Annotated in this window: 200 protein-coding genes, 8 tRNA genes and 4 pseudogenes; 100 read left to right on the top strand and 112 right to left on the bottom strand. The window is 61.8% G+C overall.

The genetic code is table 11. From position 1 onward, the window contains the following. A pseudogene (locus DNK49_RS12440) lies at positions 1-298 on the bottom strand (IS1634 family transposase); the annotation flags it as partial. A 188-nt stretch (positions 299-486) separates the two neighbouring features. Between DNK49_RS12440 and DNK49_RS12435 the strand changes: the two are divergent. From DNK49_RS12435 to DNK49_RS12410, 6 genes are all read left to right on the top strand, one after another. Beyond that, positions 487-693 carry a hypothetical protein gene (locus tag DNK49_RS12435; protein ID WP_110524970.1) on the top strand — a complete coding sequence of 69 codons (207 nt, stop codon included), beginning with the start codon at positions 487-489 and terminating at the stop codon, positions 691-693. After that, positions 671-1,267: a DUF2867 domain-containing protein gene (locus DNK49_RS12430; RefSeq protein ID WP_243632343.1), complete on the top strand. Its 597-nt coding sequence runs from the start codon at positions 671-673 to the stop codon at positions 1,265-1,267. Before DNK49_RS12435 ends, DNK49_RS12430 begins: the two co-directional genes overlap by 23 nt. A gap of 34 nt (positions 1,268-1,301) precedes the next feature. Beyond that, a complete protein-coding gene (locus tag DNK49_RS25150) occupies positions 1,302-1,892 on the top strand; it encodes a histidine phosphatase family protein (RefSeq protein ID WP_110524967.1) in 591 nt (196 codons plus the stop codon). Positions 1,893-2,362: 470 nt separating this feature from the next. Beyond that, positions 2,363-2,749, top strand: coding sequence for a tautomerase family protein (locus DNK49_RS12420; RefSeq protein ID WP_110524965.1), 387 nt, complete (start codon positions 2,363-2,365; stop codon positions 2,747-2,749). A gap of 79 nt (positions 2,750-2,828) precedes the next feature. Then, on the top strand, positions 2,829-3,443 hold the full coding sequence (locus DNK49_RS12415) for a LysE family translocator (protein ID WP_110524963.1): 615 nt from the start codon (positions 2,829-2,831) through the stop codon (positions 3,441-3,443). A 218-nt stretch (positions 3,444-3,661) separates the two neighbouring features. Beyond that, positions 3,662-4,360: a class I SAM-dependent methyltransferase gene (locus tag DNK49_RS12410; RefSeq protein WP_110524961.1), complete on the top strand. Its 699-nt coding sequence runs from the start codon at positions 3,662-3,664 to the stop codon at positions 4,358-4,360. A gap of 218 nt (positions 4,361-4,578) precedes the next feature. On the opposite strand, the gene vapC is transcribed toward DNK49_RS12410, so the two are convergent. Beyond that, positions 4,579-4,980, bottom strand: coding sequence for a type II toxin-antitoxin system VapC family toxin (gene vapC, locus DNK49_RS12405; RefSeq protein ID WP_110524959.1), 402 nt, complete (start codon positions 4,978-4,980; stop codon positions 4,579-4,581). Next, entirely contained in the window at positions 4,977-5,171 is a 195-nt protein-coding gene (locus DNK49_RS12400; RefSeq protein WP_110524957.1) for a type II toxin-antitoxin system VapB family antitoxin, read from the bottom strand. Before DNK49_RS12400 ends, vapC begins: the two co-directional genes overlap by 4 nt. Before the next feature lie 316 nt (positions 5,172-5,487). On the opposite strand from DNK49_RS12400, the gene DNK49_RS12395 reads away from it, so the two are divergent. Further along, positions 5,488-6,051, top strand: coding sequence for a YXWGXW repeat-containing protein (locus DNK49_RS12395; protein ID WP_110524954.1), 564 nt, complete (start codon positions 5,488-5,490; stop codon positions 6,049-6,051). 50 nt (positions 6,052-6,101) lie between these two features. On the opposite strand, the gene DNK49_RS12390 is transcribed toward DNK49_RS12395, so the two are convergent. Continuing rightward, on the bottom strand, positions 6,102-7,118 hold the full coding sequence (locus tag DNK49_RS12390) for a nucleoid-associated protein (RefSeq protein ID WP_110524952.1): 1,017 nt from the start codon (positions 7,116-7,118) through the stop codon (positions 6,102-6,104). Between the two features lie 170 nt (positions 7,119-7,288). On the opposite strand from DNK49_RS12390, the gene DNK49_RS12385 reads away from it, so the two are divergent. Continuing rightward, the gene (locus DNK49_RS12385; protein WP_110524950.1) at positions 7,289-7,903 is read left to right on the top strand and encodes a hypothetical protein; all 615 of its coding nucleotides are present in this window, start codon (positions 7,289-7,291) and stop codon (positions 7,901-7,903) included. Positions 7,904-8,016: 113 nt separating this feature from the next. Here DNK49_RS12385 and DNK49_RS12380 read toward each other — a convergent pair whose 3' ends face one another. Continuing rightward, the gene (locus DNK49_RS12380; RefSeq protein ID WP_110524948.1) at positions 8,017-9,675 is read right to left on the bottom strand and encodes an aminotransferase class III-fold pyridoxal phosphate-dependent enzyme; all 1,659 of its coding nucleotides are present in this window, start codon (positions 9,673-9,675) and stop codon (positions 8,017-8,019) included. A gap of 35 nt (positions 9,676-9,710) precedes the next feature. On the opposite strand from DNK49_RS12380, the gene asd reads away from it, so the two are divergent. The 3 genes from asd to DNK49_RS12365 are packed head-to-tail and all read left to right on the top strand — an operon-like array spanning position 9,711 to position 13,234. Further along, entirely contained in the window at positions 9,711-10,763 is a 1,053-nt protein-coding gene (gene asd / locus DNK49_RS12375; protein ID WP_110524946.1) for an archaetidylserine decarboxylase, read from the top strand. 31 nt (positions 10,764-10,794) lie between these two features. Beyond that, entirely contained in the window at positions 10,795-12,603 is a 1,809-nt protein-coding gene (locus DNK49_RS12370; RefSeq protein WP_243632342.1) for a sensor histidine kinase, read from the top strand. Next, positions 12,596-13,234: a response regulator transcription factor gene (locus DNK49_RS12365; protein WP_110524944.1), complete on the top strand. Its 639-nt coding sequence runs from the start codon at positions 12,596-12,598 to the stop codon at positions 13,232-13,234. Before DNK49_RS12370 ends, DNK49_RS12365 begins: the two co-directional genes overlap by 8 nt. On the opposite strand, the gene DNK49_RS12360 is transcribed toward DNK49_RS12365, so the two are convergent. The 3 genes from DNK49_RS12360 to dsrO are packed head-to-tail and all read right to left on the bottom strand — an operon-like array spanning position 13,235 to position 18,226. Beyond that, entirely contained in the window at positions 13,235-16,333 is a 3,099-nt protein-coding gene (locus tag DNK49_RS12360) for a molybdopterin dinucleotide binding domain-containing protein (RefSeq protein WP_110524942.1), read from the bottom strand. A gap of 24 nt (positions 16,334-16,357) precedes the next feature. After that, positions 16,358-17,455: an NrfD/PsrC family molybdoenzyme membrane anchor subunit gene (gene nrfD / locus DNK49_RS12355; RefSeq protein ID WP_110524940.1), complete on the bottom strand. Its 1,098-nt coding sequence runs from the start codon at positions 17,453-17,455 to the stop codon at positions 16,358-16,360. An 18-nt stretch (positions 17,456-17,473) separates the two neighbouring features. Continuing rightward, positions 17,474-18,226 (bottom strand): sulfate reduction electron transfer complex DsrMKJOP subunit DsrO, encoded by a 753-nt coding sequence (dsrO, locus tag DNK49_RS12350; RefSeq protein ID WP_110524939.1) that lies wholly within the window; start codon positions 18,224-18,226, stop codon positions 17,474-17,476. Positions 18,227-18,422: 196 nt separating this feature from the next. On the opposite strand from dsrO, the gene DNK49_RS12345 reads away from it, so the two are divergent. Beyond that, positions 18,423-19,148: a phosphoribosyltransferase gene (locus tag DNK49_RS12345; protein ID WP_110525007.1), complete on the top strand. Its 726-nt coding sequence runs from the start codon at positions 18,423-18,425 to the stop codon at positions 19,146-19,148. Positions 19,149-19,172: 24 nt separating this feature from the next. On the opposite strand, the gene DNK49_RS12340 is transcribed toward DNK49_RS12345, so the two are convergent. Continuing rightward, entirely contained in the window at positions 19,173-19,778 is a 606-nt protein-coding gene (locus DNK49_RS12340; protein WP_243632341.1) for a glutathione S-transferase family protein, read from the bottom strand. A gap of 269 nt (positions 19,779-20,047) precedes the next feature. On the opposite strand from DNK49_RS12340, the gene DNK49_RS12335 reads away from it, so the two are divergent. From DNK49_RS12335 to DNK49_RS12325, 3 genes are all read left to right on the top strand, one after another. Continuing rightward, positions 20,048-21,013, top strand: coding sequence for a toll/interleukin-1 receptor domain-containing protein (locus DNK49_RS12335; protein WP_110524935.1), 966 nt, complete (start codon positions 20,048-20,050; stop codon positions 21,011-21,013). Between the two features lie 125 nt (positions 21,014-21,138). Next, the gene (gene lysS / locus DNK49_RS12330) at positions 21,139-22,641 is read left to right on the top strand and encodes a lysine--tRNA ligase (RefSeq protein ID WP_110524933.1); all 1,503 of its coding nucleotides are present in this window, start codon (positions 21,139-21,141) and stop codon (positions 22,639-22,641) included. A gap of 175 nt (positions 22,642-22,816) precedes the next feature. Next, positions 22,817-24,094: a tyrosine-type recombinase/integrase gene (locus DNK49_RS12325; protein WP_110524931.1), complete on the top strand. Its 1,278-nt coding sequence runs from the start codon at positions 22,817-22,819 to the stop codon at positions 24,092-24,094. A gap of 579 nt (positions 24,095-24,673) precedes the next feature. On the opposite strand, the gene DNK49_RS12315 is transcribed toward DNK49_RS12325, so the two are convergent. The 3 genes and pseudogenes from DNK49_RS12315 to DNK49_RS12305 all read right to left on the bottom strand — a co-directional run. Next, complete coding sequence (locus tag DNK49_RS12315; protein WP_165843317.1) at positions 24,674-25,186, bottom strand: GNAT family N-acetyltransferase; 513 nt, start codon at positions 25,184-25,186, stop codon at positions 24,674-24,676. After that, positions 25,144-25,419, bottom strand: coding sequence for a type II toxin-antitoxin system TacA family antitoxin (locus tag DNK49_RS12310; RefSeq protein ID WP_110524929.1), 276 nt, complete (start codon positions 25,417-25,419; stop codon positions 25,144-25,146). The genes DNK49_RS12315 and DNK49_RS12310 overlap by 43 nt, the downstream gene beginning before the upstream one ends. Before the next feature lie 435 nt (positions 25,420-25,854). After that, positions 25,855-25,977, bottom strand: a pseudogene (locus DNK49_RS12305) (transposase family protein); the annotation flags it as partial. A 536-nt stretch (positions 25,978-26,513) separates the two neighbouring features. On the opposite strand from DNK49_RS12305, the gene DNK49_RS12300 reads away from it, so the two are divergent. From DNK49_RS12300 to DNK49_RS12255, 11 genes are all read left to right on the top strand, one after another. Next, a complete protein-coding gene (locus DNK49_RS12300; protein ID WP_207806964.1) occupies positions 26,514-26,762 on the top strand; it encodes a helix-turn-helix transcriptional regulator in 249 nt (82 codons plus the stop codon). A gap of 10 nt (positions 26,763-26,772) precedes the next feature. Then, positions 26,773-27,489: a hypothetical protein gene (locus tag DNK49_RS12295; RefSeq protein ID WP_110524928.1), complete on the top strand. Its 717-nt coding sequence runs from the start codon at positions 26,773-26,775 to the stop codon at positions 27,487-27,489. Further along, positions 27,486-27,728: a hypothetical protein gene (locus tag DNK49_RS12290; RefSeq protein ID WP_110524926.1), complete on the top strand. Its 243-nt coding sequence runs from the start codon at positions 27,486-27,488 to the stop codon at positions 27,726-27,728. Before DNK49_RS12295 ends, DNK49_RS12290 begins: the two co-directional genes overlap by 4 nt. Positions 27,729-27,751: 23 nt before the next feature. Beyond that, the gene (locus DNK49_RS12285; RefSeq protein WP_207806963.1) at positions 27,752-28,198 is read left to right on the top strand and encodes an Ogr/Delta-like zinc finger protein; all 447 of its coding nucleotides are present in this window, start codon (positions 27,752-27,754) and stop codon (positions 28,196-28,198) included. Positions 28,199-28,632: 434 nt separating this feature from the next. Beyond that, positions 28,633-28,758: a hypothetical protein gene (locus DNK49_RS24990; protein ID WP_279386420.1), complete on the top strand. Its 126-nt coding sequence runs from the start codon at positions 28,633-28,635 to the stop codon at positions 28,756-28,758. A gap of 2 nt (positions 28,759-28,760) precedes the next feature. After that, positions 28,761-29,156, top strand: coding sequence for a hypothetical protein (locus DNK49_RS12280; RefSeq protein ID WP_110524924.1), 396 nt, complete (start codon positions 28,761-28,763; stop codon positions 29,154-29,156). After that, positions 29,156-29,473 (top strand): hypothetical protein, encoded by a 318-nt coding sequence (locus DNK49_RS12275; protein ID WP_110524922.1) that lies wholly within the window; start codon positions 29,156-29,158, stop codon positions 29,471-29,473. The genes DNK49_RS12280 and DNK49_RS12275 overlap by 1 nt, the downstream gene beginning before the upstream one ends. Positions 29,474-29,517: 44 nt before the next feature. Then, entirely contained in the window at positions 29,518-29,874 is a 357-nt protein-coding gene (locus tag DNK49_RS12270) for a hypothetical protein (protein ID WP_110524920.1), read from the top strand. After that, positions 29,871-30,128 (top strand): hypothetical protein, encoded by a 258-nt coding sequence (locus tag DNK49_RS12265; RefSeq protein WP_110524918.1) that lies wholly within the window; start codon positions 29,871-29,873, stop codon positions 30,126-30,128. The genes DNK49_RS12270 and DNK49_RS12265 overlap by 4 nt, the downstream gene beginning before the upstream one ends. A 9-nt stretch (positions 30,129-30,137) precedes the next feature. Continuing rightward, entirely contained in the window at positions 30,138-30,593 is a 456-nt protein-coding gene (locus DNK49_RS23925; protein ID WP_133255103.1) for a hypothetical protein, read from the top strand. Beyond that, positions 30,593-33,373 (top strand): toprim domain-containing protein, encoded by a 2,781-nt coding sequence (locus DNK49_RS12255; RefSeq protein WP_110524914.1) that lies wholly within the window; start codon positions 30,593-30,595, stop codon positions 33,371-33,373. The genes DNK49_RS23925 and DNK49_RS12255 overlap by 1 nt, the downstream gene beginning before the upstream one ends. Before the next feature lie 427 nt (positions 33,374-33,800). Here DNK49_RS12255 and DNK49_RS23920 read toward each other — a convergent pair whose 3' ends face one another. Next, on the bottom strand, positions 33,801-34,961 hold the full coding sequence (locus DNK49_RS23920; RefSeq protein ID WP_133255102.1) for a hypothetical protein: 1,161 nt from the start codon (positions 34,959-34,961) through the stop codon (positions 33,801-33,803). A gap of 197 nt (positions 34,962-35,158) precedes the next feature. Between DNK49_RS23920 and DNK49_RS12245 the strand changes: the two genes are divergently transcribed. Further along, positions 35,159-36,481 (top strand): ISL3 family transposase, encoded by a 1,323-nt coding sequence (locus tag DNK49_RS12245; RefSeq protein WP_110524910.1) that lies wholly within the window; start codon positions 35,159-35,161, stop codon positions 36,479-36,481. 45 nt (positions 36,482-36,526) lie between these two features. Here DNK49_RS12245 and DNK49_RS12240 read toward each other — a convergent pair whose 3' ends face one another. Beyond that, on the bottom strand, positions 36,527-36,763 hold the full coding sequence (locus DNK49_RS12240; RefSeq protein ID WP_110524903.1) for a hypothetical protein: 237 nt from the start codon (positions 36,761-36,763) through the stop codon (positions 36,527-36,529). Between the two features lie 362 nt (positions 36,764-37,125). Beyond that, a pseudogene (locus DNK49_RS24645) lies at positions 37,126-37,323 on the bottom strand (IS91 family transposase); the annotation flags it as partial. 2 nt (positions 37,324-37,325) lie between these two features. On the opposite strand from DNK49_RS24645, the pseudogene DNK49_RS12230 reads away from it, so the two are divergent. Beyond that, a pseudogene (locus DNK49_RS12230) lies at positions 37,326-37,460 on the top strand (tyrosine-type recombinase/integrase); the annotation flags it as partial. Positions 37,461-38,767: 1,307 nt separating this feature from the next. Continuing rightward, the gene (dtd, locus tag DNK49_RS12220; protein WP_110524898.1) at positions 38,768-39,214 is read left to right on the top strand and encodes a D-aminoacyl-tRNA deacylase; all 447 of its coding nucleotides are present in this window, start codon (positions 38,768-38,770) and stop codon (positions 39,212-39,214) included. A 28-nt stretch (positions 39,215-39,242) separates the two neighbouring features. Here dtd and DNK49_RS12215 read toward each other — a convergent pair whose 3' ends face one another. Continuing rightward, positions 39,243-41,156, bottom strand: a complete 1,914-nt coding sequence (locus DNK49_RS12215; RefSeq protein ID WP_110524896.1) for a putative bifunctional diguanylate cyclase/phosphodiesterase — start codon at positions 41,154-41,156, stop codon at positions 39,243-39,245. A 260-nt stretch (positions 41,157-41,416) separates the two neighbouring features. Between DNK49_RS12215 and mnmC the strand changes: the two genes are divergently transcribed. The 4 genes from mnmC (at position 41,417) to DNK49_RS12195 (ending at position 46,751) form a co-directional block, all read left to right on the top strand. Next, on the top strand, positions 41,417-43,357 hold the full coding sequence (mnmC, locus tag DNK49_RS12210) for a bifunctional tRNA (5-methylaminomethyl-2-thiouridine)(34)-methyltransferase MnmC2/FAD-dependent 5-carboxymethylaminomethyl-2-thiouridine(34) oxidoreductase MnmC1 (protein WP_110524894.1): 1,941 nt from the start codon (positions 41,417-41,419) through the stop codon (positions 43,355-43,357). Between the two features lie 31 nt (positions 43,358-43,388). Beyond that, a complete protein-coding gene (locus tag DNK49_RS12205) occupies positions 43,389-44,327 on the top strand; it encodes a sodium-dependent bicarbonate transport family permease (protein ID WP_110524892.1) in 939 nt (312 codons plus the stop codon). A 3-nt stretch (positions 44,328-44,330) separates the two neighbouring features. Next, the gene (locus DNK49_RS12200; protein WP_110524890.1) at positions 44,331-44,642 is read left to right on the top strand and encodes a P-II family nitrogen regulator; all 312 of its coding nucleotides are present in this window, start codon (positions 44,331-44,333) and stop codon (positions 44,640-44,642) included. Positions 44,643-44,732: 90 nt separating this feature from the next. Then, a complete protein-coding gene (locus DNK49_RS12195; protein WP_110524888.1) occupies positions 44,733-46,751 on the top strand; it encodes a sensor domain-containing diguanylate cyclase in 2,019 nt (672 codons plus the stop codon). Here the strand turns inward: DNK49_RS12195 and gltX are convergent. From gltX to thrC, 4 genes are all read right to left on the bottom strand, one after another. Then, entirely contained in the window at positions 46,742-48,139 is a 1,398-nt protein-coding gene (gltX, locus tag DNK49_RS12190; protein ID WP_110524886.1) for a glutamate--tRNA ligase, read from the bottom strand. The two genes, DNK49_RS12195 and gltX, sit on opposite strands and share 10 nt — an antisense overlap. Before the next feature lie 97 nt (positions 48,140-48,236). Continuing rightward, positions 48,237-48,311 (bottom strand) — tRNA-Val (locus tag DNK49_RS12185). Between the two features lie 51 nt (positions 48,312-48,362). After that, positions 48,363-48,437 (bottom strand) — tRNA-Val (locus DNK49_RS12180). 252 nt (positions 48,438-48,689) lie between these two features. Further along, positions 48,690-50,138, bottom strand: coding sequence for a threonine synthase (gene thrC / locus DNK49_RS12175; protein WP_110524884.1), 1,449 nt, complete (start codon positions 50,136-50,138; stop codon positions 48,690-48,692). 221 nt (positions 50,139-50,359) lie between these two features. Here thrC and pabB point away from each other — a divergent pair, with 221 nt between their 5' ends. After that, the gene (gene pabB, locus DNK49_RS12170; RefSeq protein WP_110525001.1) at positions 50,360-52,171 is read left to right on the top strand and encodes an aminodeoxychorismate synthase component I; all 1,812 of its coding nucleotides are present in this window, start codon (positions 50,360-50,362) and stop codon (positions 52,169-52,171) included. Positions 52,172-52,279: 108 nt separating this feature from the next. Here pabB and DNK49_RS24985 read toward each other — a convergent pair whose 3' ends face one another. Further along, positions 52,280-53,233 carry a hypothetical protein gene (locus DNK49_RS24985; RefSeq protein WP_110524882.1) on the bottom strand — a complete coding sequence of 318 codons (954 nt, stop codon included), beginning with the start codon at positions 53,231-53,233 and terminating at the stop codon, positions 52,280-52,282. Continuing rightward, a complete protein-coding gene (gene parA, locus DNK49_RS12160; protein WP_110524880.1) occupies positions 53,233-53,886 on the bottom strand; it encodes a ParA family partition ATPase in 654 nt (217 codons plus the stop codon). The genes DNK49_RS24985 and parA overlap by 1 nt, the downstream gene beginning before the upstream one ends. Before the next feature lie 196 nt (positions 53,887-54,082). On the opposite strand from parA, the gene DNK49_RS12155 reads away from it, so the two are divergent. After that, a complete protein-coding gene (locus DNK49_RS12155) occupies positions 54,083-55,354 on the top strand; it encodes an O-acetylhomoserine aminocarboxypropyltransferase/cysteine synthase family protein (protein ID WP_110524878.1) in 1,272 nt (423 codons plus the stop codon). 238 nt (positions 55,355-55,592) lie between these two features. Here the strand turns inward: DNK49_RS12155 and DNK49_RS12150 are convergent, their stop codons facing one another. From DNK49_RS12150 to acs, 6 genes are all read right to left on the bottom strand, one after another. Then, complete coding sequence (locus DNK49_RS12150; protein ID WP_110524876.1) at positions 55,593-57,635, bottom strand: sodium:solute symporter family protein; 2,043 nt, start codon at positions 57,633-57,635, stop codon at positions 55,593-55,595. Between the two features lie 34 nt (positions 57,636-57,669). Continuing rightward, positions 57,670-59,844, bottom strand: a complete 2,175-nt coding sequence (locus tag DNK49_RS12145) for an exonuclease domain-containing protein (RefSeq protein WP_110524874.1) — start codon at positions 59,842-59,844, stop codon at positions 57,670-57,672. Positions 59,845-59,847: 3 nt separating this feature from the next. Next, a complete protein-coding gene (locus DNK49_RS12140; protein WP_110524872.1) occupies positions 59,848-60,216 on the bottom strand; it encodes a response regulator transcription factor in 369 nt (122 codons plus the stop codon). Positions 60,217-60,236: 20 nt separating this feature from the next. After that, positions 60,237-62,987 (bottom strand): sensor histidine kinase, encoded by a 2,751-nt coding sequence (locus tag DNK49_RS12135; protein WP_110524871.1) that lies wholly within the window; start codon positions 62,985-62,987, stop codon positions 60,237-60,239. Between the two features lie 13 nt (positions 62,988-63,000). Continuing rightward, positions 63,001-63,198: a hypothetical protein gene (locus DNK49_RS24635; RefSeq protein WP_243632347.1), complete on the bottom strand. Its 198-nt coding sequence runs from the start codon at positions 63,196-63,198 to the stop codon at positions 63,001-63,003. A 201-nt stretch (positions 63,199-63,399) separates the two neighbouring features. Next, the gene (gene acs, locus DNK49_RS12125; protein WP_110524867.1) at positions 63,400-65,364 is read right to left on the bottom strand and encodes an acetate--CoA ligase; all 1,965 of its coding nucleotides are present in this window, start codon (positions 65,362-65,364) and stop codon (positions 63,400-63,402) included. A 238-nt stretch (positions 65,365-65,602) separates the two neighbouring features. On the opposite strand from acs, the gene DNK49_RS12120 reads away from it, so the two are divergent. The 3 genes from DNK49_RS12120 (at position 65,603) to DNK49_RS12110 (ending at position 69,045) form a co-directional block, all read left to right on the top strand. Continuing rightward, complete coding sequence (locus DNK49_RS12120) at positions 65,603-67,135, top strand: fumarate hydratase (protein ID WP_110524865.1); 1,533 nt, start codon at positions 65,603-65,605, stop codon at positions 67,133-67,135. Between the two features lie 204 nt (positions 67,136-67,339). After that, a complete protein-coding gene (locus DNK49_RS12115; protein WP_165843316.1) occupies positions 67,340-67,801 on the top strand; it encodes a MarR family winged helix-turn-helix transcriptional regulator in 462 nt (153 codons plus the stop codon). Continuing rightward, complete coding sequence (locus tag DNK49_RS12110) at positions 67,798-69,045, top strand: multidrug effflux MFS transporter (protein ID WP_207806961.1); 1,248 nt, start codon at positions 67,798-67,800, stop codon at positions 69,043-69,045. The genes DNK49_RS12115 and DNK49_RS12110 overlap by 4 nt, the downstream gene beginning before the upstream one ends. Positions 69,046-69,153: 108 nt before the next feature. On the opposite strand, the gene DNK49_RS12105 is transcribed toward DNK49_RS12110, so the two are convergent. Further along, complete coding sequence (locus DNK49_RS12105; protein ID WP_110524861.1) at positions 69,154-69,453, bottom strand: hypothetical protein; 300 nt, start codon at positions 69,451-69,453, stop codon at positions 69,154-69,156. Positions 69,454-69,702: 249 nt separating this feature from the next. Here DNK49_RS12105 and DNK49_RS12100 point away from each other — a divergent pair, with 249 nt between their 5' ends. The 10 genes from DNK49_RS12100 to DNK49_RS12055 all read left to right on the top strand — a co-directional run bounded on the left by DNK49_RS12100 (position 69,703) and on the right by DNK49_RS12055 (position 78,786). Continuing rightward, positions 69,703-70,128 carry a c-type cytochrome gene (locus DNK49_RS12100; RefSeq protein WP_110524859.1) on the top strand — a complete coding sequence of 142 codons (426 nt, stop codon included), beginning with the start codon at positions 69,703-69,705 and terminating at the stop codon, positions 70,126-70,128. 45 nt (positions 70,129-70,173) lie between these two features. Next, a complete protein-coding gene (locus tag DNK49_RS12095; RefSeq protein WP_110524857.1) occupies positions 70,174-71,553 on the top strand; it encodes a cbb3-type cytochrome c oxidase subunit I in 1,380 nt (459 codons plus the stop codon). Positions 71,554-71,692: 139 nt separating this feature from the next. Continuing rightward, complete coding sequence (locus DNK49_RS12090) at positions 71,693-72,295, top strand: cytochrome c oxidase subunit 3 family protein (protein WP_110524855.1); 603 nt, start codon at positions 71,693-71,695, stop codon at positions 72,293-72,295. Next, positions 72,282-72,617: a cytochrome C oxidase subunit IV family protein gene (locus DNK49_RS12085; RefSeq protein WP_243632340.1), complete on the top strand. Its 336-nt coding sequence runs from the start codon at positions 72,282-72,284 to the stop codon at positions 72,615-72,617. The genes DNK49_RS12090 and DNK49_RS12085 overlap by 14 nt, the downstream gene beginning before the upstream one ends. Next, complete coding sequence (locus DNK49_RS12080) at positions 72,614-73,429, top strand: CbbQ/NirQ/NorQ/GpvN family protein (RefSeq protein ID WP_110524851.1); 816 nt, start codon at positions 72,614-72,616, stop codon at positions 73,427-73,429. Before DNK49_RS12085 ends, DNK49_RS12080 begins: the two co-directional genes overlap by 4 nt. 14 nt (positions 73,430-73,443) lie before the next feature. Next, positions 73,444-73,851 (top strand): magnetosome magnetite crystal formation protein family, encoded by a 408-nt coding sequence (locus tag DNK49_RS12075; RefSeq protein ID WP_110524849.1) that lies wholly within the window; start codon positions 73,444-73,446, stop codon positions 73,849-73,851. Next, complete coding sequence (locus tag DNK49_RS12070; protein ID WP_110524847.1) at positions 73,802-74,866, top strand: 4Fe-4S binding protein; 1,065 nt, start codon at positions 73,802-73,804, stop codon at positions 74,864-74,866. The genes DNK49_RS12075 and DNK49_RS12070 overlap by 50 nt, the downstream gene beginning before the upstream one ends. Positions 74,867-74,869: 3 nt before the next feature. Next, complete coding sequence (locus tag DNK49_RS12065) at positions 74,870-76,789, top strand: nitric oxide reductase activation protein NorD (protein ID WP_110524845.1); 1,920 nt, start codon at positions 74,870-74,872, stop codon at positions 76,787-76,789. A 4-nt stretch (positions 76,790-76,793) separates the two neighbouring features. Then, complete coding sequence (locus DNK49_RS12060) at positions 76,794-77,558, top strand: Crp/Fnr family transcriptional regulator (protein ID WP_110524843.1); 765 nt, start codon at positions 76,794-76,796, stop codon at positions 77,556-77,558. 610 nt (positions 77,559-78,168) lie between these two features. Further along, entirely contained in the window at positions 78,169-78,786 is a 618-nt protein-coding gene (locus tag DNK49_RS12055) for a hypothetical protein (protein WP_110524841.1), read from the top strand. Positions 78,787-78,930: 144 nt separating this feature from the next. Here DNK49_RS12055 and DNK49_RS12050 read toward each other — a convergent pair whose 3' ends face one another. From DNK49_RS12050 to DNK49_RS12025, 6 genes are all read right to left on the bottom strand, one after another. Further along, positions 78,931-79,509 (bottom strand): peroxidase-related enzyme, encoded by a 579-nt coding sequence (locus DNK49_RS12050; protein WP_110524839.1) that lies wholly within the window; start codon positions 79,507-79,509, stop codon positions 78,931-78,933. Between the two features lie 54 nt (positions 79,510-79,563). After that, positions 79,564-80,547, bottom strand: coding sequence for an acrylyl-CoA reductase (NADPH) (gene acuI / locus DNK49_RS12045; RefSeq protein ID WP_110524837.1), 984 nt, complete (start codon positions 80,545-80,547; stop codon positions 79,564-79,566). A 42-nt stretch (positions 80,548-80,589) separates the two neighbouring features. Then, positions 80,590-81,225: an acrylate utilization transcriptional regulator AcuR gene (gene acuR, locus DNK49_RS12040; RefSeq protein WP_110524835.1), complete on the bottom strand. Its 636-nt coding sequence runs from the start codon at positions 81,223-81,225 to the stop codon at positions 80,590-80,592. A 378-nt stretch (positions 81,226-81,603) separates the two neighbouring features. Next, positions 81,604-82,056 (bottom strand): GNAT family N-acetyltransferase, encoded by a 453-nt coding sequence (locus tag DNK49_RS25145; RefSeq protein ID WP_110524833.1) that lies wholly within the window; start codon positions 82,054-82,056, stop codon positions 81,604-81,606. Then, the gene (locus DNK49_RS24630) at positions 82,053-82,544 is read right to left on the bottom strand and encodes a site-specific integrase (RefSeq protein ID WP_243632339.1); all 492 of its coding nucleotides are present in this window, start codon (positions 82,542-82,544) and stop codon (positions 82,053-82,055) included. Before DNK49_RS24630 ends, DNK49_RS25145 begins: the two co-directional genes overlap by 4 nt. A gap of 236 nt (positions 82,545-82,780) precedes the next feature. Beyond that, on the bottom strand, positions 82,781-83,704 hold the full coding sequence (locus DNK49_RS12025; RefSeq protein WP_110524831.1) for a LysR family transcriptional regulator: 924 nt from the start codon (positions 83,702-83,704) through the stop codon (positions 82,781-82,783). Between the two features lie 135 nt (positions 83,705-83,839). Between DNK49_RS12025 and DNK49_RS12020 the strand changes: the two genes are divergently transcribed. Both DNK49_RS12020 and DNK49_RS12015 read left to right on the top strand, forming a co-directional pair. Continuing rightward, positions 83,840-84,577, top strand: coding sequence for an SDR family NAD(P)-dependent oxidoreductase (locus DNK49_RS12020; RefSeq protein WP_110524829.1), 738 nt, complete (start codon positions 83,840-83,842; stop codon positions 84,575-84,577). Positions 84,578-84,659: 82 nt separating this feature from the next. After that, on the top strand, positions 84,660-84,881 hold the full coding sequence (locus DNK49_RS12015; RefSeq protein WP_110524827.1) for a tautomerase family protein: 222 nt from the start codon (positions 84,660-84,662) through the stop codon (positions 84,879-84,881). 173 nt (positions 84,882-85,054) lie between these two features. Here the strand turns inward: DNK49_RS12015 and DNK49_RS12010 are convergent, their stop codons facing one another. The 10 genes from DNK49_RS12010 to DNK49_RS11970 form a co-directional block, all read right to left on the bottom strand. Then, positions 85,055-86,629 carry a cytochrome D1 domain-containing protein gene (locus tag DNK49_RS12010; protein ID WP_207806960.1) on the bottom strand — a complete coding sequence of 525 codons (1,575 nt, stop codon included), beginning with the start codon at positions 86,627-86,629 and terminating at the stop codon, positions 85,055-85,057. An 8-nt stretch (positions 86,630-86,637) separates the two neighbouring features. After that, positions 86,638-87,846 (bottom strand): heme d1 biosynthesis radical SAM protein NirJ, encoded by a 1,209-nt coding sequence (nirJ, locus tag DNK49_RS12005; RefSeq protein ID WP_110524823.1) that lies wholly within the window; start codon positions 87,844-87,846, stop codon positions 86,638-86,640. Positions 87,847-88,002: 156 nt separating this feature from the next. Beyond that, entirely contained in the window at positions 88,003-88,524 is a 522-nt protein-coding gene (gene ahbB, locus DNK49_RS24110; RefSeq protein ID WP_165843315.1) for a siroheme decarboxylase subunit beta, read from the bottom strand. After that, positions 88,521-89,018, bottom strand: coding sequence for an Lrp/AsnC family transcriptional regulator (locus tag DNK49_RS24105; protein WP_165843314.1), 498 nt, complete (start codon positions 89,016-89,018; stop codon positions 88,521-88,523). The genes ahbB (DNK49_RS24110) and DNK49_RS24105 overlap by 4 nt, the downstream gene beginning before the upstream one ends. Continuing rightward, positions 89,011-90,042 carry a siroheme decarboxylase subunit beta gene (ahbB, locus tag DNK49_RS11995; protein ID WP_110524821.1) on the bottom strand — a complete coding sequence of 344 codons (1,032 nt, stop codon included), beginning with the start codon at positions 90,040-90,042 and terminating at the stop codon, positions 89,011-89,013. The genes DNK49_RS24105 and ahbB (DNK49_RS11995) overlap by 8 nt, the downstream gene beginning before the upstream one ends. 2 nt (positions 90,043-90,044) lie before the next feature. Then, positions 90,045-91,259 carry a cytochrome D1 domain-containing protein gene (locus DNK49_RS11990; protein ID WP_110524819.1) on the bottom strand — a complete coding sequence of 405 codons (1,215 nt, stop codon included), beginning with the start codon at positions 91,257-91,259 and terminating at the stop codon, positions 90,045-90,047. Positions 91,260-91,278: 19 nt separating this feature from the next. Then, the gene (locus DNK49_RS11985; RefSeq protein ID WP_110524817.1) at positions 91,279-91,647 is read right to left on the bottom strand and encodes a c-type cytochrome; all 369 of its coding nucleotides are present in this window, start codon (positions 91,645-91,647) and stop codon (positions 91,279-91,281) included. A 25-nt stretch (positions 91,648-91,672) separates the two neighbouring features. Next, positions 91,673-92,548, bottom strand: coding sequence for an ethylbenzene dehydrogenase-related protein (locus tag DNK49_RS11980; RefSeq protein ID WP_110524815.1), 876 nt, complete (start codon positions 92,546-92,548; stop codon positions 91,673-91,675). 49 nt (positions 92,549-92,597) lie between these two features. Then, on the bottom strand, positions 92,598-93,206 hold the full coding sequence (locus DNK49_RS11975; protein WP_110524813.1) for a NapC/NirT family cytochrome c: 609 nt from the start codon (positions 93,204-93,206) through the stop codon (positions 92,598-92,600). Positions 93,207-93,271: 65 nt separating this feature from the next. Further along, the gene (locus tag DNK49_RS11970; RefSeq protein ID WP_110524811.1) at positions 93,272-94,951 is read right to left on the bottom strand and encodes a nitrite reductase; all 1,680 of its coding nucleotides are present in this window, start codon (positions 94,949-94,951) and stop codon (positions 93,272-93,274) included. 310 nt (positions 94,952-95,261) lie between these two features. On the opposite strand from DNK49_RS11970, the gene cobA reads away from it, so the two are divergent. The 3 genes from cobA to DNK49_RS11955 all read left to right on the top strand — a co-directional run bounded on the left by cobA (position 95,262) and on the right by DNK49_RS11955 (position 98,160). Further along, positions 95,262-96,047, top strand: a complete 786-nt coding sequence (gene cobA / locus DNK49_RS11965) for a uroporphyrinogen-III C-methyltransferase (RefSeq protein WP_110524997.1) — start codon at positions 95,262-95,264, stop codon at positions 96,045-96,047. Positions 96,048-96,209: 162 nt separating this feature from the next. Further along, a complete protein-coding gene (locus DNK49_RS11960) occupies positions 96,210-97,289 on the top strand; it encodes a type I glyceraldehyde-3-phosphate dehydrogenase (RefSeq protein WP_110524809.1) in 1,080 nt (359 codons plus the stop codon). Then, positions 97,282-98,160, top strand: a complete 879-nt coding sequence (locus DNK49_RS11955; protein WP_165843313.1) for a class I SAM-dependent methyltransferase — start codon at positions 97,282-97,284, stop codon at positions 98,158-98,160. The genes DNK49_RS11960 and DNK49_RS11955 overlap by 8 nt, the downstream gene beginning before the upstream one ends. A gap of 64 nt (positions 98,161-98,224) precedes the next feature. Here DNK49_RS11955 and DNK49_RS11950 read toward each other — a convergent pair whose 3' ends face one another. The 4 genes from DNK49_RS11950 to DNK49_RS11935 all read right to left on the bottom strand — a co-directional run bounded on the left by DNK49_RS11950 (position 98,225) and on the right by DNK49_RS11935 (position 100,399). Beyond that, complete coding sequence (locus DNK49_RS11950) at positions 98,225-99,865, bottom strand: methyl-accepting chemotaxis protein (protein ID WP_110524805.1); 1,641 nt, start codon at positions 99,863-99,865, stop codon at positions 98,225-98,227. Positions 99,866-100,094: 229 nt separating this feature from the next. Then, a tRNA-His gene (locus DNK49_RS11945) sits at positions 100,095-100,170 on the bottom strand. Between the two features lie 46 nt (positions 100,171-100,216). Continuing rightward, positions 100,217-100,293: transfer RNA gene (locus tag DNK49_RS11940), tRNA-Arg, on the bottom strand. A gap of 29 nt (positions 100,294-100,322) precedes the next feature. Beyond that, positions 100,323-100,399, bottom strand: a tRNA-Pro gene (locus DNK49_RS11935). A 169-nt stretch (positions 100,400-100,568) separates the two neighbouring features. On the opposite strand from DNK49_RS11935, the gene dksA reads away from it, so the two are divergent. Further along, complete coding sequence (gene dksA / locus DNK49_RS11930) at positions 100,569-100,994, top strand: RNA polymerase-binding protein DksA (RefSeq protein WP_110524803.1); 426 nt, start codon at positions 100,569-100,571, stop codon at positions 100,992-100,994. A 120-nt stretch (positions 100,995-101,114) separates the two neighbouring features. On the opposite strand, the gene pnp is transcribed toward dksA, so the two are convergent. The 15 genes from pnp to DNK49_RS11855 all read right to left on the bottom strand — a co-directional run bounded on the left by pnp (position 101,115) and on the right by DNK49_RS11855 (position 116,879). Then, a complete protein-coding gene (pnp, locus tag DNK49_RS11925; RefSeq protein ID WP_110524801.1) occupies positions 101,115-103,217 on the bottom strand; it encodes a polyribonucleotide nucleotidyltransferase in 2,103 nt (700 codons plus the stop codon). A 163-nt stretch (positions 103,218-103,380) separates the two neighbouring features. After that, complete coding sequence (rpsO, locus tag DNK49_RS11920) at positions 103,381-103,650, bottom strand: 30S ribosomal protein S15 (RefSeq protein ID WP_110524799.1); 270 nt, start codon at positions 103,648-103,650, stop codon at positions 103,381-103,383. 78 nt (positions 103,651-103,728) lie between these two features. Next, the gene (gene truB / locus DNK49_RS11915; RefSeq protein WP_165843312.1) at positions 103,729-104,658 is read right to left on the bottom strand and encodes a tRNA pseudouridine(55) synthase TruB; all 930 of its coding nucleotides are present in this window, start codon (positions 104,656-104,658) and stop codon (positions 103,729-103,731) included. Between the two features lie 3 nt (positions 104,659-104,661). Further along, entirely contained in the window at positions 104,662-105,045 is a 384-nt protein-coding gene (gene rbfA, locus DNK49_RS11910) for a 30S ribosome-binding factor RbfA (protein WP_110524795.1), read from the bottom strand. A gap of 3 nt (positions 105,046-105,048) precedes the next feature. Further along, positions 105,049-107,937, bottom strand: a complete 2,889-nt coding sequence (gene infB, locus DNK49_RS11905) for a translation initiation factor IF-2 (RefSeq protein WP_110524793.1) — start codon at positions 107,935-107,937, stop codon at positions 105,049-105,051. Positions 107,938-107,950: 13 nt separating this feature from the next. Then, a complete protein-coding gene (gene nusA / locus DNK49_RS11900; protein ID WP_110524791.1) occupies positions 107,951-109,426 on the bottom strand; it encodes a transcription termination factor NusA in 1,476 nt (491 codons plus the stop codon). A gap of 27 nt (positions 109,427-109,453) precedes the next feature. After that, complete coding sequence (gene rimP / locus DNK49_RS11895; RefSeq protein WP_110524996.1) at positions 109,454-109,888, bottom strand: ribosome maturation factor RimP; 435 nt, start codon at positions 109,886-109,888, stop codon at positions 109,454-109,456. A gap of 244 nt (positions 109,889-110,132) precedes the next feature. Beyond that, positions 110,133-111,098: a 23S rRNA pseudouridine(2605) synthase RluB gene (gene rluB, locus DNK49_RS11890; RefSeq protein ID WP_424445117.1), complete on the bottom strand. Its 966-nt coding sequence runs from the start codon at positions 111,096-111,098 to the stop codon at positions 110,133-110,135. A 22-nt stretch (positions 111,099-111,120) separates the two neighbouring features. After that, positions 111,121-111,723 carry an SMC-Scp complex subunit ScpB gene (gene scpB / locus DNK49_RS11885; protein ID WP_110524787.1) on the bottom strand — a complete coding sequence of 201 codons (603 nt, stop codon included), beginning with the start codon at positions 111,721-111,723 and terminating at the stop codon, positions 111,121-111,123. Next, positions 111,701-112,558, bottom strand: a complete 858-nt coding sequence (locus tag DNK49_RS11880; RefSeq protein ID WP_243632338.1) for a segregation and condensation protein A — start codon at positions 112,556-112,558, stop codon at positions 111,701-111,703. Before DNK49_RS11880 ends, scpB begins: the two co-directional genes overlap by 23 nt. 24 nt (positions 112,559-112,582) lie before the next feature. After that, positions 112,583-113,785 carry a tryptophan--tRNA ligase gene (locus tag DNK49_RS11875; protein ID WP_110524785.1) on the bottom strand — a complete coding sequence of 401 codons (1,203 nt, stop codon included), beginning with the start codon at positions 113,783-113,785 and terminating at the stop codon, positions 112,583-112,585. Positions 113,786-113,793: 8 nt separating this feature from the next. Next, positions 113,794-114,453 (bottom strand): site-2 protease family protein, encoded by a 660-nt coding sequence (locus tag DNK49_RS11870; protein ID WP_110524783.1) that lies wholly within the window; start codon positions 114,451-114,453, stop codon positions 113,794-113,796. A gap of 46 nt (positions 114,454-114,499) precedes the next feature. Then, complete coding sequence (locus tag DNK49_RS11865; protein ID WP_110524781.1) at positions 114,500-115,132, bottom strand: L-threonylcarbamoyladenylate synthase; 633 nt, start codon at positions 115,130-115,132, stop codon at positions 114,500-114,502. 32 nt (positions 115,133-115,164) lie between these two features. Continuing rightward, complete coding sequence (locus DNK49_RS11860) at positions 115,165-115,995, bottom strand: 3',5'-nucleoside bisphosphate phosphatase (protein WP_110524779.1); 831 nt, start codon at positions 115,993-115,995, stop codon at positions 115,165-115,167. Next, positions 115,992-116,879, bottom strand: coding sequence for an alpha/beta fold hydrolase (locus tag DNK49_RS11855; protein ID WP_110524777.1), 888 nt, complete (start codon positions 116,877-116,879; stop codon positions 115,992-115,994). The genes DNK49_RS11860 and DNK49_RS11855 overlap by 4 nt, the downstream gene beginning before the upstream one ends. A 74-nt stretch (positions 116,880-116,953) precedes the next feature. On the opposite strand from DNK49_RS11855, the gene DNK49_RS11850 reads away from it, so the two are divergent. Continuing rightward, on the top strand, positions 116,954-120,244 hold the full coding sequence (locus tag DNK49_RS11850; RefSeq protein WP_110524775.1) for an EAL domain-containing protein: 3,291 nt from the start codon (positions 116,954-116,956) through the stop codon (positions 120,242-120,244). Positions 120,245-120,345: 101 nt separating this feature from the next. Here DNK49_RS11850 and clpB read toward each other — a convergent pair whose 3' ends face one another. Beyond that, complete coding sequence (clpB, locus tag DNK49_RS11845; protein WP_110524773.1) at positions 120,346-122,928, bottom strand: ATP-dependent chaperone ClpB; 2,583 nt, start codon at positions 122,926-122,928, stop codon at positions 120,346-120,348. A 434-nt stretch (positions 122,929-123,362) separates the two neighbouring features. Between clpB and DNK49_RS11840 the strand changes: the two genes are divergently transcribed. From DNK49_RS11840 to DNK49_RS11825, 4 genes are all read left to right on the top strand, one after another. Next, positions 123,363-124,802 (top strand): sigma-54 interaction domain-containing protein, encoded by a 1,440-nt coding sequence (locus DNK49_RS11840; protein ID WP_110524771.1) that lies wholly within the window; start codon positions 123,363-123,365, stop codon positions 124,800-124,802. 251 nt (positions 124,803-125,053) lie between these two features. Next, positions 125,054-125,545 carry a hypothetical protein gene (locus DNK49_RS11835; RefSeq protein WP_110524769.1) on the top strand — a complete coding sequence of 164 codons (492 nt, stop codon included), beginning with the start codon at positions 125,054-125,056 and terminating at the stop codon, positions 125,543-125,545. Positions 125,546-125,584: 39 nt separating this feature from the next. Continuing rightward, on the top strand, positions 125,585-127,627 hold the full coding sequence (locus DNK49_RS11830) for an acyl CoA:acetate/3-ketoacid CoA transferase (RefSeq protein WP_110524767.1): 2,043 nt from the start codon (positions 125,585-125,587) through the stop codon (positions 127,625-127,627). A gap of 252 nt (positions 127,628-127,879) precedes the next feature. After that, positions 127,880-128,383: a phasin family protein gene (locus DNK49_RS11825; protein ID WP_110524765.1), complete on the top strand. Its 504-nt coding sequence runs from the start codon at positions 127,880-127,882 to the stop codon at positions 128,381-128,383. 107 nt (positions 128,384-128,490) lie between these two features. Here the strand turns inward: DNK49_RS11825 and moaE are convergent, their stop codons facing one another. The 5 genes from moaE to yoaA form a co-directional block, all read right to left on the bottom strand. Continuing rightward, positions 128,491-128,967 carry a molybdopterin synthase catalytic subunit MoaE gene (gene moaE / locus DNK49_RS11820; RefSeq protein WP_110524763.1) on the bottom strand — a complete coding sequence of 159 codons (477 nt, stop codon included), beginning with the start codon at positions 128,965-128,967 and terminating at the stop codon, positions 128,491-128,493. 3 nt (positions 128,968-128,970) lie between these two features. Continuing rightward, entirely contained in the window at positions 128,971-129,225 is a 255-nt protein-coding gene (gene moaD / locus DNK49_RS11815) for a molybdopterin converting factor subunit 1 (protein ID WP_207806959.1), read from the bottom strand. 5 nt (positions 129,226-129,230) lie between these two features. Next, a complete protein-coding gene (locus DNK49_RS11810) occupies positions 129,231-130,436 on the bottom strand; it encodes a molybdopterin molybdotransferase MoeA (RefSeq protein ID WP_110524759.1) in 1,206 nt (401 codons plus the stop codon). Then, a complete protein-coding gene (gene mobB, locus DNK49_RS11805) occupies positions 130,436-130,930 on the bottom strand; it encodes a molybdopterin-guanine dinucleotide biosynthesis protein B (RefSeq protein WP_110524757.1) in 495 nt (164 codons plus the stop codon). Before mobB ends, DNK49_RS11810 begins: the two co-directional genes overlap by 1 nt. A 139-nt stretch (positions 130,931-131,069) precedes the next feature. Further along, positions 131,070-133,037, bottom strand: coding sequence for a DNA repair helicase YoaA (yoaA, locus tag DNK49_RS11800; protein WP_248279950.1), 1,968 nt, complete (start codon positions 133,035-133,037; stop codon positions 131,070-131,072). A gap of 196 nt (positions 133,038-133,233) precedes the next feature. On the opposite strand from yoaA, the gene DNK49_RS11795 reads away from it, so the two are divergent. After that, positions 133,234-134,853 (top strand): methyl-accepting chemotaxis protein, encoded by a 1,620-nt coding sequence (locus DNK49_RS11795; protein ID WP_211170861.1) that lies wholly within the window; start codon positions 133,234-133,236, stop codon positions 134,851-134,853. Positions 134,854-134,859: 6 nt separating this feature from the next. Here the strand turns inward: DNK49_RS11795 and zapE are convergent, their stop codons facing one another. The 11 genes from zapE to DNK49_RS11740 form a co-directional block, all read right to left on the bottom strand. Further along, on the bottom strand, positions 134,860-135,972 hold the full coding sequence (zapE, locus tag DNK49_RS11790) for a cell division protein ZapE (protein WP_110524756.1): 1,113 nt from the start codon (positions 135,970-135,972) through the stop codon (positions 134,860-134,862). A gap of 191 nt (positions 135,973-136,163) precedes the next feature. Beyond that, positions 136,164-137,591, bottom strand: a complete 1,428-nt coding sequence (gene lpdA / locus DNK49_RS11785; protein WP_110524755.1) for a dihydrolipoyl dehydrogenase — start codon at positions 137,589-137,591, stop codon at positions 136,164-136,166. Positions 137,592-137,674: 83 nt separating this feature from the next. Continuing rightward, entirely contained in the window at positions 137,675-138,862 is a 1,188-nt protein-coding gene (gene odhB / locus DNK49_RS11780) for a 2-oxoglutarate dehydrogenase complex dihydrolipoyllysine-residue succinyltransferase (protein WP_110524753.1), read from the bottom strand. A gap of 21 nt (positions 138,863-138,883) precedes the next feature. Beyond that, entirely contained in the window at positions 138,884-141,736 is a 2,853-nt protein-coding gene (locus DNK49_RS11775; RefSeq protein ID WP_211170860.1) for a 2-oxoglutarate dehydrogenase E1 component, read from the bottom strand. 156 nt (positions 141,737-141,892) lie between these two features. Next, entirely contained in the window at positions 141,893-143,188 is a 1,296-nt protein-coding gene (gltA, locus tag DNK49_RS11770; RefSeq protein WP_110524749.1) for a citrate synthase, read from the bottom strand. Between the two features lie 63 nt (positions 143,189-143,251). Then, on the bottom strand, positions 143,252-143,488 hold the full coding sequence (locus tag DNK49_RS11765) for an FAD assembly factor SdhE (protein ID WP_110524990.1): 237 nt from the start codon (positions 143,486-143,488) through the stop codon (positions 143,252-143,254). Positions 143,489-143,492: 4 nt separating this feature from the next. Beyond that, entirely contained in the window at positions 143,493-144,203 is a 711-nt protein-coding gene (locus tag DNK49_RS11760) for a succinate dehydrogenase iron-sulfur subunit (protein ID WP_110524747.1), read from the bottom strand. Between the two features lie 19 nt (positions 144,204-144,222). Beyond that, on the bottom strand, positions 144,223-146,016 hold the full coding sequence (gene sdhA / locus DNK49_RS11755) for a succinate dehydrogenase flavoprotein subunit (protein ID WP_110524745.1): 1,794 nt from the start codon (positions 146,014-146,016) through the stop codon (positions 144,223-144,225). Positions 146,017-146,018: 2 nt separating this feature from the next. After that, entirely contained in the window at positions 146,019-146,366 is a 348-nt protein-coding gene (sdhD, locus tag DNK49_RS11750) for a succinate dehydrogenase, hydrophobic membrane anchor protein (protein ID WP_110524743.1), read from the bottom strand. Next, entirely contained in the window at positions 146,360-146,749 is a 390-nt protein-coding gene (gene sdhC / locus DNK49_RS11745; protein ID WP_110524741.1) for a succinate dehydrogenase, cytochrome b556 subunit, read from the bottom strand. The genes sdhD and sdhC overlap by 7 nt, the downstream gene beginning before the upstream one ends. 100 nt (positions 146,750-146,849) lie before the next feature. Then, complete coding sequence (locus DNK49_RS11740; RefSeq protein WP_110524738.1) at positions 146,850-147,578, bottom strand: GntR family transcriptional regulator; 729 nt, start codon at positions 147,576-147,578, stop codon at positions 146,850-146,852. Between the two features lie 223 nt (positions 147,579-147,801). Between DNK49_RS11740 and DNK49_RS11735 the strand changes: the two genes are divergently transcribed. Continuing rightward, the gene (locus tag DNK49_RS11735; RefSeq protein ID WP_110524736.1) at positions 147,802-148,794 is read left to right on the top strand and encodes a malate dehydrogenase; all 993 of its coding nucleotides are present in this window, start codon (positions 147,802-147,804) and stop codon (positions 148,792-148,794) included. 123 nt (positions 148,795-148,917) lie between these two features. Beyond that, a complete protein-coding gene (locus tag DNK49_RS11730) occupies positions 148,918-149,922 on the top strand; it encodes an HpcH/HpaI aldolase/citrate lyase family protein (RefSeq protein WP_110524989.1) in 1,005 nt (334 codons plus the stop codon). Positions 149,923-149,976: 54 nt separating this feature from the next. Here DNK49_RS11730 and DNK49_RS11725 read toward each other — a convergent pair whose 3' ends face one another. Then, complete coding sequence (locus DNK49_RS11725) at positions 149,977-150,576, bottom strand: hypothetical protein (protein WP_110524734.1); 600 nt, start codon at positions 150,574-150,576, stop codon at positions 149,977-149,979. 53 nt (positions 150,577-150,629) lie between these two features. Next, the gene (locus DNK49_RS11720; RefSeq protein WP_110524732.1) at positions 150,630-151,535 is read right to left on the bottom strand and encodes a LysR substrate-binding domain-containing protein; all 906 of its coding nucleotides are present in this window, start codon (positions 151,533-151,535) and stop codon (positions 150,630-150,632) included. 102 nt (positions 151,536-151,637) lie between these two features. Here DNK49_RS11720 and DNK49_RS11715 point away from each other — a divergent pair, with 102 nt between their 5' ends. Further along, positions 151,638-152,849, top strand: a complete 1,212-nt coding sequence (locus DNK49_RS11715; protein ID WP_243632337.1) for an MFS transporter — start codon at positions 151,638-151,640, stop codon at positions 152,847-152,849. 120 nt (positions 152,850-152,969) lie between these two features. Here DNK49_RS11715 and DNK49_RS11710 read toward each other — a convergent pair. Both DNK49_RS11710 and DNK49_RS11705 read right to left on the bottom strand, forming a co-directional pair. Continuing rightward, a tRNA-Arg gene (locus DNK49_RS11710) sits at positions 152,970-153,046 on the bottom strand. A 50-nt stretch (positions 153,047-153,096) separates the two neighbouring features. Beyond that, positions 153,097-153,173, bottom strand: a tRNA-Arg gene (locus DNK49_RS11705). Between the two features lie 291 nt (positions 153,174-153,464). Here DNK49_RS11705 and DNK49_RS11700 point away from each other — a divergent pair. Continuing rightward, positions 153,465-153,998 (top strand): gamma carbonic anhydrase family protein, encoded by a 534-nt coding sequence (locus DNK49_RS11700; protein WP_110524730.1) that lies wholly within the window; start codon positions 153,465-153,467, stop codon positions 153,996-153,998. On the opposite strand, the gene DNK49_RS11695 is transcribed toward DNK49_RS11700, so the two are convergent. After that, positions 153,959-154,975 (bottom strand): DMT family transporter, encoded by a 1,017-nt coding sequence (locus tag DNK49_RS11695; RefSeq protein ID WP_243632336.1) that lies wholly within the window; start codon positions 154,973-154,975, stop codon positions 153,959-153,961. The two genes, DNK49_RS11700 and DNK49_RS11695, sit on opposite strands and share 40 nt — an antisense overlap. Positions 154,976-155,053: 78 nt before the next feature. Here DNK49_RS11695 and DNK49_RS11690 point away from each other — a divergent pair, with 78 nt between their 5' ends. The 3 genes from DNK49_RS11690 (at position 155,054) to DNK49_RS11680 (ending at position 157,053) form a co-directional block, all read left to right on the top strand. Then, complete coding sequence (locus DNK49_RS11690; RefSeq protein WP_243632335.1) at positions 155,054-155,761, top strand: SIMPL domain-containing protein; 708 nt, start codon at positions 155,054-155,056, stop codon at positions 155,759-155,761. Between the two features lie 179 nt (positions 155,762-155,940). Further along, positions 155,941-156,531 carry a C40 family peptidase gene (locus DNK49_RS11685; protein WP_110524728.1) on the top strand — a complete coding sequence of 197 codons (591 nt, stop codon included), beginning with the start codon at positions 155,941-155,943 and terminating at the stop codon, positions 156,529-156,531. Between the two features lie 87 nt (positions 156,532-156,618). Further along, the gene (locus DNK49_RS11680; protein ID WP_243632334.1) at positions 156,619-157,053 is read left to right on the top strand and encodes a CBS domain-containing protein; all 435 of its coding nucleotides are present in this window, start codon (positions 156,619-156,621) and stop codon (positions 157,051-157,053) included. A gap of 41 nt (positions 157,054-157,094) precedes the next feature. Here the strand turns inward: DNK49_RS11680 and ftsB are convergent, their stop codons facing one another. The 4 genes from ftsB to DNK49_RS11660 form a co-directional block, all read right to left on the bottom strand. Next, on the bottom strand, positions 157,095-157,370 hold the full coding sequence (gene ftsB, locus DNK49_RS11675) for a cell division protein FtsB (RefSeq protein ID WP_110524726.1): 276 nt from the start codon (positions 157,368-157,370) through the stop codon (positions 157,095-157,097). Positions 157,371-157,482: 112 nt separating this feature from the next. Then, a complete protein-coding gene (gene eno, locus DNK49_RS11670) occupies positions 157,483-158,766 on the bottom strand; it encodes a phosphopyruvate hydratase (protein ID WP_110524724.1) in 1,284 nt (427 codons plus the stop codon). Positions 158,767-158,897: 131 nt separating this feature from the next. After that, positions 158,898-159,743: a 3-deoxy-8-phosphooctulonate synthase gene (gene kdsA, locus DNK49_RS11665; RefSeq protein ID WP_110524722.1), complete on the bottom strand. Its 846-nt coding sequence runs from the start codon at positions 159,741-159,743 to the stop codon at positions 158,898-158,900. Between the two features lie 11 nt (positions 159,744-159,754). Then, positions 159,755-161,392: a CTP synthase gene (locus DNK49_RS11660; protein WP_110524720.1), complete on the bottom strand. Its 1,638-nt coding sequence runs from the start codon at positions 161,390-161,392 to the stop codon at positions 159,755-159,757. 163 nt (positions 161,393-161,555) lie between these two features. On the opposite strand from DNK49_RS11660, the gene DNK49_RS11655 reads away from it, so the two are divergent. Continuing rightward, positions 161,556-162,230 (top strand): DsbA family oxidoreductase, encoded by a 675-nt coding sequence (locus DNK49_RS11655; RefSeq protein ID WP_110524718.1) that lies wholly within the window; start codon positions 161,556-161,558, stop codon positions 162,228-162,230. Between the two features lie 7 nt (positions 162,231-162,237). Here the strand turns inward: DNK49_RS11655 and DNK49_RS11650 are convergent, their stop codons facing one another. After that, positions 162,238-162,624 carry a DUF2237 family protein gene (locus DNK49_RS11650; protein ID WP_110524981.1) on the bottom strand — a complete coding sequence of 129 codons (387 nt, stop codon included), beginning with the start codon at positions 162,622-162,624 and terminating at the stop codon, positions 162,238-162,240. A gap of 301 nt (positions 162,625-162,925) precedes the next feature. Between DNK49_RS11650 and DNK49_RS11645 the strand changes: the two genes are divergently transcribed. After that, complete coding sequence (locus DNK49_RS11645) at positions 162,926-164,992, top strand: putative bifunctional diguanylate cyclase/phosphodiesterase (RefSeq protein ID WP_165843311.1); 2,067 nt, start codon at positions 162,926-162,928, stop codon at positions 164,990-164,992. A 17-nt stretch (positions 164,993-165,009) separates the two neighbouring features. Here the strand turns inward: DNK49_RS11645 and DNK49_RS11640 are convergent, their stop codons facing one another. After that, entirely contained in the window at positions 165,010-165,375 is a 366-nt protein-coding gene (locus DNK49_RS11640; protein ID WP_110524714.1) for an Hpt domain-containing protein, read from the bottom strand. Positions 165,376-165,740: 365 nt separating this feature from the next. On the opposite strand from DNK49_RS11640, the gene DNK49_RS11635 reads away from it, so the two are divergent. From DNK49_RS11635 to DNK49_RS11620, 4 genes are all read left to right on the top strand, one after another. Further along, positions 165,741-166,385, top strand: coding sequence for a response regulator (locus DNK49_RS11635; RefSeq protein ID WP_110524713.1), 645 nt, complete (start codon positions 165,741-165,743; stop codon positions 166,383-166,385). Positions 166,386-166,448: 63 nt separating this feature from the next. Then, complete coding sequence (locus DNK49_RS11630; protein ID WP_110524711.1) at positions 166,449-168,998, top strand: sensor histidine kinase; 2,550 nt, start codon at positions 166,449-166,451, stop codon at positions 168,996-168,998. A gap of 5 nt (positions 168,999-169,003) precedes the next feature. Next, the gene (locus DNK49_RS11625; protein WP_110524709.1) at positions 169,004-169,387 is read left to right on the top strand and encodes a response regulator; all 384 of its coding nucleotides are present in this window, start codon (positions 169,004-169,006) and stop codon (positions 169,385-169,387) included. A 6-nt stretch (positions 169,388-169,393) separates the two neighbouring features. Further along, positions 169,394-169,753: an Hpt domain-containing protein gene (locus tag DNK49_RS11620; RefSeq protein WP_110524707.1), complete on the top strand. Its 360-nt coding sequence runs from the start codon at positions 169,394-169,396 to the stop codon at positions 169,751-169,753. A gap of 7 nt (positions 169,754-169,760) precedes the next feature. Here DNK49_RS11620 and DNK49_RS11615 read toward each other — a convergent pair whose 3' ends face one another. Further along, the gene (locus tag DNK49_RS11615) at positions 169,761-171,020 is read right to left on the bottom strand and encodes an HD-GYP domain-containing protein (protein ID WP_110524705.1); all 1,260 of its coding nucleotides are present in this window, start codon (positions 171,018-171,020) and stop codon (positions 169,761-169,763) included. A 238-nt stretch (positions 171,021-171,258) separates the two neighbouring features. On the opposite strand from DNK49_RS11615, the gene DNK49_RS11605 reads away from it, so the two are divergent. The 5 genes from DNK49_RS11605 to DNK49_RS11585 all read left to right on the top strand — a co-directional run bounded on the left by DNK49_RS11605 (position 171,259) and on the right by DNK49_RS11585 (position 175,639). Next, positions 171,259-171,349 (top strand) — tRNA-Ser (locus tag DNK49_RS11605). Between the two features lie 297 nt (positions 171,350-171,646). After that, on the top strand, positions 171,647-172,483 hold the full coding sequence (gene cysT, locus DNK49_RS11600; RefSeq protein ID WP_110524701.1) for a sulfate ABC transporter permease subunit CysT: 837 nt from the start codon (positions 171,647-171,649) through the stop codon (positions 172,481-172,483). Next, on the top strand, positions 172,483-173,448 hold the full coding sequence (gene cysW / locus DNK49_RS11595) for a sulfate ABC transporter permease subunit CysW (protein ID WP_110524699.1): 966 nt from the start codon (positions 172,483-172,485) through the stop codon (positions 173,446-173,448). The genes cysT and cysW overlap by 1 nt, the downstream gene beginning before the upstream one ends. Before the next feature lie 173 nt (positions 173,449-173,621). Further along, a complete protein-coding gene (locus DNK49_RS11590; RefSeq protein WP_110524697.1) occupies positions 173,622-174,704 on the top strand; it encodes a sulfate/molybdate ABC transporter ATP-binding protein in 1,083 nt (360 codons plus the stop codon). Next, the gene (locus DNK49_RS11585; RefSeq protein ID WP_110524694.1) at positions 174,701-175,639 is read left to right on the top strand and encodes a CysB family HTH-type transcriptional regulator; all 939 of its coding nucleotides are present in this window, start codon (positions 174,701-174,703) and stop codon (positions 175,637-175,639) included. Before DNK49_RS11590 ends, DNK49_RS11585 begins: the two co-directional genes overlap by 4 nt. Before the next feature lie 102 nt (positions 175,640-175,741). Here the strand turns inward: DNK49_RS11585 and DNK49_RS11580 are convergent, their stop codons facing one another. From DNK49_RS11580 to DNK49_RS11555, 6 genes are all read right to left on the bottom strand, one after another. Beyond that, entirely contained in the window at positions 175,742-176,755 is a 1,014-nt protein-coding gene (locus DNK49_RS11580; RefSeq protein WP_110524692.1) for a sulfate ABC transporter substrate-binding protein, read from the bottom strand. Between the two features lie 192 nt (positions 176,756-176,947). Next, on the bottom strand, positions 176,948-177,994 hold the full coding sequence (locus DNK49_RS11575) for an ABC transporter ATP-binding protein (protein WP_243632333.1): 1,047 nt from the start codon (positions 177,992-177,994) through the stop codon (positions 176,948-176,950). After that, positions 177,961-178,980 (bottom strand): ABC transporter ATP-binding protein, encoded by a 1,020-nt coding sequence (locus DNK49_RS11570; protein WP_110524688.1) that lies wholly within the window; start codon positions 178,978-178,980, stop codon positions 177,961-177,963. Before DNK49_RS11570 ends, DNK49_RS11575 begins: the two co-directional genes overlap by 34 nt. Continuing rightward, complete coding sequence (locus DNK49_RS11565) at positions 178,977-179,885, bottom strand: ABC transporter permease (RefSeq protein ID WP_110524686.1); 909 nt, start codon at positions 179,883-179,885, stop codon at positions 178,977-178,979. The genes DNK49_RS11570 and DNK49_RS11565 overlap by 4 nt, the downstream gene beginning before the upstream one ends. Then, positions 179,882-180,859 carry an ABC transporter permease gene (locus DNK49_RS11560; RefSeq protein WP_110524684.1) on the bottom strand — a complete coding sequence of 326 codons (978 nt, stop codon included), beginning with the start codon at positions 180,857-180,859 and terminating at the stop codon, positions 179,882-179,884. The genes DNK49_RS11565 and DNK49_RS11560 overlap by 4 nt, the downstream gene beginning before the upstream one ends. Positions 180,860-181,001: 142 nt before the next feature. Then, complete coding sequence (locus DNK49_RS11555; protein ID WP_243632332.1) at positions 181,002-182,603, bottom strand: ABC transporter substrate-binding protein; 1,602 nt, start codon at positions 182,601-182,603, stop codon at positions 181,002-181,004. A 164-nt stretch (positions 182,604-182,767) separates the two neighbouring features. On the opposite strand from DNK49_RS11555, the gene DNK49_RS11550 reads away from it, so the two are divergent. The 9 genes from DNK49_RS11550 (at position 182,768) to DNK49_RS11510 (ending at position 191,886) form a co-directional block, all read left to right on the top strand. Beyond that, positions 182,768-183,406 carry a hypothetical protein gene (locus DNK49_RS11550; RefSeq protein ID WP_243632331.1) on the top strand — a complete coding sequence of 213 codons (639 nt, stop codon included), beginning with the start codon at positions 182,768-182,770 and terminating at the stop codon, positions 183,404-183,406. A gap of 192 nt (positions 183,407-183,598) precedes the next feature. Continuing rightward, positions 183,599-184,348 carry a flagellar brake protein gene (locus DNK49_RS11545; protein WP_110524680.1) on the top strand — a complete coding sequence of 250 codons (750 nt, stop codon included), beginning with the start codon at positions 183,599-183,601 and terminating at the stop codon, positions 184,346-184,348. A 258-nt stretch (positions 184,349-184,606) separates the two neighbouring features. Then, positions 184,607-184,834, top strand: coding sequence for a ParD-like family protein (locus tag DNK49_RS11540; protein WP_110524678.1), 228 nt, complete (start codon positions 184,607-184,609; stop codon positions 184,832-184,834). Then, a complete protein-coding gene (map, locus tag DNK49_RS11535; RefSeq protein ID WP_110524675.1) occupies positions 184,831-185,652 on the top strand; it encodes a type I methionyl aminopeptidase in 822 nt (273 codons plus the stop codon). Before DNK49_RS11540 ends, map begins: the two co-directional genes overlap by 4 nt. Positions 185,653-186,591: 939 nt before the next feature. Beyond that, positions 186,592-187,566 (top strand): type VI secretion system-associated protein TagF, encoded by a 975-nt coding sequence (gene tagF / locus DNK49_RS11530; RefSeq protein WP_110524673.1) that lies wholly within the window; start codon positions 186,592-186,594, stop codon positions 187,564-187,566. A 279-nt stretch (positions 187,567-187,845) separates the two neighbouring features. Continuing rightward, on the top strand, positions 187,846-190,380 hold the full coding sequence (mutS, locus tag DNK49_RS11525; RefSeq protein WP_424445132.1) for a DNA mismatch repair protein MutS: 2,535 nt from the start codon (positions 187,846-187,848) through the stop codon (positions 190,378-190,380). Next, positions 190,377-191,147 (top strand): fused MFS/spermidine synthase, encoded by a 771-nt coding sequence (locus tag DNK49_RS11520; RefSeq protein WP_110524670.1) that lies wholly within the window; start codon positions 190,377-190,379, stop codon positions 191,145-191,147. The genes mutS and DNK49_RS11520 overlap by 4 nt, the downstream gene beginning before the upstream one ends. Before the next feature lie 87 nt (positions 191,148-191,234). Next, entirely contained in the window at positions 191,235-191,435 is a 201-nt protein-coding gene (gene nqrM / locus DNK49_RS11515; RefSeq protein ID WP_110524668.1) for a (Na+)-NQR maturation NqrM, read from the top strand. Between the two features lie 19 nt (positions 191,436-191,454). Continuing rightward, on the top strand, positions 191,455-191,886 hold the full coding sequence (locus DNK49_RS11510) for a CBS domain-containing protein (protein WP_110524666.1): 432 nt from the start codon (positions 191,455-191,457) through the stop codon (positions 191,884-191,886). Between the two features lie 78 nt (positions 191,887-191,964). Here the strand turns inward: DNK49_RS11510 and dnaQ are convergent, their stop codons facing one another. Genes dnaQ through DNK49_RS11495 form a run of 3 tightly spaced genes read right to left on the bottom strand, consistent with a single transcriptional unit; the run spans position 191,965 to position 193,896 of the window. Continuing rightward, positions 191,965-192,681, bottom strand: coding sequence for a DNA polymerase III subunit epsilon (gene dnaQ, locus DNK49_RS11505; protein WP_110524664.1), 717 nt, complete (start codon positions 192,679-192,681; stop codon positions 191,965-191,967). A gap of 13 nt (positions 192,682-192,694) precedes the next feature. After that, a complete protein-coding gene (gene rnhA, locus DNK49_RS11500; RefSeq protein WP_110524976.1) occupies positions 192,695-193,153 on the bottom strand; it encodes a ribonuclease HI in 459 nt (152 codons plus the stop codon). 5 nt (positions 193,154-193,158) lie between these two features. Continuing rightward, positions 193,159-193,896 (bottom strand): class I SAM-dependent methyltransferase, encoded by a 738-nt coding sequence (locus tag DNK49_RS11495; RefSeq protein ID WP_110524663.1) that lies wholly within the window; start codon positions 193,894-193,896, stop codon positions 193,159-193,161. A gap of 28 nt (positions 193,897-193,924) precedes the next feature. Here DNK49_RS11495 and gloB point away from each other — a divergent pair, with 28 nt between their 5' ends. Continuing rightward, complete coding sequence (gloB, locus tag DNK49_RS11490; protein WP_110524978.1) at positions 193,925-194,686, top strand: hydroxyacylglutathione hydrolase; 762 nt, start codon at positions 193,925-193,927, stop codon at positions 194,684-194,686. 79 nt (positions 194,687-194,765) lie between these two features. On the opposite strand, the gene DNK49_RS11485 is transcribed toward gloB, so the two are convergent. After that, positions 194,766-195,158: a response regulator gene (locus DNK49_RS11485; RefSeq protein WP_243632330.1), complete on the bottom strand. Its 393-nt coding sequence runs from the start codon at positions 195,156-195,158 to the stop codon at positions 194,766-194,768. Next, positions 195,158-196,126, bottom strand: a complete 969-nt coding sequence (locus DNK49_RS11480) for a diguanylate cyclase (protein ID WP_110524661.1) — start codon at positions 196,124-196,126, stop codon at positions 195,158-195,160. Before DNK49_RS11480 ends, DNK49_RS11485 begins: the two co-directional genes overlap by 1 nt. Before the next feature lie 149 nt (positions 196,127-196,275). Between DNK49_RS11480 and DNK49_RS11475 the strand changes: the two genes are divergently transcribed. Beyond that, the gene (locus DNK49_RS11475) at positions 196,276-197,769 is read left to right on the top strand and encodes a transglycosylase SLT domain-containing protein (protein WP_110524659.1); all 1,494 of its coding nucleotides are present in this window, start codon (positions 196,276-196,278) and stop codon (positions 197,767-197,769) included. A gap of 84 nt (positions 197,770-197,853) precedes the next feature. Here DNK49_RS11475 and DNK49_RS11470 read toward each other — a convergent pair whose 3' ends face one another. The 3 genes from DNK49_RS11470 to DNK49_RS11460 are packed head-to-tail and all read right to left on the bottom strand — an operon-like array spanning position 197,854 to position 200,944. Then, positions 197,854-199,926, bottom strand: a complete 2,073-nt coding sequence (locus DNK49_RS11470) for an ABC transporter ATP-binding protein (RefSeq protein WP_110524657.1) — start codon at positions 199,924-199,926, stop codon at positions 197,854-197,856. A gap of 60 nt (positions 199,927-199,986) precedes the next feature. After that, complete coding sequence (locus tag DNK49_RS11465) at positions 199,987-200,472, bottom strand: FKBP-type peptidyl-prolyl cis-trans isomerase (RefSeq protein WP_110524655.1); 486 nt, start codon at positions 200,470-200,472, stop codon at positions 199,987-199,989. A gap of 1 nt (position 200,473) precedes the next feature. Beyond that, positions 200,474-200,944, bottom strand: a complete 471-nt coding sequence (locus DNK49_RS11460; protein ID WP_110524653.1) for a peroxiredoxin — start codon at positions 200,942-200,944, stop codon at positions 200,474-200,476. Between the two features lie 258 nt (positions 200,945-201,202). Here DNK49_RS11460 and lexA point away from each other — a divergent pair, with 258 nt between their 5' ends. From lexA to DNK49_RS11445, 3 genes are all read left to right on the top strand, one after another. Next, positions 201,203-201,811, top strand: a complete 609-nt coding sequence (lexA, locus tag DNK49_RS11455; protein ID WP_110524651.1) for a transcriptional repressor LexA — start codon at positions 201,203-201,205, stop codon at positions 201,809-201,811. A 104-nt stretch (positions 201,812-201,915) separates the two neighbouring features. Further along, a complete protein-coding gene (gene imuA, locus DNK49_RS11450) occupies positions 201,916-202,563 on the top strand; it encodes a translesion DNA synthesis-associated protein ImuA (protein WP_110524649.1) in 648 nt (215 codons plus the stop codon). After that, positions 202,551-203,996, top strand: a complete 1,446-nt coding sequence (locus tag DNK49_RS11445) for a Y-family DNA polymerase (RefSeq protein ID WP_110524647.1) — start codon at positions 202,551-202,553, stop codon at positions 203,994-203,996. The genes imuA and DNK49_RS11445 overlap by 13 nt, the downstream gene beginning before the upstream one ends. A gap of 34 nt (positions 203,997-204,030) precedes the next feature. On the opposite strand, the gene DNK49_RS11440 is transcribed toward DNK49_RS11445, so the two are convergent. Next, positions 204,031-204,321: a 4a-hydroxytetrahydrobiopterin dehydratase gene (locus DNK49_RS11440; RefSeq protein WP_243632329.1), complete on the bottom strand. Its 291-nt coding sequence runs from the start codon at positions 204,319-204,321 to the stop codon at positions 204,031-204,033. 247 nt (positions 204,322-204,568) lie between these two features. Here DNK49_RS11440 and DNK49_RS11435 point away from each other — a divergent pair, with 247 nt between their 5' ends. Both DNK49_RS11435 and DNK49_RS11430 read left to right on the top strand, forming a co-directional pair. After that, positions 204,569-204,835, top strand: coding sequence for an AbrB/MazE/SpoVT family DNA-binding domain-containing protein (locus tag DNK49_RS11435; protein WP_110524643.1), 267 nt, complete (start codon positions 204,569-204,571; stop codon positions 204,833-204,835). Then, positions 204,832-205,230: a type II toxin-antitoxin system VapC family toxin gene (locus DNK49_RS11430; protein ID WP_110524641.1), complete on the top strand. Its 399-nt coding sequence runs from the start codon at positions 204,832-204,834 to the stop codon at positions 205,228-205,230. Before DNK49_RS11435 ends, DNK49_RS11430 begins: the two co-directional genes overlap by 4 nt. Positions 205,231-205,235: 5 nt before the next feature. Here the strand turns inward: DNK49_RS11430 and DNK49_RS11425 are convergent, their stop codons facing one another. Further along, on the bottom strand, positions 205,236-208,865 hold the full coding sequence (locus DNK49_RS11425) for a DUF748 domain-containing protein (protein ID WP_110524639.1): 3,630 nt from the start codon (positions 208,863-208,865) through the stop codon (positions 205,236-205,238). 136 nt (positions 208,866-209,001) lie between these two features. Between DNK49_RS11425 and DNK49_RS11420 the strand changes: the two genes are divergently transcribed. Beyond that, a complete protein-coding gene (locus DNK49_RS11420) occupies positions 209,002-210,210 on the top strand; it encodes a BaiN/RdsA family NAD(P)/FAD-dependent oxidoreductase (protein WP_110524636.1) in 1,209 nt (402 codons plus the stop codon). A 75-nt stretch (positions 210,211-210,285) separates the two neighbouring features. Next, positions 210,286-211,095, top strand: a complete 810-nt coding sequence (locus tag DNK49_RS11415; RefSeq protein ID WP_110524635.1) for a UDP-2,3-diacylglucosamine diphosphatase — start codon at positions 210,286-210,288, stop codon at positions 211,093-211,095. On the opposite strand, the gene DNK49_RS11410 is transcribed toward DNK49_RS11415, so the two are convergent. Further along, positions 211,087-212,319, bottom strand: coding sequence for an MFS transporter (locus DNK49_RS11410; RefSeq protein ID WP_110524973.1), 1,233 nt, complete (start codon positions 212,317-212,319; stop codon positions 211,087-211,089). The genes DNK49_RS11415 and DNK49_RS11410 overlap by 9 nt on opposite strands. A 145-nt stretch (positions 212,320-212,464) precedes the next feature. Here DNK49_RS11410 and DNK49_RS11405 point away from each other — a divergent pair, with 145 nt between their 5' ends. The 4 genes from DNK49_RS11405 (at position 212,465) to DNK49_RS11390 (ending at position 214,955) form a co-directional block, all read left to right on the top strand. Further along, on the top strand, positions 212,465-212,932 hold the full coding sequence (locus DNK49_RS11405; protein ID WP_110524633.1) for a hemerythrin domain-containing protein: 468 nt from the start codon (positions 212,465-212,467) through the stop codon (positions 212,930-212,932). Beyond that, positions 212,929-213,150 (top strand): DUF2249 domain-containing protein, encoded by a 222-nt coding sequence (locus DNK49_RS11400; RefSeq protein WP_110524631.1) that lies wholly within the window; start codon positions 212,929-212,931, stop codon positions 213,148-213,150. The genes DNK49_RS11405 and DNK49_RS11400 overlap by 4 nt, the downstream gene beginning before the upstream one ends. Continuing rightward, positions 213,147-214,439 (top strand): hypothetical protein, encoded by a 1,293-nt coding sequence (locus DNK49_RS11395; protein WP_110524629.1) that lies wholly within the window; start codon positions 213,147-213,149, stop codon positions 214,437-214,439. Before DNK49_RS11400 ends, DNK49_RS11395 begins: the two co-directional genes overlap by 4 nt. A 150-nt stretch (positions 214,440-214,589) precedes the next feature. Continuing rightward, a complete protein-coding gene (locus tag DNK49_RS11390) occupies positions 214,590-214,955 on the top strand; it encodes a VanZ family protein (RefSeq protein WP_110524627.1) in 366 nt (121 codons plus the stop codon). 132 nt (positions 214,956-215,087) lie between these two features. Here DNK49_RS11390 and DNK49_RS11385 read toward each other — a convergent pair whose 3' ends face one another. Beyond that, complete coding sequence (locus tag DNK49_RS11385) at positions 215,088-216,455, bottom strand: HlyD family type I secretion periplasmic adaptor subunit (protein ID WP_110524625.1); 1,368 nt, start codon at positions 216,453-216,455, stop codon at positions 215,088-215,090. Then, positions 216,443-217,555, bottom strand: coding sequence for a glycosyltransferase (locus DNK49_RS11380; protein ID WP_165843310.1), 1,113 nt, complete (start codon positions 217,553-217,555; stop codon positions 216,443-216,445). The genes DNK49_RS11385 and DNK49_RS11380 overlap by 13 nt, the downstream gene beginning before the upstream one ends. Positions 217,556-217,902: the final 347 nt, after the last annotated feature.

Below are 217,902 nucleotides of genomic sequence, written 5' to 3'. Positions count from 1 at the left end.
ACACCCGGCGCAGCCCGGAGAAGCCCAGCGACTTCCACAGCTCGGTCAGCGCCCACACATTGCCGAGCGCGCGCGCGGATTCGAACGACACCGTTGGCGCCGCCGGCTTGGCGCCCATCGGTTCCCGACCGGTGATCTTGAGCAAGCCATTGATGACCGCATCGAGCGACCCATCGACCTGCTCGGCACGGCCGAGCGTGGCGACGGTGCGCTTCTTTACCTGTCCGGCTTCGTCGCGATAGGACTCGACGCGCTGGACGTAGCGGCGGCCTCCGGAGGTGGTGAGCTTGACATGCATGCCGCCACTTTATCGACCTATAGAGTTCCGTCAAGTCTGGACAATACTGTTACAAACGTGCCACCACAGAGCTTTTTCGATCATGGCTTTGAAACCCGCGCCGGTGCTGGAGGCACTTTCCGAAAAGGGGTGAAAATCGGGGGGAAGTGTCGAACCCCGGAGTACTAGCCAACTCTGCAGATGAAATAATGATGCTGCTGGACAACGGTGCAAATCAGGCCTTGAAGGATAATAGATTCGAGCTTACGCCACTCGAACTTGCCCTGAAACTGCAAAGCGAAGACAAGATTCAAATTGATCGCAGCGCCGTTATCGCTATTCTCAGGAACACAGACTCCGCGGCCCAACGCAGCGGCTCACCGGCGATGCGCGATGAAACCGCGCGACGCAGGTAAGCTCAAGCGGTGGGCCGCAAGTTCAACACGTGGTGATTCACGCCTCATGAAAAATCAGCCAATCGAGACCGAAGCGCCTGTTGACAGTATGATCCACAAGCTCGTGCAGGGAAGCTACTTCCATGACGCGTGGTCTATCAACGCCGCCGAGCCAAGCCTCGATCCCTTAAGTCAGTTTCTCCGGGTCGCCAAGGCCACTCCTGCATGGATCGACTCAGCAATGAAGTTGCGCAATCGTCTCGTTTCTCTGCTGGGCCTCAAGAACCTTGGTGGCTTATCGGAAATCGATTCATCCAAGGTTGCAACCGAGTACAAGCCAGGCGACCGAGTTGGAATATTCACCCTTATTGCGAAGTCGGAAACCGAGATTTTGCTAGGTGACAGTGACAAACACCTTGATGTCGTCGTGTCGTTACATCATCGTCAATCGCGGCAGTCTTCTCAAAAAATTGTGACGGTTACCACAGTAGTCAAAGTTCACAACTGGCTCGGCCGCATATATATGACTCCAGTACGACCTGCGCATCGAGTCATCGTGCAGGCAATGGTTCGAGCCATTGGCAATGCGGCCTAACAGCTCCATGCATGCGCCAAGCGCATGATGGTGGATGTTACATTTCAGGAGATCATCTTTGCAAATCGTACTGATGCGGCATGGCAAACCCAAGATTGACACGCGCCGCCGATTGAATGCGTCAGATTTTGGCGTTTGGGTTGAACAATACAACGCTACAGGTATCGATGCCGAGTATCCACCCACGCGAGAAACCGTTGCAAAAGCCAGCCAATGCACTTTTACTGTGTGCAGTAATCTCCCGCGCTCTCTGGAATCTGCAAGAACTCTTGGAATTGAGCGTATAGGAGTCTGTTCCCACATGTTCCGAGAAATGGAAATACCTCACGCGGCGTGGCGTTTCCCAACCCTCTCATTACAAGCATGGTTGGTTTTCTTTCGACTTGCCTGGGCGCTCGGATATTCAGCCAATGCAGAATCATTCAAATCGGCCAAGGCAAGAGCACGTAGATGCGCCGAACTGCTTGCCAGTTTGGCTTCAACTCACGACACTGTATTGTTCGTTGGGCACGGTACGCTAAACTGGTTCGTCGCCGGATATCTCAGGCGCATGGGGTGGATATCCGCTGATAGCCCCCCCAGAAAATACTGGGAGCACAGCGTCTTTCACATACGACCAACGTAGCATGACGCTCGACCCGCACCTTACGGTCGCTGGACGCTGCGCAATAAAGCCGCATAGCACCGATTACTTCTAAGCTGAGCGCCTTCGAAGAAGACACACGAGAGGTGATGACAAATGACACACAGCAGGATAACGTAGCGTCACGAGACCTTTCCGCTGGAACCCAAGAAGAACGATGCCCTCAAGGAGGAGTGCGGTGTAGCCTTCGGGAGCATTGTCGCGGCAATTGAGGGTGGCGGATTGCTAGACATCGTTCTCGCGGATCACCCCGCGATAGCGGTCGCGGCCAAGACAGACCAGCGCCTTGTCGTCGTTGCCCGCCCGCTTGAAGTCGACAATCCAACTCTGCGGCAAGTGGGCGACCTCTCCGCATAGCGGCTTCGTTCAACAAACCAATCCAGCAGACTGTCAAAAAACTTCGCTTCTTGACAATCCGCTGCATTTACGCTTCAAACATTGTAGGAGGCATCATGATCGTCATATATGGAATCAAAGAACATTTAAATCCAATCAAGGCTCAACTCTCCGAAGTCATTCATGGCTGCATGCAGTCGATTCTTGGCATGCCTGAAGATAAGCGGGCTCATCGTTTCATCCCTATGGACGCAGAGGATTTCTATTACCCAGGCGGCAGAACTTCTGCCTACACTGTGATCGAAATCAACATGATGCAAGGTCGTGCTCCAGATACCCAAAAAGCTCTGATCAAGGCGCTCTTCAACAAGATCGAGTCTGTGGTAGGTATCTCACCTGTAGATGTCGAGGTGACAATCAAGGAGCAACCTGCCCATTGTTGGGGATTTCGGGGCATGACCGGAGACGAGGCGCGTGACCTCAAATACTCAGTCAATGTGTGACGAGGCGCTGTAGTACTCGGTCGCCCTGGCCCCCCGGTGTTGCAATCACCGAACCAAAGCACTTCTGGAGATGCCTCTAATGCTCAGCCTTGACTTCCTGATCACCTCGTTCATTGTTGTACTCATTCCTGGCACGGGGGTTGTCTTCACCGTATCCACGGGTCTTGTCCAAGGTCGGAAAGCGAGCATATTTGCTGCACTGGGGTGTACTGCGGGCATCGTTCCTCATCTTCTGGCTACCGTTCTTGGTCTTGCTGCCATCATGCATACAAGCGCCCTTGCGTTCCAAGCCCTCAAGTATGCTGGTGTCGCCTACTTGTTCTACATCGCCATTGCAACTTGGCGTGACAGATCAGCTTTTGCCATCGATGGCACAGCCTCCACAACCACAGCCATTGGTCTCGTGCTGAAAGCGTTCTTGCTCAATATTCTCAACCCCAAACTGACCATCTTCTTTTTGGCATTTCTCCCACAATTTGTTCAGCCGGGAACAACGGAACCGCTCTTTCAGCTTCTTATTCTGAGCGCCACGTTTATGGCCATGACATTTGCTGTATTCGTGGCTTATGGATTCCTCGCTCATGTGTTTCGCAATGCAGTCATTGAGTCACCCCGAGTCCAGGCGTGGCTTCGGCGAGGTTTTGCTACCACCTTCGCGGGTCTCGGGGCAAATCTCGCACTCACCGAGAAGTGACGCCCTATCCATTCAGATGTTGAGACTATACAAAAAGCCCCAACTCAACATCCAAATCTATGCCTATAGTATAACCTAGCCACCCCTCCCGGCGTTCCCCAGTGCCTCGCTCATGAAATTGATCCGGCTGGGCCTGAGGCGCGCGCCCCCAACACCAACACTGGCGCCCCCAGCCACCTCTCACGTCGAACGTTATACGGTTTAGGAACTTGCGCTACATGAACCAAGAAGAACTCAAGGCCGTTTTTGACAAACAGGCTGATGGCTATGAAGAGCAGCAAAGGAAGCTGGCGCCTATCCATGACGGCCTTTACTTTCAACTCGAATGGATTTTTTCGGAGTTGCCGCAGACTGCCCGCATACTTTGTGTCGGATTAGGTGCGGGCGCGGAGCTTTCCTATTTGGCCAACAGGTTTCCAAATTGGAGGTTTACCGCTGTTGAGCCTTCCGGTGCAATGCTTGATGTGTGTCGTAATAGAGCCGAGAAAGAAGGCTTTATTTCTCGATGTACGTTTCATGAGGGTTATGTGGAGTCAATTTCAGATATTGATCTTCATGATGCTGCTACTTGCTTTATGGTTTCTCAGTTCATCCTAGACGATGGAGTGCGTTCCAAATTTTTTCGGAACATTTCGAAAAGGCTGAAACCCGCCGGAATCTTGGTGAGTGCCGATCTGGCATCAGCAGCGGGTTCACCTGAATATAAAGCATTGCTTAAGGTATGGGTGAGTATGCTGCACGCTGCCAACGTTCCTGTTGATGCGATAGAAAGAACACATTCGGCATGGGCCAAAGACGTTTCAATTTTACCCCCCGACGATGTTAAGGCAATTATCAGGCGCGGTGGTTTTGACTCGCCTGTTCAGTTTTATCAGGCAGGTTTTGTGCACGCCTGGTTCTCCAAGCGGTCTCCATAAAATGCGATGTAGCAATGCCATGCACCCGACGCTGGTACCGCTCGCGGCTGACATTGAGCCCGTTTTCGCCAGCCTGCGAGGCAACAAACGCCGGAAGACGAATTCATGATGAACTCGGGCTGACTCGGGCAAGGGCACGATAAACACGACATCATCGGCGAGTGCCGACGCAAACCGTCCGCTCGGAACTCGAGTTGCGCTGCACCGTTGCCGGGCGCTCAGTTCTCCACCATCGCAGAACGCAAACCGAGATGCTCAACAAACGGGTCAAAATCCCGATCGCTGTACAACAAGGACAGGTCGTCCTCAATACAGCGCGTGGCGATGATCGTGTCAATGGTTTTGCGTATTGTCACGCCTTGCGTTCTGAGCACTCTATAATTTCTGGCCGCATGCAGCGCAATGTCCGCGCCACCCAGGGTAATGGTGTCTAGCGACATCAGCAGCCTTCTGGCCTGGTTGAAGTCCTTCTCACGACTGAAGCCTTGGAGGACCTCCGCCAGGATCAGGTCGCCAACGAACAGTGGGTCGGTGCCGAGCAATGCATCCAGCCGCTCCGCCTGCGGCGTGTTGGCCCCCCGAAAGAAGTCAATCCACACGCTGGAATCCACAACGATCACCTGTCGGTCCTCATTGCATTCAGGTCGCCCTCCCATTGCAACTTGCCCCTGAAACGCCGAAGTTCTTCTTGCTGCCGCAACCTCAACAGTGTACGCAGGCCCAACTCCACGGCTTCTTTCTTGGTTTTCAAGCCAGTCAGCCGGAGGGTGTCACTCATCAACTTGTCGTCGATCTCAATGTTTGTACGCACGATGTGTATCTTTCATACTATTGATACACACCATAGCCCTAAGATGCCCAGCCTGCAAGCTGTTGCGATTCATGACCGCTGCGCATACCGGGTGTCGCAAGCTGACGATGCGGCCCAACAGGCTGGATCAGGACGCAAGCGTCCCTTGTCTCCGCCCGCTCCACAACACGTGCTGCGTCACTAACTTGCAGCGCATCATCTCCTTACAGCCTATTACCAAGGGTAACAGCGCGCCGCCGTGCAAGCGCATACGCTGACACCTGCAATGTGAGCGCGCACTTGCGCGACACGGCGGCCTGGTGCGGAGGGTTGGGAGATGAACACGACGAATTTCGAAAGCTGGATCGGGCGTGGCCTGCCGCTTGCCTGTGCCCTTTTGCTGGCCGGCTGTGTTGTGGCTCCGCACCAGCCTTACTATCACGAACGCAGCACGGTGCTGATCACCCCCGCGCCGCGGGTCGAGTACCGCGGGCGGCCTCCGGCGCCGAATTACATCTGGGTCGATGGTTACTGGAGCCGGGTTGGCAGCCGCAATGTCTGGGTGACTGGGCGCTGGGCGCCACCTGCGCATCGGCATCCGCCTCCCCGCTTCACTTACGAACGCCCTTACGAACGCCAGTACGACCCTCATCACGACCGTACGCATGATCGGCGGGAGAGCCGTGAGGACCGCAGGCGTGACAATGACCGCGACGCACGCCCCTACCGCCAGGCCGATCGTGATTTACAACAGCATCGCACAGCGCCCCGCGCACAGCTGGAACGCCGTGATGCCCCGCCAGCGCCGCGTGGCGAGGCGCGCCCTGAACGCTCCGACAACGAACGCAGACGCGAACATCCGCGCAGCCGGGACCGTGACGACGAGGAACGCCGCCGCTGACCGGCACCTGGCCGGCACACACCGGCCGGACAATGCCCGGCCGGTGGGGGTCAGGCGCCCTGGTCGTCGCTGTCGAGCATCTTCTTCAGGTAATCGGGCAGGCCGGACAGCACCAGGGTGTCGCTGGCCCGGTCGTAATGCACCGCGCCCGAATGCAGACCACTGCGATCAAACTCCAGCTTCCATTGCTCGCCCGCCGCGCGAAAGCGCACCAGGGGGCGGATTGCCCGGCGGTCCGGCACAAAGCCGTCGGCCAGTTTGACCGCTTCGGTCTTCAGCACCGCGTCCAGTTGTGGCGCACGTTCGGGGCAGACCTGCCGCGCCACTTCGTCCAACGCCACCGGCACCCCGGTTTCGCCCAGTTCGTCGAGGTAGACGTGGGCCCGCTCCAGCACGGCATCACGCTCAGCCGGCTCGAGGCGCTCGTTCTCGACGAACTGGTTGAGGGCCAGCACCAGCTTCTTGGTTTCCTTGACCGCGATCACCAGGTCGGTACAACCCAGAAACCGCTTGAACCAGGGTGCGACATCGCCCCGCCCCTTCAGAAAGCTGATGTAGCGCTCGTCCCCGCGTTGCCAGCCGCTCAGGTCAATGCGGCCCGCCGCCTTCAGCGCCGAGAAATCCAGATGCGCGCAATCGATGATGTCGAGCGTGCCGGTGATCGATGTCCCCAGCGCCTCGCCCATGACCGCCACCCACAGGGTGTCGGTCTTGCCTTCGGTGATGCGTGCAATGATCACGAAACCACCGGCTTCGGTCTCTTCGTCGATGCAGGCCTGCAACTGCGTCATCATCTGCTGCGATACGGTGGCGAAATCGACGCTGCGCTCGACCACGTGCGCTTTCAGCATGTAGGGCAAGGGATAGGTGGCTTCGTCGTCCTCGAATCGGCCGTAGCCCTTGCTGGAGCGGTCGGCGTAGTGGCTGCACAGCCGCTCGACCAGACGCACGGCCGCGTCATTGACCGCGCAGGCCGTCGGCCGCAGTTCGACGCTGGCGGGCGCGCCCTCCTGCTTGAGCAGACGGTGGACGACGACGTCGGTGATGGTGTGCTGGACCGGGGTCATGACAAGGCTCGGAATATTGCGGGGCGACATTGTCTCACGAGCCCACCCGTCGGCCGGTGCGGCAACGCTGAAAACGCACTGTCACCGGTGCTGTCACCAATTCTTCGGTGAATTGAAGTCTGCGTGTAACCGTACTTTCCTAGGCTTGCAACACACTCCGGAGGATACGCATGAAAGACTTTCTCGCCGCCCTGCAGACCCAACGCTGGGACGACCACCGCTACTATCACCATTGCCGCATCAATCAGTCCCTGCACCTGATCAGCGCAGTCAGCTTTCTGGCCGCCTATGCCATGCTGTTCATCAACCCGGTGATCGCGGCCCTGCTGGGCTGGATCGTGTCGATGCTGACGCGTCAGGCGGGCCACTTCTTCTTCGAGCCCAAGGGCTACGACCACGTCAATCAGGCCAGCCACGAGTACAAGGAAGAGATCAAGGTGGGCTATAACCTGCGGCGCAAGGTGGTGCTGATGGCGATCTGGTTCGCGTCACCCCTGATCGTGTGGTTTCAGCCCACGCTGTTTGGACTGGTGGAGGCGCATGAGGACGTGCGCGGCTATATCGACAACCTGGCAATTGCCTGGATTGCCATTGGTGTCGGCGGCCTGATCTTCCGCACCGTCCACCTGTTCTACCTGCAGGATGTGCGTACCGGGCTGGTATGGATGACGAAGATCCTGACCGACCCTTTCCACGATGTGAAGCTGTATCACCGCGCCCCGATCCAGCTTCTGCGTGGCGAGCGCATCGACCCGATGCATGCGCGACATCACGTTGGCGCCTGAACGATCTGCCCCTTGATGTTGTAACGGGCGCCAGACAAGGCGCCCGTTTTTTCGTTTTTTGTCTATCCGCCCACGACCCGGGCATCGATTCGCAAACCTGCCTTCCGTCCCGATCAGCGCGCCTTGCGCCAGGCCTGCACCATCTCCGCCAGAATGCGCCGCTTGATGCCTTTGTTGCTGGCCAGCGGCGGCGTCCACCACCAGCCTGCACGCTCCATCGCCTGGGCCGCGCGGATGAAGCGGTCGGCGACTTCGGCAAAGTCCTGCTCGCTGTAGTCCAGGCTGAAGATGAAGCGCCCCGTGCCTACCCAGCTCAGCAACAGCCCCTCCGCCCGCAGGTAGTACTGCAGCATCCAGTTGTAGCGCGACGGCACCTCATACACCACCGTCCAGACCGAATGCAGATTCACCACCCGCACCGGCAAGTGTGCCGCCGCCAGGCGCGCATTCAGTTGTGTGGCGCGGGCGTTCCACCGTGCGTCGGCCTCGCGGTAGATCGCCTGCACCGCTTCACCCTCGATCGCACGCAGAAACACATTCATTGCCGCCATCACCCGCGGATGCGAGTTGAAGGTGCCGCGGGCAAAACAGATGTCGGCCGGGCGGTCGTCGCGGAAACGCTTCATCAGCTCGCGGCGCCCACACACCACACCCACCGGGTAGCCACCGCCCAGCGTCTTGCCATAAGTGACCATGTCGGCACCGACGCCAAAGTATTCCTGAGCGCCGCCCATTGCCAGCCGGAAGCCTAGAAACACCTCATCGAAGATCAGCACGATGCCACGCTCGCTGCACACCTGTCGCAGTTGCTGCAGCCAGGCCGTGTAAGCCTGGCGATCGAAGTGCGCACGACGCCCCCCATCGACCAGGGAAGAGTCGCCGGGCGCACTGGCATTGGGATGCAGCGCCTGCAGCGGATTGACCAGCACGCAGGCGATGTCCTTGCGGCTGCGCAACACGGCGAGCGTAAGATCGCTCATTTCCTGCAAGGTGTATGTGTGCTCTGCCGCTACCGGGTTGCCGACACCGGGCTGAACATCGCCCCACCAGCCGTGATAGGCACCGCAGAAACGGACCAGGTGGGTACGCCGGGTATGATACCGCGCCAGCCGCACCGCCTGCATCACGGCCTCGGTGCCCGACATGTGGAAGGACACCTCGTCCATACCCGAGATCGCGCACAGGCGTTTCACATTGTCGGCGAGCAAGGGATGGTACTGCCCGAGCACCGGCCCCAGGTCTGCCACCTGGGCATCGCCCTCGGCCATGCACCGCTTGTAGAAGTCGTAGCCAAAAACATTGACGCCGTAGGAGCCGGCCAGGTCATAGTAGGTGTTGCCATCGACATCGGTGACGGTCACGCCGGCCGACGACTCGAAAAACACCCCCGCCTTCAAGTGCTCGCGCACCTGACGGCTGAACGGGAAAGGGACCCGGTAGCTTGAGGTGAACTGCAGGTCCGACACAGCGGGTGCCGCGTCGGCGGTCAATGCCCGCCCTTTCGGATAGCGCTCGCGATACAGCGCGGCGAGGGTGTCGAAGGCGCGCTTTCGACGCTCGACAACATCGTCCGGCGCATCGTCCGCGCGAAAGAAGCGCTCGCCTTCGAGTTCGTAATAGGGCAGCAAGCGCGCCACCCGGCGCGACAACTTCGAATGCCCGGCCAGCGAGCGGTGCTTGGCACGCGACAGCGCCAGTCGCTGTCGCATGCGCGGCAGCAACGCGAGCAGCGCTGCAGAGCCCGCAACATAAAGGTAGTAGGTTTCGTTCATGAACAGCAGATGTATCCGAACGAGATTACCGCGCAATGAAACCCACCCTTGTCCGCCGCATGATCGCCGCAGTGCTCGGTAACGACGGCCTGAACTTCGTCCTGACCAACCGCATTCCGCGGCGTGCGCTTACCCGCTTGATGGCCCGCATCAGCCGCATCGAGCACCCCTTGTTCGCCCGCCCCGCCCTGGCGCTATGGCAGGCCTGCAGCGATCTGGACCTGAACGAGGCGAAGCGCCGGCAGTTCCGCAGCCTGCACGACTGCTTCATCCGTGAGCTGCGGCCCGGTGCCCGCCCCTTCAACCCGGATCCGGACACCCTGTGCAGCCCTTGTGACGCCATCGTCGGCGCCTGTGGCGAGATCACCGGCGACCTCGTGCTGCAGGCCAAGGGCATGCCCTATCCCTTGTCCGAGCTGACCGGCACACCCGACATCGGCGACCGCTACCGGGGTGGGCGTTACCTGACGCTACGCATCACCGCGTCGATGTATCACCGCTTTCACGCGCCGGACGACGCCCGTATCGAACACGTCCAGTACTTTCCCGGCGATACCTGGAACGTCAATCCGCCGGCGCTGGCGCGGGTCGACCGTTTGTTCTGCCGCAACGAGCGCGCCGCAATCCGCATGCGGCTGCAGCGTGACGATACGCAGATCTTGCTGGTGCCCGTGGCAGCGGTGCTGGTGGCCAGCCTGCGTCTGCATGCGCTGGACCTGACCCTGCATGCGGGCTACCGCGGTCCACACGCGCTCGACTGCAACCACGAGGTGGCGCGTGGGCAGGAAATGGGCTGGTTCGAACACGGCTCCACCATCATCATGCTGGTGCCGGCCGGCTTCGAACTTCACCCGCACATGCTGGCCGGACATCGGCTGCGCGCGGGTGAGGTGGTCATGCGTCGACGCCTTGGCGACAGCCTGCCAGGGAACGGCACCCTCCGGATGGCCGGCCCGGCATCGCCCCCGACGTCGACGTACAGGCTAGAATCCCTGCCACTCATGCGAGCCCGATCAACATCCTGCCAGACAACCCCTCCGTCTCGTGTTTCGACGCCCCTTCCGCCTGATCGCGGCTTTCCTTCCTGAAAACCATCCGCACTGGCCGAGGCACCGGTTCATGCCGGCAAAGGTCGCGCATACCTCGTGGCGCAAGCACCGACGCGCGGCCTGGCTCGGACGCCTTGTCGGACTCGCCCTCCTCGCCTGCCTGCCCGCTCACGCAGGCATGGATGATTCAGCAGAAACGGTGCGCATCGGCGTACTGGCCTTCCGCGGCGCGGAAACGACCGTCAGCGAGTGGTCCCCCATGCTCGACCGGCTATCCCGATCCCGAGCAGATCGCCGTTTCGAGTTGCTCAAGCTCGATCACGACGGACTGCGCAGCGCGGTTGCAGACCGCCGGGTTGATTTCGTCATCACCAACCCTGGTCACTACGTCGAACTCGAGGCGGAGTTCGGCATCAGCCGCATCCTGACCCTAGCCGGATCCAGCACGGTGTCACCTGACCAGGCCATCGGCTCAGCGGTGGTGGTACGACGTGACCGGACCGACCTCCAGTCGCTGGAAGATCTGCGCGGGAAAAGCCTCGCCATTGTCGGACGCGAGGGGTTTGGCGGGTTTCAGATCGTGTGGGGCGAGTTGTCCAGTCGTGGGATCGACCCCGACCGCGACCTGAGTGCCTTGCGCAGCGTCGGCCTGCCAATGGATGGCGTGCTCGATGCCGTCGAGCGCGCAGACGTCGACGCTGGCGTGGTTCGAGCCTGCCTGCTCGAAAGCATGGGCTCGCGTAGCGCCAATTTTCGCGTGCTGTCTCCGCAAACCCCATCGGCCTTTCCCTGCACGACGTCCACCCGCCTCTACCCCGACTGGCCCATGGCCGCACTGCGTCACACATCACCGGCACTGGCGCGCGAAGTGGCCATCGCGTTGTTGTCGGCAACCGAAGGCACAGGGCCGGGCTGGTCTGTTCCGGCCGACTATCAGTCGGTTCATGAGTTGTTCCGCACGCTGGAAATCGGGCCCTACACCTACCTGCGCGAACCCACCCTGACAGACCTGGCCGAGCGCTACTGGCCCTGGCTGCTGGGTGTGCTTGCGCTGATGGCCAGCGGTGCGCTGTACACCGTTCATGTCGAACACCTGGTGCACAAGCGCACCGCCGCGCTACGTGCCGCCCTGGCCGAGCGCGAAACGCTCGAAGCCGGCATCCGTGCGGCCCAGGAGCAGGCCGACCACCTCTCCCGACTGTCGATGCTGGGCGAACTCTCCGGCACGCTCGCCCACGAACTCAACCAGCCGCTTGCCACCATCGGCAACTACGCTGCAAGCCTGTCCCGCAGGGTGGACAATGGCCGCCTCGACGACGATGCCGTCCGCCAGGCCACGCACGAGATTACCTGCGAGGCCGAACGTGCTGCGGCCATCCTGAGCCGCATCCGCGCTTTTGCGCGCAAACGCACGGCAAAGCGCGAACGCTTCCGGCCCGCTCAGGTGGCTGCCGAAGCGATCGCGCTGTTTCGCGGCATGCTGGCGCAGGCGCCACGGGTGGAACTGATCGACCACCTGGCCGAGGATCGCACCGTCGAGGCAGATCCGCTGCAAATCCAGCAAGTGCTGCTGAACCTGCTCAAGAATGCTTACGATGCCAGCCGCGACCAGCCCGCCGAGCGCCGTGCGCTTCAGCTTGGCATGACAGCCGTCGCCGACGGTATCTGCCTTTGGGTAAGGGACAATGGACCCGGCCTCGATGAAGCAGCGCGCCGCCACCTGTTCGAACCTTTTTTCACCACCAAGCCGGACGGCCTTGGCCTGGGTCTATCGATCTGCAAGACGATCGCCGAGGCTCATGGCGGGCGCCTGACTGCGACGCCGCCCGAAACCGGCCCCGGCATGATCTTTACCCTGACCCTTCCAGACCATGCCTGACACCGCCTCCATCGTCATCCATGTGGTCGATGACGATACCGCCTTCCGTCGCTCGCTCGCCTTCCTGCTCGATTCCGTCGGCTGGCGGGTTGCCACTCATGCCAGTGCCGATGACTTTCTTGTCGCCTGCCCCGAGCTTCCGCCCGATCTTGGCTGCCTGGTACTCGACATCCGCATGCCATCGATGAGCGGCCTGGAACTGCAGCAGACGCTGCGCAGCCGCGGCTGGTCGGTCCCGATCGTGTTCATGACCGGACATGGCGACATCGAACTTGCCGTGCAGGCGATGAAGCTGGGGGCCAGCGACTTCCTGGAAAAGCCCTTCAAGGACCAGGCCATGCTGGATGCGGTATCGGCTGCGGTACGCCGCGGTTCGGCCGAGCGTACCGAAGCGGCCCAGCGTGCCAGTGCGCGCGCAACACTCGACAAACTGTCGCCCCGGGAGCACGAGGTGGCCCGTCTGGTCGCGCTGGGGCATCCCAACAAGGTAGTCGCTCGCGAGCTGGAGATCAGCGAGAAGACGGTCCACATCCACCGTCAGCATGTCATGGAAAAAGCCGGGATCAGCAGCGCAGCAGAACTTGCCCGTCTGATGCTGCGTGCGGATCCCAAGGCCCTGGACGAAGGGTGATCAGGCCCGCAGCAGTCGCGCCGGCAAGCCCTGGCGCACCGACGTGCCAGACACCGCGTCCACCCATACCGCTTCACCGCCCCGGGTTGGATCGGCCAGCCCGAGATCGTTGAGATTGATGCCGGCACGCAAGTCGGGCCGGTCGGGCTGGGACTGCCCGCCGATTCGATGCGCGCGCGCCCCCAGTTCGCGATGACCGTAGCCATGCTCCACCGCCATCACCCCGCGGGTCACCCCTTCATGCACGATCACGGTACACCGCGCCGTGCCGCCAGGGGTCTGGATGCGCGCTTCATCACCGGTCCGGAGCCCCAGCCCGGCAGCGTCCGCGGGATGCACGACCACCGGGTTGTCCGGGTGCAAACCGGTGATCCGAGTCGCGATGCTGTAGGAGTTTTGCAGGGCTGACTTGTAGCTGACCAACTGCAACGGCCATTCGTCTTCGGTATACACCTTGCGCATGGGCGTGCCGTCAAAGAAAGCCGGTGGCTGCCAGCCCGCGCAGCCGGCGAATCGCTTCCCGGTCAGGGTGTTGCGGCTGGTGCCGACGGTATCGTTCCATAGCCACAGAGGCTTGCTGAAGCGATGTGTCTGCCACTCGGGATGATCGGCGTCCTGCGCCTCGCCCACTGGCTGATAGCGTCCGCCACGGGTCAGTACGAAAGCCACCTTGCGCCACTCATCGGGCTTGAGTGTTGCCTCCAGCGCCGGGCGCAGGCGATCGACCCCGGATAGGGTCAGATCCTCGTCGCTTGCATCGCCCACCGGCGCCTTGCCGGCAAAGGCGATATTGGCACCGCCGCGCAGGTACCAATCCTCCGGCCGCTCCAGCGGCAGGCGCTTGCCGTCCATGTCCGCCAGCCCCTCGGGCCCGAATCCGGGCAGATTCATCGCCTTTGCCAACGCGATGTAGAAGGTTTCCATTCCCACCGGCTGACCATCGGCGGCTTTTTGCGCCTTGGGCTCGACCACCGGCCAGCGTGCCGTGCCGGCCTTGGTGGGCACACCATTCCAGGGCGCGGCCCAGCCCCAGCTTTCGTACATCAGCGAGTCAGGCACAATGTAATCGGCAAAGGCATTGCTCTCGTTGATCAGTGGATCGACCGAGACAATCAGCGGCAGCTTCTTCGGATCGGCCAGTTCCTTCTCGATCAACGGCCGGATTCCGGTGATGCCGTACAGCGGATTGCAACTCCACAGGATCAGGGCCTTCAGACCATAAGGGTAGCCACGCAAAGCGCCGGTAAACCACTCCGTTCCCAATCCCGGAGCGTTGGGAAACCAGGCGTCACGTGCGGGGTAAGGCTTGCCCTCGGCCTTGCGGCGGGCAAACTCGGCCGAGCGCTCGTAGGGCACATTGCGCCCAAGCGGCGTGCCGGACGGCTTGATCTGCCCCGGAAAGCCATCCAGATCGTAGCGCGGCCCGGCGCCAGCATCGCGAAAGCCACCGCCATTGATGACGAAGCCGCCCTTCCAGTTCAGGTTGCCGATCAGCGCGTTCAGGGTGACGACCGCGTAGGCATTGTAAAAGCCGTTTCCCGCCATCATGCCACCATGCGCCACCGCGCTCGCCTTGCGGCCATGCCGGGTGAACTCATCTGCCAGACCGGAGATCACCTCTACCGGAATGCCACATACATCTGAATATTCAGGCAGTTCGTATGCCAAGGCGGAATCGCGCAGGAGCTCAAATGCCGTTTTCAGCAGCACAGCCTTATCTGCGATCAGTACCTGCAAGCCGTTCGCCTGCAGCGCGACCGCCTCCGTCACCGACTCGGCAGAAACCGGCTGACCATCAGGCCCGATCACCAGATAAGGGTCGGCATCCTTGTAACGATCCGCATCGGCAATCGCCATGCCGACGTCCGAGCCGCGTAGGAAGCGCCCCTGGCGCGGGTGCCCCTCCTGGGCGATCACCAGCCAGCTTGCGTTGGTATGCGAGGGTTCGCCACCTGCCTCGGCCGCCTTCTGATTGGGATAAGCCAGATAAGCCGTATTGACCCGGTCGTGCTCGAACATCCAGCGCATCATGCCCATCACCAGGGCACCATCGGTACCCGGACGGATCGGCACCCACCGGCCATGCTCTGCGCTGGCGAGATTGTGCGAGTTGTTCAGCACCGGATCGACCACGACATAGTCCAGCGTGCCTGTCGCCCGGCCTTTGGCAAGTTTGGCGCCGGTGATCTTGAACGGATTGCCGGCATTGCCTGGTGCCGTCCCGATGAACAGCACGAACTCGGCATTCTCGAGATCCGGCTTGGCATGTGGCATGCCCTTGAGGTCGCCGAACAAGGCCCCCGACCCGGATCGATAGGCGCCACCGCAATACGAACCGTGACCGACGTGGTTCAGGGTGCCATAGGCCTTGTTCCAGAAGCGGCGGCTGAAAGCCTCGCGTCCATCATTGACGCTGCTCAATACCGCGACCTGATTGACCCTCGGGCCCAGCTCCGGCGCCTGGGCATCGATCGGCGTGTTCAGGTCGCGCAAGGCGGCCAGTCCGTCTACATGCCCCTCGCCGAACAGATCGCCCCCCTCGACGAGCTCCTTGACCAGTTGCTCGAACGGAATCGGTTGCCACTGTCCACCGTTGCGCGGGCCCACCCGCTTGAGCGGCGTCAGCACGCGAAATGGCGAGTTCATCTGGTCCATGGCGGCATTGCCGCGGCCACAGGCTGTCGAGCGTCCGGCCAGGCCCTTGTCCTGAAAACGCGACATGGCGATCAGGCTCTCCTTCACCGAGGTCTTCATCGGCAGATGGGGGTCGGTCGACAAGGGGCTGTAGGGGTTGCCACCGACGCGGATGATGTTGCCAGTCGTCTTGTCCACCCGAACCCGCACACCACACAGCGTCGTGCAGCCCAGACAGGCGGTGTAGCTGACCTGCTGGTTCGGGTTTGGGGTGAATTCACCGCTCACCGGATCGACGGTGTACTCCGGCGCTGCCGAGCGGCCATGAATGTGCCGGCCTTCGGCAATCCTGGGTTCCTCCGCTGCGACAAAGCCATCGACCATTCGGCCCAGGGTCTGCGAGAAGCCTGCCGCAAAAGCAGCCAGACCGCCTGCGGCAAGAATTTCACGACGTTCGATTTTCATGATCTGCTCCTTGGTCGGGGGCGCTCAAGCGCCTGCCTTGGGGGTGCCGGTGGAGGCCAGCCGATCGAGCGGCAACACCGTGGTGATGAGGACGTAAAGGAAGATGCACAGGCCGGCAGTGCCAATGATGCCGAGCAGGCCCTCCGGCCCGAGCGGCAGCGAGTAGCTGTAATAGCCCGCCCCGGTCTTGGGCACCTCCTGCCCGCCGATGAAGATGCTCCAGCGCATCATCCACGCCGAATGCAGGGCCAGCAGGCCGATCAGCAGGCCAGATCCTGGCCATTTCCATGCCAGCAGCAGGGTTGCCACCGTGGCCGAAACAGCCCACACCGCGGCCAGCTGCCAGTTGGCCGACGGCCCCACTTCCGCCAGGGCCCGGGCATGCGTCGGCGAGACGCCGGTCAGTCCCAGCACCAGCCATACCGCCCCCAGCACCAGTGCAATCAACTGGGTGATTGCCAGCACGTCGGCGAGACGACGGGTCGCCACAGCGTCCCTCACACTCAACCGGTTGAACACCAGCACCAGACCGACCGCACCGGCGAAGGCGGTCACAAAGAACTGCAACGGTAGCAAGGGGGTGTTCCACAACGGACGCGCCTTGACCACCGCAAGCTCGGCGCCGGTATACAGCGCCACCAGGGCCGCGCCGACAAAGGCCACCAGCGCCGCCACCCGCAACGCGCCGCGGCTGTCGTGGCCACCGTAGGCCAGCATCCGGGCCACCCCAGCCAGCTTGCCGCCCGCAGCGCCGTGGCGTGCCAGTTCGGGGCGGAAGGCGAGCCACGCGTACAACACCAGTCCCCCCAGATAGACCGGGATGAAGAAGGCCCCCCAGGACATCCATGAGGTCGGGGTGAAGTAGGCATAGAAGTGCCAGAACCGGCCAGGTTGATGCAGATCGGCGAGCAAGGCGACCGGCGCGGCAATGCCGCACACCAAGGCCCCGACAAGCGCCAGCCGCGAGATGCCCTCCCAGCCGGGGCGCCGGAACACCACGCCCGGCAAGGACAGCAGATAGGCCCCATAGGACAGCCCGATCAGGAAGAAGTATTGAACCGCCCACGGCAGCCAGGCGACCTCGCGGGCGACATTGATGGTTTCGACCACATTGGCATTCATGATGATCTCCTGCTTCGTTCAGCCGTGATGGGCGCGGGGCTTCCACAGCGTGCCCTGCCCTTCGACCTTGCCGGCAAAGCGCTCGTCCAGGCCGATGTAGAACACCCGCGGCGCGGTATCGAGTTCTGGCTTGAGCACCTTCAGTTGCGGTTGTGCCGCTTTCAGCCGGCGCGCCAGTTCGCCCTCGGCATCGTTGATGTCACCGAAGATGCGCGCCCCACCGACACAGGTCTCGACACAGGCGGGCAACAGGCCGGCATCGACCCGATGCGCACAGAAGGTGCACTTGTCCGCCTTGTTGGTATCGTGATTGATGAAGCGGGCATCGTACGGACAGGCCTGCACACAGTAGGCGCAGCCGACACAGCGATCGCCATCGACCACGACGATGCCGTCGTCACGCTTGAAGGTCGCGGCGACCGGACAGACTGGAATGCAGGGCGGGTTGTCGCAGTGGTTGCACAAGCGCGGCAACATGTAGGTGCCCGCCGGCTGTGCGGCGTCGGTCAGCTTCACGCTGTAGGTGGACACCACGGTACGGAAGCTGCCCTCGGGCACCGCATTTTCCTGGATGCAGGATACGGTACATGCCTGGCAGCCGATGCACTTGCGCACATCGATCAGCATGGCCCACTGGTGTTTGCCGCGCGCTGCGGCCATCGTGGGGAAAGGGCTTGCTGCCGCTGCGGTGACGACCGGAATGTTGCGCAGGAAGGCCCGGCGCGACGCAGAACGAGGCTGCACGGCAGAGGGGCTGACATCGGATTTCATGATCGGACTCCGGATTGCGGAAACGCAGGTGCACTCTAGGGCGCCGATACCCCTTCCGGAATCGGGGTCATGACCGATCGGGATAGATGGTTTTACCTATTCCCTCTACCCGGGCGCGCTGTCCGAACACGGAATCGCCCGAGACAGCGGCGTGCGGGCTAGAATCGCTGCCACTCCTTCGAACCCGGTCATCATCGTGTCTGACAACGTTTCCACCCCACATTTCACCGAACTTACCACCGGGTACTGGCAGCACATCCTGAATGCGGACCAGGCGGGCAAGCTCGAGGCCCCCTGGCGCCACGGCTACCCTGCCCGTCTGCCCGACGGGCGCGTACTGATGCTGCCGATCCGGCAGATGGCCAACGCCCCGGGGCGCGCGGTCGCCTCCTTGATCTGCAACCACGCCGCTTTCGACGTTGCCGAGACCCTGGGCTGCATGCTTGCCGACAAGCTGGCACCGCTGCAGCCAGAAGTCGTCATTGGTCTGCCGACCCTGGGGCTGACCTTTGCCCCCATCGTCGCCCGTCACCTGGGTCACAGCCGTTATGTACCGCTCGGTTACTCGCGCAAGTTCTGGTACGACGAAGCGCTGTCCAGCCCGGTCCAGTCGCTGACCTCGCCACGCCCGGGCAAGCATGTCTATCTCGACCCCAATCTGTTGCCGCTGGTGCGCGGCAAGCGGGTGGTCCTGGTGGACGATACGGTCAGTACCGGCAGCACGCTGAGTGCGCCCTGGGGCCTGATGGAGTCGCTGGGCGCCGAAGTGCTCGCCTGTGGTGTGGTGATGCGCCAGAGCCAACGCTGGGAAGCCCGGCTGGGACCCGAACGCGCCGCGCGGCTGATCGGGGTGTTCGACAGCCCGCTGCTGCGAGCCGTTGACGATGGCTGGATCGAAGACCCCAAGCAGGCGGACGACTAGGAGGCTGCGTGGCAGGGGGCACCGTTACACCCGATACCCCTCTTCCGCCAGCACCTGCCGCACCGCGCGCCGCCCCAGCATGCGACGGTAGTGCGCCTCGCAGTTGGGCGGTAATGCGATGCCGCTGCGATCCGCCCAGAACTCGACATAGAACAGCGCCGCATCGGCAATCGAGAACGTGCCGATCGCGTACTCCTGGCCGGCGAGCTGCATGTCCATGATGCGGAAACCCTCATCGATGATCTCCCGGCCACGCGCCTTCACCGCCTCGTGCTGGGCCGGGTCGACTGCAAACTTCTCGGTCGTGAATATCCTGGCAAACCCCTGACCGTGCAGGGTATTGACGGCGTAATCCATCACCTCCAGCACCCGTGCCTGTGCATCGATATCGTCCGGCAGCAGGCCACGCCGCGGCCACGTGCGCCCCAGCCACCAGGCGATGGACTGAAAGCTGGTCAAGGGCCGGCCGTCGTCGCGCACCAGGGTGGGAATCGTGCCTTTGGGGTTGATCCTGCGGTAGGCCGGCGAGTCCTGATCGCCAGCCAGCAGGTTCACCAGATGCACCTCGAACACCAGTTCGAGCTCCTCGAGCAGGATGTGGATACCGGTGGTACAGGAGCCGGGGGTCATGTGGAACTGCATGGCGTGACAACCTCATTCGACAGATGGAGACATGCAATGTGCAAGTCCCATGCCGCATCGCTTGTCCCCGCAGGACGCGGCACACCCGCCCAAGCAGCCTGATCCGGCAGCGCCTTTCGAGACAAGCGCGCATTTAATGTCATACACCCGACAGCGGGCCGCAGTCTGCCGGTACAGCGGGACTCGCAGCCCGCCGCAAAAGCAACTATCTTGATCATTGAGCAGCAGAAAATGCACACGGCACCAGGGAGACGGCGATGCAGGGTGTTTTCGTCAGCTATAGACGCCAGGACAGCCAGAGCGCGGCAGGCCGGCTGAGCGACCATCTGCGCGATCATCTCGCTGGCGCAGCCATCTTTCGGGATGTGGAAACGATCGAACCGGGTGCGGATTTCGTCGACGCCATCGACCGGGCGCTGAAATCATGCGCAGTCCTGTTGGCCGTCATCGGTCCGCGCTGGCTCTCGATCAGCGACGAAGAAGGGCACAGACGACTTGACCTGGCCGACGACTACACCCGGCTGGAAATCGCCACCGCACTGCGGCGAAAGGATGTACGCGTGATCCCGGTACTGGTCGAAGGCGCACAGATGCCAGCCCCCGAGCAACTGCCCGCCGACCTGGCCGAACTGGCACGGCGCAACGCGGTGGAGTTGTCGGACAAGCGCTGGGATTACGACGTAGGTCAGCTGGTCAACACCCTGCGCAAGCTGACCGGACTGCCCGAACCCGCCCCGCCCCCGATGCCGAAACCCGAACCGGGCGCGGCCCCCACGCGTCGCAGATGGTGGATCGGGGCCACCATCGGCATTCTGGTGCTGGCCGCCATTCTGGCCGATGAGGAAGGCGTGTTCGATCCCGATCCATTCGTCCCCACCCCCGCTGCGCCGGATGCCTACTATCCCCCACCCCAGACTTCAGGCGAGACCACCGCTCCCTCCGCCGGCCTTCCCATGTTGAGTGGTATGTGGCATGACACCCAGGGCGGGCGGTTCGAACTAGTGCAGCAAGGTAACCAGCTGTACTTTCAGGGCGCAGGGCCAGAGGGCTACGTAGTGGGGTCTGCGCGCCTCGAGGGTTATCACGGTCAGGGCAGTCATACGCTCAACGGCTATCTGCTGCAGTCGGCTTTCGTGGTGTCGACTGACGGTTCGCGCATCGATGTCACCGTCGTCGATCCGGCCAACGGGCAGCGCCACGCAGCGGTGTTGCTGCGTCAGTAGGAAGGCGGTCCAGCGCATCGCTCCACCCCGACTCGACACATGATCGGGCGCTTCATTCGACGCGGATTTGCTACCAGCAAGCGCGCCTGCGACAATTGCGGTCTTGTCTACCCAGCCGAAGAACCATGTCCGACCAGAACGCTCCGACTCCCGCCCAGGACGAAAACCACCTGATCGCCGAACGCCGCGAAAAACTCGCGCAGTGGCGCCAGTCCGGCCGTGCCTTTCCGAACGATTTCTCGCGTGAGAACACCGCGGGCAAACTCGATGAGCTGTATGGCGAGAAAGACAGCGAAGCGCTGGAAGCCACCCCGGTCGAGGTCAAGGTCGCCGGTCGCATCATGCTCAAGCGTGTGATGGGCAAGGCCAGCTTCGTCACCATTCAGGATCTGTCCGGTCGCATCCAGCTCTACGTCCAGCGCGACGCGGTGGGCGAGGACGTCTATGCCGAATTCAAGCACTGGGACATCGGCGACATCGTCGGCTGCGTCGGCACCGTGTTCAAGACCAAGACCGGCGAGCTCAGCGTCAAGGCCGCGGAGATCCGCCTGCTGACCAAGAGCCTGCGCCCCTTGCCGGACAAGTTCCACGGCCTCACCGACACCGAAACAAAGTACCGCCAGCGCTATGTCGACCTGATCATGAGCGAGGAGTCGCGCTTCACCTTCGTTGCGCGCAGCCGCCTGGTTCAGTCGATCCGCAACTATATGGTTGGCCACGGCTTCCTCGAAGTCGAAACGCCGATGATGCACCCCATCCCCGGTGGCGCCGCAGCCAAGCCTTTCGTCACCCACCACAACGCGCTCGACATGGAGCTGTTTCTGCGCATTGCGCCGGAGCTTTACCTGAAGCGCCTGGTGGTTGGCGGTTTCGAGAAGGTGTTCGAGGTCAATCGCAACTTCCGTAACGAAGGCCTGTCCCCGCGCCACAATCCCGAATTCACCATGATGGAGTTCTATGAAGCGTACGCGAACTACCGCACGCTGATGGACTTCACCGAAGGCCTGATCCGCCACGCTGCACGCGAAGCGCTGGGCACCGAGTCCTTCACCTACCAGGGCCGCGAGCTGGACCTGTCCAAGCCCTTTGCCCGCCTGACCATCGTCGAGGCCATCCGCAAATACCACCCCGGTTTCAGCGAAGCCCAGCTCGCCGATGCCGAGTGGGTCAAGCAGAAGATCAAGGACTTTGGCGAGAAGGTCAAGCCCGGTGGCCTGGGTAGCCTGCAACTGCAGCTGTTCGAAGCCTGCGCGGAAGCCGAACTGTGGGAGCCGACCTTCATCATCGACTACCCGGTGGAAGTCTCCCCACTCGCCCGCGCCTCGGATACCGACCCGGAGATTACCGAACGCTTCGAGCTGTTCATCGTCGGTCGCGAAATCGCCAACGGCTTCTCCGAGCTCAACGACCCCGAAGACCAGGCCGCCCGCTTCCGTGCCCAGGCCGAGGCCAAGGATGCCGGCGACGAAGAAGCCATGTACTACGACGCCGACTACATCCGCGCACTCGAGTTCGGCCTGCCGCCGACCGGTGGCTGCGGCATCGGCATCGACCGTCTGGTGATGCTGCTGACCGACAGTCCGGCCATTCGCGACGTGATCCTGTTTCCGCAGATGCGTCCGGAGTAATGTTCAGAGCAGTTCGGAGAAGTTCGCCGAACACCCCGAAACCCGCACAGTTAAAGGCTTTGCGGGTTTTTTATTGTTCGGCACAGTTCGGCAAAGTTCGGCCCCGGCCGCGCCAATCTGGGGGTACATTTGGGGGTATCTACAGTGTCATAATTTCCGGCGAACACGGTGACCCATGCCACTGACAAACGTCGTCATCACCAACACCAAGCCCAGCGACCAGGGCAAAAGCATCAAGCTTGCCGATGGCGGCGGGCTCTACCTGCTGATCACCCCCAAGGGCGCCCGGTACTGGCGATTGAAGTACCGGTGGGCCGGAAAGGAGAAGCTTCTCGCCCTCGGCGTCTTCCCGGAGATTTCGCTGAAGGACGCCCGCGCCCGGCGTGATGCCGCCCGGCGGCTGCTCGACGAAGGAATGGACCCCTCGGAGAAGCGAAGATCGGACCGGGTAGCCGCGCGCGTCGCCGCCGAATCAAGCTTCAAGGCCATCGCGCTCGAATGGCACCAGGCGCGTGCCGCCGAATGGGCGCCCCGGCATGCGGCAAGCGTGCTGCGGACCATGGAGATGTACCTGTTCCCCGACCTCGGCGCACGGCCGATCGCGGAGATCGAGCCGATGGCACTGCTCGACGTGCTCCGCAAGGTCGAGCGCGCCGGCAAGCTCGATACCGCCAAGCGCCTGCGTGAACGCGCCGAAGCCATCTTCCGGCTGGCGGTGGCCACCGGGCGGGCGCGGCACAACCCCGCCGCAGAACTGGCCGATTCACTCAAGGTGAAGATCTCCAAGCCCCGCCCTGCGCTTCGCCTCGACGAGCTACCCGCCTTCCTGGTGGCGCTTCGCGATAACCAGTCACTCACGCCGCACACCCGCGCGCTGTTTCTCGTCGTCATCACCTGCTTTACACGCATCGGCGAGACTGTGCGCGCAGAGTGGGAGCACATCGACCTGAAGAATGGGATCTGGACCATCCCCGCGCAGAACCGGAAGATCAAGACCACCCTGAAGCACATCACGCCGCCCCACCTTGTTCCACTGCCGACACAGGTGCTGGACGCCCTGTCGCAACTGCGAGCCCACCCGCAGGCCGGTCCCTACGTCTTCCCCAACCATCACAAGCCGCGCTCGCATATGAGCGAGGCGACGCTGCTCAAGGCGCTGGAGCGGATGGGTTACGGCGGCAAAAATACGAAGCATGGCAATGTGGTCACGCACGGCTTTCGTGCCACGGCCTCGACCATCCTGAACGAGGCCGGCTTCAACCCGGATGCCGTGGAGCGCCAGCTATCCCACCGCGAGCCCAACCAGGTGCGTGCGGCCTACAACCGGGCGGCTTACATGGAGGAGCGCCGGCGGATGTTGCAGTGCTGGGCGGACTACCTCGACCGTCTGACCGTTGAGAAGCGCACGGTACCGTTCCTCGCAGCGGATATGGCGCCTGCAAGCACCGCGTGACAGACCGCCGGGCCATTATGCTCAGTTCCCAGTTATGAACAGTCGGCTCACGTCGATGCCGGGGATAGCACGGGGCAGTGCGCGATCTGTAGCATCGACGAACCTGGGGCTGGACAAAATCCCGGCGCTGGTGCGAGCGCAGCCGCAGCCTGCGACGCGCCGCATTTCCCCGCACATCATCCGCCACACGACGGCCATGGACCTGCTGCTGGCCGGCGTAGACGCCAGAAGCCGCCGGCTACAGTGCGATCCAGATAGCGGCCGTTCGGCCAAGGCATTATGCACAAGGCTACGCCACGCTTGGTCCGTGCCCTATTGGCACAGGGCGAAGGTTTTCACCGCTGGTGGCTCGACGGCTTACGCAAAGAGGCAGAGGTGTGACGAATGTCGACCTCGTTGCGTGTTCGCGAGTACGAAAATTTCACACGGCGTATGAGGGAGCCTGAAGGAAGGGGGAACGCGAGCCACGCGGTTTCGCGTGCCAGCGGCAGTGTCTGCCACCGCCCCCAAAACCGTGTGGCCGATCTGGCGCTCCGATTCGCGATGTCCTTACCTATCCGCCTGGAGCGGCGGAGATAGCTACCTGAGCGACAGGAAAAGGGTGACGGGCGAGATCGGAGATTCCTTGAATCCCGCTTGCCCTTTGTAGAATGCCGCGACGCGTTCATCGAGGGCATGCACCAGCAGAGCACGCGACGCTACAACCTGCGAGGCGGCAATCGCACGCTCTACCGCATCCCGAAGCAAGTCGGCGCCGACGCCGTGGCCCTGGATGGTTTTGTCGACGCCGAGTCGACCGAGAAGCGTCACAGGAATGTCCTTGGTGCTATACCGCGTCATGTGCTTCGGCGGCTCGTCACGATTAACGGAGCCGTTTGACAAGGTATAGAAGCCACGCACGATCTTAGTGCCGATATCGCAAATGACGTACACCACAGAATTGCGGTATTCCACCTGCTTGCGAATTGTTTTCACGAACTCGTTAATTGACTCTTCGCCGCAGTCGAATTGGCTAAAATCGTGTTCATGATTCATTTTTTCAGGAGCGCTCAGCCCCAGCGTTTCGGTCTTGCTAGTAATCTCGTTAGCCATGGATTATCTCCGATCGGGTTGCTTTCTAGAGCCCGCTCGAAGGCATCGAATGCAGAATTGTTTAGGAAAAACACACGCTTATCGAGAATAACATCTTCTGCTTGTTTGCAAGCAGCATTCACAATAAAGCTTGTCCTATCGCTTCCAAGCATTGCGGCTGCCATATCGATAAGGTTCCGCTTCGTGCTATCAACTCGCATGTTGATTGCGACAAAATCTTTTGTTTCAGACATTTGAATTTACTCCAATATTTTTTATTATTTTATTTAGACGAACTCCTTTCGTTTAGAACGTACCGCGTACGCGTAAGTTATTAATAGACTCCACTTTCATTCTCCGATTATGAGTTGGCATATCTGCACCAACTGATATAAGCGCGTTTCAAACCTCTTGAAACCGCGCTTCCATATGCAGGATTGGCCGAGCAACTACCCATCCTGCAATACCTCGACACCGTTCCGAGGATTACCAGTCGCTCACTACTACGAGCAACTGTAAACAATATACTATTCAATGTAGTAAATGTCAACATGGAGTAGTCGTTAAATATTTAGTATCGCGATATGCTACGAGCCGGTTCCCGCGAGAAAGCGGCTGGCGCCCGTGCGGATCGGCCCAAGCTGCGGCCGATTAACTCCCTGAGGCCAGCCGATGCGCTCCTTGGCTCACGCCTCGATGTCGGAGAACTCGTCCGCGCCGCACAGCACGGAACACACCGCGATCGTGATTAGCTCCGACAGATCGTACCGAACCTGCCGGGAACTGCGCGGATCCGATATCGAGACGAACACTTACATGAGCAGCATCGCTGGCCCGACCGCAACCGGCCTCCCTCGCACATCACGCAGCCCCCTTCCGAACATCAACAAAGGCTAAATCTCGACTTTCCGGGACAGCACGTCCCCGTTCGCCCTCCCATCCGCAAGCTACGTAAAGCACGCCGTGCCCCTCAGTTTCCCGACTGACATCGGCCAGTCAGGACTCCTGGGTACATGCAACCTGGCGCAACGGCGCCACGCCCTTCAGATCCGCGCTCTTCGCGGCGCCGGCCAACATTCATCTCCCATTCACCCACTGCAACGTCAACCCTGACCGAAGCGAAGCGGGCAGGCGTGGGGGGGAGTGCGCGGGCCTGGTGAAAGTCTTCCGCAGCGCCCACATCCGGTTGTCGATCGCCGCCGCGCGCCATCCCCCCCACCCCTTCACCCCCTTTGTTGTGGCGTCCGCAGCCACAACACCGGTCGAGTGACCGCCCGGCACCGCCGCCCGATACTGGCTTCACCCAATCGCGCACAGCGATACGGAACGAACCACAAAGGAGAGAACCATGATGGCCGGAAACGCGGAGATCGCTTGTCCGCCCCCTCAGCACCCACACCAGACGCCGCGCCCCGAACGATTCATTCGTGTGGGTGAAGTCTCGTCCATGGTCGGATTGGGCAAGACCACGATCTACAAGTACGTCTCCACCAACGCCTTTCCCGCCCCTGTCGCCATTGGCGGCAATCGCGTGGCCTGGTTGGAGTCCGAGGTGTTGAACTGGATGCGCGAGCGCGTTGCCGCGCGTCAATCCTGACGGAGTGCCCATGATCAAGAACCCCAAAACCCAAGAAACACTCGACGCGCTGAAAGCTAGCCTCCAGCAGGCCTATGCCGAGTTTCAGGCTGCGCGCACCACCTTGGCCACCCTCGAGCAAAACGCTGCCACGCTGCGAAGTGCGGCCGCCGCAGCGGAGACCGATGCGGGGCGTATCCGTGGCGAACTCCGCGACCTGCTTCGCCAGTCGGTGGGCAAGCCCGGCAAGTCACTGCACCAGAAATCGGCAGAGCAACGCGCGGCCATCGAGTTGGTCGAGGAATACACCGCACTGGTTGCCGACCTCAAGCTCGAGACCGAGCGCGCAAGACTCAAACTCACGCCCCCGGCCGAAAAGGTCATCAGGTTGCGTCAGACACTTGCGCGGACCTTCGCCGACGCGCTGATTGGTGAGGCGATCACAGAAGTTGCGCCACGGTTGCAACTGGGCCTTCTGATCCAGGCACAACTTGAAGACGGCGAGTTCTTCAACGAGCGAATCAAGACCCACTGGGGAGACGCGAAGCGCTTGGTACACGCCGATCTGGCGAAGTCCATCGCCACCGCGCTCAGCGCAGCCGACACCCCCACGCTGATGCTCCCCGACGATCTTCGCGAGGCGCTCAAGTGCGCTCATCTCGAGGGGTTCGTTCCCCTAAGTCCGCTCCAACAGAAACTCGCTACTCGCACACTCGTATCGCACATCAGCCCCCAGGAGGCCGCGTGAAAAACCTCGATATCAGCTGCCCCAGCTGCAGCAATCCGGCCGTTCTGACTCAGTCACACCGCTACTCGCAGACAAGCATCGGTGCCGTATTTCAGTGCGCCAACACGGCCTGCCGCAACGAATTCGGCGGCGTTGTCACCCTGACGGCCAACCTGCCCGCGGGCGTCGAACGGTTCTCGAGCGGAACGAGCAGCACAACCGACTCAGACGCGGACGGCTACGTACTGACGGACGTCTGAAAGACCGCCACAAGGAGCACCCCATGTCCGCCCGATGGAACGGCGTCGACCAAGACGCCCAGCGCTGGCTCTCTCCGGACGCCTACCAGGTACATCTCAACAACATCGCCCAAGGAGAACGGGGAAAGATGATCTTCAAATGTCCGCATTGCGGCAGCACTTCGCTGATCAGGACAAGTCGCGCTCTTTCGCCCCTGGTCAAGGAGGTGTACTACCGCTGCAACAACTTCGTGTGTGGGCATACCTTCAAGGTGGTCGCTGAAGCCGTAGAGACCATCTCGCCGCCCTCCCTGCCCAATCCGGCGATTGCCGCAGTGCTCGACAAGCGCGACCGACTGCCGCCTTTAGCCGCACCACCCTCGCCGGAAGAACAAAAGCATATGGCACACCTCGAGCATCTCGCGATCGTCGAACAAGCCCGCCAGCACCATGGATTGGGCATGCCGATCGCACGCGAATCCGACACCTAGTGCCTCTACCAGGCGCCAGGCATGGCAAGCCCCTGCCCCAAGCCAGCCACCGAATACCACCACGTGTCGCAAGAAAATGATGAACAACAGCGAAGCGCCGTGGACGCGGGTACCCGCCGCACACCCTGCCGTCCGTCCCTACAAAAATCTCAACTCACACTTGCACAAGGCGGCCAATTCCGCCTATGCTCCACCCGTCGCTGAAACAAAGGCGACCGGGTTTAGCAGCCCGAACGACATAGGCGGATGTTCCGCCGCCCTGGCGGATTTTTTTTGTCCGACACGCACTGCTACGCCTGATCAATGGCGGGCCGTGTGGGGGAGCCGCAAGGCTCGCCGGTTCCTATGTCCCGGTCTGCTAACCCCGCACGCGCCTGCCCCCCGTTTAGCAGCGGGGAGCGGGGTTCATACCGCAGACATAGGAGTAGCAAGCCATGCGCATAGCCGCATCGGGCACGCACGCCCGCACCCTTTTTTCCCGCTTCGCCCGCTACCGCACCCTGCGCCGCTTCGCCGGCCCGGTGCTCGCTTACCGTCTGATCTTTGGCGGGAGGGCGTGACCATGCGAGCCGCCACCCGCCTTCGCACGCCTCACGGCGTGATCGCTGCAGAACGGTTCATCAACGGCGTGCCGATCAACCCTCGACTGCCCGAGGGCTTCGACGCCACGCCGAACGAAGACCGCCCGGCCTCGCACCTCAAGTTCTGGCACCGCCCCTACATCGTCACCGACACAGTGGAAGCGCTCGACGCCATCTATGCGGGTCGCACCGACCCGTACGCCGAGGAAGCTCGACAGCACTGGATTGACGGCCGGAAGCAATGGCTTGCGGCATGGCCCACCGGCACGCGCTATACAGTGCGCTGCCTCGACGGCGGCGCCTGGGACCGCTCGACCAACTGGGGATGCTTCGCCACCCTGGAGGCAGCGCTTGTCGCCGCCGGGGGAGAACACTGATGGAGCCGCGCAACACCACATCCGCCACGGTTGTTCGCACCCTGCAGAAGGGCAAGGTGCTGCAGCTTCACACCGCCGACGCGGTCTGCATCAGCCAGGACTCACGCGACCTTGCCGAATTGCTTTCGGCCCTGCACAAACGCGCGCTGGTTGGCGACGCCGAAGGCGCACTCGTTGTAGTTGTCGATAAAGACGGGCAGTGGCATGCGCACATCGCCGGCCACCTGGCGCGAAATGATCACCTCCAGCTTTCAATCATCAGTCAGCTGTTCGGCATGGCCATACGTGCCCCCCTGGTGGGGAGGATCGAAGGATGAACACGCCAACCCGCTCCGCGCCGAACTTACAGGAGGGTGAGTGAATGCCTCACAACGCCAAACACACCGACCACGCCACCGCTCGAGTGGCTCACCTGAAGAGCGTGCTGCGCAAGGGCGCAGCCGACTTGTTGGTATCCGCAGACCTGCTCCAGTTCATTGAAGGGATGGCCGCTCGTTTTCCGGGAGCCGCGCCCGAAACCTCAATCGATGCGCTGTGCCAAGCCGTTACCGCGCTACTCGAGAAACAGGACGCACTCCAAACGCATATCGGTGATTTTCTGTTCTCCATCGCTTCCGGTCAGCGAGGCGCTGATGCGGCGCATGCGTTGGTCGCATTTGCGGCCACGCTCGAGAAGTGGGATGCCACACAGGACGACGAACCGGAGACCATGCAATGAACCGCGACACCACCGACACCATCAATCATCTGCGCGTTCTTCCCGACTTTGATCACATGCACCATCGCGGCACGCCGACGCTCGATCACGTCCACGGCAGCTTCATCGAAGTGCTGTCTGCACTCGAATGCATGGTGGTCATGCTCAACGAGTTGGAGTGCCGGCAGATTCGCGCCGACTATCTGAAATGCCTGCTCGAGGCCCAGGTTGAACGTGCAAACCGCCACCTCGCAGAACTTGGCGCGTTGATCTGAGGAGGGAACATGAGAACCCCTACCCCGACGCCCGGCGCCAAGGGCCTTCATCCTGCTGACCGTACCCGTCGCCGGCCACGTTCAGATCTATCGCGATGCGCTGAAGCCGCAGCAAAGCGCTTTCCAGAAGGGAGCCTGCTCGGACGCCACGAATCGGCCTACAAGTCCGGTCAGCAGTTGGCGATGCAGGTGCTGGCGGCATTCGCCATGGTGAACGCCGACGACACGCCATGGCCGCCCGATCGCGGCCCAGACCCAAGCTGGACCTATGCACGTGGTTTCGTCGACGTACTGCTGCCGGCCTTTGAGGAAACACACCGACTGATGGGCAGCAAGACGGGCAAACGCTTCGCCCGGCATTTGCGCCGCGGGCTCCTCAACGACCTGCGCTATCAGACCGAGCAGGCGCTCAAGCAGGCCCGGACCTCGCCGCCGCAGTTTTGCCCCTACTCGGAGGAATGGTGATGACGGCCGCGCTACCGAAGGCGGCCAGCCCGGACCTGTTCGATCGAGTGAAGGAGGCCGTCGACCTTCACGATCTGGCAGAACGGCTGGGGCTCGAGCGCAAGGGCGCCAAGGGCAACTACCGCAGCCCCCTCCATCCGGACAAGAACCCTTCCCTCTCGATCTTTCAGCGCGACGGCAGCTGGGGATGGAAGGATCATTCGGGCGATGCCCGCGGCAGCTGCATCGATCTGGTGCTGTACGTGCGGCCGGAGATCGGCAGTGCTGCCGGAGCGGCGCGCCTGCTCGCCGAGTGGTACGGCATTGCGGTGCCGGCCGCTGCCGCTACCGGCACCGGTGAGCCGGTCAAGAAGAGCGTCCCGCAGTTCATTGCCGACCGCGCACTGCTCGACCCGGAACCGGTCATCGCCTACCTTGCCGGCCGCGGCATTGCCGAGGAGGTTTCTCGCGCTGCGATTCGGTCTCGGGCACTGGGTTGGAGTCACTGGCTCAGTAACAAGGTGCCACCAGGCACGCCGGGTCACGGTGGGCCGGGTGCGGTGTTTGTGGTGCGCTCGATTGCCGATCGGACGATTGTTGCGGTCGACCTTCGCTATGCTGACCCCGCGCTCAACGGCAACGTCAAGACACAGTGCCAGGGCATCAAGGAAGGCCATGCGTGGACGAGCGACCTCAACCGACTGGCCAAGGCGCACACCGTGTATGTGGTCGAAAGCCCCGTCAATGCGCTGTCGGTGGAGTGCTGCCCCCTGCCCGCAGGGACGGCCGTGCTGGCACTGCGCGGCACCGGTAACGCGGAGAAGCTCGACATTGCCTTCCTGAAAGGCAAGCGCATCATCATCGCGCTCGATCACGCAGACCCGATCAACGAGCGCACCCGCAAGCGTCCCGGCCTTGAAGCCGCATGGAAGCTGCTGGACCGCCTCACCGCGGCCGATATCGCGGCCATGCTTGTCGACATGCAGGACTGGGAGGATGGCGAGGACATCAACGACGTGCTGAAGGCTCAAGGCGTAGATGACTTATGGACGCGACTGCGCAAACTCGACGGCTGGTTGATTCCTGGCATGCCTGGCGGAGGCGAACCGGGTTCGCTGGACGGGCGCCGGCGCGTGTTCCTGCCCGAGCACGACTTCAAGGTGTACTGGCGCTTTCGCACCCGCGAGGACTTCACCCAGTACGTGGTCGACTTCAAGGACGATGACGGACGGCGCCACGAGACCTTGGGCGATGTGTGCTCGTTTCGGGTCGCAAGCCTGTCTCGCCTGCGGGTACAAGGCCACATCGCCACCATCAACGGATCGACGGACACGCAGGCCGAGACCGTGTTCGGCATCAGTGCGCAGACGCCCCGACATGGTCCGACCCTTGTGCGCCGTGTGGTGACCGACCAGACCCTCTACAGCCTCGAGCTACACCGTTCGATCTTTGGCGCCATCTTCAACCCGCAGCAGTATCAGCGCATGATCAACGTGCTCGAGCGCACCGCCGACATCGGCGCGCGCGATGCGGTCAACTTCATCGGCCTGGCCTGGCGCGGTGGCGAGCTGGCGGCGCTCGAGGGGCGCGACTGCTACTTCCAGGAGCCGGCAAAGCAGTGCCTCTACCACAACATGGTGTTTCCAAGAGGGACGGCAGATGCCGCGCGAGAGGTCATCGACGCCTACCAGGCAACCTTCAAACAGAACGCGGCACTGATCGCCCTTGTGTGGGCGCTGGGCGCACATTTGAAGTGCGTCATCGGCTTTTACCCTCACTTCCAGATGCAGGCGAACAAAGGCGCGGGAAAGTCCCTGTTGACCGAGGCCATGCAGACCACACTGGGCTTTCAGATGCTGTCCGGCCAGATGCTGAAAACGGACCACCGCCGCCGCGCCTCAGTGAGCTACACCAGCCATCCGGTGGGCTGGGACGAACTGAGCAAGCAATCGAAAGTGGTGCTCTCGGAGGCGGATGCCCTGTTGCAAAGCACCTACCGGTTCGAGTTCACCCGTGTCGGTGCCGCCCTCACACCCTACCTCATGTGCGCACCGGTGCTGCTGGCCGGCGAGGAGGTCGACGTCACCTCACTGCAATCGAAGATCTGCACCACCACCCTTACCGTGGAGAAGCAAGGCCCCAAGCTGCCGCGCGACCTGCCCCAGTTTCCGGTCTGGCAATGGCTGCAGTTCATCGAGAAGAGCGAGCCGGAGCGCATCCGCACCATGCACGCTCAGCGCATCGAAGACTGCAAGGAGCAGAGCCGCGCCGACCCAAAGGACGCCACGGCCAGCCGTATGATCGAGAACTACGCGGCCATCCTGACGACGTGGGATCTGGTGTGCGAGTTCGCAGGCATCGAGGTTGGCCAAGGGGGCTTCGTGGGCGACCTGGTCGGCGAGATGAACGGCCACCTCAGCGAAACCGACGGCCGCCGTCTGCCCTGGGTGTGGATCATGGAGATCCTGCTGTCCGAGATCGAATCTCACCAGTTCAACCATCCGTACTGCTGGGATGAGATCAAGGACGATGACGGCAACAACCACATCGCCCTGATGCTGCGCCCGGCCCATGTCATGGACCACCTGTCGAACGCGCTGCACCTGCGAAACAAGTTCGACGCCCTGCCGGTAAAGACGGCACGGGTCTTCAAGAGCCAGCTTGAGGGTAGCGGTGTGGTGGTGCGTGAGGACGTCGAGCGGACGATACGGGGAAGGCGGACGCCTCACCTGACGGCGCTGAGCGTGCAGCGGATGGAGCGCTTGGGGCTGTATGCGACGCCGAACCTTGAGCGGCGCTGAATGGCCTCGACCGGCCATCAACCGGCTGTTGGAAATCCGGCCAGGATTTCCCTTGGCGGATCTCGTGGGTGACCGGATTGCGGTGGCCAGTTTGAACCATGCCTTGGCTCGATCCGGTCAGAGGCTGCCGGTCAGGTTCTCACAACCATAGCCATTCAAGCGTTAGTTCCACGCCACAAGCTGCCGAAGGGCCGACTTCGGCTGATCAGCCAGGGCTGACCATCAGGCGGCGGAAGCGCTCCGAAAGCCACCGGCCCGTTGCGGCCGTCCAGCTTTGAGGGAAGCTGTCGTTCAACATCGTGGTAAATGGCGTAATAGGACAGCATCAATGGCACATAAAATGGCGAAGTCATGCGCCATTGATGCGGAGACTATTGTGTCCATTTTGACCGCTTTGTTATGTGACTCTCTTGCTGCTTCAAAATTGTTATAGTCTAAAATCACTTGGCAATCTTACTTTAGGCGAGTCATGTAGACGACTAATTATGTGATGTCCCACGGTATTGCCTTCATTCGTCTTGGTTTCTATAGGAGTAGTAAGTATAACTGCGGCCAGTGAAGTATTTTGTTTCATCCAATTATCTATAGCATTAACCGCAGGAGATAAATCAATCGAATTTCTGCGATTAATCTTAAGCCGCAGATCTATAAAAACTATAGCTGGGTTAGAACCGCTGACCTGCTTTTTGGCGCTTCTCAGTCTATCCTTAATGCCTTCCTCTCTTCCTCTCAAGGTGCTCCCCCCGAATAGGCACTCAAGAAAGAATCCTGAGTTTGGCGTTACTCCGCTTGGCCCCTTATGAAATAACATTTCTACTCTATGAAAAGCTGACGGAAACTGAGGATCTGGCGTGTCGGCTTGTATTCCATATGGACTGTCAATAACATCTATAGGGCTTACGACAACATGGACGGAATCAATTTCTTCTCTAATCAATTTTCCTGGCTCAACCTTTTTGAGAAAGCCTACAATTTTTTTAATGTCTGTATTATTTACCAGCTCTTTATCAGAAAAAACCTCTATCATTGCGGATTGCTTTTTCCGATGAAATATTTTCTGCACCTGAGGGTAAAGTTGGTTCCAGACTGCATCTTGTATTAGTTCTACTTGCGTCTTACCTCGTTGCTTGCATTCGACTTCTACACATCCATCTACCAATAGATCAGGCCGCTTCTCCCCTTTTACCTCAGCAATAAAATCTACTTTATGCCCCAGAGAGAGTAAAATTGAAGCTGATACAAATTCATATAATGTACTATTTTCTTGAGTAGTGTCTAGTGTCTTTAGCTTTTCAATTTTCTCATCTACGCCATTGCAAAATGCATTCGAAGCGCTGGTAACATTGTTGGCGATATAACAGAGTCTAAGAAGACTCCATTCATCGGTTTTGTCAGAACCAAGAGTCGGAATGACGTTCCCAAGAAGAGAAATAATAGTTCCAAATTCCTTTCCGCGATCATTATACTTTTTGGATTTATCTCTTTCCTTATAGAACCTTTCTAGCTGTTTATTTACCCATTCGACTCCCAATATCTCTTGAAATTCCCGGATAAGCCGCTCTTGATCTGGAGATGCTTTAATATTCATTTATTTATGCCTTGAACACATAACGATTAAGCCAAGGGGCCGCGGAACGCGGTCCCAGCGAACGAAGTGAGCGATTTGAGCGCATTGTTATGCGAGACTTCGCGAGGCTCTATGCCGTTTCCAGTGGAAATTGACAGATCAACAAACATGACGATCGGTGGTACAACCGCCTGACACTGACACCTACCTCGCCCCCCATGAGCAACCAGATCGAAACCCTCTTCACCACTGCACTTGGCCTGCAGCCGCCGTGGCACGTCGCCAAGGTTGAACTCAACACGGGCAAGCGCCGGATCGACTTCGAGGTCGAGCACACCGGCAAGCGTGCGACCTGCCCGGCATGCGGGGTCGAGCATCAGGTGATCCATGACCGCGTGCGTCGGAGCTGGCGCCACCTTGATTTTTTCCAGTTCGAGGCCTGGTTGCATGCCGAGGTGCCGCGGGTGCAGTGCTCGGGATGCGGCAAGACCACGCAGTTGCCGGTGCCGTGGGCGCGCGAGGGCAGCGGCTTTACCTTGTTGTTCGAGGCGCTGGGCTTGTCGCTGTGCCGGGAGCTTCCGGTGCGCCAGGCCGCCAATCACATGCGGGTAGCGGCCAAGCGCTTGTGGCGGCGAGTTCGGCACTATGTCGAGGTGGCGCGCGCCAAGGACGACATGTCGGGCGTGCGCCACGTCGGCATCGACGAGACCAGCGTCAAGCGCGGGCACCAGTACATCACGGTCGTGCATGACCTGGCGGCCAAGCGTTTGCTGTTCGCCTGCCCGGGCCGTGACCATCAAACCTTGGCAGCCTTCGCCGACGACATGCGGGCGCACGGGGGTGATCCGGCCATGATCGAACACGCCTACATCGACATGAGCGCGGCCTACGCCAAGGGGATCAGTCAGTCGCTGCCCAATGCCCAGATCAGCTACGACCGCTTTCACGTTATTGCGCTGGCCAACACGGCCATGGATGAGGTGCGCCGCGAAGAGATGCGCAGCTCGGCCGCAGCAGTGCGTGAAGCGGTCGGCGCACAGAGCAAGAAGACCCTTCGCGAGTTGCTGTGGGGCATGCGCAAGGACTCGGCGAGTTGGACCCGCGCGCAGTTCGAGGCGATGCACTGGCTGCAGCGCTCGAACCTGAAGAGCGCACGCGCCTGGCGACTCACGCAGGCCCTGCGGCTCGTCTACAGCGAGGCGCGAGCCAGCAACAGCGAAGAGCTCGCCCAAGGGGCGCTGAAGAAGTGGATGAGTTGGGCGCGGCGCTCGCGACTCGAACCGTTCAAGCGCCTGGCGACCACGCTCAAAGGGCACCTCCGTGGCGTGGTGCGAGGCATGCTCGATGGGCGCAGCAATGCCTACGTCGAGGCGATGAACGGCCTGCTGCAGAAAGCGAAAGCCGCCGCCCGAGGCTTCCGTGACCCCGAGAATTTCATCGCGATTGCCTATCTGCGCATGTCCAAGCTCGAGCATCTACCGCAGAACCCCTTGGTGCCAGCCGTCGCCCGCGACTACGGGCGCTACCGTCATGTTTGTTGATCTGTCAATTTCCACTGGAAACGGCATAGAGCCCTTCGCGAGTGCCTATTTTAACTCGCCCCAAATGTAATTTTGCTCTTTGTCCCATAGCTCAATTTCGTTGCCTTTGAGTTCGCCCCAGATGTAATTCTGCTCTTTATCCCAAAGCTCTATCTTGCCTCCCTTTAATTCGCCCCAGATATAGTTTTGTTGGCGGTCCCACAATTCTATTTTGTTGCTGCTGTCTAATTCACCCCAAATGTAATTGCTGTTGCGATCCCAGAGTTCTATTTTCCTTTTCATGTCATACACCTATCTGTTTTAGATTCGCATAACGAATAGGGTTTATGCCTCGCGGCACGCAGGCGGATTCGGAGTGGCTGTGCATGTCGCGAGGGATAAACCTTGTTGGACTGAACCGCCGGGAAAGCGGTGCTACTGGGGATTCTACGCCCGGCTCATGCGCACTGGATAGAGCAAGTCAGTGCCGCAGCGATCCGGCATGCTTGATTGGTGGCGGAGCAGCGCGCAGTTGCCTGTCCTGACCCACATGTCCCCCGCGCCACAGGACATCGAGCGGGTTTCGGGCGCTGATACGGCCAACGCACGCAGGGGCAACCGAGCACGGTTGTCGTGAGCGCAGCGAGATCTGAAACTACCCCTTTTCATGACGGCCCATCCCGGCACCGTGGGGCCGGGGCGAACACGGCGATGGGGTGCCAGCGCCCATGCAAACAGTACGTGCAACGACAGGGGTCGTGGCCGCTGACCCGGGCGAGGAAGGCTTCGGCCGCTTCGATGGCCATCGGTTGCGGTTCTGGCATCTGTAGCGCCGCCCGTGCGGCCGCTAGCCGAGCCCGCTTGTGGTTACGACATTCGAACCGTGCAGGATCTGCTCGGCCATTCCGACGTCTCCACGACGATGATTTACACGCATGTGCTGAAAGTCGGCGGTGCCGGAGTGCGCTCACCGCTTGATGCGCTGCCGCCCCTCGAGTGAGAGGTAGGGCAGCGCGAGTCACTCCTGGCGGATTCACTACCCGTGCGCGAAGGCCATCGGTGCCGCATCGAACGGCCGGTTGCGGAAAGTCCCCCTGCGTCCGCTGATGGCCGATAGCTGACGATCCGTCACGCCGGCTCAAACGGCCGTTCAGGCCGAGGTTCAGGCAAGGAACAACCAGTCCTTATGACCACCCGCCCTTCGATGCGGCAGGCAACCAAGCAAGAGCAACAACGGTTCTATGGCAGTCCCTCCCCAACGACGCCAGCGGCTACCAGACCATCACCGCCGCCGCCCCCCTGCGTCTTGCACGAACCAACCCGAACGGCTGCAAAGACCTATCCATGACCTCACGCCGATGCTCCGCCCAGACGAAGTGGGGCTTCAGCTGGCCTACGGGTCGAAAAATGGGGCGCCCAGGGAGCACACAGAATCAAAAACTGCCTCAATTCCGTGGATTGGAGCCACAAAACCCTATACCTAGGCCCTAAACAGCTTTTTTGTATCCACAACTTGCCCCATTTTTTCCACGGAATGCCCCTTTTTTTCCACGAAATTGGCTAAACCTTCCACACCACCGTTTCACCCCATTTGCATTTATTTCTCTGCTAATATCTTCTTTATTGTTGATTTATAAGAAAAAATAAGAAGAAAGGCGAAGAAAAAGACCTTCCACGGTTTCCACAACTTGTAAGCTATGTAACTGAATGTATCCACGGATGTTTACCCCCAAACCGTGGAAATTGTGGAAGAGCGATCATCGTAAGCCATTGTTTTTATTACACCCACCTACAAACCGGTGGATATCCACGGTTTTGAACGGTGAATCCGTGGATGACTGAACACCCCTGAAACCCTAGCGGTTACTGGATTTCTTCGATTCCATTCGCATCGTTCCACGGAAAACCGCCATTTCTCGCTGTGTGTGTGCCCCCCAGCCGTCTCCATCACCCGCTAGCGCTTGACACTCAAGGAACATTTATGGCTATCGTTTCTGAGCCTGCCTGCGCCGCTTACCTGGGGGCCTGCATAGGGCTTATCCCCTACGCAGGTGAGCAGAAAAGGGAGACAACCTACGTCCGCCTCTACCGCGTCGCCGCCTTCACCGAAACCGGCAGTTCTGGCGACGCTTGCGCGGGGGTACTTTTGGGGGTACATTCTTAAAAAGAATTCCATGAATTCGTTTGTATCCAACAACTTACCTTTAAACTCCCTATGCCGCAGATGCGTCCGGAGTAAGCGGCGGGTTTCATCCATGCAGCCCGCAGTGCGCAAGCCCTGCGGGTTTTGTTTTTCGGGAAGACGGCATGCTCGCAGTATTGCAACGCGTATCGGAAGCAGATGTCCGCATCGACGGCGAAAGTGCCGGCCGGATCGGCCATGGGCTGCTGATTCTGCTGTGCGCCGAACGGGGCGACACCCCTGCCGAGGCGGATCGATTGCTGGGCAAGATCCTGAAACTGCGCATCTTTTCGGATGAGGTGGGCAAGATGAACCGCTCGGTTCAGGACGTGGCCGGCGGCTTGCTGATTGTCAGCCAATTTACCCTGGCGGCGGACACCAGTGGTGGCAACCGCCCCAGCTTCACCGCTGCTGCGCCACCCGCCGAGGGTGAAGCGCTATACGACTACTTTGTGAATCAGGCGCGGCAACGCCACCCCCAGGTCGAAACCGGTCGCTTTGGAGCCGACATGAAGATTCAGCTGATCAACGACGGTCCGGTGACGATTCCGCTGCGTATCACGGCCACCTGATACCGCAACGACCGGCACCCGGTCTCGCTCAAGCGACGTTGGAAACGACAGCCGTCGGCGCACCCGACAGGAACGCCGCTTCAAAGGATGCGGCCGGCAGAGGTTTGCTGAAGTAATAGCCCTGGCAGACCTCGCAGCCGGCGGCCTTCAGCCAGTTGAACTGCTCCACATTCTCCACACCTTCGGCCACCACCTCGTAGCCCAGCCGGTGCCCGAGCACGATCATCGCGGTCACGATTGCCGCTGCATTGCGTCCGGCTCGCAGATTGTGGGCGCCCCCCAGGCTGGAGATGAAGGTCTTGTCGATCTTCAGCGTATCCAGCTCAAGCAACTGTAGGTAGGACAATGACGAGTAGCCCGTGCCAAAGTCATCCAGCGCAATCCGGCAGCCCGCCTCGCGCAGCGCATGCAGCGCACGCAAGGCCGTCCCCTCGGGATTGAGCAGCACCGACTCGGTCACTTCAAGCTCGATCGACGCCGAACCCACACCATGACGCGAGATGGCGGTCAGAACCTCCAGATCGACCGCGTTACGCAGAAACTGCCGGGTGGACAGGTTGATCGACATGCGCAAGCCATGGTGTCCCAGCTTGCCCCACGCGGCCAGCTGGGCAACGGCACTGTCGATGACCCAGCGCCCCAGCGGCATGATCAAGCCGGTTTCTTCAGCCAGATGGATGAACTGGTCTGGCGGGATCATCTGCTCGCCATCCTGCCAGCGCACCAGCGCCTCGGCACCGACCAGCCGCCGGTCGGCGAAATGACACTGCGGCTGAAAATGCAGCAGCAGCTCGCCGTTCTCAATCGCCCGACGCAAACGCCCCTCCATGGTCACCCGGGCGCTGACCCGCTCGCGCATGCTGGATTCGAACAGCCGGACTTCGTTGCCGCCGCTGGACTTGGCCGCATACATTGCAATATCGGCACAGCGCAACAGGCCGTCGGCGTCCTGTGCATCCTGCGGATACAACGCAATGCCAATGCTTGCGGTGATCTGGATCTCGGACCCCTCCACCGTCACCGGCTGGGCAATCATCTCCAGCAAGCGACGCGCTACCGTCACCGCCTCGGCCTGACCATAAAGCCCGGGCAAGACCACGATCAGCTCGTCGCCGCCCTGGCGCACCAGCAAATCGTAAGCCCGGAGTGCGGCCGGCAGCCGTTCGGTCATGGCAACCAGCAAGGTGTCGCCAAACACATGGCCGCGCGTGTCATTGACGTTCTTGAACCGATCCAGATCGATGAACAGCACCGCCAGTTGCTGCGATCCGCGATCGGCGGCCGCGATCGCCGCGGGCAGGCGCTCCATCAGGCTGCGGCGATTCGGCAGACCGGTCAGCTGATCATTGAGTGCGAGGTCGCGGATCTGCTGCTCACGCACCATGCGCTCGGTGATGTCCGACACCGATCCGGCCATCTGTACCGCCACGCCACGCCGGTTGCGCAGTGCCATGCCACGGGCCGCCAGCCAGCGGTACTCGCCGTTGGATGCCAGTACCCGGTACTCGCAATAGAAATGGTCGGTCAGCCCCTTGAGGTGCGCCGCCACGCTGCGGTTGTAGCGCGCGCGATCTTCCGGATGCACGATATTGAGCCAGGCATGGGTATCGGCCAGGAAGTTGTCTTCGTAGCCCAGGATGCCGAGCAGCCGCTTGCCGACCTTGAGCCGCTTGCTGACCGGATCCCACTCGAACACGCCATCATTGGCGCCCTCCATCAGCAGCATCTGGGCACGTTGCGAACGACGCATCGACAACAGTGCAGTCAGCGTCAGCGCCAGGGCGAGCACCAGCAGGCCGATAATGCCCAGGGTGACGCCTGCCGGCGCATGTCCGCCGCGCGCCAGCAGCACCCCCAGCGCCCCAGCTGCGGCCAGAGACAATACCGCCGCGATGATGCAGCGGGATTGGGCGATGCGTTGTGCCAACCAGACCTTACGCATGCGCTAGCACCGTGCGAGGTCGGCAATCCTGCCCGGATATCGTGCAAAGGGGAGTCTCAAAGCCCTTCTCTCTTATACTTTAGTTATAGTGAAGTATTCCACAGACCAGACTTGGGGCAAACCGGAATCGAACGCCACAGCCCGAGTTTTTGGGATTCTTCGCAAACGCTATAACATAGCGCACTGCCTGTCTCCACCGCAGCACACTTGATCACACCTTCGCCACAAAGGCCACCACAGCGGTGTGCTTCCAACGCGCCATGCCCATCGAACCCGCCCGCTTCCGCCTGACCGAAGACGGTACGCCCTACTCCGACAGTTTTGGCGATGTTTACCACTCCAGCGACGGCGGCGTGGGCCAGGCGCATCATGTCTTTCTTGCGGGCAATGGTCTACCCGAAAGGTGGCGGGGCCGAGCACGATTTGTCCTGCTGGAGACCGGTTTCGGCCTGGGGCTGAATTTTCTCGCCACCTGGGCCGCCTGGAGAGCCGATCCGGACCGGTCGGCAAGCCTGCATTTCGTGTCCTGCGAACTGCACCCCTTCTGCCTGGAAGACCTTCGCACCCTGCATGCACGCTGGCCGGAGTTTGCCGGACTTGCGGCCGAACTGCAGGCAGCGTGGCCCGGCCCGGTGCCCGGGGTGCATCGCATTCACCTCGACCAGGAACGCGTCTGCCTGACCCTGTACCTTGGCGATGCACGCGACGGCCTGGCCAAGCTGTCGGTCAGCGCTGACGCGCTGCTGCTGGATGGCTTTTCGCCGGCCTGCAATCCGGACCTATGGTCACCCAAGATCTTTCACCTGCTTGCCGCCCGCGCTGCACCGGGTGCCACACTGGCCACCTGGTCGGTTGCCGGCGACGTGCGCGAGGGCTTGCGCCGCGCCGGGTTCGAGGTCGAAAAGGCCCCCGGTTTCGGTGGTAAGCGCCAGATGTTGCGCGGCCGCCTGTTGCGTCAGACCCATGCTTCCGATCAGGCAGGGGCATTGGCAGCACCTTCGTCTGCGCCCGTGGCAACCCCTCACGCCCTGGTGATCGGTGCGGGCATTGCCGGCACCTCGGTTGCCGAACGGCTTGCCGTTCGTGGCTGGCGACTTGAGCTCGTCGACGCTGCCGCCGGCCCCGGCCAGGGCGCCTCCGGCAACCATGCGGGGGTATTGCGCCCACTGCCCAGCCTGGACGACAACCGCATGAGCCGCCTGACCCGGGCCGGCACGCTTTACGGCTGGCGGCATATCCGCAAGCTCATCGCCCAAGGACATGCCATCCGGGCCGACGCAGGAGGCGTGCTGCACCTGGCACGCGACGTCGCGCAGCAGGACAAGATGCGTGCAGTGGTCGAACGGCTGCAACTGCCACCGGAGTTGCTGCGGTTTGTTGACGCCGACGAAGCCAGTCGCATCGGCGGCTGGCCAGTCGCTACCGGCGGCTGGTATTTCGCCAACAGCGGCTGGGTGCAACCCCCCAGCCTGTGCGCCGCCAACCTTGCGGCACACCCCGGGCAGATCACACGGCATTTTGCACACAAGGTTGCCGATCTGGTCCGTGAGGGGACGCACTGGGTTGCGCGCGACGCGGCCGGCAAGCCCCTGGCTGCCGCACCGGTTGCCATCCTCGCCGCCGGGACAGGCCTGACCGGATTTCCACTGGCTTCGGCCATTCCGCTGGTCAGCGCGCGCGGTCAGGTCAGTCTGCTGCGGGCCAGCGACGCCAGTCCACCCAGGGTGGTGATGTGCCGGATGGGGTATGTCACCCCGGCCATTGACGGCCTGCGTTGCGCCGGCGCCACCTTTTCGGTCGATGACGACGCCACCGGCTTGCGCGCGCTGGATCATCAGGAAAATCTCGACAAGCTGGAGGCCATGCTGCCCGGCTATACCCACAACGTCGAACCGGATCAGCTCGATGGCCGGGTCGGGTTCCGCCCTGCCTCGCCCGACCGCCTGCCAATGATCGGTGCCGTCCCGGTGCCCGGCACGGTGGCGGCAGGAACCCCGCTGGCGGATGTTCCACGCCATCCCGGGCTGCATGTCCTGTCCGGCTTCGGTGCCCGCGGTCTGGTGTGGGCCGCGCTCGCAGGAGAACTGCTTGCCGCGCAGCTCAATGCGGAACCTTTGCCACTGGAAACAGACCTAGTCGCGGCTGTCGATCCGGCGCGCTACCTGCTGAGGCCGGCGCGGGTGATGGCCACCGACGACTGAACAACTTCAACAATAAATAACGGACTCGCTCATGGACGCCATCGCCCTTTTTTTCGTGCTGGGATTCCTGGCACGGCTCGCCCGCTCGGACCTCAAGCTGCCCGCACAACTCTACGAGGCCCTGTCGATCTACCTGTTGCTTGCCATCGGACTGAAGGGCGGCATGGAGCTTGCCCGCCAGGATCCGCTGGCGGTGCTGCCCCAGGCTTCGGCAGTGATCGTGCTCGGCATCCTGATCCCCTTGATCGCGTTCCCGATCCTGTACAAGCTGGGCCGATTCGACCGCTTCAATGCGGCCGCCATTGCCGGCCACTATGGCTCGGTCAGTGTGGTCACCTTTGCCGTGGCGGTGGATTACCTGATCGCACGCGATATTCCTTACGAAGCCTATCTGCCCCTGTTCCTGGTATTGCTGGAGATGCCGGGTATCGCCGTTGGCGTGCTGCTGGCCCGACTGGGCGGCAACATGCGTGAAGTACGCTGGGGCTCGCTGCTGCACGAGATCTTTCTTGGCAAGAGCATGGTACTGCTTGCCGGTGGCCTGCTGATCGGCTGGGCCGCCGGACCAGACGGCCTGAAGCCGCTGCAGCCTTTCTTCTTTGATCTGTTCAAGGGAGCGCTCTGTCTGTTCCTGCTGGAAATGGGGCTGGTGGCCGCAGGCCAGGCCGGCGCCCTGCGTAGCAGTGGACTGTTCCTGGCGGGCTTTGCACTGGGCATGCCGGTCGTGTCCGCGCTGCTGGGCATCGTGCTTGGCGCGGCCATCGGATTGTCTGCTGGCGGCACCCTGCTGCTGGCGACCCTGGCTGCGAGCGCTTCCTATATCGCAGCGCCCGCTGCCATGCGGATCGCGGTACCGGAGGCCAACCCCGGGCTGTCGATCACTGCAGCACTGGTGATCACCTTTCCCTTCAACCTGCTGCTGGGCATACCGCTATACCACCGCCTGGTCAGCCTGATCCATGGAGGCTGAAACATGCCCAACACCCATCCTTGCAAACTGGTCGTACTGATTACCGAACGCGCCCTGGAAGAAAAGCTCTCGCGGGATGTCATGCGCCTGGGCGCGCACGGCTACACCGTGGCCGACGTTCGCGGCCGTGGCAGCCACGGCGACCGCAGCGGCACCTGGGACGCCGACCGCAGCATCCGCATGGAAATCCTGTGCGATGTTTCCACTGCCGTCACCATCACCACCCATGTCGAGGCCACGTACTTTCGCCACTATGCCATGGTCGCCTTCGTGGCTGATGTGGGCGTCCTCAGGCCTGAAAAATTTGCGGGATAAGCTGACAAATATCACTTTTGGCGTAAATGACAGTTCGCATGATGCATGGAGAGGCCTAGAATGGTGGCCAGTCAAACGGACATTTGAACCGTGAGCTACCGATCGGTCGTGCTGATTGCAAGCCTGCTGGTTGCAGCGATATTCGCCGCAGTAGGTGCCTTGTCGCTGAAGCAACTGGACGACCAACTGGACCTTCAGTTCGAACAGGAGGCTGTCCGGCTGGAGAGCGTCTATCGGGCCGCGCTCGGCGAACTCGAGCAACAAGCGATATCACTGGCATTTGGCCTCGCATCCGATGCCGAACTCCGCCGCCTGACCGCACAAGGCACGCAAGCCAGACAAGCGGGCGACCTTCAGGTGGCGGAGGCTGCACACACCCAGCTCCTGCGCAAGATGCAGTCGCAGTGGATCGAGCTTTACCGCCACAACGACCTGCGCCAGCTGCAAGTGCTGACCACCCCGGATCTGCGCTCCTTGCTGCGCATGCACGCACCTGACGACCAGGGCGACAGCCTGATGGAGCTGCGGCCGCTGCTTCGTGCCGTCCAGGCCGACCGCATACCCCGCAGCGGCTTCGAAATCGGCCGCGCATACGCTGGCGTGCGCGGCGCAGTACCTGTCACCCACCCGGATGCGGAGGGCAATCCATTGCATGTCGGCACGCTCGAGGTTGGCATCGGCATGAGCGACCTGATCGACCGCCTCAGCCATCGGCTGGATATCGGCATTGCCGTGCTGCTGCGTGCCGAGGCCGTCACCGATGCCATGTGGGAGAGTTATCGCCCCAACAGCGCGCCAAGCAAGCGCAACCAGTGCTGCTATCTATTGACCGCAACGGGACCGCAGGCTGCCGAATGGCTGGAGGCCGGTGAATTGAAACCCACCGCGGGCAAGCAGGCTACCCCCTTGCTGGAATGGAAGGGGCGGACGTACCACCTGATCCGTTTCGGCTTTCACGACTATCTTGGCAGCCTCGACAGCAACCGGCCCCCGATCGGTTCCGTGGTGATCTGGAAGGATGTCACCCACTTGCTGCTTGCCCACGAAAACGAGCGGTGGGAGCTGATCCGCACCGCCCTGTCCGGCCTGGCGTTTGTGCTGGCCCTGGTGCTGATCCTGTCCAAGCTCAGCCGCAGGGAGTGGCGTCGCCAGCTGGAGACCCAGACCGAAGCACTACAAAAGCTGTCGCGGCACAACAAACTGTTGCTGGAAACCGCTGGCGACGGCATCTATGGTGTCGACCGCAACGGCCACGCCACCTTCATCAATCGGTCTGCACTGCAGATGCTGGGCTACCGCGCTGATGAGGTCGTCGGCCACGATCAGCACCAGCTCTTCCATCACAGCCACAGGGACGGCTCACCCTACCCCAACGCACTCTGCCCGGTTCAACAGACGCTGGCTGACGGCAAGCGCCGCGTCTGTGAGGACTGGTTCATCCGCGACACCGGCGAGCATTTTCCGGTCTCGATGACTGTTGCGCCGATCAATGAGCATGATCATCGCGAAGGCGCAGTGGTGGTGTTCCGCGACATCACCGATTACCGGCGCCGCCAGGACGAACTGATCCGTCTTGCCACCACCGACCCGCTGACCGGTGCCGGTAATCGCCGGCATTTCCTGTCGGCACTGGAATCCGAACTCGCCCGCCTGCGCCGCAACGGGCACCCCGCTTCGCTGCTGATGGCGGACCTGGATCATTTCAAGAACGTCAACGACCGCTACGGCCACGCAGCGGGCGATGCGGTACTCAAGCACTTTGTCGCCATTGCCCGCAACACCCTGCGTCAGACCGACCTGATCGGGCGCCTTGGCGGCGAGGAGTTCGCGATGCTGTTGCCGGGAGATGACATCAAGGGGGCGACAGAAACTGCCGAGCGTCTGCGCGGCGCGCTGGAAAACAGCGCGGCAGAGTTCGGAACGCTACGGATTTCGGTAACCGTCAGCATTGGCATCACCGAACTGCAGCACACCGATGAAAACACCGATGCGCCGCTACAGCGTGCCGACGAAGCGCTCTACGCCGCGAAGACAGGCGGGCGCAACCGTGTTTCGACACCGCTGCCCAGGCTGGATGACAAGGCTGCAGCCACCCCCGGTCAGAGGTAGCGGTTCAAGCGTGCCAGCACGCGCGCCTGACCCAGCACCTCGAGCACCGCATCGATCGACGGCGTCTGTGGCACACCGAGCACCGCCACCCGTAGCGGAATGGCGACCTGCGGCATCTTCAGGCCGTGCTCGGCCATGGTGTCCTTGATCGCCTGATTGAGCGCCGGCTTCTCCCACGCCGCGCCTGCCAGACGGGCAGCAAGGCTGCGCAAGGCAGCACGCGCTGCCTCGGTCAGATGCTGGGCCACCACCTCTTCGGCCGGATGAACGTCAACACAGAACAGCTCGGCGGCATCGGCCAGCTCGTTCAGGTTGGATGCACGGTCCTTGTACAGCGCAACCACGGATTCCAGCGCCGGCCCTGCTTCGGGGTCCACTCCGCGCCGTGCCAGACGGCTGGCCACCTCACCCGCCAGGCGGGTATTGTCCGCCTGCTTGATGTAGTGCGCGTTGAGCCAGTTGAGCTTCTCGGTGTTGAACTGTGCCGCCGACGGGGTGATGTGGTCGAGATCGAACCACTCGACAAACTGCTCACGGCTGAACACCTCGTCGTCGCCATGGCTCCAGCCCAGGCGCGCCAGATAGTTGATGACGGCTTCCGGCAGATAGCCGTCGTCGTCATACTGCATCACACTGACCGCACCATGCCGCTTGGAGAGCTTGGTACCGTCACTGCCAAGGATCATCGACAGGTGCGCATACTGCGGCACGGTGGCCCCCAGCGCCTTCAGCACATTGATCTGACGCGGCGTGTTATTGACGTGATCGTCGCCGCGGATCACCTGGGTAATGCCCATGTCCCAGTCGTCCACCACCACGCAGAAGTTGTAGGTGGGCGTTCCGTCGGCGCGGGCAATGATGAAGTCGTCGAGTTCGGCGTTGGAGATCTCGATGCGCCCTTTCACCAGATCGTCCCAGGCAACGCTGCCCTCGGTGGGGTTACAGAAGCGCACCACCGGCTGCACACCCTCCGGCGGTGTGGGCAGCGTCTTGCCAGGGGCCGGACGCCAGCGACCGTCGTAGCGGGGTTTTTCCTTGCGCGCTTCCTGCTCGGCACGCAGGGCGTCCAGCTCTTCCTTCGAGGTATAGCAGTAATAGGCGGTGCCCGCCGCCAGCATCTGCTGGATCACGTCCTTGTAACGATCCATGCGCTGCATCTGGTAGAACGGACCTTCGTCGTGGTTCAGCCCCAGCCATTGCATGCCATCCAGGATCGCCTGTACCGCCTCGGGGGTGGAGCGCGCGACGTCGGTATCTTCGATCCGCAGGATGAACACGCCCTGATGACGGCGGGCATAGGCCCATGAAAACAGCGCAGTACGCGCGCCGCCGATGTGAAGATAGCCAGTGGGGCTGGGGGCAAAACGGGTACGGACGGTGGCGGTCATCAGATGCAATCCATGAACAGTCCGGGGTGGCGCGACACCGCGAACGACAGCAAAAAATAAAAAACCCCGCCGTCGAAACGACGTCGGGGTTGGATTCTGGTGGGCGGTACTGGGATCGAACCAGTGACCCCTGCCGTGTGAAGGCAGTGCTCTACCGCTGAGCTAACCGCCCGGTCAGCAGGGTTGTACCCTCTGCCGGAACATTTCGCAGAACACCCACCGATGGTGGGCGGTACTGGGATCGAACCAGTGACCCCTGCCGTGTGAAGGCAGTGCTCTACCGCTGAGCTAACCGCCCATCTGCGAAAGAGCGCGGATTGTAGAAGGCCAACCCGCTGCCGTCAATAGCCGGGATGCACTCAGCCATGGACGCACCACCGCCACCCCCCGGCGGGATTTCATCCCGCCCTACCAAACCCCACGCAGCCAAAACCCGGCGATTCAATCCTTCACCATCAATCCCACTCACCCAAAGCCCGACGTAGGGCGAGGTGACAACCCCGCCGGAACAGGCACCACATCCAAGCCTGCCAGGCAACACCCATCTGGTTCAGACGCGCTCGACGATGAAGCGCTTGATCTGTTCCAGATCCGGCGCCATCACTTCGACGCGTTGCGGCAGCGCCTCCAGGCCTTGCAGGTCGGCGGGCACTTCGGGGTCACGCCCGAGCGCCTCGCGGATGGTTTCGGCGAACTTGACCGGCAATGCCGTCTCCAGCACCAGCACCGGAACGTCCGCCGGAATCGTCTCGATCTGCTCCCAGGCCACCTTCACGCCATCGGCGGTGTGGGTGTCGATCATGACCCCGTACTGCTCGAATACCTTGCCGATGGTGGCAAGACGGTCTGCATGGCTGCTGCTGCCAGACGCAAAGGCAAAGTCACCGATGCGGGCAAACTCGGCCGATGCGGAAAGGTCGAAGGGGCGGCCGGCATCGACCTCGGTCCACAGTGCGGCGACCTTACGGGGATCGCGACCGACCAGGTCGAACACAAAGCGTTCGAAATTGGAGGCCTTGGAGATGTCCATCGACGGGCTGGAGGTGACCCGCGTCTCGGCTGTCTTGCGCGGACGATATACCCCGGTGCGGAAGAACTCGTCGAGCACGTCGTTCTCGTTGGTGGCGAGGATGAGCTTTGCCACCGGCAAGCCCATCATGCGGGCGATGTGGCCGGCGCAGATGTTGCCGAAATTGCCCGAAGGCACGCAGAACGCCACCTGCTGGTCGTTGGACGTGGTGGCCTCGAAGTAGCCTTTGAAGTAATACACCACCTGGGCCGCAACGCGCGCCCAGTTGATCGAATTGACCGCACCGATCTTGTACTTTGCCTTGAATTCGAGATCGTTGGACACCGCCTTGACGATGTCCTGAGCATCGTCAAACATGCCGGTCACGGCAATGTTGAAGATGTTTTCATCCTGCAGTGAATACATCTGCGCACGCTGGAAAGCACTCATCTTGCCATGCGGCGACAGCATGAACACCCGCACGCCCTGCTTGCCCCGCATTGCGTATTCGGCTGCCGATCCGGTGTCGCCCGAGGTGGCCCCCAGGATATTGATGCTCTCGCCACGCTTGGCCAGCACGTACTCGAACAGGTTGCCGAGCAACTGCATGGCCATGTCCTTGAACGCCAGGGTGGGGCCGTTGGACAGCTCCAGCAAACCCAGACGCCCCTGCTCCAGCCAATGCACCGGCGTGATTTTCGCAGTGTCGTCGCCCGGGCGGGCGTGACGATAGACGTCGGCGGTGTAGGTCTTGTCACAGATCGCCTTCAGGTCAGCCGCCGGAATATCGGTAATGAAGCGCGACAGGATCTCGAAGGCCAGCCCGGCGTAAGACAGCGAGCGCCACGCATCGAGCTCGGCACGGCCGATGCGTGGATAGCTTTCCGGCAGGTAAAGCCCGCCGTCCGGCGCCAGACCACCGAGCAGGATGTCGCAGAATTCGGGATTGGCGGGCTGGCCGACATGGCCGCGGGTGGAGATGTACTTCACGGAACGATCCTCGAGACAGCGGTTGGGTGCGCACTGACGCGCAAGAGGCGAGAGTTTAGCAGGGCGGGCGGATGATCGCATGCGGCGGGCGGGTCCATGCATCCTGAACCCGCCCGGCACTGCGCGCGACAAGCAAAGGCGCGCCAAAACCGACTGGGCGCGCAGGTAGAATGCTGGCGGCACTCACCTCCGCCCCGCCCCCAAACCTCTCCCGCATCCGCATGCCCCTCACCCCCCCGCCCGCTTCAGCCGAGTTTGCCCTTTTCGACAATCAACTCGAAGGCCGTGACCTGTGGCTCGAGGGTTTGGTCGACAAAAGGATCTGCCGCGACGGCGCCGAGCTGCCAGCCTGCCTGGCGCAGATCGAGGCCGCATCGACAGCCGGTCACTGGATTGCATTGGCCGCTGCTTACGAGCTGGGCGAGGTGCTGGAGCCCCGGCTGCAACGCCGCGGGCACCCACCGGCCCCCGCCGCCGGATGCGAGCCTCCTCCACTGCTGACCGCATGGATCTTTTCCACCGGCAGATACCTGGACCGGGTGGACTCGGAGGCGCACCTCGACGCACGGCTCCAGGCACTGCCGGAAGAAGAGCGTGTTGCCGGCATTGCCAACCTGAGCGTGGGCATCACGCGTGAGCACTACCTGCAGGCCATTGATCGCATACGTGCGCTGATTCATGCGGGCGACTGCTATCAGGTCAACTACACCTGGCCGCTGCACGGGCAACTTTATGGCGCGCCGCTGGCGCTCTACCGCCGCCTGATGCAGGCGCAGCCAGTGGCGCACGGCGGCTTTGTGGCCGACTCCGGGCAGGCCATCCTGTCACGCTCTCCGGAGCTGTTCGTCGAGCGTCGCGGGCAACGGCTGACCTGCCGGCCAATGAAGGGGACCTCGGCACGCAACACCGACCCCGAGGCCCTGCAACAGTCGCCCAAGGACCGTGCCGAAAACGTGATGATCGTCGACCTGATTCGCAACGATCTCGGCCGCCTGGCACCAAGCGGCGGCGTCCGCGTCACCGCCTTGTGCGAGGTCGAGGCCTATCCGACGGTGTGGCAGATGACATCGACTGTCGCTGCCGAGCCCGTGCGCGCCGGGCTGCACACCATCCTGCGCGCGCTGTTCCCCTGCGGTTCAGTGACCGGCGCACCCAAGATCCGCGCAATGGAGATCATCCGCGAACTCGAAACCTCCCCACGTGACCTGTATTGCGGCGCATTCGGCTGGATCGCCCCGAACGGCGACTTCAGCCTGAATGTACCGATCCGCACCTTGCGCATCGGGCCCGACCGGCGTGTCCGTCTGAATGTCGGCAGCGGCGTGGTCGCCGATTCCGACGGTCCGTCCGAATGGGCCGAGTGCCTGTTAAAGGCACGCTTCACCAGCCGTCTGCCGCCCCCATTCGGTTTGATCGAAACCTTGCGCTGCGAGGCTGGCCAGACCACACCCTACCCCTTGCTCGCACGCCATCTGGCCCGGCTCGACCAATCGGCCCGTGCGCTTGGGCATCGTTGTGACATTGATGCCGTTACGCAAGGCCTGCAGGACCGTGCCGACACGCTGCCAGCCGGCACGCACCGGGTCAGACTGGAATTGAGCGCCGACGGTAGTCTCCGGATCGATAGCGAAGCACTCGCCGAGCTCGCCTCAGGCCCTCATCGGATGGGCATCAGTCACGAGCGGGTCATCAGCACCAACCCGCTGCTACGGCACAAGACCACCTTGCGCGCACGCTACGACCGGGTGCTGACGCAGGCGATGGCGAGGGAGCAGTTTGACGCCCTGCTGCTCAATGAAAGTGGGGAACTGGTCGAAGGTGCTCGCAGCAACCTGTTCGTCGACCGTGGCGACGGCATGCTGCTGACCCCACCGCTGGCATCTGGGGCACTGGATGGGGTTCTGCGTCGCGAGCTGATCGAAACCGGCCGGGCGATCGAGGCCCCGCTTTACCCGGCAGATCTGGAACAGGCGGGCACGATCTACCTCGGAAATGCCTTGCGCGGGTTGATCGTCGTCGAACTCGAGCGGTAAAACTGGACCGTCGGTCGTGCCCAGCCTCCCGCCCCGTTGAGCAGGCACTGGAACAGGGGGCCAGGCGTCTCGAAAGGCGGTCAGAACCGACCCACCAGACTTCCTGACTTACTTCTTGCCCTTGCCCTTGGGCACGACAGGCAACGCATCGAGCACCGCAACCAGTTCATCGACCGTGCGCTGGGTCAGCAAACGCAGGCCTGCACGCAGCACTTCAGACTTGGTGGATAGACGACCCGCCTTGGCCAGCGCAGTACGCAGGTTCTTCAGGTCGGCATGTTCGGTCTTGGGCATCGAGAACGAATCGCGCACCACCTTGCCCGGCTTTTCCTTCTTGGCCTCCACCACCAGAGCCTTGACGGGGGCAGACACCGGAGGAATGACCTCGACAGCGGCGACCTTGGCCTTGACCGGCTTCACCACCTTGGGCGCTGCCGAGCTTGCAGCCGCCTTCTTGGCCGCCGCCGGCTTGCTGGCAGTGGATGCCTTGGTTGCAGCGACTGCCGGCGCAGTTTTAGCCGCCGGGACCGGGGCTTCCGGCTTTTTGGCCTTGGATGCCGTCGCAACTTGAGTCGCCGGCTTGGCTGCGGCGGGCTTGGCTGCGGCGGGCTTGGCTGCGGCGGGCTTGGCTGCGGCGGGTTTGGCTGCAGTCGCTGCGGTGACCTTCGCATCCGGCACGGGAGCCGCATTTTCCTTTGCAACCGCCCCTGCCTTTGCAGCAGGTGCAGCGGCTTTCTTGACGACAGTTGCTGCACGCCTGGCAGGTGCCGCTTTCTTTGCCGGGGCCGCCTTTGCCGGGGCCTTGTCTGCGACCGGCTTCGCCCCCGAGTTCGCTGCGGGTTTCGCTGCCGGCTTCGCTGCTGACTTTGGTGCGGCATCAGCCTTGTCCAATGGCACCACGTCAGGCACCGCAATCTTTGCGGCTGCGGCTTGTGGTGCAGCCTGAACCACAGGTTCGGCCGCTACCGCAGCCATCACGTCTGGCAGACGCTCGGCAACTGATGCGTCTTCCTTCTGCAGCGTGGCGCGCAAAGCCGACTTGGTATTCTTGCTGTTACTCATCAATGACCTCCAATCATTTTCAGGACCGCCCCAACCAGGCGGTCCACTTCTTCACGGGCTGGGTCCGCCGCACGGCCCAAGCGGTAAACCGACCCCCCTTCAATCGCACTCTGCGCATAGGCATTGCGCTGACTCAGACCACCGGCCAGAACCGGTAAGGAGAATTCACGCAGGATCTCCAGCACGTCACTGGCCAGTGCGGTGCGTTGAATCCGGTTTGGCAACAAGGCCGCACGCAAACCCGGACGTCGTGCCATGGTCGCGACCACCAGACGCTCGACCGCACGGGTGGACCACAAGTCAGTCGGGCTGGGTACAACCGGGATCAGGACGATGTCGGCCACTTCAAGCACCCCGAGCGTATGCGGGTGCTCGATCGATGGAGGGCAGTCCAGCAATACCAGATCCGCATGACGCCCCATATCGCGCACACCGCTGGCAATGGCCTCTGTATCTCCCTGCACAGCGGCAACCATGGCCGGAAAGCCCTCGACACTGCCTGCCCAACGTAGGGCACTTTCCTGCGGATCCAGATCGCCAACCGCAATCCGGTAGCCGTTTCCAGCCAGGCCGTCGGCCAGTTGCATGGTGACCGTCGTCTTGCCTACACCGCCTTTTTGCGACAACAAGGCGATGACACTGCTCTGTTTCATGCTTCCTCCGTGCGGGGCCGTCAGTACCTGCCGGCTACGGCGCCCTTGGCTGTTCTGCATTCGGTAATACTTTATTATTTTGACCTCATCCTGCAGGTTGCGGCAAGTGTCGCCCTGTTACCGATTGATCGTGCGCATTCCGTGCGCCCCATGCTATGGCTATACTCCGCCCACTCATTCAAGAGGGGACATCCGCATGAAACTCGAAACCCTGGCCGTCCACGGCGGCTATTCACCCGACCCCACCACCAAAGCTGTCGCGGTTCCGATCTATCAGACCACGTCGTATGCCTTCGACGACACCCAGCACGGCGCAGACCTGTTCGACCTGAAGGTTCAGGGCAACATCTACACCCGTATCATGAATCCCACCACCGCAGTGCTGGAGCAGCGCGTGGCGGCCATGGAGGGCGGCATCGGTGCACTGGCAGTGGCCTCCGGCATGGCAGCCATCAGCTATGCGATCCAGACCATCGCAGAAGCCGGCGACAACATCGTATCGGCCGCGACCTTGTACGGCGGCACCTACAACCTGTTCGCCCACACCTTTCCGCAACTCGGTATCGAAGTGCGTTTTGCCGATTATCGCGATCCGGAGGCTTTCGCCCGCCTGATCGACGATCGCACCAAGGCCATCTACTGCGAATCGGTCGGCAACCCGCTGGGCAACATCACCGATCTCGCGCGCCTGGCTGAAATCGCACACAAGGCCGGCGTGCCGCTGATCGTCGACAACACCGTGCCCTCGCCCTATCTGTGCAGGCCATTCGAACACGGCGCCGATATCGTGGTGCATTCGCTGACCAAGTATCTCGGCGGGCATGGCAACTCGATTGGCGGCGTCATCGTCGATTCCGGCAAGTTTCCCTGGGCTGAACACAAGACGCGTTTCCGTCGCCTGAACGAACCCGACGTGTCCTACCATGGCGTGGTCTACACCGAGGCGCTGGGTGCCGCAGCCTACATCGCCCGCGCGCGCGTGGTGCCGCTGCGCAACATGGGTGCGGCCCTATCGCCGTTCAATGCCTTCCTGATCCTGCAGGGTATCGAGACGCTTGCGCTGCGCATGGACCGCATCTGCCAGAACACCGTGGCGGTGGCGGAATACCTGAAGAGCAGCGACAAGGTTAACTGGGTCAATTACGCCGGACTCTCCGATCATGCCGATTACGGGCTGGTACGCAAGTACATGGGCGGACGGGCGTCGGGCATCCTGTCGTTTGGCGTCAAGGGGGGCCTGGAGGGTGGCGCGCGGTTCCAGGATGCGCTGAAGCTGATCACCCGCCTGGTCAATATCGGCGACGCCAAATCACTCGCCTGCCACCCGGCTTCTACCACGCACCGCCAGCTTGGCCCCGATGAACTGGCCAAGGCCGGCGTGTCGGTAGACATGGTGCGGCTGTCGATCGGCATCGAGCATATCGACGATCTCCTGGTCGACCTGGAACAGGCCCTGGCTGCGGTGTAACGCGGCCGATCCACCATGCCGGTGCAACGGGCATCGGCATGGGCGGGGCCCTGTCGCCTGCCCACAGGAAGGCGCCCAGGAGGCTGTCGGACTTGAGCGATCGTAGCGAGCCGAGGGGAAAACGAGGACAGATTCGGCCATTTTCGAGGCGCATAGTCATTCCATGCAACGAAAAAACGGGCGGATATGGACCGTTTCTCCCACTGGCGCAGCAGATCGGCCTCAAGCCCTACAGCCCCTAGCCCAGTTGCGAGGGAGGGCCGCCGTTGGGCAACTGCGGGTAGCGGACGTAATCCACCAGATCCTGGATTTCCTGCGGTGGAGGTGGCGTCAGCAAGCTGACCACGATGATGGTCAGGAATCCCAGCGGAACACCAAACACACCCGCAGAGATCGGATTGATGTCGAACCAGCTGTTATGCATCGAGCCGCCAAAGAACGGATGCGTCTGCCAGACGTAGTAAAGCGTGACCCCCAGCCCGGCAACCATGCCGGTCACCGCACCGGCACGGTTGGCCCGCTTCCAGAAGATGCCCAGTACCAGCGCAGGGAAGAAGGCCGCCGCACCGATCGAAAATGCCAGCCCGACCATGAACAGGATGTTGTCCGGACGCATCGACGCGACCCATGCCGCAACCACGGCGACCACCAGCAACTGCGACTTGGAGATCACCAGCCGACGGTGGGTGGAGGCCTTGGGATTGACGACCTTGTAGTAGAAGTCGTGCGACAGCGCATTGGAAATCGTCAGCAACAAGCCATCGGCCGTCGACAGCGCAGCGGCCAATCCGCCTGCGGCGACCAACCCGGAGACCACATAGGGCAAGCCGGCGATCTCCGGCGTGGCCAGCATGATGACATCGGTGTTCATGGTCAGCTCGGCAAGCTGCAGGATGCCATCGCCATTGATGTCCTCGATCCGCACCATGCCAACCTTGCCCCACGAGGCCACCCAATCCGGCAGGATGGACAGGCTGGAGCCGATGACACCGTTGTACACCTCCCACTTGGCAAACACCGCATAGGCCGGCGCAGTGACATAGAGCAGGAAGATGAAGAACAAGGACCAGAACACCGAGCGCCGGGCCTCGACCACGCCCGGCGTGGTGTAGTAACGCATCAGGATGTGCGGTAGCGCAGCGGTACCCACCATCAGCACGAACACCAGCGCGAGAAAGTTGTTGCGCGCAATCGCTTTCTGTTCAGGGGTGTCACCCGGATGTGGGTCGGCATGCCGCGGCGGTGGCCGGGCGCGCTCCAGCGCGGCCACCCGGGCCTTCTCCCAGATGACCTTTGCCTCCTCAGGGGAGCGCGGCAGATCGCGCAAGGCCCGTTCGGTGAGCGCGATGTCGCGCGCGGCAGCATTCTCGAGCCGCATGGTATTGAGCCGGTCGATCAGCGCCCTGCGCTCGGCCTCGAGGGAGCCAGGCAGATCGGCGATCTTAGATGCGTAGTCCTGCGCCCGATACTTGTACTGCAGCCGTGCCTCGATCTCGCCCGGGGTTTTCAGCAACTCCTCCTCGCGCTCGGTCAGCTGAGCCAGCACGGTGCCATACATTGCCTGCGGCAAGGGAATGCCCGTCAGTTTGTACGACAGGATGACCACCGGCACCAGATAGGCAACGATCAGGATCACATACTGTGCCACCTGGGTCCAGGTCACCGCACGCATGCCACCAAGGAAGGAGCACACCAGAATGCCTGCCAGCCCGATGAAAAGGCCAATCTCGAACTCGACGCTGACAAATCGACTGGTCACCAGCCCGACACCGTAGATCTGCGCGACCAGATAAACGAAACTCGCAAGCACGGTGGCACCCAGACCCACCAGCCGCGCGACATTACCCTGATAACGCGCACCAAGAAAATCCGGAATGGTGTACTGGCCAAACTTGCGCAGATAGGGCGCCAGCAACAGCGCCACCAGCACGAAACCGCCGGTCCAGCCAGTGACAAAAGCCAGACCCTCGAACCCGGCAAAGTACAGCGTACCTGCCAGACCGATGAAAGAGGCGGCACTCATCCAGTCGGCCGCGGTTGCCATGCCGTTGAACACCGCCGGCACTCGACGCCCCGCCACGTAGTACTCGGACACGTCCGAGGTGCGGCTCATCACGCCGATGCTGGCGTAGATCGCAATCGTCACGAACAGGAAGACGTGGCCGATGACGTAGGGTGACAACCCCATCTGCTCACCGATCGCGAGCAGCAGCACGAAGAACAGGAAGGTACCGGTATACCAGCCATAGTAGCGCCGCAGCTGACGGGCAAAGGTCTTCATGGACGGCTCCCGTCAGCCTGCACCTGGCGCTGCATCAGTACTTGATCCGGGCGTAGTAGGTCTTCTCGGCAGCTTCGCGGGCCTCACGCAAAGTGCGGATGCCTTTCTCCGCCAGCAAAGGCAGCAGTTTCAGGAATACCTCGGCGGTCACAATGGCATCGCCCAATGCGGTATGCCGGCCGACGATGGTCAGACCCAGGCGCTCGGCAATCGCCTCGAGACGATGCGACTCCTGATTGGGATGAATGACCGCCGACAGCAGCAGGGTGTCGAGCACCGGCTGATCGAAACGCAGGCCGGTCACCCCCTCCTTCAGCTGCAGGAAACGCATGTCGAAAGCGGCATTGTGGGCGATCAGCACAGTATCGGTGGCAAAGGCGTGAAATGCCGGCAACACCTTGTCTATGGTGGGTTGATCGCGCAGCATGTCCTGGGTGATACCGTGGATCTTGGCGGACTCGGCAGACAGCATGCGGCACGGGTCGACCAGTTGTTCGAAAGACTCGTTGCGCAGCAGCTTGCCATTGAGGATGCGGGTTGCTCCGATCTGGATGATCTCGTCACCCTGCGACGGATTGAGGCCGGTGGTTTCGGTATCAAACACCGTATAGACCAGCTCGCTCAGCAAGCGGTCGTCGAGCGCATGAGACTTTTCCGACCATTTGAACAGATCGAAATCGTAGTATTCCGGACGGCTCTCGCCACGCAGGAAGGTTTCGGCCTGGACCTGCTCCTGCGGCAGCGCAGACGGAATGAGGATGCGGAAGAAGGCACGGTGGCGGACTTTCTCGCGCTCCAGCCACATCTCGCCATCGTGGCGCTCGATGACGTCGCGCACGGTCAGGGGGCTGCTCTCGCCATCGAACTGCATGGGTTCGAGTTCCCAGCTCATGACGGTTTCGGTGCTCATCGCCTGACCGGACCAGATCAGATCCAGATGCACCAGTCGGCCGGCACTGGTGAGGCGGAAGCGAACCTCCCTCACTTCGAACTCGTCGGACAGGCGGCTGGCCAGGTAGGTGATGGCCTGCATCAGCGAGAAGCTGTCCACCTTGACCCACAGGGATTCGTCGACCTCCTCGATCTTGGTGGGCAGCTTGATACGCTGCTCGACCTGTCGCTTCATCGCGGCAATGAGGTCAGCCCCAAGCATCTCCTCCAGTGGCCAGCGCGCCTTCAGCGAATCGGCAAACTCGTTGGCCGTCTGATCCAGACGCCGGCTCATCGCCTGCACCTCGTCACGGATCACGGTGCGGAAACGCTCCTTGAGCTCGTCCTGCAGATCCGGGTACTCCAGCATCTCGGCCGCAGCACGCACATTGGCCAGCGCCGCACGGTTGCCCTCGGTCAGCGTGTGCAGCATCTGATCGCGGCGCGATTCGTTCTCGAAGTTACGGGTGATGTTGTCCAGCATCAGAATGAAGCCGGTCATGCTGCGCTCACCCGCCTCCGCAGTCTCTCCGCCACCGCTGAGCACGGGCGCCATCTGCACGCGCAACAGCTGCCCGGCCCGCGTGGTGGTGACGAAGTTGGCCACCGGTTGCGTCCCCTCGCGCTTGAGCCGCTGGTGGATGGTTTCCAGCGCATGGCTGACCAGATTGCGCTCGAACACGCCGTAGATGGAGCGTCCCAGGCCGATCAGTTCGCCACCGCCCGCGACCCCAGGGGTATCGGACAAGGCGCGGAACTGCGCACGGGCACGGCTGTTGTACAGCAGGATGCGGCCATCGAGATTGCACACGACGACGCTCTGGGTCAGCTCGGACATCAACGCGGCAAGCCGGTTCTTTTCGGCCTCGACCGACTCCTTGGCGCGCGCGATCTGCGCTTCGACATCGTTCATCAAGCCATCACGCTGCTCTGCCAGCTCGTTGACCGCGGCAGCCAGCGCACAGACCTCGGGCGGCCCCTCGGGCATCACCCGGAAACCGAAGTTTGCCCCCAGCATCAGCCGCAGGTTCTCGGCCATGCGCAACAGGCCTTGAACATATTGCCGGAACAGGTTGCGCAACACCGCAACCCCCAGTCCGAACCCGATCACCGTCATCATGGTGCCCAGCGGCAGATGCGGCGAGATGACCTCGAGCAGGCGCTCACGATCTGCGCCTTCGGTCCCCGCCCATACCAGGACCGCAGTCAGGATGAAGGGGCCGGTCATCAGGAGTCCCAGCACGACCATGGCCAGGATGAAGCGAACGCGCGCCGACATCGCTCACACCTCCAGCATGACACGTACCCTTTCCACCAGCTCCTTGGTCGAGAACGGCTTGGTCATATAGGCATCGGCACCCAGTGCCAATCCCTTGCTGACCTCGGTATCACGCCCCTTGGCGGTCAACATCAAGACCTTGATCGACTGCAGATCCGGGTCGGATTTGAGCTCCTGACACACTTCAAAGCCGTTCTTCTTCGGCATCATCACATCGAGCAGCACCAAGTCCGGGCGGAAAGCGCGCACTTTGTGCACCCCCTCCTCGCCATCATTGGCCACCTGAACGTCGAAGCCCTCCCGCTTCATCAGGAACTCGAGCGAAATGACGATGTTAGGCTCGTCGTCAACAATCAGTATCTTTCTCGTCATGCAATCCCTCCCCTCTCACCTTATTCTATGCCATCCACCGTTTCGGCAGATGGTCTGGGTAACACGAAGGAAAACGTTGCCCCTTCGCCGGGTACCGAGCTGACCCACAAGCGCCCGCCAAAATGCTCGACGATCTGCTTGCTGATCGGCAGCCCCAGGCCAGTGCCCTGCGGCCGCCCCCTGGCCTCTTCGCCCTGCCTGAACTTCTCGAACACGACCTGTTGCTGCTCGGGGGTGATACCGGTTCCATTGTCCGCCACGTCGACCCGGATCTGACGGTCATCGCTTGCCAGCGTCACCACAACATGGCCGCGGCCTTCGGGCACGAACTTGGCCGCATTGGACAGCAGATTGATCATGACCTGCAGCAAACGGTCGTGATCCGCCCGCAGCACCGGCACCTGCTCCGCCAGGCGGGACTCGACCACCGCTCCGCGGTCGCGGAACAACTGCGCCGTGGTATCAATGGCATGATTGACCAGCTCCCGCATGTCCACGTCCGAATTATGCCATTCAGCGTGCCCCGACTCGATCTTGGCCAGGTCCAGCACCTGATTGACCAGACGCGTCAGACGCTCGGTCTCGGAGACGATGATGCCCAGGAAGCGCTTGCGCGTCGCCAGCTCGATCCTGGGATCCTCCAGCATCATTTCCGAAAGCGCCCTGATCGAAGTCAACGGCGTGCGCAACTCATGCGTGACCGATGACATGAAGTCGTCCTTGAGCCGGTCGAACTCCTTCAACTGCAGATTGGCCGCCCGCAGTTCGCGGGTTGCGGCCTCGAGTGCGAGCGATTTCTCCTCCAGTTGGTGCGAATAGGCCCTGACTTGCGAGGCTTCATCGAGGATGTTCATGACCTCGTCCAGCCCGAGCGGTTCTTCCTTGACCACCGTGGACACCATGACCCGGGCCGACGCACTGCCAATGGCACCGGCCAGCAACTTCTCGGCAAAATTGACCAGTTCGGGATCGGCTTTGAGTTGGTCGACCGACTGCAGGCCATGCGAGCGTGCATACTGGCCGAAGGCTTCTTCGGTACGTTGCTGTCCAAGGAAACGCGCAACCAGCGGCAACAACTCGCCCACCTCCGCCCCACCGCGCCAGAAGCTGGCCGGGCTGGCGCTTCCGCTGCGGAAGACATCGACAAACAAGGTCGCCTGGCTGGCCTCTGCACCGGTCGGCGAGCGCAGCAGCGACACACTGACGTAACAGGCGATGTTCGCCAGTAGACTCCAGAATAGTGCGTGGCTCAGGCTATCGAGCGAATCCAGCCCAAACAGCTGCTCGGGACGCAGCCATTCGATGCCAAGCGGCCCCACCGACAGGAAACTGGCATCCAGCCACCCCGACTTGACGAAGGACGGCAGCATCAGGGTGTAGCCCCACACCAGAAAACCCGCCAGCAAGCCTGCGAAAGCACCATCACGGGTGCCATTTCGCCAGTACATCCCCCCGAGCATCGCCGGCGCAAACTGGGCTACCGCCGCGAAACTGATGAGGCCAATACTGACCAGCGCGTAAGCCTCACCCGCCAGCCGGAAGTAGAGATACCCCAGCAGCAATACGATCACGATGGCACTGCGCCGGATCAACAACAACAGACCGGTCAGATCGCGCCGGTCGTCATGCGCCAGGCCGCCACGACGCAATAGCAAGGGCATGACAAGGTCGTTGCACACCATGGTCGATAGCGCGATGGTCTCGACGATGACCATACCGGTAGCTGCCGACAGACCACCGATGAACACCAGCAGCGCCAGAGCGGTCTGATCATGCACCAGCGGCAAGGTCAGCACGAAGGTATCGGGATCCACCGTACCCTGACCAAAATGCAGCAAGCCACCCAGGGCAATCGGCAGCACGAACAGATTGATTGCCAGCAAGTAGGCCGGAAACAACCAGCTTGCACGACGCAGGTGTTGCTCGTTGACGTTCTCCACCACTGCAATCTGGAACTGTCGCGGCAGGAAGATGATGGACAGCATCGCCAGCAGCATCAGCGAGAACCAGCCTCCATATCCCGCTTGCCCGGCACCATCGAAGCTCAGCAGCCGGGTCAGCTCGGGCACTGCCATTGCACGCGCGTAGATGTCGGCCACCCCGTCGTACAGGATGTAGGTGACATAGACGCCAACCGCGAGAAAGGCCAGCAGCTTGATCACCGACTCGAAGGCGATCGCAGCCACCATGCCCTCGTGGCGTTCGGTGGTGTCGAGATGACGGGTACCGAACAGGATGGTGAAGGCCGCGAGCGTCAGCGCAATGTATAGCGTGCTGTCCTCCAGCCAGCCGCCGGCGTGCTGGGCACGGAAGTGGCTGTCATGATCGCCGGTCAGCAAGGCGTAGCCGGTGGAAATCGCCTTCAACTGCAGCGCAATGTAAGGTACGGTACCGACGACCGCGATGATCGTAACCAGGCCACCCAGCAAGTGGCTTTTACCGTAGCGCGAGGCGACAAAGTCGGCAATCGAGGTAATGCGGTGCGTCTTGGCGATGCGGATCATCTTCAGCACCACCAGCCACGACAGCGCCAGCCCCAGCGTCGGCCCCAGATAGATGGGCAGGAACCAGATACCACCGGAGGCGGCACGCCCCACGCTGCCGAAGTAGGTCCACGCCGTGCAATACACCGCCAGAGAAAGCGAATAGACCCACGGATTGGCGATGACGGAGCGCCCCTGATCCGCCCGTCGATCACCAAAATAGGCGACCGCAAACAGCAGCAGCAGGTAGGCGAAAGAGGCGCCGACGATGACGCTGCCCGACAGCATCAGCGGCTCCGGCTCATCGACTGCCCCGCTCGGCGATCCACGCCATCAGCGCAATCACGCCACACCACGCGACAAAAACGCCGACATGCAGCAAAGGCAGGCCAAAGACCTGCAGGTCGCGGTCGAACAGGGACAAAAATGGAAAATTGAACAGGACGATGCCGACCAGAAATACGGCGACAAGTCGTTGACCGGCAAGACCCTTGCGCATCATGCACCTCGATGATGTCGTCGTTGCCTGGATTATAGCGAAGTGGCGTGCCCGCTCTTGACGGCGTTCATGCACGCACCACGCATCGATAAGAGGCGCGTCTGACGCGCGCCTTCTTTCCCCTCACCCGGATCCGGCTACGTGGCCGGATCGTCTCCTGTTATTCATGTTGCGGAACGCGCATCGCGTTCCGCAGGCACATCACCCTTTCAACTGCTCGAGGATGGCCGGGTTTTCCAGCGTCGAGGTGTCCTGGGTGATCTCTTCACCCTTGGCCAGCTGACGCAGCAGGCGACGCATGATCTTGCCGGAACGGGTCTTGGGCAGGTTCTCGCCAAAACGGATGTCCTTCGGCTTGGCGATGGGCCCGATCTCGTGGCCAACCCAGTTCTGCAGTTCCTTGATCATGGCCTTGGCTTCTTCGCCAGTGGGGCGATTGCCCTTGAGCACGACGAAAGCGACGATGGCCTCGCCGGTCAGGTCGTCAGGACGGCCCACTACAGCGGCTTCGGCAACCTTCTCGTGCGCCACCAGCGCGGATTCGATTTCCATCGTACCCATGCGGTGACCGGAAACGTTGAGCACGTCGTCGATACGGCCGGTAATGGTGAAATAGCCGGTTTCCTTGTCGCGGATCGCACCGTCACCAGCCAGGTAGAGCTTGCCCTGGAAGTCGGCCGGATAGTACGACTTCACGAAGCGGTCGGGATCGCCCCAAATGGTACGGATCATCGACGGCCACGGACGCTTGACCACCAGGATGCCGCCCTGCCCCCAGGGCACTTCGGTACCGGTCTCATCGACCACCGCAGCCTGGATGCCGGGGAACGGCAGGGTGCACGAACCCGGAATCAGCGGCGTGGCGCCCGGCAGCGGGGTGATCATGTGGCCACCGGTTTCGGTCTGCCAGAAGGTATCGACGATCGGGCAACGGCCGCCACCGACATTTTCGTAGTACCACTCCCAGGCTGCCGGGTTGATCGGCTCACCCACCGAACCCAGGATACGCAGGCTGGAGAGATCGTACTTCTTGGGGTGAATCGCTTCGTTGTTGTCGGCCGCCTTGATCAGCGAACGGATCGCGGTCGGTGCGGTGTAGAACACGGAAACCTTGTGGTCCTGGATCATCTTCCAGAAACGGCCGGCATCCGGGTAGGTCGGCACGCCTTCGAACACGATCTCGGTGGTGCCGCAGGCGAGCGGACCGTAGGTGATGTAGGTATGGCCCGTGACCCAGCCGATGTCGGCGGTGCACCAGAAGACATCGTCCGGCTTGATGTCGAAGGTGTACTTCATGGTCAGCACTGCGTGCAGCAGGTAGCCGCCGGTAGAGTGCTGAACGCCCTTGGGCTTGCCCGTGGAGCCGGAGGTGTAGAGCAGGAACAGCGGATGCTCGGCTTCGACCCATTCCGGTTCGCACACGTCGGACTGGCTGGCCACGACATCGTGGTACCAGCTGTCACGGCCGGCTTCCATCGCGCAATCGGCGCCGGTGCGCTTGACCACGATGACATTCTTGAGACATTCGCAACCGCCCATGCCAAGCGCTTCGTCAGCAATCGGCTTCAGCGGGAGTGCCTTGCCACCGCGGAACTGGCCGTCGGAGGTGATCAGCGCCACCGCACCGGCGTCGCTGATGCGGTCACGCAGCGCCTGGGCGGAGAAGCCACCGAACACGATCGAATGGGTCGCACCGATACGGGCGCAGGCCTGCATGGCAACGATGCCTTCGATCGACATCGGCAGGTAGATGACGACGCGGTCGCCCTTCTTGATGCCCATCGCGCGCAGTGCGTTGGCGAACTTGGACACACGACCCAGCAGATCCTTGTAGGTGACGCGGGTCACTTCGCCGCTGTCGGCTTCGAAGATGATCGCGACCTTGTCGCCCAGGCCGTTGTTGACCTGGCGGTCGAGGCAGTTGTACGAAACGTTCAGCTTGCCATCCGCAAACCACTTGAAGAACGGAGCATTGCTCTCGTCCAGCACCTGGGTGAAAGGCACCTTCCAGTCGAGCAATTCACGGGCATTGCGCGCCCAGTAACCTTCGTAGTCGTCCTCCGCCTCCTTGCACAGGGCCCGGTAGGCCTCCATGCCGGACACCGCAGCGTTCTTCATCGACGCTTCCGACGGGTTGTAAATGCGGACTTGCTGTTCGTTGGACATGCTCACCTCTCCTCAACTGATCAAATGGTTGAAGCTGACCCGGGACGGGTCGACTGGTTGAATCCAGTCTGTATTCTGTCGCGGTCCGACCGCGGAATGGACAGCATTGAATAACACCTATCTTACACAGGACTTACACATCCTGTCAGCGACTCGTATTCGCGGCGAGTGCTAGAATTGCATGCTGCATTACGCACCTGCATTCCACATTTCATCCCAGTTACTCCGGAGATCCAGCATGACCGTAATTCGCGAAGAAGACCTCATCCAGTCCGTCGCGGATGCTTTCCAGTACATCAGTTACTACCATCCGCTCGATTACATCAAGGCACTCGGTGAGGCCTACGAGCGCGAGGAAAGCCCCGCTGCCAAGGACGCCATTGCCCAGATCCTGACCAACTCGCGCATGTGCGCCGAAGGTCATCGCCCGATCTGCCAGGACACCGGCATTGCCGTCGTCTTCCTCAAGGTGGGCATGGATGTGCGCTGGGATGCGAAGATGAGCGTGCAGGAGATGGTCAATGAAGGCGTGCGCCGCGCCTACAACCATCCGGATAACAAGCTGCGCGCCTCGGTGCTGCTCGACCCGGCGGGCAAGCGCCAGAACAGCAAGGACAACACCCCGGCGGTGATCCACTACGAGATCGTCCCCGGCCATCATGTCGAAGTGATCTGTGCCGCCAAGGGCGGCGGCTCCGAGAACAAGTCGAAGATGGTCATGCTGAACCCGTCCGACTCCATCGTCGACTGGGTCCTCAAGACCGTCCCGACCATGGGCGCCGGCTGGTGTCCGCCCGGGATCCTCGGCATCGGTATCGGCGGCACGCCCGAAAAGGCGATGCTGCTCGCCAAGGAATCCCTGATGGCGCCAGTGGACATCCACGAACTCAAGGCCAAGGCCGCATCCGGCGCCACGCTCAGCCGTGTCGAGGAACTGCGCCTGGAACTGATGGAAAAGGTCAATGCACTGGGCATCGGCGCACAAGGCCTCGGTGGCCTGACCACCGTGCTCGACGTCAAGATCATGGATTACCCGACGCATGCGGCCTCGCTGCCAGTGGCGATGATCCCCAACTGTGCGGCCACTCGCCATGTGCACTTCCACCTCGACGGCTCCGGTCCCGCCAAGCTCGAGACGCCCAAGCTGGAAGACTGGCCGCAGGTCACCTGGAAGGCCGACACCAATGTCGCAACCCGGGTGAACCTCGACACCCTGACCAAGGAAGAGGTCGCGTCCTGGAAACCGGGTCAGATTCTGCTGCTCAACGGCAAGATGCTGACCGGCCGCGATGCCGCTCACAAGCGCATTCAGGACATGCTGGCCAAAGGCGAGAAACTGCCGGTGGACTTCACCAACCGCGTGATCTACTACGTTGGCCCGGTCGATCCGGTACGCGACGAGGTGGTCGGCCCGGCGGGCCCCACGACCGCAACCCGCATGGACAAGTTCACCCGCATGATGCTGGAACAGACCGGGCTGATCTCGATGATCGGCAAATCCGAACGTGGCCCTGTGGCCATCGACGCCATCCGTGACAACAAGTCGGCCTACCTGATGGCAGTGGGCGGCTCGGCCTACCTGGTATCGAAGGCGATCAAGGAAGCCAAGGTTGTGGGCTTTGCCGACCTGGGCATGGAAGCGATCTACGAGTTCACCGTCGAGGACATGCCGGTGACCGTAGCGGTCGACTCGACCGGCACCAGCGTACACAACACCGGCCCGAAGGAATGGCAGGCCCGGATCGGCAAGATCCCCGTCAGCGTCGCCTGATCAATCTACGCGCAACATCCAGCCCGGCCCGAAACAGCCGGGCTTTTTTTCGTCCCGACCTCTCACCCAAGCAGATACCCGCACAGGCATTGTCGACTTCCAGCTACACTCCGTGACTAAATTGCTTTCCAGAAAGCAATTTAGTCACATAAAATGACGCCCATGAAACAACGATGCCGAACCCGCTGCGAAGACATGCTGACCATGACCGCAGCCACTTTTCCCGAGATCGACACACCGGGCATGCGCCTGATCACGCGCCTGTTCCGTCTGCGCGACCTGATCTTCGAGAATGCCTTGCGGGAGATGGACCATTTCGGGCTTTCGCAAGCGGAGTACGCCGTCATGGCGACGCTACGCAAGAGCCCTGCCCCGCATGAATTGCGCCCGGCCGATATCTGCAAGGGCATGCTGCTGAGCTCCGGCGGGCTGAGCAAGGTCGTCCACGGTCTGGAGCATCGTGGACTGGTCGAACGCCGGGACGCCGACGAAGACCGCCGTGGCAGTCTGGTACGACTGACATCAACCGGCATTGCACTTGCCGAACAATCGATGAAGGCGGTGATCGGCAGCGATATCGCGCTACTGCAGCGTGTCGCAGATACCGATCAGCTTGAAGCGCTTGCCGAGGCCCTGCGTCCGTTTACCGAGGCCCTGGACCGATGAGCTCAAACCTTCCCGACCTCCAGCCACAAACGACCACCATCCAAGGCCGCTCGCCGATGGGCTTTACAGAGTTTGTCGGCTTCATCGCAGCCTGCATGGCGCTCAATGCCCTGGCAATCGATGTCATGCTGCCCACCCTGCCCCTGCTGACAGCAGACTTCAGCCTGGCAGATGCCAATCAAAGCCAGTCGGTCATCGCCGTGTATCTGCTCGGCATGGGCGCATCGCAGTTGTTCTACGGTCCGCTATCGGATCGCTTCGGCCGGCGACCGGTGCTGATCGGTGGCTTGATCCTGTTTGCAGTGGCAGGCTTGCTATCGACGCTGGCGACCAGTTTCTCCGCGCTGCTTGCCGCGCGCCTGCTGCAAGGCATTGGTGCCGGCGCTCCGCGCGTGGTCGCCATCTCGCTGGCGCGCGACAAATATTCGGGTGCGCAGATGGGACGGGTCATGTCGCTGGCAATGATGGTGTTCATGGCGGTTCCCATCCTGGCACCGTCGATTGGCCAGTTGATCCTGCTGGTCGCGCCCTGGCGCTGGGTTTTTGCTGCACTGGTCATCGCTGGCGCCGCGGTATTGGCATGGGCGCTGCTGCGCCTGGAGGAGTCCCTGCAGCAGGCGCATCGGCGGCCAATCTCGGCCCGTTCGATCCTGTCGGCCTATCGTCACACGTTGGGCAGCCGCATTGCGGCCGGCTACATGCTGGCACTCGGCCTCATCATGGGCGCGCACATGGGATTCATCACCTCGGCACAGCAGATCTTCGTCGATGTGTTCGATGCCGGGCGCAGCTTCACCGTGCTGTTCGCCATCGTCGCGCTGTCGATGGCAGTGGCGGCATTTACCAATTCGCGTCTGGTGCATCGCTTTGGCATGCGCAGGCTGAGTCTGGTAGGTCTGTCTGCCATGCTGGTACTCAATCTGGCACATCTGGCCCTGGCAATGGCCGGTCATGAGAGCCTGCTTGCCTTCATGCTGTTGCAGGGCGGCAGCGTATTCATTTTCGGCTTTCTGGCATCCAACCTGAACACGCTCGCAATGGAACCAATGGGCCACATTGCAGGCACCGCGTCATCCATGATCGGATTCTGCACCACCGTTGGTGGCGCCCTGATCGGGCTGGGAATAGGCCAGTTGTTCGACGGCAGCGTCGCCCCGCTGCTGGCCGCCTATGTCGTACTGGCCCTGATCGCACTGGTCATCACTGTTTACACCGAGCGGCCAACAAAACCCGACGCTTGCTGAGCACGCTCATCCACGTGGCGGCCAGCGTCCCACACATAAAAAAGCCCGATCCATCGATCGGGCTTTTTTGTTGAATGCGGCCTTCCTGACGGACTGCGCGAAACAGCCTCAGCGCCGCCAGATTCGGCTCAGTGAGGACAGTGCGCCATCCACGCTGCGATTCCTGGGAAGCAAAGGCTCGAGGTCGTGCAGATACTTGTCGCCCAGCGCATTCAGGCTCCGGTACGACTCGGCGCTGAGCATGCAGCGTTCGAAACAGGCCATTTCGGCATTGAACGCGCCCAACACCGCACCCAGCCCGATGAGTTCATCAGCATCCGAAGCCAGGGCGTAGATGTCCCCAACCCACAGTTGCCCCTGGGTGCCGAAAAGATTGTCTGCGTCATTCCACACTGCCTGTTGAATCATCTCTGGCCTCCTGCGCACCGAAAAACCGAATCGCATGAAATTGTGGGCACGATAGTCCCATGGAGCACGCCGTGGCACGAGGACAAAAGTCACGAACGCCCGCCTTTCCGTCATCGTCCGCGGTATTCGACCTGTCCGGCATTTTTTGATTCACATCATGGAGCGGGCTGCGGCTGACAAACAGAATCCGCCTACCCAGCAACGCTTCACCCAATTTGGACATAACGAGACAAACATGAGGAGTACTCCATGAGCGGCATATTCAGCAAGGCAATGGCGCGCAACATCTTCTACGGGGGCACGGTGTTCTTCTTCCTGCTCTTCCTTGCGCTGGTCTATGACACCGAGCGCGAACTTCCCACGCGTGACAACCGCCAGAACCTGAGCGCGGAAGTCATCGCCGGCAAGAAGATCTGGGAGACGCGCAACTGCATCGGTTGCCACAGCCTGCTCGGCGAAGGCGCCTACTTCGCGCCCGAACTCGGCAACGTCTATCCCCGCCGCGGCCCCGAGTTCATCAAGGCCTGGATGCAGTCGCAACCGACCGGCGCCCCAGGGCGGCGCCAGATGCCGAACTTCCATCTCAGCGACGAAGAGCTCGACAACCTTGTGGCCTTCCTCAAGTACAGCTCCGAGATCAACACCGCCAACTGGCCGCCCAACATCGAGGGTTGAGTCGCGAACCGACTCGACATCCCGACAGGACTTAAGGGGATATACATGCAATACAAATCACAAGCGGTCGCCATGCCCTACTTCATCGCGGCGATCGGGCTGTTCGTGGGGCAGATCATTTTCGGACTGATCATGGGCCTGCAGTATGTGGTCGGTGATTTCCTGTTTCCGGAAATCCCGTTCAATGTCGCCCGCATGGTGCACACCAACCTGCTGATCGTGTGGCTACTGTTCGGCTTCATGGGCGCGGCCTACTATCTGGTACCGGAGGAAACCGAAACCGAACTCTACAGCCCCAAGCTGGCGCTGATCCTGTTCTGGGTCTTTCTCGTTGCCGGTGCGCTGACCGTGCTCGGCTACCTGTTTGTGCCCTACGCCACACTCGCCCAGGCGACCGGCAATGACCTGCTCGCGACGATGGGGCGGGAGTTTCTGGAGCAACCCCTGCCGACCAAGCTCGGCATCGTGGTGGTGGCGCTCGCCTTCCTGTTCAACATCAGCATGACCATGCTCAAGGGCCGCAAGACCGCGATCAGCATGGTGCTGTTGCTCGGTCTGTGGGGGCTGGCGATCTTCTTCCTGTTCTCGTTCTACAACCCGCACAATCTGGTCAAGGACAAGTTCTACTGGTGGTTCGTGGTGCACCTGTGGGTGGAAGGCGTGTGGGAACTGATCCTGGCTGCGCTGCTTGCCTTCGTGCTGATCAAGGTCACCGGGGTGGACCGCGAGGTGATCGAGAAGTGGCTGTACGTGATCATCACCCTGGCGCTGGTGACCGGCATCATCGGTACCGGCCACCACTACTACTGGATCGGTGCGCCGGAATACTGGCAGTGGTGGGGTTCGATCTTCTCCGCACTGGAGCCGATCCCGTTCTTCGCCATGACCGTGTTTGCCTTCAACATGGTGAACCGCCGCCGCCGCGAGCATCCGAACAAGGCCGCCGTGCTGTGGGCCCTGGGTACCGGCGTGATGGCCTTCCTGGGGGCGGGCGTGTGGGGCTTCCTGCATACGCTGGCACCGGTCAACTTCTACACTCACGGCACCCAGATCACCGCGGCGCATGGCCACATGGCGTTCTACGGCGCCTACGTGATGGTGGTGATCACCATCATCAGCTATGCCATGCCGCTGCTGCGCGGCCGCGCGGCCAACTCGGAGAAGGCCCAGGTGCTGGAGATGTGGAGCTTCTGGCTGATGACGATCGCGATGGTCTTCATCACCCTGTTCCTGACTGCCGCCGGCATCCTGCAAGTCTGGCTGCAGCGTGTATCCGACACACCGATGTCGTTCATGACCGCGCAGGACCAGGTCGCGCTGTTCTACTGGATGCGCGAATGGGCCGGCGTCGTGTTCTTCATTGGTTTGCTGACCTACCTCGCAAGCTTCTTCGTCAAGGGCGAGGCCAAGGCGGTCGCCAGCTGACTCCGATGTCTCTCCGGTTTCACCTGACAAGCAGGTGAAAGGATTGGGGCGGCGAGAGCCGCCCCTTTTTTTGTCAGCTTTCTCACAAATTGTCCCGAATCAAGGCTTGCGGGACGCAGCCTTCCTAGACTCCACTCTCATGAATACCGCATCTGCAACCGCCCTCACCCCGGCCCCGCCTGCAGCGCAGTACCGCCTGGCGGGCGACCTTGCGATCTGGATCTTCATCCTGGCCGAGTTGCTTGCCTTCGGCGTGTTCTTTTCTGCCTACGCCTTCACCCGCGCCCATCACGTCGAGCTCTTCGATGCCGAGCAGCGAGCCCTGCATCGCGATGTGGGCGCACTCAACACCGCACTGCTACTCACCGCCAGCTATTTTGTCGTGCGCGCGGTACAGGCCGCCGAGCGCTTCGCCGCGCGTGCGTCGTCCCACTGGCTGCTCGGCGCGATGGTCTGCGGGGCCGGCTTCATCGTGCTCAAGCTGTTCGAATATGGCGCGGCCTTCGACCAGGGCGTAAGCCTGTCGAGCAGCCCCTTTCACATGTTCTATCTGTCGCTGACCTTCTTTCATTTCATGCATGTCATCCTCGGCATGGTGATCCTCGCCGCGCTGTGGTTCGGCGCCCGCGCCGGGCGTTACCAGCCTGGCGACATGAACGGCATGGAGACAGGCGCCGCCTACTGGCACATGGTCGATCTGGTGTGGCTGATCCTTTTCCCGCTCGTCTATGTCATCCACTGATCCTCGCCCGGCGGCCTTTCCCGCCCACGCCACACCGCCGCCCGCGCAGCCGATGCACGGCAGCGCGGCACGCGCCACCCTGCTATGGCTTGTGCTGGTCGCTGCCACGCTGCTCACTTGGGCGGTGGGTGAGCGTGGCAGTGCCGGCCCCCATGTGGCCGCCCTCCTTGCCGTGGTGTCGTGCGTCAAGGGCGGCATGGTGATCCTCGATTTCATGGTCTTGCGCCACGCACCGCCAATGTGGCGCGCCCTCACCCTGGGCTGGCTGGTGCTGACCTGGGCGCTGATCGGTCTTGCTTACTGGAACGGAATGCCCACATGAAGAACGACCTCCCTCCCGAGTCCGCCCTGCAGCCGGACGCCCCCTTTTACCAGCCGGCTGGCGATGAGATCACGATCTTTGAGCAGGCCTGGCGCAACCACCTGCCGCTGCTGATCAAGGGCCCCACCGGCTGCGGCAAGACCCGCTTCGTCGCCCACATGGCCGCACGGCTCGGCTTGCCGCTGTACACCGTGGCCTGTCACGACGACCTGACTGCCGCCGACCTCGTCGGCCGTCACTTGATTGGCGATGGCGAGACGGTGTGGTGCGACGGCCCGCTGACCCGCGCGGTGCGCGAAGGCGGTATCTGCTACCTCGACGAAGTGGTCGAGGCGCGCAAGGACACCACCGTGGTGCTGCATCCACTGGCCGACGACCGCCGCCTGCTGCCGATCGACCGCACCGGCGAGTTGCTGCAGGCGCCGCCCAGTTTCATGCTGGTGGTGTCGTACAACCCGGGTTATCAGAACCTGCTCAAGGGGATGAAGCCCTCCACCCGCCAACGCTTCGTCAGCCTGCGCTTCGATTTCCCCACCTCCGTGCGCGAGGAGGCGATCCTGCGCGGCGAGACCGGCTGCGATGCCGACCTCGCCCGCCGCCTCGTCAACATTGCCGGCGCCCTGCGCGCGCTCAAGGATCACGATCTCGAAGAAGCGGCCAGCACCCGCCTGCTGATCTACGCTGCGCTACTGATCAAGGCCGGCATGGACCCCGTCGCTGCCTGCCGCGCCGCCGTCGTCGAGAGCCTGACCGACGACACCGAGATCGTCGATGCGCTGATGGAAGTGGTTTCCGCCACGTTCGGCCGCTGATCGGCACCGAATCGATGAACATCGAACGCAAGGACCCACTCACCCACCTGATGCCCGGCCCGCCAATCGCGGTCCTGGCCGAATCCCTTTTCCTGATCAACCTGATGCTGCTGCCTGGCCTGGCCTTCGTGCTGTTGTTGCTGTTGTGGTGGCGCTATCACGACCATGCCGACCCGCTGGTGCGCAATCACCTGCGCCAGACCGTGGTGACCTGCATCTGGGGCGGCGGCCTGCTGGTGTCGATCAGTGTCGCGATATTTGCGCTCGGCGGGCTCGACAACCCGTGGTCGTGGGTCATCGGCGTGCTGTACTTCGTCCTCTTTCACGCCGGCCTGATCTACCTCGGCGTCATGGGGCTGGTACGCGCGATCAATGGCCACAGTTGGCGCTATCCGCTGGTGGGTCCGCGTCGTGACGACTGAGCGGCCCAATCCCGCTCCGGCGTCCACCGCGCCACGCCGGATCATTCCGATTGCAGTCGCGGAGAACGTCAAACCACACTCGCTGCAGCAGCGTCGCGCGCTTTGCCAGGTGGGCTTCTTCGTGCTCTTCGTGCTCGCTCCGGTGTTCGATATCCTGCGCTACGACCTCGACGCCGGGCATGCCTGGTTCCTCGGTTTCGAATGGCATCTGGGGCTCGACGATTTCCTCGCCGGCCGCATCGGCGCGCTCGAGGCCGGCACAAACGTCATGCTGCGCCTTTTCCTGCCGTTGTTTGCCGGCGCGGGCGCCTTCATCTATATCGCCTGGCGCTGGGGCCGGCTGTATTGCGGCTGGCTGTGCCCGCACTTCTCCGTGGTGGAGACGATCAACAGACTGATGGTGCGTGCCTCGGGCAAGCCCAGCATCTGGGAGAAGGCCCCAATCACGCCTTGGCAACCCGACGGCACCCGGCGCACCCCCGACGCGCGCTGGTGGGGCGTCGTGATGCCGGCGGCAGTGGCCTTCGCCTTCACCTGGGCGGTGGTGTTCCTGACCTATCTGCTGCCCCCAGCCGAGGTCTACGGCAAGTTGATCAGCGGTGAGTTGACCCGTAACCAGACCCTCTTCATCGTCGCCGCCACCACAGCGCTGTCGATCGAGTTCCTGTTCGCACGCCATCTATTCTGCCGCTATGCCTGTGCAGTGGGGCTGTTCCAGAGCCTGGCCTGGATGAGCAACCCAAAGGCCATGGTGGTGGGTTTTTTCCGCGCGCGGGCGCGCGATTGCGCCACCTGCCTGCCGGAAAAGCAGTCCGCCTGCGACGCGGTGTGTCCGATGCGGCTGACCCCGCGCAACATCAAGCGCCACATGTTCACCTGCACCCAGTGTGCGCAATGCATCGACGCCTGCGCCGAAACCCAGCGCGTCAACCCCAATGGTCCGCTGCTGCAATGGGTCCAGGACGAAGCCGCCAGGCAGAACGAAGCCGGCTTTCGCGCCGGACGGGAGTGGTAAGTCATGGAAGAAGCTGTCGGCAAGATCTGGCATCGACTGATCACCCGCGCTGCCGGCGGCAGCCACCCGGCGGCAGCGGTCAGCCTGAAGCAGGTCGAGCGCACCGTCGGGGTGATGTTCCGCGCACTCGGCGGCGATGGCGGCCTGCGCGTGGCGGCCGCCACCGAGGACACCCACGGCGCCCGTCGCAGTTGGCTGGCACGGATTGCCGGCAGCGGCGAGAAGCTGGCCCGTGCCCGGATCGACGACGCCACCTTGCGCCTGCCACCGCAGATCGACGCCTTTCCCGATCCAGCCCTCAACCGCGAGCTTTACCTGTGGCTCGCGGCCCTGGCGGCGGCCCATGGCGAGCTGAACCACATCGCCACCGAGGCGATGTCGGACGACGACACACCTGCCGCACCAGACGCCGTCACCCGCGAGCTGCGCCGCAACCAGCACGCTACCTTGCACGTGCTGGCACGCTGGCCCGGCTTGGCATCGCGCTATCGCCGCATCGTCGCCGCCACGCTGGCGCAGCGCCCCGACCCGAACCGCATGCCCGCCGCCGAAGCCGCGCGCGAGCATGCTCTGCGCCGCGCGCTCGAACAGCCCGGCAGCGTGCTCGAACTGCCCACCGTGCCCGACCAGGCACCACCCTCGCAGCCCCTGCTGCCGTGGCTCGCCTGCCCTCAGCTGCAGGCGCCGGAACCGGTGCGCAGCGCCAGCCAGGGCGAAGACACAGGTCATGCGGTCGCCCCGTCCCATCCCGGCGAGGAAGAATCCGAGCGCCGCGCACACAAGGCCGAACGGGTGGACACGCCCGAACAGAAGCATGGCTTGCTGATGTTCTTCCGTGCCGAGAGCCTGCTGTCGGTGGCCGAATTCATCAAGGTCAATCGCAGCGAAGACGACGATCCCGACCCGAATGCCGCTGCAGCGGCCGCCAACCTCGACCAGCTTTCACTGACCTGCGACGGCGAGCGCACCGCATCAAAGATCCGCTTCGACCTCGATCTGCCCTCAGCAGCCGAGGACGACGTCGTACTCGGCGCCGGCATCCCGCTGCCCGAGTGGGACTACCGCAAGAAGCTGCTGCGCGAGGATCACGTCCGCCTGCTCGAGATGGCCGCCGCACCGGACGACCCGCGTGCGGCCCCGGCACCATTACCCGAGCACCTTCGCCGCACCGCGCGCCGGCTGCACCAGCAGTTCGCGCTGCTGCAGCCGGGCCGGCGCTGGATCAAGGGCCAGGTCGACGGCAGCGAGCTCGACGTCGACGCCGCCGTGCGCTCGACCACCGACCGCGCCTGCGGTCAGCAACCATCCGACCTGCTGTGGCTCACGCTGGAGAAGCGCGAGCGCGACATGGCCTGCCTTGCGCTCGCCGATCTGTCCCTGTCGACCGACACCTGGGTGTCGAGCGAGGCGCGCGTGATCGACGTGATCCGCGACAGCCTGTTGCTGTTCGGCGAGGCCCTGACCGCCACCGGCGACCGCTTCGCCCTGTGCGGCTTCTCGTCGGTCAAACGCAGCAATGTGCGCTTCCACCACCTGAAGGGCTTCGACGAGCGCTTCGACGACCGCGTCCGCGGCCGTGTGATCGGGATCAAGCCCGGCTACTACACCCGTCTGGGCGCGGCGATCCGTCATGCCACCGGCCTGCTCGACACCCAGAAAGTCTCACGCCGGGTGCTGCTGATCCTGTCCGACGGCAAGCCCAACGATCTCGATCTGTATGACGGTCGCTACGGCATCGAGGACACTCGCATGGCGGTGATCGAGGCCCGCCGCCGTGGCGTCGTGCCGTTCTGCGTCACCATTGACCGTGAAGGCGCCAGCTACCTGCCCCACCTGTTCGGCCCCAACGGCTTCGCCGTGATCCGCAAGCCCGACGAGCTTCCCGCCCGCCTGCCCATGTTCTACGCCCAGCTCACGAGGTGACCCCATGACCCGTTGCGAGCAGATCTGCCAGGATGCAACGACCGACGCGACAGCCTCCCACCCCCTGACACCCGGCTCGGACGCCGAAAGAATCGCCCGCCTGCTGTCCGCAGCCCCTTTGTTCTCCGGACTCGCCACCGGGGACATCTCACGCTTCGCGCACGGTGCACGCGAACTGACAGTGACAAAAGGCGACATCCTGTTTCATCGCGGCAACGCCTGCACGGGCTTTCACCTGGTCATTCGCGGCCAGATCAAGCTCGCCTTCATCTCCTCGGAAGGCAACGAGAAAGTGGTCGAAATCCTGCACCCGGGTCAAAGCTTTGGCGAAGCGGTCATGTTCATGGACAAGCCCTACGTGGTCATGGCGCAGGCCTTGACCGACGGTGAGCTGCTGCACATTTCCAAACAGGTCGTCTTCGACGAGATCGGCCGCGACCCCGCGTTTGCGCGGAAGATCATCGCGGGCCTGTCACGCCGGCTTCATCAACTTGTCGGCGACGTCGAGAGCTATTCCCTGCGCTCAGGCCGCGACCGCATCGTCGGCTATCTGCTGCGCGTGGAAGAAGGTGACAGCGACGAAGTCCACGACGGCCGCGTCTCGATCCGCCTGCCAACCAACAAGGGCACCATTGCCTCCCGTCTGAACCTGACCCAGGAGCATTTCTCGCGCATCCTGCACGAGCTGAGCGACGCCGGCCTGATCGAGGTGGAGGGCCGCACCATCCACATCCCCGACCTCACCCGTCTACGTGCAACGCTGACTTGAGCGAGCACCACGCACTCCGCCTTCCTTTTCAGTCGTTCAGCATAGGAATAACCGCCCCAGGCGAAACCGCCGTAAGGTCATCGACAAGAACAAGTGCGCCTCAATGCTCTCTTCCGGCCATCAATTTATACTGTTATCATATTCATAAATATTTCCTATCCAGCCTTTCAGCCCAAAGATAGCGATGAACCCCAACGTGACTTGACGCATGTTCACGTCTCGATGTTCCGATCCTCACCTATTGATTACAAATTGCAGAGGTAGCAATGGCGTCGGAAAACGATACTGCAACTGTCAGGAAGATGATTGAGTCCTTCTATCAGATCGCAAACATTCCCCTCCCTGCAAACTTGCAGGTCAATGAGCGAGTTTCCGAAATTTTCGGTGTCATGCTGAGTGAAACACAAAAATGCTCTGAAGCCTTTGCATGGGTTCCAACACCGCCTAGCGGTCGCGCAACGATTTCCTGGCTAGCAACCCAGCTCGGTAGAGGACTTTTCGATCATCACAGATCGCGGCTATCGTTCGCTTGCGCGCGAGGGGTCATTCGCAGTTGGCACCGGGAGCTTGAAATGGCGTCACTTGGATTTGCATCAAGGAGTGCCCCCGCATGGGGCTGATTCGAATGCTCGGAAATCGCGTCTGGCTCTTACTCTCATGCGCCATGTTGTGCAACTCTGTCGCAGCCAGTACCGTCGCACTGGAAACACGGCCCTGGCCAACGGAGCAACGGTGCGATTCCTGCGTGACCATTCAGTTCATCACAATGGAATTCAAACTACCGCTGCATATGATCGGCAGGGTGCTTGATACGGGTGGTGACGGCCTGCATATCCTGCCTCCATCCGAAGCGCCTCAACAGGGGGTTCTCCTCCTCGCTGTTCCGACGGCAAAACTACTTGGACGGTATGAGCAGAGCGGACTTCTGGAGGGGCTCGACATCAAGACGAATGAACAACTCTTTGATGCTCTCGGAGCCGCCCCCGGATCGAACAAGTCCTTGACCGTACTGCGAAGGATTGAGGGGATAGACACGGCGAGCAGATACTACAAGGTATCGCGAGACTCGGTTCACGCCTACTGGATTCAATCACCCGAACCGGGCGGCTCGCAAAACATCTACGTCGTCATCAACGATGACGAGACGGTCTATCTTCTTTCTGGAGACATCACTCAAGAATTCCTCGATACCGTGCTGTCGAATCTACGCGTTGTCGAGCTGCCTTGAGCAGAAACTGCCCACACTGAAGACCGGGGTCCAGTGGAACAACACAACGACCATCAGGAACTCAACAAGCACATCATGCATGCAAGACATGCAACACCTTGCCCCTGCCCGGTCGTCGTATCGTCACATGGAACACCCAGCACCTCACCGCCCGAGTGCGTAGAACTCCGCATTGGGTCGCATGCTCGTCACGTTGGCAAGGCGGTTGGACATGCCGAAGAAGGCCGAAATGCCCGCGATATCCCAGATGTCATCTTCAGTGAAATCGTGCGCTTTCAAGGCTTCGAAGTCGGCCTCACCCACCAGATGGGCGGTCTGTGAAACCTTCATCGCGAAATCCAGCATGGCCTTCTGACGCTCAGTAATGTCAGCCTTGCGGTAGTTGGTGGCGACCTGATCCGCGATGAGGGGATTCTTGGCCCGGATACGCAGGATGGCGCCATGCGCGATCACGCAATATTGGCACTGGTTCGCACCGCTCGTCGCCACCACGATCATTTCGCGCTCGGCCTTGGTCAGATTTCCCGGCTTGTCCATCAAGGCGTCATGATAGGCAAAGAAGGCCCGGAACTCATCCGGGCGGTGTGCCAACGTCAGGAATACATTCGGGATGAAGCCAGACTTCTCCTGCACGGCGAGGATGCGGGCACGGATGTCTTCGGGCATGTCCTTCAGCTCGGGGACAGGGAAACGGCTTACGGCTGCGTGCTGCGCTTGGGTCATGCGGTTTTCCTTCGGATGATGAAACCGGATTCGGTTCTTGTTGTTGAGACGAACTTATCGATTGACGTCGACGACGACGCGGCCACGTACTTCACCCTTCAACAGCCTGTCGGCAAGCGGAATGGCCTCGGCCAGGCCGACCTCGCGGCTGATCTGCCCAAGTTTGGCCACATCCAGGTCAGTCGCCAGGCGCTGCCAGGCGAGCAAGCGATCGGCGCGCGGACACATCACGCTGTCAATGCCCACAAGCGTGATGCCACGCAGGATGAAGGGCGCAACAGTCGCGGGAAAATCCATGCCCGCGGCCAAACCGCAGGCCGTGACCACGCCCCGGTACTTCGTCGTCGCACACACATTGGCCAGCACGTGGCTACCGGCGACATCGACAGCACCCGCCCAGCGCTCCCTGCCCAACGGCTTGCCGGGCGACGAGAACAGCGCGCGATCCACGACTTCCACAGCACCCAAGGCTTTAAGGTAATCCGCATCCTGCGGTCGGCCAGTCGCTGCAACCACCGTATAGCCGAGCTTCGCCAGCACCGCGACAGCGACGCTGCCCACACCGCCCGCTGCGCCGGTGACGAGAATCTCGCCGTCCTGCGGCTTGATGCCATGCCGCTCCAGCGCCAGTACGCACAGCATCGCGGTATAGCCCGCGGTACCGATTGCCATGGCTTGCTGCGGGGAGAATGCCGCGGGCAAGGGCACCAGCCAGTCGCCGTTCAAGCGCGCCTTCTGCGCCAATCCACCCCAATGCCCCTCGCCAACCCCCCAGCCATTGAGCACCACCGCATCGCCGCTGCGGTAATCCGGATGAGTGCTGTCCTCGACCATGCCCACCAGGTCGATGCCGGGGACCATTGGAAACTTGCGCACCACCGGCCCCTTGCCGGTCATGGCAAGACCATCCTTGTAGTTGATCGTCGAGTGGCTGACCCGGACCGTCACATTGCCTTCGGGTAACTGCGCCTCATCAAGCGTCTGGACGCTCGCGCGGTAACCGGACTCATCCTTCTCGATCAGGATTCCCTTGAACATCGCCCCCCCTTTAGACCGATCGTCTATGAAAAAACAAAAAAATTACGACGCAGCCAAACCGGCAAAAAACAGCCCTGAAAAAATCTCGAGTGGTTTCGCACTGCGTTCGAGTTTGGCCCGCAGGACTGCGCCTTCCCAGCCGATCCAGAAGAAGGCGGCAAGTTGCGCAGTATCGGCGTCAGACACCAACTCGCCAGCGCCCTGCGCTTCGGCGAGGCAGCTTGCAAAGCGCGCCTGCCAGTCTTCGAAGGTGCCTCTGAGTCGAAGCCGGAAACTCTCTGGAAGCGCGCCCATCTCCTGGCCCAGATTGCCGATCAGGCAACCACGACGGAATTCGTACCGTGCCATGCCCTCCTGCGCATCGACAACGAACGCGCGCAGGCGATTGAGCGGAGACAATGCCCGGTTACCCAGGTGACGATCCAGTTTGCGGGCGAAGAACACGCCATAACGCTCGATCAACGCGAGGCCGTAGGCCTCCTTGCTATCGAAGTAGTGATAGAAGGAACCCTTCGGCACCCCGACACGGCCAAGGATCTCTTCTATCCCGGTCGCGGAGAAACCCTTTTCGGTCAGCGCTTCCACCCCCGCGCGCAACAACAGTTCGCGGGTGTCAGCATGATCTTCGCGCAACTTGGGTGGCCTGCCACGACGACGAGAAACGGCGTTTGATTCCATCGCCACATATTAGACCAGTCGTCTCAATAAACACAACAGCCATTGCTGAGCAGGGGAGAAACAACCCCGTCTTGGGGAATCCCACGCTCAGCGGGAAAAACCGGCTGCGCGATCACGATCTAACCTTACTCATTAGGCTGGGCCGATGCGCGGTGCGTGGCATGCACTGCTTTAGCCGGCGTTGTTCAGGCAGAGTGAGGCCACTTGATTTGAACTTTTCGACGCTGTGCAAGACAGTCAGAGCCTCGATTCGATCTTCAATCGCTTTCGCAAACTCGTAGGCATTGGAGCACATGACGTAGAGTCGTCTAACGACACCATAAACGACGCGAGCTTGCGAGCGTCCGGTACCCACAGGGCACGTATTTATCGGCCTTGTTAGCGCACACTTTGACGAAGCTCCATTGGCTGATAAAGCACACCCTCTTTTTCGCCAGCGGAAGCGGACTCCACGAAGCCGAAACGCCTATAGACAGGTATGGCATTCAGAGACGACCTGACCGTGTATGTACAATTATCCAACAGCTTTGCCGCGTGCTCCCAGAGTAACCGCGCAATGCCTTGACCTTGATGCGACTCGACCACAAAGAGGTGATACAAATGCCCTGGCCGTTTGATTGAGATATACGCCACCACCTCGCCGTCGAGCTCATATACGTAGTTGTAGTAGTCATTGCTTGACAGGCGACCAAGGAACTCGGCTTCGCTATGGCTGCTAGCGAGCCAAGTCGGAATGGGCGCGTCCGGATCCCGCAAGTAGAACTTTGAAAGATCAGAGACCAAACTCCGCAGTCTTGGGGCATCGCTACGATTGGCTGTTCGTATACTCATAAGTCATCCTGCCGGTAACGAATAGGGTTTATGTCTCGCGGCACGCAGGCGGATTTGGAGTGGCTTTGCATGTTGCAAGGGATAAACCTTGTTGGACTAAACCGCCGGGCAAGTGGCGCTACCGGGGATTCTACGCCCGGCTCATGCACAATAGATAGAGAGAGTCGGTTTCGACGCGACCGACGAGATCGGCTCGCGTCGAAACGCTGCACACTTGGCCTGAGCAAACTTGGGCTGAGCAGCGTGTAGCGGTCCTTACCGCCTTTCCTCTCCGACACCCGCAACCCAGCCGCATACGCCACCATCAATAGTGTGCGCATGCGCAGATTCGCTGCGGCATCGAACAGTCGTGGCAACTCCTCGCAGGAGAGAATCTCCGGCTGGCGCTGTGGTGTATGCGCATCATGACACTTTTCTTTGAACACGGGGACGCCCCCGGTTTCAAGATAGACCGTCAGCACCCTGGTCATGAAAAGCACGGTCGGCATGTGAGCTGCCTGCCACCGCGTCAGCAGTTTAGTTCAACAGGCAGCTCCATCAGAGACATGATCCTTTATTATTAACCCGGCGCCTGGATATCGTGTTTCCGCTTGATCTGAGCCTGCTGTCGCAACTCACAGCCCTTCGACTCCGCTCAGGGCACGGGTAACAATCGCTTGCAGGGGCCACAGACGCGCCGTATGAGCCAGTGTCAGTATCCACACCATTTCGCCGTCAATCTCTTCTACGGGCGGATCCACGCGAGCCGCTTTGCCATCAGGAAATCGATGAAGGCGCGCATCCTCATTGGCAGGTGCCGCCCGTTCGGATAGAGCAGCGTAAAGGGGCGGGAGCGACCGCCGTAGGCTTGCAGCACCTCGACCAGGGTGCCGGCAGCCAGGTCCTGATCGACGATGAAGCGGTAGGTCTGAAACAGCCCGGCGCCATGTCTGACGAGGGTGACGCCGCCCAGCAGGTCGTCCGCGATGCAATAGCGGCCGTCGACGAAGATCTCGCGCTCCTCGCCATTTTCAGTGAACAACCATGAGATGCGGCGGCCGGTCCGGGGCAGTTCGAACTGGATGCATTCGTGACGCGCGAGATCGTCCAGCGTCGATGGCGTGCCGGCGCGTTTCAGATATTCCTGGGTCGCCACCACCACCAGGGGCTCATCTTCCAGGAGCCGGGCGATCAGGGTCGAGTCCGGTTGCGCCCGCACCCGGATCGCCATGTCGTAACCTTCCTCGACGAAATCGATGTTGCGATTGCTCAGGTGGAGGTGCAGATCCACGCCGGGATAGCGCTGGCGGAATTCCGGCAGCAGCGGAAGGATGCGGTAATGCCCGTATGTGGTCGGAATGCTGATGCGTAGCGTGCCACTCGGTTCGAGTTGCTGGCCCATGGCCTGGCGCTCGGCCTCTGTCAGTTGCGTCAGCGCCTGGCGACATTGCTCGTAGTACGCGCGCCCGGTCTCGGTCAGCCGTACGCTGCGCGTCGTGCGCGAGAACAGGCGCAGGCCCATGCGCTCTTCCAGCCGGCCCACCGCCCGGCTGACCGCGGCGGGGGTGATGCCGGCCGCCAGGGCGGCCGAGGTGAAGCCACCAGTCTCTGCAGCGAGACAGAACAACTCGATGCTGCCCAACTGGATGTCGTCGAAGTGCCGCGCCATGTTTTATTACATCATGTATCAAGTGAAGTTTCAGTGTAGTGCTTTATCGGTGAATCACGCACCAATAGAGTCTCGATCACCCGGCGACGAAGTTCGGAACTGCCGGGTGGATCCCCAAACGACTGGAGCACAACCGTGAGCAGCAATCAAAGAACCGTGGTCATCACCGGCGCATCGAGCGGTATCGGCCTGGGCCTGGCAGAGGCCTTTCTCAGGCAGGGCTACAACGTCGTCGGCAATGCGCGCACCGAAGAGCGCCTTGCCGCCGCCGCGGCGCATCTGGAGCACTCCCCGCGTTTTCTCGGCGTAGCCGGCGACATTGGCGAACGTCGTACCGCCACGCGCGTCGTCGAACGGGCGGTCGAGCGCTTCGGGGCGATCGACGTGCTGGTGAACAACGCCGGCATCTTCATCGCCAAACCAATCGCCGAATACAGCGAGCAGGATCTCGATACGCTGATCGCCACCAACCTGAAGGGTTTCGTCTACGCCTCGCAGGCCGCTGCCGCCCACATGGTTCCGCGCAGGCAAGGCCATATCGTGAACATCACCGCGAGCATCGCGATGCAGCCGAACATCGCAGTGCCGGCCGCATTGCCAGTGCTGATCAAAGGCGGCATCAACCAAGCGACCCGCGCGCTGGCGCTCGAGCTTTCGCCGCACAATGTCCGCGTCAACGCGGTGGCCCCCGGCATTGTCGATACGCCACTCTATACGCCCGATATGCACGGCTTCCTAAACTCCCTCGCTCCGGCCGGACGCATTGCCAAGGTGAACGAGATCGCCGACGCGGTCTTGTATCTTAACGATGCCGAATTCACCACCGGCGTCGTCCTGCCGGTCGACGGTGGCATGAGCTCAGGAAAGTGGTAATTGAGTCGTCCGGGGCCCAGCCCCCCGCCCGGCCCATCCTTCGACGCGCGTCGTCGTATTCAATTCAACAGGAGAACCTATCATGCCCTTCGTCAACGTCGTCGTAACCCGTGATGGCATCACCCGTGAGCAAAAGGCTCAAGTCATCAAGGAGATCACCGAAACCTTGCAACGCGTTCTCAACAAGCGCCCTGAGCTGACCCATATCGTCATCCAGGAGGTCGACACCGACAACTGGGGCTACGCTGGAATGACAACCACCGAGTACCGCGCGCAATTGTCCGACCAGCAATTGTCTCGCTGACCTACGGCCGACACCGGCTGCCACCCTGCGGGACACCGAACATCCCTTCGTTCTGGCACCGATGGCGAACACAAACCGCGCTGACCAACGCATCCACAGGCAGGCCGGCGCGGCCCAAATGCGTGCGCCGACGGGTGGGCTCCGGAACGCAAGCATCGGCCCGGCGTCGGCGCTCAGTGGCTGGTGCCTTCGTCGCGGCTGATCTTGTTCCACACGTTGTATTTGCCGACCGGTTTTTTCATCGGCAGGCGCTTCACTTCCTCGAGCGTATGCGCATCGAGCACGACGATGGCGCCATCCTGCTCCCACAGGCTGGCGAGTGCGTAGCGGCCGTCGCGGGTGAATTCGATGTGGGCCAGGGTCTGGCCCGGCGCGGCGGCGATCTCCCGGACCACCTCGAGGGTCTGCTTGTCGATGACCTGCAGGATGTGTTTCGCCTCGCGGCTCATCATTGAATCGACGAAGGCGTAGCGGCTGGTCTCGTGGCTGCGCAGGAAGAAGCCCGGTCCGCGGGTCGGGATGCGCCGGATCACCTCCCAGCGCTGCATGTCGATCACCGTGACCTCGCCCGACTTCAGGTTGGTGCTCGCCATCACGGTGCGCTCGGTGCCGGTCGCGTCGCGCCATTTCCAGGTGATGCCCGAGCCGAGGTGGGGCATGCCTTCCAGCGGCAGATTGGCGACCTTCTTGCGCGCATCCAGGTTCACCACCTGGCCCACCCCCTCGCGCGAGGCACCCATCAGCTCGGCGTAGTCCTGGGTAAAGAAGAAATCGTCCAGCACTTCCGCGAGCACGGTGCGGCGCGGGTTGAGATAAGCTGGAATGAAGGCGCCTTCGCGCTGTTTGAAGTCGTGGATGAAGCCGACCGGGATGTCCTCCACCGCTTTGGTGTAGCTCACCTCCCACACCTCGGCCACGTCCTTGAGTGCGACGATGAAGGACTGCCGCGGGGTAGCGTCGTACACCGCAGATACGCGCGAGCTGCGCTTGCCGTCGCGGTCGGTGGCCTCGATAACCTTGATCAGGTTCAGCTCGCCGTCGAGCAGCACCAGGCTATGCGGCAGGTAGTTGGCAACCGCGACATGCTTGCCATCGGGCGACACCGCAACGTTACGGGTGTTGATGCCGGCGCGCACCTCGGCCACCACCTTGAGGTTCCATAGATCGTACTTGGTGATCCAGCCATCGCGCGAGCCGAAAAAGACGTAGCGCCCGCCCTCGGCGAACTTCGGTCCACCGTGCAGGGCGAAGCGCGACGGGAAGCGGTGGATCGGCTCGAGGTGGTCGCCGTCGAGCACCGACACGTGGTGATCGCCCGCCTCCACCACCAGGAAGAGGTTTAGCGGATCGGCGTCGAACACCGGGCGGGCAGACAGCGTGGCCGGGTCGACATGCTGGATGCGCGAGGTGCGGATGTCGGCATCGGTCCACCTCGGTTCGGGCGTCACCGGGGTGTAGATCCAGTCAGCCAGCGCGGCGATCTCGGCCTTGCCAAGCACCTTGTCGAAGGGCGGCATCTGGGTCGCGGCGCGCCCGCCCGCGATCACCGCGGCGGCCTCGGCTTTGCGCAGGCGGGCGAGGTTGTCCGGCAGCAGCGCCGGCCCCATCGCGCCAAGGCGATCCGGGGCGTGACAAGCGGCGCAATGCGCCTGGTACAGCTTCGCGACATCGGGCGCCGTGCCAGCGTCGGCCGCGGAAACGAGGGGCGCCAGCAGCAGCGCGGCCATCGCGCCGAACAGGGATCTCATCGCCGGTCTCATGGGGTCACCTTGTCGATCCGCACCCAGGGCGTGTTGACCACCCGGATCGATCCATATTCGGACGCGTTCACACCGATCTCCTCGTCACTCAGGTAACAGGCCGGATCCTCGGCCCACGGATTGCCAGTGATCTGCTCGGCGCGTACCCGCGAATTGCCATTACAGATGTCGAGGTAGCGACAGGCGCCGCAGCGCCCCCCGAGCTTGCGCGGATGCGGCTTCAGACCGGCCAGCAGCGGGTGCGACAGGTCGTTCCAGATTTCGTCGAAGGCACGCTCGCGCACGTTGCCCAGCGGCACATGCCACCACATGGTGTCCGGATGGACGATGCCCAGGTTGTCGATGTTGGCGACATTGACCCCGCTTGCGTTGCCGCCCCACTGGCGCAGTTTGGTTTCGATATGCGCGGCCTTGTCCGGAAAGCGTCGTCGCACCCAATCGAGCAGGAACACGCCGTCGGCGTCGTTGTTGCCGGTGACGAAGTCCTTGACGATGCCCTGCCGATGCAGCGCCAGGCAGGTTTCGAACAGCAGTTCCATCGCTTCGCGGGTGGTGCGATGGCGCGCATCGTCGCCGCGGTGCTTGTTGCCGCGCCCGGCGTAGTTCAGGTGCGAGAAGTAGAACTTGTCGATCTGTTCCTCCTCCACGAGCCGAAGCAGCGCGCGCAGGTCGTGGGCGTTGTCCTCGGTCATGGTGTAGCGCACACCGACCTTGATCCCACGTTGGCGACACAGCCGGATGCCGGCGAGCGAGGCGTCGAAGGCGCCGGCCTTGCGCCGGAAGCGGTCATGGGTGTCGGCGATGCCGTCGAGGCTCACCCCGACATAGTCGAAGCCGATATCGTCGATCGCGTCGATGTTCGAGGCGTCGATCAAGGTGCCGTTGGACGACAGGCCGACGTAAAAACCCAGCGCCTTGGCGCGGCCCCCGATCTCGAAGATATCCGGTCGCAACAGCGGCTCGCCACCCGACAGGATCAGCACTGGCACCCGCGCTGCCTTCAGATCATCCATCACGCGGAACACCTCGGCGGTCGACAGCTCACCGGCGAAATCGGTATCGGCCGAGATCGAGTAGCAGTGTTTGCAGGTGAGATTGCAGCGCCGGATCAGGTTCCAGATGACCACCGGACCGGGTGGCTTGCGCCGCGCAACGACGGGCGTAGGCTGATCGAGTTCGCGAACGAACTGGGAAATACGGAACATGGCGGGTGAATCTCCTGTTTAGTCCGATTACAGCTCACCCAGCCGCAACCCAAAATGATGCGGGTCAAGCGGGCAGGACGATCAGCGCTTGTTCTACGTTTGCTCCAAGCTTCTTGCAGACCTTGCGCAACCGCCTGGCCTGCACTTCGCCGATGCTCAGACCCGGCCCAAGCGCAGACCGGTCTTCTTCAGGATGGACGTCGAGAACAGTACGTCTTGGGCGCGCAGGGCCGCCGGAAAACGGTACTCGACCAGCGCAGCGATGTCGGCCACACGTCCGAGCGCGGCCTCACGACTGCCGGCATGGACCATGGCGAAGAGGTTATAGGGCCAATCGGGCAGCCGACGCGGGCGGCGGTAGCAGTGGGTGACGAAGTCGAGGGCACCGACCAGCTCGCCCACCGCGTCGACACACGCGTCGTCAATGTCCCACACGCTCATGCCATTGGCGGTATAACCAATCGCATAGTGGTTGGGCACGGCGCCAATGCGGCGAATGACCCCGCGTGCAAGCATGGCCCCCAAGCGCTCGCACACCTCGACCTCGCTGCAACCAAGCTGCGCGGCAAGCGCTGCATAGGGGCGTGGCACCAGCGGCAGGCCACCCTGGGTTGCCAGCACCAGACGCCGATCCAGGTCGTCCGTTGCAGTCAGCACAGTTTCCGGACCTATGTTCATCTCGCCTCCAGCTTCATCTCGACAAAGTACTCGCGCGCCTTCGGAAAGCAGTGCACCGCAAGTCCGGTGGCGCGCTCGATCCGCGCGGAGACCTCGGCAATCCCTTCGGGATGCGCCGTAGCGAGCACGAACCACATGTTGAGCGTGTGCTCGCGCTGGTAGTTGTGCGCCACCTCGGGAAAGGCATTGACCAGGTCCACCACCCGCGCCCAGTCCGCATCGGGCACGGCCATCGCCGCGAGGCAGAACGCCCCACCCATGCGCTCGACCTGGAACATCGGACCGAAACGGGTCAGCACACCCGCCTCGAGCAATCCGCGCAGGCGCGCGATCACCGCCTCCTCGTCCAGTCCGAGCATCGCGCCGACCGCGGCGTAGGGCCGCTCCACCAGCGGAAAGTCGCCCTGCAGCGCATTGATCAGCCGGCGCTCGATCTCGTCCGGCGTACGCGTTGCCGCCACCCCGCGCGGCACCGGTCGCTGGCGCTCATTCATTACCGCTCTCAGCTGACAGCGGCAGGTAGTGTGCGCCGCGCTGCTTGAAGCGGCGACCGCTGAACAACACGGTGTGGGGCCAGCGGTCAAGCTCCAGGCGCGCCGCAATCTGGTCACGCATCGCCAGCACCGCCTGGCGCGCGCTTCCGTGGATCATGCAGAACAGGTTGTAGGGCCAGTGCGGCACGGCGCGTTTGCGTCGATAGCACAGCGTTACCGCCGGCTCCCGTGCCAGCTCGCGACCGAGGGCACTGGCCAGATGATCGGGGATGTCCCATACACACATGGCGTTGGCGCCAATGCCGACTTCGTGGTGACGCACGACCACGCCGAAGCGACGGATCACGCCGTCAGCCAGCGCACGCTCGACGGTTTCGATCACCATGCTCTCGTTCAAGCCCACGCGCCGGCCGAGCATTTCCCACGGCGCGGCCACGATCGGCAACCCTCCCTGCAGCGCGGCGAACAGCCGGCGATCGAGCTCGGGCAGCGCGCAGCCGCGATTGCCGCCGCTGGCCGAGAGCGTGCCAGCGATGCGCCGATGGCTCAGGCCGTTGAGGTCAAAGCCCAAGTCAATGTGGAACTCCTCATCCATCGGCAGGCAGATCGTGGTGCAGCCGGTGTCGCGTTCGATGGCGCCAACGATGCCGGTCAGCGCCATCTCGTCTGCTGCAGTGACCACGAACCACAGGTTGAAGACGTGCTCGCGTTCGTAGTTGTGATTGACGCAGGGTTCGGCGCTGACCCGCGCCGCGACCTCGTCGAGCCGCTCCGGTGACACGGCCAGCGCAAGCAGTGCTCCAGCCCCGATCCGCCGCGGCGCGAATACCGCCCCCACGCGGCTGACCACTCCGGCAGCAACCCAACTGCGATAGGCACCAATCACTTCGTCCTCGTCAACACCGACCGCTGCGCCGATGTGAGCGAAGGGGCGCGGCGCAAGCGGAAAGTCGCGTTGCCAATCGTTGAGCAGGCGGAAACTCGCCGTCCCCGCCGCGTCCGCGATCGAAACCGTGCGCAGCATGTTCAAAACCCGGTGCGCATCGCGCGACTGGTGAAGAAGATTCCGCTCGGGCTGGCGGAATCGAAACTGCCCAACGGCTTGCGCGTCGCGGTGTCATAGACCACGACACGGTTGTCGTCACGCGCCGACAGCCACACCGTCTCGCCTTTGGGCGCGAACTCCATGTGCAGGATTGCACGCCCCGGCTGCAGCGTATCGACCACGCTTTGATCGAGCGTATCGATCACCTGCACCCAGCCATTGTCGGGAAAGGCGAAGTTCACCCAGACCTCGCGTCCGTCTGGGCGCGCCATGACGAACACCGGTTGGCTCTTGACCGGGATGCGGGCAACTTCCTGCCAGCTACGGGTATCGACCACCAGCACCTCGTGACGCCCGATCGCCGGCAGGTAGGCGCGCCCGCCCGCCACCGCCCAGCCTCGCAGGTGGGGCATCTTGTACACCGGCAGCGGCTCTGCGCCCATGCCATAGCCGGCCAGGATCTTGCGTACTCCCTGCTCCGGCTGCCACAAATCGAGCATTGCCAGCCCGTCCTCGCCGAACAGGCCCGCGATGTAATGACGTCCGTCCGGCGTCACCAGGCCGTCGTAAGGCTGGCGGCCGGCAGCGTAGCGCTGCGTTGTCGGGTGCGTCGGGTCGGACAGGTCGGTGACGCGGATCTCATCGGCATCAAACAGCGCGTAGGCAAAACGGTTGCCGGGCAGATCGGCAAGGCCGACCACCTTGGAGCGCTTGCCTTCGGTGCCGTACTCTGCCGGCACGTCGGCGAGCAGTTCGAGGGTATCGGCATCGAAGGCCTTGATCCCGCCCGGAGCGTAGTTCTGTGCCACAACGATACGGCCATCCTGCGAGATCGCTCCGCCGATCGCATTGCCCGCTTGCATCACGCGCCCAACCACGCTGGCGCTCAACAGGTCGACCTTGGTCAGCCCCCCGTCGCGACCGAACACGTAGGCATGGCGCGCATCGCGCGAGAACACCACCGAGGCGTGCGACAGGTCACCCAGGCCCGGCACCCTGGCCAGCACGCTGCGGCCGGAGGTCTCGACGATCTGCACCCGGCCGTCGGCACGCTCGATGACAACGCCAAGATCGCCGGTACCACGGACCTGCGTCGTTGGCATGCCGGTGGCACAGGCCGACAGCAGCAACACCATGGCCGGCAGCAGGATGACCCATAGCAGCGGTGGGGCAAGACGTACGTTTTGATCTGACATGTTCAGACTCCTGCCTGGTTCAGTTTGCGCTACCGACGAGCGCCGGCCCGCCATCGGCCGGGAAGCCACGCATCAGTTGCTCGACGATCCACTGCGCCTCCCCCTCACTGACGATGCCGCGAAACGGCGGCATCGGGGTACCCGGACGTCCGCCCATCACCGTAGCCACCAGACCGTCGGCCGGCTTGTCGGCAAGCGCGTCCGGCGTCAGCGCAGGGCCAAGACCGCCGGCCAGGGTCAGCCCGTGACAGGAGCCGCAATCCTGGCGCACCAGGTGCACCAGTTCGCGGCTACGCAGGACGTCGGGTTCGGCCGCGGAGGCGAAGGCCGCTGCGCTTGCCGCGACGATCAGCACCCATACATGAGCAAGCAGGGGGGGCACTTTCACGATGAGGTCCAGCTGCCGCGCCGGCTCACTGCTTGGCCGCGGTGACGTCGGCCTTGGCGTCGATGCCGAGTTTGTAGCCGAGCGACACGTGGTGATAGCGACCGGCTGCATTGTCGTCGTGGATCGCGAAGCCGAAGTTGTAGACCTTGCCCGCCTCAAGCGCGACGTCGCCCTCGCCGCCTGCAAACTTGCGTGTGAACACCACCGCCCAGCCGTCGCCGTCCTGTTTGCCGACCGCACTCACCAAGGCCTTGCCCCCCTCCATGACCCGGGTATCGGTGACGTGACCGTCGAAGCCCTTGTTCTCGCCGCTACGCCACTGCATCAAGTCATAGAACTTGCCGTCGGCCAGCGAGCCACCCTTGACGTACTTCTTCCTGGTCTCGGCTGCCCCGGGCATGGTGCGCGAGTCGGCATGACAGCTGGCCCAGCAGCCGCCCTGGTCGGCGAGTTCGACCTTGCCGCCGGACTCGAGCATGAAGGCGATCTTGACCGGGTTCTTGTCATCCATCTTGGGCGCACCGGATGCTTTGGGCTGCCTCCAGGAGAAGCGCAAGTAAAGATTCTCGCCATCGTGCGCGGCCTGGACCTTGACCGGAATCGAAGGGGCCTTGCCGGCAATCGGGCTGGGCTCGATCTTCTGCCCGCTGGCCATCTTCTGGCCCATCGCAGCCACTTCCTCACTGTGGCAGTCGGCACAGGTCTCGCCCTTCTTCAGCGCCCGTGCACCACCGTGCTCGGTGCCTTTGGTAATCCATTCGAGCGGCGAGACACCGGGGTGAAACAGGGTGATGTCCTTGGCCGCAACCTTGCCCCAATCGGCTGGGGCAGCCGCCATCGCACTGCCCGCCCCGAATACCAGCGTCGCACCGGCCAGTGCGCTCATGATCGTCTTGTTCATGCTTGCTTCTCCTGTTTTAACCCGGCATGCCACCCCCGCCGGGAGGTGGTCACTCTTCGTCGTCGTCAGTCATGCCTTCAGGCTTGTGATGCGCAATACCCTTGTGGCAATCGATGCAGGTCATGTTGTCCTGGCGTGCCATCTCGTGCTGCTTGCGCGCACGCTGCTTTTGCATCTCGGCGTTCATGCTTTCGAGGCTGTGGCAGTTGCGGCATTCGCGCGAATCGGAGGCTTTCATCCTCGCCCACTCACTGCGCGCCAGTTGCAGGCGCTTGGCTTCGAACTTTTCGCGCGTGTCGATGGTGCCGGTGAGCTTGCCCCACACTTCACGCGAGGCCTGGATCTTGCGGATCATCTTGTGCGTCCAGTCCTTGGGGACATGGCAGTCGGGACAGGTGGCACGCACGCCGGTGCGGTTGGTGTAGTGAATGGTTTCCTTGTATTCCTGATAGACGTTGTCCTCCATCTCATGACACGAGATGCAGAAACGCTCGGTATTGGTCGCTTCCATGGCGGTATTGAATCCGCCCCAGAAAAACACGCCAATCGCGAAGCCCACCAGCAACAGGCCACCCAGCGAATACCTCACACTCGGGCGACGCAAGCGGTAGAAGAGCCCGCCGGTTTGTTCTTGTTTTGAAGTGTCTCGATCTGTCATGAGATCCATCCTTGGCTGCCCCCGCACGACGGTGCGAGGGTGCTTGGCGGTTGCCTGGGAGCCGGTCAATAAACGTCGTGCATCGTGTTGAACACGTTGAACTTGCCGGTCGGCGTGACGATCGATGGATCGGTGATGACCTTCTTCAGCTTCAGCGTCTTGTCGTCATAGATCACGATCGCGGACTGGTCGGTCTTTCCACCCCACAGCGAGATCCAGACCTCATCGCCCGCTTCGTTGTATTCCGGATGGGTCGCGCGGCGAATCGCCTTGCTCTCAGGCAGGCCGGAATCCTTGGCCACGTCGAGACGGGTTGGCGCCTTCGAAAGATCCTTCATGTCAAACACGTACACCGACTCGGCCACTTCGCGCTCCGGGTTCATCGGCGCATCGGCCCACAGATGAGTGGATTTCGGATGCGTCTTGACGAATAGATTGCCCGCGCCCGGCATCTTCAACTCCTGCACCACCTTCCAGTTGTGGCTCTTGTATTTGGCGTATTTGGCCTCATCCGAAGCCGTCGAGATGACCGACACCACGTCGGCACCCAGGTGACCGGTGGTCCACACCGGACCAAACTGGGGATGCACGAAGTTGGCGCCGCGGCCTGGGTGCGGGATCTTGGCAGTGTCGACCAGGGCAGCCAACTTGCCGGTCTGGGTGTCGACCGCAGCGACCTTGTTCGAGGCATTCGCAGCGACCATGAAATAGCGCTTGGACGCATCCCAGCCACCATCGTGCAGGAACTTGGCGCTCTCGATGGTGGTGGTCTTGAGGTTCTTGAGATCGGTGTAGTCGACGAGCAGTATCTGCCCTGTTTCCTTCACGTTGACGACCCATTCGGGCTTGATGTGCGAGGCCACGATGGAGGCCACGCGGGGCTCCGGATGGTATTCGCCATCGACGGTCTGGCCGCGGGTGGAGACGACCTTGATCGGCTCCAGGGTTTCGCCATCCATGATCGAGTATTGCGGCGGCCAGTAGGTGCCGCCGATCAGGTACTTGTCTTCATAGCCCTTGAACTTGGACGTATCGACCGAGCGCGCGTCCGAACCGAGGCGCACGGTAGCGACCGTCTTCGGCTCTTCGTACCACATGTCGATGATGGTGGTCAGGCCGTCACGGCCCACCGTATAGACGTAGCGACCGGAAGCGGACAGACGCGAGATATGCACCGCATAGCCGGTGTCGAGCACCTTCCAGATCTGATGCGTGTCGCCGTCGACCAGGGCAAGCTTGCCCGCGTCGCGCAGCGTGATCGCGAACACGTTCTTCAGGTTGACCTTGTTCATCTGCTTCTTCGGACGCTCGGACACCGGAACCAGCAGCTTCCAGCTGTCCTTCATGTCCTTGAGCGAGAATTCGGGCGGCACATCCGGGGTGTTCTGGATGTAGCGCGCCATCAAATTGATCTCGTCCTTGCTGAGGATATCGTCATAGTTGACCATGCCGCCTTCCGTACCGTAGGCAATGATCTTCTCCAGGCGGTCGGTGCCGAGCTTGAGGGTGCCACCTTCGAGTTTGGTGCCATCGGCCAGCGTCTTCTCCCACTCTGGCTCGAGGTTCTTGCCCGTCGCCCCCTTGCGCAGTACGCCGTGACAACCGGCACAGCGCTCGAAGTAGATCTGCTTGGCCTTGGCCTTCTCATCCGCCGTCATTTCCGGTGCCGACGCCGCCCAGACGTTGCTCATGGCCAGCGGAAGCGCGGCCAGCGCAAGCGCACCCATTACCCCTTTGATATGCATGATGTTTTCCCCCAAGTAGTGGCCACCAATCGGCCATGAATTGCCGAGGCGGACTATGTTCCCCTACGAAATGTGCGTCTTTAACATGAGTCAATTTCAGCCCTTCACCCCTGCTGCTAGAGTGGGTTCCACTCAAAGGCCTGGAGAAAGGGACATGCCCGCCACATACGTCGCAGCACCGCGGCTCGATTCCCGTCCGGACGCACGCCCACCCATCACATCACTCGCGACGGTCAGCCGCTCGCCCCGCATCAGCCTCGGACATGCCGCGGTCCGCGCACACTCGAGTTCGGGGGAAGGCGTCATCGGCATGCGCTCGGCGCATCGCGACGCACATGAACCGGGCAAGGTCGCATTGGTCGGGGCCGGCCCGGGCGACCCGGAACTGCTCACCCTGCGCGCGGCACGATGCATCGCCGAAGCCGATGCGATCGTCTACGACCAGTTGGTGGGTGACGGCATCCTTGATCTGGCCAGACCATCCGCGCTGCGCATCTATGCGGGTAAAAAGGCAGGCAACCACGCCCTGCCACAGGACGAGATCAACCGTCTGCTGGTGGATCTCGCCCATCGGGGGCTCAACGTGGTCCGGCTCAAGGGCGGCGACCCCTTCATCTTCGGCCGCGGTGGCGAAGAAATGCATGAACTGATGTCCTGTGGCATCGCCTGTGAGATCGTGCCCGGTGTCACGGCGGCGGCCGGCATGGCGGCCGCCACCGGCATTCCGCTGACACATCGAGACCATGCCCAGACGGTCGTTTTTGCAACCGGTCACCTGAAGGAAGGCACCGTCGACCTCGACTGGACCGCACTTGCCCGTTTACGTCAGACGGTGGTGATCTATATGGGACTGGGCGCTCTCGAGATCATCTGTCGCGAGCTGGTCGAACACGGACTGCCCAATACGACGCCCGCCGCGGTGGTCCATGCCGCCACCACGCCGCATCAGCGCATCATCACCAGCACGCTGGCAACCCTGCCCACGGAAGTTCGGGCGGCCGGACTGAAGACGCCGAGCCTGATCGTGGTCGGCACCGTGGTAGAGCTTCACCCTAGGTTGATATCGCCGTCTGCTGTGACCACGGAACCCGTCTGATCGGCACTGGCACGCCCTCGGCAACACGCGTTACGCACCCTGGCGCTGCGCGGCACCGAGCTGCAGAATCTGGAAACGCGCGGATCGTGGCAGAAATACGGATCGAGAGTAAGGTGAGAAGGCGATCAGCGGTAGAATCCGGCGCTTGTCCAGACTTCGCCCATGGCAGGCCCGAACGTGGCTTCAACCCGCAACACCCCATTTCGCCTTGCAATCAACGGCTACGGTCGAATTGGCCGCTGCTTTCTGCGCGCCCTGCATGAATCGCCACTTGGCGAGCACTTTCGTGTCGTCGCCATCAACGAGCCGGCCGATCTGGCCAGCATCGCCTACCTGACCCGCTTCGACTCGACCCACGGCCGCTTTCCGGGGCAGGTCGCCGCAGCCGACGATGCCCTGCTGATCGACGACCAGTTGATTTCGGTCTCACATGCCTCAACCCCGGAAGACGTCGACTGGACCGACCTTGAACTCGACCTGGTGGTGGAGTGTTCCGGGCAGTACGGCGAACGCGATCAGTTGCAGCGTTTCCTCGCAGCAGGCTGCCCCCGGCTGCTGTTGTCCCATCCCGGACACAGTGCCGGCGACGTCGATGCCACCGTGGTGTATGGCATCAACCACCTTGATCTTGGCGGCGACGAGCGCTTGGTGTCGAACGCCTCATGTACGACGAACGCCGTCGTGCCGGTGCTGGATCTGCTGCATCGGGAAGTGGGACTGGAACAGATCCTGCTGACCACATTGCACTCGGCAATGAATGACCAGCCCTTGATCGATGGCTATCACCACTCCGACCTGCGCCGCACCCGCTCGGCCATGCAGTCCATCATCCCGGTTTCGACCGGACTGGCCCGCGGCGTCGAGCGCCTTCTGCCGGCGCTGGCCGGCCGTGTGCACGCCAAGGCGGTGCGCGTCCCGACACACAATGTATCTGCCATCGACATGGTACTGACCCTGTCGCGCGATGCGTCTGCTGCGCAGGTCAACGCACTGCTGCAACATGCTGCAAGCGGCCCTTACGCCGGCCTGATCGCCTGGTCCGACGAGACCCATGCCTCCATCGATTTCAATCACGACGCACATTCAGCCATCATCGACGGGAGTCAGACCCGCTCCTGTGGCCCGCGCATGGTGAATGTGCTGGTGTGGTTCGATAACGAATGGGGGTTCGCCAACCGTATGGTCGATGTTGCGCAGCACTGGTTGTCGCTTCCGTACGCGAGAGGCCGCAGCAATGCCTAGCGCACGACTGCTGCTCAATCTCGTGCTCGACCTGTGCGCAATGCAGCAGCAGGCACGTGTTCCTGAGCCGACGATGTCGATGAGTGACGGAGAGGCCGCCGCAGCCTTCATGCACGCGGGACGTGAAGACGGCATCCTGGCCCACACCTATCTGTATCACGCGATTCAAGCCAGTGCCGTCATCCCTCGCAACAGCCTTGTCGTCGACCTCGGCTGTGGCCCGGCCAACCAGCTCGCCAGCCTTGCCAGGCTGAATCCCGATTGCCGCTTCGTCGGAGTCGACGCCTCGCCGGCCATGCTGGATCTTGGACGGCAGACCCTGGCGCGGGCCGGTCTGCCCAATGTCACACTCGTGGCGGGTGACATGACTTCGCTATCGGACTTCGCCGACACCAGCGCGGATGCCGTGATCTCGACCATGTCCCTGCACCATCTGCCCGATACAAACGCACTCCACCGCTGCCTGGCCGAGACCAGGCGTATTCTGAAGCCCGGTGGCGGGCTGTATCTGGCGGATTTCGGACGGTTGAAGCGGGAAGCGAGTCAGCGCTTCTTTGCGCACGAACGTGAAGCCGAGCAACCCTCCTTATTCACCCTTGACTACTACAACTCGCTACGCGCGGCATTCAGCACGAGCGAGATCCGTCAGGCCGCCAGCGTGTTCGACGAGGGCGTGCGCCTGCACAAGACCTTCCTGGTGCCCTTCCTGCTTGCACTGCGCAGCAGGCCCCTCGCCCCACCTGGGGCGGTGACCCGCTTCGCCGCACAGGCGATCTACAACGCACTGGATGCCCGTCAGCAGTACGACTTCCGCGATCTCGCCCGCTTCTTCGGTCACGGCGGCTTTCCCCTGGCGTTCAAACCCTGGTAACAAACGCCTGCGCCTGACCATCACGATTGAACGCGCTCGTGCGATCCACAAGCGCTCGTCAGTTTCAATCCAGACGGAAGCGCGCAACCGATTCGTGCAAGGCACTGGATAGGGACTGCAAGTGACGGGCCGCCTGAGCGGTGTGCTGCACGGCGCGCGCGCTTTCTTCCGACATCTGCGCGATATGCTCGATGTTGCGGGCAATCTCGCTGGACACGGTGCCCTGCTCCCGGATGGAATCGGAAATGCTGTTCACGACGTTGACAACACGGTTTGCGCCATCCCGGATCTCGGTGATCGACACCCCTGCCTGAGCTGCCAGCTCCACACCCTTGCCGGCCTGACTGACGCCGGTTTCCATGCTGCTCACCGCACTGCGCGTTCCCCCCTGAATCTTGTCCACCATGGCGGCAATCTCTGCCGTGGATAGGCTGGTACGCTCGGCCAGCTTCCGGACCTCATCGGCGACAACCGCAAACCCTCTGCCCTGCTCACCCGCGCGGGCAGCTTCGATCGCTGCATTGAGCGCCAACAGATTCGTCTGATCGGCGATCTCTCGTATGGTATTGACGATGGAGGTGATCTGGACAGACTGGCGGCCAAGATCCTCGATAATGGCAGACGATGCGGTCACCGCCTCGGATATGCGCCGCATTTCGGCTGAGGCATTCTGGATGACCACGGTTCCTCGGTCGGATAGCTCGCCCGCCTGTACGGAAATCCCATGCGCCTCGCGTGCATTCTCGGCCACCTGATCGATGCTGACGGTCATCTCTTCGACCGCTGCCGCCATTGAGGATGCCGCCTCGCTCTGTTGTGCAGATCGGGTTGCCACCTCCTCCGACGCCCCCAGTAACTGTCCGGACGCCGAAGACAATTGTTCGGCGCCATGCACGATCTCCGCGATCATCTGCTTGAGGGTCCGCTGCATGTCGCGCATGCCCGCCAGCACACTACTGTCGTCACCCGGCTTGCACACCACCTCGGTCGTCAGATCGCCCGCCGCAATACGCCGCGTGATCCGCGACGCGTACTGTGGATCCCCGCCCAAGGTACGGATGAGATTGCGCCCCACCCAGGCCAGCGAAAACGCGATGAAACCGCCAATCAACACCCCCCAGCCGAGGAAGGCAAAGGCATTGCGGCGGAAGATCGCGTCTACATCGTCAACGTAAATGCCACTGCCAATAACCCATTTCCAGTCGTCCGAGCCTTTGACATAGGAAATCTTGGGCACCGGCGCTTCGGATCCGGGCTTGGGCCAGTAATAATCGACAAAACCTGCCCCACGCGCCGCCACTACCGAGTTGAACTCGACAAACAGCAACTTGCCGTTTGCGTCCTTCAACTGGTCGAGCTTCTTGCCATCCAGATCAGGCCGGATGGGATGCATGATCATGTTGTCGTGCAGGTCGTTGATCCAGAAATACTCGACCTTGTCGTAGCGCATCGCCCGCAGCGCCTCGATCGCCGAGCGTTGAGCCTCATCCTGCGACAACTTCCCCGTGCGCGCGAGGGCCTCGAAATGACCGACTGTCGCATGCGCAACCTCGACCAGATTGCGTACCTTCTCCTGCCGATCCGTCAGCAACTGTGCGCGCTGGTTGTACAACACGACAACAAACAGCACACACAAACCCACCACCGTCGCCACCGTCAATGCAATCAATCTCTGTTGCAAGGACAGGCCTTGTCGTTCCTGCATGATCTCTCCCCTCGTAAGCTGTCCGTGCTCCCCATGCACCCGTTTTTATTGTTGTGCAACATGTAGGGGCATTATCGACGATGCAGGAAAAATCTGTAGCCCGTATTGGATAGCAGCGCCAGATACGCCTTAGAAATGCAAAAGGCCTGCTCGAAAGCAGGCCTTTTGCATTTCTAACTTATTGCAACGCATCTGCGAATCAGCGCATTGCCGTACCGCTTGTGTAGCTTGGGGCGACATACCGGTCTCGAACCGGTGACCTTTGGAGCCACAATCCAATGCTCTACCAACTGAGCTAATGCCGCCACCTTCAGGACCTTGTGAAACCACAAGACCCGAAAAACTCTTCTCTGGCCTGCCCGGCAGGGATCGAACCTGCAACCCCCGGCTTAGAAGGCCGGTGCTCTATCCAATTGAGCTACGGACAGATTCTTACCGCGGGCATCCGGGGTGAAGCTGGTCGGGGTGGAGGGATTCGAACCCCCGACATCTTGCTCCCAAAGCAAGCGCGCTACCGGACTGCGCTACACCCCGAGAGCCGTGCACTTTACAGATAGTTTTCCGGGCCGTCAAACATTTTCTTCAAAATCGCGCCAAAAGGTCATCCCAGCCCATCCCACCCACTTTGGTCATACTACTTGCCCGACATCTAGCATTCTGATATTTAAGCCTAATCCCCATTCAGAAGATCGAGCCGCCCCCAATGGCAGAAGACACACTCCACAAGCAGTTTCCGCCGTATTCGCAAAGTGCCGCTGAAGAGTACATGTGCGAACGACAGACCCAACATTTCCGCGACCTGCTCGAATCGGCCCGCCAGGAGCTTGTTGAAGATATCGAACGTACGGTTCATCAACTTCAGGAAGACAATACCCTGCTCGCCGACCCCAATGACCGGGCCAGTCAGGAGTCCGACATGGCGCTCGAACTGCGCAACCGGGATCGCGAACGCAAGCTGATCAAGAAGATTGACGAAGCCCTTGAGCGCATTGCGGCAGGCGAATACGGCTACTGTGACAACTGCGGCGTGGAAATCGGCCTGAAGCGGCTCGAGGCACGCCCCACCGCAACGCTCTGCATCGACTGCAAGACGTTACAGGAGATCAGGGAGCGCCAGGGATCACGCTAGCGCGGGAAACCGCCTGAGAAGCTCACCAGGCGGCCGCACGCCCACTGGGCACACCTCCCCCTTGGCAGAAAGCACAAAGGGCGCCTGAGCGCCCTTTGTGCTTTTCACGACTCGCGCAGATCAACCTGCGTTCTGTTGCTCGAGCAGCGCCTTCATGCTGAGACGGATCTTGCCGCGCTCGTCGGTTTCCAGAACCTTGACGCGCACCGCCTGACCTTCCTTCACATAGTCGGCCACGTTATTGACACGCTCATTGGCAATCTGCGACACATGCAGCAGACCGTCGCGACCCGGCATGATGTTCACGATAGCGCCGAAGTCGAGCAGACGCACCACGGTGCCATCATAGACCTTGCCGACCTCAACTTCGGCGGTGATCGCTTCGATCTTGGCCTTCGCGGCCTGCGCACCTTCGTTGCTGACACACGAGATGGTGACGCTACCGTCATCCTGGATCTCGATCACCGCGCCGGTCTCTTCCTGCAGGCCACGGATTACCGCCCCACCCTTACCGATCACATCACGGATCTTCTCAGGATTGATCTTCATCGTGATCATGCGCGGTGCGAATTCCGACACCTGACCACGTGCGGCATCCAGCGACTGCTTCATCAAGCCCAGGATATGCATGCGGCCTTCACCCGCCTGCGACAAGGCGACCTTCATGATCTCCTTGGTGATGCCCTGGATCTTGATGTCCATCTGCAGTGCGGTGACGCCGTTCTCGGTACCCGCAACCTTGAAGTCCATGTCGCCGAGATGGTCCTCGTCACCCAGGATGTCGGTCAGCACTGCGAAGCGGTTGCCTTCCTTGATAAGACCCATCGCAATACCGGCCACGTGCGCCTTCATCGGCACGCCGGCATCCATCAGCGCCAGCGAACCACCGCACACCGACGCCATCGAGCTGGATCCGTTCGACTCGGTGATTTCGGACACCAGACGGACGGTATAGCTGAAATCTTCGGCCGCAGGCAGCGCTGCAATCAGGGCACGCTTGGCCAGTCGGCCATGGCCGACTTCGCGACGCTTGGTGACACCGAAGCGGCCGGTCTCACCCGTGCAGAACGGCGGGAAGTTGTAGTGCAGCATGAAGTTCTCGCGGTACTCGCCTGCGATCGCGTCGATGATCTGCTCATCACGGCCAGTACCCAGCGTTGCCACCACCAGTGCCTGGGTTTCACCACGCGTAAACAGCGCCGAACCATGGGTACGCGGCAACACGCCGGTACGGATCTCGATCGGACGCACCGTTCGGGTGTCGCGACCGTCGATACGCGGTTCGCCATTGAGGATGCGGCTGCGCACGATGCTGGACTCGAGACCAAAGAAGATGTCCTTTACCTCGTTGAGCGACGGCGGGTTGTCCACGCCTTCAGTCACCGCAGCGATCGTTGCCTTTTGAATCTCGCTGATGCGGGCGCTACGGGCCTGCTTGCTGGTGATGTTGAAAGCCTGCTCGAGCTCAGCCTTGGCCAGCTCGGTGATACGGGCGATCAGCGGCTCGTTCTTGGCCGGCGGCTGCCAGTCCCACTCGGGCTTGCCCGCCACTTCGACCAACTCGTTGATCGCACGGATGGCGTGCTGCATCTGATCGTGACCATAGACAACTGCACCGAGCATCACCTCTTCGGACAGCTCACGCGCCTCGGACTCGACCATCAGCACAGCGGACTCGGTGCCTGCCACAACCAGATTGAGTTCGCTGGTCTTCAACTGCTCGGCCGTCGGGTTCAGCAGATACTGACCATCAGCGTAACCGACGCGTGCGGCACCGATCGGGCCATTGAAGGGCACGCCGGAAATCGCCAGCGCGGCCGAAGCGCCAATCATGGCCGGAATGTCGGAATCGATCTCCGGATTGAGCGACAGCACGGTGACGATGATCTGGACTTCGTTGTAGAAGCCATCGGGAAACAGCGGACGGATCGGGCGATCGATCAGGCGCGAGGTCAGCGTCTCCTTTTCGGTAGGACGGCCTTCGCGCTTGAAGAAACCACCGGGAATACGGCCCGCCGCGTAAAACTTCTCGACGTAGTCAACGGTCAGCGGAAAGAAGTCCTGACCCGGCTTGGCATCCTTGGCCGCGACAACGGTCGCAAGCACCACGGTGTCGTCCATATTGACGATGACGGCGCCGCCCGCCTGACGAGCAATCTCGCCGGTTTCGAGGGTGACGGAGTGCGCGCCGTAGGCAAAGGTTTTCTTGATGGAAGTAGGCAAGGGAAATTCCTCTAAACAATGAGTGCAGCGAACAACAACTGCAGAAACAGGCCGGATGCGGGGTCCGAAAACGACAAAGCCGGCGCGACCCTGTGGGGTCGCCCCGGCTTTGCTTGCTCAGGCCGCCGTTTCAGGCGCTGTAGGATAAATCACGTACAGTGACTTACTTACGCAGGCCCAGACGTTCGATCAGGCTGCGGTAGCTGTCGGCGTTACGACCCTTCAGGTAGTCGAGCAGCTTACGACGCTGGCTGACCATTTTCAGCAGACCACGGCGGGAGTGATGATCCTTGCCGTGTTCCTTGAAGTGGCCGGTCAGACCATTGATACGGGCGGTCAGCAGTGCGACCTGGACTTCGGGCGAACCGGTGTCGCCCGGTGCGCGCTGGTAATCGGAGACGACTTGCGCTTTGGTTGCAATATCGAGAGCCATGTGCGTATTTACTCTTTCGTTTCGGCCAATCAGAAGCGGCGGATTATACCTAATGCCGCACCAGGAATTCAATCTAAATCACTTGTTTTGATTCGCTTCACCGGTCGCGATGAGGCGTTTCGCCCACAATTTGCCATCATCCTTCCATTCAGCCAGGCCGAGAAAGGCTTCCGGTCCATAGATCCGGACCAACCCGGACCCTGCCTGGGCAAAGCGCAACGGCTGCCCCTGCAGCATCTGCCGTGTCTGCACCTCATCGAGGTCGACCCGGTCAAAATTCATCACCAGCAGATCAGCCGAAGCCAGCATGCCGTCCCTTGCATCCCCCTCGACCGCCTCCAGCGCATCGAGCGACACGCTGCTGGCAATATCGAAAACCCCGATGCGGGTGCGTCGGAGTGAGTAGAGATGCGCCCCACACCCCAGCGCAGCACCGATGTCCATGGCAAGGGTCCGGATATAGGTGCCTTTGCTGCAGGCCACCCGGATCACGAAACGTGGCGAATCAAAAGACAGCAACTCGATCGCCGAGATTGTCACCCTGCGCGCCTCGCGCTCCAGCTCGATCCCCGCACGAGCATATTCGTACAGCGGCTTGCCATCACGTTTGAGCGCCGAATACATCGGCGGCACCTGCTCGATCTCGCCGACGAAACGCTCAAGCACTTCACGCAACGCAAGCTCTGTCACCGCAACAGGATGAGCCGCCAGCACCTGCCCTTCGGCGTCACCTGTATCGGTCTCCACGCCCAGCTCCACGCCTGCCTCGTACACCTTGTCAGCGTCGAGCAGCATCTGCGAAAACTTGGTCGCCTCACCAAAGGTCAGCGGCAACAAGCCGCTCGCCATTGGATCGAGCGTTCCGGTATGCCCCGCCTTTGCCGCATTCAACAACCTGCGGGCAGTCTGCAGGACCCCATTGGAGCTGATGCCCTGCGGTTTGTCGAGCAAAAGCACACCATCCACCCGCCGTCGGATGATCTTGCGCTGCACACGTTTTTCAGCCACGGATCAGTCTTCGCCGTCGTCCCGACCGCGTGCCTCGTCCTCACGCACCGTCTTGTCGATGAGTTGGGACAGCCTGCTGCCCTCCTCCACCGACCGGTCGTACTGAAAGTGCAGCTCCGGAATGGTATGGATACGGATACGACGCCCCAATTCGCGACGCAGGAAACCACTGGCGCGACGCAAGCCCTGGAGGATCTCCGGGACGCTCTCCTCGCCGGTCATCGAAGTGAAGAACACCTTGGCGTGGGCGTAATCGGGGGTGATCTCGACATCAGTCAAGGTGATGAACCCGACGCGCGGGTCCTTCACCTCAAGACGGATCAACTCTGCCAGCTCGCGGCGGATCTGCTCCACCACGCGCTGACTGCGGGAATACTCCTTGGGCATTGCTTACAGCGTCCTCGCCACTTCCTTGATCTCGAACACCTCGAGCTGGTCGCCTTCCTGGATGTCATTGTAGTTGCGCAACTGCAGACCACACTCGTACCCGAACTTGACTTCCTTGACGTCGTCCTTGAAACGCTTGAGCGACTCGAGCTCGCCACTCCAGACCACGGTGTGGTTGCGCAGCAGACGAACCGAGGAACCACGCTTGACCAGACCCTCAAGCACATAACAACCGGCGACCGCACCCACCTTGGAGATGTTGAACACCTGGCGGATCTCGACCATGCCGATGATCTCCTCACGCTTCTCCGGCGACAGCATGCCGGACAAGGCGGATTTCACCTCATCCACGGCATCGTAGATGATGTTGTAGTAGCGGATATCGACACCGAAGGTCTCGGCCAGCTTGCGCGCACCCGCATCAGCACGGGTGTTGAAGCCAATGATGACCGCACCCGACGCCTGCGCCAGGTTGACGTCCGACTCGGAGATCGCACCGACCGCTGCGTGGATGACATTGACCCGCACTTCGTCGTTCGACAACTTGACCAGAGACTGCACCAAGGCTTCCTGCGAACCCTGCACGTCGGCCTTGATGATGAGCGGCAGACTCTTGACCTCGCCTTCGGCCATCTGCTCGAACATGCTTTCGAGTTTTGCAGCCTGCTGCTTGGCCAACTTGACATCGCGGAACTTGCCCTGACGGAACAAGGCGATTTCGCGTGCCTTCTTTTCATCGGCCAGTGCGATGGCTTCATCGCCCGCCGCCGGCACATCGGACAAGCCCAGAATCTCGACCGGAATCGAGGGACCGGCTTCGTCAATCGGCTTGCCGTTCTCGTCCAGCATGGCACGAATACGGCCAAAGGTCGCACCCACCAGCAACACGTCACCCTTGCGCAGCGTGCCAGACTGCACCAGCAGCGACGCTACCGGACCACGCCCCTTATCCAGACGGGCTTCAACAATCAACCCCTTGGCCGGCGCTTCGACCGCCGCCTGCAATTCCAGCACTTCGGCCTGCAGCAGGACCGCCTCGAGCAGCGCATCAACGCCATCACCACTCTTGGCCGACACAGGCATGAACATGGTGTCGCCACCGTATTCTTCCGGAATCACGCTTTCGGCGACGAGTTCCTGCTTGACGCGCTCGATGTTGGCATCGGGCTTGTCGATCTTGGTGATCGCCACCACCAGCGGCACGTTGGCAGCCTTGGCGTGATGGATGGCCTCGCGGGTCTGCGGCATCACACCATCGTCCGCCGCCACCACCAGGATGACGATGTCGGTTGCCTTGGCACCACGGGCCCGCATCGCGGTGAATGCCTCGTGACCCGGCGTATCGAGGAAGGTGATCATGCCGCGCGGGGTCTCCACGTGGTATGCACCGATATGCTGGGTAATGCCGCCAGCCTCACCCGCCGCCACTTTGGCACGGCGGATGTAGTCGAGCAGCGAGGTCTTGCCGTGGTCAACGTGGCCCATGACCGTGACCACCGGCGCACGCGAGACCAACTCGACATCCTTGTGTTCGTCGTGCTCCTCGAGGAAGGCATCCGGATCGTCCAGCTTGGCAGCGAGCGCCTTGTGGCCCATTTCCTCGACGATGATCATCGCCGTTTCCTGGTCCAGCACCTGGTTGATGGTCACCATCATGCCCATCTTCATCAGAGCCTTGATGACCTCGGTCGCCTTCACCGACATCTTGTGGGCGAGCTCGGCCACGGTGATGGTTTCAGGCACATGCACTTCGCGGACGATGGGTTCGCTAGGGGCCTGGAAGCTCTGGCGATCGTCCTGTTGATGACGACCATGACGGCCACCACCCTTGGCGCCACGCCAGGCATTACCGGCTGCGGGAGCACCCACTTCACCACGCGTCTTGATGCCACGTCGCTTGGAGCTCTCGTTCTCACGCGCACCGCGCTTGGCACCGGCGTCCTTGCTCGCGCCATCTTCAGCCTTGGCGGGACGATGCAGCGTACCGGTCGTGTTCTTCGCGGCAGGCTTGGCAGCCTCTACCGGACGGGAGGCCTCTTCCTTGCGCTGCTGTTCGGCACGCACGCGAGCCTCTTCCTCGAGCCGGCGCGCTTCCGCAGCCGCCTTGGCCGCTGCCTCGCGCTCCTGGCGGGCGCGCAGGTCAGCCTGCTGCCGTTCGATCAGCTCACGGTGACGACGCGCTTCGCGTTCGCGAGCGGCCATCTCTTCTTCGCTGATGATCTGATTGATCGGTACGGGACGCGGACGCACCACGGTCGTCGGACGTGAGGGTTCGACAGCCACTTCGGGCTTGACTTCCGGCTTGGCCTCAACCACGGGCTCAGGCTCGATGACCGGCGCAACGGGCTCAGCAACGACAGCTGGCTCCTCAACAACCGCAACTGCCGGCATCTCGGGTACAGACTCGGGCTCGGGCGCAGGCTCGGGTTCGGTTACAGACTCGGGAGCAGATTCAGGAACAGGCGCAACTTCAGCAACCACTTCCGGCGCCACAGGCTCAGCCACAACAATCGCTTCCGGTGCATCAGCAGGCACGAGCTCCTCATCGCCCAACGAGGCTGCAGCTTCAGCCGACGTCACGTCACCTGCAAGCTCGTCACGCTTGACGAAAGTCCGCTTCTTGCGAACCTCGACCTGAACGGTACGGGCACGGCCCGTGGAATCGGTGGCACGAATTTCGGAGGTCTGCTTCCGGGTCAGGGTGATCTTGCCCTTGGGCTCGACATCACCGTGCGCGCGGCGCAGGTACTCGAGCAGGCGAGCCTTGTCCTGCTCAGTCAGCAAATCGTTGGCACCGGACTTTTCCACACCGGCACGCTTCAACTGCTCGAGCAGCGCCGCCGCCGGCATTTTCAGTTCGCCGGCAAACTGGGTCACGCTCATCTGTTCCATTACTGCCCTCCCGTCATTCTTCGAACCAGTGGGCGCGCGCAACAGAGATCAGCGCCTTGGCTCGTTCTTCGTCGATCCCGGCCATCTCGACCAACTCGTCGACCGCAAGGTCGGCCAGGTCATCCCGGGTGCGAATCTCGTGACCCGCCAGTGCTGCAGCGAGCGTCTTGTCCATGCCTTCGAGGCTGAGCAGATCGTCGGAAACGGTCTCCAGTTGCTCCTCGGTCACGATGGCTTCGGTCAACAACACGTTGCGTGCGCGGTTGCGCAACTCATTGACGGTGTCTTCGTCGAAGGCCTCGATTTCCAGCATTTCAGCCAGCGGTACGTAGGCAATCTCCTCCAGCGAGGAGAAACCTTCGTCGATCAGGATGTCGGCAACCTCTTCATCCACATCGAGCTTGGCCATGAACAGCGAACGCAGCGCACCACGTTCCTGCTCGGAGCGGGCAGCGGACTCCTGCTCGCTCATCAGATTGATGGTCCAGCCAGTGAGCTCGGATGCAAGCTTCACATTCTGGCCATTGCGACCGATCGAGATCGCGAGATTGTTCTCGTCGACCACCACATCCATCGCATGGGACTCTTCATCAACCACGATGGACATCACTTCAGCCGGCTGCAGCGCCGCAATCACGAACTGGGCAGGATCTGCAGCCCAGACGATGATGTCGATCTGCTCACCACCGATTTCGTTGCGCACTGCCGTCACCCGCGAGCCACGAAGGCCAACGCAAGTACCGATCGGATCGATGCGCGGATCGTTGGACTTGACGGCGACCTTGGCACGCAGACCGGGATCACGCGCGCAAGCCTTGATCTCAAGCAGACCATCTTCGATCTCGGGCACTTCGAGCTCGAACAGTTTCATCAGAAACTCGGGCGCGGTGCGCGACAGGATCAGTTGCGGACCACGGGCGCCGCGATCGATCTTCAGCAAATAGGCCTTGACCCGGTCACCGACACGCAGGTTCTCACGCGGAATCTGCTGGTCACGCGGCAACACAGCCTCCATGCGGCCGACTTCGATGATCGCACTACCACGCTCCATACGCTTGATGGAACCCGAAACCAGGAATTCCTTACGATCGAGAAAGTCATTGAGCACCTGCTCACGCTCGGCGTCACGAATTTTCTGCAGGATGACCTGCTTCGCAGCCTGAGCGCCAATACGGCCGAAATCGATCGGCTCGAGCGGCTCTTCAATGAAATCACCGACCTTGATATCCGGATTGACATCACGCGCATCGATGAGACCCATTTCGGCCTCGTCATTGGTCACGTCTTCGTCAAGCATCACAACCCAGCGGCGGGCAGACTCATAGTCACCCGTATCGCGATCGATACGCACCACCACGTCAGCGTCGTCATGAACGCGTTTCTTGGTCGCGGAGGCAAGCGCCGACTCCAGCGCGCCAAAAACGATGTCTTTGGCGACGTTCTTCTCACGCGCCAGCGCATCAACAAGCAGCAGAATCTCGCGGCTCATTTCAGGAAAACCTCCACATCCACAGTCTTAAAATTTCGGAACAAGGCGTGCCTTCTCGACATCATCGAAGGAAATCTGCAATTCGCCCTTGTCGGTCACAAGCACGACCGCGCCATCGCGCATTCCTTGCAGCACACCTACAAAATTACGCTGACTACCCACCGGCAGCGAGGTCCGCAACTGAATCTCCTGCCCGGCAAAACGTTCGAAATCCGCCGCTTTCTTGATCGGCCGATCCAGGCCCGGAGACGAGACTTCAAGGCGGTCGTAATCGACATTTTCAACCTCGAAGACGCGGGTCAACTGGTTACTGACCGTGGCGCAATCATCAACCGTGATACCACGCTCGATATCGATGAATACGCGCAACAGACGCCCTTTCGGCGAGAGCTCGACGTCAACCAACTCGAAACCGAGCCCATTGACGACCTGCTCGATCAGACTTCCCAGATCCACACGCATACCCTTGCCATCCACGACCACAAATAAAAAATGGGCGAAACGCCCATCCATGTTGACTTCAACCGGCGAGACAGGTTGCCGCATTCTTGCAGAGCACCCGTCAAAGCCTTTGGAGTATAACGCAAAAAGCCCGCGGCAGGCAAACCGGACGGACTATCCGTGATTTGCCCCGCAGGCGAGGAGGTATCGAACCCCTACCCGTATGCGACCGACTGAACCCTGCCTCCCGCTGAACCGCCCGTCCTCAGACCCTGGGCATCGTACGCCGCAACTTGGGCTCAGGTGGTTTTCCACGACCGCCCGGCTTGGGCACCGGGGGCGGCAGGCCTGCCAAACTACAAACCTCGGCCTCGGGCATCTCCATCCACATGCCACGCTTGAGCCGCGACGACAGCACGACCGGACCATAACGCACCCGCATCAAGCGGCTGACCGTCAAGCCCACCGCTTCGAACATACGCCGGACTTCGCGGTTGCGCCCTTCGGACAGCGTGACGTGATACCAGTGATTCACCCCTTCTCCGCCTGCACCGACCAAGGTATTGAAGCGTGCCGGACCGTCGTCGAGCTCGATGCCCTCAGTCAGCAGACGCGCCTGCTCCTCAGTCAGCTCACCCAACAACCTGACCGCGTACTCGCGGTCGATCTGGTAACGCGGATGCATCAGTCGGTTCGCAAGATCACCGTCATTGGTAAACAGCAGCAGTCCTGAGGTATTGAAATCCAGCCGCCCAACAGCCAGCCAGCGCCCCTTGGCAAGGACCGGGAGACGCTCGAATACGGTCGGCCTGCCCTCAGGATCGTCGCGCGAAACAATCTCCCCCTCAGGCTTATGGTAGATCAGCACCCTGGGCGTTCGTTGCGTAAAACGAAGTGGAATCAACTTGCCGTTGACCTTGACTCGATCCCCCGGCCCGATCTTCTGCCCCAGGGAGGCGGGCAAGCCATTCACGGAGATGCGCCCGGCAATGACCCACTCCTCGATCTCCCGCCGCGAGGCAACGCCCGCTTGCGCCAGCACCTTCTGCAAACGCTCCGGCTCGGACAGCGTCGTCGGCTGATCCCGACCACCGGCGCGCCTGCGCACCCGCCCCGGCCCCTCCGGCTTCATGCCGGACGGCGTGCCCAATGCAGATTTGTGAGCATCCGGACGCAATGCCGCAGTGGACTCGTCGTCATGCGCACGGCGTCCACGACTACGGGCGGACAATCCCTCGTCCCGTGCCCCAGACTCAGTCGTTTTCTTGCGGGGCGACCTCAGCGGCCGCTTCGATTTGGCTGGTGTCGACAAGATCCATGATCCTTTCGATTTCGGTGAGAGCAGGCAGCTCGGTAAGGCTGCGCAAACCCATATCATCCAGGAATCGCCGCGTGGTGGCGAACAGGGCCGGTCGGCCCGGCGTGTCGCGGTGACCGACAATGTCGATCCAGCCGCGCGATTCCAGGGTTTTCAGCACGCCGGGCGACACAGCCACACCGCGGATATCCTCGATGTCGCCACGCGTGACCGGCTGCCGGTAGGCGATGATCGCCAGTGTTTCCATCACCGCACGCGAATAGCGCGGCGGCTTTTCATCTTTGAGACGATCGAGGTAGACCTGATATTCCACCCTCGTCTGAAACCGCCAACCACTGGCAAGCTGAACCAGTTCGACACCACGCTGCGCAGCGTCCCACTCGGATTTGAGCTCGTCGACCAGGCGGCGAACAAGATCATTGCCCGGATCTTCGTCAAAAAGCTGGCGTAATGCAGAATACGGCAAGGCTGCTGGTGTCGCCAGCAGCGCCGCCTCGATGATCCGCTTGTAATGCTCAGGCGTTGTCGCGGGATCCATCTGCCAGTTTCACGTAAATCGGTGCAAAAGCTTCGTTCTGCAGGACATCCACCAAGCGCTCCTTGACCAGTTCCAGCACAGCCAGGAAGCTCACCACCAGGCCGGCAGGACCCAGCGACGCATCGAACAAGGCGTCAAAAACCACATATTCGCCATCGCCAAGCTTACGCAGGATCGCGCTCATATGCTCGCGTACCGACAGCTGCTCGCGCCCGACACGATGATGCTGGTTCAGCCTGGCCTTCTTCATGATACGCAACCAGGCCAGCTGCAGATCATGCAAACTGACCTCGGGCAGACGCTCGACCACCTTCTCGGCCACAAACACGCTGACCCACTCAAAATCCCGCTCGGCGCGAGGCAACACATCCAGCCGCGCCGCCGCCAGCTTGGTCTGTTCGTACTCCAGTAGTCGCCGGACCAGCTCGGCGCGCGGATCCTCCTCCTCGGTCGTCTCCCGCGGCGGCTTGGGCAACAACATGCGCGACTTGATCTCGAGCAGCATCGCGGCCATCAGCAGATAATCCGCCGCCAGCTCCAGATGGTTGGCACGCATGGCCTCGACGTATTCCAGATACTGCACCGTCAACGGCGCCATCGGGATGTCGAGCACGTTCAGATTGGCACGCCGGATCAGGTACAGCAGCAAATCGAGCGGCCCCTCGAAAGCCTCGAGGATGATCTGCAACGCGTCGGGCGGAATATACAGGTCTTTTGGCAGTTCGAGCACAGGCTCGCCATAAAGACGTGCAATTGCCACCCCGTCGTCGATTGCCTGAACCGGCGCAAGAGGCAGCGGCACGCTGCCTGCGGCCACCATCGACAGATCGTTCATTGCACGCACACGGCTAATTACACTTTAGCCATAGCTGAGGCCCATGGCCTCGCGGACGTCGCGCATGGTTTCCTGTGCGAGCTTGCGCGCGCGCTCACAACCATCCGCCAGGATGTTGCGCACCAGACCGGGATCCTCGACATAGGGCATGGCCCGCTCACGCAGGACGGCCTGCTCCTTCAGCACACCATCGATAACCGGTTGCTTGCACTCGACACAGCCAATGCTGGCGCTGCGGCACCCCTCCTGAACCCAGGCACGCGTCGAGTCGTCCGAGTAAATGACGTGAAACTGCCACACCGGACACTTCTCCGGGTCACCCGGATCGGCGCGGCGAGCCCGGGCCGGATCGGTCTGCATCGTACGGATCTTGCGCGTGACGCTCTCGTCGCCCTCGCGCAGATAAATCGTGTTCGCGTAAGACTTTGACATTTTCTGACCATCCAGCCCCGGCATGCGCGGCGCCTCGGTCAGCAAGGCCTCAGGCTCGGCCAGAATCATCTTGCCTCCACCCTCGAGATAGCCATACAGGCGCTCACGATCACCCAGCGTCAGATTCTGGGTTTCCTCCAGCAAGGCCTTGGCCTGCTCGAGCGCCTCACCGTCACCCTCCTGCTGGAAGCGCGTGCGCAGCTCGGCATAGAGACGGGCACGCTTGCTGCCGAGCTTGCGTACCGCCTCGCGCGCCTTGTCCTCGAAACCCGGCTCGCGACCATAAAGATGATTGAAACGGCGCGCGATCTCGCGCGTCAACTCGACGTGCGGCACCTGATCCTCGCCTACCGGCACCTGATCGGCCCGATAGATCAGGATATCAGCCGACTGCAGCAAGGGATAACCCAGAAAACCGTAGGTCGACAGATCCTTGCCCGCAAGCTTTTCCTGCTGATCCTTGTAGGTTGGCACCCGCTCCAGCCAGCCCAATGGACACATCATCGACAGCAGCAAGTGCAGTTCAGCATGTTCAGGTACGCGCGACTGGATGAACAAGGTCGCCTGCGCGGGATCGACGCCGGCAGCCAGCCAGTCCACGACCATGTCCCACACACTATCCTCGATGACCTGCGGCGTGTCGTAGTTGGTGGTCAGCGCATGCCAGTCGGCCACGAAGAAGAGACAGGGATGCACTTCCTGCAACTTGACCCAGTTCTTGAGCACTCCGTGGTAATGCCCAAGATGCAGCCGCCCAGTGGGCCGCATGCCGGAAAGAACGCGTTCAGCGTACATGGCAGGTATCAGTGTCCAAAAAACAGCGCAAGAACAAAACGGAACATCGCAAGCAAGGGGCCGAGTATGGAGCCGAGCACCCCGGTAAACAACAACACCAGCAGAATCGGAAAACCGAAGGGCTCGAGCCGCGCGTACTGCCAGGCCAGCCGGTTCGGCAGCAGACTGACCGCAATGCGGCCTCCGTCCAGGGGGGGGATTGGCAGCAGGTTCAGCAGCATCAGGATGCCATTGATGTGCATGCCGGCATCGGCCATCTTCATCATGGGCACGGTGTAGTCCGTATAAGGCAACGTGACTGCCAGCTTGAACAATGCAGCCCAGGCAATCGCCATCAACAGATTGACGAAGGGCCCCGCCGCAGCCACCCAGAACATGTCGGATTTGGGCTTGCGCAAACGTCCGAAATCGACTGGCACCGGTTTGGCCCAGCCAAACAGCATGCCACCCGCCCCCACCAAGGAGGTCAGGGCAAGAATACCCGCCGGCACCAGAACAGTACCGACAGGGTCGATGTGCTTGAGCGGATTGAGCGTGATGCGCCCGGCAAGATCAGCCGTTGGATCACCGAAATGGCGCGCCACATAACCATGCGCTGCCTCATGCAGCGTGATGGCCAACAGTACCGGCAGGGCCCAGATGGCCAGGGTCGAGATCAGCGATTCCATGAACGGTACGGTCGAAAGCTCGCCATTCTAGCAGAGCCCCGGGGCACTACCCAGCATCCAGACCGAAGGGCGTCAGATCACCTCGCCCGGCGCGCACCAGCGTGGGGGCACCGCCGGTGAGATCGATCACGGAAGTTGCTTCAGGACCGCAGAAACCCGCCTCGATAATGAGATCGACCTGTTTCTCCAGGCGCTCGCGAATCTCCTCGACGTCAGTCAGCGGCAAATCCTCACCGGGCAACAGCAAGGTCGATGACAGCATCGGCTCATTCAGTTCAGCCAGCAGCGCGGACACCACGGTATGCTCAGGCACACGCAAACCAATGGTCTTGCGCTTCGGATGCAACAAGCGCCGAGGCAATTCGCGCGTGGCCTCCAGAATGAAGGTGTAAGGCCCCGGCGTCGTGGCCTTGAGCAATCGATACTGCGAATTATCCACGCGTGCGTATGTGGAGATTTCAGACAGATCGCGACAGAGCAAGGTGAAGTGATGCCGGTCGTCGACGCCACGTATCCTGCGAATACGCTCAAGCAGGGCCGCATCACCGGTGTGCCCGCCCAACGCATACGCCGAATCGGTCGGGAACACCACCAGCCCGCCACCGCGAATGATCTCAGCCGCCTGCCTGATCAGGCGCGCCTGAGGCTGCTCGGGATGAAGTGAGAAGAACTGAGCCATGAGTTATTGTTTTGTATGGATTGCGAAAGGAATCAACTGAACCGTGACCACACGGGTACAAGATCGGGAGGTAGCGGATTGCAGCATCCGAGATCCACAGGGCTTTCATCCACGCCATGAAAATCGGACGCGCGCGAGGCCAATAGTCCGCGTCGCCTGGCCAAAGTAGCAAAACGCCGCATTTCGTCTTCGGAGTGCGCCCCGGACACCACCTCGACCGCCTCGCCTCCCGCCGCAACGAAGCGATCGAACAGCCGCTCGAGATCAGCGCCAGACAGACGGTAGCGGGCCGGGTGAGCCACAACAGCCACCCCACCCGCCGCAGTGATCCACCCCACCGCATCCTCAAGCGCTGCCCACTCATGCTCGACAAAGCCGGGCCGCCCCCGGACCAGGTAATGATCGAAAACAGTCTTGACGTCAGGCATCACCCCGCTTGCGACCAAATGCCGGGCAAAGTGAGCCCGGCTGACCAGGGCCGGATTACGAGCAAAGCGCCTCGCACCGGCAAGGGCGTCGCGTATGCCCACCTTCTCCAGTTCGGCTGACATCGCCTGCGCACGGGCATCCCGCCCGCCTCTCACCTGCTTCAGGCCCGCCAGCAACACCGGGTTGTCCGGATCGATCGCCAGACCTACGACGTGGATGGTCTCACCAGCAAACGACACCGAGATTTCAACCCCGGGCACGAAGCCGATTCCCACCTCACGCGCAGCTTCAGCAGCCAACGCAACGCCGCCGACCTCGTCGTGATCAGTCAATGCAAGCAATTCGACACCATTTGCCGCCGCGCGCCTGACCACCTCATCCGGCGCCAGCCAGCCATCCGATACAGTGGAATGACAATGCAGATCGACGTTCATGACATTTCCTCACGGTCGGGCGCCATCATGAACGACGACAGGCAGATCGCAAGCCGTTCTGGCTGATCGTGGTGCAGATTGTGTCCTGCATCGGCAATGCGCTCGAGGTGCAGATCCCTGAAGCAGGCCATTGCCTGCTCGTACTGCGCGTCGTCCACGCCAATACGCTGGCGCAGTGATTGATCTTCCGGCTCCACCCACAGCACCGGCGAAAGCACCCTCCGCCAGCAAGCTTCGGCCTCCGCACGACGATAAAGCACCGGGTTGATCCGACGGTGAGCAGGATCTCCCGCCACCGTGACCCCGCCACAACCATCATCCTCGCCAAGATGCTGCGCGAGCCACCTGGCGCGCTCAGGGTCGAGCCGCGGATTTTCGCGACACAGGCGCGCAGCCAACCCATCCAGGTCACGGTAAGGACGGAAGGCAACCGGCGCTCGCAACTCGCCAAGCCACTTTTCGTAACGCCCTGGTGCATCGCTGGCCGGACGGTCAACCAGGCCGAAGGCATCCAGCGCCGCAACACGGGCCACTCGCTGGGGCCGGATGCCGGCGTACATCAAGGCCACGTTGCCGCCCATGCTATGTCCAGCCAGGCGCACCGGCTCATCGGGCTGGCAGTATTCGAGGATGGCATCCAGATCGCCAAGGTAGTCCGGAAACCAGTAGGCATCGCCGCACCGTCCAGACAAGCCGAAACCACGCCAGTCCGGCGCAATCACATGCCAGTTGCCCGGCAGCGCATCGACTACGAACTGGAAAGACGCCGATACGTCCATCCAACCATGTAACAGAAAGAGTTTGGGTGCGCCCTCGTCTCCCCACTCGCGGAGATGACAGGACAGCCCCCGGACATTCAGAAAACGGCTTCGACTGGGTTTCATGGGGTGATCATAACAAAGCTGGCAACGCTTCTCCGGCAAACCGGGCCTGTCTTCCCTTCGATATACTGCGGGCCATGTCTTCCAACTTACTCCGGATTGTCGCCCTGGCCCTTGCCTACGGTGCCTTTGGCTGGGCGGCCCTCAAGCTTGCCGTACCCCCCGGCTACGCTGCGCCAATCTTTCCGTCCGCCGGCATTGCGCTGTCGGCCTTGTTGATTTTCGGGCTGCGTCTGTGGCCGGGCGTGCTGCTTGGGTCCTTGCTCGTCCAGATCGCAGCCCAGGTCCATACCGGCGTTACCCTGAGCAGTTCCGTGGGGGCATCGCTGGTGCCCCTCGGCGCGACCCTGCAGGCAATCGTCGGCGCCGCGCTCGCACGACGTCTGATCGGCTTTCCCAACCCTCTCGATGCGCCAAAGGCCATCCTGCGGTTTCTTGGCGTGATCGCACCACTCAGCTGTCTGATCAGCCCGAGCATCTCGGTCCCCCTGCTCCACCACTTCGGTACCATTCCGTCATCCGAAGTCACCTTCAACTGGTGGAACTGGTGGCTGGGCGACGCACTGGGCGTGATGATTGCCGCCCCCTTGATGTTCGTGCTGTTCGGCCAACCCGCAGAGGCCTGGCGCGGCCGCCGCATGGGCGTGATCATCCCGCTGGGGCTCGCCATCGGCCTGCTGGCCTTTGTGGTGCATCACGTCCGCAACTGGGAAGATCTCCGCATCCAGACCCAGTTCAACCGCGATATCGAACACATTACCAGCGTGATCAACAAGCGGCTGGAAGTCCAGATCGACATGATGCAGTCGATCGAACGGCTGATGACTGTCAGCGATGAGGTCAACCGCACGGAATTCAGTACCTTCGTCACCCCCTGGCTGAAGCGCTATCCTGGCACGCAGAACTTTGGCTGGAGCCCGTACATCACCCATGCGGAGCGAGCCGACTTCGAACGCGCAATCAGTCGGGCCGACGGGTTGGATTTCCGTATCCTCGGCCGCGATGCCGAGGGCCGAACCTTCCCCGCGCCACCCGCCGACGACTATCTTCCCATCACCTACGTCGAGCCGATCAACAACAACCGCACAGTACTTGGTCTGAACCCCTTGTCCCTTCCGGCTACGGCCCAGGCCATCCACAGTACGCAGGTCAGCGGTCTGCCGGTAGCCACAGAAGGAATCAGGCTGGTTCAGGAAAACAGCGAACAGCGTGGCGTCGTCGTGTACCTGGCTGCCTTCGACCGGCCCGCTGAAGGCGATCAGACCCCTCGACTGTCCGGGGTCGTTTCCGGCGTGTTCCGGATGGATGACTCCACCGCCGGAGCACGCGAACTGGCCCAGCGCACGGGTATCGAGTTCTGCCTGGTCGATCGCGCCGGTCAGGAGGGCAACCGCCGGCTCTCCGGACCACGCAACTGCGACCAGTACGAATGGCTGGCGCGGCAGACCCATGGGGTGCGCACCATCGAGTTTGGCGGTCGCCTGTGGGACGTCCGCCTGCGTGCAGGACAAGCCTACCTTGACGGAATACGCAGCTGGACCGCGTGGGGAACGGTGGCGATCGGCATGCTGGCGGTCGGCATGCTGGGCGCCTTCCTGTTGATCACCACCGGCAACACCCGCCGCATTGCCTCCCTGGTGGATCAGCGCACCGCCGAGCTGGCTGCCGCAACCGAGCAACTGACCGAAAAGCAGGCTGCACTGGCCGATGCTCAGCGTATCGCCCGGATGGGCAGCTGGGAGATGCTCTTTCCTGGCGCGCCACTGACCTGCTCCGAGGAACTCCATCAGGTGCTGTACCACAATCAGCCCCTGACGACCTTGGAAGACCTGAGCACCTGCCTCCACGAAACAGACCGGGAGAAGCTCGCACAGGCCATAGAAGCGCTCGCCCAACAGCCTGGACACGTTACCTTCGACTGCGGACTTGCGGACGCCTCACCCTACACACTGCAGTTCCAGATCGAGAGCGAGTGGCGGCATGGACAACTGCACAGGATTCGCGGCACCGTGCAGGACGTCACCGCAGCCCGCGAAGCTGAGGCACACATCCAGTACCTTGCTCATTTCGACGGCCTGACGGGCCTGCCCAACCGCGGGGCGTGGATGAAGCACGCTCAGGCCGCCCTGATGCTGGCCCACCGCCATGGCGACACGCTGGGGGTGCTGTTTCTCGACCTTGACCACTTCAAGACGGTCAATGATTCGCTTGGCCACCCGGTTGGCGACAGACTACTGGCGGCAGTCGCGCGACGGCTTTCCGGATGCCTGCGCGAGGAGGACGTCCTTGCACGCCTGGGCGGCGACGAATTCGTCGCACTACTGCCTCGCCTGCACCGACCCGACGACGCAGCGCTGGTTGCGCGCAAGCTACTGGCCGCCATGGCCGACACGGTGCATATCGAAGGGCACGATTTGTCGCCTTCGGTCAGCATCGGTATTGCGCTCTATCCCAACGATGGCAATGACGTTGATACCCTGCTCAAGCATGCTGACACTGCCATGTACGGCGCCAAGGCGGCAGGTCGCAACAATTACCAGTTCTTCGTGCCTGAGATGAACACCCGTGCGTTTGAGCGACTGATGCTCGAAAACGCCTTGCGTCGCGGCATCGAGCGCAACGAACTGATATTGCACTATCAGCCTCAGATCGACGCAGCCAGCGGCAGAATCAGTGGCTGCGAGGCCTTGGTGCGATGGGAGCACCCCGATCTCGGCCTGGTGCCACCCGCACAGTTCATCCCGGTTGCCGAAGACAGTGGCCTGATCGTTCCTCTGGGTGAATGGGTGCTGCGCGAGGCGTGCCGCCAGCAAGTGCGCTGGCGCGACAGCGCCGTAGGCAATATTCAGCTTGCAGTCAATATCTCGGCGCTGCAGTTCCGGCGCAACGACTTCGTCGACACCGTCGCCCGCGCCCTGGAGGATACGGGAGCTGATGCCCGCTGCATCGAACTTGAAATTACCGAAAGCGCCCTGATGCAGCCTGACGACCACTTGATCGGTCGCCTGGACGCACTATGCGCCCTGGGCCTGACGCTGGCGCTGGACGACTTTGGCACCGGCTACTCCAGCCTGTCTTACCTGAAACGACTGCCGATCTCACGGTTGAAGATCGACCGATCCTTCGTCAAGGACTTGCCAAGCGATGCAGAGGACGCCGCGGTCACCTCGGCAACGCTGTCTCTGGCACAGGCACTCGGGCTTGATGTGGTCGCTGAGGGAGTGGAAACCCCAGCTCAACGTGACTACCTTGTCACCCGGGGCTGCAACGCTCTGCAAGGCTTTCTTTACTCGCGCCCACTGGCAGCAGAGGCGCTTGAAGTATGGGTTGGCGAGTTTGAAACCATTGCGCCTGAGGCATTGGGCTGACAGGCGAACCAGCGTCGTCACCAGCCCCCCACAAGCAAAAGAGGCGCCCGAACGGATCCGGGCACCTCTTTTACACTTTGGCCAATCTGGCCCCCTGAGACTCAGCCCGCCTTGGAAAACGTCAGCTTGCCCTGCGCAACGTCGACCCGGATCAGATCCTTCGCCGCAAAACGACCTTCCAGAATGGCTTTGGCCAGCGGGTTCTCGATCCGCTCCTGAATGGCACGCTTGAGCGGCCGGGCGCCAAACACCGGATCAAAACCCGCCTGCGCGATCTCATCCAGCGCTGCATCACTGACCTGGAGCGCCATCTCCAGTCGGGCGAGACGTTTTTCGAGGTACTGCAGTTGAATGCGCGCAATGCCGGCAATGTGCTTCTGGTCCAGCGCGTGGAACACCACCACTTCATCAATGCGGTTGATGAATTCCGGCCGGAAATAGGTTTTCACCTCAGCCATGACCGCCAGCTTGATCACCCCGTAGTCATCACCCGTCATCTGCTGGATCATCTGGCTTCCCAGGTTGGAAGTCATCACGATCACGGTGTTCTTGAAGTCCACCGTACGCCCCTGACCATCGGTCATGCGCCCATCATCCAGCACCTGTAGCAGCACATTGAACACGTCCGGATGCGCTTTCTCCACCTCGTCGAACAGGATCACGCTGTAAGGCTTGCGCCGCACCTGCTCGGTCAGGTAGCCACCCTCCTCGTAACCGACGTAGCCCGGGGGTGCGCCAATCAGCCTGGCCACCGAATGCTTCTCCATGAACTCGCTCATGTCGATGCGGATCAGGTGCTCCTCCGAGTCAAACAAGAAGCTCGCCAGCGTCTTGCACAGCTCGGTCTTGCCCACACCGGTGGGACCCAGGAACAGGAAGGAGCCGTACGGGCGATTCTCATCCGACAAACCCGCACGCGAACGCCGGATCGCATCCGACACCAGACGCACTGCCTCATCCTGCCCGACCACGCGTTGGTGCAGCTTGTCTTCCATCTGCAGCAGCTTGTCGCGCTCGCCCTGCATCATCTTGCTGACCGGGATGCCAGTGGCACGCGACACGACCTCGGCAATCTCCTCGGCCCCCACCTGAGTACGCAGCAACTTGTTGGGCGTGGCATTTTCGCCCGCCTGCTCGGCCATCTTGAGCTGCCCCTCGAGCTGAGGCAGCTTGCCGTATTGCAGTTCGGCAACCTTGTCGAGCTGACCCTTGCGCTGGAAATCAGCCATCTGCGCACGCAGCGCATCAATCTCTTCCTTGATGTGTGCCGAGCCAGCCACCTTGGCTTTCTCCGCCTTCCACACTTCCTCGAGGTCGTTGTACTCGCGCTGCAGCTTGGTGAGTTCGTCCTCGATCAGTTGCAGGCGCTTCAGCGAGGCTTCGTCCTTTTCCTTCTTGACCGCTTCACGCTCGATCTTGAGCTGGATCATGCGACGATCGAGCTTGTCCATCACCTCAGGTTTGGAGTCGATCTCCATCTTGATCCGCGCTGCGGCCTCATCGATCAGATCGATGGCCTTGTCCGGCAGGAAGCGGTCGGTGATGTAGCGATTGGACAATTCCGCCGCAGCGACAATCGCCGGGTCGGTAATATCGACGCCATGGTGGATCTCGTATTTTTCCTGCAGGCCGCGAAGGATCGCGATCGTGGCCTCCACCGTGGGCTCATCCACCAGCACCTTCTGGAAGCGGCGCTCGAGCGCCGCATCCTTCTCGATATACTTGCGGTATTCGTCCAGTGTGGTGGCGCCGATGCAGTGCAGCTCGCCACGTGCCAGCGCCGGCTTGAGCATGTTGCCCGCGTCCATTGCACCTTCGGCCTTGCCAGCACCGACCATGGTGTGGATCTCGTCAATGAAGAGGATGACCTTACCCTCTTCCTGAGCAATCTCCTTGAGCACGGCCTTGAGACGCTCCTCGAACTCGCCACGGTACTTGGCGCCCGCCAGCAGCGCTGCCATGTCGAGCGACAACACCTTCTTGCCCTTCAGGGTTTCGGGCACTTCGTCGTTGATGATGCGCTGTGCCAGACCTTCGACGATGGCGGTCTTGCCCACGCCGGGTTCGCCAATGAGCACCGGATTATTCTTGGTACGGCGCTGCAGGATCTGGATCGCGCGGCGGATCTCGTCGTCGCGTCCGATCACCGGATCGAGCTTGCCGCTGCGGGCACGCTCCGTCAGATCCAGGCAGTATTTCTTGAGCGACTCACGCTGGGCTTCGGCATCCTGGCTGCCAACACTGGCACCGCCTCGTACGGCTTCGATCGCGGCCTCCATGGCCTTGCGATTCAGACCATGCTCTTTGGCCAGGCGACCCGTCTCGCCCTTGTCATCGGCGAGGACGAGCAGGAACATCTCGCTGGCAATGAACTGGTCGCCACGCTTCTGTGCTTCCTTGTCGGTCAGATTCAACAGATTGGTCAGGTCGCGGCCGACCTGCACCTCACCGCCGTGGCCCTCGACCTTGGGCAGACGCTCAAGGGACTTGGCCAGCGCCGACTTCAGCGGTGGCACATTGACACCCGCCCGTTGCAGCAGGGAGAGGGTGCCACCATCATCCTGCCCAAGCATCGCCATCAGCAGGTGCTGCGGCTCGATGAACTGTTGATCATTACCCAGGGCAAGGCTTTGCGCATCGGCAAGCGCCTGCTGGAACTTGGTGGTAAGTTTGTCGAAGCGCATGGCTGACGTCCTGTAAGTATCGGGTTGATGGCTATGTGGGGGGCATCGCCGCCGCTTCAAGAGCTCCAGCAAAAAAAGCAGAATCGTCTCCACCCACTCATCTGGCCCACGCCGAAATGCAAATGCGTCGTTGCCTCTCCTCCGCACTCGCACGAGCGCTCGGCGAGGTGCGGTGGGGTGTCGCTTCCGGGGGCTGTCGAGAGCGCCGTAGCAGACAGCGTTGTGGCGGAATCAAGGCGGCACATGTTTGAGGGCGCGCAGCGACCGAGTTTGTGCCGACGCCGCCACAGCGCTGTCTGCTACGGGGAGCCGAAGGCCGCGAACGTCTGCCCCCGGAAGCAACAGCCTGCCGCGCCTGGGCAAGGTCCGCCGACAACGACGGATGAGCACATCCACACTGTTAATATTCGGGAAGTTACTCCACGAGCCCCGCGATGACCCTCACCGTTCGCCCTGGCTTCGATTACACCGACATTCGCCGACGCGCGATGCAGTCGCTGTTCGAAAACCTCGACACCCTGTGCGAAGGCACCATCGTGGTCGACGGCGATGCCCGCATTGTCTGGATCAATGATCGCTATGCCCGACGCTTCGGGCTCGACTCACCCGACCAGGCCATCGGACGCGAGGTGGAGGCCATCATTCCCAACTCTCAGATGCGCGCCGTGGTGGAGAGCGGCCAACCCATCCTGCTAGACATCCTCGACGCCGGCAGCGAAACCTTCATCGTCACCCGACTACCGCTCAAGGACGATGACGGCAAGGTCATCGGTGCGGTCGGCTTCGCGCTGTACGATCAATCGCGCCCGCTGCAACCGTTCTATGCCCGGCTCGGCAAGCTGCAGCAGGAACTGCAACACGCCCGGCAACGGCTTGCCGAGGCACGCCAGGCCAAATACACCTTCTCCAACTTCGTCGGCACCAGCCCCGCAGCAATGGAACTGAAGCGCGCCGCACGTCGCGCCGCCGCAACAGACGCCCCGGTACTGCTTCTTGGCGAAACCGGTACGGGCAAAGAGCTGATTGCCCATGCCATTCACGCCAGCTCGCACCGCGCAGCCAGACCCTTCATCGGCATCAATGTCGCTGCCGTTCCCGAGAGCCTGCTGGAAACCGAGTTCTTTGGCGCAGTGGCCGGAGCTTATACCGGTGCCGATCGCAAAGGTCGTCTCGGCAAGTTCCAGCTTGCCGAAGGCGGCACCCTGTTCCTCGACGAGATCGGCGACATGCCACTGGCGGTGCAATCGAAACTGCTGCGCGTGCTGCAGGAGCAGGAACTCGAGCCGGTGGGCTCGGACAAGGTCGTGCCCATCGACGTACGTGTGATCGCCGCAACCAGCATCGACCTGGTGCGCGCGGTCGATGAAGGTCGTTTTCGCGCGGATCTCTATTACCGCCTTGGCGTGCTGCCGCTGACCCTGCCCCCCTTGCGTGACAGGCTTCAGGACCTCGAATTGCTGTGCGAACACATCCTCGAGGACATCGCCCGCCGCAACGACCAGCCCCAACGTGATCTGGCCAGCGACGTGTTGCCACTGCTGGCGCAACAGAGCTGGCGCGGCAATATCCGCGAACTGCGCAACGTCCTGGAACAAGCGGTCATGTCGAGCGACCGGCCTCGCCTGCAAGCCAGCGATTTTCGCGGACTCCGGCATACCGCCCGAGCCCCGGCCTCCCCCTCGAAAAACGAAGTCTCGTCGCTGGAAGAAGCGATGAACCGGCACGAAGCACAACTGATCCGTACGGCTCTTGAGCGCAGCGGCGGCAACGCCACACTTGCGGCCAAGGTACTGGGCATCGGTCGTGCGACGCTCTACCGCAAGCTGCAGACACACAACATCCATCTCAATTCCGAGACACAATCTCAATACTGAGACAGTTAATCAATTATATTTTTATCAAAAAAAATCAATCAATTAAAAAACACCCCCAACTAGACCTGAATAAACTCGGGGCTACGCAGGCAATCAAGTCTCAAAATCGAGACACCTTACCACCTCTCGGCACCCAATAGAAACAATCTATATATAAATATCAATAACTTATCCGACTGGCACACGATCTGCTTATCCGCTGCTAACGGCCCGTAGAAGCGCCGTACCCTTCATGGAGGAGACCCGTGATCATGCAGTTTGCTGCACTCGACGTCGCCGATCGTCCCGCTACGTCAGCCCCCCTGCTTGCGCGCCATGCGTTGCAGCACCCAGCCGCCCCATCGCGTCGCTACCACCACATGCTGCTGGCAACCGACTTCTGTACGACGACCGACCACTACCATCGTCGCATCATCGCCCTCGCGGGAAGACTGGCCAGTCAAGTCAGCCTGCTGCAACTTGAACCCGACGCAGCAGAAGACGCGGAAGCCGCCTCCTCATCCATCTTGCTCGACGGTCTCAGTCAGCGCCTGTCGCTGTCCCCCACGCTATGTTGGCTAAGCGATGTTAGCGGGCTTTCGCCCCTGCTCTACCGTGCCATTATCGATCATGGCGTGGATGCGATCATTACCGGCGCCCCCGCGTCACGGCCAGCACTGTCTCACTGCAGTCACATTGCCTCGCTCGCCGGCCCCCTGGGCTGCCGCGTCATCCTGATCAACGACGACCCCGATCGCGACTGACCCGCAAGACACCCGCCAACAACAAGAACGGAGACCGCCATGATCCGCCATGCGTCCACCCACGCTCAACGCCGCAGGCTGCCCACACATCCCATCCTGAGCAACGACGCCTTGCCTCGCCGTGGCAAGGTGGTCAGCGCCGCCGATGCGGTACGTCTGATTCGCCCGGGCGACACCCTCGCGACCGGTGGCTTCGTTGGCATCGGCTTTGCCGAAGGCGTGGCCTGTGCGCTTGAAGCCTTGTTCCTCGCCGAGGATCCCGGTCCATTTGGCCGACCCCATGATCTCACCCTGGTCTATGCAGCAGGACAAGGCGATGGCAAGCACCGTGGGCTCAACCATCTTGGCCACCCCGGCCTGGTAAAGCGGGTCATCGGCGGGCACTGGGGCCTGGTACCCAGCCTGCAGAAGCTGGCAGTCGACAACCTGATCGAGGCCTACAACCTGCCCCAGGGCGTCATCACCCACCTATTCCGCGATATTGCAGCGGGCAAACCCGGCACGCTGACCCGGGTGGGTCTTGGCACCTTCGTGGACCCGCGTCACGGCGGCGGCCGCATCAACGCCCGTACTCGCGAGGAATTGGTACAGCTGATGCCGGTTGGCGGAGAGGAGTACCTGTTCTACAAGGCCTTCCCGATCGACGTCGGCATCATCCGCGGCACCACCGCCGACCCGGACGGCAATATCACCATGGAGAAGGAAGCGCTGACCCTGGAGGCATTGGCGATTGCAATGGCCGCGCGCAACTCGGGCGGCATCGTGATCGTGCAGGTCGAGCGCATTGCCGAGCGCGGCAGCCTGAACCCACGCATGGTGAAGATTCCCGGCATTCTGGTCGACTGCGTGGTGGTCGCCGAGAAACCCGAGCATCAGATGCAGACCTTCGCCGATGCCTACAACCCCGCCTACTCGGGCGAGCTGCGGGTGCCGGCCTCATCGCTGCCGGTCATGGCAATGAATGAACGCAAGATCATTGCCCGACGGGCGGCGCTCGAACTGGCACCCAACAGCGTCGTGAATCTGGGCATCGGCATGCCCGAAGGCGTCGCCTCGGTTGCCGCCGAAGAGAAGATCATCGACCTGCTGACGCTGACCACCGAGCCCGGTGTCATTGGCGGCATTCCCGCTTCGGGCCTGAACTTTGGCGCAGCGATCAATACCGATGCGATCATCGACCAGCCCTATCAGTTCGATTTCTACGACGGGGGCGGTCTGGACATCGCGTTTCTTGGCCTGGCCCAGGCAGACCGGGAAGGCAATCTGAACGTCAGCCGCTTTGGCCCACGCCTGGCCGGCGCGGGCGGCTTCATCAACATCAGCCAGAATGCCCGCAAGGTGGTGTTTGTCGGCACCTTCACCGCGGGCGAGCTGCAAATTGCAATGAAACAGGGGCAACTGTCGATCCGGCGCGAAGGCACGACGCAGAAGTTCGTGCCCGAAGTCGAACACCGCACTTTCAGTGGAGCCTATGCGCGCCGACGTGGCCAGCCCGTGCTCTACATCACCGAACGTTGTGTGTTCGAGCTCGACGACGACGGCCTGGTCCTGACCGAGATTGCTCCCGGCATTGATCCCGAACGCGACATCTACCCACACATGGGCTTTCGCCCACGGCTTGCGCCCCGACTCAAGCAGATGGATGCACGCATCTTCCGCGATGAAGCAATGGGCCTGCGTGAAAACCTGTTGTCGATTCCGCTGGATCAGCGCCTCAGTTACGACGCGCAGCAAGACCTGTTCTTTGTCAATTTCGAAGGCCTGAGCATTCGCGCTGCCGACGAGATCGAACAGATCCGCGAGCACGTGGAAGCCTGCCTGCAGCCGGTCGGGCACCGGGTAGCGGCCATCGTCAATTACGACAACTTCTCGATCACACCGGAATTGCTTGAGCCTTACGCGGAGATGGTGCGCGGACTCGTTCAGCGCCACTACTCGGCAGTCACCCGTTACACCACCAACACCTTCCTGCGCGCGCGGCTGGGTGACGCCTTTGCCCACCGCGAGCTGACCCCAAACCTGTATCCGGACCCGGACTCGGCACTGGCACAGCTTGACGCACTCGGTCAGGACATGGACTGAACCCCCTCCATCCCCGCCCTCGGGCCCTCTCTGGGTGACAGGCTCCCCCCTTGGCTGTCGTGCAGCAACATCAACGCACCGACAGGATGAAACTCGATTGCCCGCAATGCACCAGTATATGCATGGGCTGTGCTATGGTTACTGCAGAGGCGAGGACAGGGGTGCCATTTGCACCCTCTGAGGGAACGACAGCACGCGAGACGCTGCCGGTGGAGCCTCTGAATCCATCAACAATATGCACGGAGGGTTTCTATGGCAACGAACAAACAGGATCAATTCAACGAGCTTCAAAAGAAGAATCTCGAAGCAGCCATGCGTCTTGCCCAGTTGTCGATCGAGAACTCCCAGCGTGTGATGGAGATCCAGGTCGCAACCGCCAAGTCCCTGTTCGAAGAAGGCGTGCAGAACGCCAAGGCATTGTCCTCGATCAAGGACCCGAAGCAGGCCGTCGAACTGCGCACCCAGTATGCGCAGACCACCACTGAAAGGATGTTGTCCTGCGCACGTGAGATCGCCGAGATCACCACCCGCACGCAGGCCGAAGTCGGCAAGCTGGTGGGCGAGCAGTTGACGACCGGTAGCGCCGATGTGTTCGAAGCCATGCAAAAGCTGTTCAAGGGCATGCCAATCACCGACCAGAACGCGATGGGCGCCATGCAAACGGCAATGGACACCACTCGCGCCGCTTTCGAGCAAATGACCCGCGCATCGGCCGAAGCCTTCCAGGCCTTCACCCAGGGCGGCAAGCGCAAGTAAGGCGCTGGCACTCGAAACGGCTGATGACAGAACGGCGCCCATGGCGCCGTTTTCATTTCCATCACGGCGGAACACATCCACCGTCAGTAACTTCCCCTGGAAGGCGCCTACTCGGACGCAGCCGGCTCGCCCATCGGACCCCAGCGACCGACAGCTTTGTCATCACTTTCCCGCGCGTCCACCCAGCGTGCGCCCTCTGGCGTCTGCTCGCGTTTCCAGAACGGTGCTCGCGTCTTCAGGTAGTCCATGATGAACTCACAGGCCGCAAAAGATTCGCCGCGGTGCGCACCGGCAACCCCCACGAACACAATGCGCTCACCCGGAAGCAGCGCACCGTGGCGGTGGATCACCCGCACCGCCAGCAGCTGCCAGCGCCGGCCCGCCTCGGCGACAATTTCTTCAAGCGCACGCTCGGTCATGCCGGGATAGTGTTCCAGCGTCATGGCTGAGACGCTGCTGCCATCGTTGGCATCCCTCACCAGGCCAACGAAGCTCGCCACCGCGCCGACATCCAGACGCCCCGCCGACAATGCCGCAATCTCGGCACCGACATCGAAATCCGCTTCCTGCACGCTCACGCTCATGACTCAGCCTCCGGTCACCGGTGGAAAGAACGCGATCTCGTCACCTGCCTCAATCCCCTCTTCCGCACGCGCCATACGCTGATTGCGCGCGGCACGTACATTACGCCCCTGTGCCAGCGCGTCCCAGCCCTCACCACGCGCAGCCAGAAAATCGCGCAACTGGCCAACCGTACCCACGCCCTCGGGGAGTGTCAGCTCTTCGTTGGCCCGACCGACCGCCTCGCGCAGACTGGCAAAATACAGAACTCGTAAGGTCATCATCATCACCAGAGCAAATCGCCATATGGCAGGAAACGCACCTTGTCGCCAGCAGCCACCGCCTGCCCCGCAGGAATGTCGACCAGCCCATTGGCCCAAGTGGTGGAGTTGAGCGCCGCGGCCCCCTGATTGGAGAACAGCTCGACCGTGCCCGCAGCCGTCATCCGTGCGCGCAGGAACTCACGGCGGCGGTCAGGCTTCGTCCAGTCGAAACCTGCAGTCAGCAACACGGCTTGCGGTGCAACCTCGATCGCCCCCTGGGTCGCCAGGATGAAGGGCCGCACCATCAACAGGAAAGTCACGAAGCTCGAGACCGGATTACCCGGCAGGCCGATGAAAGCAGCACCATGGACGCGCCCATACGCCAAGGGCTTGCCCGGCTTCATCGCAATCTTCCACATGTCGAGGCTGCCTTCGGCCTCGACCGCCGGCTTTACATGGTCCTCCTCGCCAACCGAGACCCCGCCGCTGGTAACGATCAGATCGTTACCCTGCGCGGCCTCGCGCAGCACCTTGCGGGTAGCCTCGAGATTGTCCGGCACGATGCCCAGATCCGTCACCTCACAGCCCAACTGGGTCAGCAGCGCACGCAGCATGAACCGGTTGGAGTTATAGATGCCACCCGGCGGCAAAGGCTCGCCCGGCATCACCAGCTCACTACCGGTCGAGAATACCGCCACCCGCATGCGCCGCAACACTGGCAGCCGGGCCAGCCCGACTGACGCAGCCAATGCCAGCTCCTGCGGGCGCAGGCGCACGCCGGCACCCAGCACCTCGGCGCCGAGGGCGACATCCTCACCCGTACGCCGTACCGCCTCACCCAGCCTCGGCACGTGATTGACGACCACTGCATCGCCGTCGTGCTCACACAACTCCTGCATCACCACCGCATCGGCTCCCTCCGGCAGCGGTGCCCCCGTGAAGATGCGCGCGGCCGTCCCGGGCTGCAAGGCGGTACCCACACTACCGGCAGGAATGCGCTGACTGACCGGCAGGCGCGTGCCTGATTCCGGCACATCGGCAACGCGTAAGGCGTAGCCGTCCATCGCGGAGTTATCCATCGGCGGCTGCGCGATCGGCGAGTGCTGGCTGACGGCCAGCACCCGGCCTGCGGCCATCATGGTGTCGATCTCCTCGATCTCACGAACCGGTCGGACGTGACCGAGCAGCTGGGTATAGGCTTCGTCGAAGGTGAGCATGTTTGCGTTCATCAGTCTTCTGCAGAATAGTCGAGGATGAAGGTGGCAACAGCGGCCGGATCATTCAAAGGCAGACAAGGCAAGGGGCAATCCAGTTCTGCATCGCTTGCCACCGCAACCACATGTGGATTCTCCGGCCACAATGGCGGCTTGCCGTGTGCCGGGCGGTGAATCTCGATTTTCGGAACGGCGGCGGCCTTGTAGCCCTCGATCAACACCAGATCGCAAGGTGCCAACAGACGCAACTGCTCGTCCAGATCCGGCTCGGGCCGACCGCGCAACTCGTGCATCAACACCCAACGCTCATTGGACAGCATCAACACCTGGGTGGCACCCGCCTCACGGTGACGGTAGGAATCCTTTCCCGGGCGATCAAGGTCGAAGCCGTGGTGCGCATGCTTGATCACCGACACCCGCAAGCCACGCGCGGTGATCTCGGGAATCAGCTTCTCGACCAGTGTCGTCTTGCCCGAGCCGGACCAGCCGGCAATTCCAAAAACTTTCATCACATCACGCCGGACAGGCGCCAGGGTGTTCGGGATCGAGAGAATACAACAAGCTCGCCACAGACGGACTTGATCGCGGCCAAGTCCAGCGGTTTACGAGCGAATCGCGCCACGCCCCCGTCGGCACCAGACCGGTTCATCAATCCGCCGATCTGGGCGGCGGCAGGGTTTCGAGAAATGCCACCGCCTCGGACTCGACCCGAGTACGCCGCATTGGCGGCAAGCTGCGCCACACAACCTTTCCGTACGATTTCTCGATCATCCGTGGATCGCAGATGCACAGCACGCCGCGATCGCGCTCGGTGCGGATCAAACGGCCAGCGCCTTGCTTCATGTTGATCACCGCGCGTGGCAACTGGTGATGGATGAAGGGACTCAGCCCTTGCTTCTGCATGTGCTCGACACGGGCGGCCAGCACCGGGTCGTCGGGCGGCGCAAACGGCAGTTTGTCGATCACCACCAGCGACAAGGCGTCGCCCGGAACATCCACCCCTTCCCAGAAGCTCTGGCTGGCCACCAGCACGGCATTGCCAAGCTTGCGGAAACGGTCGAGCAGCTCGGTACGCGACCCTTCCCCCTGGAGCAGCACCGGTAAGGTCTCGCCGGCCTGGGCCAGGCCTTCGACGATCAGCTCGTGTACCCGGCGCATCGCCCGCAACGAGGTACACAACACAAAGGTTCGCCCGCGTGCTGCCCGGATCAGGGGCAAGGCCGTGCGTGCGACCGTTTCGGTAAAGTTCGGCGAATTGGGCTCGGGCATGCCCTGAGGCGCGTACAGCAAAGCCTGCTGGGCGTAATCAAAGGGACTTCCCCACACGGCGGTCTCGGGAGGCGGATCCATCCACGCCAGCCCCAACTCCCGGCAGTAATGTCCAAAGTCGTTTCCCACCGCCAGCGTCGCCGATGCGAACACCCAGGCGCGCGGCTGGTTCTCGAGCTGACGGCGGAATACGTCGGATACATGCAGCGGCGTGGCATTGAGGGCAAGCGACTGAGAGAACACCTCGACCCAGCGGATCAGGTCCTTCTCGTCCGGGCTGGTCCAGCGTCCCAGGCGTTCGCGCATCTCCTGCACCCGTCGCAGACAGTTGGCAAGACCCTCCGAACGCTCTGCCTGGGTATCGAGCACGGTTTCCAGGTCCTCAAGTGCATCGGCCATGGCGGCCACTGCTGCATCGAAACCTTCCTTTTCTTTCGCCTGTGCGACCGCCAGCCGGCTGGTTTCCATTCCAAAGACCAGGCGTAGGTCGCGCGCGGCCTTTTCCACCACACGGGTCTCGTCGATCAGTGCAATGCAGTCACGCGCACCAGCCAGCCCCTCAGAGCGGGTATCTCGGGCGAGCTCCAGCACCTGCGAAGTGGAGACGGTCTCGCCAAAGAACAGGCTGGCGGTTTCCGGCAACTGATGCGCCTCGTCGAAGATCACCGTATTGCAGGCCGGCAGCAACTCACCCATGCCCTCGTCACGCAACATGACATCCGCAAAGAACAGATGATGATTCACCACAACCACATCAGCCTCCATCGCAGTGCGACGAGCCTGCATGACAAAGCACTCCTTGACCTGAGGGCATTCCTGACCAAGGCAGTTGTCGCGGGTGGAGGTTGCTGCAATCCAGGCTGCGGAGTCCTCGCGTACATCCGTACATTCCGCTTTGTCACCGGTATGCGTAATCCGGGCAAAACGCGAAATCGCACGCAGATCCGCTGCATCTTGCGGCGTCTGGAAACGACCATCGCGCTCGTTGCGCTCGAGGTGGTAATGGCAGACGTAGTTGGCCCGCCCCTTCAGCAAGGCAATCGACACCGGCACCTTGAGCGCCGCGCGTACGGTGGGCAGGTCACGATTGAAGAGTTGATCCTGCAAGGTCTTGGTCCCGGTCGATACGATGACCTTGCCACCCGACATCAGCGCCGGTACCAGATAGGCAAAGGTCTTGCCGGTACCCGTCCCCGCCTCCGCAACCAGCACCCGGTTGGCACGGATGGCTTCTGCAATCTTCTGCGCCATCTCGATCTGCTGCGGTCGCGCACAGAAACCGGGAATGGCACTGGCCAACGGGCCATCGGGTGCGAACAGGGTGGAAGCGTCGTAAATCGACATCATGGCTGGCGAGACGTGAGGTGCGACATTCTACGCCGCGTTACCGGGCACGGCATCTCCATCGGCATGACTTGAACGCGTACACAGAAACGATGCTAAGGTTATTTAAGTTTACGACGATATATCGATATAACCCGGCAAACCAACGTGTCACAACTGACCACGTATCTTGGACGAACGCGAAATTCGCCCCTCAATCATGACAATCAAGAAACAGCTCTTCATGCTTACCGCACTGACCTGCGGTCTTTTCATCGGTGCGATCGTTCTGACCATCGTCCAGATGCAAAGTGCGCAACAACGCATACTTGCGTTCATCGACACCGAGCTCAGCCTTGAGCGCGACATGACAAACGCGTACGCACAAGGTCTGCAGATGGGGCAGGCGCTACGCAACATACTGCTCGATCCGTCCAACCCCACTGCCTACCAGAACTACGAACGAGCTGAATCACAATTTGATGAGCTAACGCGCAAAATCATTGCCAACCCTCAACTTCTTGACGGCGGAGCGGCCACGGCGACCCAATTGCACACCTTGCAAACAGAGTGGAAACCACTGCGTGACAAGGTCATCAATGACCTTCGCACCGAATCGGCGCAAACGGCCCTCGCCACCCTCGTCCAGCAGGAAACCCCGGCCTGGCGCAAGGTACGTGACCTGCTTCTCGGGCAGATCCGCTTTCTTTCGAGCGCAACAGGCGAAACGCGCGAGCTGTTGATCAGTGATCTGGCCCGGGCTACTCAGATCGCCGGCGCACTATCGGCCGTCGCCTTCGCCCTGTGTGTGATGATCGCCCTCTTCATGACCCGACGCCTTTCCGCCCAGCTCGGCTGCGAACCCGCGGAGGCCAGCAACATTGCCCAGCGCATCGCATCGGGCGACCTCCGCGGTCAGTTGAGTCACGATGCCCCCAAAGGCAGCCTGCTTCAGGCCATGCAGGCCATGCAGACCGGGCTGGACCGCACCATCCGTGATATCCAGCATCACGCAGACAACGTCAATGCATCCGTATCCGAAATCCGCAGCAAGGAGGAGGAGATCAGCCACGCGTCCATGCAGCAGAGCGACGCATCGAGCGCAATTGCAGCCTCGGTCGAGCAACTCACTGTCAGCATCGGCCAGGTATCGGAGCATGCTGACGAGGCAGATCGACTGTCTGGCGACAGCTCGCGGGAAGTGCAGCAAGCGATCACCGTGATTGATGATACCAGCCGAGCCATCAACCTGATTGCCACACGGATGATCGACTCAGCTGCAGTCATGAACGAGCTCAAGACTAGCGCTGAAGGCATTTCCTCAATCGTGAAGGTCATCCAGGACATCGCCGGTCAGACCAATCTGCTGGCGCTGAATGCCGCCATCGAGGCGGCAAGAGCGGGCGAACAGGGGCGGGGTTTCGCGGTGGTGGCAGACGAGGTCCGCAAACTGGCCGAGCGTACAGCCCAATCGACCAGCGAGATCACCGCAATGATTGAGCGCGTGCAGCTCAATGCCGGCGAGGCGGTCAACAGCATGAGCGAAGGCCAGCAACTTGCGCAACAAGGTGTCGATCAGGCCACGCGCGCGGCTACGGTCATTTCCACCCTGGACGGAAGCGCCCAGCAGGTGCGCGAGGCCATTGCCGCCATCAATTCAGCTTTGCGCGAGCAACGCACCGCGAGCAACGAAATTGCCCGCAAGGTAGAGCAGATCGCCGGCATGAGCGAGCACAATCACGCCTCGATCTCCGCCCTGCTGAGTCAGGCCAATGCCTTGGAGTCGCTGGCTCAATCCCTGCGGCAGACCGTGGGCCGCTTCCAGCTGGAGTCCAGATAGACGAGTTCAGTCCACCCGGTGGGCCTCGGCCAGATAGTCGCGTGTGCGCATCTCCATCAGGCGGCTGACGGTACGCACGAACTCGTGCGCGTTATGCCCCTCGGTGTACAGGTCGGGGGCATCAGTCTGGGCACTGACGATGAGCTTGACCCTGTGATCGTACAGCACATCGATCAACCAGGTCAGGCGACGCGCCTCGGATGCCTCACCGGCACGCATGCGCGGCACGTTGGAGAGCAACACAGTATGGTGTTCTCTCGCGATCTCGAGATAGTCGTTCTGAGATCGTGCACTTCGGCACAGGGTATCAAAGTCGAACCAGATCACCCCCGCGGCGCGGCCAACATAGGGCAGCGTCCGCCCAAGCAGGTCGATCTCGCCTGACTGCGGTTCCGCCGCCGCCAGGCGACGAAAATCGTCACGCATCTTCTGACGCGCAGTCTCGTCGGCCGGCACCAGGAAAATCTCGATCTTCTCCAGTGTGCGCAGACGATAATCGGTACCGTGATCGACCTCGAACACGTCGAAGCGGCGCTTCATCATCTCGATGGTCGGCAGGAAGTTCACCCGCATCAGCCCGTTGGGATACAGCCCGTCGGGCGGATAGTTGGAAGTCATCACGAAGATCACCCCACGCGCAAACAACGCATCAAGCAAACGCCCCAGGATCATCGCATCCGCAATGTCCGACACGTGGAACTCGTCGAAACACAGCAAGCGGGTTTGTCGCGCAATACGGTCCGCCACCTTTTGCAGCGGATCAGGCTCGTGATTGTGGTCCTTCAGATCGTTCTGCACTTCCTGCATGAAAGCATGAAAATGCACCCGACGTTTGCGCTGATACGGTACTGAGTCGAAGAAGCAGTCCATCAGGAAGCTCTTGCCACGCCCGACCCCGCCCCAGAAATAAACGCTGCGCGGCATCCGCGGACGGGCGAACACCTTGCGCAAGGCGGTCCGGCGAGCCGCCTTGAAGGTCACCAGTTCAGTGTAAAGCTGCTGCAGCCGCTGCACTGCGGCACGCTGGGCAGGATCGGACTTGTAGCCGCGGGTCTTCAGTTGCGACTCGTAGGCGTCGAGCATTCCGTGCTCGGGCACGTTCAGGGAGCGATGGGGCATCGGACTGGATTCTGCTTGTTATTGGCGATCAATCATCCCGGGATGGAGGCGAGACTCGATCCGGGGTCTGCCACAGGAGTAATGCGTCGTGCATTCATCTGTTGCGGAAACAACGGTGGTGAAACGATCGAGGGGCGGAACGCAAGGCAAGCTCGCCTCACACCCCGCCCCCCAATCACATTACGTCGTGCTTAGAAGTGCAGCGGCCGCTTGTCGCAGGCCAGCGCAGCTTCGTGCACCACTTCCGACAGGGTCGGGTGGGCATGGCAGATACGGGCCAGATCTTCCGAACAACCCGCGAACTCCATCGCCACCACGGCTTCACCAATCAGTTCGGACGCGTTCGGTCCGATGATGTGCACGCCGAGGATACGATCGGTGTTGGCATCGGCCAGCATCTTGACGAAGCCGGTCGGGTCACCCATGCCGAGTGCACGGCCGTTGGCCAGGAAGGGAATCTTGCCAACCTTGTAGGCCACGCCTGCAGCCTTGAGTTGCTGTTCGGTCTTGCCCACCCAGGCAATTTCCGGGCTGGTGTAGATCACCCAGGGAATGGTGTCGAAGTTGCAGTGGCCGGCCTGGCCCGCCATCAACTCGGCAACCATCACACCTTCTTCCATCGCCTTGTGCGCCAGCATCGGGCCACGGACGACGTCACCCACGGCCCATACGCCCGGCAGATTGGTGCGGCAGTGGTCATCAACCTCGATCATGCCGCGCTCGGTGATCTTCAGGCCAACAGCGTCGGCGTTCAGACCCGCGGTGTTCGGCACACGGCCGACCGACACGATCAGGCGGTCGGCTTCGAGTTTCTGATCCGCACCGTCCTTGTCCTTGTAGTTGATGGCGACGCCCTTCTTGCCCACCTTGACTTCACCAATCTGAACGCCGAGGTTGAACTTCAGACCCTGCTTGGTGAACAGCTTCTGCGCTTCCTTGGCCACGTCCTGATCGGCCGCAGCAAGGAAGTCAGGCATGGCTTCGAGCACGATCACTTCGGCTCCCAGACGACGCCACACCGAACCCATCTCGAGGCCGATGACACCGGCGCCAATCACGGCAAGCTTCTTCGGCACCGCATCGATGTCGAGCGCACCGACGTTGTCGCAGACAATCTTGTTGTCGACCGGAATGCCCGGCAGGTGACGGGGCGCGGAACCGGTTGCGACGATGACCTGTTTGGCGATGACCAGTTCTTCGCCAACATTGATGTGCCAGCCGGCATCGGTCTTGCCTGCAAAAGCACCATGACCGTTCAGCAGGGTGACCTTGTTCTTCTTGAACAGCCCCTTGATGCCGCCGGTGAGTTGGTCGACGATGGTGCTCTTGCGACCGATCATCTTGGCAACGTCGATCTTCGGCGTACCAACGCTGATGCCCTGGCTCTCGAAAGCGTGCCCCGCTTCCTCGAACAGATGCGAGGTGTGCAGCAGCGCCTTGGACGGGATGCAGCCGACGTTGAGGCAGGTGCCGCCCAGGCGAGGCTCACCCTTGGGGTCGGCGTAGGGGTTGGATTCGCAGCACGCGGTCTTGAAACCGAGTTGAGCTGCACGAATGGCTGCGACATAACCGCCGGGGCCGCCGCCGATGACGAGTACGTCGAATTCCTTGGTGGACATCTATCTCTCCCTTGCAGATCGGAAAACGGGGCGCACCCGCACCGGAGCCCTGCTCCGGACGAATGCGCCCCGACTGCGTATGCTTATACGTCGAGGATCAGGCGAGCCGGATCTTCCAGCGCTTCCTTCATCGTCACCAGACCCAGCACAGCCTCGCGACCATCGATGATGCGGTGGTCGTAGGACATGGCCAGGTAGTTGATCGGGCGCACGACGACCTGACCGTTTTCCACCACAGCACGGTCCTTGGTGGCGTGGATGCCGAGGATGGCCGACTGCGGCGGGTTGATGATCGGGGTCGACAGCATCGAACCGAACACGCCACCGTTGGAAATCGAGAACGTGCCACCGGTCAGCTCTTCCAGCGACAGCTTGCCGGCCTTGGCCTTCTCGCCGAACTCGGCAATCTTCTTCTCGATGTCGGCAATCGACATCTGGTCAGCATCGCGCAGGATGGGCACAACCAGACCGCGCGGCGAACCAACGGCAATACCGATGTCGATGTAGCCGTGGTAGATGATGTCGTTGCCATCAACCGACGCGTTCAGGATCGGGAACTTCTTCAGTGCGGCAACCGCGGCCTTGACGAAGAAGCCCATGAAGCCCAGACGCACGCCATGTGCCTTCTCGAACTTCTCACCATACTGCTTGCGCAGCGCCATCACCGGCGCCATGTTCACTTCGTTGAACGTGGTCAGGATGGCGTTTTCGTTCTTCGACTGGATCAGGCGCTCGGCGATACGCGCACGCAGGCGGGTCATCGGCACACGCTCTTCCGGGCGCTCTCCGGCAGCCACCGCCACCGGCGCCACTGCAGCCGCCTTCGGCTGTGCGGCAACCGCGTCTTCCTTGGTGACGCGACCGCCACGGCCCGTGCCGGCCACGTCGCCAGCCGACACACCCTTCTCGTCGAGGATCTTGCGTGCAGCCGGGCTGGCAGCGCCCGCGGCACTCGAGGATGCCGGCGCGGCCGGCGGCGGGGTCACCGCCTGAACCGGCGCGGCGGTCGGTGCAGCGGCACCGGCAGCCTTGGCTTCGGTATCGATCTGGGCAATCAACTCACCCGAAGCCACGGTGTCACCGTTGGCCTTGATGATCTTGACCAGCACGCCATCGGCCGGCGCCGGGGTCTCGAGCACGACCTTGTCGGTCTCGATGTCGATCAGGTTTTCGTCGCGGGATACCGCATCGCCTTCCTTCTTGTGCCAGGAAACCAGCGTGGCTTCGGACACGGATTCGGACAACTGCGGGACTTTTACTTCGATCAGCATGGAGTTCTCTCCCTCGTCTACTTATAGGTTGGGCGACTGCGGTGTGGTTTCTTGAATCGGGCCAAAGGCGTGCTCAAGGATCGCCTTCTGCTGCTGATTGTGCTTGGCGTAGTAGCCAACAGCCGGCGACGCCGACGCTGGGCGGCTGACAAGCAGCAGCTTGCGCTTGGTGCCGAGCACATTGACCAGGTGCTGACGCGAGGCAAGCCAGTACCAGGCACCCTGGTTACGCGGCTCTTCCTGGCACCAGACCACTTCCTTGGCATTCGGGAACTGGTTGATTGCCTTGGCAAACTCGTCCGCCGGGAAGGGATAGAGCTGCTCGATCCGCACCAGCGCCGTGTCGGTGATCTTGTTGTCGCGACGATGCGCCAGCAGTTCGTAGTAGATCTTGCCCTGACACAGCACGACGCGCTTGACCTTCTTCGGATCGAGGTTCTCGACTTCCGGAATCACGGTCTGGAAGCGGCCGTTGGCCAGCTCTTCCATTGAGGAGATCGCTTCCTTGTGACGCAGCAGGGACTTCGGCGTGACAATGATCAGCGGCTTGCGCAGCTTGCGGATCATCTGGCGACGCAGCAGGTGGAAAATCTGCGCCGGCGTGGTCGGCACGCAGACCTGCCAGTTGTTCTCCGCGGCCATGTTCATGAACCGCTCCGGACGGCACGACGAGTGCTCCGGGCCCTGCCCTTCGTAGCCGTGCGGCAGCATCATCACCAGACCGCTCAGACGCCCCCACTTGGCTTCTCCAGAGCTGATGAACTGGTCGATGACCACTTGGGCGCCATTGACGAAGTCGCCGAACTGGGCTTCCCAGATCAACAGTTCGTTCGGTTCAGCGGTCGAGTAGCCATACTCGAATGCGAGCACCGCTTCTTCGGACAGCACCGAGTCGTAGCACTGGAAACCGCCCTGGCCGTCCTGGATGTGCTCCAGCGGCTTATAGGTGCCTTCATCCCAGCGCTCGCGCTTCTGGTCATGCAGCGCAGCATGGCGATGGAAGAAGGTACCACGCCCCACGTCCTCACCGGAGATACGAACCGCATAGCCCTGCGCCAGCAGACTGGCGTAGGCCAGGTTCTCGCCCATGCCCCAGTCGATCGGCAACTCGCCACGACCCATGGCCGCTCGGTCATCGATGATCTTCTTGACACGGGAGTGCAGCGAGAAGCCTTCTGGCAACGTGGTCAGACGCTCGGACAGGCGCTTGATCTCCTGCACCGGCACTGTGGTATCGGCTTCGTCGGTGTAGGGTTGCTTCAGGAAAGGCGTCCAGTCCACCGAGTACTGGCGGTTGTGACCCGACAGCACCGGGTTGTATAGCAATTCGCCGCGATCAAGATGTTCACGGTACTCAGCGATCATCTTTTCCGGCTCGTCGGCGGCCAGCGTGCCTTCGGCAACCAGGCGATCGGCGTACAGCTTGCGGGTACCCGGATGCTGCTGCACCTTGCGGTACATCAGCGGCTGGGTGACCATCGGCTCGTCCTGCTCGTTGTGGCCAAGCTTGCGATAGCAGACGATATCGACAACCACGTCCTTCTTGAACTCCTGACGGAACTCGAGGGCCAGCGCAGTCACGAAAGCCACCGCTTCCGGGTCGTCACCATTGACGTGGAAGATCGGTGCCTCGACCATCTTGAAGATGTCGGTGCAATACAGCGACGAGCGATAGTCGCGCGGATCGGAAGTGGTGAAGCCGATCTGGTTGTTGATCACCAGATGCACCGTCCCGCCCGTGCCGTAACCACGGGTCTGGGAGAAGTTGAGCATCTCCTGGTTGACACCCTGACCTGCCACTGCAGCATCGCCGTGGATCAGCACCGGCAGCACCTGGGTCTTGTTCGCATCCTTGCGCCGCACCTGGCGCGCATAGACCGAGCCCGCAACCACTGGATTGATGATTTCGAGGTGGGACGGGTTGAACGCCAGCGTCAGGTGCATGGGGCCACCCGGGGTCATGACGTCGCTGGAGAAGCCCATGTGATACTTCACGTCGCCCGCGCTCAGGTCGGAAGCCGCCTTGCCTTCGAACTCGGAGAACAGCATCGAGGGCGACTTGCCCAGAGTGTTGACCAGCACGTTCAGGCGGCCGCGGTGAGCCATGCCGATGACGGTTTCGGCCACGCCCAGGCTGCCGGCGACGCGGATCAACTCATCCATCGCGACGATGGCGGACTCGCCCCCTTCGAGCGAGAAACGCTTCTGGCCGACGTACTTGGTGTGCAGGTAGCGCTCGAGGGTCTCGGCAGCAGTGGTGCGCTCGAGAATGCGACGCTTCATCTCGACCGAGAACTTGGGCGTGCCACGCACGCTTTCCAGACGGCTCTGGATCCAGCGCTTCTGGGCGATATCGGAGATGTACATGTACTCCGAACCAATCGAACCGCAGTAGGTCTGGCGCACGGCCTCGAGGATCTCGCGCAGCGTGGCACGCTCGGTCGAGAAGCCATGGAAGGAGCCGACATTGAAGCTGCGCGACAGGTCAGCTTCGGTAAAACCATAGTAGGAGGGCTCGAGTTCGGCGATCTGCGGACGCTCGGTGCGCTTGAGCGGATCGAGGTTGGCCCAACGGTTGCCGAGGAAGCGGTAGGCGTTGATCAGTTGCAGCACAGCAACCTGGAGCTTGTCTTCGCCACCTTCGGTCACCACGGTCCGGACCGGACCACGCTTGGCCATCTGCTCGAATGCGGCGATGACCGGCCCATGAGCCACATCACGTACGGATGCGCCTGCCTGAGCCTGGAGTTTGTCGAAATAGTCGCGCCAGGTATCGGAGACCGAGGCCGGGTCGGCGAGGTAATTCTCGTAGAGCTCTTCGATGAACGGCGCGTTCGAGCCGAACAGATGAGACGTGTCTTGAAGCTGCTTCATGATGAAAGCCACCTGTTGTGTTCTGTGTCCCTGCTTCCGAAATACGGGGTTAACCGGATCGTGCGCAACCAATGAAAAACGGGACGACCGCATTCGCCGCGGCCATCCCGTGGTGGCTATCGCCTAATCCCGTCTCCCTCCCCTCTCCATCGTCTCTTACGGACGCTGTGCGATGGCCGGAACGTCGCGTCGCGCAGCGCCGATGTACAACTGGCGCGGGCGGCCGATCTTGTATTCCGGATCGGTGATCATTTCTTCCCACTGGGTGATCCAGCCCACCGTACGCGCGAGCGCGAAGATGCAGGTGAACATGGAGGTCGGGATGCCCAGTGCCTTCTGCACGATACCCGAGTAGAAGTCGACGTTGGGATAGAGCTTCTTCTCAACGAAATACGGGTCTTCCAGTGCAATCTTCTCGAGCTCCATCGCCAGCTTGAACAGGCGATCGTTCTCGAGACCGAGTTCCTGCAGCACTTCGTTGCACACCTTGCGCATCAGCGTGGCACGCGGGTCGAAGTTCTTGTACACGCGGTGGCCGAAGCCCATCAGCTTGAAGCTGTCGTTCTTGTCCTTGGCGCGTGCGATGTACTCGCCAACGCGGGAGACGTCGCCGATCTCTTCGAGCATGTTCAGGCAGGCTTCGTTCGCGCCACCATGTGCCGGGCCCCACAGGCAGGCGATACCGGCCGAGATGCAGGCAAACGGGTTGGCACCCGACGAACCGGCCAGGCGGACGGTCGAGGTGGAGGCGTTCTGCTCGTGGTCGGCGTGCAGCGTGAAGATGACGTCGAGCGCACGGACCAGCACCGGGTTCGGCTTGTACTCTTCGCACGGCGTGCCAAACATCATGTGCATGAAGTTGGCGGTGTAGCCGAGGTCGTTACGCGGGTACATGAACGGTTGCCCGGTGTTGTACTTGTACGCCATGGCCACGATGGTGGGCAGCTTGGCGATCAGACGGTTCACCGACACATTGCGGTGCTGCTCGTCCGAGAAGTCCATGGCGTCATGGTAGAACGCCGACAACGCACCAACCACGCCGACCATGATCGCCATCGGGTGCGCGTCACGGCGGAAACCGTTGTAGAAACGGGTCAGCTGATCATGAACCATGGTGTGGTTCTTGATCGTGGTTTCGAACTCGGCCTTCTGCGTGGCGTTGGGCAGTTCGCCCTCCTTCAGCAGGTAGGCGACTTCCAGAAAGTTGCACTGTTCGGCCAGTTGCTCGATGGGGTAGCCGCGGTACAGCAGCTCGCCCTTGTCACCGTCGATGAAGGTGATCTTGGACTTGCAGCTCGCCGTCGACAGGAAGCCGGAATCGTAGGTGAACAGGCCGGTCTTGCCACCCAGCGTGCGGATGTCGATGACGTCCTGGCCGTGGGTACCGGTCATCACCGGAAAATCGACGGTCTTGCCATCGACGGTTAGGGTTGCAATGCGTTCAGTGCTCATAGGTTCGTCCCCTTTTGCTTGCCCGATTAACTTCCAACTCCCTCAATCCAACCAGCCGGCCGATCAACGCTGACTCAGCAGACCGATCATCTCCTTCCAGCGCTCGACCTCACACGGCTTGCTGCCATTGACCATCGCCCAGATGTCGTAGTCATCGCAGCGCAGCAGGTGTTCGAGATCCGCCAGTTGATCGTCATTCAGACGATCGAAATGCTTTTCCAGGAAGCGCGTGAACACCAGATCAAGCTCCAGCAGTGCCCTGCGGCACTGCCAGCGCACGCGCCCCCGGTTGATGGTCAGGTCGTCAGACTGCACGACGAACCATCATGTCCTTGATCTTGCCGATCGCGCGCGTCGGGTTCAGACCTTTCGGACAGACGTCCACACAGTTCATGATGGTGTGGCAACGGAACAGACGATACGGGTCTTCGAGGTTGTCGAGACGCGCATTGGTGTCCTGGTCGCGGGTATCGGCAATGAAGCGATACGCAGCCAGCAGGCCTGCCGGGCCGACGAACTTGTCAGGATTCCACCAGAACGACGGGCACGAGGTCGAGCAGCAGGCACACAGGATGCACTCGTAGAGACCGTTGAGTTCCTCGCGATCTTCCGGTGTCTGCAGACGCTCGCGCTCGGGCGCCGGATCGTTGTTGACCAGGTAGGGCTTGATCGAGTGGTATTGCTTGAAGAACTGGGTCATATCCACGATCAGGTCGCGGATGACCGGCAGCCCCGGCAGCGGACGCAGCGTGATCGGCTGCGCCAGGCTATCCACATCGGTCAGGCAGGCCAGACCATTCTTGCCGTTGATGTTCATCGCATCCGATCCGCAAACCCCTTCGCGGCAGGAACGACGGAAGGACAGCGTGTCGTCCTTGGTCTTGAGGCGGACGATGGCATCGAGCAGCTTCTTGTCGGAGGCTTCGAGTTCCACCGAGATGTCCTGCATGTAGGGCTTCTCGTCCTTGTCCGGATCGTAGCGATAGATCTTGAAGTGAACAGTACGCTTGGTCATGTGTAGTTCTCCCGGGCGCTCAGTAAGTGCGCTTGGCGAGCGCGATGGGTTCGACATCAGGCGACATCGGCTGCAGGTTCACCGGCTTGTAGTCAAGGCGATTGCCTTCGCTGTACCACAGGGTGTGCTTGAGCCAGTTGTCGTCATCACGGCCGTTGGGACGCTCGGCGGTATCGGGCGCATCGTCACGGACGTGGGCGCCGCGCGATTCCTTGCGAGCCTCGGCCGAGATCATCGTGGCCTTGGCCACTTCGATCAGGTTGTCGAGCTCCAGCGCTTCGGTCATCGCCGTGTTCCAGACCTTGGACTTGTCGGTGATCTGGGTGCTCTTGGCTTCTTCGGCAACTTCGACGATCTTCTCGACGCCTTCCTTGAGCAGATCGGCAAAGCGGAACACCCCCGCGTGCTTCTGCATGGTGCGCTGCATGGCCAGGCGGACGTCATGCACCTGAGTGCCATCCTTCTGCGTCTCGAGACGATTCAGGCGGGCCAGCGACACGTCGGCCGCGTCAGCGGGCAGTGGCTTCAGGCGCAGATTGCCCGACTGCAGGTCCTCGACCACGGTCTCACCGGCCGACTTGCCGAATACCAGCAGATCGAGCAGCGAGTTGGTTCCGAGGCGGTTTGCACCATGCACCGATGCGCAGGCACATTCACCGGCCGCATAGAAACCGACCACTGGCGAGTTCGGGTTACCGTCCTTCGGCACCACGACCTGACCCTTGTAGTTGGTCGGAATACCGCCCATCTGGTAGTGACAGGTGGGGACCACCGGGATCGGCGCCTTGATCGGATCAACACCTGCAAACTGGAGCGAGATCTCGCGAATGCCGGGCAGGCGCTTCATGATGGTCTCGGGCGACAGGTGAGTGATGTCGAGCATCACGTGATCCTTGTCGGGGCCACAACCACGGCCTTCGTTGATCTCGGTCACCATCGAGCGCGACACCACGTCACGCGAGGCCAGATCCTTCAGGTTGGGCGCATAGCGCTCCATGAAGCGCTCACCCGACGAATTGCGCAGGATACCGCCTTCACCACGCACACCTTCGGTAATCAGCACGCCCGCCCCGGCCACGCCGGTGGGGTGGAACTGCCAGAACTCCATGTCTTCCAGCGGAATGCCGGCGCGTGCCGCCATGCCGACACCGTCACCGGTGTTGATGAAGGCATTGGTCGACGAGTAATAGATACGACCCGAACCGCCGGTGGCGAAAACGGTCGCCTTGGCGTGGAAGATCGAGATCTCGCCGGTTTCCATTTCCATCGCGGTCACACCGACGACGTCGCCATCGGCATCACGGATGAGATCCAGCGCCATCCACTCGACGAAGAACTGGGTGTTTGCACGTACATTGCGCTGATACAGCGCGTGCAACATGGCGTGACCGGTACGGTCGGCTGCTGCGCAGGAGCGCATCACCGGTGCCTGGCCGTAGTTCATCGAGTGACCACCGAACGGACGCTGATAGATCTTGCCGTTGTCGGTACGGTCAAACGGCATGCCGTAGTGCTCGAGCTCGATGACGACTTCGTTCGCCTTCTTGCACATGAATTCGATGGCATCCTGGTCACCCAGCCAGTCCGACCCCTTGACGGTGTCGTACATGTGCCAGTGCCAGTTATCCTCGGTCGAGTTGCCGAGCGAGGCAGCCACCCCGCCCTGAGCAGCGACGGTATGCGAGCGGGTCGGGAACACCTTGGACAGCACGGCGGTCTTCAGACCGGACTCGGAGAGTTGCAGGGCTGCACGCAGGCCGGCACCGCCGGCGCCAACGATGACCGCATCAAAGGTACGCTTAGCGACGTTCACGCTTACAGCCTCCAAAGAATCTGGGCTGCCCAGCCGGCGTAGCCGACGAGCAGGAAAAGGGTGATCAGATGCAGGGCCAGACGCAGGCCGGTGGGCTTGACGTAGTCCATCCAGATGTCACGCACACCGATCCAGGCGTGATAGAACACCGACAGGAAGAACAGGAAGCTCAGGAAACGGAATACCGAACCGGAAAACAGACCCGACCAGGCTTCGTAGGAAAGCTCAGGCAGGGTCAGCGCACAGACGGCAAAAATGACCGTGTAGAGCGCCATATAGACGGCAGTGGCACGCTGCGCAATCCAGTCCTTCAGACCATAGTGCGCACCGACGACGTGACGATTCACCATAGTTTCACCCCAATCAAAGCAGTAAGCGCCAGGCTTACGATCAGTACGATGCGCGAGGAATTGCGCGCAGCCTGCAGCTCCAGCCCCTTGTGCATGTCCAGCAGCAGGAAACGGATACCGGCACAGAAGTGATGCATGTACGCCCACAGCAGACCCAGCAACAGCAGCTTGGCCAGCGGATGACCCACCACCGCGGAGAAGGTTTCGAACGACTGCGGCGAACCCAGGCTGCGGTCGAGCAGATACAACAGGAAGGGCAGCATCAGGAACAGCCCCGCCCCACTCACCCGGTGAAGAATCGACACGATCCCCGGCAGTGGCAGCCGGATCTCGTTGATGGCCAAATGCTTCGGCCTTTGTTTGCGCACTGTCACTTCTGACATGAAGACTCCCCTCAACATGTGCGGCGAGGATACGCCGCGGACTCCCAAAAGCTTGCAATTATAGCGACGAACGCATACACCCGCGGCATCGCAACACCATTCAACTCAACTCATTCAGATAAAAATGCTCGGCAGTCGAATACAAGCCCCGGCGCCACTCCACCGGCTTGTCACCATAGGTATAGGTCACCCGCTCCACCGACAGCAATGGCGTACCTTCAGCCACCCGCAGCGCTTCGGCAGTCGAGCGATCGGCCGCCACCGCGCGTATCCGCTCCTGCGCACGGATCATGCGCAAACCGAAGCGGGTTTCGAACAGACTGTAAAGCGACCCGTTCCACCCCTGCAGCATCTCGAAACTGAGACCGGGGAACACTTCGCCAGGAAGATAGATTTCGTCGATGACCACCGGCTTCTGCGCGAAACGCAGCAGCCTTCGCAGTATGATGATGGGCGCACCGAGCTCGATACCCAGCATGCGCGAAGCCTCCTGCCCCGCCTTTGCGCGCCAGCAATCCAGCGGCACACTTTGCGGATGGGACAGATCGCCATCCATCGGCACCAGACGAAGAAAGCGGAACAGGGCGCGCGGATCATTGTGGGAGGCAACATAGGTGCCCTTGCCCTGCTTGCGCACCAGAAGATTGTCAGCCGCCATTTCGTCGATGGCCTTGCGCACCGTACCTTGCGATACGCTGAAGCGCGCAGCGAGCTCCTGCTCGCTGGGGATGGCCTGACCGGGAAGCCACTCACCCGCCTCAAGCGCCTGAAGAATCAGGGTCTTGATCTGACGGTAGAGGGGGCTGAATGTTGGGGATTCCTGAGCCATTCGCGTATTTGATCACAAAATTTTTTTAGCGTCTATGGGGCATCTTATGTCTTATATAAGATAAAAGACATGATTTGACAGGCTTCATGGATGCTTCTACCATCCGCATGCTTAGGAAAAACTGCTTGATCCTCAACGGCCGCAAGGCCTGTCATACTATCGGGCGGCACCGCCGAAGCACGAACATATCACCCAGATCGTCTTGTCTTGAGGGAGTAATCACATGAGCAAAGCCCCCGTACGCGTCGCTGTTACCGGCGCAGCCGGTCAGATCGGTTACAGCCTGCTGTTCCGCATCGCCAGCGGCGAAATGCTGGGCAAAGACCAGCCCGTCATCCTGCAACTGCTCGACCTGCCTCAGGCACAGAAGGCGGTCAAGGGCGTGATGATGGAGCTCGAAGACTGCGCGTTCCCGCTGCTGGCCGGCATGATCGCCACCGACGACCCCAACGTCGCATTCAAGGATGCCAAGGTTGCCCTGCTCGTCGGCGCCCGCCCCCGCGGCCCCGGCATGGAACGCAAGGACCTGCTGACCGAAAACGCCAAGATCTTTACCGTGCAAGGCGCCGCGATCGGCCAGTACGCTGATCCGGACTGCAAGGTGCTGGTGGTTGGCAACCCCTGCAACACCAACGCCTACATCGCCAAGGAAGTGGCCCAGAAGTTCGGTCGCGTGCCGGCCAAGAACTTCACCGGCATGCTGCGCCTGGACCATAACCGTGCGCTGTCGCAACTGGCGTCCAAGTCCGGCCGTGAAGTTTCCAGCCTGAAAAACCTGGTGGTGTGGGGCAACCACTCCCCCACCATGTACGCCGATTACCGCTTCGTCACCTCGAACGGCGACGGCGTCAAGGGCCTGATCAACGACGAAGCCTGGAACCGCGACGTGTTCCTGCCCACCGTTGGCAAGCGCGGCGCCGCCATCATCGAAGCACGTGGCCTGTCGTCGGCCGCCTCGGCCGCCAACGCCGCCATTGACCACATCCGTGACTGGGTGCTGGGCTCGAAGGGCGAATGGGTCACCATGGGCATCCCGTCCGATGGCTCCTACGGCATTCCCGAAGGCATCATCTACGGCTTCCCGGTCACCACCGAGAACGGCGAGTACAAGATCGTCCAGGGCCTGGAGATCGACGAATTCTCGCGTGAGCGCATGACCCACACCCTGAATGAGCTGCTGGAAGAGCGCGAAGGCGTGAAGGATCTGCTCGGCTGATTCAAGCCGCCCCCGCAAAAGGGGCGGTAGCGGCCAGTCAAAGGCGTGCAACCCCGGTTGCGCGCCTTTTTCGTTGACTGACTGGCTGTTATGCTTGCGCCCGATTGCAATCAGGATGACGCCATGACCGCCAGCCCTCAGACCCATCCCGCCGACGTCCTGTTCGCCGGAGAGAAACCTTTCCCCATCCTGCCCGCAGTTGACCACTACGCGGGCTCTGAAAAGCTGATTGCCAAGGCACTTGGACTACAGCACGAGCTCGGCCCGGTCTTCGATCTTACAGGAGACTGCGAAGACGGCGCCCGGGCAGGCGCCGAGGCTGAACATGCCGAGATGGTCGCTCACTACGTCATGAGCGCAGACAACCGCCAGGGCCGCATGGGCGCGCGTATCCATGACATCACCCACCCTCACTGGCAGCAGGACCTCGAGATCCTGGTCAGACGTGCCGGTAGCCGGCTGGCCTTCATCACGCTCCCCAAGGTGCGCTCGGTAGCCGATACCGCCACCCAGATCAAGATGCTGCGTGACATCGAACGCAACGCTGGCATACAAGGCCCGCTACCGGTGCATGTATTGATCGAAACCCACGGCGCCCTGCGTGAAGTGTGGGACATTGCCGCCCTGGACGGCGTCGAGTCGATCGATTTTGGCCTGATGGACTTCGTATCCGGTCACCATGGCGCCATTCCCGGCGCCGCGATGAAGAGCCCAGGTCAGTTCGAACATCCACTCATCGTGCGAGCCAAGACGGAAATCGCAGCGGCAGCGCTGGCCAATGGCGTGGTGCCGTCCCACAACGTCACGACCGAGTTGAAGGACCTCGCGGTCATCCGCCACGATGCCACCCGCGCACGGCGCGAATTCGGCTACCTGCGCATGTGGAGCATTCACCCCAACCAGATCCTGCCCATCATCGAGGCCATGCGGCCCGACTTCTCCGAAGTCGAGGAGGCCTACGCGATCCTGAGCAGCGCCCAGGACGCAAACTGGGGGCCGATCCAGCATGCAGGCCGCCTGCACGACCGTGCGTCGTATCGATACTACTGGGAGCTACTGCAAAGGGCCGAATCGACCGGCATGCCCCTGCCGGCGGATGCGACCACGCGATTTTTCCCGAAACCCTGACTCACGCAGCCGAAGCGGCCGGACTCGATTTCCGCGAGTCAGGCCCCCATCAGCTCACGCCTCCGGCAGATCCGGCGCCTTCTTGGTGCTGCGGCGCACCCGCTTGGGGGGCGTCTGCTCGCTGACCGCCACGACTGGCGCTGAAGCTTGAGGCTTCGTCGCTGCTCTGGCCACACGCGGCTTGCGTGCCGGCGCTGGCTTGTCGGGCGCCATAGGTGTCGGAACCACCTGGGTTTCGATCACCGCGCCCTCACCCTCAACAACCGCATTCCCCGTCGGCGCTTTCTGGCGCGCCACCTTGGCATCGACCAGCACCACCTCCGCCCCATTGCCGACCCCCGGCAGCGCCGCGCGCAACATGATGCGCATCGCATCCTCGATGGAATGCCCGTCAATCGGTGTTACCGTAGCCTCGACCCGTGGCAGCCACGGTAGAAAGAAATCGATGGCCGGCGGCTGCGCCTTGCGATCAGCTGCCAGTGCAGGCAACCAGGAGCTGGGCATGGACGCCACCGAATCCAGCCATTGCCGCCACGGATCACCCCAAAGTTGCGCCCAGCCCTGCCACATCGTCCAGGGTTGCATGCACGCCGTCACCCAAGTGGAAGAAAAGTCCGCCATCAAGCCCGGCAGCTCGCGTTGCAGCTGTTTCATGACCACACCTCGCGTAACGATCAATAAATTCGATACCGCCAAGGATACGCCACTCAGCCGTCAGCTGCATGACGGCTCACCTCCTCAAGCACCGCAAGAAATCCTGCCAGCAAAGGACTGGGCGTATCGCTGAGATGCGCCAAGGCGAGCGGAAAGAAAGCCCCTTCATCCGCAATCGGCAGATACTGCACACCAGGAATCCGCACACACTCAAGTTGCGCGGGCAATAGCGCAATACCCAGCCCCGCGGCCACCAGGCCGATCTGAGTGGTCGCTTCGCGCGCCAGCTGCACAACCCTGGGCTCAAACCCCGCCTGACCGCAGAGTTTGCGCAGGATCATCGGCAATCCGGTGCCGGCATCATCCGGGAAGGTGATGAAAGCCTCTTCGCGCAGTTGCTCAAAGGAAACCGCCCCGCAAGCCGCCAGAGGATGCGCCCCACTGAATACCAGACGCAGCGGATCCCGGCCAATCTCCCTCACCATGATGCCGGACGGCGCCTGCGCCGCGCCAAAACGCACAAAGCCAACATCAAGCGCGCCGCGTTCAAGTGCGTCGAGTTGCTCCACCGAAAACATCTCACGTAGCTGCAACCGGACATCTGGATAGCGACGCCGGTAGGCATGCAGCACTTCTGGCAACACGCCTCCATAAGGCAAGGAAGACGTGAAGCCGATGCGCAACTCGCCAAGCTCGCCACGCGCCACCTTGCGAACCTCGTCCGAAGCCTCTTCAACCGCAGCCAATATCTGTCGGGAGCGGGCAAGGAAACGCACACCCGCATCAGTCAGACTCACCTTGCGGCGCGTGCGCTCGAACAAGCGCGCCCCAAGCATCTCCTCGAGATCCCGGATCTGCATCGACAGCGGCGGCTGTCCGATATGCAGACGTGCCGCGGCGCGGGTGAAGTTGAGCTCTTCGGCAACAGTCACAAAGTAGCGTAGGTGCCGAAGCTCCATATATATATCCAATATATCAATCGAAGCATCTGAATATATTGGACCCTAGGGATTACATCAACCTAAGATCGAACCCTGCTTCCCCGCCTACAGCAATACACCATGCCCGACCCGAACGCCCCAGACTATCTCGAAGCCGGAAGCACCCGCTACCGCATGGCCAATTTCGCCATGTTCATCGGCGGGTTTGCCACTTTCGCGCTGCTGTACTCCACCCAGCCACTGCTTCCACTGCTGACCACCACCTTCAAGATCAGCCCAGCCTACGCCAGTCTCAGCGTTTCTGCCGGCACCGCAGCGCTGGCCCTGATGCTGATTCCCGCCAGCATCCTGTCCGATCGCCTGGGTCGCGTTCCGGTCATGAAGTGGGCGCTGGCACTCTCTGCAGTCATCTCACTCCTGTGCGTGATGGTTAGCGACTACCATCAACTATTGATCCTGCGCGCCTTGCTGGGCGCCACCCTAGCCGGACTGCCAGCCGCCGCAATGGCCTATCTTGGCGAAGAAGTTGCCCCGGCCGCCCAAGGCAAGGCCATCGGCCTGTATATCGCCGGCAACGCGCTAGGCGGCATGAGCGGTCGGATCGCCGCCGCCCTGCTGACTGACCTGGGCGGCTGGCGGATATCGCTGCTGGTCCTCGGCCTGCTCGGTCTGGCCGCCGCCATCGCGTTCTGGCGCACCCTACCCTCCTCACGCCATTTCCGGGCGCGAGCTGCCGCGCTCAACCGCATCGCGGGCGACACCCGCACCATACTCGCAGACACCTCGCTTCCCTGGCTGTTCCTAACCTCGCTACTGGCGATGGGCGCATTCATCAGCGTGTACAACTACCTCGGATTCCGCCTCGTTGATCACCCCTTCCAGCTCTCCCAGAGCGCGGTTGGTGCAGTCTTCCTGCTCTATCTGATCGGATCATGGGCATCCGCGCTGGCCGGTCAGCTCGCCGATCGACACGGACGCCACCGTGTGCAATGGATCATGGTCCTGATCATGGCCACCGGCCTGGCCTTGACCCTGTCGGACACCCTGCTGGTATTGCTGGGTGGAGTTGGCATCTTCACCTTCGGCTTTTTTGCAACGCACTCCATTTCCAGCAGTTGGGTCGCCCACCGAGGCAAGGCGCAGCGCGGTCTGGCGACAGCGATCTATCTGTCTTGCTACTACCTCGGCGCCAGCTTCATCGGCAGCCTGACCGGGTACGCATGGGATTGGGGCAAATGGTACGGCCTGAGCACCGCCATTGCAGCCTGTCTTGCACTACTGATGGGTGTCGTGTTGCGATTGAGATGGCTGGCACGTCAGCAGGTACTGTGACGCACCACCAGCGCAGGCCAGGACACCACAAGAGCATGATCATGCAGGGCGTCGAAAACCAGTACATGCCGGAGCGTTAACGAAAAAAGCCTGGCATCAGCCAGGCTTTTTCCCGTATCGTGGCGCGCCCGGAAGGATTCGAACCTCCTACCCCTTGGTTCGTAGCCAAGTACTCTATCCAGATGAGCTACGGGCGCTTGGTGCTACTCACATCATTTACAGCAACCATCAGCCAAAACCAGAAAACTGGCGCGCCCGGAAGGATTCGAACCTCCTACCCCTTGGTTCGTAGCCAAGTACTCTATCCAGATGAGCTACGGGCGCTTGGTGCTGCAAAGAGCCGACATTCTAGACAATCCATGCAGACTGTCAAGCTTCTTTTACGTTGTCGATCCAATTTCCGGCCAATTGACAGGCACCTGAAAGTGCTCGTCCAACGCAGGGCGCGAACTATACCTAGGCCTCTAGCCAAGCGCAAGCCGTACGTCACACTTTTTTCACAATTCTTCCATGAGTGCGGTACATCGTGGATCATTCGCCCACGGCATCACGACCGCTTGCTATGATCGGATCGCCGTAGCGGCACACCACAACGACAAGACAACGAGAACTGCAATGAGCACTTATGCCTTGGGCGAACGCGAGCCCCAATTGGGAGAAGGCACCTGGATTGCCCACAACGCCACGGTGATCGGCTCGGTCAAGACCGGACGCGACGTCAACATCTGGTACAACGTCGTGATCCGGGGTGACAACGATCCGATCGTGATCGGTGACGGCACCAACATTCAGGACGGCTCGATCCTGCACAACGATGATGGCGTACCACTGACCATCGGTGCCAACGTCACCGTAGGCCACATGGTGATGTTGCACGGCTGCACCATCGGCGACGGCAGCCTGATCGGCATCAACGCCGTGGTCCTCAACAATGCGGTGATCGGCAAGCATTGCATCATTGGCGCCAATGCCCTGATCCCCGAGGGCAAGGTCATTCCCGACCGTTCCCTGGTTGTCGGGTCCCCCGGGCGCGTCATTCGCGAATTGACGGACGCCGACATTGCCAGCCTTCAGGCCAACGCTCGTCACTACGTCGACAACGCCCGCCTTTACGAAGCAGCGTTGCGTCCGCTCGACGCCTCATCCTGAGCCGTCACTGCATCACCCGGTGGCTGGCGCGGCGCGCTCCGTGCCAGCCACACCACAGTGCCCAATACCAGCATGCCGCCAAAGACCTGCAGCGGCAGCAAGGACTCCCCCAGAAATGCCGACGCCAGAACAACGGTGACCACCGGCTCGAGCGTAGACAAAGTTGCAGTATCTGCGGCACCAAGACGCTTGAGTCCGGCAAAGAGGCTGACCATCGCCACCACGGTTGAAACCAGGGCGATTGCCACCATCCACGACCATGCGCTCAAATCTGCCGGATAGGCAGGCCTGACGATCAGCGCGATCACGCCAAACACAAGCGCTGCAGAACACATCACCACGGTTGCGGCGGCCAGTGGGTCCTCCTTGTCCAGCACCTGAGCGCCGACAACGATGTACACCGAATAGATCAGCGCAGCTGCCACACCAAGCAAGACCCCCAGCGGCTGCCCCGTCAAGCCCTGCCCCAGAATCAGGGCGGTTCCACTCAAGGCCAGCAGCACGGCAACGAGGCGCTGCCGCGTCAGCTTACGACGCATGAACACCGTCTCGATCACGATGACGATGAAGGGATAGAGATACAGCAGCAAGGCCACCAGACCGGCTGAAGCATGGTTGAGCGCACTGAAGAAACTGAATGACTGGCCGACATACCCGACACCGCCCATCAGCGACAGGATGATCAAGGCGCGCCCACGCGGCCAGCGGATCTGGCGCCGGTTCATGATCACGATCATCACACCCGCAGCAAGCGCGAAACGGACGAACAGCACCGCGAGCGCCTCCGCTCCACCGGCATAGGCATAACGCGCAAAGATCGCCATCGCGCCAAAACACGTCGCGGACAACCCAACGTAGAACGCGCCAAGCACGCGCTGTGAAATCATCACATCCAGATCCGACTCATTGTTTACCTGAATGCTGCAACGGCGCACCATCGTCTTGCCGGCGGGCATCACCGCGGGCAAGCGCGTCACAGCCCATTACACCTTCATCCGCAATCACGCGCGGCAATGCGGTATATATCCCACACCTGCACTTCAACCGGAGCCACCATGCGTCTTCCCCGCCTCATGCAGACCAGCCTGCTCGCCATCAGTCTCAGCGCAATGGCCGCCCCCGCTGCGATGGCCCATGAGACCCACCCAACGTTTCCGACCGCCGAACTGTCCGCCGAAGCCAGCCGCCCCGCTCCCAACGATCTGGTCGTGGCCCGCCTGTACGTTGAGGCCTCGGGCAGCGACAACGCTGCCATCGCCAGACAGGTCAACCGCAGCATCGCAACCGCGCTGGAAACCGCACGAGGCTACACTTCCATCAAGACCCAGTCGGCCGGCACCTCCACATGGCCAGTCTATGGCAAGAGCGGCGGCAAAATCGAAGCCTGGCGCATGCGCTCGGAAATCCAGATCGAAAGCCGTGACAGCGCGGCCATTTCCGAACTGATCGGCACCCTGCAGAACACGCTTGCGGTATCACAGATCTCGATGCAACCCGCACCGGAGACCCGCCGCAAGGCGGCTGATGAGGCCACCGTCGACGCCATCCGCGTTTTCGAGCAGCGCGCTGCACTGATCTCCCAGGCCATGGGTAAGCGCTATCGCATTCACCGGATTGCCATCTCCGAATCCGGTCACCAGATGCCCATCTACGCCAAGATGCGCGCCGCCCCGATGATGGCAGAGGCTGCACCCGCTCCGCTCGAAGGCGGCGACAGCACCATTTCGGTCAATGTCAGCGGCAGCATTGAGTTGCTGGACTGATTCTGCCCCATAGCGAAGCGTGGTTGGCCGCGCTTCGCAATCAAGCTTGGCGCGGAGCACAACAGGCTGGGCTCACCAGCATCTTGCGTGCCTTCCAGTTCCACTGCCCCCGGCATCGTAGTAGACCTTGGCCGCATCATCGCCTATCTTTCGATCGTTGCCGCTCCGTCGCCATTACGATGACACCCATCCTGCCACCGTCCGCCGCTACGCCCTGCAACCCTGGCCGATCGATTCTGCCTCTCTCCTGGCCAGCCACCCTGTCGCTGACGGCCGCCCTGCTGCTTTCTGCGGCGTGCTCCACCTCACCACCACCCCGCCCTCCGGTCGCACAGCCCACGCCCCCGACGACAGTCAAAAGCGATTTCTTCACCCTGGCTCATGAAGCACAGTCGCAGGAGCTCGTCCTGTTCGCAATCGGCCTGCTCGACACCGGATATCAGTTTGGCGGACGCAACCCGGAGGCCGGGCTCGACTGCAGTGGCATGGTCAGCTACATCGTCGAGCAGATCAGTGGCAAACGCCTGCCGCACAATGCCGCGCAGATCGCCGAGCAGACCCGCCCGATCACACGCAAGGATCTGCAGCCTGGCGACCTGGTGTTCTTCAATACACTGAAACGCCGCCACTCGCACATGGGCATCTATATTGGCGACGGACGATTCATTCACGCCCCCTCCAGTCGTGGCTCGGTCCGCATCGAACGTCTCGACAATACCTACTTCGCACCCCGCATCGACGGTATGCGCACCCTGCTCGCCAGTCGCTGACGTGCACGTCATCAGGGTTTTCCACCTTGCGTGTCGCGAGTCTGAAACCTAAGGTAGCTAGGCTGACAGGCACCAAGGAGGAGGATCATGATGCCCACAAGAATGGTTGGTGAGGTCGTGGCAAATCAGACCATCGTCACTGCCGACAAGGAGATGACGGTGAGGGAAGCCAGCCAGCGCATGGCTGCAGGCAAGGTCGGCGCCATCATGGTGGTCGAAAATTCACAACTGATCGGCTTGTTTACCGAACGGGACGCCTTGGTTCGCGTTCTTGCGGCCGGTATCGACCCCTCGACGACACCGATTGGCGACGTCATGACAAGCACGTTGCAGACGATTCCGGCCGATCGGCCGCTGGGACATGCCATGCATATGATGCATGAGGGTGGATTTCGTCACGTACCGGTGGTCGCTGACGGACGCCCGATCGGCATGATCTCTGCACGGGATGCCCTGGGCCTTGAGATGGTGGCCTTTGAAACCGAGTTGGAACAAAAAACCTCTATCGCCGAGATACTGTAAGCGCCGATAGACATGCCCACACTGAACCGGCTGCAGCCGGTTCAGTTTTTTCGTGGAATCTGCACGAAAATTTCGTTTGGCTTGGTCAGCCCCAACTCGTAACGCGCACGCTCTTCAATCGCATCGTTACCGGATTTAAGATCGCGCACCTCGGCCTCAAGGCCGGCGTTGCGCTGCTCAAGCCGGGTGTTTTCATCGCGCTGTGCCTGCAACTGGCGATCAACCTCCCAGACGCGCAGCCAGCCCCCCTTGCCCAACCACAGCGGGTACTGCAGCACGACAACCAGCACAGCAAGGATGATGATGGGCCAACGCATGCAAAAAACCCGTCAGGAATGAAGGCATAAAGGATACAAGCAAAAGGCCGACGGAATCACCCGCCGGCCTTTCCGATGATCGCCCGATGCGGCAATGGCCGCATCAGTCCACTCAGCGCAGGTTGTAAAAAGCGCGCTTGCCCGGATAGGACGCGGTATTGCCGAGATCTTCCTCGATGCGCAGCAACTGGTTGTACTTGGAGATGCGATCCGAACGCGACAGCGAACCGGTCTTGATCTGCATCGCGCGCAGGCCAACAGCAATGTCCGCGATGGTGGAGTCGTCGGTCTCGCCCGAGCGGTGCGAAATCACGGCGGTGTAGCCAGCCAGCTTGGCCATCTCGACCGCAGCGAAGGTTTCAGTCAACGTACCGATCTGGTTGATCTTGATCAGGATGGAATTGGCCACGCCCTGCTCGATACCTTGCGCCAGAATACGGGTATTGGTCACAAAAAGATCGTCGCCTACCAACTGAACCTTCTTGCCCAGACGGTCGGTCAGATGCTTCCAGCCTGCCCAGTCCCCCTCTGCCATCCCATCCTCGATGGACACGATGGGAAACTTGTCGGCCAGGGTCGCCAGGTAATCGGTGAAACCCTCGGCGGTCAGGCTCAGGCCCTCGCCCTTCAACTCGTACTTGCCGTTCTTGTAGAACTCGGATGCCGCGCAGTCCAGCGCCAGCAGCACGTCGCGACCCGGCTCGTAGCCGGCAGCAGCGATCGCTTCCTGGATCAGATTCAGCGCTTCCTCGGTACCCGACACATTGGGGGCGAAGCCACCTTCGTCACCCACGGTGGTGGGGTAGCCTTTCTTGTCGGTGATCTTCTTCAGGTGATGGAAGATCTCTGCGCCGCAACGCAGGGCTTCGCGGAAGCTGGTCATGCTCACCGGCATGATCATGCATTCCTGGATGTCCAGGCTGTTGTTGGCATGCTCACCACCGTTGATGACGTTCATCATCGGCACCGGCATCACCATCGGGCTGGAACCACCGAAATAACGGTACAGGGGCAGACCGGCTTCTTCAGCCGCGGCCTTGGCCACTGCCATCGACACCGCCAGGGTGGCATTGGCGCCCAGACGTGACTTGTTTTCGGTGCCATCGAGCTCGATCAGGGTCTGGTCGATGAAGGATTGCTCTTCAGCGTCCAGGCCGATGATGGCCTCGGAGATTTCGGTGTTCACGTTCTCGACCGCACGCAGCACGCCTTTGCCCAGATAGCGGCCGGCGTCGCCGTCGCGCAGCTCGATCGCCTCACGCGAACCGGTCGACGCACCAGACGGCACCGCGGCACGCCCCATCACGCCAGACTCGAGCAGCACGTCGGCCTCGACGGTGGGATTGCCACGGGAATCGAGAATCTCGCGGGCGATCACATCAACGATTGCACTCATCTTCTTTCCTGTATCAGTTACGAATTTGAATCGATCAAGCCGGCGCACGGCTCATGCGGGCGGCATTAAACACTGCAAACCCCTGCCTTGTCGAGTGCGGCAAGCGACAGACAGCGGCAAGGGCACGCCTATCAACCCTGAAGCGACTGCTCGATCAAGGGCCCAGACTTCACCAATGCGTCGATCTGCTTGAGTGTTGCAAGCAAGGCCCTCATCTTCGGCAAAGGCCAGGCATTGGGACCATCGGACAAAGCCTTCGCCGGATCCGGATGAGTCTCCATGAACAAGCCGGCCACACCAACTGCCACCGCAGCACGCGCCAGCACTGGCACGAATTCACGCTGGCCGCCCGAGGCCGTGCCCTGCCCACCCGGCAACTGCACCGAGTGAGTGGCATCGAACACCACCGGACAAGCGGTCTCGCGCATGATCGCCAGTGATCGCATGTCGGAGATCAGGTTGTTGTAACCAAACGATGCCCCCCGCTCGCACACCATCAGTGTGTCTGCGCCGCCATTGGCCTCCCGCGCCTTGTCGATGACGTTCTTCATGTCACCCGGCGCCAGGAACTGTCCTTTCTTGATATTCACCGGCTTGCCCGACGCGGCAACCGCGTGGATGAAATCCGTCTGGCGGCACAGGAAGGCCGGGGTCTGCAGCACATCGACCACGGCAGCCACCACGGGCACCTCTTCTTCGGTATGCACGTCGGTCAGCACCGGCAGACCCAGCTGCGACTTGACCGCCTCAAGCATCTTCAGCCCGGCATCCATGCCATGCCCACGGAAGCTCTTGCCGGAACTGCGGTTGGCCTTGTCGTAGGACGCCTTGAAGATGTACGGGATCCCCAGCTCGGTGCAGATTTCCTTCATCTGCCCGGCGATGTCCAGGCACATCTGCTCGGACTCCGCCACGCACGGTCCGGCAATCAGGAAGAAAGGCTGATCCAGCCCAACGTCGAATCCACACAGTTTCATCCCGGACTCCTTCAAGCCTTGTTGGCCTTGCGTGCGATCGCCGCCTTGACATAGGCCGTAAACAACGGATGACCCTTGCGCGGATTGGAGGTGAACTCGGGGTGGAACTGACAGCCGACGAACCAGGGATGGACATCAGCCGGAAGTTCGACCATTTCGCACAGATCCGTAACCGGCGCCCGACCGGAAACGATCAGCCCCTTCTCTTCGAGTTGCGCCAGCAGGGTGTTATTGACTTCATAGCGATGGCGATGACGTTCCATGATCTCCGGCGCACCGTAGATCTGCCGCGCCAGCGTGCCCTCGCCCAGCTGGCAGACCTGTCCGCCAAGGCGCATGGTGCCCCCCAGATCGGAATCCTCACTGCGCTTTTCCAGTTTACCGCTGCGGTCCTTCCACTCGGTGATCAGGCCAATCACCGGGTAGGCGGAATCGCGCTCGAACTCGGTCGAGTGGGCACCGTCCATGCCAGCCACATCGCGAGCGAACTCCACCACTGCCAACTGCATGCCCAGACAGATGCCGAGATACGGCACCTTGTTCTCACGCGCATAGCGGATTGCGGCAATCTTGCCTTCGGTACCACGCTTGCCGAAACCACCCGGCACCAGGATGGCGTCCATGCTGTCGAGCACGCCACAACCTTCGGCTTCGATGTCTTCCGAGTCGATGTAATGAATGTTGACCTTGGACTCGGTATGCATCCCGGCGTGGTTGAGCGCCTCGATCAGCGACTTGTACGATTCGGTCAGGTCGACATACTTGCCGACAAACGCCACATCCACCGCCTGCCTGGGGTTCTCCAGCGCACGGATGAGGTTTTCCCACACGGTCAGATCGGCCGCGCGAGCCAGGATACCCAGCTTGTGGCAGACGATCTCGTCCAGCATCTGATCGTGCAGCATGCCGGGGATCTTGTAGATCGAGTCTGCATCCAGGCACTCGATGACCGCTTCCGGCATCACGTTGCAGAACAACGCGATCTTGCGGCGCTCGTCAGCCGGAATGCTGCGATCGGCACGGCACAACAGGATATCGGGCTGAATGCCGATTTCGCGCAACTCCTTGACCGAATGCTGGGTCGGCTTGGTCTTGAGCTCGCCAGCGGTCGGAATGTAGGGTAGCAGCGTCAGGTGGATGAAACAGGTCGCCTGGCGACCTTCCTCGATCCCCATCTGGCGGATCGCCTCGAGGAAGGGCAGCGACTCGATGTCACCCACGGTACCACCCACCTCGATGATGGCCACGTCGGCGCCCTCGGCCCCGCGCTTGAGGTAGGTCTTGATTTCGTCAGTGATGTGCGGGATGACCTGCACGGTCTTTCCAAGGTACTCGCCACGGCGCTCCTTCTTGATCACCGACTCGTAGATCTGGCCGGTGGTGAAGTTGTTGCGCTTGCTCATCTTGGCGCTGGTAAAGCGCTCGTAATGACCAAGATCGAGGTCGGTTTCCGCACCGTCTTCGGTCACGAAGACCTCGCCGTGCTGGAACGGGCTCATGGTGCCCGGGTCGACGTTGATGTAGGGATCGAGCTTGAGGTGGGTAACCTTGATGCCGCGGGATTCGAGAATTGCCCCGAGCGAGGCAGCCGCGATGCCCTTGCCCAAAGAGGACACGACACCGCCGGTAACGAAGACGTATTTAGTCATGAGAAATGTGCTGCGGGAAAGCGCGATGATAACCGATCCACCCCCGGCGAGTCAGCACCCGACATAGTGAAATCATGCAACACGCTCTCCACGGGATGACAATCCACCGCAGCCAGCCAGACGTGTGCTAGCGTGTTGCGCTCGTCAATACTCACATCGTTACATGCTGATCAACATCGATCTGGTCTCCGACTTCGTCTGCCCCTGGTGTTACATCGGCAAGATCCGCCTCGAGCGCGCCCTCGACAGCCTGAGCAACAGCCATCCGCAACTCGAAGCACGCATCAACTGGCTACCCTATTTTCTGAATCCCGCCACCCCAGCCGGCGGCGAACCCTACCGTGCCTTTCTTGAGGCCAAATTTGGCGGCGCTCGCGCAGTCGACGCCTTGCATGCACAGCTAACCGAAACCGGCGCGGCCGACGGCGTGAAGTTTGATTTCGAGCGAATGACAACGCGCCCCAACACACTGCGCGCCCATCGCCTGTGTTATCGCCTGCAAGCACAGGGCGCACGCCCCGAACGCATCCGCAAACTGGCCGACGCCCTGTTCGAAGCGCATTTCGTGCTGGGCAAGAACATCGGCGACAGTGAAGTCCTTGCCGACATTGCCGCAGCCTGTGGCGAGAACCGCGAGCAAGCCCTGATCTACCTGCAAGGTGACGGCGACACCACCGCCGTCAAACGTATGGCCTCGCAACTGCAGAAGCAAGGCATCGACAGCGTGCCCTTTTTCATCATCGACCGCAAACTGGCCGTCTCCGGCGCACAGTCAGCCACCGCGCTCGGCGCCGCCATCCTGCAGGCTGTATCGGGCCAAGCTGGCACACAGAACTAAAACGCCATCAACCCCGCGAACCAGAGTTGGCCCGGTAGGCGTGCGCCTGCAGTACATCGAGCCCGACCAACTCCAGCACCGCCTCGTTGGTGGCCTCAAGCACCACCGGCGGGGCGACACCCGCATCCAGCGCCTCGAGCCAACGCAGCGCGCACAGACACCAGCGGTCGCCTGGCTGCAAACCGGCAAAGCGGTACTCCGGCCTTGGTGTGGACAGGTCATTTCCAACCTTCCGCGAGAACGCCAGGAACTCGGCCGTCACCCGGGTGCATACCAGATGCAGCCCCCGATCGTCGGGCCCGGTTTCGCAACACCCGGTGCGAAAGAAACCGGTCAGGGGTGCATAGCTGCAGGCCAGCAGGGGGCTACCAAGAACATTGCGGGAGGCGGACATGGCTGCGATTCCGAAGTCGATTCCATCAAGCTGCAAATGTCTATCAAAGCATCAGTCAGAGCAAGCACTTTACCGACAAAAATACCCCTGCCGCCACCCAAGAGATTGCTTGTGGCGCCCTGATGCAAGTGCCTAAGCAAACACCCCCAAGCCCGCGTCAGCATGAGATAATTCAGCAAAAATCGAAATATCTGCAGGCGGTCTCGACTGTGGCCTCCAGCCGTATGACCCTGCTCATTCGATGTGCGATTGCCCGCGCGATTGTGCACGTTTGCTTTTGATCGACGTTCCGGAGTTACGCTTGCCCGATACCACCCCTGTCCAACTGCTGATCGTCGATGATGATGTACCGACCCGCATGCTGTTGCGCGGCGTGCTCAGTCGCCAGGGATACCAGATCCTCGAAGCCGCCAACGGTGCCGAAGGGGTGGATATTTTTACCCGCCTGCGTCCAGCCCTGGTCCTGCTGGATGTGATGATGCCGGTCATGGACGGGCTAGAAGCCTGCCGCCGGATCCGCGATATCGACGGCGATCAGGGCACACCGCTGCTGATGCTGACCGGTGCAGAAGACATGGAGGCCATCGAAACCGCCTTCAACGCAGGCGCGACCGATTTCATCACCAAGCCGATCAACTGGCCATTGCTCACCCAGCGCGTCCGCTATGCGCTACGTTCGGGCGCCCTTGCCCGAGAGGTTCGCCAGAACCGCCTGCGCGAAGCGTCAGCCACCCGTATTGCCCGCCTCGGCTTCTGGGAATGGGACCCTGAGGACAATCACGTACAGTGGTCAGGTCATGCAGACGAGTTGCTCGGTACGCCAACCGATAACATCCGTAACCTCGAGCAGCTTCTGAATACCATCACGCCTGACGACCGCGAACGCTGCCTGCAGGCATTCAATGCCGTCTGCAACGGCGGGCGACTGGACATCGAGTTCCGTCTGGGCAGCCGCAAATCCGAGCAAATCATCCGACTGATCGCCGAGCGCGGCATCGAGGGAGACGACGCCCAGCGCTTTTTCGGCGCATTCCAGAACATCACCGACAGCCGACGCGCCGAAGCCCTCGTCAACTACCTCGCCCTGCATGATGAACTGACCGGGCTGGGTAATCGGCGGCTATTCAGCAGCAAGGTCACTCAGGCGGTTGACGCCATCCGCAGCGGCACGGATGAGGTCCTGCTGCTTGCCTGGATCGACCTGACCCGCTTCCATCGACATAACGACGCCTTGGGCGAAGCAGCGGGCAACAGCCTGCTGGTTCAAGTCGCTCAGCGACTGAAAGCAGCCGAGTCCTCAGGCGGCGAGGTCGCACGTGTCGGCGGAGACGAATTTGCCATCTTGCTGAAAGGACACAGCGAAGACGAGCTGCAGCATCGGCTCGAGCACCTGCTGGAAACGCTGGAATACCCGGTCAAGGTCAATCAACAGGAGGCCTTCCTGAGCGCCACTGCTGGTCTGGCGATGTTCCCCGCACATGGCAGCAATGCGGACGAACTCATCAATCTTGCGCAGGAAGCACAGCGCAGCGCGCGGCAACAAGGCAAGCAACTGGTTGCGGCCAACCTGCAAGCCGGGCGCAGCGCAGCCATCGCACTCGACATCGAACGCGACCTGCGTCACGCCCTTGAGCGCGACCAATTCCATCTGGTGTATCAACCCCAGATGGATCTGCGCAGCGGACGCATTGTCGGCGCAGAAGCCCTGCTGCGCTGGCAGCACCCGGAACGTGGCCTGGTGTCTCCTGTCGATTTCATTCCCGTACTCGAGGAAGTCGGGCTGATCTCGGCGGTCGGCTTCTGGGTCATCACCGAAGCTTGCCGGCAAGCTCAGGAATGGGAAGCCAAAGGGCTGAACCTGCGCGTGGGGATCAACCTGTCTGCCCGGCAGTTTCTCGACCCGATGCTGTTCGACTCGATTGTCGGTGCCTGTCGCGGCACCGGCGCATCTCCCCGACTGGTCGAACTCGAGATCACCGAAAGCCTGGCAATGCAGGACCCGGAGCACGCCATCAACCTGCTGAAGCGCCTGCGCGAAAATGGCTTCAAGATCGCCATCGACGACTTCGGCATCGGCTACTCGTCGCTCGAATACCTGCTGCGCTTTCCGCTTGACACGATCAAGATCGATCGCGCCTTTGTGAACAACATCACCAATTCACAGGCCGACCGCGCCATCGTGCGTGCAATTACTGCCATTGCCCAGACCCTCGGTCTGTCCACCATTGCAGAGGGCATCGAGACCTTGCGTCAATGCGATTTCATCGAGGCCCTGGGTGTCAATGAGATCCAGGGCTACCTGATTGGCAAACCCATGGCGCCCTCAGACCTGGAAGTGCTTGCCTCAAGCTTCAGCCGCCCAGACTGAAGCCGCAGGAAAAGGCACTACCGCCGCTCATCCAGGAAACGCTGCAGCGCTGCTTCGGTCAGGTGCGCCAGCGAGTCAACCGCTTCCATCAGGCCTCCAGTGGCCGCTCTGTCGCCACCCGCAGCAGCCATTTCCAGCCGCGCCGCTGCAGCCGACAGTGCCACTGCCCCCAGATTGCCCGCCCCACCCTTGATCGAATGAGCCAGCTTCTTCACCTGAAGCAGCTCCCCCCCTGCAACGGCCCCATGCAAGGCATGACACTGCTCGGGCAACTGATCGAGCAACTGCTGCACGATACCGCGCAGATCCTCTCCCAGTATTCCGTAAAGCTCTGCAAGTAATCGCTCGTCGAGCACAGGCTCGATCATCCCGGACGGTTGCATACACGCCTTTCCGATTAATCCAAGTTTTCAGTACAACGCCCATTTCAACATGCGTCAAGTCCAGCAGGAAAGTTTAGCCACTCAAGACTCAACCAGTATTCATCAGCGCAATATGAACTTACTCGATCACCGGCTTCAACGGCAGTTCTGCATGACGCTCCACAACCTACTCCAGCCCAACAGCATCCTGCTGACATCTGCCACGACACGCTGATCATGAAACAGTGGCCTTTTCAATACAGCCACGGCCTGCCGGGCCGGATTATGCGCAAATACATCACGATTCTGATTTAAAATTTCGACAACATCCCTTTTTGTCCGATACGGCTGTTCCCGACCTTTACTTCACCCTTTAGACCCAGACCATGCCAACAGCCGGAACACCGCGAGAATTCATCAGCACGGCTCAGGCCGCCAAACAGCTTGGGCTGTCATTGGGCGCGGTCCAGCAGATGGTCGAAAGCGGCAAGCTGGTTGCCTGGAAGACCGCCGGCGGGCACCGCCGGATCCGCCAGGATTCCGTCGATGCCTTGCTCGCACAAGCCCAGCCCAGCCGGACACGTGGTCCGCGTAATGCAGGTGAAGAGACTGACCGCTTCCGTGTCATGGTGGTCGAGGATGACGAGTTGCTGCGCCACGTCTACCGGGAAGCACTTGAGCGCTGGGCGTTGCCGCTTGATGTCAGGATCTTCGAGCACGGCCTCGACGCGCTGATGGCGGTTGGCAGGCAGCCACCCGACCTTCTGATCACCGACCTGCGCATGAACGGGGTGAACGGGTTCGAAATGATTCGCCGCCTGCGCGATAATCCGGCGACCCTGGATATTGCCATCGTCGTCGTGTCCTCGTTGTCAGCCGAAGAAATCGAAGCCGAGGGTGGATTGCCGCCGGACGTGGTGGCCTATGGCAAGCCCGTCCCCTTTCGCGAACTTCACGGCTATGTCCAGGCGCTGATCTCACTGGTCAGACGGCAGCGTGTCATGGCCTCGGACATCCGCGCGGACAACTGATCATCACCGCTTTCCCTGCCGCTGCCAGATCGCACAAATAACAATACTCATCGGGGACAACACATGCGTTCATGGCTGGAAAACCTGAGCATCCGCGCCAAGCTGATCGCCATTTTTGTTGCCATCAAGGTTGTGCCGCTATTGTTGCTGGCCTGGTTTGCATGGAGCGCTGCACAGAAGCTGGGCGAATCGGTGACCGATGGCGTCATCAGCATGGTCAGCAACATGCGCGACACGCAGCAGAGCACCGCCGACACCGCCATCAGCGATGCAATCGCAGCCCTGGACGATCGCTCCCGCGAAGCGATCGAAACCCTGACCACACAAACAGCCCGCGCCGTCGCCCAGTTTCTATATGAGCGTGACAAGGACATCCTGCACGCAGCCAGGATGCCGATTGACGCCTCCACCTACCGGTGGTTTGTTGATGGGCATCTGCGCGACCTTGAAGACCACGTGCCCTACCGGCCCAGCGCGGACGGCAGCAAGTGGGAACCCGCCGAACTCGTAAAGATCGACCGATCACCGGTTCGCGCCCCGCTGTCGGACAATTCGCGCGCCTTCAACTACCGCGAACCCGACCCGGTCGAGCGCAAATATACGGCACCGCTGTTCATGGAGATCACCTTCGTCGGCCTGGACGGCATCGAGAAGATCAAGATCGTGACCGATCCAGCCAAGGACCTGCTCGACAGCGACTTGCGCGATATCAAGCGGCGCGAGAACACCTTCCTGCGCGCCGAAACCTACTGGTCCGATTTACAGGCACTCGCGCCAGGAGAGATCTATGTCTCCGAGGTCATCGGCAAGCAAGTACCCGCCGCCTGGATCGGCCCCTACACCCCGGCAGAAGCCACCAAGCGAAACAAGCCTTTCGAGCCGGAAAAATCCGGCTACGCCGGGCTTGAGAACCCAGTGGGCGAGCGCTTTCGCGGCCTGATCCGATGGGCCACACCCGTGGAGCGCGACGGCAAGGTGATCGGCTACGTCACACTGGCGCTGGACCACGCCCACCTGATGGCCTTCACCGACCCGGTCAGCCCGACTGACAAACGGCACACGGCGATTGCAGACCCGGCCTCCGGCAACTACGCCTTCATGTGGGATTACCTGGGCCGCAGCATCTCCCACGCGCGCGACTACTTCATTGTCGGCTTCGACCCCGCCACCGGCGAACGCGCAACGCCATGGCTGGATCAGGAGCTTTACGAAGCCTGGCAAGCCAGCGGCCGGTCCTGGCCGGCCTTCGCCGAAACGGTCGAGCCGTTCAAGGATCAGCGCATCACCCGCAAGCCGCACCCGGCCTCGTCCACATCGGGCTCGGTCGGTCTGGATTGTCGCTACCTGAACTTCTCGCCCCAATGCATCGGCTGGTACGACCTGACCGAACACGGCGGATCGGGTTCATTCAACATCTTCTTCAGTGGCTTGTGGAAGCTGACGACTGCTGCTGCCATTCCCTACTACACCGGCCGCTATGGCCATTCGCGCCGGGGTTTCGGTTTTGTCACCATCGGCGCCAATGTGGATGATTTCCACCAGGCCGCGACCGAATCGGGCAAGCGCATCAGTGCGATGACAGCCCGCGCCGATCTTGACATGCAGAGCCAGCGCGAATCACTGGTAACAGATATTGGCAAGAGTCTTGCCAACACGGCGGCTGCACTGACGGTATCCACCATTGTCATGATCATCGCAGTCATCTTCATCGCGGTATGGATGGCCAACCTGCTGTCAAGCCGCATCACATCGGTGGTTGCGGGCATCGGGCGCTTCCAGCGGGGTGACCTCGACGCGCGACTCGAGGTGCGCGGCAAGGACGAAATGGCCGAGATGGGACACTCGTTCAATCGCATGGCGGACTCGGTACAAGCCTCGATCGTTCGACTCGAGGAGGCCAGACTGACCGCAGAACAGGCCAACCGGATGAAGTCCGAGTTCCTTGCCAGCATGTCGCATGAACTGCGCACACCGCTCAACGGCATCATCGGCTACGCCGAGTTGCTGCACATGGATCTGCACAATGAAGAACAACGTGGCTACGCCGAAACCATCCGGGACAGCGGTCACCATCTGCTAGCTGTCCTCAACGACGTGCTCGATCTCGCCAAGATCGAGGCCGGCCGCATGGAGCTGCGCCTGGAATCGGTCAACGTATCGGAGCTGATGCGCTCCGCAGTCAACCTCTACTCTGTCACCGCTGCCGCGTCCAATCTCGACTTGCACACCGACATTCCGGACGAGTACTGGGGTCGGGGCGATCCGGTCAGACTACGTCAGGTTGTCAACAACCTGTTGTCCAATGCGATCAAATTTACCGAGCAAGGTGATGTACGTGTGCGGCTGCAACAGCGCGATCAATCGTTGGTGCTAACGGTCAGCGACACGGGCGTTGGCATTCCGGACAAGGATCTCGAGCACATCTTCGAACCCTTCTGCCAATCGGAAAACTTCCTTACCCGCCGCCATATGGGTACCGGACTGGGTCTGTCACTGGCGCGCCGGATGGTCGACTTGATGGGCGGCCGGATTGAGGTAAGCTCACGGGTAGGCGTCGGCTCAAGCTTCTCGATCACGATACCGGCAGCCTCTCCTCCGACTCAATCCAGCTGAGATCCATGAGTTCGCTTGCCTTCATTACTGACGACAGTCCGGTCAACCGCAAACTGCCGGCAGCCTTCATGCAACGTCTTGGCTGGACGATCGAAGAATTCGCCGATGCCGAATCGATGCTGCAACGTCTGCCCGACATCCAGCCCGCGCTGATCCTGCTGGACATCTCGATGCCAGGCATGAGTGGAACCGAGGCCTGCCGCATCATCCGCGCCAATCCCGCCTGGCGGGACATACACCTGATTGCGTATACTGCGCACGGCATGGCGCAGGACCGCGAAGAGTTCCTCGACGCAGGCTTCAACGACATCCTGCTGAAACCGCTCAGCCTGGCTACACTGACCCAGGCAATTGCACCGGTCCGCAATGCCCCCTCAGCCGAGGCCTGATCCGCGATGACTGACCAGCTGTCTGCGTTTCACCACTTTGACCCGGTCGCCCTGCGTGATGACCTGATGGACGACGGCACCTTGACGCGGGAGATCCTCCAGCGCGCACTGGTCTGGCAGCAGGAAACCGTCGGCACACTGGAAGCGACGAATGACCGTCCGGGTCAAGGCAAGATCGCGCATTCACTGCGTGGCATGCTGGCGCAGATCCACGCCCATCCCGCAGCCCAGATGGCGGGCGCACTGGAACGTGCCTGCAAATCGGATGGCACGCCACTCGATACACTACGCCAGCAGTTGATTGCAGAGGTCGGACAACTCTGCGCAGAACTTGAAACTTACCTCAAGCGCCCGACGGCAAACTGACGCACACTCACGCAGCCGGGGTACGGCGCACACCGTCAGGCAAAGCCAAAGCCAGGCAGCTATCCAGTTCGGCAATCAGCACCGCGACGACATCCGCATCCAGCCGTCCTTCATCCACCATTGCCTGCACCCGTTCAACCACCGCCCTGGCATCCAGTCGGGGACGATACGGACGATCCTGCAACAAGGCCTGGAAGATATCTGCCACCGAGATGATGCGGGTTTCCAGGTCGATCTCACCCGCAGCGGTCCTGAACGGGTATCCCTGACCCAGCAGATTTTCATGGTGCGACCCCGCCCAACCCGGGATCGGCGTATCGGGAAAGATGCGTAACAGGATACGGTACGTATCATAGCTATGACGCGCAATATAGGCGCGCTCGTCGCGGTTGAGCGTCCCGGGTTTCTCAATGATCTCGTCAGGCACCCTCAGCTTGCCCATGTCGTGCAGCAGGCCTGCCAGCTCGATCATGATCAGGCTGTCACCGGTGCGCCCCATGGCCGCCGCAAGGTGGCGGCTGATTGCGGCGACGCGGCGGGAGTGGTCGTCGGTGTAATGACTTTTGGCATCCACCACACGTGAAAACAGGTCAGCCAGCTCAAGTAGCTCAGCCGTCTGCAACATGACCGGCGGCATCTGCTTGCCCAGCAACTCAAGCTCTTCATTCAGGTACAGCGGCTCCATCGACAGCCAGAAGGCCTCGGACGCTGCAACCTCGCAAAACGCCTCCACCAGACCTGGCTCGAACAATGTGCCGGACAGGCTGCGCACGCGATCGACGATCCCTTCCCGCTCCCAGATGATGTCGTTGGCCAGATGTCCGCCCACCAGATAAGGCGCCAGCAGCACGTCGACACGATCTACCAGATAAACCAGATTGGCCTCGATCCGGGTCTCCAGATCCACCTCGTGCATCGCCTGCAGATCTTCCCAGCGCGTATGGTGATAGCGCACCACACCGGCATAACGCGCTAGCACCGGGCAGGCCGCCAGATAGTCCGCGCCGCGCACGCAGTGCTCTTCGGCACCGTCCCACTCCAGGGTCTCGGTCAGGTTGCGGTGCTCGCGCACGCGCGAAACGCCACAATCGTGCAACATGCCAGCGTGCAGCAAATCCAGGCAGCGCGCCTGCGGCCAAGCCATCGTCTCGGCCACGACCCGCGCCATATGGCCAACACGCTTGCCATGCTGAATTTCATCCACGCCCACAAAATCCAGCGACGTGGTCAGTGCCACGATCGCGTCGTGCAGGTTGATACGGTGCATCAGGTTCTCCCGGGGATTCTGTCTCCGCTCATTGCCTGCCCGGCGGAGTCATTCTGTATGGAGCGGCATTTTACGCCAGTAAGACAATCCCAAGAGGAAACCCGCCAAGCTTGACGGACATACCGGACATCACCGCCTGAAACGAATGCAACCCGATCGAAAAACGCAATATCGGCAAAAAGAACGCAACAAGCGCTTCCCACCCAAGGGCAAAGCCGCTAGAATGCGCGGCTTCCACGGACAGGTGGATGAGTGGTTTAAGTCGCACGCCTGGAAAGCGTGTTTGGGATAATATCCCAACGCGGGTTCGAATCCCGCCCTGTCCGCCAGACATTAAAAAAAGCCCTTGATCTTTCAAGGGCTTTTTTGTTTTTTGTTCCAGGCGCTCTACATCAGACAGTGCCTTCCCAATCCGCTTCAACGCCACCAACATCCCTCCATAACTTAGCTCAAAATGGAATATCAATTCCATTTTTTATTACTTATACCCAATAAACCTTCTGATTAAACTCCAGCCATCATCCAATCAAGGACCGCAAGATGATGGCCGTCAAAACGATCCGGGGGGGCACCAGCAGTCACTGCGCCACCCCCGTTCTTCATCACCAGATCACGGTGAGCCGCTAATGGCTGCCACCAAGACTTTCAGGGTGTTGCCGGGCTTCAAGATCACGCTCGGCTTCACCCTGACCTACCTGTCACTGATCGTGCTGATCCCGCTCGCTGCGGTGTTCATCAAGACCAGCGAGCTGAGCCTGGGCCAGTTCTGGGATGTCGTCACCACGCCCCGCGTGGTCGCCACCTACAAGCTGTCGTTCGGGCTGTCGCTGGTCGCCGCGGCCATCAACACCGTGTTTGGCCTGATGCTGGCGTGGGCGCTGGTGCGCTATTCGTTTCCCGGCAAGCGCATCATCGATGCGCTGGTTGACCTGCCCTTTGCCCTGCCCACCGCCGTGGCCGGCATCGCGCTGACCGCGCTGTACGCCAAGAACGGCTGGATCGGTCAGTACTTCGACGCCATCGGGGTCAAGGTGGCCTTCGGGCCCCTGGGGGTGCTGGTCGCGCTGGTCTTCATCGGCCTGCCCTTCGTGGTCCGCACCGTGCAGCCGATCCTCGAGGATCTCGACACCGAACTCGAAGAGGCCGCGGTCAGCCTGGGGGCCGATCGCTGGCAGACCTTCCGCTTCGTCATCCTGCCCATCCTGCTGCCCGCGCTGCTGACCGGCTTTGCGCTTGCCTTTGCCCGGGCCGTGGGGGAATACGGCTCGGTCATCTTCATCGCCGGCAACATCCCGATGGTGTCCGAGATCACCCCGCTGATGATCATCACCAAGCTCGAGCAATACGACTACGCCGGCGCCACCGCCATCGCCGTCGTCATGCTGCTGTTGTCCTTCGTCCTGCTGCTGGTGATCAACGGCTTGCAGGCATGGACGTCCAAACGTACCGGGAGAGATCGCTGATGGCCGGCGCAACCACCCTGCATCTGGGCGGCGATCACGCCGCCCGCTTCGAGTCGCGCGCTGCCACGCGCGAAGCCCCCTGGGTCAAGTGGCTGATCCTGGGCGTGTCGCTGACCTTCTTCGCCACCTTCTTGCTGATGCCGCTGATCGCGGTGTTCGTCGAGGCCTTCCGCAAGGGCTGGGGTACCTACCTCACCGCGCTGAGCGATCCGGACGCCTTGTCGGCGGTCCGGCTGACGCTGACGGCGGCGCTGATCGCGGTGCCGCTCAACCTGGTGTTCGGGGTGTGCGCGGCGTGGGCGATTGCCAAGTTCGAGTTCCGCGGCAAGCAGTTCCTGATCACGCTGATCGACCTGCCGTTCTCGGTGTCGCCGGTGATTGCCGGTCTGGTCTGGGTGCTGCTGTTTGGTGCGCAGGGCTGGTTCGGCGGCTGGCTGATGGCCAATGACCTCAAGGTCATCTTTGCCGTGCCCGGCATCGTGCTGGCCACCGTGTTCGTCACCTTTCCCTTCGTTGCCCGCGAGCTGATCCCGCTGATGCAGGCCCAGGGGCGCGAGGAGGAGGAGGCCTCGGTGGTGCTGGGCGCCAATGGGTTCCAGACCTTCTGGCATGTGACCCTGCCCAACATCAAGTGGGGCCTGATGTACGGGGTGATCCTGTGCAATGCGCGGGCAATGGGCGAGTTCGGTGCGGTGTCGGTGGTCTCGGGTCATATCCGGGGCCAGACCAACACCCTGCCGCTGCATGTCGAGATTCTCTACAACGAATACCAGTTCGCGGCGGCCTTTGCCGTCGCCTCCCTGCTTGCGCTGCTGGCCATCGTCACCCTGGTGATCAAGACCTGGGTCGAGAACCGCGCCGCCCGCGCATTGAACCTAGAAACCGCAGTCAGCCGCTTGTCGATAGCCCGAAAGCCCGATGAACACGATGTTCTCGGTATCGGGCAGACACCGGCAATACGGTAGGCGCGCTATGCACCCGATTGCACGCCTGGCGGGCTGCCTGGCCGCGTTGCTCCTCATTGCAGGGAATGACCATGCGGCTTCGTCGCGCCTTGCCAGACAGCCCGCCAGACGCACACTCGGGCGCATCCAACTGCGGTTTCTAGGTTGTAGGATTCCATCAAGGACGACGCATCATGAGCATCCAGGTCAAGGACATTCACAAGCAGTTCGGCAGCTTCGTGGCGCTGGACAAGGTTTCCCTCGAGTTTCCCACTGGCGAGCTGGTGGCCCTGCTGGGGCCCTCCGGCTGCGGCAAGACCACCTTGCTGCGCATCATCGCCGGACTGGAGCAGGCCGATTCGGGTCAGGTGCTGCTCGAAGGCGAAGATGCCTCGGGCACCCATGTGCGCGAACGCCAGGTGGGCTTCGTGTTCCAGCACTATGCGCTGTTCCGCCACATGACCGTGTTCGACAACGTCGCCTTCGGCATGCGCATGAAGCCGCGGGCACAGCGTCCGTCCGAGTCACAGATCCGTACCAAGGTGCACGACCTGCTCCAGTTGGTCCAGCTCGACTGGCTGGCCGACCGCTTTCCGGCACAGCTGTCGGGCGGCCAGCGCCAGCGCATTGCGCTCGCCCGGGCGCTGGCAGTGGAGCCGCGCGTGCTGCTGCTCGACGAGCCCTTCGGCGCGCTCGATGCAAAGGTGCGCAAGGAGCTGCGCCGCTGGCTGCGCAATCTGCATGACGAGTTGCACATTACCTCGATCTTCGTCACCCACGACCAGGAAGAGGCGCTGGAGGTGGCCGACCGGGTGGTGCTGATGGACCATGGCAAGGTCGAGCAGATCGGTACTCCGGAGGAGGTCTACCGCCACCCGGCCACGCCCTTTGTGTACAGCTTTCTCGGATCCGTTAATCTGTTCCACGGCCGCATCGAGGATGGTACGGTCCAGGTCGGGGAGGATGTCCTGCACGATCAGCCGGACGCGTTCCGCCAGGGGGCCGAGGTGATCGCCTTTGCGCGCCCTCACGAACTGGATATCGTGGTCGACGGTGAGGTGGGCAAGGGGGTCTCGGCGCGCGTCAACCGGGTGCTGTCCTTTGGCATCACCGCGCGGGTGGAGCTCGATGGGGTCAATGGGTCGAGCGGACAGCACTACGAGGTCGAGCTCGCACGCAGCCGGGTGACCGAGCTGGGCCTGGCCGAGGGCCAGATCGTCCGCCTCGTGCCCTCCCGTCTCAAACTCTTCGAACGTCAAGCAGCGAGTCCTCAATGAACTTCCAGCAGTTGCGCATCATCCGCGAGACGGTGCGCCGCGGTTTCAACCTGACCGAGGTGGCCAATGCCTTGTTCACCTCGCAGTCGGGGGTGTCCAAACACATCAAGGACCTGGAGGACGAGCTGGGCGTCGAGCTCTTCGTGCGCAAGGGCAAGCGCCTGCTCGGCCTCACCGAACCCGGCAAGGAGCTGGTGGTGATGGTCGAGCGCATGCTGCTCGACGCTGGCAACATCAAGCGCCTGGCCGAGCAGTACAGCAAGCGCGATGAAGGCCAGCTGACCGTGGTCACCACCCACACCCAGGCCCGCTACGCGCTGCCCAAGGTGGTGACCGCGTTCAAGCGGGCCTACCCCAAGGTGCACCTGAAACTGCACCAGGGCAGCCCGGCCGAGATCGTGCAGCTCCTGCTCGACGGCCAGGCCGACATCGGCGTGGCCACCGAGGCGCTGGCCAATGTGCCGGAGCTGGCCTCCTTTCCGTACTACAGCTGGCACCATTCGGTGATCGTCCCCAACGGCCATCCGCTGCAGGCGCTGCCAAAGCTGACGCTGGAGGCGGTGGCCGACTACCCCATCATCACCTATCACGAGGGTTTTACCGGGCGGGCGCGCATCGACAATGCCTTTGCCAGCGCCGGGCTGGTGCCCGATGTGGTGATGTCGGCGCTCGATGCCGATGTGATCAAGACCTATGTGGAGCTGGGCCTGGGGGTCGGCATCCTGGCCTCGATGGCGTTCGTGGCCGGGCGCGACGGCGATCTGGTGCAGCTCGACAGCACCCACCTGTTTCCCGAGAACACCACCCGCATCGCGGTGCGGCGTGGCCACTACCTGCGTGGCTTCGCGTATCGCTTCATCGAACTGTGTGCGCCTGAGCTCACCGAAGCCCGGGTCATCGGGGCCCTGGGCAAGCAGGGTAGCGAGGCGGATTAAGCTCGTCCGGCACGCCCGCCAACCCCACATCGGCAAATCCAATCAGCAAGGCCCACCCGGCATCCGTCGGGTGGGCCTTTTCAACACGCGCTGCGCCGAGACTTACCTGGAAGCGCCGGTGATCTGGTCGAACACGCCGCCATCGCCGAAATGGGCCTTCTGTACCTTGCCCCAACCCCCAAACACTTCATCGATGCCGAACAACTTCACCTGGGCGAACTGCTTGGCATACTTGGCCTGTGCCGCCTTGTCGGTCGGACGATAGTAGTGCTTGCCGGCGATGTCCTGACCTTCAGCGGAGTACAGGTAGTTCAGGTACTCGGTCGCCACCTTGCGGGTGCCACGCTTGTCAACCACCTTGTCGACCACCGCGACCGGCGGCTCGGCCAGAATGGACACCGACGGCGTGATGATCTCGAACTTGTCCGGTCCGAACTCCTTCAGCGCCAGATAAGCTTCGTTCTCCCATGAGATCAGCACGTCGCCGATACCACGCTCGGTAAAGGTGGTCAGCGAGCCACGGGCACCCGAGTCCAGCACCTTCACGTTGGCATACAGCTTCTTGACGAATTCCTTTGCGCTGGCCTCGCTGCCACCCGGTTGCTGCAAGGCATAGCCCCAGGCTGCCAGGTAGTTCCAGCGCGCACCGCCAGAAGTTTTCGGGTTTGGCGTCACCACCTCGACACCCGGCTTGACCAGATCATTCCAGTCCTTGATGCCCTTCGGGTTGCCCTTCTTGACCAGCAGGACGATGGTCGAGGTATAAGGCGACGAGTTCAGCGGCAGCTTTTTCTGCCAGCCGGCGGCGACCGCACCACCGTTCTCGGTGATGGCGTCGATATCGCCAGCAAGTGCCAGTGTCACCACATCCGCCTCGAGGCCATCGATCACCGAACGCGCCTGCTTGCCCGAACCGCCATGCGATTGCTTGATGGTGACATCCTCACCCGCCTTCGCCTTCCAGTACTTGGCAAAAGCGGCGTTGTACTCCTGATAAAGCTCGCGGGTCGGGTCATAGGACACGTTGAGCAGGGTCACTTGGGCAAAAGCCCCCACCGACACCGTTGAGCCAAGGGCAATGGCCAGCAGGTTGCGGCGCAGATTCTTGAGGTTCATGTTTCGTTCCTGTTCGGTCGTCGAAAGATCGGAAAGCTCAATCTACGGACTCCCCATCGCCGAAGGAACGAAGATATTTTCACTTCCTTATTCAACGGTTCGAAGTGACGCTCCACTGACTTGCGGACACGCTGCAACACCCCAAAATACATCCACTCCCCACAAGCAGCTGGCCAAGAGCGGCACCAGACCTCAACCCGAAGTCAGATGGCACGCCGAATCATGCCCCGGCGCCACCTCGCGCAGGGCTGGTGCCTGCTTACTGCATACCGGCATCGCATGCGGGCAGCGCGGATGAAAATGACAACCCGACGGCGGTGCCAGCGGCGATGGAAGCTCGCCCTGGATCGGGATGAACTGCCGCTTGCCGACCTTCAGCGTCGGCGCCTCCGCCAGCAGCGCCTGGGTATACGGATGGGCGGGACGTCCAAACAACTCGCCTACCCTTGCCATCTCGACAACACGGCCGAGATACATCACCGCAACCCGGTCGGCCAGATGCCGCACCACCGCCAGATCGTGGCTGATGAAGAGATAGGTCAGACCAAGCTGTTCGCGAAGATCGGCAAACAGATTCAACACCTGAGCCTGCACCGACACATCGAGGGCCGCCACCGCCTCGTCGCACACCAGAAAGGCGGGCCTGACCGCCAGCGCGCGGGCAATGCCGATGCGGGCCCGCTGACCGCCCGAGAACTGGTGCGGATAACGGCTAGCCATTGTCGCATCCAGGCCGACACCTTGCAGACTGCGCGCAACAAATTCGCCCTGTTCACGACGCCCGATCAGGCCATGAACCCGCGGCGCCTCGGCAATCAACTCACCCACCGTCAGGCGCGGATTGAGCGATGCGTAGGGATCCTGAAAGATCATCTGGATACCCAGTTGCAGGCGTCGACGCTCGCTGGCCGGCAAGCGATCGATCGCCTCGCCGCACCAACGCCGTTCGCCCGCAGAAGGCGGCGTCAGCCCGACCGCGATCCGCCCCAGCGTGGACTTGCCGCAGCCGGATTCGCCCACCAGCCCGACCACCTCGCCCGGCATGATCGCCAGGTCAACTTGGTCGACGGCCTGCACCGAACCTGCCGGCGGGAGCCAACCCAATCGCGCCGCGCCCCGCTCAAGCCAGCCCTGCGCCGACCCAAACTGCTTGCTCACACCCTGCAGGGCCAATAGCGGCATGGTGCCGGTCGTACTGCCCACGCTCATGCCGACACCCGCGCCAAGGGATGAAAACACCGGACCTCGTGCCCCGGTGACACCGCCACCAGCGCCGGCACTTGCAGGCAGGCCGCGCTTGCCCGCGCACAGCGCGGCCGGAACGCACACCCCTCGGGCCGCTCGCCCAGGGCCGGTGGCAGGCCGGGAATCGTGCTCAGCCGTCGCGTCGCACCCGCGTTGTCGGCATGCTGGCTCGGGGCCGCAGCGGGCGTGGAATCCAGCAGGCCGCGGGTGTAGGGGTGGGCAGGCTGCGCCAGCACCTGGTCGACGGGTCCCTGCTCGACGATTCTTCCGGCGTACATCACACAGACCCGGTCGGCCAGCGCAGCCACAACCGCAAGATCATGGGTGATCCACAGCAGTGCAGTACCGGACGCCTGACACAAGGCCTGCATCTCGGCCAGGATCTGCGCCTGGATCGTGACATCGAGCGCGGTGGTCGGCTCATCGGCCACGATCAGGTCAGGCGCGTTGAGCAAGGCAATCGCAATCGCCACACGCTGGCGCATCCCGCCCGACAACTGGTGCGGATAGGCATGCAGACGCGCCGGGGCATCGGCGATGCCCACCCGCTGCAAGGCCGCTGCCGCCATCTCCAGCGCAGCGCCTCGCCCCACCCGGCGATGAGCGTGGATGGCTTCGACCATCTGGGTGTCGATCCGCAACACCGGGTTCAGCGTCATCATCGGATCCTGAAAGATCATCGCGATGCGCCGGCCCCGCAGTTGCCGCCAGGCGCGCTCGTCCGCGGCGCGCATCTCCTTGCCGCATAGACGAAAGGTATCGGCACTCACCTGACCGGGCGGCTCCACCAGACCCAGCAGCGAATACGCGGTCATCGACTTGCCCGACCCCGACTCCCCGACCAGGCCCAGCACCTCACCCGGCGCAATATGCAGGCTGATATCGTCCACCGCGCGCAGGACGGTCCCCCGCTGGGCAAAGCCGACACTCAGCCCGGTCACCTCCAGCACGGCTTGAGCCGCGTTGTGCACCGAGTTCATGACTTTCGCAACCTGGGGTTGAGCACGTCGCGCAACTGGTCGGCCACCAGATTGAGCGCAAGCAGGGTCAGCAGCAAGGCCAGCCCGGGGAACAGGCTGATCCAGTAACGACCGGAGTACAGATACTGAAAGCCGTTGGCGATCAGCAAACCAAGCGACGGCTCGGTCACCGGCAGCCCCAGGCCAAGGAAGGACAGGGTCGCCTCCAGCGCAATCGCTGCCGCCACCTGCAGCGCCGCCACCACCATCAGCGGCGGCAGACAGTTGGGCAACAGATGACGGAACACGATGCGCAGTGTCGACAAGCCCAGCAAGCGCGCCGCCTCGATGTAGGCCTTGTCGGCCTCGACCATGGCCACGCTGCGCGTGGTCCGGGCATAGTAGGCCCACTGCGAAGCCACCAGCGCGATGATGATCTTGTCGATGCCCTGACCAAACAAGGCCAGCAGGATCATCGCCGTCAGGATCGACGGAAAGGCCAGCTGGATATCCACCACCCGCATCAGCAAGGCGTCGAAGCGGCCGCCGAAATACCCGGCCACCAGACCCAGCGTCATGCCCACCAGCAAGGCAAGCAGTGTGGCCGCCACACCGACGACGACGCTGATGCGCAGGCCATACAGAATCGCCGACAACATGTCCCGCCCCTGGGCATCCGTACCCAGCAGATAGCGCAGCTCACCATCGCCACTGACGCTACCTGGAGGCAGGCGGCCATCGAGCATGTCGAGCTGCATCAAGTCGTAAGGATTCTGTGGCGCCAGCCAGGGCGCGGCGATGGCCGCCGCGACAATCAGCACCAGCAAACCCAAGCCCGCCAGGGCCAGCCGGCTGTCGGCATAGGCACGGATCCATCGCCGCAGCGGGTGATCGCGCATGACCGCAGCTTGGTCGGCAGCACTCATCGGCCCGACCCTCCGCGGCCAACGCGTGGATCAAGCAGCGCATAGACCAGATCGACCACCAGATTGATGACGATGTAGAGCAGCACGATCAGCAACAGGTAAGCGAGCACCACCGGGCGGTCGAGCTGGGTGATCGAATCAAGCAGCAACTTGCCCATGCCCGGCCACGCAAAGATGGACTCGGTCACCACCGAAAACGCCACCAGCGACCCAAACTCCATGCCCACCACGGTAACGACCGGAATCAGGATGTTCTTCAGCACATGCACCCCCACCACCCGGCCGGTTGACAAACCCTTGGCACGCGCAAAGCGGACGTAATCCTGCTGCAAGGCCTCGCGTGTGCCACTGCGTGTCAGGCGGATGATCAGCGCAAGCTTGAACAGGGCAAGATTGGTCGCAGGCAGGATCAGATGGCGCCAACCTTCGACAGACAAGACCGACAGCGGCAAACCAAACAGCTCGGTGGTCGGCCCCCGTCCGCCGGCTGGCAACCAGCCCAGTTGCACCGAAAACACCATGATCAGCATCAGCCCGACCCAGAAAGTCGGTAGCGAGAAGCCGACGATGGAGCCCGCCATGATGGTCCGCCCCCCTACCGTATCCGGATGCAGGCCGGCCCACAGCCCAAGCGGAACACCCAGCCCAACTGCAATCAGCATGGCCACCACCGCAAGCTCCAGCGTCGCCGGCAGACGTGCCAGGATCAGCCCGATCGCCGGACTGCCGTGGATGAAGGAATCCCCCAGATCACCACCCAGCGCACGGCTCAGGAAACGCCCGTACTGCACCCATACCGGTTGATCCAGCCCCAGCGCGGCCGCTGCCCGCGCCAGATCCTCGGTCGTGGCCTGGGGGTCGACGAGCAGGTCCAGCGGGCTACCGATCGCATAGACCCCGGCAAACACCAGCAAGGACATGACGACCAGCACATTGACCGCCTGCAGGCAGCGCCTGAGGATGAAAAACGGCATGCAGGAAAGGAGCGGAACAGATGAAAGAAGCCTGGATGCTATCAATGAACGGCCCGCAACGGGCAATCAGGCGCGATATGCCCCCAAGCCCCCTGCGCCTTTTTTTATGCCACCGGGACACGTTCACATCGATTCAGGCCCCTCATTTCACGCTGCGCACCTCGTGCGCATAGGTGAACTCATCCACCCGGCCGTCGTACTTCAAGCCCTTGCGCAAGCCCCAGCTCGCCAACTGGTGGTGGGACGGGATGACCGCCACATCGTCCAGCGCCAGCTTGGCCGCCTGGCGGGCAAAATCCTCGCGCTGTTCGGGTGACACCGACTCGAGCGCGGATTGCACCAGGGCATCCACTGCCGGGTTGCTGTAGCGCCCCCAGTTCCAGGTTCCCCACCCCCGATCGGCATCGGGCGTCCCCACGATGGAACGCAGGGTAAAGTCGCTCGCCAGCGAGCCCCAGCCAAGCAAGGCCATGCTGTACTCGCTTGCCCGTGCCTTGCCGAAGTAGACCGACAGCGGCAAGGTCTCGACCTTCGCCCGGATACCCACCCGGTTAAGCAACTGCGCCACCGTCTGCACCACCTGGGCGTCGTTGATGTAGCGGTTGTTGGGGCCATGCAGGGTCAGCCCGAAACCCTCCGGATAGCCGGCCTCTGCCAGCAGCTTCTTTGCCCCGGCCGGGTCGTAGGCCTCCACCGCAATCTCGCTGTTGTAACCAAAAATGCCGGGGGCGTTGATGTTGGACGCCGCCACCGCCCGCCCCTCGAGCGAGCGCTCGACCAGGGCCTGGCGATTGATCGCCTTCGAAATCGCCCGGCGCACCCTCACATCCTTCAGCGGGTTGCGGTCCAGCGGCTTGCCGGCCAGATCGGTTACGTAAGGCGAGCGGTCGCGAAACTGGTCCAGATGCCAGAACAGCGTGCGCCAGGTGGTACGAGTGGTGACCGAGACGCGCGGATTGGTCTTGAGCCGCGCCAGATCGGCCGTCGGCACGGCCTCGATCAGATCCACATCACCCGCCAGCAAGGCCGACAGCCGCGGCGCATCGCTGGCCAGCACACGGAAATGCACGGTATCCCACTCAGGCCGGACACCCCAGTAGGCCTCATGGCGTGCCAACTCGATGCGCTCGCCCTTGTGAAACGCCACCAGCCTGAACGGCCCCGTTCCAATCGCCGCCGGCCCCGCATTGAACTGCTCGGTCCCGGTCTTCTCTACCGCCTTCTTCGACACGATGAAGATCGAACTGAGATCGAGTGGCAGCGGACCATAAGGCGTTGCCGTACGCAGGCGCACGGTATAGCGGTCCACCGCCTGACTGGCGACGATGGGTTTGGTATAGCTAGTGTAGGAGCCCGGGCTGTTGGTGAGCTGCGCCGGTCGCGCCAGCGAGAACAGCACATCCTCAGCACTCAGCTCGCTGCCATCGTGAAACTTCACCCCCTTGCGCAAGCGGAACTCCCAGGTCGTCGCATCGACCGCCACCCAGGATTCCGCCAGCCCGGATATCAAGCGGCCGTCCGCATCCACGTCAACCAGACTGTCGAACACATGATGCAGAAACGCATTATTGGGTCCGGTATTGAAAAAATGCGGGTCGACCGTCGTGACCTCAGCCGCCAGACCGATCTTCAACGCTGCTGCCTGAGTCGTCCCCACCAGCGTCCACAATCCAAGCACCAACGCCAGCACTCGCACCCAATGCGCACCAAACTGCGTTCCTGAAGCCAGCTGCACCATTAACATCCTCTCTGCTTTTGAGTTCTCGCCCACACCCTTGGTGAATCAACACCCGAGACCGAACCCTGTTGCTGCAGGCCGAAAACTGTATAAAATAACAGCCATCAGCTCCAAGTACTACAGACAAGACACCATCACCCGATCGGCTTTACCTTCGCTCGCATCAAGTCATGGATCAGTTGAATCTATTTCCGGATGTTGTCGCCCCTGCTGCCGTGCTCCACCACGCACCACCAGCAGACGGGCACACGACGCCCCCACTTTCACGCAAAACCGCTTCTTACCCACCACAGCCCATGACCACTTCCTACATGGATACCGACGACCTTACAGAATCAACAGCCATCCGTGAAGACCGCCTCTGGCATGACAACGGCTGGATGGCCCGTGTCATCAAGAACGAAGACGACGACGGCTGGGCCGTCGCCATGTTCAAGGACGGCGAGGCGGAACCGGCGCTGGTGGGCCCGTGGACCATGGGCCGTGACAAGAAGAACCCCAAGCCCCTTGACCAGACCGCCTTCAACACCTTGATCAAGACCGCAAGTGAGGTCCTCCAGCGCCACGCCCAGCAAGCGCATGCTGCACTTCACAAACAGCTGACGGTTTTCGTCAACGATCAACAATGGGACATCAAGCTGGACATCACCCCAGATGAAGACGCCCCCTTTGCCACGCTCTCGGCGATCAACGACGAGGGTAGCCTCGTCGCGCAAGTTCGTGTGCGGCCCGATTTCAAGCTCACATCTGCAACGGCAAGCGCCTGGATCCAAAACGACTTTCCAGCCCCCGAAACAAGAGAGGACTGAACGACAGACGCCATCGTGATGGTGATGCGCGAACCCGACCGCCACCGCTGCATTTCGCACCAGCAGTCGATGGCTTGTGCTGGATCAAGGCGTCCGCGGCACCGCAGCTCGTAGAATGCGTTGCGGATTTGTCATTGCCAAATATGTAAAAATCCGTATCCTGCCCTCACCTTTCGCGCACGACTGCCTTGCATGCCGCCCACCGACCAGACCAGTAGCGACACAACCAGCCCAGCCAACGCGACCAACGCCCCACCTGAACGCAAGACCTATACCTTTGGCGAGATGCAGCTTTCGATCGGCGACCGCCTGCAGGTCGAGTGCCGACGCATCCTGCAGGAGCGCCGCGCCCTGGTCCGGCTGATCGGCTATGTCGACGGCCTCAGCCTGATCGTCAGCACCCCGGTGATTTCCGGCAAGCGGGTCGAACTGGTAGAGGGCGACGACATCATCGTGCGCGCCTTCTCGCGGCAGAATGCATTCGCCTTCCGTTGCACTGCGCTACGTATCTGCCGCCTACCGCTCGACTACGTCCATCTTTCCTTCCCAACCGTCATCCAGGGCAGCGTCATTCGGCAGTCCGCACGCGTCAAGACCGACATCGCGGTAGAGGTGCGTAACGTCAGCCAGCCCGAAACCCCCGTAGCGACGGGGCGCATTGCCAACATCAGCGCCACGGGAGCATTGCTTTGCACCCGTGGCATGCTGGCCCGGCGAGGCGATCAACTCGAAATGCGCTTCATACTGACGCTGCACGAAACCGACATGAGTCTCAAGGTGATGGCTGAAGTGCTATCGGCCCACCCCGCAGCTGAAGGCGAAAACCCTGACCCAGAACTCAGTTTCGGCGTCGGGTTCCGCGAGCCCTCACCAGACGCGCGGGTACAGATCAAGAGCTTTGTGTATCAACAGATCATCGAGCATCCACGCAACATAATCTGACCGCAAGCAGCAGTCCACTCAACAACACGCATCGCGTCGCACAAGATCGAACCTCGATCAAATGGCCTGCTTCGGCTTCAGCCATGCCCGATCAGCCTCGGGCCCCACGCCCTTCTCCTCACTCCACGCCTGTCAGCCCGTAGATCCGGAAACGCATCCGGTCGCCATGTGCGCACTTCACGTCGTCTTTTTGCGCTGAGTTTTCCGCGCGGAACTGGTAGTATACGAAACGACTACAAAACATATACCGAGAAAACCGTGGGTATCGTCAAAATATCAGAACACATCCATGAAAACCTGCGCCTGACCAGTGCCGCCCTCAGTCGCTCCATCAACGCACAAGCCGAACACTGGTTGCGTGTCGGCATGCTTGCGGAGCTGAATCCAGCGCTGTGCTACGGTGAGATCTGCAAACTGTTGATTCAGGCCGAACGAGACAGCCAGGCTGATCTGAACACGCAGGACAACATACAGGGGGCGGCATGAGCAAGAACACACACGTGTCGATCAAGACCGCCACCGAGATCGACATGGCCCGCCGCGCCGGCATGCTCGCAGCCGACGTACTGCGCATGATTGCCGAGCACGTGCGCCCCGGTGTCACCACGGATCAGCTCGACCGTCTGTGTCACGACTACATTGTCAATGTCTTGAAGGCCACGCCGGCCAACATTGGCTATCACGGTTACCCCAAGACCATCTGCGCCTCGGTCAACCACGTCATCTGCCACGGCATTCCGTCCGACAAGAAGCTCAAGAACGGCGACATCGTCAATATCGATGTCGCCTTGATCAAGGACGGCTGGTTTGGCGATACCAGCCGGATGTACTTTGTGGGCGAACCGGGCATCCTGGCGCGGCGGCTGGTACGGACCACCTATGAGGCAATGTGCGCGGGCATACGTCAGGTACGCCCCGGTGCGACGCTGGGCGACGTTGGTCACGCCATCCAGACGGTGGCGCATCGCGAGGGCTTCAGCGTCGTACGCGAATATTGTGGACACGGCATCGGTCAGATCTACCACGATGAACCACAAGTACTGCACTACGGACAGCCAGGGCAAGGTCTGAGGCTCGAGACCGGCATGGTGTTCACCATCGAACCCATGATCAATGCCGGCAAGGCAGACACCAAACACCTGCCCGACGGCTGGACGGTGGTCACCAAAGACAGGTCGCTATCCGCGCAGTGGGAACACATGGTAGCCGTCACCGATACTGGTTTCGAAGTACTCACCCCCTGGCCCGACGGTTACGGGGACTACCCTCCCATCGTTCTCCTGCCAGCGGTCGAGAATACCTGAGCACCCGGATCGGAGAGGCGCGTGCGCACTACGCCCAATCGCAAGCTTCAAACCGGCCACGCTGCGCACAACATCACGCTGACCGTCACGCTCCAGCACAACAGGACCTGACACGCCCACACCAGCATGTCGGCGTTGGAAGCTTAACCACTTGAGCCAAGGTGCCGACGCCCCACCCTGAAATTATGCCTCGTCCGATCCGCGTAGCATTACGGCGCGTCAATGGCCTCCGCACGGTCAATCTGCGACCAGACTCCTCGTCGCTGGGCGCCACGCCCACCTGGCCATTGGCATAGCAGGCAGCCCCTCCGTACCTGAGATACGGTCCGCGATGCACCACTAGCCATGAGGGCTCGACGCAAGCCCTGAGCACAATCGTTGTCACCACTGCCGACACCCGGCAGTCTGCACCGTACGCCCCGCCTACGCTGCCATCAAATTCAGCCAGCACACCGGAAGCCTCAGGGCCGCCCAGCGCAAGATTGAGCGCCAAAATGGGTAACGCAGACTGCGCAACTGAAGTGCAGTCTTTACCCTACCCCGAAATATGCCAAAAAGATCATTCCAATGTCCTTTAATATCTCTTTATACTATACACCTTCTCATGCCATAGCTTTTTCTCCACTGCTACGCGCCACATATGCATGTATTCCTGATCATCTACCTCCTAGCCTTCGCATTCGCTGCTTGGCTGCTGTTCTCCCCTCCTGTCACCTCAAGACCTCACAACGGGGTTACCCTAAAGCACCTGCGTCACCACCTGAAATACCATTTGAATCCGCCGATTCGTACAGCCCGCATCGCAACCAGAAACAGGCACTTGGACCGCACCCCAGACGTTCGCATCGTTATCCCGCCCAGACAGATTGCCATCGGCGAGCCCACACCACAAACAAACTCCACCACCGTTTCTACCTGTCCTAACCCCGCAAAAGAACCATGACGCCGGCGCCCCACACTGGTGCAAACTATTTCGGTAAACTGCCCTCTCGCAACGACTTCGTCCGCGGCGGATCACAATCCAGTCTGATCATGCAGCTCGACAGGTGGGCCTCGGAGAGTATGAATGCATTGGGCGCGAACCCACGCTGGAAGCTGATCTATGACAGCACGGCAGGCTTGGACTTCGCATTCGTCAGTGCGCACGCTCCCCACTCCGTGATCGGCCATATCAGGCCCAGTCGCGACGCCTCCGGACAGCGCTTTCCGCTGATTGCAGCGACAGCGATCACCCGGAGCGATCAGCTTGGCTTTCGCTATGGCCCCATCGGCTTCAGTGGACTTTGGGGCATGTTCCGCAGCAGCATCGAAACGGCTCTTGGTACCGACAACGGAGACTGCTCGCTCAATGCACTGACCCGTATTGATTGCGCCGCAGCCATCGACCTCGCACTGCGCAATAGTCCGCTACTACGCTTTGCGCGCATTACCACATTGGCACAGTTGAGCGCCGATACGGGCTCCAGTATCGCGGCCACCCGGCGACAGATCCTCTCTATCGGCCTGCTGCTGAGCCCTTTGTCAGGCAGGCGCCAATGCCGGATCGAACGCGGGCTATGCCTGCCAGTCCCAGCCTCGACCCGCACGCGCTGCAGCGTCGCAGGCTTCTGGCTGTACCTCATTTCGGCCGTGCTGCGCGACACCGATTGTGAATTGCAGATTCTGCTCGGTAGAATTCACTCTAAGGAACGCATGGTCATTGGATTTAGCGGGGCATCACCACGCACGCTGGCTAGCGTGCTATCACCCGCCAGCCTCGACGATGCCACCCTTTTGCTTGACGACCCATACTGGATCGACGCCCACCCCGCGCAATGTGCAACCCCTGCAATTGCCCGACTTGCCAGTTACCTTGAACATCCATCCCTCAACCTAGAAGCCATACTGAACACGTTCTGCGAAGCATTCACCTAAAAATGACGCTCCACGGCTAGCACTGGCCTCTGCTACCCCCTGAATCTACTGCATCGACGCGTCACCAAACTCATTCCAGCACTCGCGTAATCTCGGTGGCATCTCACACTACCTTCCTCGGCAGCGCACAGCAATCACTCGAAGTCTCCGCCCGCGATACGGTAAAATCCGACGTTTGCCCCGCGCGCACCTGCGCCCCTGACCCGGACACCTGCAGCCTTGACATCCCGGCAAGACCCCAACGCCTCGGCGGACGAATTCCCCGGCCATACACCGATGATGGTCCAATACCTGCGCCTGAAAGCGCAGCACCCGGACACCTTGCTGTTCTATCGCATGGGGGATTTCTACGAACTGTTCTTCGAAGACGCCGAGAAGGCCGCACGCCTGCTCGACATCACCTTGACCACCCGCGGCCAATCCGCCGGGCAGCCGATCAAGATGGCGGGCGTGCCCTTCCATGCGGTCGAGCAGTACCTGACCCGTCTGGTCAAGCTGGGTGAATCGGTCGTCATCGCCGAACAGGTTGGCGAACCGGGCGCCACCAAGGGCCCGATGGAGCGGGCGGTGGCGCGCATCGTCACCCCCGGTACGCTCACCGATGCCGCCTTGCTGGACGACCGCCGCGATGCCCTGCTGCTGGCCGCCAACCTGCACCGCGGCGTGCTCGGGCTGGCCTGGCTCAATCTGGCCAATGGCGACCTGCGGCTGATGGAATGCCCGTCCGAGTCGCTGCAGGCACAGTTCGAGCGTCTGCGCCCGGCTGAAGTCCTGATACCGGACGGTCTGGCGTTGCCGCTGCTCGAACAGCTGGCACCCGCACTGCGCAAGCTGGCCGAATGGCAGTTCGACAGCGAAACCGGCATCCGCCTGCTCACCCAGCACTTCGCCACCCGCGATCTGGCCGGTTTCGGGGTCGAGGGGCAGCCGGTCGCGCTCGGCGCCGCCGCCGCGCTGTACGAATACGCCCGCAGCACCCAACGCCAGAGCTTGAGCCACATCACCGGCCTGACCGTCGAGCGCGAATCCGAGTACCTGCGTCTGGATGCAGCCACCCGGCGCAACCTGGAACTAACTGAAACCCTGCGCGGCGAAGCCTCGCCCACCCTGCTGTCGCTGCTGGACACCTGCGTCACCAGCATGGGGTCGCGCTGGCTGCGTCACGCCCTGCATCATCCGCTGCGCGACCGCGCCATACCAGCCGCCCGCCAGCGTGCCGTGGCCGAACTGGTCGGCGAAGGCGACGGGCGCCTGGCCGGTACGATACGCGCTGCCCTGCGCGGCGTGGCCGACGTAGACCGCATCACCGCCCGCATCGCGCTGCGCAGCGCCCGCCCACGCGACCTCTCGGCCCTGCGCGAGAGCCTGGCCCGGCTGCCGGAACTGGCCACGCAACTGGCCCCGGCACAAAGCGAGTTGCTGCAGGCCATCGCAAACGGTCTGTCGATCTCACCGGAAGCCTGCACCCTGCTGACCCGCGCCATCGCCCCCGAGCCCGCCGCCATGGTGCGCGACGGCGGCGTCATCGCAGCCGGCTACGACGCCGAACTCGACGAACTGCGCAACATCCAGAACAACTGCGGCGAATTCCTGATGGCGCTGGAAGTCCGCGAGCGCGAGCGCAGCGGCATTCCGGGCCTGAAGGTCGAGTTCAACAAGGTGCATGGCTTCTACATCGAGGTCAGCCGGGCCAATGCCGAAAAGGTGCCTGACGACTATCGCCGCCGCCAGACCCTCAAGAACGCCGAACGCTACATCACGCCCGAGCTGAAGACCTTCGAGGACAAGGCGCTTTCCGCCCAGGAGCGCGCGCTGGCGCGAGAGAAAGCCCTGTACGAGGACATCCTCGATACGCTCGCCGTCCACATTCCGCCGCTGCAGTCCATCGCCCGCGCGCTGGCCACGCTCGACGGCCTTGCCGCCTTCGCCGAAGCGGCACTGCGGCATGGTTATGTCGCCCCCACATTCTCAAGTCAGGTCGGCATCGACATTGTCGGTGGGCGCCACCCAGTGGTCGAGCGCCAGGTCGAGGACTTCATCCAGAACGACGCCCGACTGGCACCCACCCGCAGGATGCTGATGATCACCGGCCCGAACATGGGCGGTAAATCCACCTTCATGCGCCAGGTCGCGCTGATCTGCCTGCTGGCCCACATCGGCAGCTTCGTGCCCGCACAATCGGCCACGCTCGGCCCGCTCGATGCCATCTTCACCCGCATCGGCGCCTCGGACGACCTGGCCTCCGGGCGCTCCACCTTCATGGTCGAGATGACCGAAGCCTCGGCCATCCTGCACGGTGCCACCGAACACAGCCTGGTGCTGATGGACGAGATCGGCCGCGGCACCTCCACCTTCGACGGCCTCGCGCTGGCGTTCTCCATTGCCCGCCACCTGATCGAAAAGAACCGCAGCCTGACGCTCTTCGCCACCCACTACTTCGAACTGACCCGGCTCAACGTCGAGTACCCGGAGTGTGCCAACGTGCACCTCGACGCGGTCGAGCACGCCCATCGCATCGTTTTCCTGCACGCCCTGGAAGAAGGCCCGGCCAGCCAGAGCTACGGGATCGAAGTGGCCGCCCTCGCCGGCATTCCGGCCCCCGTGATCCGCGAGGCCAAACGCCGCCTGCGTGCTCTGGAAAACCGCGAGATCGGCAGCAACAGCCAACCCGACCTGTTCGCTTCGCTGCCCGAACCCGACGTGGCCCCCCTGTCGCATCCGGTACTGACCGCGCTTGCCGACATCGACCCCGACAACCTGAGTCCGCGTGAAGCGCTGGAACAACTCTATGCCCTTAAGCGGATGAGCTCATGAGCACCCCGATCGACATTTCCGAAGAAGCCGGCGTGCGCTACCTGCACTTCGGCTCTGAATGGGTACAGGGCGCAATGCGCATCCGCAAGCCCAATGCTCTTGAGCTGGCCTATACCCGCGAGATGATGGCGGGTCTGCTGTTACGCGATGGTCTGGCCGACGACGGCGCACACTGGCCCAAGCGGGTATTGCTGATCGGCCTGGGTGCGGCCTCGCTGACCAAGTTCATTTACCACAACTGTCCGCAAAGCCGGCTACAGGTCGTGGAAATCGCTCCCGGCGTAGTGGCCGCCGCGCGCCAGTTCTTCCGCCTGCCGCCAGAAGACGCCCGGCTGTCCATCCGCATCGGCGACGGTGCCGCCTATATCGTCGAAAAAGAAGCCCGCTTCGACTACATCCTGGTCGACGGCTACGACCGCAATGCACGTGCAGGCGCTCTCGACACGGCCGCCTTCTATCAGGCCGTGCGCAGCCGCCTTTCCGATCAAGGCCTGATGGCGGTCAATCTGTTTGGCCGCTCGAAAGGCTATAAAGCCAGTGTGGAGCGCATCTTTGCCGCCTTCGACGACCGTGCCATCGCCTTTCCGTCCTGCGACAGCGGCAACGTCGTGGCCTTTGGCGCCGCAGGCGAACCGGTCGAACGCAGCATTGCCGAACTGCGGGAGCGGGCTCTGGCACTGAGAACAACCACCGGCCTCGACCTGCTGCCTACCGTCACTCGCCTGGAGCAAGCCGGATCGCTACCGGGTGGCAGCCTGATCCTGTAAAACGCAGCCAGGCAACGCGCGCTATTCAAGAACAAGTCGGTACAAGGTATTGTCTACCCCGCACCACAAGCGGACACTGGAACTGAAATGAGCACCTTTCTTCTTACCCTGATCGTTGTCGGCGTCGTCATTGCAGCCATGGCAATCGGCGTGATGTTCGGCCGCAAGCCGATCGGCGGCAGTTGCGGCGGCCTGGGGGCCGTCGGCCTGGAATGCGAAGGCGGCTGTGAAAAACCCTGCCCGAAACGACTCGCTAAAATGAAGGCGCAGGCCGAACAACAATCCTGAATTCGTCCAGGGAGGACTCATGCTTCAATCGATGCTCGTCAAGGATTACATGGTGGGCGACCACCTTACCTTCAGCCCCGAAGATGAAGTGCTGCACGCCATCCACGCACTGCTGGAGCACGGGCTGAGTGGCGCACCGGTTACCGATCACGACGGACGCCTGATCGGCTTCCTGTCCGAAAAGGACTGCCTCAAGGTCGCGCTCAACGCCTCCTACTTCGAACAACGGGCAGGCCTGGTCAAGGACTACATGAGCCGCGATGTCGTCTCGGTCAAAGGAGATGGCAGCCTGATCGACGCCATCGAGACCTTCGTCAATCGCTCGTTCCGCTGCCTGCCGGTGGTGGAGGGAGAACGCCTGATCGGGCAGATCTCACGTCGGGACATCCTGCGCGGACTGGAAAAACTGCGCGCCAGCCACAAGACCACCCGCACCCGCGGTCACGTCTGAACGCAATCTGCTGCAAAAAATGAGGCAAAAGCCCGACAGTCCTGCTGCCGGGCTTTTGCCTCATCACTGCCTGTGGGCTCAGGCAGCTGCCGGCTCAGGTGGCAACCACATGCACAAGCCCTTGTTTGCCTTCGAGATCTCAGCCAGCACTTTGTCGTGAGCCTCAAGTTCAGTTTCGGATGCGCGCAGCACCAATAGCGGCTTGCGTTCGAAAGCACCACCCGACAGATCCCCTGTCACCGACGGTGGTTCTTCCTCCAGCGTCATGATCAGACTTTCCTGACCGCGCGTCATCGCCAGATAAACTTCGGCCAGCAACTCGGCATCCAGCAAAGCGCCGTGCAGCGTGCGGTGGCCATTGTCGATCTCGTAGCGGTCGCACAGGGCATCGAGCGAAGCCTTCTTGCCCGGATTCTGCTCCTTGGCCATCTTCAGGGTATCAACCACCCCAGCGCACAGCACATCGAGCGTGGGCCGGCCCAGCAGCTTCAACTCGTTGTCGAGAAAGCCCACGTCAAAGCTGGCGTTGTGAATGACCAGTTCCGCATCACGCACAAAATTCTCGAAATCGCCGACGATACCGTCAAAACGAGGCTTGTCGGCCAGAAACTCCTCAGTGATGCCATGCACCGCCACCGCCTCGGCATCGATGCCACGACCGGGGTTGATGAACACATGAAAATGGCGGCCGGTCAGATTGCGATTAAGCAACTCGACGCAACCGATTTCGATCACACGATCACCATTACGCCAGTCCAGGCCCGTGGTTTCCGTATCCAGTACGATCTGTCTCATCTTAAGTGCCCCTTCAGCCCTCAACCACCGTGCCGGCCTTGCGCGACGCTTCCGTCCCACGACGCGCCAGCTCGTCGGCACGCTCGTTCTCGGGGTGACCGGCATGGCCCTTGACCCACAGCCACTTCACCTGATGTTTCGAGGCGGCCTCGTCCAGGGCACGCCACAAGTCGGCGTTCTTAACCGGCTCTTTCGAGGCGGTCTTCCAGCCCCGTGCCTTCCAGCCATGTATCCATTCGGAAATGCCCTTCTGCACATACTGGCTGTCGGTATGCACACGGACCTGCACCGGACGCTTGAGCATGCCCAACGCGCGGATCACCGCCATCATCTCCATGCGGTTGTTGGTCGTCTGCGGATCCCCCCCCCAGATCTCCTTCTCATAGGTACCGCTACGCAGGATTGCGCCCCAGCCCCCCGGCCCCGGGTTGCCGCTGCAGGCACCATCGGTATAAATATCGACTTCTTCCATCATTGCTATTGTGAGTTCCTCGCCTTCCCCGCGTGAATGTCACGCTGGGTTACGGCAGACAATCGTTTGGCGGTCGCCCGCTTTTCCCGCCAGTTGGGCATGATCAGACGCGCCCCCTGTACCCGCTTGATGCCGTGCATCACATAGACCGCTCCGCACACCGGCCACCAGCGCGGACCGGCGCGGTCCATGAAGCGCCAGCGCTCCAGCCATTTTTCAGTGGACGTCGCCGGCGCATAGCAACCGAACTGGGCGCCTGGCGTCTCGAACCCCAGCAGCGTCAGCCAGTCGCGCACCCGTGGCGCGGAGAGATACTGCCCGCGCCACGGCACCGCACCCGTCTTGCGTGCAGCCAGACGGCGCAGCCCCCACAGGCTGAAAGGATTGAGTCCGGCAATCACCACACTCCCCTCCGGCACCAGCACCCGTTCGACCTCACGCAGTACCTGGTGCGGGCGCCGGGCAAATTCCAGCACATGGGGCAGCACCACCAGATCCAGGCTGGCACTGGCAAACGGCAAGGCGTCATCCAGCGCCAGCACCGCCGCCGCGCCGCGATCCGCACACTGAAAGCGGTAGGGCATGCGATTGGCGCGCAACAAGGCATACTCGGGCAGGCCAAGCTGCACCGCGTTATAGCCAAAGACATCGGCCAGCACGCTATCGAGCCGGGCCTGCTCCCACTCGATCAGGTAGCGCCCCGCAGGCGTGTCCAGCCACTCCGACAAACCAGGGATTGACATGGGCGGTCAGCGCTTCAAAATTCGAAAGATGAACATTATCCCCGTTTCGGCGTTTCGCGATAACTACATCTGGCTGCTGCACAATGGCAAGCAGGCTGCGGTGGTCGACCCCGGTGATGCCGCACCGGTTCAACTCTTTCTGAACGCCCATGGTCTCAGCCTGTGCGCGATCCTGATCACCCACCATCATGCCGACCACACCGGCGGCATTCAGGCACTGACCCAAGCCTGTCCGGTGCCCGTATTCGGCCCGGCGGCCGAAGCCATCGCCGGCGTGACCCATCCGCTGACCGAGGGCGATACGGCCTGCGTACCCGAGCTTGCGCTTGAACTACAAGTCATCAGCGTACCCGCCCACACTGCCGGTCACATTGCCTACCATGGCCAAGGCATGCTGTTCTGCGGCGACACGCTGTTTTCCGCAGGCTGTGGGCGATTGTTCGAAGGCACCCCCGAGCAGTTGCAGCAGGCCTTGTCCCGACTCGTCGCCCTGGGCGACGATACCCAGGTGTATTGCACCCATGAATACACCCTGTCCAACCTTGCCTTTGCGCGTGCGGCAGAACCCGACAACCTTGCGCGCGACCAATACGCGAAACACTGCGAAGCCCTACGGGCAGAAAACCTGCCTACCCTGCCCACCTCGATCGGCCTGGAGCGTCAGATCAATCCTTTCCTGCGCACCCGTTGCGGCACCGTCATTGACCAGGTCGCCGCCCATAGCGGAAAGCGGCCACGCAACGACCTGGAATGCCTGACCGCACTACGTGCCTGGAAAGACGTATTCTGATGAGACCCGGCGGAATGTTCCCCCTTCCGCCCTTTACCGTCCTGGAGCACCTGCAGGGGATACACCATGAACCCGGTTTCTACGCCGGACTCTCCAGACCCAGCACCCTGTTCATGGTCTCGATCACGCGGGCTGCATTGAAGGGTTTGAGCACCATACCCGCAGCACCTTGCTGAACAACCTGACTGACGGTCTCACGGTCACTATGCGCTGTGACCATTAACACTTTCACCTTGGGAAAACGATCCCGCAACTCACCCAACACCTCCAGACCGCTCCGCCCTGGCATGCTCACATCCAGGCACACCACATCAGGCCGGACCTTCTCGACCAAGTCGGCCACACCTTCGCCATCACGCGCCTCACCGACGACATCAAAACCAGCCTGGCGCAAAATCGCGCGCAGGGCCATCCTGATCACTTCGTTGTCGTCCACCAGCACGACCTTCCTGCTCTTGCTAGGCATGTTCATTACCCGATCTGTGCGGTCATGCCGCTAAGACTTGCGGCCAGCTTGTTGCGACCGTTCTTCTTGGCCCGGTAGAGCGCCTCGTCAGACGCCTTGAGCAAGCTGACAAAGCCATGCTCATCGCCTCGATCCGGCGTCATCGTCGCGGCACCGATGCTGACCGTCACCACCCCCGCAGTTGACGAAAACCGGTGTGTGATACCCAGCCCCTCAATACCCGCACGCATCGCCTCAGCCACCGCGAGAGCGCCATCCAGTTCCGTCTCCGGCAGGATGGCCGCAAACTCTTCTCCACCGTAACGCGCAACCAGATCAGGGGGGCGCCGCAGCATTTGCTCCAGCGTGCGCGCCACTGCCTTCAAGCATTCGTCACCCACCTGATGTCCGTAGTTATCGTTGAAAAGCTTGAAGTGATCAACGTCGATCACCAGCAGGGACAAGGGTTTTCCGGTGCGTGATGCACGACGCCACTCACGATGCAGGGTCTCGTCGAAACGACGCCGGTTTGCGATGCCGGTCAGGCCATCAACGGATGATAGCCGGGTCAACTCGCGATTGGCGTCATCAAGCTTGCGCGTCAAGACCAACAGCGACGAGCGCATCTGCGCAATGCGCCGCATCGCATTCACCTTGGCCTTCAGCACCACCTCGGACACCGGCTTGACCAGGTAGTCATCGCCACCGACTTCGATGGCACGCTGCAGATCGTTCTCGCTCGCGCGTGCGGTCAGGAAGATGATCGGCGTCCAATCACCGTCCTGCTCAAGCTGACGAATGCGGTGGGCCACCTCAAAACCGTCCATGCCAGGCATGATGATGTCGAGCAGCACCAGATCCGGACGATCGCGTTTGAACATCTCGACGCCACTTTCGCCGTCACGTGCATGCACGGTCAACAGCCCCATCTTGGTGAGCTGATGACAGACCAGCGTAGCGCTGGTGACAGTATCTTCGATGACCAGGACTTTCATAAGACCGCGCAGACCCGAAGGAAATTGAGGGGGTGACATATGCTACCAAGGGATTATGTCCTGTGCCGGGGCTTTGCGCACGGAACGCTCGATTTGACGTCTTCCGGGTGGGTCGCTAGACTCGCCTGCTTTCGTATCGGCGGGCTTCGATGGCGAAGCTTTTCTCGCTCTTCCTCCTGCTTGCGCTGTTCCTGCAGCCGTCCCACGCACTCGAGCCTCAGACCGGGCTGGTCACGCCCATACCGGAAGAGACAGCTGTCCCCCCGCGCGTACTGACGCTGGACCTGACGCGTGACGCCAACGACATCTGGGACCGTATCCGTCGTGGTTTCGGCATGCCCGACCTGGACAGCCCGCTGGTCAGCGATCAACAACTGTTCTACCTCAACCGTCCAAGCTTCCTGAAACAGGTTCTGGGACGTGGCGGTCGCTATCTCTATCACATTGTTGACGAGCTCGAGCGCCGCGGCATGCCGACCGAACTGGCACTGCTGCCCATGGTCGAGAGCAGCTACAACCCACTGGCGTACTCACGGGCACATGCCTCGGGCCTATGGCAGTTCATTCCCTCGACCGGTCGCAACTACAAGCTGACCCAGGATAGCTGGGTGGATGAACGTCGCGACGTGATCGCCTCGACCAATGCCGCGCTGGATTATCTGCAGACCATCTACGAGATGCATGGCGACTGGCACCTTGCGCTGGCCTCATACAACTGGGGGGAAGGCGCAGTGGGACGTGCCCTGCAGCGCAACCGCGACGCAGGACTACCAACTGAATACAGCCATCTGCGCATGCCGGATGAAACCCGCAATTACGTTCCCAAGCTGCAGGCGATCAAGAACATCATTGCCGAACCCGAACTATTCCACCTGGAACTGCCCTACGTCGCCAACGAACAGCACTTCGTGACCGTCGCGGCACCGACCGGCATCGATCTGGCAACCGCTGCGCAATACGCCGGGATGAGCATCGAGGAGTTTCTCGCCCTCAACCCGGGCTTCAATCGCCCGGCGATCACGACCGAAGGGCAATCGCTGGTCGTGCCTGCCGACCGCGCGCGGCGTCTGGAGTCCGGCTTGAGCGAATTCCAGCTATCCGGCAAGGGCTGGCGAACGCATGAGCTCGCACCAGGTGAAACCCTTGCCAGCATTGCGACCCGCCATCAACTTACCCTTGCCCAACTGCTGCAGCTGAACGGTCTGGCGGCCGGCAGCAGGCTGAGTCCGGGTTATACCTTGCTGGTGCCGGATGGTGCGGACCCTCAGGGCGCATTGGCGGTCAGCAAACTGCTGCCCGGCGGCAACCGGCTGATTGGTGCCTCGCCTGCCGTCAAGCTGGCGACCTCCAGCCCTTCATCCGCCAAGACAAGCGCTGCAACCAAAGGCAAAAAAGCCACGCCGCAGAAGCCCTCGCAAGCGCCCCGCAACGCGGCCAAGGCCCCAGCGAAACCTGCTACAAAAAGTACTGCGCCAAAATCGAACTCGAGTGCAAAGCCTGCCGCAAAGCCCAACACGCCAGCCCGGAGCGCGCCTCCGCCCAAGGCCAGTACGCCGGCAAAGCCCGCTGCCACGACAAAGCCTCCCACCAAGCCAGCGAACAGCAAGCCGGCTACGCAGACGACTACGCCCAAGAAACCCTAAGGGGACCGAACAAGACGCCTGGCAGCATGATCGCAACACGGCAAACACCGTGCGCCCCAGGCGGGCCCCTATGGCCACCGTACTTCAATCGGATACGCGCTTTACCGCATTGGTCAGCGGCCAATGACAGCGCACCCAATGACCGCCGACCATGCCCTGTGCAGCGGGGTAGCTGACCCGGCAGATGTCGGTTGCCTTCGCGCAGCGTGGATGAAAATGACATCCCGTCGGTGGCGTCAGGGGGGATGGCAGCTCGGCCGGGCTCATTGCAAGTGCAGCACCGACAGCGATCTCCTCGATGGCATCCACGCGCGGCACGGCCTCGAGCAAGGCCCTCGTATAGGGATGGGCCGGCGCCTTCAGCACGCTTGTTACCGGCCCCTGCTCGACGATACGCCCCAGATACATCACCGCGACCTCGTCAGCCAGATAGTCGACCACCGCCAGATTGTGAGTAATGAACAGATAAGCCAGACCACGCTCGGCCTGGAGCTCACGCATCAGGTTGAGCAATTGCGCCTGCACTGAGACATCCAGCGCACTGGTCGGCTCATCACACACGATGACACGTGGCGACACTGCCAGGGCTCGGGCAATCGCGATACGCTGGCGTTGACCGCCTGAAAACTCATGTGGATAGCGCCAGCGCATCGCGCTCGACAAACCAATGCGTTCGAGCAAGCCATCAACAGTACGACGACGCTCGGCAGGCCCCTCACCGACACCGAGGCTGTGCATGCCTTCCTCGATGATCTCACCGATGCGTAGCCGCGGATTGAGCGACGCGAAGGGATCCTGGAAAACCATCTGCACCGCCCGCCGCATGGCCAGCAGCGCATCCTGTGAAGCACCCGCCTGGTTCTCGCCTTCGAACAGGATCTCGCCTGCCGTCGGAGCGATCAACTGCAGGATGGCCTTACCGACGGTGGTCTTGCCGCAACCCGACTCCCCCACCAACGCAAGCGTACGACCTAGCACCAGCGCCAGACTGACCCCATCGACCGCGCGAACCTCTCCGACCGTACGACGCAACAAACCCTTGCGTACCGGAAAATGCACGGCAAGATCGCGCACTTCGAGCAAAGGCGTCATCTGACGGCCGGAACGGACAAATCCTGAGCCCGTCATGCGCTGCGCCAGCGGGCGCGGAATGCTGACAGTCTCGTACAGATGGCAACGCACGGCCTGTGCGCCAAGCTGATGCCAGGGCGGCACCTCGTCATCGCACCGGTCAAAGGCCTGGGGACAGCGATCGGCAAAACGACATCCCGCAAACACCTGGTCCAGTGTCGGCACGCTGCCCGGCGGCGCATCCAGCGGGCTTCCACGCTGGCTGCCGTCAGGCAAGGCGGCGAACAGCTTGCGTGCATAAGGGTGCAGCGGAGTCTGGAAGAAAGCCTGACGAGGTCCGGTTTCGACCAATTCGCCCGCATACATGACCCCCACCCGGTGAGCCATGCGCGCGACCACGCCCAGATCATGCGTGATCAGCAACATCGCCATGCCACGCTCACGCTGCAGGCGAACAAGCAGATCCAGCACCTGGGCCTGAATGGTGACGTCGAGCGCGGTCGTCGGCTCGTCAGCAATCAACAGCTCGGGGCGCCCGGCCAGCGCGATCGCGATCATCACCCGCTGCTTCATGCCGCCGGAAAACTGGAAGGGGTAATCATCCAGACGACGTGCCGCATCCGGAATACCCACCGCCTGCAACAAGGCCTCGGCCTCGGCGCGCGCCGCCGCACCACGCAGGCCGCGATGCAGGGCCAGCGCCTCGGTGATCTGTGCGGCCACGGTCATGACCGGGTTCAGGCTGGTCGATGGCTCCTGAAAAACCATGCCGATACGCCCGCCGCGAACGCCACGCATGCGCGACTCGGGCAGGCGCAGTACATCTTCGCCGGCCAGACGTACCTCGCCACTTTCGATCGACGCTGCATCGGGCAGCAAGCGATTGAGCGCCAGCGCAGTCATTGACTTGCCACAGCCGGATTCGCCGAGCAATGCCAGCGTCTCGCCGGCCGCAACGTCAAAGCTGACGCCATCGACGGGTCGCAGCACGCCAGAGGCAAGCGCAATCTCCACCCGCAAGCCCTTGACTTCAAGCAAGGGGCGGCTGGCGTCAGGCAATCCTGTGACTCGGGTAAAACCGATCATCCCCAGTCCGTCAGTCAGAAAAAGTGAAAAGGGCCGCAGTTGCGGCCCCTGTTGCGACGATCAGTGGTGATGACCGCCTGCGCCATGTACATGACCATGAGAGATTTCTTCTGCGGTCGCGGCACGCACTTCGGCCACGGTCACGTCGAAGATCAGCGCCACGCCAGCCAGCGGGTGATTGCCGTCGACCACGACCTTGCCTTCGGCGATGTCGGTGACGCGATAGATGATTTCTTCTTCGCCATCCTCGCTGACACGCTCGAAGGACATGCCGACTTCAATGTTCTCGGGGAACAGCTTGGCATCCTCGACCAGTACCAACTCTTCATCGTAGTCACCGAAAGCATCTTCGGGTTGCAGCTTGATCTGAAAGGTTTCGCCCAGCTTCTTGCCGTGCAGCGCTTCTTCGAGCATCGGGAAGATGCCGTCGTAGCCGCCGTGCAGATAGACCAGCGGATGTTGACCATCGTCGATCATCGCGCCATCGGGGTCGGTCACGGTGTACTTCAGGGTGACGACGCTGTTCTTTGCGATTTCGGTTTGCATGCTATGTATCCAGTTCCTTGACCAGTTTGAAAACCGCGGCGGCATGGCCGCGGGGCGTGACATCACGGAGCACGTGACGGATGACACCCTGCTTGTCGATGATGAAGGTTGTCCGCGCCACGCCCATCTTCTTTACCCCGTCAACTTCCTTCTCTTGCCACACATCGTAAAGACGGGCGACCTCGGTCTCGGTGTCGGCCAGCAGGCGGATCGACAATCCGTGCTGATCGCGAAACTCGGCATGGGTCAGGCAGTCGTCGGGACTCACACCCACGATGATGCAATCGCAACGGGTGAAGTCGTCTTCGTGATCGCTGAAGTCGGCCGCCTGAAGCGTGCACCCCGGAGTGTTGTCACGCGGGTAAAAATAGAGAACCACACGCTGCCTGCCGCGCGTGGACAGGAGATCAAACGATTCCATGTCCGCGTCTGGCAGTGAAAAAGCAGGGGCTAGGTCTCCGCTTTGCAACATCGGTTCTCCCTGACGTGCCGAGGATTCTAACGGAGAGGCGGTACGAACTCTACCGGCCTGTGATCGGGGCTGGACGAACATGGTGCCGCTCCTTTCTGGTTTTGGAGGCCTTGCGTCGGCAAAAACTGCGCGCCTTCGACATCAATAGCCCAGACCGGGGCCAGGCTCAAGATGCAGTGCGTCATTCAACATTTGCTGATGCAGCTTGCCTTCGCCGATCAGCTGTTTAAAATTACAGTTCAACAAAGGACACACCTCATGACTGCCCGCTCCGAGAATCTGACCGCACGCCAGCAGGAAATCCTCGACTTCATCCGCCAGACGGTCGAAAGCGAAGGCCGCCCCCCCACGCGTGCCGAAGTCTGCACTGCCTTCGGCTTCCGCTCGCCCAACGCGGCCGAAACCCATCTGCGCGCACTCGCTGCCAAAGGCGCCATCCTGCTTGAAGAAGGCCGTGCGCGTGGCATCCGCCTGGCCGAGGCCCTCGGCCTGCCGCTGATCGGCCGGGTGGCTGCCGGCAGCCCCATCCTGGCCACCGAACACATCGAAAAGCATTTCCAGCTTGACCCTGCGCTGTTTTCACCACGCGCCGATTACCTGCTGCGGGTGCGTGGCCTGAGCATGCGCGACGCCGGCATCCTGGATGGCGACCTGCTCGCGGTGCACCGTACTACCGAAGCCCGCAACGGCCAGATCGTGATCGCCCGGCTCGATGACGAGGTCACCGTCAAGACCCTGCAGCGCAAGGGCAACACGGTTGAGCTACTGCCGGCCAATCCAGACTTTGCCCCCATTGTGGTCGACCTGCGCAGCACCCCACTGAGCATCGAAGGCATCATGGTCGGGCTGATCCGCAAGGATCACTGAAGGGCCGTCACACTGCAGCGGAGCCCGCACAACCGGGGCACGCCCACCAGCGTTACGTTTTTCACCGTTACCCTCCCCCAACCAGGCCCCCTGCACACATCATCATGAGCACGGCCACCGCCCTCGCCACCCTGCCGCCCGGCCTGGTCTGGCAAGCACGCCAGCTGGCGCAGCAGCAGGGTCCGGTGCTGCCCACCGGCCATGCCGCACTGGATGCCGAGTTGCCCGGCGGCGGCTGGCCAGGCGCGGGCATCATCGAGTTGCTGCACGACCACCCCGGCATTGGCGAGCTTTCGCTGCTGCTACCGGTGCTGTGCCAAGGGGCTTCCCGGCGCTGGCAAGCCTGGATCTGCCCCCCCTGGCAGCCTTACGCACCGGCACTGCAGGCGGCCGGCATCGACCTCGACGCGGTGCTGCTGATCACCCCCGACAACCCTGCCGCCGCCCTTTGGGCCTGCCGCCAGACGCTGGCTTCGGGCAACTGCAGTGCAGTGCTGGCCTGGCTGCCCCGCATCGACAATACCGGCCTTCGTCGACTGCAGCTGGCCTCCGAAGATGGGGCGACGCCACTTTTCCTGTTCCGCTCACGCAACAGCGCACGCCAGCCCTCGCCCGCCCCCTTGCGGCTCGCCCTGTCCGGGGCAAACGGTCAGTTGCGCATCGACATCGTCAAGCGCCGGGGCCCGTTAAGCCATCGTCCGGTGTTACTGCCCTATGCATCGCTGATGCACGGCTCGTCATGCGCTGGCTAGCCCTGATCCTGCCCGACCTGGCACTGCAGACCCACCTGCGCGGCATTGCCGAACCCGGAGCGATCGCAATTACCGACCCTGGCCCCCCAGTTCGTGTGCTGGCGGTTTCTCACGCAGCACGGCTGGCCGGCATCCAGCCCGGCCATAGTGTGCCTGCCGCGCTGGCCATGCTGCCCGGGCTTCAGTTACGCCCCCGGGACCGGATGGCAGAACAGGCCCTGCTGCAGGAAGTAGCCTGCTGGGCCAGCGCCTACACGCCCCGCCTCAGCCTGGACCCACCCGATGGCATCGTGCTCGACATTGCCGCCACCCTGAAGCTGTTCGGTGGTGCCGACGCGATCGAGCAAACACTGCATGAGGGCCTGCGCCATCAGGGTTTGCGGATAGCGACCGCTCAGGCGCCCACCCCGCTCGCTGCACGCTGGCTGGCACGCTGCCCGACCCCGCATCGGCCACACGTCCCAGCGGACTGGCAGGCCCGTCTGGATGCACTACCGCTTGATCTGCTTGCCGACGGCAGCGATGTCAGCCCGGCCAGTCTGGCCTTACTGGCGGACATCGGTCTTCGCACAATGGGAGAAGTCCGCACGCTGCCGCGCGCCGGGCTGGCTCGCCGCCAGGCTAGTGCCGTCATCCAGACACAGGCCCGTGCTTATGGCGAGACACCCGACTTGCGCACCGAGTTCGTGCCACCACCCAGCTATCGCAGCCATCTGCCGCTGAGCTGGCCCACCATTCAGATCGACCCCCTGCTGTTTGCCAGCAGGCGCCTGATCGCCGGGCTGTGCAGCTGGCTGACTGCACGCCATGCCGGCATTGACCACTGTCGCCTGACGCTGATCCATGAACGTGGAGGAGAACAGGCCATCGACATCCTGACCGGTACGCCCAGCCGCAACGAAGCCCAGCTCAATCTGCTGGTACGCGAACACCTTGGCAGGATCGAACTCAGCCAGGCAATCGACAGCCTGGCGATCGAGGCGCGTGAACCGCGGCCACTGGTACAGCCGGTCGGCGACCTGTTTGGCGACCCTGCAGGCGGGCGCGAGCACGCCAGCATGCTGGTGGATCGTCTGCGCGCACGGCTTGGGCTGGAAGGTGTCAGGCAATTGCGCAGCCGTAACGACCATCGACCTGAACGCGCTTCACAAGCAATTCCCTTCGATCCGCGTCCAAGCAGATCGCCCCCCATCGCCACACAACGCCCTCGCGGCGACCGTCCCTTATGGTTGCTGCCCCAGGCTCGCCCCATTGCCGACCCCGCCCGCTTGCGCCTGCTACGCGGCCCTGAACGCATCGAAACCGGTTGGTGGGACGGGCAGGACATCCGGCGCGACTACTACCTTGCCGAAACACCCGACGCCGCGCGGTGGTGGATCTTTCAGGAACTCGATCCACCCCAAGCCTGGTTCGTGCACGGCTACTTTGCCTGAGGGCGCAAAACCTGAGGGCAAAACAGGCCGCAGTTCAGGCAGGCGGCAGCAGGCTGTCGATGAAGCGCGCCAGCTCAAGATCGCGTGTGCTGAGCCCGCCAGCGTCATGAGTCGTCAATACGATGCGCACCCGGTTATAGACGTTGGTCCACTCCGGATGATGATCCATCTTCTCCGCCTGCAAGGCCACCCGGCTCATGAAGCCAAAAGCCGCATTGAAGTCTGCAAAACGGAGATCACGCGCAATCGCATCCCGCCCGTCGACCCGTTGCCATGCGGGCAGGCTGTCCAGCGCCGCCTGCCGTTCGCCATCGCTCAGTTTCATCGTCATCCTCCGTCAATCACATTCAAGAACGCTCAGCGGCACAAGCCATTCGACCCTGGAACATCAACCCTATCATCATGCAGGATAGGGAAGTCGTCTATCAATCGAATACCGCGTTTGGAACGGATCGCTCCTTGCTGTTTGTGGAGCAGACTGCTTGCTTCCGGTCTGGAGCAGCATGCACCATTGACCGTAAGGTAATTTTACATTACCGTTTGAAGCAAGCAAGGCGCTCAGGAGACCCACAATGACATCGGTTGCAGTCACAGTAAAAGGACAGGTCACGCTCAAGCGGGAGTTGCTGCAACATCTCGGCATCAAACCGGGGGAACGGATCGACTTTGAAAAGCTGCCTGGCGGCGAGCTACGGGTACGGGCCGCACGGCCAACCGCCACCATCGAAGGCTTTTTTCATGCCCTTGATGGCAAGGTGAAGCTGCATAATCCGCTGACGATTGAAGAGATGAACGATATTGCTGCGGCAGGCTGGGCGGGGCAGCTGGATGACGAATGAAGATCACCGCAGACACCAATGTACTCGCCCGTGCGATCCTGCAAGACGATCCCGCCCAATGCCACACCGCGCGCAAGCTGCTCAAGGACGCAAGCCTGATTGCAGTTTCGTTGCCGTCTCTTTGCGAACTGGTCTGGATACTGCGGCAAGGGGCCAAACTGCCTAAAGAAGACGTCGCTACCGCGATCCGGGCGCTACTCGATACCGCCAATGTCTCCATGAACCGGCCTGCTGTTGAGGCCGGGCTGGCCTTGCTGGAAGCCGGTGGCGATTTCGCCGATGGCATCATGGCGCACGAAGGAAAATGGCTGGGTGGCGAAACCTTTGTTTCGTTCGACAAAAAAGCCGTCACGTTGCTATCAAAGCAAGGCGAGGCCACCCAACTCCTGTCCTGACGGATTCAGCGCAGCGAGAAGTGCACCCGATGCCCCCCATCGGCAAGCTGTTCGCTGTTTGGCGATACAAGAAACACCCGGTCTGCCGCAACCTGCCCCTCCTGCACCAGCCAATCGCGCACCAACTGAGCCCGGCGCAAGGCCAAAGCCTTGAGGTCGGCCTCGCTCACCTTGATGTCCGCCAGCAGCAATGCTTCCATTTCCGCTGCCGGCAGGCGCTTGGCCAAACCAATCAGGTTGCGCGGTTTCTTGATGTCGGCGTCGTCGTAGACACTGGCAAGCAGCACCGGGTACTCCGCCTCGCTGACCTCCACCGCCTCCAGTGAGGGCGCCTCTTCGCCACGCTTGAGCGTTGCCTTCAGCTTTGCCGTACGGAGCTGATCAAGCAGCTTGTTGCGCCGGACGCCCTCAGTATCAAGCGCAGGATCAGCAATACCCGTAACGTCCAGGCGCAAGGCCGGACGATCGACCAGGGCTTGGGCCAGCATGCTCAGCTTATCGACCTGAGCCTCACCAAGGTGCGCCAGACCGGGGTCGAACTCGAGCTGTGACAGCTCCTCACCGCCACCAACCCCCGACGCCAGCAAGGAGAACGGCGATGTGATGGCCTTGCCCACGAGGTTGAACAAAGCCCGCACCACCAAGCCGAACACGCTGAACTCCGGGTCGTCCATGGTACCGCTGACCGGCAGGTTGATGTCAATTTCGCCACGCCCGTTCTTCAGCAGTGAGACTGCCAGTTGCACGGGCAGCTTGAGCGCATCCGGGCTGTCCACCGCGTCGCCAAACGTCAGCTGGTCCAGAAAGATGCGGTTTTTCGCCTCGAGCTTGCGCTCCTCGATACGGTAGTTGAGGTCCGCAGAAAGCTTGCCCTTCTGAATGCCATAGCCGACGTACTTGCCAGAGTAACTCGACAGGCCGGTCAGCTCGAAATCCTTCACAGAAGCATCGATGTTCAGGTATTGATCCTGACGAAAGGGGTTGAGCTCTCCCTCGATCCTGACCGCCGCCGCGTTATCCACCTTGCCGTCCAGCTTGAGTTTGGCGATGGAGCCTGGATCCGAGGACAAGCCGCTCAACTCGCCGGCCAGCCCGGTCAGGTTAGCGTCGTAATTTGGTCGGACGAAGCGGTCGCTGAACGCCACATTGCCGCCCTTGAGCACGATACGACCGATTCTGACGGGCGGCGACTCACTGAGCTGCGCGCCATCGGTCAAGGCCTCGGCAGCACGCTCGGCCTCGGCTTGCGCCGGATCGGCCGGACGGATCTCACGCAGGTTCAGCGCCCCATCCTCACTCAGTATCAGACGGGTGTAGAAATCGGTGAGCGCAACATCGCGCACCCCCAGGGCAAACGGAAGCTGCAGATCGATGCCGCTGATGCTCAGTGCCCGCCAACGGACGAAATCCGTGGCATTGAGACGATCGACGGAAGCGAAGTTCGCAACCCCGAGATCGCCCTTGAACGCCCCAACCGGGCTGCCGTCACGGGCGAGCTGAAGCTCCAGCGCGCCCTTGCTGCTCAGGCTACCTCGCGAGATGGCAATCTTGGTCTGCTCCAGCACATAGGGCTGCAAGGGCAACAGATCGATGTCACTGGCATCCAGCTGCATCGATACCTTGAGCGGATCGAGCACGACCGTGCCCGCAGCACCCAGCTTGCCGCGGCGGTTGATGCGGCTGTCCAGTTCCAGTTTCAGCGCTTCGCCCTTGGTGGTGGAGAAGTTGTCGACCTTGAGCGCGATGCCGTCCACCGCCAGCACGACAGGCTTGCCCGCCGTGCGGTCCTCCAGCCTGACCGAGGTCCCATCGATCGCCAGCGTATCCACCACGACCGACCAATCTGCCTCCTGACCCGTCTGCGCGGCCTTGGCAGGCGTGGATCGGGCAGACTGAGGCCCCATCAGCGACACTAGGTCGAGCTGACCGTTGCGCAGACGTACTGCAGACACGGACGCGCCACTGATGCCAACCTCACCCACCTTGACGCTACGCTCCGACAACACCAATCGAGCATCGGCAATCACGAGTTTGGGCACCTGGATTGCGTTGCTCCTGGCACCCTTGAGCCCCAGAGTAAAGTCGGTCAGATTGAGACTCTCGAGATCGATCTCGACATCCGGCCCAGCCTCGGCCAAGGTCAGTCGGTAACGCAACTGGCCATTGAGCACCCCACCCCGGATCTCGCCACCCGGCAACATGCTGGCCAGATAGGGCGCATACCGCCCTGGCTGGACCTGCTCCAGGCTCAGGTTGCCGGCCAGCTCGAAAGGCTCCAGACGCAAGGCGTCCTGGTGACTAAGCCTCTCCCCGCCGTCAGTCACGTAATCCAGGCGGATTTCGGCCGGCATGTCTCCAGTATTGGTCAGATCGCGAAGATCGAGGTTGATCTCGTTGATGCTGGCACGGAAGGGACCGGGCACCGCCCGGTCTTCCAGGCGGATGACGCCATCCCGGATGCGGGCCGATGCCAGCAGGAAATCGATCGGCGCGCGCGCAGGAGCAGGCGTTGCAGGTTGTGGTGACGCCTTGGCCTGTGCCTTGACAGGTGGCTTGCCCTTGGCCTTTGCCACCGCTGCATCCTGCTTCGTCTGCGGCAGCATCTGCAGCAGGTTGAGCCCCCCATCGGCCAGGCGCACGACATCGATCTCGGGCTGCATCAAGCGCAGACGGGTGAAGTGGTACTTGCCCGCCAGCGGCTGGACATCCACCAGTTCGACCCCGAACTCACCCAGCGCGACCGCTGCCTGCCCAGCCTTGTCCAGCATCACCAACTGCTCGATCTGCGCCTGACCGCGCAAACCCACGCGAGGCGCAGCATCAGCCGGTTGGGAGAAGGACAGCTCGAGTTCCGCTCCCAGACGCCCTGAAGTCAGCTGGAATGCGGGTTCGAAGGGCAGGTAAGCCATCCACGGAGCGAGGTCGAAGTCCTTTACCGCGAACTCGAGCACGGTCTCACGTTCTTCGCCAAAGGGCTTGGTCCGACCCGACAGGCCAAAAGCCTGCCCATTGACCGCGGCCGACAAGGCCGGTTCGACGAACACATCGACCTTGACCGGCAGGTTGGAAACAAAAGGAACACCGATCTCCAGACCGGTCACTTCATGCTTCAGCCCCTCGACCCGATCGTCAATATCGACCCGGCCACCGCTGACACGGATATTGCCGATCGAGAACAGCGCATCACCCTCGCTGTCATTGCCGGGCAGCGCGGCGATGCGCTCGACCACGTCACTCCAGTTGTGTTGCCCCTGCGGCAAGCGAACCAGGTTCAAGACCAAGCCATCGAGCGCCAGTTCATGCAGCACCGGGCCACCACGAACCACAGATTCCAACTCGAGATTGACCTTCAGGCGCGCAAATGACAGTGCAGGTGCGCTGTCATCGGCCTCCATGACCCTAACCCCGCGCAGCTCTGCAGCCAGCGTGAAGGGGTTGAAGGACACCGTATCCACCGTGACACTGCGCCCAAGCAGATCGCTTGCGATCTGCTGCGCATAATGACGCGCAACCGGCGGCACCACACCAAAGCCCAGCACCGCTATTGTCAGCAGGATGCCGCCAGCCCATTTCGCCGGCCGGGCGAAACGCGTCAGCGGGGCTTGATCGCCCGTACCGGGGGAAGAATCAGACATTCAGAAAAGCTCCAGGCGCGTACATTTGTTATTCGACTATCTTCACTAGATCTGCGCAAGCCTGCGGCCTGCACGGATTTGCCGCGGATGAGCACCGGGCGTATTCTGCGCCGCTTTCAGCACTACAGACACCATTGTGAAGCAACAGCATTTCGACCTCGTTGTCATCGGCGCCGGCGCCGCCGGCATGATGTGTGCTGCAACGGCCGGCCAGCGCGGTCGTCGCGTGCTGTTACTGGACCACGCCACCCGCCTGGCAGAAAAGATCCGCATTTCGGGCGGCGGCCGGTGCAACTTCACCAACCGGCGTGTCGGTGCCGAACATTACCTCAGCCGCAACCCCCACTTCGTGCGCTCGGCGCTTTCCCGCTACACGGCGCGCGATTTTATCGAGCTTATCGAGCGCCATGGAATCTCTTATCACGAACGTGACTGGGGACAGCTGTTTTGTGATGATTCCGCACAACAGATCATCGACATGTTACGTGCAGAATGCGAAGACGGCAGCGTGCAATGGCGCATGCCGACGACCGTTCAGTCGATCGAGCGTATCGAGGATGCCGCCGCGCGTTTCGTCGTCCACACCGAACACGGGCCGGTATCCTGTCAAAGTCTGGTGATCGCCACCGGCGGCTTGTCCATCCCCAAGATTGGCGCCAGCCCCTTTGGCTACCGGATTGCAGAACAATTCGGCCTGCCGGTCGTCCCGCCCCGCCCAGCCCTGGTGCCGCTGACCTTGTCGCCCGAGACCCTTGCGCGGCTGGCACCGCTGGCGGGTGCATCGTTTGATGTTGAAGCCAGCTGCCGCGGCCCTGCGTTCCGCGAAGCCGCACTGATCACCCACCGTGGCTTGTCTGGCCCCTCCATCCTTCAGGCGTCCAGCTACTGGCAGGCCCAAGCCTATGAGGCGGACGACTGGGCCCCAGTCAGCCTCAACCTGCTTCCGGGCATCAGCGCCGAAGGCTGGCTGATGGAGCATGCTGGCGAACGTGGTCTGCTCGCCAATCTGTTGTCGCAGCGCCTGCCACGACGCTTCGCCCACGCCTGGTGTGAACTTCACGGTTTCGAAAAACCGGTCAATCAGTTCCGCCATGCTGAACTGCGTCAGATTGCCGCCCTGCTCGAAGCCTGGCCGATCACACCCTCGGGTACGCAGGGATACGCCAAGGCCGAAGTCACCCTCGGTGGAGTGGATACGCATCAACTCTCGTCAAAGACCATGGAGGCCCGCCAGGTGCCCGGTTTGTACTTTGTCGGCGAAGTGATGGATGTCACCGGCCATCTCGGTGGCTACAACTTCCAGTGGGCCTGGTCTTCGGGCTACGCCGCCGGCCTGCACGCCTGAGATCAGACCACCTTCATCACCCTGTCACACCGCGGCCCTACGCTTGTCGGCGATTTTCATCGTCACAGGCCGCACATGCAGGAGCAACAGGTTCGCGCGATCTTTCTGTCCGATATCCACCTGGGCACCCGCGGTTGCCAGGCGGAGCGGCTGCTGGATTTTCTTCGTCACCATGAATCGCAGTATCTGTTCCTGGTGGGCGACATCGTCGACTTCTGGGCGATGAGCCGCGGCATTCACTGGACCAGCACCCAGAACACGGTGGTTCAGAAAGTGCTTCGGCGTGCGCGCAAGGGCACGCAGGTGATCTTTGTGCCCGGCAACCATGACGAGGCCTTGCGCGAATACTGCGGCACCACCTTCGGCGACATCCGGGTGGAATACGACTACATCCACCAGACCGCCGACGGACGCCGCTTCCTGCTGGTGCATGGCGACGAATACGACCAGGTCACCCGCCATCATCGCTGGGTTGCGGTACTGGGCGATGTCGCCTACAACCTGTTGGTGCGCATCAACAATGGCCTGTCGCGAATCCGCCGGCGGCTGGGGGTGTCCGGCTACTGGTCATTGGCGGGTTACGCCAAGCGCAAGGTCAAGACCGCGGTCAATTTCATCTTCGACTTCGAGGACTCGGTGATGCACGGCGCGCGCGAGAAAGGCGTGGATGGCGTGATCTGCGGTCACATCCACTGGGCTACCATCCGCGAAGTCGACGGCCTGACCTATGTCAATTGTGGCGACTGGGTCGACAGCTGCACCGCCATCATCGAGCACTTCGATGGCCGTCTGGAGTTGGTTCAATGGGGCGTTACCGCTGCCGTCCCTGCCAGCGCTACCCAAGCCCCCGAGTCGGTCGGCAGCGAGACACCTGCCCTACATTGACGTGCTGGCGCCACGCGAGCGCCGCCACGGCAGCAGCGGCAGGTAAAACAGCAGCTGCACGACAATCAAGCCACCAAACGATAGCGACAGCGCAGCAGACATGTCGCGCCCACCCGCCTGCAGCGCATCGAGCGCCAGCCCCAGCCCCCACTGCACCACAAACGCGCCGGCAAACGCCATCAGGTTGATCGCGGTGGCAACACGGGCAAAGACTTCGCGCGGAAAATTGGACGCGGTCGCCAGATAGCTTTGCGAATTCACCGAAGACAGCACGCCAAGCAGGAACCACAACACCATCAGCGGCCCCAGATCCAGCAGAATCGCCCCCTGCACCAGCAACATGCCGGCAAAACCGAACTGGATCAAGTTCAGCGGCCGGACCCCGCGACTTGCCAGACGGACACCCAGCACGCCAATGGAAAGCTGACCGGCAAGCATGCCGATGTTGAGCGCCATCAACTGCCCCGCCGCCTGCGCCAGCGTCAGACCATTGACGTTCATCAGCCAGGGCACCGCCCACAGGCTCTGCATCGCCATGAAGCCCCCGGTGAAGAACATCGACGAACCGGCAAAGCGCAGGAAGGCCGGCGCCACAAAGATCTGCCCGACCGAGCGCAAGGCCGCGCCCAGGGTTTCCTTGCCGGCATGGCTGGCCTCGTCGGGCAGCGACAGGAACACCCATACCGCGATGACGAGCGCCAGCCCGGCAATGATCCAGAACACCCCGCGCCAGCCCATGATCGGCAGCAGGGCCTCGACCGGCGCACTGGCAGTCAGCGCGCCCAACGCACCCGCAGCCATGATGAAACCCGTCATCGAGCTTTGCCGCTCGGCGGGATACCACATCGCGAAGCCTTTAAGTGCCGCCATCAGGCAGGCCGAAACGCCCACGCCGATCAGCGCCCGCGCGCTACCGAGCGTGGCCATCGAATCACCCAGCGCAAACGCCACCCCACCCAGCGCGGTCAGCAGCATCAGCGCCCCTTCCACCCGACGCGGGCCAAAGCGGTCCAGCGCAATCCCCACCGGAATCTGCGCCAGCCCGAACGCGAGAAAATAAGTGCTGGTCAGCAGCCCAAGATCGGCTGCCGACAGGCTCAGCTCACGAGTCAGTTCCGGCGAGATCACCGCATTGACGGTGCGCAACAGGTAGGAAAGGTAGTAACCCAATGCGAACGGGAGAAAGATCCGTCCCCAGGCAGAGGGTGCAAGCGTGCCGCTCATTCGACTCGTCCGATCTGCAAAGGCGGCATTCTGCCCGCTTCGCACCGTTTTGGGGCTTGGGGTAAACCAAATTGCGATCTTGACCCGAATCAAGGCCGGGCGCTGCGCCGTGCGGACAATCAGCACCATCCCAACGGAGCTGCCCATGACCCCACTTGCCACCCTGATGACCAATGACCACCGTGCCTGCGACCATGCGCTGGCCAGTGCCGAAAAACACGTGCTGCAGCGCAACTGGCCTGCCGCCCGCCTGGCACTCGGGCGCTTTGCCGACATGCTGAGCGCCCACTTCGACGCCGAGGAGCAGACCCTGTTTCCACGCTTCGAGGCCGCCACCGGCATGACCGGCGGCCCCACCGCGGTGATGCGTGCAGAACATGCCGAGATGCGGATCCTGCTCGACAATCTGCAGGCTGCCATCGACGGCCAGGATGGCGACGAGTTCGCCGGCGAAGCCGAAACCTTGCTGATCATGATCCAGCAGCACAACATGAAGGAAGAAAACATCCTCTACCCCATTTGCGATGCCAGGCTGGCCGAGCAGGCCGGCGAGCTTGTCACCCTGCTGGCCGAACAACTGGGTCAGCGCGCCGCAACGGAAATCACGTCATGAGCCCCCATCACGTCATCGACGCCCGCGGCCTGGAACCCCCCGAGCCGTTCGAGAAGGCGATGGAGGCAGTTGCCGACCTGCTGCCCGGTGAAAGTGTCACGCTGGTACTCGATCGCATGCCGCATCCACTGTTCAGGGTGCTGGAGCGCGATGGCTACCGCTATAGCCCGCTGATCCGCGATGACGGCGCGGTCGAGATCCTGATCGAGCGTCCATGAGCAGCCCGGGTGCCGGGCTCGGCTACGACGCCACCCCGCCTTTCTCCGCGCCGCTGCGCTTCTTCCTGAGCGCACCGCTGTTCAGTGCAGCCGCAGGTGGGCTGCTGCTGGCCGACCCAGGCCTGCTGGCGTCGCGCTGGACACCGGGCGCGCTGGCCATCGTCCATCTGCTGGCCCTTGGCTTCTTGCTGCAGGTCATGCTGGGTGCCCTGCTGCAGATCCTGCCGGTGGTTGCCGGCGCGAGCTTTCGCGCACCGCTGCGCGTTGCCGGGCTGACTCATGCAGGCCTGTGCGCAGGCAGTCTGGCGCTCGTGCTCGGCTTCCTGACCGGCATCCCGGCCTTGCTGCAGGCAGGCGGCGGGCTGCTCGGCATCACGCTGGCCGGCTTTCTGATCGCCGCGGCAAACGCCATCCGGCACGCCCCCGGGACCGCTGCGCCCGGTCAGACCCCCAGAGACCTGCGCCTGGCGCTGGGCGGCTTGCTGGTTGCCGCCATGCTCGGGCTGGCGCTGACACTGGCACTGACGCGCGGCTGGGGCCTGCCCATCGATTTCGTGCAGCAAGTCAATCTGCATGCTGGCTGGGCCATGCTGGGTTGGGCGGGCATCCTGCTAGCAGCCACCAGCTGGGTGGTGGTGCCAATGTTCCATATCACCCCGGCTTATCCGGTGAGGCTGACGCGGTGGTGGGCGCCGCTTGCCCTGGCCTTGCTGATCATCTGGAACGTGGGAACGGTCAGCGGCGCCCCTGCTTTCGCGCTTGTCACCGGCTTGCTGCTGTTGGCACTGGCCGCGGTGTTTCCGCTCGCCACCCTGAGGCAGCAGGCGCGCACCCGACGCAGCCAGCCCGATGCGGCTTTCGGTGCCTTTCGACTGGCGATGATCGCCCTGCTGGCAGGGCTGACGGCACTGATTCCGGCGACACTCACTGACCAGACGCACTGGCACGTGCTCGCCGGCATCCTGCTGCTGCACGGCGGCTTTGGTGGTGCGACCCGCGCCATGCTGTACAAGATCGTACCCTTTCTCGCCTGGTTGCACCTGACGCAAGCCGGCATCAAGGCCCCCAACGTGCGCAAGCTGATGCCAGAGGCGCAGGCCCGCGCACAGCTGCGCCTTCATGCCCTCACCCTGCTGAGCTTGATCGTGGCCATGTTCATCCCCCTTGCCGGACACCTGGCCGGAGCCCTGCTGTTCGTCGAGTCGCTGTGGCTGTGGTGGAATCTCGCCAGCGTCGCCCGGATCTGGCACAAACAGCAAGCGGCGCGGTCCGCACCCGCAGCGGTCTGAACCTGCGCACCTTCGGTCTCTGCGCAACCGTAACCAGCCATGCGCGGGACCGAAGGCGGACCACCCGCCCCTCTGTGGTGTCATCCGGTAACGTCTTCTGCAGTGCAGCACTGGTACCATGTCGGCCTTTCCCCAGCCGCCCGATACCCCATGCCGCCCTCCATCCGGACGCTGCTCCGTGCTCTTTTCGTCCTCGCCCTGATCGGCGTGTTCTGGCTGGCCCTGATGCCCGCACCCGAGGTCGTGAAACTGGTGAGCTGGCAGGACAAGATCGAACATGGCGTGCTGTTTGCCGCGCTGATGGGACTGGGCGCCCTGGCCTGGCCCCGCCACCTGCTCACCCTCGCGGCCATCCTGTTGCTTTACGGGGCGGCGATGGAAGTGGCGCAGTCCTTCACCGGCTATCGCTTCGGCGACATCTGGGACTGGCTGGCCGACACCCTGGGCATCGTCTTCATGATCGGCCTGCTGCGATTGATCCGCAGTGCGCGTCCGCGCAGCACGGACCGTCACTGAAAGCCCCCCCGGCAGCACTCCCTAAGCGCATCCCGTTCCACGCAAACCACCGACCATGGACGAGCTACCTGAAGCGCGCCCCGATAATTCCATATAGATACCCAAACAACATCAAGCACGATAGCGCATCATTCATCGTTCTCGGCCAGCCTCGTGCCAGGCCTTTTTCACGGGGGATAGCAGGTATTCCGCTACCGTACGACCGCCCAGCAGGATTTCAGCCGTGGTCTGCATGCCCACCGACAGCGGGTATCTCAACCCATCCGTCTCCAGCGCACTCGCGTCGAGCGTGACCAGGGCCTTGTAGCGCAGCGGGCGTTGACCGGCACCTTGCAGGCCCTTATCGCGGGCTTCTTCTTCGCTTTGGGCATCGGCACTCACGTGCTCGACGGTGCCTTGCCCCATACCGTACTTCTGGAAGGTGTAGGCGGCAAACTTGAGCTTCACTGTCTGCCCCGGCCGCACGAAGCCGATGTCCTCGTTGGACACCCAGACTTCGGCCTTGAGTTTTTCTTCTTGGGGCACGAGGCTGGCCAAGACGGTGCCGGGTTGCACCACGGTGCCGGACGTATGCGTGGCCAGATCCTTGATCACACCGTCCTGCGGGGCCTTCAATTCCAGCAGTTCCCGCCGGTGCTGCTGCTTCTCTTGTTCCTTGGATAGTTTGTCGATCTGCGCTTGCGCTTCATTGCGCTCCGTGTGCAACTGCCGCACGTAGTCGGCCTCGATCTGCCTCAACTTCTTCTGCGACTGGTCGATGCTGGCATGGGCGGAGGCGATCACGTGCCCTTGCGTGGCCAACTCTTGTTCCTTCTCGATGCGCTCGCGGCGTTTGTCCGAGGCCATCAAGCCACCGGCGAAGCCTTCCTTGACCAGGCGCTCGTAAGCCTTGTCCTGCTCGCGGTAATGCGGTAATACCGCTTCCAGGCGCTCTTTCTGCTGGCGGGCAGCAGCAAGTTCCTGCTGCGCCTTGACCAGACGGCTGCGTTCTTCTGCCAGTGCGGCGGCCAAGGCATCGCGGTTGGCCTGGTACTGCGCACCGGTTTCTCGCAACAGTGCCGCTGGAGCCTGAACTTCCGGCTGGAAAGGTTTGCCGCCGAGTTCGGCGTCAATGCGGGCAAGCGCAAGCCGCTTGCGGGCGTATTCGGCGGTGATGGCGTCCAGGTCGGCGTTAGTGATCAGCGCATCCATGCGCATCAGGGTTTGTCCAGCGCGTACGGTCTCGCCCTCGCGCACCAGGATTTCCTTGACGATGCCCGCTTCAGAAGGTTGTACGATCTTGAGGTAGCTGGCGGGCACCAGCTTGCCATCAGCCACCGCGACGATATCCAGCCGCCCGAGCAACGCCCAGAAGATGAGAAAGGTGACCAGCGCCAGGATGGCCCACAGCACGCGCCGTCCCTGCGGATGCGGTGCGCTGTGCTGCAAACGAATCAGCGGCAGATGGAAATCCAGATGATCGCTGTGAGCGTGCTGTACGAGGGACTTCAATTCAGGCATGCAGGTGGGCTCTCTTGTGGTTCTTGGGGCTTCTGATTACGGTCAGTGTTCCCGCCATTGAGGAAAGTACGCTCAATGAGGAACAGGCTTTGTTCGACAGCTTGGCTAGGCGAGTAATCGGCGTGGCGGCTTTGAAACGCACGAGCCGCTTGCCGATACGATGGGTTGTCGAGCAGTTCCTGCAGTGACGCAGTCACGCTGTCGGCATCGACCCGGCCACCGAGCAACTTGCCCGCGCCCAGAGCCTCCACCCGTTGGACAAAGAGCGCCTGCTCAACATGCCGGGGCCGCATGGCCAAGGGCACACCCGCAAGTAGGGCCTGAGTCGAGAAGCCCCTGTTGCCGTATCCCAAGGCCAGATCAGCAAGTTCAAGCAGGGGGGGCAGATCAAGCGGCGCGAGCGCAATGCGCAAACGCCGTGTCGCGCAATGTCTCGCTGCATCCGGGCTCATCCCAGGCGCGACACACAGCACTTCTGCATCCAGCCTGCCGAGCGCCTGCAAGATTGCCATGAAGCCCGGCACGGCGGGACGCAGGTAGGCCAGCACTTTGGGCTCCGCCCGGCTTTGCCAGGCGGCACGCAGCGCCTGAGGCACCGAGACGATGGGGCCGACATAGCGCCCCTCCGGCCGCGCGCCGTAGTGGTCGAGCTCGGCAAAGGTGTCCAGGATGTCATGCGCTCCAAACAAGTCGCGCACACGCACCATCCTGGTATGCCCCAGCGCTTTCTGCGCCGCGTCCAGTACGTGGTCGAGCCCAATCTCGGCCATAGTGAGCGCCTGATCAGAAACTGTCTCCCAAGGCCTAATCGAGGGCCAGGGAGAAGTAGCCGGAGGAATCGCAAAGCCGCTCCCAATGGACAAATGGGGAATGTCTGCCAGACGCGCGGCCAGCAAGGCTGTCGGCGCATGGTCGGCGACCAGCACATCGGGCCGTGCCAACGAAAACAATCCTTGCCAGGCGTTCAGCCGTGCGGCCACATCTCGCGCATCGGCAAACCCGCTGACACGCAGCACGTCGGCGTAGTTTACCGGCGCTCTGCCGCCAGCCCCCATTTGAGGCGTCAGGGGTGCGGCCAGCACGGTGATGCCGGGCGTCAAGGCCTGCCCAGCGGGTAGCCGAACGTCCTTGAGCGTCAAGGTCACTCCATGCCCGCGGGCCACGAGCCCTTGTGCCAGACGCAGGCACCGGGCGAGGTGGCCGAAGGCCTCGCCCAGTTCCCCAGGGCTATCGCACCTATCTGACATAGCGGAATCCAAAATCACGTTTACGGTCATGCATTTACAAAACCCCTGTTCACAGTCGCTGATTTTGTGTAGTTTCCTCGTCTTTTGGGGCTCCCATGACGACGAGGGAAGTGATGCCGCTCACGCAGGTGTTCGTCTCGATTTCCGACCCACGCAGCACCCGTCAGGTCAGACACGATCTGTCCGAACTGCTCACGGTG

The organism is Parazoarcus communis SWub3 = DSM 12120 (assembly GCF_003226565.1).
Classification (GTDB): Bacteria; Pseudomonadota; Gammaproteobacteria; order Burkholderiales; family Rhodocyclaceae; genus Parazoarcus; species Parazoarcus communis.
Note: the sequence above shows the minus strand (reverse complement) of the source record. Positions and strands in the feature narration are given on the sequence as shown.

Coding starts and splice junctions, on each gene's coding strand:
- DNK49_RS12435 (WP_110524970.1), top strand. CDS start 487: ATGATGCTGCTGGACAACGGTGCAAATCAGGCCTTGAAGGATAATAGA.
- DNK49_RS12430 (WP_243632343.1), top strand. CDS start 671: ATGAAACCGCGCGACGCAGGTAAGCTCAAGCGGTGGGCCGCAAGTTCA.
- DNK49_RS25150 (WP_110524967.1), top strand. CDS start 1,302: ATGTTACATTTCAGGAGATCATCTTTGCAAATCGTACTGATGCGGCAT.
- DNK49_RS12420 (WP_110524965.1), top strand. CDS start 2,363: ATGATCGTCATATATGGAATCAAAGAACATTTAAATCCAATCAAGGCT.
- DNK49_RS12415 (WP_110524963.1), top strand. CDS start 2,829: ATGCTCAGCCTTGACTTCCTGATCACCTCGTTCATTGTTGTACTCATT.
- DNK49_RS12410 (WP_110524961.1), top strand. CDS start 3,662: ATGAACCAAGAAGAACTCAAGGCCGTTTTTGACAAACAGGCTGATGGC.
- DNK49_RS12395 (WP_110524954.1), top strand. CDS start 5,488: ATGAACACGACGAATTTCGAAAGCTGGATCGGGCGTGGCCTGCCGCTT.
- DNK49_RS12390 (WP_110524952.1), bottom strand. CDS start 7,118: ATGACCCCGGTCCAGCACACCATCACCGACGTCGTCGTCCACCGTCTG.
- DNK49_RS12385 (WP_110524950.1), top strand. CDS start 7,289: ATGAAAGACTTTCTCGCCGCCCTGCAGACCCAACGCTGGGACGACCAC.
- DNK49_RS12380 (WP_110524948.1), bottom strand. CDS start 9,675: ATGAACGAAACCTACTACCTTTATGTTGCGGGCTCTGCAGCGCTGCTC.
- asd (WP_110524946.1), top strand. CDS start 9,711: ATGAAACCCACCCTTGTCCGCCGCATGATCGCCGCAGTGCTCGGTAAC.
- DNK49_RS12370 (WP_243632342.1), top strand. CDS start 10,795: ATGCCGGCAAAGGTCGCGCATACCTCGTGGCGCAAGCACCGACGCGCG.
- DNK49_RS12365 (WP_110524944.1), top strand. CDS start 12,596: ATGCCTGACACCGCCTCCATCGTCATCCATGTGGTCGATGACGATACC.
- DNK49_RS12360 (WP_110524942.1), bottom strand. CDS start 16,333: ATGAAAATCGAACGTCGTGAAATTCTTGCCGCAGGCGGTCTGGCTGCT.
- nrfD (WP_110524940.1), bottom strand. CDS start 17,455: ATGAATGCCAATGTGGTCGAAACCATCAATGTCGCCCGCGAGGTCGCC.
- dsrO (WP_110524939.1), bottom strand. CDS start 18,226: ATGAAATCCGATGTCAGCCCCTCTGCCGTGCAGCCTCGTTCTGCGTCG.
- DNK49_RS12340 (WP_243632341.1), bottom strand. CDS start 19,778: ATGACCCCCGGCTCCTGTACCACCGGTATCCACATCCTGCTCGAGGAG.
- DNK49_RS12335 (WP_110524935.1), top strand. CDS start 20,048: ATGCAGGGTGTTTTCGTCAGCTATAGACGCCAGGACAGCCAGAGCGCG.
- lysS (WP_110524933.1), top strand. CDS start 21,139: ATGTCCGACCAGAACGCTCCGACTCCCGCCCAGGACGAAAACCACCTG.
- DNK49_RS12325 (WP_110524931.1), top strand. CDS start 22,817: ATGCCACTGACAAACGTCGTCATCACCAACACCAAGCCCAGCGACCAG.
- DNK49_RS12315 (WP_165843317.1), bottom strand. CDS start 25,186: ATGGCTAACGAGATTACTAGCAAGACCGAAACGCTGGGGCTGAGCGCT.
- DNK49_RS12310 (WP_110524929.1), bottom strand. CDS start 25,419: ATGTCTGAAACAAAAGATTTTGTCGCAATCAACATGCGAGTTGATAGC.
- DNK49_RS12300 (WP_207806964.1), top strand. CDS start 26,514: ATGATGGCCGGAAACGCGGAGATCGCTTGTCCGCCCCCTCAGCACCCA.
- DNK49_RS12295 (WP_110524928.1), top strand. CDS start 26,773: ATGATCAAGAACCCCAAAACCCAAGAAACACTCGACGCGCTGAAAGCT.
- DNK49_RS12285 (WP_207806963.1), top strand. CDS start 27,752: ATGTCCGCCCGATGGAACGGCGTCGACCAAGACGCCCAGCGCTGGCTC.
- DNK49_RS24990 (WP_279386420.1), top strand. CDS start 28,633: ATGCGCATAGCCGCATCGGGCACGCACGCCCGCACCCTTTTTTCCCGC.
- DNK49_RS12280 (WP_110524924.1), top strand. CDS start 28,761: ATGCGAGCCGCCACCCGCCTTCGCACGCCTCACGGCGTGATCGCTGCA.
- DNK49_RS12275 (WP_110524922.1), top strand. CDS start 29,156: ATGGAGCCGCGCAACACCACATCCGCCACGGTTGTTCGCACCCTGCAG.
- DNK49_RS12270 (WP_110524920.1), top strand. CDS start 29,518: ATGCCTCACAACGCCAAACACACCGACCACGCCACCGCTCGAGTGGCT.
- DNK49_RS12265 (WP_110524918.1), top strand. CDS start 29,871: ATGAACCGCGACACCACCGACACCATCAATCATCTGCGCGTTCTTCCC.
- DNK49_RS23925 (WP_133255103.1), top strand. CDS start 30,138: ATGAGAACCCCTACCCCGACGCCCGGCGCCAAGGGCCTTCATCCTGCT.
- DNK49_RS12255 (WP_110524914.1), top strand. CDS start 30,593: ATGACGGCCGCGCTACCGAAGGCGGCCAGCCCGGACCTGTTCGATCGA.
- DNK49_RS23920 (WP_133255102.1), bottom strand. CDS start 34,961: ATGAATATTAAAGCATCTCCAGATCAAGAGCGGCTTATCCGGGAATTT.
- DNK49_RS12245 (WP_110524910.1), top strand. CDS start 35,159: ATGAGCAACCAGATCGAAACCCTCTTCACCACTGCACTTGGCCTGCAG.
- DNK49_RS12240 (WP_110524903.1), bottom strand. CDS start 36,763: ATGAAAAGGAAAATAGAACTCTGGGATCGCAACAGCAATTACATTTGG.
- dtd (WP_110524898.1), top strand. CDS start 38,768: ATGCTCGCAGTATTGCAACGCGTATCGGAAGCAGATGTCCGCATCGAC.
- DNK49_RS12215 (WP_110524896.1), bottom strand. CDS start 41,156: ATGCGTAAGGTCTGGTTGGCACAACGCATCGCCCAATCCCGCTGCATC.
- mnmC (WP_110524894.1), top strand. CDS start 41,417: ATGCCCATCGAACCCGCCCGCTTCCGCCTGACCGAAGACGGTACGCCC.
- DNK49_RS12205 (WP_110524892.1), top strand. CDS start 43,389: ATGGACGCCATCGCCCTTTTTTTCGTGCTGGGATTCCTGGCACGGCTC.
- DNK49_RS12200 (WP_110524890.1), top strand. CDS start 44,331: ATGCCCAACACCCATCCTTGCAAACTGGTCGTACTGATTACCGAACGC.
- gltX (WP_110524886.1), bottom strand. CDS start 48,139: ATGACCGCCACCGTCCGTACCCGTTTTGCCCCCAGCCCCACTGGCTAT.
- pabB (WP_110525001.1), top strand. CDS start 50,360: ATGCCCCTCACCCCCCCGCCCGCTTCAGCCGAGTTTGCCCTTTTCGAC.
- DNK49_RS24985 (WP_110524882.1), bottom strand. CDS start 53,233: ATGAGTAACAGCAAGAATACCAAGTCGGCTTTGCGCGCCACGCTGCAG.
- parA (WP_110524880.1), bottom strand. CDS start 53,886: ATGAAACAGAGCAGTGTCATCGCCTTGTTGTCGCAAAAAGGCGGTGTA.
- DNK49_RS12155 (WP_110524878.1), top strand. CDS start 54,083: ATGAAACTCGAAACCCTGGCCGTCCACGGCGGCTATTCACCCGACCCC.
- DNK49_RS12150 (WP_110524876.1), bottom strand. CDS start 57,635: ATGAAGACCTTTGCCCGTCAGCTGCGGCGCTACTATGGCTGGTATACC.
- DNK49_RS12145 (WP_110524874.1), bottom strand. CDS start 59,844: ATGTCGGCGCGCGTTCGCTTCATCCTGGCCATGGTCGTGCTGGGACTC.
- DNK49_RS12140 (WP_110524872.1), bottom strand. CDS start 60,216: ATGACGAGAAAGATACTGATTGTTGACGACGAGCCTAACATCGTCATT.
- DNK49_RS12135 (WP_110524871.1), bottom strand. CDS start 62,987: ATGCTGTCGGGCAGCGTCATCGTCGGCGCCTCTTTCGCCTACCTGCTG.
- DNK49_RS24635 (WP_243632347.1), bottom strand. CDS start 63,198: ATGCGCAAGGGTCTTGCCGGTCAACGACTTGTCGCCGTATTTCTGGTC.
- acs (WP_110524867.1), bottom strand. CDS start 65,364: ATGTCCAACGAACAGCAAGTCCGCATTTACAACCCGTCGGAAGCGTCG.
- DNK49_RS12120 (WP_110524865.1), top strand. CDS start 65,603: ATGACCGTAATTCGCGAAGAAGACCTCATCCAGTCCGTCGCGGATGCT.
- DNK49_RS12115 (WP_165843316.1), top strand. CDS start 67,340: ATGACCGCAGCCACTTTTCCCGAGATCGACACACCGGGCATGCGCCTG.
- DNK49_RS12110 (WP_207806961.1), top strand. CDS start 67,798: ATGAGCTCAAACCTTCCCGACCTCCAGCCACAAACGACCACCATCCAA.
- DNK49_RS12105 (WP_110524861.1), bottom strand. CDS start 69,453: ATGATTCAACAGGCAGTGTGGAATGACGCAGACAATCTTTTCGGCACC.
- DNK49_RS12100 (WP_110524859.1), top strand. CDS start 69,703: ATGAGCGGCATATTCAGCAAGGCAATGGCGCGCAACATCTTCTACGGG.
- DNK49_RS12095 (WP_110524857.1), top strand. CDS start 70,174: ATGCAATACAAATCACAAGCGGTCGCCATGCCCTACTTCATCGCGGCG.
- DNK49_RS12090 (WP_110524855.1), top strand. CDS start 71,693: ATGAATACCGCATCTGCAACCGCCCTCACCCCGGCCCCGCCTGCAGCG.
- DNK49_RS12085 (WP_243632340.1), top strand. CDS start 72,282: ATGTCATCCACTGATCCTCGCCCGGCGGCCTTTCCCGCCCACGCCACA.
- DNK49_RS12080 (WP_110524851.1), top strand. CDS start 72,614: ATGAAGAACGACCTCCCTCCCGAGTCCGCCCTGCAGCCGGACGCCCCC.
- DNK49_RS12075 (WP_110524849.1), top strand. CDS start 73,444: ATGAACATCGAACGCAAGGACCCACTCACCCACCTGATGCCCGGCCCG.
- DNK49_RS12070 (WP_110524847.1), top strand. CDS start 73,802: ATGGCCACAGTTGGCGCTATCCGCTGGTGGGTCCGCGTCGTGACGACT.
- DNK49_RS12065 (WP_110524845.1), top strand. CDS start 74,870: ATGGAAGAAGCTGTCGGCAAGATCTGGCATCGACTGATCACCCGCGCT.
- DNK49_RS12060 (WP_110524843.1), top strand. CDS start 76,794: ATGACCCGTTGCGAGCAGATCTGCCAGGATGCAACGACCGACGCGACA.
- DNK49_RS12055 (WP_110524841.1), top strand. CDS start 78,169: ATGGGGCTGATTCGAATGCTCGGAAATCGCGTCTGGCTCTTACTCTCA.
- DNK49_RS12050 (WP_110524839.1), bottom strand. CDS start 79,509: ATGACCCAAGCGCAGCACGCAGCCGTAAGCCGTTTCCCTGTCCCCGAG.
- acuI (WP_110524837.1), bottom strand. CDS start 80,547: ATGTTCAAGGGAATCCTGATCGAGAAGGATGAGTCCGGTTACCGCGCG.
- acuR (WP_110524835.1), bottom strand. CDS start 81,225: ATGGAATCAAACGCCGTTTCTCGTCGTCGTGGCAGGCCACCCAAGTTG.
- DNK49_RS25145 (WP_110524833.1), bottom strand. CDS start 82,056: ATGAGTATACGAACAGCCAATCGTAGCGATGCCCCAAGACTGCGGAGT.
- DNK49_RS24630 (WP_243632339.1), bottom strand. CDS start 82,544: ATGCCGACCGTGCTTTTCATGACCAGGGTGCTGACGGTCTATCTTGAA.
- DNK49_RS12025 (WP_110524831.1), bottom strand. CDS start 83,704: ATGGCGCGGCACTTCGACGACATCCAGTTGGGCAGCATCGAGTTGTTC.
- DNK49_RS12015 (WP_110524827.1), top strand. CDS start 84,660: ATGCCCTTCGTCAACGTCGTCGTAACCCGTGATGGCATCACCCGTGAG.
- DNK49_RS12010 (WP_207806960.1), bottom strand. CDS start 86,629: ATGAGATCCCTGTTCGGCGCGATGGCCGCGCTGCTGCTGGCGCCCCTC.
- nirJ (WP_110524823.1), bottom strand. CDS start 87,846: ATGTTCCGTATTTCCCAGTTCGTTCGCGAACTCGATCAGCCTACGCCC.
- ahbB (WP_165843315.1), bottom strand. CDS start 88,524: ATGAACATAGGTCCGGAAACTGTGCTGACTGCAACGGACGACCTGGAT.
- DNK49_RS24105 (WP_165843314.1), bottom strand. CDS start 89,018: ATGAATGAGCGCCAGCGACCGGTGCCGCGCGGGGTGGCGGCAACGCGT.
- ahbB (WP_110524821.1), bottom strand. CDS start 90,042: ATGCTGCGCACGGTTTCGATCGCGGACGCGGCGGGGACGGCGAGTTTC.
- DNK49_RS11990 (WP_110524819.1), bottom strand. CDS start 91,259: ATGTCAGATCAAAACGTACGTCTTGCCCCACCGCTGCTATGGGTCATC.
- DNK49_RS11980 (WP_110524815.1), bottom strand. CDS start 92,548: ATGAACAAGACGATCATGAGCGCACTGGCCGGTGCGACGCTGGTATTC.
- DNK49_RS11975 (WP_110524813.1), bottom strand. CDS start 93,206: ATGACAGATCGAGACACTTCAAAACAAGAACAAACCGGCGGGCTCTTC.
- DNK49_RS11970 (WP_110524811.1), bottom strand. CDS start 94,951: ATGCATATCAAAGGGGTAATGGGTGCGCTTGCGCTGGCCGCGCTTCCG.
- cobA (WP_110524997.1), top strand. CDS start 95,262: ATGCGCTCGGCGCATCGCGACGCACATGAACCGGGCAAGGTCGCATTG.
- DNK49_RS11960 (WP_110524809.1), top strand. CDS start 96,210: ATGGCAGGCCCGAACGTGGCTTCAACCCGCAACACCCCATTTCGCCTT.
- DNK49_RS11955 (WP_165843313.1), top strand. CDS start 97,282: ATGCCTAGCGCACGACTGCTGCTCAATCTCGTGCTCGACCTGTGCGCA.
- DNK49_RS11950 (WP_110524805.1), bottom strand. CDS start 99,865: ATGCAGGAACGACAAGGCCTGTCCTTGCAACAGAGATTGATTGCATTG.
- dksA (WP_110524803.1), top strand. CDS start 100,569: ATGGCAGAAGACACACTCCACAAGCAGTTTCCGCCGTATTCGCAAAGT.
- rpsO (WP_110524799.1), bottom strand. CDS start 103,650: ATGGCTCTCGATATTGCAACCAAAGCGCAAGTCGTCTCCGATTACCAG.
- rbfA (WP_110524795.1), bottom strand. CDS start 105,045: ATGCCCAAGGAGTATTCCCGCAGTCAGCGCGTGGTGGAGCAGATCCGC.
- infB (WP_110524793.1), bottom strand. CDS start 107,937: ATGGAACAGATGAGCGTGACCCAGTTTGCCGGCGAACTGAAAATGCCG.
- nusA (WP_110524791.1), bottom strand. CDS start 109,426: ATGAGCCGCGAGATTCTGCTGCTTGTTGATGCGCTGGCGCGTGAGAAG.
- rimP (WP_110524996.1), bottom strand. CDS start 109,888: ATGCGTGTGGATCTGGGAAGTCTGATCGAGCAGGTCGTCAATGGGCTC.
- scpB (WP_110524787.1), bottom strand. CDS start 111,723: ATGGATCCCGCGACAACGCCTGAGCATTACAAGCGGATCATCGAGGCG.
- DNK49_RS11880 (WP_243632338.1), bottom strand. CDS start 112,558: ATGAACGATCTGTCGATGGTGGCCGCAGGCAGCGTGCCGCTGCCTCTT.
- DNK49_RS11875 (WP_110524785.1), bottom strand. CDS start 113,785: ATGTACGCTGAACGCGTTCTTTCCGGCATGCGGCCCACTGGGCGGCTG.
- DNK49_RS11870 (WP_110524783.1), bottom strand. CDS start 114,453: ATGGAATCGCTGATCTCGACCCTGGCCATCTGGGCCCTGCCGGTACTG.
- DNK49_RS11865 (WP_110524781.1), bottom strand. CDS start 115,132: ATGGCTCAGTTCTTCTCACTTCATCCCGAGCAGCCTCAGGCGCGCCTG.
- DNK49_RS11860 (WP_110524779.1), bottom strand. CDS start 115,995: ATGAACGTCGATCTGCATTGTCATTCCACTGTATCGGATGGCTGGCTG.
- DNK49_RS11855 (WP_110524777.1), bottom strand. CDS start 116,879: ATGAAACCCAGTCGAAGCCGTTTTCTGAATGTCCGGGGGCTGTCCTGT.
- DNK49_RS11850 (WP_110524775.1), top strand. CDS start 116,954: ATGTCTTCCAACTTACTCCGGATTGTCGCCCTGGCCCTTGCCTACGGT.
- clpB (WP_110524773.1), bottom strand. CDS start 122,928: ATGCGCTTCGACAAACTTACCACCAAGTTCCAGCAGGCGCTTGCCGAT.
- DNK49_RS11840 (WP_110524771.1), top strand. CDS start 123,363: ATGACCCTCACCGTTCGCCCTGGCTTCGATTACACCGACATTCGCCGA.
- DNK49_RS11835 (WP_110524769.1), top strand. CDS start 125,054: ATGCAGTTTGCTGCACTCGACGTCGCCGATCGTCCCGCTACGTCAGCC.
- DNK49_RS11830 (WP_110524767.1), top strand. CDS start 125,585: ATGATCCGCCATGCGTCCACCCACGCTCAACGCCGCAGGCTGCCCACA.
- DNK49_RS11825 (WP_110524765.1), top strand. CDS start 127,880: ATGGCAACGAACAAACAGGATCAATTCAACGAGCTTCAAAAGAAGAAT.
- moaE (WP_110524763.1), bottom strand. CDS start 128,967: ATGAGCGTGAGCGTGCAGGAAGCGGATTTCGATGTCGGTGCCGAGATT.
- moaD (WP_207806959.1), bottom strand. CDS start 129,225: ATGACCTTACGAGTTCTGTATTTTGCCAGTCTGCGCGAGGCGGTCGGT.
- DNK49_RS11810 (WP_110524759.1), bottom strand. CDS start 130,436: ATGAACGCAAACATGCTCACCTTCGACGAAGCCTATACCCAGCTGCTC.
- mobB (WP_110524757.1), bottom strand. CDS start 130,930: ATGAAAGTTTTTGGAATTGCCGGCTGGTCCGGCTCGGGCAAGACGACA.
- yoaA (WP_248279950.1), bottom strand. CDS start 133,037: ATGATGTCGATTTACGACGCTTCCACCCTGTTCGCACCCGATGGCCCG.
- DNK49_RS11795 (WP_211170861.1), top strand. CDS start 133,234: ATGACAATCAAGAAACAGCTCTTCATGCTTACCGCACTGACCTGCGGT.
- zapE (WP_110524756.1), bottom strand. CDS start 135,972: ATGCCCCATCGCTCCCTGAACGTGCCCGAGCACGGAATGCTCGACGCC.
- lpdA (WP_110524755.1), bottom strand. CDS start 137,591: ATGTCCACCAAGGAATTCGACGTACTCGTCATCGGCGGCGGCCCCGGC.
- odhB (WP_110524753.1), bottom strand. CDS start 138,862: ATGCTGATCGAAGTAAAAGTCCCGCAGTTGTCCGAATCCGTGTCCGAA.
- DNK49_RS11775 (WP_211170860.1), bottom strand. CDS start 141,736: ATGAAGCAGCTTCAAGACACGTCTCATCTGTTCGGCTCGAACGCGCCG.
- gltA (WP_110524749.1), bottom strand. CDS start 143,188: ATGAGCACTGAACGCATTGCAACCCTAACCGTCGATGGCAAGACCGTC.
- DNK49_RS11760 (WP_110524747.1), bottom strand. CDS start 144,203: ATGACCAAGCGTACTGTTCACTTCAAGATCTATCGCTACGATCCGGAC.
- sdhD (WP_110524743.1), bottom strand. CDS start 146,366: ATGGTGAATCGTCACGTCGTCGGTGCGCACTATGGTCTGAAGGACTGG.
- sdhC (WP_110524741.1), bottom strand. CDS start 146,749: ATGTCAGAAGTGACAGTGCGCAAACAAAGGCCGAAGCATTTGGCCATC.
- DNK49_RS11740 (WP_110524738.1), bottom strand. CDS start 147,578: ATGGCTCAGGAATCCCCAACATTCAGCCCCCTCTACCGTCAGATCAAG.
- DNK49_RS11735 (WP_110524736.1), top strand. CDS start 147,802: ATGAGCAAAGCCCCCGTACGCGTCGCTGTTACCGGCGCAGCCGGTCAG.
- DNK49_RS11730 (WP_110524989.1), top strand. CDS start 148,918: ATGACCGCCAGCCCTCAGACCCATCCCGCCGACGTCCTGTTCGCCGGA.
- DNK49_RS11725 (WP_110524734.1), bottom strand. CDS start 150,576: ATGAAACAGCTGCAACGCGAGCTGCCGGGCTTGATGGCGGACTTTTCT.
- DNK49_RS11720 (WP_110524732.1), bottom strand. CDS start 151,535: ATGGAGCTTCGGCACCTACGCTACTTTGTGACTGTTGCCGAAGAGCTC.
- DNK49_RS11715 (WP_243632337.1), top strand. CDS start 151,638: ATGCCCGACCCGAACGCCCCAGACTATCTCGAAGCCGGAAGCACCCGC.
- DNK49_RS11700 (WP_110524730.1), top strand. CDS start 153,465: ATGAGCACTTATGCCTTGGGCGAACGCGAGCCCCAATTGGGAGAAGGC.
- DNK49_RS11690 (WP_243632335.1), top strand. CDS start 155,054: ATGCGTCTTCCCCGCCTCATGCAGACCAGCCTGCTCGCCATCAGTCTC.
- DNK49_RS11685 (WP_110524728.1), top strand. CDS start 155,941: ATGACACCCATCCTGCCACCGTCCGCCGCTACGCCCTGCAACCCTGGC.
- DNK49_RS11680 (WP_243632334.1), top strand. CDS start 156,619: ATGATGCCCACAAGAATGGTTGGTGAGGTCGTGGCAAATCAGACCATC.
- ftsB (WP_110524726.1), bottom strand. CDS start 157,370: ATGCGTTGGCCCATCATCATCCTTGCTGTGCTGGTTGTCGTGCTGCAG.
- eno (WP_110524724.1), bottom strand. CDS start 158,766: ATGAGTGCAATCGTTGATGTGATCGCCCGCGAGATTCTCGATTCCCGT.
- kdsA (WP_110524722.1), bottom strand. CDS start 159,743: ATGAAACTGTGTGGATTCGACGTTGGGCTGGATCAGCCTTTCTTCCTG.
- DNK49_RS11660 (WP_110524720.1), bottom strand. CDS start 161,392: ATGACTAAATACGTCTTCGTTACCGGCGGTGTCGTGTCCTCTTTGGGC.
- DNK49_RS11655 (WP_110524718.1), top strand. CDS start 161,556: ATGCTGATCAACATCGATCTGGTCTCCGACTTCGTCTGCCCCTGGTGT.
- DNK49_RS11650 (WP_110524981.1), bottom strand. CDS start 162,624: ATGTCCGCCTCCCGCAATGTTCTTGGTAGCCCCCTGCTGGCCTGCAGC.
- DNK49_RS11640 (WP_110524714.1), bottom strand. CDS start 165,375: ATGCAACCGTCCGGGATGATCGAGCCTGTGCTCGACGAGCGATTACTT.
- DNK49_RS11635 (WP_110524713.1), top strand. CDS start 165,741: ATGCCAACAGCCGGAACACCGCGAGAATTCATCAGCACGGCTCAGGCC.
- DNK49_RS11630 (WP_110524711.1), top strand. CDS start 166,449: ATGCGTTCATGGCTGGAAAACCTGAGCATCCGCGCCAAGCTGATCGCC.
- DNK49_RS11625 (WP_110524709.1), top strand. CDS start 169,004: ATGAGTTCGCTTGCCTTCATTACTGACGACAGTCCGGTCAACCGCAAA.
- DNK49_RS11620 (WP_110524707.1), top strand. CDS start 169,394: ATGACTGACCAGCTGTCTGCGTTTCACCACTTTGACCCGGTCGCCCTG.
- DNK49_RS11615 (WP_110524705.1), bottom strand. CDS start 171,020: ATGCACCGTATCAACCTGCACGACGCGATCGTGGCACTGACCACGTCG.
- cysT (WP_110524701.1), top strand. CDS start 171,647: ATGGCTGCCACCAAGACTTTCAGGGTGTTGCCGGGCTTCAAGATCACG.
- cysW (WP_110524699.1), top strand. CDS start 172,483: ATGGCCGGCGCAACCACCCTGCATCTGGGCGGCGATCACGCCGCCCGC.
- DNK49_RS11590 (WP_110524697.1), top strand. CDS start 173,622: ATGAGCATCCAGGTCAAGGACATTCACAAGCAGTTCGGCAGCTTCGTG.
- DNK49_RS11585 (WP_110524694.1), top strand. CDS start 174,701: ATGAACTTCCAGCAGTTGCGCATCATCCGCGAGACGGTGCGCCGCGGT.
- DNK49_RS11580 (WP_110524692.1), bottom strand. CDS start 176,755: ATGAACCTCAAGAATCTGCGCCGCAACCTGCTGGCCATTGCCCTTGGC.
- DNK49_RS11570 (WP_110524688.1), bottom strand. CDS start 178,980: ATGAACTCGGTGCACAACGCGGCTCAAGCCGTGCTGGAGGTGACCGGG.
- DNK49_RS11565 (WP_110524686.1), bottom strand. CDS start 179,885: ATGAGTGCTGCCGACCAAGCTGCGGTCATGCGCGATCACCCGCTGCGG.
- DNK49_RS11560 (WP_110524684.1), bottom strand. CDS start 180,859: ATGCCGTTTTTCATCCTCAGGCGCTGCCTGCAGGCGGTCAATGTGCTG.
- DNK49_RS11555 (WP_243632332.1), bottom strand. CDS start 182,603: ATGTTAATGGTGCAGCTGGCTTCAGGAACGCAGTTTGGTGCGCATTGG.
- DNK49_RS11550 (WP_243632331.1), top strand. CDS start 182,768: ATGGATCAGTTGAATCTATTTCCGGATGTTGTCGCCCCTGCTGCCGTG.
- DNK49_RS11545 (WP_110524680.1), top strand. CDS start 183,599: ATGCCGCCCACCGACCAGACCAGTAGCGACACAACCAGCCCAGCCAAC.
- map (WP_110524675.1), top strand. CDS start 184,831: ATGAGCAAGAACACACACGTGTCGATCAAGACCGCCACCGAGATCGAC.
- tagF (WP_110524673.1), top strand. CDS start 186,592: ATGACGCCGGCGCCCCACACTGGTGCAAACTATTTCGGTAAACTGCCC.
- mutS (WP_424445132.1), top strand. CDS start 187,846: ATGGTCCAATACCTGCGCCTGAAAGCGCAGCACCCGGACACCTTGCTG.
- DNK49_RS11520 (WP_110524670.1), top strand. CDS start 190,377: ATGAGCACCCCGATCGACATTTCCGAAGAAGCCGGCGTGCGCTACCTG.
- nqrM (WP_110524668.1), top strand. CDS start 191,235: ATGAGCACCTTTCTTCTTACCCTGATCGTTGTCGGCGTCGTCATTGCA.
- DNK49_RS11510 (WP_110524666.1), top strand. CDS start 191,455: ATGCTTCAATCGATGCTCGTCAAGGATTACATGGTGGGCGACCACCTT.
- dnaQ (WP_110524664.1), bottom strand. CDS start 192,681: ATGAGACAGATCGTACTGGATACGGAAACCACGGGCCTGGACTGGCGT.
- rnhA (WP_110524976.1), bottom strand. CDS start 193,153: ATGGAAGAAGTCGATATTTATACCGATGGTGCCTGCAGCGGCAACCCG.
- DNK49_RS11495 (WP_110524663.1), bottom strand. CDS start 193,896: ATGTCAATCCCTGGTTTGTCGGAGTGGCTGGACACGCCTGCGGGGCGC.
- gloB (WP_110524978.1), top strand. CDS start 193,925: ATGAACATTATCCCCGTTTCGGCGTTTCGCGATAACTACATCTGGCTG.
- DNK49_RS11485 (WP_243632330.1), bottom strand. CDS start 195,158: ATGAACATGCCTAGCAAGAGCAGGAAGGTCGTGCTGGTGGACGACAAC.
- DNK49_RS11480 (WP_110524661.1), bottom strand. CDS start 196,126: ATGAAAGTCCTGGTCATCGAAGATACTGTCACCAGCGCTACGCTGGTC.
- DNK49_RS11475 (WP_110524659.1), top strand. CDS start 196,276: ATGGCGAAGCTTTTCTCGCTCTTCCTCCTGCTTGCGCTGTTCCTGCAG.
- DNK49_RS11470 (WP_110524657.1), bottom strand. CDS start 199,926: ATGATCGGTTTTACCCGAGTCACAGGATTGCCTGACGCCAGCCGCCCC.
- DNK49_RS11465 (WP_110524655.1), bottom strand. CDS start 200,472: ATGCAAACCGAAATCGCAAAGAACAGCGTCGTCACCCTGAAGTACACC.
- DNK49_RS11460 (WP_110524653.1), bottom strand. CDS start 200,944: ATGTTGCAAAGCGGAGACCTAGCCCCTGCTTTTTCACTGCCAGACGCG.
- lexA (WP_110524651.1), top strand. CDS start 201,203: ATGACTGCCCGCTCCGAGAATCTGACCGCACGCCAGCAGGAAATCCTC.
- imuA (WP_110524649.1), top strand. CDS start 201,916: ATGAGCACGGCCACCGCCCTCGCCACCCTGCCGCCCGGCCTGGTCTGG.
- DNK49_RS11445 (WP_110524647.1), top strand. CDS start 202,551: ATGCGCTGGCTAGCCCTGATCCTGCCCGACCTGGCACTGCAGACCCAC.
- DNK49_RS11440 (WP_243632329.1), bottom strand. CDS start 204,321: ATGAAACTGAGCGATGGCGAACGGCAGGCGGCGCTGGACAGCCTGCCC.
- DNK49_RS11435 (WP_110524643.1), top strand. CDS start 204,569: ATGACATCGGTTGCAGTCACAGTAAAAGGACAGGTCACGCTCAAGCGG.
- DNK49_RS11430 (WP_110524641.1), top strand. CDS start 204,832: ATGAAGATCACCGCAGACACCAATGTACTCGCCCGTGCGATCCTGCAA.
- DNK49_RS11425 (WP_110524639.1), bottom strand. CDS start 208,865: ATGTCTGATTCTTCCCCCGGTACGGGCGATCAAGCCCCGCTGACGCGT.
- DNK49_RS11415 (WP_110524635.1), top strand. CDS start 210,286: ATGCAGGAGCAACAGGTTCGCGCGATCTTTCTGTCCGATATCCACCTG.
- DNK49_RS11410 (WP_110524973.1), bottom strand. CDS start 212,319: ATGAGCGGCACGCTTGCACCCTCTGCCTGGGGACGGATCTTTCTCCCG.
- DNK49_RS11405 (WP_110524633.1), top strand. CDS start 212,465: ATGACCCCACTTGCCACCCTGATGACCAATGACCACCGTGCCTGCGAC.
- DNK49_RS11400 (WP_110524631.1), top strand. CDS start 212,929: ATGAGCCCCCATCACGTCATCGACGCCCGCGGCCTGGAACCCCCCGAG.
- DNK49_RS11395 (WP_110524629.1), top strand. CDS start 213,147: ATGAGCAGCCCGGGTGCCGGGCTCGGCTACGACGCCACCCCGCCTTTC.
- DNK49_RS11390 (WP_110524627.1), top strand. CDS start 214,590: ATGCCGCCCTCCATCCGGACGCTGCTCCGTGCTCTTTTCGTCCTCGCC.
- DNK49_RS11385 (WP_110524625.1), bottom strand. CDS start 216,455: ATGCCTGAATTGAAGTCCCTCGTACAGCACGCTCACAGCGATCATCTG.